This is a genomic window from Pseudomonas phenolilytica, assembly GCF_021432765.1.
GTDB lineage: Bacteria > Pseudomonadota > Gammaproteobacteria > Pseudomonadales > Pseudomonadaceae > Stutzerimonas > Stutzerimonas phenolilytica.
Map to the genome: position 1 here is coordinate 739810 of NZ_CP058908.1, position 225862 is coordinate 965671.

Here is a 225862-nt window from a genome sequence, read left to right on the forward strand (position 1 = left end):
GACGGTCGATCTTGTTCACCACGACGATCGGACGCAGGCCGGCCTTGAACGCCTTCTGGGTCACGAAGCGGGTCTGCGGCATCGGGCCGTCCTGGGCGTCGACCACCAGCAGCACGGAGTCGACCATGCTCATCACGCGCTCGACTTCACCGCCGAAGTCGGCGTGGCCGGGGGTGTCGACGATGTTGATGTTGTAGCCGTTCCACTTCAGCGCGGTGTTCTTGGCCAGGATGGTGATGCCGCGTTCCTTTTCCTGGTCGTTGGAGTCCATCACGCGCTCGTTTTCGGCTTCCTTGCGGTCCAGGGTGCCGGACAGGCGCAGCAGCTTGTCGACGAGGGTGGTTTTGCCGTGGTCGACGTGGGCGATGATGGCGATGTTGCGAAGATTCTCGATCACTGATTCGTTTCTCTGTAGAGAGCTTCGAGCTGAGGCTGGAAGCTTGAAGTAGTCCGGACGAAGGCTGTCTGTCCGAGGTTGTAACGGCACTGCATTGCGATCAGTGCAGGTCGGGGGGGCGGTGGCGGATGCTGCCGCCCAGCAACCCCGGCTGCTTCACCGAAGGGTCAGGCCGGACGATAGACGCGCACATTCACATGCCCCTCGCTCAGCAGATGGTGAGCATGCAGGCGGCTCATGACACCTTTGTCGCAATACAGCAGGTACTGGCGGTTTTCATCCAGTTCCTTGAAACGATTGTTCAGCGCGTAGAACGGCAGCGTCTGTACTTCGATGCCCGTCAGTTCGAGCGGTTCGTCCTCGGCGGCATCCGGGTGACGAATGTCGAGGATGACCTGCCCGGCCATCGCCTCGTGGACCTCCTCGACCTTGATGTCCTCGCCCAGCTCGTCGATCACCCGGTCGATCGGCACCTGGCGCGCGCTGGCCAGGGCGCGCTCGAGGATGGCCATGTCGAACTGCTTCTCTTCATGCTCGACGCGGTAGCGCTTGGCCTTGGTGGTCGGGTTCTTGGAGATCACGCCGCAGTACTCGGGCATGTTCTTGGCGAACTCGGCGGTGCCGATCTCGAAAGCGGTGTCGATGATGTCCTGCTTGTGGCTGGCGACCAGCGGACGCAGCACCAGCATGTCGGTCGCCGAGTCGATCACCGAGAGGTTTGGCAGGGTCTGGCTGGACACTTGGGAGATCGCCTCGCCGGTAACCAGCGCGTCGATGTGCAGACGCTCGGCGATCTGCGTGGCGGCGCGCAGCATCATGCGCTTCAACACCACGCCCATCTGGCTGTTGTCGACCTTCTCGAGAATCTCGCCGACCACTTCCTCGAACGGCACGCTGATGAACAGCACCCGGTGCGAGCTGCCGTATTTCTTCCACAGATAGTGGGCGACTTCCATCACGCCCAGCTCGTGGGCGCGGCCGCCGAGGTTGAAGAAGCAGAAATGCGTCATCAGCCCGCGGCGCATCATCTGGTAGGCGGCGACTGTGGAGTCGAAACCGCCGGACATCAGCACCAGGGTCTGCTCCAGCGCGCCCAGCGGATAGCCGCCGATGCCGTCATGCTGCTCGTGCACGACGAACAGGCGCTGATCGCGGATTTCCATGCGCACTTCGATTTCCGGCGCTTTCAGCGAGATGCCGGCTGCGCCGCACTGCTGGCGCAGCTGGCTGCCGACATGGCGCTCGACATCCATGGAGCTGAACGGGTGCTTGCCGGCGCGCTTGCAGCGCACGGCGAAGATCTTGCCCGGCAGGCGCTCGGCGTAATGTGCCTTGCATTTGGCGACGATGTCGTCGAGATCGCCCAGCGGATACTCGTGCACTTCCAGGCAATGGGCGATGCCCGGCGTGCAGCGCAGGCGCTCGATCATCTCGCGCAGCAGCTTCGGCTCGGTCAGCGCGGTTTCCACCTCGATGTTGTCCCACACCCCCTCGACCCGCAGCTCCGGGTCGAGCTCGCGCAGCACGGTGCGGATGTTCTTCGCCAACTGGCGAATGAAGCCCTTGCGCACCGGCGGGCTCTTGATGGTGATTTCGGGGAAAACCTTGACGATCAGCTTCATGAGGAAACAGCGCGTGCGCCGACATGGCGGAAAAAGAGGGGCGCGGAGTATAGCGGAAACTGTTCAACATTTAGTCGGTTTTCTGCGCGACGCGTTATTGCACCAAAATAGTGCAATGCCTATTGTGCGCGCACCATCCAGGCGCGCCCGCCGGGAGGATTGCCTGCAATCTCCGAAGCCAAACTGCGTCGCCGCGCCATTTGGCGGCTGCAGGTCCATTTCGGAGCACTGGCATGCAATTTGCTCACTTGTGAGGCAGGTCGCCTTGGCGGAACATCGCCGCCGGCTCCGCCCTCGATTCGGAAGCGAACAGGCCGCTTCCACCATTTGGAGAACACCATGTCGAAGTCGCTTCAACTGATCAAAGATTACGATGTGAAGTGGATTGATCTGCGCTTCACCGACCCGAAGGGTCGCCAGCATCACATCACCATGCCGGCTCGCGACGCCGATGACGACTTCTTCGAAGTCGGCAAGATGTTCGACGGCTCCTCCATCGACGGCTGGAAGGGCATCGAGGCCTCCGACATGATCCTGCTGCCGGACGACGGCAGCGCCGTGCTGGACCCGTTCACCGAAGAGCCGACCCTGATCCTGGTTTGCGACGTGATCGAGCCGTCCACCATGCAGGGCTACGAGCGCGATCCGCGCGCCATCGCCCGCCGCGCCGAGGAATACCTGAAGTCGACCGGTATCGGCGACACCGTGTTCGTCGGCCCGGAGCCGGAGTTCTTCATCTTCGACGCGGTGAAGTTCAAGTCCGACATGTCCGGCTCGATGTTCAAGATCTTCTGCGAGCAGGCGTCCTGGAACAGCGACACCGACATGAACGGCGGCCAGGGCAACAACGGCCACCGCATCAGCGTCAAGGGCGGCTACCTGCCGACTCCGCCGAGCGATCCGGATCACGAGATCCGTACCGCCATGTGCAACGCCCTGGAAGAAATGGGCCAGGTCGTCGAAGTGCACCACCACGAAGTGGCCGCCGGGCAGAACGAGATCGGCGTGAAGTTCAACACGCTGGTGGCCAAGGCCGATGAAGTGCAGACCCTCAAGTACGTCGTGCACAACGTCGCCGAAGCCTATGGCAAGACCGCTACCTTCATGCCGAAGCCGCTGTACGGCGACAACGGTTCGGGCATGCACGTGCACATGTCGATCGCCAAAGACGGCAAGAACACCTTCGCTGGCGAAGGCTATGCCGGCCTGTCCGATACCGCCCTGTACTTCATCGGCGGCATCATCAAGCACGGCAAGGCGCTGAACGCCCTGACCAACCCGTCGACCAACTCCTACAAGCGTCTGGTCCCGGGCTTCGAGGCGCCGGTCATGCTGGCCTACTCGGCACGCAACCGCTCCGCGTCGATCCGCATCCCGTACGTGGCCAGCGCCCGCGGCCGCCGCATTGAGGCACGCTTCCCGGATCCGGCTGCCAACCCGTACCTGGCCTTCGCCGCGCTGCTGATGGCCGGCCTGGACGGTATCCAGAACAAGGTTCACCCAGGCGATGCCGCGGACAAGAACCTGTACGACCTGCCGCCGGAAGAGTCCAAGCTGATCCCGCAGGTATGCGGCAGCCTGAAGGAGGCACTGGAGGCGCTGGAAGCCGACCACGACTTCCTGCTCAAGGGCGGCGTGTTCACCAAGGACTTCCTCGATGCCTTCATCGAGCTGAAGGCCGCCGAGGAGATCAAGGTGCGCACCTTCGTGCATCCGCTGGAATACGACCTGTACTACAGCGTCTAAGCAGCACCGCCTGTACGCAGAGGCCGCCTTCGGGCGGCCTCTGTCGTTTGCGCCGCCGTCACCGCGCGCAGCTTGTGCCGGCTCGCAAATCCGCATGCCCGGGCTTGCCTGGCGTCGCCCGCGGTGCAAGGCTCTCGCTGTCCTTCACGCGGAGCTTCCCATGCGCCACGCACTGTTCGGCCTGCTGCTGATCCTCAGCGCCCCGGCGATCGCCGAGATCTATACCTACACCGACGCCCAGGGCAACACCGTCTACACCAACCAGCCACCGGAAGGCGTTGCTGCCGAGCGCGTCGAGCTGCCGCCGCCCAACACCGTCGACATCCAGACCCCCTCCGCACCGGCGTCCCTGCCGGCGGACGCAGAAGCCGGACAACCGTACCGCTCGCTCGCGCTCAGCGGCATTCCGGACGAAGCCGCGCTGCGCGCCAACAATGGCACGTTCGTGGTGAGTGCCGAGCTGGACCCGCCGCTACGACGCGGCCATCAGCTGCGCTTCGTCCTCGACGGCATTCCCCAGGCCGCCGCCAGCCAGGCCACCTCGCTGCAACTGAACAACGTCGAGCGCGGCGAACACCGTCTGCAGGTCGAGGTGCTCAGCAATGGCCGAGTGATCCAGCGCAGCGAGCCGGCGGTATTCACGGTGCAACGCGTGCATACCTCCAGCCCCGCCCTGCGCCACCGGGCGGCGCCATGATCCGCAGCGGCCGCTGGCTGACCGCACTGCTGCTGGCGCTGGCGGCACCGGCGAACGCGGGGATCTACAGCTACATCGACGCGGACGGTAACCGGGTGTTCACCGACCGCCCGGCCGGTCAGGCCGCCGAGCAGATCGAACTCAAGCCCACCAACGACATGCCGGCCCTGCCGCCCGTCGCGCCCGCGGCGCCAGTGCCGGCCGCAACGGCGGCGATCCGCTACCAGTTGCAGATTGTCAGTCCAGCCGAGGACGAGACCATCCGCAGCAACGCCGGCGACCTGCAGGTCAGCGCCAGCGGCAACCCGGCGCCGCAGGCCGGACACGGCTACCAGCTGCTGCTCGACGGCGAGGCGCTCAGCGCCGCCGGCCCCGAGACCCACTTCGAGCTGCACAACGTCGACCGCGGCACCCATCGGCTGCAGCTGCGCGTAATCGACGCCGAAGGCCGCGAGCTGGCGCGCAGCCCGGCGCGCACCTTTCACCTGATTCGCACCTCGCTGGCCCAGCGGCGCATGGTCAATCCGTGCCGCAAGAACGACTACGGCGTACGCCCCGAATGCCCGCTCAAGGACAAGCCGGCGGAAAAACGCGACATCCCCTTCATTCCTTTCCTATGATCATCATGTGCACCTTTTTGGTGCACATGAGTGGCGAATAATTTCACCGCTCACCCTTTTGGTTCACGCAGGCCGGGCGCCAGATGCCGCCAGCACGCCGATACGCGCCGTTTTGGCGCGTCTGGTTTGCTTCTTGCATTTACCGGCCTACCCAAAGGATGCAGACCCGCCATGTTGACCGAAGCCCTGCAACGCCTGCTGATCGAGAACCTGACCACTGCGACACTGCTGCTCGATGCGCGGTTGCGCCTGGAGTACATGAATCCGGCGGCAGAGATGCTGCTCGCCGTCAGCGGCCAGCGCAGCCACGGCCAATTCATCAGCGAGCTGTTCACCGAGTCGCCCGAAGCGCTGTCTGCCTTGCGCCAGGCGGTAGCCGAGGCACACCCGTTCACCAAGCGCGAGGCCACGCTAACCTCCGCCACCGGTCAGACGCTGACCGTCGACTACGCGGTGACGCCGATTCTCGGCAGCGGCGAAACCATGCTGCTGCTCGAAGTGCTGCCGCGTGACCGGCTGCTGCGCATCACCAAGGAGGAGGCGCAGCTGTCCAAGCAGGAAACCACGCGGATGCTGGTACGCGGCCTGGCCCACGAGATCAAGAATCCGCTGGGCGGCATCCGCGGCGCCGCGCAACTGCTGGCCCGCGAACTGCCGGACGAACACCTGCAGGATTACACCGAGGTGATCATCGAGGAGGCCGACCGCCTGCGTAACCTGGTCGACCGCATGCTCGGCTCGAACCGCCTGCCGCGGCTGGAGATGACCAACATCCATGAGGTGCTGGAACACGTCGCCAGCCTGATCGAGGCCGAATGTCAGGGCAGCCTGGTGCTGGTTCGCGACTACGACCCGAGCATCCCCGAGATCCTCATGGATCGCGAGCAGATGATCCAGGCCGTGCTCAACATCATGCGCAATGCCATGCAGGCGCTGGCCGGACAGACCGAACTGGGGCTGGGCCGCCTGACCCTGCGCAGCCGCACGGTGCGCCAGTTCACCATCGGCCACATCCGCCACCGGCTGGTGGCGCGCATCGAGATCATCGACAACGGCCCCGGCATCCCGGCCGAACTGCAGAACACCCTGTTCTACCCGATGGTCAGCGGCCGCCCGGACGGCACCGGGCTGGGCCTGGCAATCACCCAGAACATCATCAGTCAGCACCAGGGCCTGATCGAGTGCGAAAGCCATCCCGGGCATACCGCCTTCTCGATCTTCCTGCCGCTCGAACAAGGAGCCCCCTGCCCATGAACCGAAGCGAAACCGTCTGGATCGTCGATGACGACCGCTCCATCCGCTGGGTCCTGGAGAAAGCGCTGCAGCAGGAAGGCATCGCCACGCAGAGCTTCGAAACCGCCGACAGCGTGCTCGGCCGCCTGACGCAGCAGCAGCCGGACGTGATCATCTCCGACATCCGCATGCCCGGCACCAGCGGCCTCGATCTGCTGGCGCAGATCCGCGAGCGGCACCCGCGTTTGCCGGTGATCATCATGACCGCGCACTCGGACCTCGACAGCGCCGTGGCCTCCTATCAGGGCGGCGCGTTCGAGTACCTGCCCAAGCCGTTCGACGTCGACGATGCGGTCTCGCTGGTCAAGCGCGCCAACCAGCATGCCCAGGAGCAACAGGGCCTGCAGGCGCCGGCCAGCCAGGCCCACACGCCGGAGATCATCGGCGAAGCGCCGGCGATGCAGGAGGTGTTCCGCGCCATCGGCCGCCTCTCGCACTCCAACATCACCGTGCTGATCAACGGCGAGTCCGGCACCGGCAAGGAGCTGGTCGCCCATGCCTTGCACCGTCACAGTCCGCGTGCGGCCTCGCCGTTCATCGCCCTGAACATGGCGGCAATCCCCAAGGACCTGATGGAATCCGAGCTGTTCGGCCATGAGAAGGGTGCGTTCACCGGCGCGGCGAACCAGCGCCGCGGGCGCTTCGAGCAGGCCGACGGCGGCACGCTGTTCCTCGACGAGATCGGCGACATGCCCGCCGACACCCAGACGCGTCTGCTGCGCGTGCTCGCCGACGGCGAGTTCTACCGCGTCGGCGGGCACACGCCGGTGCGCGTGGACGTGCGCATCATCGCCGCCACCCACCAAGACCTCGAGGCGCTGGTGCAGGCCGGCAAGTTCCGCGAAGACCTGTTCCATCGCCTCAACGTGATCCGCATCCACATTCCACGGCTGGCCGATCGCCGCGAGGACATCCCTGCGCTGGCGCAGCATTTTCTCGCCGCCGCCGCCGAGGAACTGGCCGTCGAGACCAAGCTGCTCAAGAGCGAAACGGCGGCCTTCCTGCAGCAGCTGCCGTGGCCGGGCAACGTGCGCCAGCTGGAGAACACCTGTCGCTGGATCACCGTGATGGCGTCCGGGCGCGAGGTGCACATCAGCGACCTGCCGCCGGAGCTGCTCAGCCTGCCGGCCGATGCCCAACCGACGCACAACTGGGAACAGGCGCTGCGCAGCTGGGCCGACCAGGCGCTGACGCTCGGCCAGTCGAACCTGCTGGAAACCACCGTGCCGGCGTTCGAGCGGATCATGATCGAGACCGCGCTCAAGCACACCGCCGGTCGCCGCCGCGACGCCGCGCTGCTGCTGGGCTGGGGACGCAACACCCTGACCCGCAAGATCAAGGAGCTGGGCATGGGTGATGGCCGGGATGAAGAGGAGGAATAATCTGGCAGCGTCGTGCGTGGATGTCGCTTTTTACATCCAGCGCGACGCCGCGCGGCGGCTCAACCGCGGGATCGATGCGAAGACGTAATTCGAGACAGCCTCATGGAAGATCGTCCGCCGGCGCCAGCCGCAGCTCCAGCACCCAGTCAGCCTCCTCTTGCCGCTCGCTCGGCTGCACCCGCAGCGGCCTGAGCGCGACCAGATTCAGCAGCAGGTCCTGCCCGATGGCCTGGATGCGCCAGCGCACGCGCTGCCCGTCCACTTGCAACTGCCCGTCACGCTCTCCGCCCCGCGCCTGCAAGAGCAGCGCATAGGCGCCGTCGACCGTTTGTGCGCGGTACTGCGTCGGCGCACTGAAGCGCAGCAGCAGCCTTTCACCGATGCTCTCGACGGCGAGCAGCCGCGCCGGCTCGGGCGTCGTCAGCCGGCCGATCATCATCCCCACCAGCAGGCCGATCAGCACCAGCGAGGCGAAAAAGCGACGCCGCAGGCGCGGCCGCGGGTCCGGCGCAGTAGAATCGCCGCCGTCGTCCAATCGGGTGCTGCGCATGTTTCACGTGATCCTTTTCCAGCCGGAGATTCCACCGAACACCGGCAACATTATCAGGCTCTGCGCCAATGCCGGGTGCAGCCTGCACCTGATCGAGCCGCTGGGCTATGAACTGGACGACAAGCGCTTGCGCCGCGCCGGCCTGGATTACCACGAATACGCGCCGCTGCGCCGGCATGCCAGCCTCGACGCCTGCCTCGCCGAGCTGGGCATTGCGCCGCCCGGGCAGTCCGGCGCTGACGACGCCCCACGCCTGTTTGCCTTCACCACCAAGGGTTCGCAGCCGTTCCATCAGGTCGCATACCGCCGTGGCGACGCCTTCCTCTTCGGCCCCGAGAGCCGTGGCCTGCCGGACGCGGTACGCGACGCCTTCCCCGCCGAACGCCGCCTGCGCCTGCCGATGCGCCCGGACAGCCGCAGCCTGAATCTGTCCAACACCGTCGCCATCGCCGTCTACGAGGCCTGGCGCCAGCTCGGTTTCACCCTGGACTGAGGCGAGCGCTGCGCTAACCGATGGTCGAGCGGCGTTGAAAAGCCTGCGGCGGTGCCCCATATCACCCTGCATTCGGGCATTCATCGCCCCGCAGCGTGGAGATTTCCCTTGACCACCATCGTTTCAGTGCGCCGCAACGGCAAAGTCGTCATGGGCGGCGACGGCCAGGTTTCCCTCGGCAATACCGTCATGAAGGGCAACGCCAAGAAGGTCCGCCGCCTCTATCACGGTCAGGTGCTGGCCGGTTTCGCCGGCGCCACTGCTGACGCCTTCACCCTCTTCGAGCGCTTCGAGGGTCAGCTGGAGAAACACCAGGGCCATCTGGTGCGCGCCGCCGTCGAGCTGGCCAAAGACTGGCGCACCGACCGTTCGCTGAGCCGCCTGGAAGCCATGCTCGCGGTGGCCAACAAGGACGCCTCGCTGATCATCACCGGCAACGGCGACGTGGTCGAACCCGAGCTCGGGCTGATCGCCATGGGGTCCGGGGGCGGCTTCGCCCAGGCCGCCGCCATGGCCCTGCTGCAGAAGGCCGGCGACGACATGAGCGCCCGCGAAATCGCCGAGACCGCGCTGAACATCGCCGGCAGCATCTGCGTGTTCACCAACCAGAATCTGACCATCGAAGAGCTGGACTCGGCCATCTGAGCCGTGCCGCTGGAGTAATCGCATGTCCATGACGCCCCGCGAGATCGTCCACGAACTCAACCGCCACATCATCGGCCAGGACGACGCCAAGCGCGCCGTGGCCATCGCCCTGCGCAACCGCTGGCGGCGCATGCAGCTGCCGGCCGAGCTGCGCCAGGAAGTCACGCCGAAAAACATCCTGATGATCGGCCCGACCGGCGTCGGCAAGACCGAGATCGCCCGCCGCCTGGCCAAGCTGGCCAACGCGCCATTCCTGAAGGTGGAAGCGACCAAGTTCACCGAGGTCGGCTATGTCGGCCGCGACGTCGACTCGATCATCCGCGACCTGGCCGACGCCGCGCTGAAGATGCTGCGCGAGCAGGAGGTGCACAAGATGCGCCACCGCGCCGAGGACGCCGCCGAAGAGCGCATCCTCGACGCCCTGCTGCCGCCGGCACGTCCGGTGGGCTTCTCCGAGGAGCCGGTGCAGTCGGCCGATTCCAACACCCGCCAGCTGTTCCGCAAGCGCCTGCGCGAAGGCCAGCTGGACGACAAGGAAATCGACATCGAGGTCGCCGAAAACCCGGCGGGCGTGGAAATCATGGCGCCGCCCGGCATGGAAGAGATGACCAGCCAGCTGCAGAACCTCTTCGCCAACATGGGCAAGGGCAAAAAGAAGAGCCGCAAGCTGAAGATCAAGGAAGCGTTCAAGCTGATCCGCGACGAAGAAGCCGCGCGCCTGGTCAACGAAGAAGACCTCAAGGCACGCGCCCTGGAAGCGGTGGAACAGAACGGCATCGTCTTCATCGACGAGATCGACAAGGTCGCCAAGCGCGGCAATACCGGCGGCGCCGATGTCTCCCGCGAGGGCGTACAGCGCGACCTGCTGCCGCTGATCGAAGGCAGCACGGTCAACACCAAGCTCGGCATGGTCAAGACCGACCACATCCTGTTCATCGCCTCCGGCGCGTTCCACCTGTCCAAGCCCAGCGACCTGGTGCCCGAACTGCAGGGCCGCCTGCCGATCCGCGTCGAGCTCAAGGCGCTGTCGCCGGAAGACTTCGAGCGCATCCTCACCGAGCCGCACGCCTCGCTCACCGAGCAGTATCGCGAGCTGCTGAAGACCGAGGGCCTGCACGTGGAATTTCTCGACGACGGCATCAAGCGCATCGCCGAGATTGCCTGGCAGGTCAACGAGAAGACCGAGAACATCGGCGCGCGCCGGCTGCACACGCTGCTCGAACGCCTACTGGAGGAAGTCTCCTTCAGCGCAGGCGACCTGGCGGCCAAGCAGGACGGCGAGGCGATCCGCATCGATGCCGCCTACGTCAACCAGCACCTCGGCGAACTGGCGCAGGACGAAGATCTGTCGCGCTACATCCTTTAACTGCAGCCACGAGCCGCCCCGCGACGAGCCGCAGACAGGTACTGCCTTGGCTGGTCGCTCGCGGCTTGTCGCTTGGAGCTGACCCATGCGTATCCCCACCGCCATCAAGCTGCACAAGGCCTCGAAGACGCTCGAACTGGAGTACGGCGCCGACGAGCGCTACGTGTTGAGCGCGGAATTCCTGCGCGTGCATTCGCCTTCTGCCGAGGTGCAGGGCCATGGTAATCCGGTGCTGCAGACCGGCAAGCTCAATGTCGGTCTGGACAAGCTGGAACCGGCCGGCCAGTACGCACTGAAGCTGACCTTCAGCGACGGCCACGACAGCGGGCTGTTCACCTGGGATTACCTGGAGCGCTTGGCGCTCGACCAACAAGCGCTGTGGAACGACTACCTGCAGGCGCTGGAGAAGGCCGGCAAGTCGCGCGACCCAAACGAATCGGTGGTCAAGCTGATGCTGTAACAGCCGCTGCGACTGCCCGCCGGATCAGCTGCCAAGCGGGTGGTGAATTGAGTTCGCGAACCCGCGGCGGACGCGGCGGACGCGGCGTGGAGGGTGGCAAGCCGCATCCTTCTAGGCCCGGATGTTTCGCCGACTCACGCCAGCGCCTTGTCCAGCGCCCGCTCGATCTGGCCCTGGATGCTCGCCCCCATCGCCGACAGCAGCAGGCCCAGGTTGAGCTGCACCTTCACCCGGTCCTCGCCGACCTCGATCTGCCCATCGGCGCCACTGCGCCGCACTGCCAGCACGTCGCCCTGCCAGCGATAGCTGACGCCGTACTCGCTGGCCAGCCGACTGGCCAGCTGCTCGGCCTTTGCGCGAGCGGCTTCGCGACCGAGACTGTGGGAACGCTCGACGATGATTCGGGACATGCCGACTCCTGACTGCAGGCCGATGAAGGGCCGGCACTATACAGCAGCCAATGCACCGACGGACGGCAGCACCCGCACCGGACCCGACCGTAATCAAGTTTTCCTGCATTAGCGCGTCGGCGCGGCTTCGCACGTGAAGCGAGGTGCGGTCTTTTGGGTTTAGAATGCGCGGCACATTCTTCCGGTGACAGTGACATGACCGATCCACGCAAAGCGCATGACGCGGAACCGACCACCCATTTCGGCTACAAGAGCGTGCCAGAAAGCCAGAAGGCACAGAAGGTGGCCGAGGTGTTCCATTCCGTAGCCGCCAAGTACGACCTGATGAACGACCTCATGTCCGGTGGTATTCACCGGCTGTGGAAGCGCTTCACCATCGAGCTGTCCGGCGCCCGCCCGGGCAATCGTATCCTCGATATCGCCGGCGGCACCGGTGATCTGACCCGCCAGTTCTCGCGCATCGTCGGCCCCACCGGGGAAGTGGTACTGGCCGACATCAACGCCTCGATGCTCAAGGTCGGCCGCGACAAGCTGCTGGACAAGGGCGTGGCCGGCAACGTCAAGTTCGTTCAGGCCGACGCCGAGAAGCTGCCCTTCCCGGACAACCACTTCGATGTGGTCACCATCGCCTTCGGCCTGCGCAACGTCACCCACAAGGAAGACGCCATCGCCTCCATGCTGCGCGTGCTCAAGCCGGGTGGCCGCCTGCTGGTGCTGGAATTCTCCAAGCCGACCAACCAGCTGTTCTCCAAGGCTTACGACGCCTATTCGTTCAGCCTGCTGCCGATGATGGGCAAGCTGATCACCAATGACGCCGAGAGCTATCGCTACCTCGCCGAGTCGATCCGCATGCACCCCGATCAGGAAACCCTCAAGGGCATGATGCAGACCGCCGGTTTCGAGCGCGTGACCTACCACAACATGACCGGCGGTATCGTCGCGCTGCACCGGGGCATCAAGCCCTGATGCTGCGCACAGCCCTGCTGGCCAGCGCCGAGCGCGGCCTCAACGGCATCCTGCGCCTGGACCCGGCCGCACTGCCGCGGCTGGCCCGGCTTAGTGGCCGCATCATCGAGATCGAGTGCACGGCGCCGAACTGGCGTCTGTTCGTCCTTGCCGATGAAGAGGGCCTGCGCCTCGCCTCGAGCTGGGCCAGCGATGCCGATTGCCGCCTGCGCGCCCCGGCGAGCAGCCTGCTCCGGCTCGCCGTCAGTCGCAACAAGACCGCCGTGCTGCACGGTCCGGATGTCGAGATCGACGGCGACAGCGGCGTGCTGATGAATCTCGCCGAGGTGCTGCAGGACCTCGAGCTGGATTGGGAATACGAACTCTCGCGCTGGCTCGGCCCGGTCGCCAGCCAAGTGCTCGGCTCCAGCGTGCGCGCGCCGTTGCGCTGGGCGCGCGACAGCGCCGACTCGCTGCGCCTAGACCTGGCCGATTACCTCAGCGAGGAAAGTCGCACACTGGTCGGCCAGGCCGAAGCCGAAGCGCGCTTCGCCGAGCTGGACGCACTGAAACTGACCCTCGACCGACTCGAGGCACGCGTCGAACGCCTCGCTCTCCACCTGAAACCAGATCAAGCCGAATGAAGCTGTTCGCTGCCACCGCCCGCCTGTTCCGCATCCTGCTGGTGGTGATCCGTTACCGCCTGGATGACATTCTGCTCGACCTGCCGATGCCCTGGTGGCTGCGTACCACCAGCTACCTGCTGCCCTGGCGCTGGGTTCCGCGCCGCCAGAGCACGCTTTCGCGCGGCGCGCGCCTGCGCCTGGCGCTGGAAGGGCTGGGACCGATCTTCATCAAGTTCGGCCAGCTGCTGTCCACCCGTCGCGACCTGCTGCCGGCCGATATCGCCGACGAGCTGGCCATGCTGCAGGACCGCGTGCCGCCGTTCGATTCCGCACATGCCATCGAGCTGATCGAGCAGCAGCTCGGCGCGCCGGTCGGCGAGCTGTTCGCCCGCTTCGACAGCACTCCGCTGGCCTCCGCCTCGGTGGCCCAAGTGCATGCCGCGCGGCTGCACAGTGGCGAGGAAGTCATCGTCAAGGTGGTGCGCCCAAACCTGCGTCCGGTGATCGGCCAGGACCTGGCCTGGCTGTTCCTGCTGGCCAAGACCGCCGAGCGCGCCTCGATCGACGCCCGCCGGCTGCATCTGGTGGAAGTGGTCGAGGATTACGCCAAGACCATCTACGACGAACTCGACCTGCTGCGCGAGGCGGCCAACGCCAGCCAGCTGCGGCGCAATTTCGAGGGCTCGCCACTGCTCTACGTGCCGCAGGTGCATTGGGATTATTGCCGCTCGCAAGTGCTGGTGATGGAGCGCATCTACGGCGTGCCGGTCACCGACATGGCGGCGCTCGCGCGGCAGAACACCGACATGCGCCAGCTCGCCGAGCGCGGCGTGGAAATCTTCTTCACCCAGGTGTTCCGCGATAGTTTCTTCCACGCCGACATGCATCCCGGCAACATATTCGTCAGTACCCATCAGCCGTGGAGCCCGCAGTACATCGCGGTGGACTTCGGCATCGTCGGCAGCCTGACGCCCGAGGATCAGGACTACCTGGCGCGCAACCTGATGGCCTTCTTCAAGCGCGATTACCGCAAGGTGGCGCAGCTGCACATCGACTCGGGCTGGGTACCGGCGGAAACCAAGGTCAACGAATTCGAGGCTGCGATCCGCACGGTGTGCGAGCCGATCTTCGAGAAGCCGCTCAAGGACATCTCCTTCGGTCAGCTGCTGGTGCGCCTGTTCCAGGTTGCCCGGCGCTTTAACATGGAAGTACAGCCGCAGCTGGTGCTGCTGCAGAAAACCCTGCTGAACATCGAGGGGCTGGGCCGCGAGCTGTATCCGCAGCTCGACCTCTGGACCACCGGCCAGCCCTATCTGGAACGCTGGATGCGCGAGCGCATGAGCCCGCGCCAGCTGCTGAAGAACGTGCATGCGCAGATCGAGCAGGTTCCGCACCTGGCACACATGACGCGCGAGCTGCTCGAACGCATGGCCCATCCACACGCCGACAATCCGCCGCCGCCCTGGCGCGAGCGCAACCGCGGCTGGCCGCTGCGGCTGATCGGTGCGCTGCTGCTGGGTAGTGGCGCCACGCTCGCCGCCGGCGCCGAGCACCTCGTCGGGCTGCAAACCTGGCCGGCCTGGGTGATGCTGGTGGCCGGCACGTACATCGTCGTGCGCCGATAGCCAGGCTCGATAGGGGCTGGCACACTTGGCGCACTCAGCGGAGGTATCGATGAACTGGCTGGACGAGATCAACTGGAATAGCGACGGGCTGGTCCCGGCGATCGCCCAGGACCACAAGACCGGCCGCGTGCTGATGATGGCCTGGATGAACCGCGAGGCGCTGACGCTGACCGCCCGCGAGCAGCGCGCGATCTACTGGTCACGCTCGCGCGGCAAGCTATGGCGCAAGGGCGAGGAGTCCGGCCATGTGCAGAAGCTGCATGAGCTGCGCCTGGACTGCGATGCCGATGTGATCATCCTGCTGGTCGAGCAGATCGGTGGCATCGCCTGCCATACCGGCCGCGAGAGCTGCTTCTACCGGGTGTTCGAGAACGACGCCTGGAAGGTCGTCGAGCCGGTCCTGAAAGACCCGCACGCCATCTATGCGGAGCACAAGCATGAGTGACACCCTCACCCGTCTGGCCGAAGTGCTGGAAGCGCGCAAAGACGCCGCACCGGACAGCTCCTACGTGGCCAGCCTGTATCACAAGGGGCTGAACAAGATTCTCGAAAAGGTCGGCGAGGAATCGGTGGAAACCATCCTCGCCGCCAAGGACGCCGCCAGCAGCGGCGACTGCAGCGACCTCATCTACGAAACCGCCGACCTGTGGTTCCACAGCCTGGTCATGCTCGCCGCGCTCGGCCAGCATCCCCAGGCAGTGCTGGACGAGCTGGACCGGCGCTTCGGCCTCTCCGGACACGCGGAAAAAGCCGCGCGTCCACAAACCTGATCCACTCCGGAGTATCACATCATGGGTCTTGGCGGCATTAGCATCTGGCAACTCCTGATCATCCTGCTCATCGTCATCATGCTGTTCGGCACCAAGCGCCTCAAAGGCTTGGGTTCCGACCTCGGCGATGCGATCAAGGGCTTCCGCAAATCGATGGGCACCGACGACGACAAGCCAGGCGTCGAGGAAAAGCCCGGGCAGACCATCGATGCCCAGGCGCGCAAGGTCGAAGAACCTACCCGCAAAGACTAGTTGCCCGCGAACCGGCAGCCTGAGCTTCGCTCGGGCAGTCGGCGCGCACCTCCCCTGTTGATGAGCACGTCCTGATGTTCGATATCGGTTTTACCGAACTGCTTCTGGTCGGTCTGGTGGCCCTGGTGGTGCTGGGACCGGAGCGCCTTCCCGGAGCCGTTCGCACCGCCGGCCTGTGGGTCGGCCGCCTGAAACGCAGCTTCAACAACATCAAGGCCGAGGTCGAGCGCGAAATTGGCGCCGACGAGATTCGTCGCCAACTGCACAACGAACGCATCCTCGACCTCGAACGCGAGATGAAGCAGAGCATCATGCCGCCGGCTTCGACCACTAGCAGCCCCGCAGCATCCACACCGGCGACCACTCCCGCAGCCGTCAGCGCCGACAGCGCGCCCGCCACCGCGCCGGCGCCCGAGCCCGCCAAACCCGCCGAGCCGGCGCCCGATTCCCGTCCTGACAGATCGCCAGAGCCATGAGCAAGCCTTCCCTCGACGATCAGGAAATGCCGCTGATCGCCCACCTGACCGAACTGCGCAAGCGCCTGCTGCACTGCGTCATTGCGATACTGGTGCTGTTCGCCGGCCTGTTCTATTTCTCCCAGCAGATCTATTCGCTGGTCGCCGCACCGCTGCGCGCCTACCTACCCGAAGGCGCGACGATGATCGCCACCGGGGTCGCCTCGCCGTTCCTGACGCCGTTCAAGCTGACGCTGATGGTTGCGCTGTTCCTCTCGATGCCGATCATCCTGCACCAGATCTGGGGCTTCATCGCGCCTGGCCTGTACAAGCACGAGAAGCGCATCGCCGTGCCGCTGCTGATCTCCAGCATCCTGCTGTTCTACGCTGGCATGGCCTTCGCCTACTTCGTGGTGTTTCCGATCATGTTCGGTTTCTTCGCCAGCGTGACGCCCGAAGGCGTGGCGATGATGACCGACATCGGCCAGTACCTGGACTTCGTGCTCACGCTGTTCTTCGCCTTCGGCGTGGCGTTCGAGATTCCGGTGGCGACCTTCCTACTGATCTGGGTTGGCATTGTCGATGTCGCCACCCTGCGCAAGAGCCGTCCCTACGTGATCGTCGGCTGCTTCGTCGTCGGCATGGTGCTGACCCCGCCGGACGTGTTCTCGCAGACCCTGCTGGCGGTGCCGATGTGGCTGCTGTTCGAGGCCGGCGTGCTCTGCGGCAGCATGGTCAAGAAGCGTGAGCAGGAAGAGGCCGAGCTGGCAGACGAGCAACAATCGGACGCCGGCAGCCAGCCGCCCGCCCCGCGCCCGTGAACCTGCTGCTGCTCGAGCCGGCTGATTTCGTCGCCGAGCGCCGCGTATTGCTGCGCGACCGGCGGCTGACCCACCTGCAGGACGTGCACCGCGCCGAGCCCGGCGCGACGCTGCGGGTCGGCCTGCTGGGCGGTGCGATGGGACAAGGCCGGCTGCTGCGCCTGACGACCGCCGAGGCCGAACTCGAAGTCGAGTTCGACCAGCCGCCGCCCGCGAAGCTGCCACTCACCCTGCTGCTCGCACTGCCCCGACCGAAGATGCTCAAGCGCGTGCTGCAGACCGTGGCCAGCATGGGCGTGCCGCGGCTGGTGCTGCTCAACAGCTACCGGGTGGAGAAGAGCTTCTGGCAGACCCCCTTTCTCGAACCGGCGGCGATCCGCGAGCAGCTGATTCTCGGCCTGGAACAGGCGCGCGACACCGTGCTGCCGGAAGTCATCATCGAGAAACGCTTCAAGCCCTTCGTCGAGGACCGCCTGCCGCAGCTGGCTGCCGGCACCCGCGGGCTGGTCGGTCATCCCGGCGATTATCCGGCCTGCCCGCGCGCCGTCGAGGGACCGGTGACGCTCGCCATCGGGCCGGAGGGCGGCTGGATCCCCTACGAGGTGGACAAGCTCGCCGAAGCCGGCCTGCAGCCGGTGCAGTTGGGCGAGCGCATCCTGCGGGTGGAGACCGCGGTCAGCGCGCTGCTGGCCCGCCTGTTCTGAGCCCACGCTGGCGGCGCCGCCAGCGCACGGCGCACATTCTCCGATGAGCGTGACGCACCCACCCGGTGCCGGGTGGTCAGACGCTACAGGCTGTTTATGACGCCCCTCCCAAGCGGTTGATTTCCAGGCCCGCCAGGGCTCGACCGCATTCAGCTGCGCCAGCCGTTGCGGCGGCGCGTCCCACGATCACTGCACGAGAGCGGCCTTTTTCATGCGACCACTGACCATCGATATGCACCGTCTGGAATTCGCGCTGGATGGGCGCGACACCGCCGAGTACTACCTCGACCTGGAGAGTGGCGAGATTCGCGCAATTTTCCCTGGCGATCCGGCACCTGGCGTCATGGATAAATACGACATTCAGCAGGATCGCTACCTGCACATCGCGCCGCTGGAACTGGCGCAGGCCATCGCCATGCGCGAGGCCTTCCTGTTCACCCAGCACGACCCTATCGCGCACGCGGTGCTGAGCAATGCACTGAAGGGGCGCAAGCCGCTGCGCACCTTCGACTTCAAGCTCGAGGACTTTCCCGCGGTGCGCGAGGCGTGGTTGCGCTACCAGACGGTCCAGTTGCGCGAATATGCGGTCAGCTGGCTACGCGACAACGACCTGGAACCGGCGCGCTCCTGAACCCTCAGCTCTCCAGCAGAAAGGTTACCGGACCGTCGTTCTGCAGATGCACCTGCATCTCGGCACCGAAGCGCCCGCAGGCGACCTGTGGGTGCTGCCGACGGGCCTGCGCCAGCAGGTAATCATAGAGCGCCTCCCCCTGTGACGGCGGCGCCGCACTGGAGAAGCTGGGACGCAGGCCGCTGCGGGTATCGGCGGCGAGCGTGAACTGCGACACCAGCAGCAGACCGCCGCCGACGTCCTGCAGCGAGCGGTTCATGCGCCCTTCGGCATCGGCGAAAACGCGGTAGTTGAGCAGCTTGTGCAGGAGCTTGTCGGCGCGCGCCTGATCGTCCTCGCGCTCCACGCCGATCAGCACCAGCAGCCCCTGATCGATCGCGCCGACCACCTCACCCGCCACCTCGACCCGTGCGTGCCGTACACGCTGCAGCAGTGCCTTCATCAGGCGTCATCCGCCGGCGGTACGTTGGTCAGGCGCTGCGCAATGTCAGCAGCGGCGCGCACCAGCGCATCGGTGATGCCGCTCTCGGCAGCCGAATGGCCGGCGTCGCGGATGATCTGCAGCTCGCTCTCCGGCCACGCCTGGTGCAGTGCCCAGGCGTTGTCCAGCGGGCAGATGGCATCGTAGCGGCCATGCACGATGATGCCAGGCAGATGCGCCATCCGCGGCATGTCGCGCAGTAGCTGGTTCGGTTCGAGAAAGGCTTGATTGATGAAGTAGTGGCATTCGATGCGCGCCATCGACAGCGCGCGATGGGGATCACCGAAACGTTCCACCACCTGCGGATTGGGCCGCAGCGTGGCGGTGCGGCCTTCCCAGCACGACCAGGCCTTGGCCGCGTGCATCTGTGCGATCTGGTCGGTGCCGGTCAGACGTTGGTAGAACGCCTGCATCAGATCGCCGCGCTCTTCCGGCGGGATCGGTGCGACGAAGTCTTCCCAGTAATCGGGGAACAATCGGCTCGCACCTTCCTGATAGAACCAACTCAGGTCGTGCGGCCGACAGAGGAAGATGCCGCGCAGGATAAGCGCATGCACATGCGCGGGGTGCGCCTGGGCGTAGGCCAGCGACAGCGTCGAGCCCCAGGAGCCGCCGAACAGCACCCACTTGTCGATGCCGAGAAACTCGCGAATGCGCTGCATGTCGGCGATCAGGTGGGCGGTGGTGTTGTTCTCCAGGCTGGCGTGCGGTGTGGAGCGCCCGCAGCCGCGCTGATCGAAGGTGATGATGCGATAGACCGTGGGGTCGAAGAAGCGCCGGCTCAGCGCATCGCAGCCGCCGCCGGGGCCACCGTGCACGAACAGTACCGGCAGGCCATCCGGAGTACCGCTCTCGTCGACGTAGAGCACATGCGGTTCCTCCACCGCCAGCTCGTGTCGCGCATAGGGTTTGATCTCCGGATACAAGGTTTGCATGGCACACTCCCGATCTGCGTGGCCGGCGGTCGGCCCCTGGATATGTCCGGCATCATAGCGAGGATCACGCGCACGGGCATGCCGCTGCGTAAATTGACCCGCCTCGCCTCATGACGCTCGCAGGCGGGGCGCGTGAGGCGCGCTACTGCTGTTCGCCGCGCCAGATCAGCGATTCGGTGACGTAACCGCGGGCCTGCGCCTCCTGCAGCAGGCGGTCGCGTACCTGCGCGGAAACCTGTGGCGTACGCGCCATCAGCCAGAGGTATTCGCGATCGGGGCTGCCCACCAGCACGCTCTGGTAGTCGTCGTCGAGGAACAGGATCCAGTAGTGGCCGCGCGTCAGCTGCGGAAACAGGCGACTGAACCAGTTATCGAAGCGCACCCAAAGGCGATCGGTGCGCCCTGGCTCCTGTGCCACCGCCTGCCCGACCGCTTGCTGCCAGTCACCGTCGACGGTGCGGCAGCGGTTGATGACCGCGACGCTGGCGTCGTCCTGCAAACGGTAATTCGCCTCGGATTCCACGCAGTTGCGCTGAAAGAACATCGGCAGCCGCGCCAGCTCGTACCAGGTGCCCTGGTAGCGCTCGAGATCGACCTGGCCGGCAGTCGCCGGAGGCGCCTCGCCACTCGTCGCGCCGGCACAGCCCAGCAACAGTGCGCACGACAGCGCCGCCAGCATGCGCATGACCATCATTTGAGCCCCTTGCCGGAAAACATCATCACCTTGTCACCGGCGAACTGGATGCTGATGAAGCGATTCTTGTCGCCCCAAGTGCAACTGGACATGCCCAGCGCGCCGGCGCACTCCTCGGGCTTGCCGAGCAGCTGTTCGACCTCGACGCGCGGCATGCCGGGCTTGAGCTGGGCGAAATTGTCCTGGGTGATCTTGCTGCAGGCGCCAAGCAGCAAGGCGATGGCAATCAGGGCGGAAAAGCGCAGCGGCATGAGCAAACTCCTTGTCAGGTACGGAAAGACTAGCGCCTGGCCGGCAGCCGTGCCGGCCAGAGGCCGAACGGTGCGATCACTTAGAAGCTAGAAGCGCGATCCCGGTTCGGCGAGGAATGCGCGCTCGGCTTCGCTCGACTCGCGCCCGAGCATTGCATTGCGATGGGGAAAGCGGCCGAAGCGGGCGATCACAGCACGGTGGCGCCGGGCGTAATCGAGAAAGTCGTCGAACAGCGGCTGTTCATCCGCCGCGGCAATCTCGCACAGTTGCTCGAACTGCGCGACGGCCAGCTCCTGCTGCGCCAGGTCCTCGGCATGTTCCAGCACCAGGTAGATGAAAACCCGCTGGATTGGCGCCAGCAGCACATCGCCACCGTGCGCCAGCCCCTGGCGTACCAGTTGCTGCGCCCGCACATCGCCAGCGAAGGCCTGCGACGTACCGCGATGAATCATCCGGGGCAGCTGATCGAGCAGCAGGATAAGCGCCAGCCAGCCCTCGGGGCTGGCCGTCCAGGCATCGAGTTCGCCACGCAGCGCCTGCTCGCACAGCGGGCCGAAGCGCTCGCGCGCCTGGGCGTCCTGCGCACTCCGGTAGCCGAACCAGAGCGCATGCTTTTCGCCCGAGATCTCGCGCGCCGTGGTGCCCTGACCGAACCACCAGTCCAGCAGTTGCCGCCAGGGCACGGGCATCACATCAGGCCTGGTGATAGCCGGTGACGCGCTCGACTTCTTCCTTCGAGCCGAGGAACACCGGCACGCGCTGGTGCAGCGAGGTGGGCTCGATGTCGAGGATGCGTCGGGTGCCATCGGTGGCGGCGCCACCGGCCTGCTCGATGATGAACGACATCGGATTGGCTTCGTACATCAGCCGCAGCTTGCCGGGCTTCTCCGGCTCGCGGGCGTCCCACGGATACATGAACAGGCCGCCGCGGGTGAGGATACGGTGCACGTCGGCCACCATCGAGGCGATCCAGCGCATGTTGTAGTTCTTGCCCAGCGGCCCCTCCTTGCCGGCCAGCAGTTCTTCAACGTAGCGCTTGACCGGCGCCTGCCAATGGCGCTGGTTGGACATGTTGATGGCGAATTCGGCAGTGCTCTGCGGCACGCGGAGGTGTTCGTGGGTCAGCACGAAGCTGCCCAGCTCGCGGTCGAGGGTGAAGCCCATGACGCCGTGACCGAGCGTCAGCACGAGCATGGTCTGCGGGCCGTAGATCGCGTAACCCGCGGCCACCTGGCGGGTGCCCGGCTGGAGAAAGGCTTCCTCGCCGAGCGAGTCGTTCTGGCTGAAGCAGTCACCGGGGCAGCGCAGCACGGAGAAAATGGTGCCGACCGAGACGTTGACGTCGATGTTGCTGGAGCCGTCCAGCGGATCGAACAGCAGCAGGTAGGCGCCTTTGGGGTAGCGACCGGGAATCTGGTACGGCTTGTCCATTTCCTCGGACGCCATGCCGGCCAGGGTGCCGCCCCACTCGTTGGCTTCCAGCAGGATCTCGTTGGACAGCACGTCGAGCTTCTTCTGCACCTCGCCCTGCACGTTCTCGGTTTCCATGCTGCCGAGCACGCCGCCCAGCGCGCCCTTGGACACCTGATGGCTGATGGCCTTGCACGCGCGCGCCACCACCTCGACAAGGAAGCGCAGATCCGCGGGAGTGTTGTTGCTGCGGGTCTGCTCGATCAGGTAGCGACTCAGGGTTACGCGTGACATGGAAAAGGCTCCAGAGAGGGGAGAAAACCCGCGCAGTTTAGCAGGCCGGCAAAAAACTAACTCCCCTCAGACCGACACCGCCGCAGTGGAGTTCAGCGCAGCGGCATTGGCCGCCGCGCTGCACTCCGGCGCCGCGCTACATCACCTTCCAGATCTCGCTGGCGTATTCGCGAATGGTGCGGTCCGAAGAGAACCAGCCGGTGCGTGCGGTGTTGAGCACCGCCGAACGCCACCACTGCTCCGGATCGCGCCAGCGCGCCTCGACCTCCAGCTGCGCCTGCCAGTAGGCCTCGAAGTCGGCGCAGACGTGGTAGGTGTCGTGCCAGTAGAGCCCGTCGATCAGGCCCACGTAGCGCCCCGGATCGTCGGCCGAGAAGGCGCCGTCGCGAATCGCCGAAAGCACCTCGCTGAGGCGCCGCGAGCCGATGATGGTGGCCTCGGCGTTGAATTCGCCGGCACGCTTGCGCGCTTCGACCTGCTGCGCCGTGAGGCCAAAGATGAACATGTGCTCGCGACCGATCTGCTCGCTCATCTCGACGTTGGCGCCGTCCAGCGTGCCGATGGTCAGCGCGCCGTTGAGGGCGAACTTCATGTTGCTGGTGCCCGACGCCTCCAGTCCGGCGGTGGAAATCTGCTCGGAGAGGTCGGCCGCCGGGATGATGTCCTCGGCCAGGCTGACGTTGTAGTTGGGCAGGAACACCACCTTGAGCAGGCCGCGCACGGTGGGGTCGTCGTTGATGGTGCGGGCGATGTCGTTGGTCAGTTTGATGATCAGCTTGGCCTGGTGATAGCTGGCGGCCGCCTTGCCGGCGAAGATCTTCACCCGAGGCACCCAGTCGCCGCCCGGATCGGCGCTGATCGCGTGGTACAGCGCCACGGTGTGCAGCAGGTTGAGCAGCTGACGCTTGTACTCGTGGATGCGCTTGACGTGCACATCGAACAGCGCCGCCGGATCGACGCTCACGCCCAGCCGCTCCTGGATCAACGCCGCCAGATGACGCTTGTTGGCCATGCGCTGCTCGGCGAACTGCAGGCGGAAGGCGGCCTGCTCGGCGAACGGCTCCAGATCGCGCAGGCGATGCTGCGGATCGTCCAGCAGCGCTTCGCCGAGGCTGCTCACCAGCAGCCCGGTGAGGTGCGGGTTGGCCTGGTACAGCCAGCGGCGGAAGGTGATTCCGTTGGTTTTATTGTTGATCCGCTCGGGATACAGCGCATGCAGGTCGGTGAACACCGTCTTGCGCATCAGCCCAGTGTGCAGCGCCGACACGCCGTTAACACTGGACGAGCCGAGAAACGCCAGGTTGCCCATGCGCACGCGGCGTCCGTGGTCCTCCTCGATCAGCGACACCGAGCGCAGCAGCTCGGCATCCTGCACGCCGCGCTGGCGCAGGCTGTCGAGGTGATGGGCGTTGATCAGGTAGATGATCTGCATGTGCCGCGGCAGCAGCCGCTCCATCAGCCCAACCGGCCAGGTTTCCAGCGCTTCGGGCAGCAGCGTGTGGTTGGTGTAGTTCAGCGTCGCGGTGGTCAGCTTCCAGGCGTGCGGCCATTGCAGGCCGTGCACGTCCACCAGGAGGCGCATCAGCTCGGCCACGGCGATCGCCGGGTGGGTGTCGTTGAGCTGGATCGCCGCGTAGTCCGGCAGGTTGTCCAGCGTGCCGCGCTGGTCGAGGTGGCGGCGCAGCAGGTCCTGCAGCGAGGCGGCAACGAAGAAGTACTCCTGGCGCAGGCGCAGTTCCTGGCCAGCCTCGGTGCTGTCGGCCGGGTAGAGCACCCGCGAGATGCTCTGCGCCTTGGCCTCCTCGGCCACCGCGCCGATGTGGTCGCCGGCGTTGAAGCGCTCCAGGTGGAAATCCGCCTCAGCCCGCGCGCGCCATAGGCGCAGGGTATTCACGCTGGCGCCGCGCCAGCCGACGATCGGCGTGTCGTAGGCGATCGCCCGCACACCCTCGGCCCAGTGCCAGAAGTGGCGGGACTCGCCGCCGCCCTCGCCCGGTATCGCCGTGACATGGCCGCCGAAGCCGATCAGGTAGCTGACTTCCGGCCGCTCGAACTCCCAGGGATTGCCGAAGTCGAGCCAGGTCTCGGTCTGCTCGTGCTGCCAGCCGTCAACGATGGCCTGACGGAACAGCCCGTGGTCGTAACGGATGCCGTAGCCATGCGCCGCCACCTGCAGCGTCGCCATGCTTTCCATGAAGCACGCCGCCAGCCGGCCGAGGCCGCCGTTGCCCAGCGCCGCATCGGGCTCGAGCAGGCGGATGCGCTCGATGTCGACGTCCAGCTCGGCCAGCGCCTCGCGCGCCACCTCAAACAGGCCGAGGTTGCTCAGGCTGTCGACCAGCAGACGGCCGATGAGAAATTCCAGCGAGAGGTAGTACACCCGCTTGCAACCGCCCTGGTAGGTCTGCCGGGTGCATTCCATCCAGTGGTCGATGATGTGGTCGCGTGCGGCAAGCGCCACCGCCTCGAACCAGTCGTAGTCGGATGCGCTTTCGGAGTCCTTGCCGACCGAATAGGTCAGCTTGCGCAAGACCTTCTCGCGGAACGCGCTGACTTCGTCGGAAGGGGAAACGCCGGATTCCTGCGTCATGGATAGTCCTCGCGGCTGGAAAACATACAAGAGGGACTCGTGGCGGGGCGGCCGGTTCACCTCATCGGGCAGTCCAGACAGGTTTGCAGGTTTCCTTTACATCTGCGCGACCGCCCGTCCGGCGTACGCCGCTGGCAATTGCCGCGCAGCCCGTTATGATCGCGCACCTTTTTTCATCGAAACGCGCGCCGTGAAACACTCGCTGATCGCCTCATCCGACCCGGAACGCCTGGAAACCTGGGCCCGCTACAGCAACGGGCTGTGCCGCGACTGCCACGCGACCTGCTGCACCCTGCCGGTGGAGGTGCGCATCGACGACCTGATCCGTCTGGGGCTGGTCGACGAGTTCGAGCGCGACGAACCGGCCAAGCAGGTCGCCCGGCGCCTGAGCCGCGAAGGGGTGGTCGAGCACTTCAACCACAAGCGCGAGATTTTCACCCTGACCCGCCTAGCCAACGGCGACTGCCTCTACCTCGACCGCCAGACGCGCCTGTGCACGGTCTACGCCAAGCGCCCAGACACCTGCCGCAACCACCCGCACGTCGGCCCGCGTCCGGGCTACTGCGCCTACCAGCGCAAGAGCGAGCGCCGCACCAGCCGCTGAAACCTGCGCCGCAGCGCCGGTTCACCGCCGGCGCAGGCAACCGGACGGCGCACTGCCGGCCGAGGTGAAGCATGACCAGGCTGGCAAAATCGTGACTCAACAGTCATGCTTGGCGTCTTTCCTGTCTCCGCCACGTTTTAGGAATCTCCCCGGCATGAGCCGCGATAGCCGCTACCTGGAAGCCATCCTCCATCACGACATTCCGCTGACGCGCTCGCTGGGCCTGCGCGTCGCGCAGTGGGAAAACCACGAACTGCGCCTGAACGTGCCGTTGCAGCCGAACATCAACCACAAGAGCAGCATGTTCGGCGGCAGTCTGTACTGCGCCGCGGTGTTGGCTGGCTGGGGCTGGCTGCATCTGCGTCTGCGCGAAGCCGGCATCGAGGATGGCCACATCGTCATCCATGAAGGCCAGATCGAATACCCGCTGCCAGTGGTCGATGATGCAATCGCCATCTGCTCCGCGCCGACGCCGGAAGCCTGGGAGCGCTTCGAAGCGATCTACCGCCGCCGCGGCCGCTCGCGTCTGGAACTGCACAGCCGCATCCTCGCCGCCGACGGCCGCGACGCGGTGCGTTTCACCGGGCAGTTCGTGCTGCACAAATAGCCCCGCCCGGGGCCTCGTGATCATCCCGCCTCTAGCGCAGCGCCGGCCTCACGGTTGCTGCGCGATGTCCAGCAGTTCGTCGCGCCAGTCGGCGCCGGCCGGCAGTGCCAGGAACGACGGATTCAGATAGCCCTCGCGCGCCTCGTAGGTCAGCGGCGCGCCGGCGACATCCAGCACTTCGCCGCCCGCCCCTTCGAGCACGCCCTGCGCGGCCGCGGTATCCCACTGCGAGGTCGGCGCCAGGCGCGGATAGCAGTCGGCGGAGCCCTCAGCGAGCAGGCAGAACTTCAGCGAGCTGCCGACGTTCGCCAGCTCGAGCTCGCCGAATCGCTGGCGCAGGCGTTCGAGCAACTGTTCCTGGGCCGGACTGCTGTGCCGCCGGCTGGCCACCACGGTGAAAGCGCCGACCGGCTGCCGGCGTGTGCGCAGCGGGCGGAGCGTGCCGTCCACCTCGCCACACCAGGCGCCCAGCGCGGCGCCACCGTAATAACAGCGCCCATTGGCGGGAATGCCCACTACGCCGAAGCACACCCGGCCGCGCTCGATCAGCGCCACGTTGACGGTGAACTCCTCGCTGCCGGCGATGAATTCCTTGGTGCCGTCCAGCGGATCGACCAGCCACCAGCGCGTCCAGCCGGCACGCTCGGCCAGCGGTAGCGCGCAGTCTTCTTCGGACAGTACCGGAATGCCGGGGTCCAGCGCCGTCAGGCCGTCGAACAGCAGCCGATGCGCGGCCATGTCCGCCGCTGTCACCGGCGATTCGTCGGCCTTGGTCTGCACTGCCAGTTCGCGGCGCCAGTACGGCAGGGTCGCCGCACCGGCCGCGCGCACCAGATCGATCACCGCCGGCAGGTAGCGATGAATCATTGGCCGAACTCCCCACGCTGGGTCAGCAGATCGCGCGCCAGGTACAGCGCGGCCAGCGCGCGGCCCTCGCTGAACTGCGGATGCTGGATCAGGCTCGACAGTTCGTTCAGCGAATACTGCTCGACGCGCATCGGCTCCGGCTCATCGCCCGGGAGGCGTTCGGGATAGAGGTCGCGCGCCAGCACCACCTGGATCTTCTGGCTCATGTAACCCGGCGACAGCGACAGCTCGGTCAGCAGTTCCAGGCGTCGCGCGCCGAAACCGGCTTCTTCCTTCAACTCGCGGTTGGCGGCCTCGAGCACATCCTCGCCGGGTTCGATCAGGCCCTTGGGCAGCGACAGCTCGTAGCTGTCGGTACCGCCGCAGTATTCCTCGATCAGCAGCACATTGTGCGCATCGGCCAGCGCCACGATCATCACCGCGCCGTAGCCGGTCCCCTTGCCGACCAGGCGCTCGTAGGTGCGCTCGACACCATTGGAGAAGCGCAGCTGCAGCTCCTCGACGCGGAACAGGCGGCTGCTCGCAACGATCTCACGGGCAAGCACGGTGGGTTTCTGGCGCATGGGACACTCCTGCAAACGCGAGCAGCTATGATAACCCGGCTTCTGGCGGCAGCCGTGAACGCTTTGCTGCACGCCACCGTCTCAACCCTATCCGACCATCAAGAGCCCGCCATGATCACCGCCCCGCCCTGGTCTACCATCGATACCGTCCTGCTCGACATGGACGGCACGCTGCTGGACCTGCATTTCGATAATCACTTCTGGCTCGAATTCCTGCCGCAGCGCTACGCCGAGCGCCACGGCATCAGCCGCACGATGGCCGAAATGGAGTTGACGCCGCTGTTCAACGAACACCAGGGCAAGCTGACCTGGTACTGCCTGGACTTCTGGACCCGCGAGCTCGACCTGCCGATCCGCGAGATGAAGCGCGAAATCGCCCATCTGATCGCCCTGCGCCCGGCCGCCGACCAGTTTCTCGCCGCACTGCGCGATGCCGGCAAACGCGTGGTCCTGATCACCAATGCCCATCGCGATTCGCTGTCGCTGAAGCTTGAGCGCGTCGAACTGGCACCCTGGTTCGACCGTCTGATCAGTTCGCACGATTATGGCTTCCCCAAGGAAGACCCGCAGTTCTGGCACGCCCTGCGCCAGGATCTGGAGCTGGCACCGGAGCGCGCGCTGTTCATTGACGACAGCCTGCCGATCCTGCGCAGCGCCCGCGCATTCGGCATTGCCCATCTGCTGGCCGTGCGCGAACCGGACAGCCGGCGCGGCCACAAGGACACCGAGGAGTTCGCCGCGGTCGAAAGCTATCCGGAGCTGATCCGCAGCTTGCAGGGGCGCGCTGCCTGACAAAGCGCGCTTTTCTACCGCGAGTAACCCCGTAGAATCGTCGCGCTGCGAGCGCCACGACCATGACGCGCCTCGCAGCGCCCTCTGCGCGTTGGCCGGCCCGCGCACAGGCTCATCTTCCGGCCACACAGCCGACCACGGTGCAAGGAATGGAACAGGTTATGCCGACAGCTGAGCGCTGGCCGCACAGCAGCAGCGAAATGGGCGAACGGATTCGCCGATACGACTGGCAGGTCACCCCGCTGGGTCCGCCCGCGGACTGGCCGGCGGCCCTGCGCCTGCTGGTCGATACGATCCTCGATGCCCCCGGGCCCATGTGCATCCTCTGGGGCGAGGACAACATCCAACTCTACAACGACGCCCACGCGCGGCTGATCGGCCGACGCCATCCGGCCGAGCTGGGCAGCCCGGCCTGCGGCACCTGGGGCGCCACTTGGGAACTGCTCGAACCCGCCTGCGACGGCGCGCGGCGGGGCGAGGCGCGCCTGCTGCACAACCGCCACATGCTGATCGAGCGCCACGACGAAGCGGAAGATGCCTGGTTCGACATGGCGCTGAGCCCGATCCGCGACAGCCGGGGCGCGATCGCCGGCCTGCTGCTGTGCCTCAACGAAACCAGCGAGCGCATGCGCAGCGATGCCCGCCTGTCGCAGACGGCGCTGCGCTACAAGCTCAGCGCCGAGGCCTACCGCCTCAGCGAACAACGCCTGCAGTTGGCGCTGGAAGCCAGCGACCTGATCGGCATCTGGGACTGGGACGTGCAGGGCGGAGCGACCTGCGAGCAGGTCGAGCTGCTCTGCCATGTGCCGGAGCAGGACTATACGACGCCCCAGCAGAGCCTCTCGGTCCAGCCGTTTGTCGAACACATCCACCCCGACGACCGCGCCCGCGTGCTCGCAGCGATGCAGCAATGCGTCGCCGGCAACGGCACCTTCGCCGAGCGTTACCGGCTGCACACTGACGATGAACAGCCGCGCTGGGCCTACGCGCGCGGGCGCTGCCACTATGGTGAAGACGGTCGCGTGCTGCGCTTTCCCGGCGCGGTGATGGACATCAGCCGTCAGCACGCCAGCGAACTGGCCCTGCGCCAGAGCGAGGCGGAGATCAAGATGATCACCGACGCACTGCCGCTGCTGATCGGCTACATCGACGATCAGGAACGTTTCCGCTTCAACAACCGCTACTACGAGGATTGGTTCGGCTATCCGCCGGAATGGCTGCGCGGCAAGACCGTGCGCGAGATCCTCGGCGAGGCCGGTTATCAGCTGCGGCGCGCCAACATCCGCGCCGCGCTGAACGGCGAAACGGTGACCTTCGAGGCCCACAGCCCGCACCGCGACGGCGGGCAGCGGCGCTCGCTGGTGCACTACCTGCCGCGCGTCGACGTCCACGGCAAGGTGATCGGCTTCTTCGTCATGGCACTGGACGTCACCGAGCGCTGGCGCGCCGAACAGGCCCTGCGCGAACTCAACGAGACGCTGGAAAGCCGCATTCAGGAGCGTACCCAGGCGCTGGCCGAGGTTTACGAACGCCTGCTCAAGGAAATGGCCAGCCGCGAACAGGCTCAGGACGCCCTACGCCAGGCGCAGAAGATGGAGGCCGTCGGCCAGCTCACCGGCGGCATCGCGCACGATTTCAACAATATGCTCACCGGCATCATCGGCGGGCTGGACCTGATCCAGCGCTACATTCAGTCCGGCCGCCACGGCGAAACCCAGCGTTTCATCGACGCCGCGGTTACCTCCGCCAATCGCGCCGCGGCACTCACCCATCGGCTGCTGGCCTTCGCGCGCCGTCAACCGCTGAACCTCAAGCGAGTCGAACTCAACGCGCTGATCGACTCGATGCACGACCTGCTGATCCGCACGCTCGGCAGTCATATCCAGATTGAAATGCAGCTGCAGGCCGATCTGTGGCCGGCCTACAGCGACGACAACCAGCTGGAAAGCGCGCTGCTCAACCTGGTGATCAACGCCCGCGACGCCATGCCCGACGGCGGCACGCTGCGCATCGGCACCGCCAACGTGATGCTCGAGCGCGCCCGCCAGGTCGGCGACCTGGCGCCCGGCGCCTACGTCACCCTGACAGTCGCCGACAGCGGCTGCGGCATGACACCCAAGGTCCTGGCCAGCGCCTTCGAGCCGTTCTTCACCACCAAACCCATCGGCCAGGGCACCGGCCTTGGGCTGTCGATGATCTACGGCTTCGCCCGGCAAGCGGGCGGGCATCTGCAGATCACCAGCGAGCCGGACGCCGGCACCGAAGTGTGCCTGTACCTGCCGACCCACGCCGAGGCGGTGCCCTGCGCCCCGGCTCCAAGCGCCGCTGCCGCGGTGCTGCGTGCGCAGCAGGGCGAATGCGTGCTGGTGGTCGAAGACGACCCGGCAGTACGCCTGCTGGTGCTCGATGTGCTGGATATGCTCGGTTATCAGGCCCTGGAAGCGGCCGAAGGCACCGCGGCGGTGGCAATCCTGGAATCGGAGCAGCGCATCGATCTACTGGTCACCGACGTCGGCCTGCCGGGCATGAACGGCCGGCAGCTGGCCGATATCGCCCGCCAGCAGCGCCCGCAGCTGCCGGTGCTGTTCATGACCGGTTATGCCGAGCGCGCTGCCAGCAGCGGGTTCCTCGACAGCGGCATGGACATGATCAGCAAGCCCTTCACCATCGACCAGTTGGTGCAACAGATCAGCGCCATCCTGGCCGAGACCGATCGCCAGCCGGACCGCGCGGAGCCCCTTCACAACCAGTCCTAGACCGCTTCGCTTGTTTGAAGTTCCTTTTGCAAAACAAATACTTGCGGAGTTTGCGCAAGCTCACACCTTTCATCGGAGGGCGCTTGCGCCGCTGCGGTTCGGCGGGTAAGGATCGCGGCGCCATCCACTCTGAGGTTGCGTCAATGAAGTATTCCTCGATTCTGCTGTTGTCCGCGAGCCTGCTCAGCAGTGCCGCATTTGCCGGAAGCAATACCGAAGCGGCCGTTGGCGGCGCGCTGGGCGGCGCGCTGGGCTCGGTGGTCGGTGAACATCTGGGCGGCTCCACCGGCGCCGCCATCGGAGCCGGTGTCGGCGGCGCGGCAGGCGGTGCAGTCGGCGCGGACCGGCGCAACCGTACCGAAGCGGCCATCGGCGGCGGCCTGGGCGCGGCCGGCGGCAACGTCATCGGCCAGCGAGTCGGCGGCAGCACCGGCGGCCTGATCGGTGCGGCGGTCGGTGGTGGTGCCGGCGGCGCGCTGGGCAACGCCTACGGCGATGACGACCGCGATTACCGTGATCGTGACCGGCGCTATTACCGCGACGGACATCGTCACCCTGGCAAGGGCCACTACAAGAAAAAGTGGCATAAGCACCATCACTAAGCACTGTCAGCGGGCAGCCACGCGGGCATGACCAAGAGGCCGGGCGGATCATCGATCCCCCGGCCTCTTCGTCGTTCAGGCCAGCGCTTCGAGCGCGCGGCGCAGACTATCCGGGATCGACGTCGGCCGGTTGTCGGCGCGACGCACGAAGACGTGGACGAAACGCCCGGCAGCGCAGGCTTCGTCTTCGCCACGGCGAAACACCGCCAGCTCGTACTGCACCGATGAACTACCCAGGCGGGCAACGCGCAGGCCGACTTCGAGGGCATCCGGGAAGGCGATGGAGGCGAAGTAGTCGCACGAGGAGCTGACCACGAAGCCGACAACCTCGCCGTCGTGGATATCCAGCCCGCCGTGGTGGATCAGGTAGGCATTCACTGCCGTATCGAAAAAGCTGTAGTAGGTCACGTTGTTGACATGGCCGTAGAGGTCGTTGTCGTGCCAGCGCGTGCTGATGGCATGGAAATGCCGGTAGTCGTCGCGCAGATGCCGGGCTTGCTCGGACATGCAGAGGCTCCTCAGTAGGCGGCACGGTAGATGGTTAGGGCGTCGGCCTCAGTGACCTCGCGCGGATTGTTCACCAGCAGGCGCTGCTGCAGCATCGCCTCCTTGGCCAGCTGCGGCAGCAACTCTTCCGGCACGCCGGCGTCGCGCAGGCGGGTCGGCAACCCCATGCGGGCACTCATCTGCTCGAACTCCTCGATCAGCTGCTCGGCGTAGGTGGACGGATCATCTGTGCGCAGCCGATCGCCCAACACGATGGGCGCCAGCTCACCGTAGTGCGTGGCCGCCGCGCTGACGTTGAAGCGCAGCACCTGCGGCAACACCAGGGCGTTGGACAGCCCATGGGGAATGTGGAAATTGCCTCCCAGCGGATAGGCCAGCGCGTGCACGGCGGCGACCGGCGCGTTGGCGAACGCCTGGCCGGCCAGGCAGGCGCCCAGCAGCATGGCCTGGCGTGCCTCGCGGTTGCTGCCGTTGTGCACCGCCTCGTCCAGATTGGCCGCCAAGAGGCGCAGCGCCTCGCGGGCCAGCAGGTCGGACATGGGATTCTTCTTCAGCGCGCTGGTGTAGGCCTCGATGGCATGCACCATGGCGTCGATGCCGGTGGCCGCGGTCACCGCCGGCGGCAGGCCGAGGGTGAGATCGGCGTCGAGCAGCGCCAGGTCCGGCAGCAGCAGGGGCGAAACCACGCCCATCTTGGTCGTCTCACCGGTGGTGATGATGGCGATCTGCGTGACTTCCGAGCCGGTGCCGGCGGTGGTCGGCACCTGGATCAGCGGCAGACGCTGGCCCTTGGCGTTGCCCACGCCATAGATGTCCTGCAGCGATTGCGCGCAATCAGGATGGGCCAACAGCGCGACCAGCTTGGCTACGTCCATGGAGCTGCCGCCGCCGAAGCCGATGATCAGATCCGCCCGGGACGCCCTGGCCTGCGCCACCGCCGCCAGGACGATGTGCTCGGGCGGGTCGGCAACGACCTGATCGTAAACCGCGACCTGCAGCCCTTCCGTCTCGAAGCCCGGCAGGACTTCGTCGAGCAGGCCGAAACGGGTGATGCCCGGGTCGGTCACCACCAGCACCGAGCGCGCCGCACGCTCCTTGCAGAGGCTGGCCAGCCGGCGCGACGAGCCGGGCTCGCAGATCAATTGAGCGGTTGTGGCAAAGCTGAACGGATGCATCGGTGCCTCCTGTGATCGATTAGCTCAAAACGCGAAGTCGCTTTCCGGCAGCGCCATCAAACAATCCGCGCCACCCTGAATGGCTTCCCGATGCGCACTCGCCCGCGGTAGCACACGGCGCAGATAGAAATCCGCACTGGCCAGCTTGGCCTGATAGAAAGCCTCCTCGCCGGCGCCCTGCTCCAGCGCATCCTGTGCACGCGCCGCGGCCTGCAGCCAGAGGCCGGCCAACAGGACATAGGCCGAGTACTGCAGGAAATCCACCGACACCGCGCCGATCTCCTGGGGATCGCGACCGGTGGCGGCGATGATCTCGGCGCTCAGCTCGCGCCACTCGCCAATCCGCGCCTGCACCTTGCTCGCCATCTCATGCAGCGCTGGTCGGTCGATCTGTCGGTCGCAAATCTCGCTGAATTCGGCCTGCAATGCGGACAGTTCCGCGCCGCCGTCACCGAGCAGCTTGCGACGGATGTAATCGAGCGCCTGAATGCCGTTGGTGCCCTCGTAGAGTTGGGTGATGCGGCTGTCGCGCATCAGCTGTTCCATGCCCCATTCGCGGATATAGCCGTGACCGCCGTAGACCTGCACGCCGAGGCTCGCCACCTCCTGACCCATGTCGGTGAAGAACGCCTTGACGATGGGGATCAGCAGCGCCGCGCGCTTGCCCGCCGCCTTGCGATAGCTCGGCTCGGGATGGCCGTGCTCGAGGTCCAGCTGCCGGGCGCAGTAGGCCGCCAGCATGCGGCTGCCTTCGACCAGCGTCTTTTGCGTCAGCAGCATGCGGCGCACGTCGGGGTGCACGATGATCGGGTCGGCTGGCTTGTCCGGATGCTGCGCGCCTGCCAACCCACGAGACTGCAAGCGCTCACGGGCATAGGCCAGCGAACCCTGATAAGCCTGTTCGGCAATGCCAAGCCCCTGCAAGCCGACCTGGAAGCGCGCGTCGTTCATCATGGTGAACATGCACGCCAGGCCCTGATTGGGCTCGCCGACGATCCAGCCGGTGGCGCCGTCGAAGTTCATCACGCAGGTCGCCGCGCCCTTGATGCCCATCTTGTGTTCGATGGCACCGCAGCTCAGCGCGTTGCGCGCGCCCGGCGTGCCGTCGGTATTGGCGATGAACTTGGGCACCAGCAGCAGGCTGATGCCTTTCACCCCGGCCGGCGCATCCGGCAGCCGTGCCAGCACCAGATGCACGATGTTCTCGCTCATGTCGTGCTCGCCGCCGGAGATGAAGATCTTGCTGCCGCTGACCTTGTAGCTGCCGTCCGCCTGCGGCTCGGCGCGGGTGCGCAGCAGGGCGAGATCGGTGCCGGCCTGCGGCTCGGTCAGGCACATGGTGCCGCTCCAGCGGCCGCTGACCAGCTTCTCCAGATAGGCATTCTTCAACGCGTCGCTGCCGTGCTTGTACAGCGCCAGCACCGCGCCCTCGGTCAGCCCCGAATAGATGCGGAACGACAGCGACGCTGCCATCAGCATCTCGTGAAAGTTGCACGCCACCAGCTGCGGGAAGCCCTGGCCGCCGTATTCGCTCGGCCCGGTCATGCTCGCCCAGCCGTTGTCGACGTACTGCTGGTAGGCCTCGACGAAGCCCTGCGGCGTGCGGACTTCGCCGTTTTCCAGGGTCACCCCTTCCTCGTCGCTGTTGCGATTGAGCGGGGCGATCTCGCCGCCGGTGTAGCGCGCCGCCTCTTCCAAAACGCCGTCGATCAGCTCGCGGTCCAGGCCGTTGCCGAGCAATTCGCAATGACTGGTGGCGTCGAACAGCTCGTGCAGCACGAAGCGCATGTCACGCAGCGGTGCCTTGTATTCCATGCTCAAGCCTCCTTCTGGTAGTCGGCGAAGCGCCCACCGAGTGTGGCCAGGCTGTCGATCAGCTCGGCCGGCTGCCAGTGCTCGCCGTGGCGCTCGGCCAATGCGTTGAGGCGCTCACGAATGGCCGGCAGACCCTGACGGTCGGCCCAGGTCATCGGCCCGCCGACTTCGGCCGGGAAGCCGTAACCGTAGAGGTAGACGGTGTCGATATCGGCGCTGGACTCGGCCATGCCTTCCTCGAGAATCTTGGCGCCCTCATTGACCAGCGCCAGCAGGCAGCGCTCGAGAATCTCCTCCGGGCCGATCTCGCGGCGCTCATAGCCGAGGCGCTCGGACTCGCGCTGCACCAGGGCGTCCACTTCCGGATCGTGCTCGGCCTGGCGGCTGCCTTCGGCGTAGCGGTAGTAGCCCATGCGCGACTTCTGGCCGAAGCGGCCCAGTTCGCAGAGACGGTTATCCACCTGCACCTCGGGCTCGTCCTGGCCCTTGCCGGCCAGCTCGCGGGCGCGCCATTCAAGGTCGATACCCACCACGTCATACATGCGGAACGGGCCCATGGCGAAGCCGAAGCCCTGCAGCGCGGCGTCCACCTGATGGGGGTAGGCACCTTCGAGCAGCATCATCCGCGCCTCGCGCACGTAGGTGGCGAGCATGCGGTTGCCGATGAAGCCCGGGCAGTTGCCGGCTACCACGCTGACCTTGCCCATGCGCTTGCCAAGTTCCTTGGCAGCCTCCAGCACGGCCTGGCTGGTTTGGGCACCGCGAACGATTTCCAGCAGCTTCATGATGTGCGCCGGGCTGAAGAAGTGCAGGCCCACGACCTGCTCCGGGCGCTTGGTGACCGCGGCGATGGCATCGATATCCAGCGCCGAGGTGTTGCTGGCGAGGATGCCGGTCGGCTTCACGATGCCGTCCAGCTCGCGGAAGATCTTCTGCTTGAGTTCGAGGTTCTCGTAGACCGCCTCGATCACCAGGTCCACGTCGGCCAGCGCCGGGTAATCCGCGGCCTTGCTGATGCGGGCCCGGCGCGCCGCCGCTTCGGCCTCGTCGATCCGCCCCTGACGCACGTTGTGTGCGTAGGTGTCGGCCACCACGCCCAGCGCCTGCTCGAGCATCTCGGGATTGTTGTCCAGCCACAGCACCTGCACGCCGGCGTTGGCCAGGCTCATGACGATACCGCGGCCCATGGTGCCCGCGCCGATCACGGCGGCGGTCTGGATATCGAAGCGGGGTTGGCTCATGTGAACGGTCCTCGTCGCAGGCTGGAAAAAGGTGGAGACCAACCATAGACGAAGACGCTACTATTTTTGAAATTTAGTCTTGTGATGTTTCGGATTCACCGAATGAATATCAACAGTTTCGATCTCAACCTGCTTCGCGTGCTCGACGCCCTGCTGCGTGAGCGCAATGTTTCGCGTGCCGCGCAACGGCTTTCGCTCAGCCAGCCGGCGGTCAGCAACGCGCTCAATCGTCTGCGCGAATTGCTCGACGACCCGCTGCTCGTACGTGTCGCCCGCACCATGCAGCCCACGCCGCGCGCCCTGAGCCTGGAAGCGCCGATTCGCGAGGCGTTGCAGCAGATCGAGCACACCCTCAACGCCGGCGACTTCTTCGACCCGGCGACCAGCCGCCAGCGCTTCGCCATTGCCGTCACCGACTACGTCGAGCTGATCTGCATGCCAGCGCTGATGGCGCAGTTGGCCAAAGTGGCACCCGGGATTCAGCTGGCGATCGAGCATCTGACGCCGACCTTGCCGACCGAAGCGCTGGAACACGGCGAGCTGGATCTGGCGCTGGGCCGCTTTCTCGAAGTGCCGACGCGTTTTCAGCGTCGTCGCTGGACCAGCGAGACGTTGCAGGTCGTGCTGCGCCGGGATCATCCGCTGGTGGGCGAGCGACTGGATCTGGACCGCTTCCTGCGCCTGCGCCATCTTTGGGTACATGGTGGGCAGACCCGCGGCATGGTCGATCAGTGGCTGGAAGAACAGGGTCTACAGCGCGAGGTGGTCTACACGACGCCGAACTACCTGCAAGCGGCGCATATCGTCGCCAGCAGCGACCTCGCGGCCGTGCTGCCGACCCAGCTCGCGCAGCATTTCGCCAAGCTGCTGCCGCTGCAGCTGTTCGACCTGCCGTTCGATCTCGGCCCCTTCCAGCTGGATATCGTCAGCGTCGCCCAGCGCGAAAAGGATGCGGCCTTGCAATGGCTGATCGAACAGATGATGGCGGTCGCGCGACACTGAGCGTCGCGGTTTACGGTGCTCCAGACAGCAGAAAGCCCGCCGAAGCGGGCTTTCTCTGACCATTTCATTCCTTGAGCTGCCGTCCTGGCGTGGCCGATCTTCCATGATCCCGAGCGCGTCCTGCGCTTCGGAGACGGGCATAGATTAAGCCGCTGACCGGGGCGGACAAAGCAGCCATCGGCGCGACGGCGTGTAAGCCTTTTGCCATAGCGGCTCGAATACCCCGTCGGCCTTCGTCGAGTATCAGCGGCGGTGAGGAAGATCGCGGCGACAGTAGCGGCGTGACTATACGCGTCACCGACAGATATAGAGGAGCGCCAGGCCGCCGAAGACGACACCAGACCATCGGTTCCGTATCGCGGGCTCTCCTCGTGAAGTCAGGACCGGCCTCGGTGGCCGGACATTCTCCTTCCGCCCCGTCGCGTGGCGGCCGACTATGCTCAGGGTTCGGCAAAACATGCACGCGGAGGAACGCCAGCCATGCTCGATGTGCAGCTGTACCGCTACAACCCGGAATGCGACGAGGTGCCCTACATGCAGGCACTGCAGATACCGGACGAGCTACGCCAGCGCATGGTGCTGGATGTCCTGGAATATCTGCGCGAGCAGGACCCGTCGCTGGCGTACCGCCGTTCCTGCCGCGAAGGCGTGTGCGGCTCGGATGGCATGAACATCGGCGGCAAGAACCGCCTGGCCTGCATCACTCCGGTCCCCGAGGCGCTGGACGGCGCCGGTCGCCTGGTGATCCGGCCCTTGCCCGGCATGCCGGTGATCCGCGACCTAGTGGTCGATCAGAGCCAGTTCTTCCGGCAATACGAGCGCATTCGTCCGTGGCTGATCAACGACCAGCCGGCACCGAGCATCGAGCGTCTGCAATCGCCGCAGGAGCGCGCGCGGCTCGACGGCCTGTACGAGTGCATCCTCTGCGGCTGCTGCTCGTCGCAATGCCCGTCGTGGTGGTGGAACCCGGAAAAGTACATCGGCCCGGCCGGTCTGCTGCAGGCCTGGCGTTTCATCGTCGACAGCCGCGACACCGCTGCCGCCGAGCGCCTGGCGGACCTGGACGATCCGTTCAGCGTGTTCCGCTGCCGCAGCATCGGCAACTGCAGCTGGGTTTGTCCGAAGGGACTCAACCCGATGGGCGCGATCGGCCATATCCGTCGCGAGCTGCTGGCGCGGGGCACCTGACCGAGCGGTCGAAACCAGTAGTGGCACTTTGCCTTAGCGATGTTTAATCTCTGCCACCGCCGCGGCCCCGCCGCTTCCGAGCTCAGCCGCCAGCCGTCATGGACCGCCACCGCCCCTCCGCCACTTCTGAAGCCTCGCCGCCGCCACGCCGGTCACGTGCGAACGCGCTGGTTTCGCTGGGCTATGTCCTCGGCCTGCTGCTGGTCTTCGCCCTCAGCCTCTATCTGCTGCCGGCACACACCGGGGTCGGCAAGCTCCTGTGGGGCAACTGAACCGCGCGAAGCCCGACCGGCGGTAGCTACTTTGGTAGCAGCCCCATAGTTGCATAGCCGCCCGCCTCGCATGCTCGTAACGTCGCCTTGAAAGCAGTGCATCCGTCCTGCAGCCCTCACGAGCGAAGCCGTCATGCTGTCAATTCTTCGATCCCGCTCCGGTGCCCGTCAGGGCGATGGTGTCACCAGCCTGCTCGGCAGCGCCGCGCAGTTGCCCGAACAACTGGCAGCGCTGCGTCTGGAGCCGACCTACATTGCCGGCTTCGTCTCACCGCATGTCGATCTCGATGCGGTCGCGCGCCTGATCCGCCAGCGCTTCCCGCAGGCGGTCATCAGCCTGTGCACCACCGCCGGCGAGCTGTCGAGCCAGAATACCCAGCTGTACTGCAGCACCGGCGCGCACTGGGATCGCGTGGCGCTGCAGCTGTTCGACGCGAGCGTGATCGCCGCCGCCGAGATCGTCCACGTACCGCTGGAATGCGAGGACATCCGCGGCCAGGGCACGCGCCTGAGCATGGCGCAACGCATCGCCCGGCTGACCGAGTCGCTGCGGCGGCTGCAGGTGAAGATGCCGATCGACTATCGCGACACCCTGGCGAACATCGTCTTCGACGGCCTCTCGGCGTCCGAATCGTTCTTCATGGAAGCACTCTACGAATCCGGCCGTTTCCCTTGCCTGTTCGTCGGCGGTTCGGCCGGCGGCAAGCTCGACTTCAAGGCCACCCAGCTGCATGACGGCACGCGCGCCTACCAGAACCATGCGCAGATCGTCTTCCTCAAATGCGCCCGCGACGTGCGCTTCGGCGTGTTCAAGAGCCAGAACTTCGAGCCGACCGCGCTCAGCCTCAGCGTCCTCAGCGCATCGCTGGAGGATCGCTACATCAGCCAGGTCGTTGACGCGCGCGGCAACATCCGATCGATGGTCGCCGCACTCTGCGAGGCGCTGCACTGTGCGCCGAGCGATCTGGAGGCGCGGCTGGCGGATTACTCCTTCGCCATCCGCGTGGGCGAGGAGGTGTTCGTGCGCTCGATCGCGCGGATCGATTTCGCCAACGAGCGCGTGCACCTGTTCTGCGACGTCGCCCCCGGCGAGGAACTGGTGATGGTCAAGCGCACACCACTGGTCGAAGCCACCCGCCGCGACTTTCAGCGCTTCATGCGCGACAAGCCCGGCCGACCGCTGGTCGGCATTCTCAACGACTGCATCCTGCGCCGGTTGAACAATGCCCAGGCGCTCGACGGCATGCACGCGGTCTTCGGCGACACGCCGGTGCTCGGCTACTCGACCTTCGGCGAGATCCTCGGGCTGAACCTGAACCAGACGCTGACGGCGGTATTCTTCTTCCGCACCAGCGATCAGGCGGCGTTTCGCGACGAGTACACCGACAACTTCATCGCCTACCACGGCGAGTTCAAGGCGTTCTTCCTGCGCCGGCAGATCAAGAAACTCACCGGCCTGAGCCAAGTGGTGGTCAAGCAGATCGACCAGTTCAAGCGCCAGGACTACCACAGCAGCCTCGACATCAACGGCCTCGACGAGCACATCCGCCCGGTATTCCGCGGCCTCGCCGATCTCGGCGCGGTGCTGCTCGATGCCGACCGCCAGCGCCAGCACATGGCCGACCAGTTGAGCCAATGCGCGACCGACCTGCACGGCTCGATGGACGAATTGGCGCTGACCATCGACCAGCAGGCGCAGGTGATCGACCAGGCCGGCACGTCGGTCAGTCAGATGGTCGACCAGGCCGATGCGGTGGTCGGCAGCGCACGCGCCCTCGCGCAGTCGAGCCAGCGCATCCAGTCGGTGGTGCAGACCATCCAGCAGATCGCCGGACAGACCAACCTGCTGGCGCTGAACGCGGCGATCGAAGCCGCGCGCGCCGGCGAGATGGGCCGCGGCTTTGCCGTGGTCGCCGACGAGGTGCGCAAGCTGGCCGAGATCACCCGCCGGAACGCCGAGGAGATCGGCACCGACATCGACCGCCTGGCCGATGCGATACGTGCGGTGGCACAGCACATCGAGAGCCAGTCGGCGGACGTCGGCTCGCTGACCGATGTACTCCAGGCGCTGCAGAGCACCAGCGAGGCGACCGCCGGCACGTCGCGGCGGACCAAGGGCGTCGCCGACCATCTGCTCGGCCTGACCACCCACTGAGCTTCCCTTCTGCAACGAAAAAGGGCGTGCCAAGGCACGCCCTTTTTTACTTTCCGGCCGCTCAGAAGCGGTCGCGCACCACCAGCTCGTCGAACGGCAACTTGCCAACACGTGGCTTGGGTTCGACCGTACGCTTGCCCACCGCGACCATCAGGCCGATCACATGGTTGGGCGGCAGGTTGATCAACCGCGCCACGGCATCGAAATCGAAGCCGTCCATCGGGCAGGAATCCAGTCCCTTGCCACGCGCCGCCAGCATCAGGGTCTGCGCCAGCAGGCCGCAACTGCGCATGGTTTCGTCGCGCTGCACCTGCGGCTTGCCGCGGTAATAGTTGTCGATGGCCCCCGCCATATAGTCCTGCACTTGCTCCGGCGCACCCTCCCAGACCCGGCGCACATCCGCTTCCCAGCGGTCGAGCTTGGCGCAGACCACCACCAGCATCGAGGCATCGGTCATCTGCGCCTGGTTCCAGCCCACTTGGCGGATCTGCGCGCGCAGCGCCGGATCGCTGACTTCGACCAGTCGCACGTGCTGCAGGTTGAACGCCGAGGGCGCGTGCAGCGCCAGGCGCAGCAGCTCGTCTTTCTCCTCGCGGCTGAGCTGGAAGTCAGAATCGTAGGCTTTGATCGCACGGCGGCTCTGGATGGCTTCTTCGATGGTCATGGGCCTCTCCCAAGTCAAGAATGGCCGCCATGCTAGCGGCGCAGAATGATCGAAACCACCGGTACTTTCCGATCAAACCGATCGAGCAGCACGATACTTTGCGCGGCGAACGCCCACGAAAAAGCCGCCCGCAGGCGGCTTTTGTTGAACGGCGGATCGCAGCTTAGAGTTGCGGGCCGGCGTTCTTGATGGCGTCGGAGACGTCGAACTTCTTGAAGTTCTCGACGAACTTGCCGGCCAGCTCCTTGGCCGCCAGATCGTAGGCGCTCGGGTCGGCCCAGGTGTTGCGCGGGTTGAGCAGCTGAGTTTCGACGCCCGCGACGGCCTTCGGCACGTCCAGGTTGATGATCGGCAGGTGCTCGGTTTCGGCACCGACCAGCGCGCCGCTCTGGATCGCCGCGATCACCGCACGGGTGGTCGGGATGTTGAAGCGCTTGCCGACGCCGTAGCCACCACCGGTCCAGCCGGTGTTGACCAGGTAGACCTTGGAGCCGAACGCGTTGATGCGCTTGATCAGCAGCTCAGCGTATTCGCCGGCCGGACGCGGGAAGAACGGCGCGCCGAAGCAGGTGGAGAAGGTCGACTTGATGCCGCTGCCCGAACCCATTTCGGTGGAGCCGACCAGCGCGGTGTAGCCGGACAGGAAGTGGTAGGCCGCCTGCTCGTTGTTGAGGATCGACACGGGTGGCAGCACGCCGGTCAGGTCGCAGGTCAGGAAGATCACCGCGTTCGGCTCGCCACCGAGGTTCTTCTCGGAACGCTTCTCGACGTGCTCCAGCGGGTAGGCGGCGCGGCTGTTCTGGGTCAGGCTGGCATCGGCGTAGTCGGGCAGGCGGGTCTGCTCGCTGAGCACGACGTTTTCCAGCACCGCGCCGAACTTGATGGCCTTCCAGATCACCGGCTCGTTCTTCTCGGACAGGTCGATGCACTTGGCGTAGCAACCGCCCTCGATGTTGAACACGCGGCCCACGCCCCAGCCGTGCTCGTCGTCGCCGATCAGGTAGCGGCTCTCGTCGGCCGACAGGGTGGTCTTGCCGGTGCCGGACAGACCGAAGAACAGGGTGGTGTCGCCGTCTTCGCCGATGTTGGCGGCGCAGTGCATCGGCAGCACGTCGACGTCCGGCAGCAGGTAATTCTGCACGGAGAACATGGCTTTCTTCATTTCACCGGCGTACTGCATGCCGGCGATCAGCACCTTCTTCTCGGCGAAGTTGATGATCACGCAGCCATCGGAATGGGTACCGTCGCGCTCCGGCTCGCACTGGAAGAACGGTGCGTTGAGAATGCGCCACTCGCTCTTGCCAGCCGGGTTGAAAGCGCTCGGTTCGATGAACAGGCAACGGCCGAACAGGTTGTGCCAGGCGGTTTCGGTGCTCATCTTCACCGGCAGGTAGTGCTCGGGATCGGCACCGACATGCACGTGGGAAACGAAGCTGTCACGCTCGCCGAGGTAGGCTTCGACGCGGTTCCACAGCGCCTCGAACTTGCCGGCCGGGAACGGGCGGTTGATCGGCCCCCAGGCGATGTGGTGCTGGGTGCTCGGCTCTTCGACGATGAAGCGGTCAGCCGGAGAACGACCTGTGCGGTGCCCGGTTTTAACCACCAGAGAGCCATTGGCAGCCAGCTCACCCTCACCGCGCTTAACGGCTTCTTCAATCAATTGCGCGATGCTGATGTCGGTGTACACGGCGTTGGTCGCTTGCGTCATGAGTGTCCCCGTCGGCCCTGGGCCGATTCCTCCATGCTGTTGTAGTGCACCAAACGGTGAACTACATCGAAAAAAGTGCGCGCGATTATGCCAGAAAACACGGCGCGCTGGGTATGAGCCCGTGATGGCCAAAAGGTTCACTGTGGCATCGCGCCATCAGTGACGGGTATCCGAGGCCGGCTGGGTGCCACCACCGGCGAACAGCTGGCCGATGTCGGCGGCATCGAAGACGTACCGTTCGTTGCAGAACTGGCAATCCACGGTGATGGTGCCGCCCTGCTCCTGCAGCAGCTGTTCGGAATCGTGCTGGCCCAGGCTGACCAGCGCATTGGCCGAGCGCTCGCGCGAGCAACTGCAGCAGAAGCGGATCGGCTGCGCCTCGAACAGCCGCAGCGGTTCCTCGTGGTAGAGCCGATGCAGCACCGTCTCGGTATCCAGCCCCAGCAGTTCCTCGGCGCTGAGCGTATCGGCCAGGGTGCGCAGGTGCTGCCAGCTGGCTTCGCGCTCTTCCGGATCGTGAATGCGGTCGGCGGGCAACTGCTGCAGCAGCAGGCCGCAAGCGCGGCGGCTGTCGGCGGCGAGCCAGAAACGGGTCGGCAGTTGCTCGGAGGCGGCGAAGTATTCCGACAGGCACGCGGCCAGGTCGACGCCTTCCAAGCCGACGATGCCCTGGTAGCGCTGGCCCTTGGCCGGATCGACGGTGATCGCCAACATGCCTTCGGGCATCAGCTCGCGCAGGGTTGCGTCCGGCGCGATCTGCTCGGCATGGTAACGGGCGATACCGCGCACCTCGCGGTCGCTGGAGCATTCGACCATCAGCAGCGGCACCGGCCCTTCGGAGCGCGCCTGCAGCGACAGCAGGCCGTCGAACTTCAGCGTGCCGACCAGCAGCGCCGCGGCAGCCAGCAGCTCGCCGAGCAGCTGGGCGACCGGCTCAGGGTAGGCGTGCTTAGCCAGCACGTGCTGGTAGCTTTCGGCGAGCGTGGCGGTTTCGCCGCGCACGTCGTTGTCGTCGAAGAGAAAGCGTTGGGTCTGGTCGGACATGCCGGATGCTCGCAAGGTGGCCGCGGAAAAAGTCGTGCATTTTACACGAAGCCCCGGCACCCCGAGGCACCCGCCGTCGATTCGGTGGACCGGTCGTGGAGTCGGCCGTTCCCTGCCGCTCAGCCCTTGAATGCGCGCAGTAGCTCGATCTGCCGACGCTGCTTCTTGCTCGGTCGGCCGTCGGTCTGCACGCCGAGCGCGCCGGCCTTGCGCTGCGCCGCTGCTTCTTCGCGGCGCGCCAGGCTGTCGGCGGTTTCCTCGTAGAGCAGCTGGGCCTGCGGCGCGCCCCGGCGCACCGCCGACAGCTCGCGGATAATCACCGTGCGCTCGTCGAAACCGATGCGGATCACCAGCTCGTCGCCGACCCGCGGTTCCTTGCTCGGCTTGCAGCGCTCGCCGCGACAGTGCACCTTGCCGCCCTCGATGGCTTCCTTGGCCAGCGCGCGGGTCTTGAAGAAGCGCGCGGCCCACAGCCACTTGTCCAGGCGCACCTTGTCGTCGTCTTTTTCGCTCATGTTCAACCTGCGTTTCGCCTTGTGGTCTCAGCCGTGTGCAGTTGTCATGCACGACGACTAGAATGCCCGCAAATCTCACGGATGCCACGCTTGAACTGTCTCGATCCCCACACGCTGATCGGCCTGCGCGAATGGGTCGCCCTGCCCGACCTGGGCGTGGTCGGCCTGCGCGCGAAGATCGATACCGGCGCCAGCACCTCGGCGCTGCACGCCACCGAGATCAGCGAATTCGAGCGCGACGGCAGGCCTTGGGTGCGTTTCACCGCGCATCTGGGCACGCTGGTACAGCGGCGCCATCGCTGCGAGGCGCCGCTGGTGGCGCACAAGACGATCAAGAGCTCCAACGGTCAGGTGCAGACACGCTACGTGGTGCGCACCCTGCTGGCGCTCGGCGACCATGTCTGGCCGGTCGAATTCACCCTGACCTGCCGCAAGACCATGCGCTACCGCCTGCTGCTCGGCTCCAAGGCGCTGGTCGACGGGCAATGGCTGATCGACCCGTCGCGCTCCTATATCCAGGACAAACCCCAGGTTCTCACTTCCCCCGGTGCCCAATGAAAATCGCCGTGCTGTCGCGCAATCCGCGCCTGTATTCCACCCACCGCCTGGTCGAAGCCGGCCAGCAGCGTGGCCATGAGGTGGTGGTGATCGACACCCTGCGCGCCTACATGAACATCGCCAGCCACAAGCCGCAGATTCATTACCGTGGCAAGCCGCTGGAGGGTTTCGACGCGGTGATCCCGCGCATCGGCGCCTCGGTGACCTTCTACGGCTGCGCGGTGCTGCGCCAGTTCGAGATGCAGGGCGTGTTTCCGCTCAACGAATCGGTGGCCATCGCCCGCTCGCGCGACAAGCTGCGCGCGCTGCAGCTGCTGTCGCGGCGCGGCGTCGGCCTGCCGGTGACCGGCTTCGCCCACTCGCCCGACGACATCCCCGACCTGATCCAGATGGTCAACGGCGCGCCGCTGGTGATCAAAGTGCTCGAGGGCACCCAGGGCATCGGCGTGGTGCTGTGCGAGACCGAGAAGGCCGCCGAATCGGTGATCGAGGCGTTCATGGGCCTCAAGCAGGACATCATGGTGCAGGAGTACATCAAGGAGGCCGGCGGCGCGGACATCCGCTGCTTCGTCGTCGGCGACAAGGTGATCGCCTCGATGAAGCGCCAGGCCAAGCCCGGCGAATTCCGCTCCAACCTGCATCGTGGCGGCACCGCCAGTCTGATCAAGATCACCCCGGAAGAACGCATGACCGCGATCCGCGCCGCCAAGGTGATGGGCCTGAACGTGGCCGGCGTCGACATCCTGCGCTCTAATCACGGCCCGCTGGTGATGGAGGTCAACTCCTCGCCGGGCCTGGCCGGCATCGAGGAAACCACCGGCAAGGACGTCGCCGGGCTGATCATCGAATACCTGGAGAAGAACGGCGGACCGCACCTGACGCGCACCAAGGGCAAGGGCTGAACGCCGCGCGCCGACCGCAGCGCCGCGTTCGCGTCAGGCCCTTATCGCATCCCTCGGCAGCAGCAGCCCCAGCGGCAGACTGACCCGCGCCTCCAGGCCGCCCCCCTCGCGGTTGCGCAGCTCGACGATGCCGCCGTGCTGGTTGGCGATGCGCTTGACGATCGCCAGCCCCAGGCCGGAGCCCTTGCCACCGCGCGCGCGGTCGCCGCGGATGAATGGGTTGAAGATGCCTTCCAGCTCGCTGGGCGCGATGCCCGGGCCGCGGTCGAGCACACTGAGCACCACGTATGGCGCATTGCTGTCACCGGTTACCGAGGCGGCGACCTCCACGCCTTCGCCGCCGTAGCGCCGGGCATTCTCGATCAGGTTGACCAGCAGGCGCTTGATCGACACGCGGCGCAGCGCCAGCTCCGGCATCGGCTCGACGCACAGGCGCACCGACTCCTCATGCTGGTTGTATGGTGCCACCACCTCGCGAATCAGCTCGCCCAGGTCGAGTTTCTCCACCGGCTCGTCGCTGCCGTCACGGACGAAGGCGAGGAACTGGTCGAGAATCGCGTCCATGTCCTCGACGTCGCGGATCATGTCCTCGGTCAGCTCGTCGTCGCCAGCCATCAGCTCCAGCGACAGGCGCAGGCGCGTCAGCGGCGTTCGCAGGTCATGCGACACCCCGGCGAGCATCAGCTCGCGCTCGCGCCCGGCCTGCTCGACGTCCTCGGCCATCTGGTTGAACGCGCGATACACCTCGGTCATCTCGCTCGGCGTATCGCCGATCGGCAGGCGCACGCTGCGACCCTTGCCGATCTGCCGCGCGGCGTAGACCAGCCGCTTGAGCGGCAGATTGAGCTGGTTGACGAAGATCCACGCCGCCGCCGTCGACAGCAAACCGATGCCGAGGAACCAGCCGAGCACGCTCCAGATGCGCTGGCCGCGTAGCGGATAGGCATACAGCGGCACCCGCACCCAGTCCGCGCCGAGCTCCGGCGCGCGCACCCAGATCGCGGTGGACGGCTGGATACGCACCCGTACCTCGGTCTCGGCGCCCAGCTCGGCGCGCATCTGCCGCTGGAAGATGTCGGTGTAGGGCCAGTGGTATTCGCCGCGCGGTACCTGCAGCTCCGGCACCGTCTGCAGACCGGCGGCGCGACCGATGCGTGCGCGGTCGGCAGCGTCCGCCGCCCAGTAGGCTCGCAGCGTCAGCGCCGCGCCGTGGCTGTACTGGCGGTCCACCAGCACGTCCTCGTTGGCCATCAGGTAGAACAGCGTCAGCACCTTGGAGAACAGCACCACCACCAGCACCATCCACAGGGTGCGGGCGAAGAAGCTTTGCGGGAACCACAGCGGCGCTTTCACCCGCGACGAGCCTCGCGCCGCGCGCTGCCAGTGGACGCGCAGGCCGCCCGCGTCACCTGCCGCCTGCCGCCTGCGTGAAGCGCGAATGTCACTTGTTGCCGTCCGGCACGAACACGTAGCCCACGCCCCACACGGTCTGGATGTAGCGCGGCTTGGACGGATCGGGTTCGATCAGCCGGCGCAGGCGCGAGATCTGCACGTCAATGGATCGCTCCAGCGCGTCCCACTCGCGACCACGGGCGAGGTTCATCAGCTTGTCGCGTGTCAGCGGCTCGCGGGCGTGCTGCACCAGCGCCTTGAGCACGGCGAACTCGCCGGTGGTGAGCATGTGCACCTGATCGCCGCGCGTCAGCTCGCGGGTCGCCAGCGACAGCTGGTAATCGCCGAAGGTGACGATCTCCTCCTCGCTGCCCGGCGCGCCCGGCACCTGCGGCGTCTGCCGGCGCAGCACGGCGCGGATGCGCGCCAGCAGCTCGCGCGGATTGAACGGCTTGGCCAGGTAATCGTCGGCGCCCTGCTCCAGACCCTGGATGCGGCTGGCCTCGTCGCCCTTGGCGGTGAGCATGATGATCGGAATCTGGTTGTTGCTCTCGCGCAGGCGCTGGCAGGCCGACAGACCATCCTCGCCGGGCATCATCAGATCGAGCACCACCAGCTGGAACAGCTCGCGGCTGAGCAGGCGGTCCATCTGCTCGGTGTTCTCCACGGTCCGCACGCGGTAGCCCTGCTCGTCGAGAAAGCGCTCGAGCAGGCGTCGCAGACGGGCGTCATCATCGACGATGAGGATCTTTTCACCTTCGTTGGCGGACGCAGTGCTGCTCATGGGAACTCCCGGATTTATCGACGGCGCATTATGCGCCTGCGGATGAAGAGGCATTCGTCAGCCATTGTTAGCAGATTTTGCGGGCGAAGCGGTCGTCGGCGCGCGGTGCTTTTTCATCCGCAGCGCCGCAGCAAGCCGGCCGCTGCCTTTATACTCCCGCGCTTTCGCGCAGGCCCGGCCTGCATGGTTCGACTGACCCAGGTAGCTTCATGGACAGCATTAACTCCCGTATCGCCAACGAGCTGGGCGTGCGCCCGCAACAAGTAGCCGCCGCCGTCGCGCTGCTCGACGAGGGCTCCACCGTGCCCTTCATCGCCCGTTACCGCAAGGAAGTCACCGGCAGCCTCGACGATACCCAGCTGCGCAATCTGGAGGAGCGCCTGCGCTACCTGCGCGAGCTGGACGAGCGTCGCGTCTCGATCCTCGCCAGCATCGAGGAACAGGGCAAGCTGACTCCCGAGCTCAAGCGCGAGATCGACCTCGCCGACACCAAGACCCGCCTCGAAGACCTCTACCTGCCCTACAAGCAGAAACGCCGCACCAAGGGCCAGATCGCCCTGGAAGCCGGTCTCGGCGAACTGGCCGATGCGCTGTTCGGCAACCCGGACCTTACGCCAGAGCAAGAAGCCGAGCGCTTCGTCGACGCCGAGAAGGGCTTTGCCGATGTGAAAGCCGTGCTCGAAGGCGCCAAGTACATCCTCATGGAGCGCTTCGCCGAAGATGCCGACCTGCTGGCCAAGCTGCGCGAGTTCCTCAAGCACAACGCCACCCTCAGCGCCCGCGTGGTGCCGGGCAAGGAAAGCGAAGGCGCCAAGTTCAGCGACTATTTCGAACACGACGAGGTGCTGAAGAACACCCCGTCGCACCGCGCGCTGGCGATCTTCCGCGGCCGCAACGAAGGCATCCTCAGCGTCAGCCTCAAGGTCGGTGACGAAACGCCCGGCAGCATGCACCCGGGCGAAGGCATGATCGGCGAGCGCTTCGGCATCGCCAACCGCGGTCGCGCCGCCGACAAGTGGTTGGGCGAAGTGGTGCGCTGGACCTGGAAGGTCAAGCTCTACACCCATCTGGAAACCGATCTGCTCGGTGAGCTGCGCGACAAGGCCGAGGACGAGGCGATCTCGGTGTTCGCCCGCAACCTGCACGACCTGCTGCTCGCCGCCCCGGCCGGCCCGCGCGCGACGCTGGCGCTCGACCCGGGCCTGCGCACCGGCTGCAAGGTCGCGGTGGTCGACGCCACCGGCAAGCTGCTGGAAACCGCCACCGTCTACCCGCACGCACCGCGCAACGACTGGGACGGCACCCTGGCGATCCTCGCCAAGCTGTGCGCCAAGCACGCGGTCGACCTGATCGCCATCGGCAATGGCACCGCCAGCCGCGAGTCGGACAAGCTGGCCGGCGAGCTGATCAAGAAAGTACCCGGTCTCAAGCTCACCAAGATCATGGTCAGCGAAGCCGGCGCCTCGGTGTATTCGGCCTCGGAACTGGCGGCCCGGGAATTCCCCGATCTGGACGTGTCCCTGCGCGGTGCCGTGTCCATCGCCCGCCGCCTGCAGGATCCGCTGGCCGAGCTGGTGAAGATCGACCCGAAATCCATCGGCGTCGGCCAGTACCAGCACGACGTGTCCCAGCTCAAGCTGGCGCGCTCGCTGGATGCGGTGGTGGAGGATTGCGTGAACGCCGTCGGCGTCGACGTGAATACCGCTTCCGCCGCCCTGCTGGCGCGCATCTCCGGGCTCAACGGCACCCTGGCGCAGAACATCGTCGCCTACCGCGATGCCAACGGTGCGTTCAAGTCGCGCAGCGAGCTGAAGAAGGTGCCGCGCCTGGGCGACAAGACCTTCGAGCAGGCCGCCGGCTTCCTGCGCGTGATGAACGGTGACAACCCGCTGGACGCCTCCGCGGTGCACCCGGAAACCTACCCGCTGGTCAAGCGCATCGCCGCCGACACCGGCCGCGACATCCGCTCACTGATCGGCGATTCGGCGTTCCTCAAGCGCCTGGACCCGGCGAAGTTCACCGACGAAACCTTCGGCCTGCCGACCGTCACCGACATCCTCAGCGAACTGGACAAGCCGGGCCGCGACCCGCGCCCGGAGTTCAAGACCGCCGAGTTCCAGGACGGCGTCGAGACGCTGGCCGATCTCAAGCCCGGCATGGTGCTGGAGGGCGTAGTGACCAACGTGACCAACTTCGGCGCCTTCGTCGACATCGGCGTGCATCAGGACGGCCTGGTGCACGTGTCGGCGCTCTCCGAGAAGTTCGTCAAGGACCCGTATGAGGTGGTCAAGGCCGGTGACATCGTCAAGGTCAAGGTCATGGAAGTGGACATCCCGCGCCAGCGCGTCGGCCTGTCCATGCGCATGAGCGATACCCCAGGCGAGAAGACCGACGGCCCGCGCGGCGGCAGCAAGCCACGCGGCAACGCCCCGCGCAGCGAACGCCACGCACGGGAAGACAAGCCCGCGCCGGCCAACGCGGCGATGGCCGCGCTGTTCGCCAACGCCAAGCAGCTGAGGAAATAAGCATGAGCATGCAAGTCGAGGCGGTGGGCAACTCCAGCGCCTTCGGCCGTCTGCTCGGCCTGGAAATCCACCAGGTCGGTAATGGCGAGGCCGTGCTCGGCCTGACCATGCACGACGGTCTGCGCAACCTGCACGGCAAGCTGCACGGCGGCGCGCTGTTCTCGCTGATCGACACCGCCATGGGCCAGGCCAGCCACAGCCTCGGCGACGGCTCGCCGAACAGCGTGACGCTGGAATGCAAGGTCAACTACATCCGCCCGGTCACCGACGGCGAGCTACGCTGCCGGGCGTGGGTGGTGCATGGCGGCCGGCGCACCCAGGTGCTCGAAGCCGAGGTCCACCAGGGCGACAAGCTGATCGCCAAGGCGCAGGCCACCTTCGCCTGCCTGTAACGCCGCGCCCATCGTGTCCGCACGCAAACGCCGCTCTTGTGCAGCGGCGTTTGCGTCCCCATATTGGGCCGACTGTCGCGTGAAGGAATCCACAAGTTGAGCGATCTTCTCTCTCATCGTCTGGCACTGCTGGCCGAGCAAACCAACCTGCCGCTGCTCAGCCAATGCCTGCACGGGATCGAGCGCGAATGCCTGCGCGTCGATGCGAACGGCCAGCTGGCCCACACCGCGCATCCGCGTGCCCTTGGCTCGGCGCTGACGCACCCGCAGATCACCACCGACTATTCCGAGGCGCTGCTGGAATTCATCACCGGCACCGACCAGGACCCGCGCAATACGCTGGCCGAGCTGGAGACCATCCACCGGTTCACCTATGCCAAGCTCGACGGCGAGTTCCTCTGGAGCCCGTCGATGCCCTGTCCGCTGCCGGACGAGGCGGACATTCCCATCGCCGAATACGGCAGCTCCAACGTCGGCCGGCTCAAGCACGTCTACCGCCAGGGCCTGGCGCTGCGCTACGGCAAGACCATGCAGTGCATCGCCGGCATTCACTACAACTTCTCGCTGCCCGAGCAACTGTGGGCGGTGCTGCAGGCCGACGACGGTGATCAGCGCAGCGCGCAGGATTATCGCTCCAGCCGCTACATCAGCCTGATCCGCAACTTCCGTCGCTACAGCTGGCTGCTGATGTACCTGTTCGGCGCCTCGCCGGCGCTGGATGTCGGCTTCCTGCGCGGCCGCGCGCATCAGCTCGAACAGCTCGATGAGCACACGCTCTACCTGCCCTGGGCGACCAGCCTGCGCATGAGCGACCTGGGCTACCAGAACAACGCCCAGGCCGGCCTGACGCCCTGCTACGACGACCTGCCAAGCTATACCGAAAGCCTCTATCACGCGGTCTCCACGCCATATGCACCCTACGTGGCGCTGGGCACCAAGGACGCCGCCGGCAACTGGCAGCAGCTCAACACCAACGTGCTGCAGATCGAAAACGAGTACTACTCCAATATCCGCCCCAAGCGCGTCACTGCGGTCGGCGAGCGGCCGTTGCAGGCGCTGCGGGCGCGCGGCATCCAGTACATCGAAGTGCGCTGCCTGGACATCAATCCGTTCCTGCCGCTGGGTATCGACCTCGGCGAGGCACGCTTCCTCGATGCCTTCCTGCTGTTCTGCGCGCTGGATGACAGCCCCTGTCTGGCCGAAGGCGAATGCGGCACCGCCACCGACAACTTCCTCAAGGTGGTCAAGGAGGGCCGGCGCCCCGGCCTGGAACTGCGCCGCCGCGGCGAGAACCTGCCCCTCACCGTCTGGGCCGGCGAGCTGCTCGACGGCATTGGCCGTGTCGCCGCCCTGCTCGACCGCAGCCACGGCGACGCGCGGCATGCCGAGGCGCTCGCCGAACAGCGGGCCAAGGTCGCCGACAGCCGCCTGACCCCGTCGGCACGGGTGCTCGACGAGCTGCGCCGCAGCGGCGAGAGCTTCAGCCGGTTCGCCATGCGCCAGACGCTCCTCCATGCCGGGCATTTCCGCGCAGAGCCACTGCCCGCCGAGGTGATGGCCGGTTTCGAAACTGCGGCGCGGCAATCGCTGGAACAGCAGACCGCGATGGAAGCGGCCGATCGCCTGGATTTCGACAGTTTCGTCGCCGATTACCAGCGCAGCCTCGACGCCTGAGCATTGTCTGCGGCGGGCGCGCTGCCCGCCGCCAGCGCCTCAGAGCGCCTTTTCGAAGATCTTCGAGTTGCGCTGGAAGTTGTACAGCGAGGCGCGCGCCGCCGGCAGGTGCTCGACGCCGATCGGCTCGAAGCCACGCTCGCGGAACCAGTGCGCGGTGCGCGTGGTGAGCACGATGAGCTTCTTCAGTCCGAGCTTGCGCGCACGCTCCTCGATGCGTTCGAGCAGTTCGTCGCCGCGCCCGCCGTGGCGGTATTCCGGGTTGACCGCCAGACAGGCCAGCTCGCCGGCGTCCGAATCGGCGATCGGATAGAGCGCCGCGCACGCGATGATCAGCCCGTCGCGCTCGACGATGCTGAACTGCTCGACCTCGCGCTCCAGCACCTCGCGCGAGCGGCGCACGAGGATGCCCTGTTCCTCCAGCGGGGTGATCAGGTCAATCAGCCCACCGACGTCCTCGATGGTCGCCTCGCGCAGCTGCTCGAACTGCTCCTGAGTGACCAGGGTGCCGGCACCGTCGCGGGTGAACAGCTCGTTGAGCAGCGCGCCGTCGTCGGCGTAGCTGACCACGTGGCTGCGCCGCACACCGCCGCGGCAGGCCTGCGCGGCGGCGTCGAGCAGCTCGGCCTGGTACTGGCTGCCGAGGCGTTCGACGTAGGCCGGAATCTGCTGCGGGCGCAGCTCGCGCACCAGCCTGCCGCTCTCGTCGAGCAACCCGGTCTCGGCACCGTAGAGCACCAGCTTGTCAGCCTGCAGGTCGATGGCGGCGCGGGTGGCGACGTCCTCGCAGGCCAGGTTGAAGATCTCCCCGGTCGGCGAGTAGCCCAGCGGCGACAGCAGCACGATGGTGCGCTCGTCGAGCAGGCGGCCGATGCCCTTGCGGTCGATGCGCCGCACCTCACCGGTGTGGTGCAGGTCGACACCGTCAAGCACGCCAATCGGTCGCGCGGTGACAAAATTGCCGCTGGCCACGCGCAGCCGCGCGCCCTGCATCGGCGAGGCGGCCATGTCCATCGACAGCCGCGCTTCCAGCGCGATGCGCATCTGTCCGACCGCATCGATCACGCATTCCAGCGTCGCCGCATCGGTGATGCGCAGGTCGCGGTGATAGCGCGGCTCGATGCCGCGCGCCGCCAGTCGCGCCTCGATCTGCGGCCGCGAGCCGAACGCCAGCACCAGGCGCACGCCAAGGCTGTGCAGCAGCACCAGGTCGTGGACGATGTTGGCGAAGTTGGCATGCTCCAGGCCGTCGCCCGGCAGCATGACGACGAAGGTGCGGTCGCGGTGCGAATTGATGTAGGGCGAGGAGTCGCGAAGCCAGGTGACGTAGTCGTGCATGGATGAACCCGTGGGATTGACGAAGAGGCGCGGCGTCAGGCCCGCGCCGGTTGCAGACAGTAGTGGGCGATCATCCGCCGCAGCAGCTGCACGGTCGGCTCGATACGCGCCAGCTCAAGATACTCGTCCGGCTGATGCGCGCAGGCGATGTCGCCTGGCCCGAGGATCAGCGTCTGGCAGCCGAGCTGCTGAAGATAAGGCGCTTCGGTGGCGAACGCCACCGCGTGGGCGGCGTGACCGGTGAGGCGTTCGGCAAGCTGTACCAGCTCGCTGTCGGCGGCCTGCTCGAAGGCCGGCACGCTGGGGAAGATCGGCGCCAGCTCGATGCTCACCCGATGCTGCTCGGCCAGCGGCTGCAGGCGCTGGCGGATCGCCGTGCGCAACTTTGCCGGGTCCATGCCCGGCAGCGGACGCAGGTCAAATTCCAGCGCGCACTGGCCGCAAATGCGGTTGGGATTGTCGCCGCCGTGGATACAGCCGAGATTGAGCGTCGGCCCGGGCACGTCGAACAGCGGATTGTTGAACTCGGCCTGCCACTCGCGGCGCAGCGCCAGCAGCTCGCCCATCGCCGCGTGCATGGCCTCCAGCGCGCTGTGGCCGTAGGCCGGATTGGACGAATGGCCGCTCTGCCCGAGGATGTCCAGGCGCTCCATCATGATGCCCTTGTGCAGCCGCACCGGGCGCAGGCCGGTGGGCTCGCCGATCAGCGCAGCCCGCCCGAGCGGCTGGCCGGCCGCCGCCAGCGCGCGGGCGCCGGACATCGAGCTTTCCTCGTCGCAAGTGGCGAGAATCAGCAGGGGCTGGCGGAACGGTTGTTCGAGCAGCGTACGCACCGCCTCGATTACCAGTGCGAAGAAGCCCTTCATGTCGCAGCTGCCCAGCCCGTACCAGCGGTCGTCGGCCTCGCGCAGGCGCAGCGGGTCGGACGTCCACAGCCCGGCATCGTAGGGCACGGTATCGCTGTGTCCGGCCAGCACCAGGCCGCCCGGGCCGGAGCCGTAGACGGCCAGCAGGTTGAACTTGCCGGGGGCAATTTCGGGGGTCTCGCAGGCGAAGCCCAGCTCACCGAGCCAGCCGGCCAGCAGCTCGATCACGGCGCGGTTGCTCTGGTCCCAGCCGGGCTGAGTGCAGCTCACCGACGGCGCGGCGATCAGCGCGGCGAACTGCTCCTTGAGAGAGGGGATGGGCACGGACGGCTCCTCGGCATGGCGGACGACGCGTGCAGTGAAGCATGAAACCCGTCGCGATGCCGAAATCGCGCCGCCCAGCGACCAGCGGGCGGCGCCGCAATCAGCCGAACAGGCCCTGCAGGATGCTGAAGAACACGATCGACAGCAGTGCACCGGCCGGCAGCGTGACGATCCAGGAAACGAAGATCTTGCCGATCACGCCCAGATTCAGCGCGCCGATGCCGCGCGCGATGCCGATGCCGAGCACCGCGCCGACCAGCGTATGGGTGGTGGATACCGGCAGGCCGATGGCCGAAGCGCCGACCACGGTGGACGCTGTCGCCAGCTCGGCGGCAAAACCGCGGCTAGGCGTCAGCTCGGTGATTTCCTTGCCGACGGTGGCGATCACCTTGTAGCCGTAGGTGGCCAGACCGATAACGATCCCCAGCGCGCCGAGCAGCAGCACCCAGCCCGGCACGGCGGACTTGGCGGCGATGTCGCTGGCACCGCCGGACTCGATCACGCCGACGATGGCCGCCAGCGGACCGACTGCGTTGGCCACGTCGTTGGCGCCGTGGGCGAAGGCCATCGAGCAGGCGGTGAACACCATCAGTACGGCGAACACCTTCTCCACGCTGGCGAAGTGGAAGGTGCGATCCGCTTCCGCGTCGACCTTGATGCGCGACAGCAGCGCGATGCCGGCGAACATCACCAGCAGTCCGATGGCCACCGCCAGCAGCAGGCCCTGCGCGCCGGAGAGGTGCAGCCCGACATGCTTGAGGCCCTTGGTCACGGTCATCAGCGCGACCATGAAGCCGGTGGCGAACATGTACAGCGGTACATAGCGCTTGGCGTTACGGAACGGTTCGTCGGTATCCATGATCAGCCGCTGCACGCTCATGAACAGGCCGAAGGCCACCAGCCCGGAAAGGAACGGGGTGATCACCCAGCTGGCGACGATCGGGCCGATCGCGCCCCACTGCACGGCATCCATCGAGATGCCGACGGCGGCGAAACCGATCACCGCGCCGACGATCGAGTGCGTGGTCGATACCGGCCAGCCGCGCGAGGTCGCGATCAGCAGCCAGGTGCCGGCGGCCAGCAGCGCCGACATCATGCCCAGCACCATCAGGTCCGGCGTGATGATCTCCGCATCGACGATGCCGTTCTTGATCGTCTCGGTCACTTCGCCACCGGCCAGGTAGGCGCCGCAGAATTCGAAGATCATGGCGATGAAGATCGCCTGGCGGATGGTCAGTGCCTTGGAGCCGACCGAGGTGCCCATCGCATTGGCCACGTCATTGGCGCCCACGCCCCAGGCCATGAAAAAACCGAACATGCAGGCGAGCACGAGGAGTACGAAACCGTATTCCGAGAGAAGAGACATAAGGATTACCTGTTGAAGCCAGAAAGGATGCTGGCGCTCAGCGCGCCAGCAATTGTTCCAGTCGGTTGCCGACACGTTCGGCACGGTCGGCGATGTCGCCGACCCATTCGATGATCTTGTAGAGGAAGATCACATCCACGGGCGGAAGGTCCTTTTCCAGCTGATACAGGGCGCGCCGCACGGCAACCTGCATGCGGTCGGTGTCGCGCTCGATGTCTTCGAGCTCCTCGACCATTTTTTCCACGAGTACGGCTTCGCGGCCGCTGAAGCCGGTTTCCAGCAGGGCGTCGAGTTCCTTGAGCGCTTTGAGCGCCTGGGTGCTGGCGTCAACGCAACGCTGCACATAAGCCAGCATCTGCGGCTGCAGCTGCGCGGGAATGTTCATGCAGCGGCCGAGCATCAGGCCGGCGATGTCCTTGGCCCGGTTGGCAATCTTGTCCTGCACGCTCAACAGATCGAGTAGGTCCGAGCGCGGTACCGGCAGGAACAGGCTCTTGGGCAGGTGCTGGCGGACGCTCTTCTTCAGTTTGTCGGCCTCATTCTCCAGCTGAACCATTTCCTGCTGGATCTGTTCGACGCGTTCCCAGTCCTGCGCCATCACCGCCTGGAAGAACGGCACCAGGTTCGCCGCGCATTCGTGGGATTTGGCCATGTGCTGCTGCATCGGGCCGATGGGCGAACGGCCGAAGAGACTGACAAACGGATTGATTGGCATAGACAGCGCCTTTCGGTAAGGAAGCCGCAATTATAAAACTAATGTGACCGCCTGGCGGAAAAACCTTGGCCGAGCCGGGTGCCGGGCGTCGGTTACATATCCAAAAGGCCATGATGTGAACCTTCTGGCATAATCCCGCGCCTCCAAAGACCCCCCGCGGACACTTTCATGTTCGATCTCTTCAGCGGACTCGACTTCTGGGTCGCAGCCAGCCTCGTCCTCGCCCTGCTCTTCGTCCTCAGTTTCGAGTTCATCAACGGCTTCCACGACACCGCCAACGCGGTGGCGACGGTGATCTATACCAATGCGATGCCGCCGCATCTGGCAGTGGTCTTCTCCGGCATCTTCAACTTTCTCGGCGTCCTGCTCGGCGGCGTCGGGGTCGCCTACGCCATCGTCCACCTGCTGCCGGTGGAACTGCTGATCAATGTCGACACAGGGCGCGGCCTGGTGATGGTGTTCGCCCTGCTCACCGCGGCCATCGCCTGGAACCTCGGCACCTGGTACTTCGGCATCCCGGCCTCCAGCTCGCACACATTGATCGGCTCGATCCTCGGCGTCGGGCTGGCCAATGCCATGCTCACCGATATCTCGGTGGCCGACGGGGTCAACTGGAAGAAGGCCATCGATATCGGCCTGTCGCTGATCTTCTCGCCGCTGGCGGGTTTCCTGATCGGCGCGCTGCTGCTGTGGCTGCTGCGCAAGCGCTTCCCGGTCAACAAGATGCACGACACCCCGCACATCCGCTCGCAGCACAAGGGCAAGAAGCACCCGCCGTTCTGGAACCGCCTGGTGCTGATCGTCTCGGCCATGGCCATGAGCTTCGTGCATGGTTCCAACGACGGCCAGAAAGGCATCGGCCTGATCATGCTGGTGCTGATCGGCATCGTCCCGGCCAAGTTCGTGCTCGACCAGACCAGCACCGGCTACGAGATCGAACGGACCCGTCACGCCGCCGTCCACCTGCAGCAGTTCTATGCGCGCAACCACGACGCGCTGCAGGACTACCTGGCGCTCGGCAAGAACGGCCAGACCGAGCTGCCCCGCCACTTCCGTTGCGACCCGCAGCTCACCGAGCCAACCATCGATGCACTGCTGGGCAGCCTGGACGGAATCACGAACTACCGCGACATGCCGGCCGAACGCCGCATCGAGGTGCGCCGCTACCTGCTCTGCCTGGACGACACGGCGAAGAAGGTCGGCAAGCTGAAGGGCATCCCGAAGCGCGAGCAGGCCGACCTCGACAAGCTGCGCAAGGACCTCACCGCCACCACCGAATACGCGCCGTTCGGCGTGATCCTCGCCGTCGCCCTGGCGCTCGGCCTCGGCACCATGGTCGGCTGGCGGCGCGTGGTGCGCACCGTCGGCGAGAAGATCGGCAAGCAGGGCATGACCTACGCCCAGGGCATGTGCGCGCAGGTCACCGCGGTGTTCGCCATCGGCATGGCCAACCTCTACAGCCTGCCGGTTTCCACCACGCACATCCTCTCCTCCGGCGTCGCCGGTACCATGGTCGCCAACAACAGCGGGCTGCAGATCAACACCATCCGCACGATCCTGATGGCCTGGGTACTGACATTGCCGGCCACCATCGCGCTTTCCGCCGGCCTGTTCTGGCTGGGGACCAAGCTGTTCGTCTGACCCGGCCGCCCGTGCGTGCTACAAAGAGGGGACTTCGGTCCCCTCTGCCATTGGCAGCGGCACCCGAATCCACCCTATTGCGAGTCGAAGATGGCCAAGGAAACCGAAATCAAGCTGCGCGCCAGCCGTGAAACGCTGCTGGCCCTGCGCGAGCACCCGCTGCTGAAGAAGCGCAACAAGAGCGGCTGGGCGAGCCACGAGCTGCTCAACCAGTACTACGACAGCGCCGACCGCGCCCTCGCGCGCGCCCGGGTCGCCCTGCGCCTGCGCCGCGACGGCGAGCAGGTCATCCAGACGCTCAAGAGCCGCGGCCAGAGCGTTGCCGGGCTGTCCGAGCGTAACGAGTGGGATTGGCACCTGGACAAGGCCAAGCTGGACCTGAAGAAGCTCACCGACGACTGCTGGCCGGCCGAACTGGCCGAGCTGGACAAGAAGACCCTCAAGCCCATCTTCAGCACCGACTTCGTCCGCGAGAAGGCCGAGATCGCCTGGGGCCGCGGCAAGGCCAAGGTGGTCATCGAGGCCGCGCTCGACCTCGGCCAGGTCAAGGCCGGCAAGCGCGCCGAGGAAATCTGCGAGCTGGAGCTGGAACTGCGCCAGGGCGAGCCCGAAGCGCTGCTGGAGCTGGCCATCGAACTGGCCGCCGACCTGCCGCTGATGCCCTGCGACATCAGCAAGGCCGAGCGCGGCTACCGTCTCTACGATGCCGAAGGCTATGGCCTCAATCTGCCGGCACCGGTGCTGGACGCCAGCATGCCGCTGGACGACGCGGTGCCCGCGCTCGGCTGGCAGCTGCTCGGCAACAGCCAGCGGCTGGCCGAGCAATACCGCTTCAATGGTCACTGGAAGCTGCTGAACGACTGGCTGGCGCAACTGATCGAGCTGCGCGCGCTGCTCGGCAGCCTCGGCCAGGCCGCGCCGCGCGCCAGCAGCCGCGAGCTGCGCGAGCTGCTCGATGCCTTGATCGGCGACTGGCGCCCGCGCCTGGAAGCCGGCCAGGATGACGAGGCGATCCGCCAGGCCGCACCGGCAGAATTCGCCGCCGAACTCGGCCGCACTCGCTGGGGCCTGTTCTCGCTGAAGGCCTCGCAATGGCTGCTGCAGCGCGGCTGGACCGTCGGCCGCAATGCACGGGGCGATCGCCAAGGCGCTGCCGAGCTGGGCAAGTGGCTGATGCACCTGCTCGCCGAGGAAGCCAAGGCGCTGCAATTGCCGCGCTACCAGCGCCAGCCCGAAGACCTGGTCGAGCAGAGCCCGCGCATGGAGCGCCTGCTGGTCTGGCTGCACCTGGCCCGCGGCGTGCTGCTGGAACTGCCGGAAACCGATCGTCTGTATGGCGAACTGGCCAAGCTCCATGAGCTGGCACGCCAGCCGCTGACCGATGAGGCCCGCCAGCTGCGTGCCGAGCAGGCGCATATTGTGTGGACGCTCAAGGCCTGGAAACTGCTCGAGAAGTAAGCTGCGCAGCGCGGGTCGGGCCGGCGCCAACGGCGCCACCGACCCTGCGCCGCCGAAGCGGAGTCGGCCCACGGCCCGCCGCTGCCTTTGCCCAGGAGTCGCTTTTCATGTCCGCCTTCGCCCCGTCCCTCGCCGACCGACCGCTCGACCTCAACGACCTGCTGCGCGAGCTGGTCGCCCAGGGTCGCGTCGACCAGGAAAGCGCCGAGCAGTGCCTGGCGGTACGCCGCAGCGCGGTGAACAACCAGCAGCATCCGCTGGAATTTCTCGCCGCGCAGCATCTCGACGACCGCCAGCGCGCCGGCAAGAAGCTCGACCTGGAAACCCTCACCGCCTGGCTGGCGGAGCTGGCCGGCCAGGCTTACCTGCGCATCGACCCGCTGAAGATCGACGTCGCCGCCGTCACCCCGCTGATGTCCTACGCCTTCGCTCAGCGCCACAAGATTCTCGCCGTGGCGGTAGACGGTCATAGCGTGACCATCGCCAGCGCCCAGCCCTTCGTCAAAGGCTGGGAAGCCAACCTCACGCACGTGCTCAAGCGCCCGATCACGCGCGTGGTGGCCAACCCGGCAGACATCCAGCGCTTCACCGTGGAGTTCTACCGCCTGGCCAAGTCGGTCAGCGGCGCCACCGCCACGGACCAGAAGATCAGCGGCGTCGGCAACTTCGAGCAGCTGCTCAACCTCGGCGCCAGCGACCAGGAACCGGACGCCAACGACTCGCACATCGTCAACATCGTCGACTGGCTGTTCCAGTACGCTTTCCAGCAACGCGCCAGCGACATTCACATCGAACCGCGGCGCGAGCAGGGCACCGTGCGCTTTCGCATCGACGGCGTGCTGCACAACGTCTACCAGTTCCCGCCACAGGTGACGATGGCAGTGGTCAGCCGCCTGAAGACGCTCGGGCGGATGAACGTCGCCGAGAAGCGCAAGCCGCAGGATGGCCGGGTCAAGACCAAGACCCCGGATGGCGGTGAGGTGGAGCTGCGCCTGTCGACGCTGCCGACCGCCTTCGGCGAGAAGATGGTGATGCGCATCTTCGACCCCGAGGTGCTGCTCAAGGGCTTCGACCAGCTGGGCTTTTCCGCCGACGACCTGCGCCGCTGGCAAAGCATGACCTGCCAGCCCAACGGCATCATTCTGGTCACCGGGCCGACCGGCTCGGGCAAGACCACCACGCTCTACACCACGCTCAAGCAGTTGGCGACGCCCGAGGTGAACGTCTGCACCATCGAGGACCCGATCGAGATGATCGAGGGCGCCTTCAACCAGATGCAGGTGCAGCACAACATCGACCTGACCTTCGCCAGCGGCGTGCGTGCGCTGATGCGCCAGGACCCGGACATCATCATGGTCGGCGAGATCCGCGACCTGGAAACCGCCGAGATGGCCATCCAGGCCGCGCTCACCGGGCACCTGGTGCTCTCCACGCTGCACACCAACGACGCGCCCAGCGCCATCAGCCGCCTGCTCGAACTCGGCGTGCCGCACTATCTGCTCAAGGCCACCGTGCTCGGCGTGATGGCCCAGCGTCTGGTGCGCACGCTCTGCCCGCACTGCAGGACGCCGGTGCAGCTGGACGCCGACGACTGGGCCGCGCTGACCAAACCGTGGAACGCGCCGCTGCCCACCCATGCGCAGCAGGCAGTGGGCTGCCTGGAATGCCGCGACACCGGTTACCGTGGGCGCGCCGGCGTCTACGAAATCATGCTGCTCAACGATGCGATCAAGCCGCTGATCACCGCCGACACCGACCTCGTCGCCCTGCGCCGCCAGGCCTTCAAGGACGGCATGCGCAGTCTGCGCCTGTCCGGCGCACAGAAAGTCGCCGCCGGCCTCACCACCCTCGAGGAAGTGCTGCGGGTGACACCGCAGAGCGAGCAGCGCTGAGGCCCGCTCGGCAAGGCCGGAACGCCGCCGGCCGGGCGAGCTGCTACCCTGATCCGCCCGACCGCGAGGAGCACTGCAATGCGCATCGGCCTGATCGCCGACACCCACGGCCTGCTCCGCCCCGAAGCGCTGGCGGCATTGCAGGGTTGCGCGCAGATCATCCACGCCGGTGATATCGGCAAACCGGAGGTGCTCGACGGGCTGCGCGCGATTGCGCCGCTGGCGGCGATTCGCGGCAACGTCGACCACGGCGACTGGGCGCTGGCCCTGCCGGAACGACTGGACTTGCGCATCGCCGGGCTCGCCCTCCACGTGCTGCACGACCTCAAGCAGCTGGATCGCGACCCCGTCGCCGCCGGTATCGATGTGGTGATCGCCGGCCACTCGCACCAGCCGAAGGTCGAGCGGCGCGACGGCGTGCTCTACGTCAACCCGGGCAGCGCCGGGCCGAGACGCTTCAGCCTGCCGATCAGCCTCGCCGTGCTGGAGCTGGACGGCGGCCAAGCGCAGGTCGAGCTCATCAGCCTCAGCTGACGCCCATGTAGCGACCGGCGCGGTGGTTGATCGCCAGCACCAGATTCAGCGCCACCGCGCCCAGCACCGACAGCAGCACCCGCTCCGGCGCGACGACGAACACCGCCGCCAGCACGATCAGCGCATCGATGACCATCTGCACCTTGCCGGCGCGCAGGCCGAAGCGTTCCTGCAGGAACAGCGCAAGGATATTCACCCCGCCCAGGCTGGCGCGATGACGGAACAAGATGAGCAGGCCGACACCCATCGCGAAGCCGCCGAACACCGCGGCGTAGACCAGATTCAGCTCGGCGAAGCGCACCCACTGCGGGGTCAGCTCGGCGAACAGCGACACCAGCGCCACCGCACAGACCGTGCGCAGGGTGAATTTCCAGCCCATGCGCCAGATTGCCAGGGCGTAGAACGGCAGGTTGAGCAAAAAGAACGCCGGGCCGAACGACCAGTCGGCCAGGTATTTGAGCAGGAAGGCCAGCCCTACCGTGCCGCCGGTGAGCAGCCCGGCGTGGGCGTAGAAGGCGATGCCGAGGGCGACCAGCGCCGTGCCGGTGAGCAGCGCCAGGGCATCTTCCCAGAGCGGGTGGCGAACGAAGATCGCCGATACGCGCCCGGCTGGCGGTACGTCGGATTCGCGGGTCTGCATCGGATGGTCTCGCAATGATGGCTGCGCAAGGATAGAAGCTGGGCCGGCCGAGGACCTTGGCGCCGATCAAGCGAGCCCGAAAGTCAGCGCCGCGCCCAGGTCTCGAAGCGGTAGGCCGGCGCCTCGCCTTCGGCCGGATGGGCCTGGCTGTCGACGCATTGCCATTGGTTCTCGTCGAATGCCGGGAAGAAGGCATCGCCCTCCGGCTGCGCATCGATGCGGGTGAGGTAGAGCCGCTGCGCCCGGCCCAGCGCCTGCGCGTAGAGCTGCGCGCCGCCGATCAGCATCAGTTCGTCGGCGCCCTGCTCGCGCGCCCACTGCTCGGCACGCACCAGCGCGGCCTCGAGTTCGGTGAAAGTCTCCGCGCCATCGAGCTGCAGATCCGTCTGGCGGCTGACCACCAGATTGAGCCGTCCCGGCAGCGGCCGACCGAGCGAATCCCAGGTCTTGCGGCCCATGATGATCGGCTTGCCGAGGGTCATGGCCTTGAAATGCTTGAGATCGGCGGGCAGGTGCCAGGGCATGCGGTTGTCGAGACCGATCACGCGGTTGTGCGCGAATGCGGCGATCATGGCGAGGGGCAGGCGGGTCTGATTCATGGCGGCGAGCATAGCAGAGCGCCCCGGCGCGCTGCAGCGCCAACCGTTTGTCGGTTTCATGGTGCTGCAACAGGCGCGACCGCGAAGCGTCAAGCTACGGTCATTCGCGTCGCGCAGCCTGGGGTTTCCCATCCCGAGGAGATGCCACCCATGGCACGCACCATTGTTTCCCTTCGCCCCTGGCTGGCCGCCTGCGGCCTGCTGCTGCCGCTCGCCGGCGTCGCCGCGCCGGACGACCGTCAGGCACAACACCATGCCGAACGCGCCGAACCGGCACCGCTGGTGATCGCCCACCGCGGTGCCAGCGGCTATGTGCCCGAACACACCCTGGCCGCCTATGCGCTGGCGGTGCTGCAAGGCGCCGACTACATCGAGCCGGACCTGGTGATGACCCTCGACGGCCAGCTGGTCGCCCGCCACGACAACGAGCTGGGCCTGACCACCGATGTTTCCCAGCGCCCCGAGTTCGCCACGCGTAAGCGCACCCAGCAGGTCGATGGCGTGGCGCTCACCGGCTGGTTCAGCGAGGACTTCACTCTCGCCGAACTCAAGACCCTGCGCGCCATCGAGCGCATACCAGAGATCCGTCCGGGCAACGCCCGCCTCGACGGCGGCCTGGAGATTCCGACGCTGCAAGAGATCATCGATCTGGTGAAGACGCTGCAACTCAGCCAGGGGCGGCGCATCGGCCTGTACCCGGAAACCAAGCATCCGACCCACTTCCGGCAGCTCGGCCTGGCGATGGAGAAGCCGCTGGTACGTATTCTCGCGCGCAACGGCTACGTCGGCCGGCAGGCGCCGGTGTACATCCAGTCGTTCGAGGTGGACAACCTCAAGACGCTGAGCGGCCTCACCCGCCTGCGCCTGGTGCAGCTGTTCGGCTCCGGTCAGCCCTTCGACCAGCAGGTGCGCGGCAGCCAGCTGACCTACGCGCAGATGGCCACGCCGGCGGGCCTCAAGGCCATTGCCCGCTACGCCAGCGGCGTCGGCCCGGAGAAGGGCTACATCATCCCGCGCGACGCCGGCGGCAACCTCGGTGCGCCGACCCGCTTCGTCGCCGACGCCCACGCCGCTGGCCTCAAGGTGCACCCGTACACCTTCCGCGCCGAGAACGCCTTCCTGCCGACCAGCCTGCGCAGCAGCGACCAACCCCAGGCCCGCGGCGACGTCGAGGCGGAGATCCGCGCCTTCCTCGACGCCGGTATCGACGGGCTGTTCATCGACCAGCCGGACGTGGCCGTGCGTCTGCGTCAGACCCGCTAAGCGTTACGGGCGGCCACGCGGCCGCCCTTAACCGATCCGACCGCGCGTCGCTTTTCTCGCCCTCGGCGAATCTGCGCAGCTACCTGTAACGCCGTGCCGACGCGGGCCAGGCGAAAGCCCCGGCCTTCATCCGAATCTTCCAACAGAAAAGTTGTATACAACCACTGGCGTAACTCGCATCCAATTGTCTACAGTGGCCGACACAATAAAAACGAACGGGAGAAGCTACCCATGACTGTGTCCGCCCCCGAAAGACGGCCCGAGGACGAAAATCTCGGTGTCGGCGCCAACCTGGCCTACGGCCTGCAACACGTACTCACCATGTACGGCGGTATCGTCGCCGTGCCGCTGATCGTCGGCCAGGCCGCCGGCCTGTCGCCCGCCGACATCGGCCTGCTGATCGCCGCCTCGCTGTTCGCCGGCGGGCTGGCGACCCTGCTGCAGACGCTCGGTTTGCCGTTCTTCGGTTGCCAGTTGCCGCTGGTACAGGGCGTGTCCTTCGCTGGCGTGGCGACCATGATCGCCATCATCGGCAGCGACGGCGCCGGCGGCCTGCCGGTGGTGTTCGGCGCGGTGATCGCCGCCTCGCTGATCGGCCTGTTCATCACACCGGTGTTCTCGCGCATCACCAAGTTCTTTCCACCGCTGGTCACCGGCATCGTCATCACCACCATCGGTCTGACGCTGATGCCGGTGGCCGCGCGCTGGGCGATGGGCGGCAACAGCCAGGCGCCGGATTTCGGCAGCGTGGCCAACATCTGCCTGGCGGCCTTCACCCTGTTCACCGTGCTGGCACTGAGCAAGGTCGGCAATGCGAGCATCTCGCGCCTGTCGATCCTGCTGGCGATGGTCATCGGCACCGTGGTGGCGGTGTTCTTCGGCATGGCCGACTTCTCCCAGGTACTCGACGGTCCGCTGATGGCGCTGCCTTCGCCGCTGCATTTCGGTGCGCCAGAGTTCCAGCTGGCGGCGATCCTGTCGATGCTGATCGTGATCATCGTCACCCTGGTCGAAACCTCGGCGGACATCCTCGCCGTCGGCGAGATCATCGACACCAAGGTCGACTCCCGCCGCCTGGGCGACGGTCTGCGCGCCGACATGATTTCCAGCTCGCTGGCGCCGCTGTTCGGCTCCTTCACCCAGAGCGCCTTCGCGCAGAACGTCGGGCTGGTCGCGGTGACCGGCGTGAAGAGCCGCTACGTGGTCGCCACCGCCGGCCTGATCCTGGTCACCCTCGGCCTGCTGCCGGTGATGGGCCGGCTGATCGCCGCGGTACCCACCGCCGTGCTCGGTGGCGCCGGCGTGGTGCTGTTCGGCACCGTCGCGGCCAGCGGCATCCGCACCCTGGCGCAGGTCGACTATCGCAACAACATGAACCTGATCATCGTCGCCACCTCGATCGGCTTCGGCATGATTCCGATCGCCGCGCCGAGCTTCTACCACCACTTCCCGGCCTGGTTCGAGACCATCTTCCACTCCGGCATCAGCTCGGCGGCGATCATGGCGATCATCCTCAACCTGGCCTTCAACCATCTCAAGGCCGGCAACTCCGACCAGCAGTCGGTGTTCGTCGCCGGCAGCGAGCGCAGCCTGCGCTACCGCGACATCGCCGCGCTGCATGAGGGCGACTACTTCCGCAACGGCAAGCTGTACGACATCGATGGCAACGAGGTGGCGCTGGTCGACGCCCATCACCAGCCCGAACCGCCCGCGCCGCCGCGGATGCACGCCGCCAGCTCCGGCAGCAGCTGAGCACAGTGGCCGGGCGGCGCCGTGCACGGCCCGCCCGGCTGCGGTTATGCTCTGCGCTCATCCCCGGCCGCGGAGCCCCCGGTGAGCGATCCCCGCATTCCCCTCCCCTCGCTGTCCCGTGTCGATCGCCTCTGGCTCACCGAAGCCGTGCGCCTGCGCGAGGAACACGCCGGCCCGCTGGACGACGAGGAAGCCAACCGCCAGGCCCGCGCCGGCGGCGGCGACCTGTCCACCCTCATCGAACGCCGCGCGCTGTGGCTGGCGCGCCGCGACGGCCTGCTCGAAGCGCTGCGCCACTGGCGCCAGGGCGCGCGGCTCGGCGCCATCGCCCTCGCCGTGCTGGCGATTTTCACCGGCGCCGGTCTGGCCTTCGCCGCGCTGGGTGACGGCCAGCGCCCGGTCAACGTGTTCTGGGCGCTCGGCAGCCTGCTCGGGCTCAACCTGCTGACCCTGCTCGGCTGGCTACTCGGCCTGGCGCTGGCCGGTGACAGCGGCGGTGCGCTCGGCCGGCTATGGCTCTGGCTCAGCGAGAAGTTCGCCCGCGATGCGCGCGCCGCGCAGCTGGCGCCGGCGCTGCCGGTGCTGCTGCAGCGCCAGCGCCTCGGCCGCTGGCTGCTCGGCCTCGGCGTGCATGGCCTGTGGCTGCTGGCGATGACTTGCGCGCTACTCATGCTGCTCGCCCTGCTGGCGACCCGCCGCTACGGCTTCGTCTGGGAAACCACCATCCTCGGCGAGAGCGCCTTCGTCGGTCTGACCCAGGCGCTCGGCGCACTGCCCGCGCTGCTCGGCTTCGGCGTGCCGGATGGCGAGCAGATCCGCGCCAGCGGCACGCTCGCCGGCGATCTGGAAAGTGCGCGGCGGCAATGGGCCGGCTGGCTGGTCGGCGTGGTGCTGGTCTACGGCCTGCTGCCGCGCCTGCTGCTCGCTGCGTTGTGTCTGTGGCGCTGGCGCCGCGGCCGGGCCGCGCTGGCGATCGATCTCGAACAGCCGAGCTACCGCCTGCTGCGCGAACGTCTGCAGCCGCCCAGCGAACGCCTCGGCATCCGCGATGCCGCGCCGGCACAGCTGCACGCGCCGAGCGCCGGCGCGCAGCTCGAGGCCGGCGCCGGCGCCGTGCTGGTGGCCATCGAGCTGGACGGCAGCCGGCCGTGGCCGCCGCCGCTGCCCAAGGGCGTGGCCGATGCCGGCGTGCTCGACGATCGCGAAGGCCGCCGACGCCTGCTCGATCAGCTCACGCGCTTTCCGCCGGCGCGTCTGGCGATCGCCTGCGATCCGCGCCGGTCGCCGGATCGCGGCACCCTGGCGCTGCTCGGCGAGCTGTCGCGCTGCGCCGCCGCCACGCGCGTCTGGCTGCTGCAGGCGCCGGCCGGCGAGGCGCTGGACAGCGCGCGGCTGGACGCCTGGCATCAGGCGCTGGATGCGCTGGGCCTGGCACATTCGAGCGCTGCGCCGCTGAACTGGCTGGAGAACGGACATGACTGATGCGCTGAAGCTCGCCGTGGTCGGTCACACCAACGTCGGCAAGACCTCGCTGCTGCGTACGCTGACTCGCGACCGCGGTTTCGGCGAGGTGTCGCACCGCCCCAGCACCACCCGTCACGTCGAGGGCGCGCGGCTGTCGGTGGATGGCCAGGCGCTGCTCGAACTCTACGACACCCCCGGCCTGGAGGACGCCATCGCCCTGCTCGACTTCCTCGAGCGGCTGGAGCGCCCCGGTGAGCGCCTCGATGGCCCGGCGCGCACGGCGCGTTTTCTCGACGGCGCCGAGGCGCGCCAGCGTTTCGAGCAGGAAGCCAAGGTGCTGCGCCAGCTGCTGGCCAGCGACGCCGGGCTGTACGTGATCGACGCGCGCGAGCCGGTGCTGGCCAAGTACAAGGACGAGCTGGCGGTACTGGCCGGTTGCGGCAAGCCGCTGCTGCCGGTGCTCAATTTCGTCGCCCAGCCAGGACATCGCGAGGAGGAGTGGCGCCAGGCGCTGGCGCGGCTCGGCCTGCACGCGCTGGTGCGCTTCGACAGCGTGGCGCCGCCGGTGGACGGCGAGCGCCGCCTGTACGAAAGCCTGGCGCTGCTGCTGGAGCAGGCGCGGCCGCGGCTGCAGCGGCTGATCGAGGAGCACGAAGCGCAGGCCGCCGCACGCCGGGCCAGCGGCGAGCGGCTGATCGCCGAGCTGCTGGTGGATGTCGCCGCCTGCCGACGCAGCGTGGCGGCGCAGCCGGAACTGGAGCGCGGCGCCATCCGCGACCTGCACGATGCGGTGCGAGGCCGCGAACAACGTTGCGTCGAAGCACTGCTGCGCCTGTACGCCTTCGGCAAAGACGACGCGGCCGCCGGCGAACTGCCGCTGCTCGACGGCCGCTGGGGCGACGATCTGTTCAACCCCGAGACACTCAAACAGCTCGGCGTGAAGATCGGCGGCGGTATGGCGGCCGGTGCGGCGGCCGGGGCCGGGGTCGACCTGATGGTCGGCGGCATCACCCTCGGCGCCGCGGCGCTGCTCGGCGCGCTGGCCGGCGGCGGCGCGCAGACCGCACGGCACTATGGCAACCGCCTGCTGGGCAAGCTCAAGGGCCAGCGCGAACTGAGCGTCGACGATGCAGTGCTGCGTCTCCTCGCGCTGCGCCAGCGCCAGCTGCTCGCCGCCCTCGCCGCGCGCGGCCACGCCGCGCTGGACGCGATCCGTCTGAGCGGCCCGCAGGATCACGGCTGGCGCGAAGGCCGCCTGCCCGAGGCGCTGCAACGCTGCCGCGCGCACCCCGAGTGGTCGTCGCTCAACCCCGGCGCGCGTCTGCAGGATGCCGAGCGCCAGGCGACGCTGGACACGCTGCAAGCCGAGCTACGACACAGCTGAGACAGGCAGGCTGTTGGTCTGCGCATAAGCCTCTGGTGGGCTGAAGCCCACCCGAGTGGTGCGCAGACAGACGTTTAAGCCCACCCTACGAGCGGCGGCTCAACGCTCCTTGGTGCCTTCCACTTCCTCGGCCATGCGTGCCAGGCCAAGGTGCCGCACGTCCGTGCCGCGCACCAGGTAGATCACCAGTTCGGCGATGTTGCGTGCATGGTCGCCGATGCGTTCCAGCGAGCGCAGCGCCCAGATCACGCTGAGCACGCGGGAGATCGAGCGCGGGTCTTCCATCATGTAGGTGACCAGCTCGCGCAGCGCGGTCTTGTACTCGCGGTCGACAGTCTTGTCGTACTGCGCCACCGACAGCGCCAGGTCGGCGTCGAAGCGGGCGAAGGCGTCGAGCGCTTCCTGCACCATCTTGCGCACCTGGTCGCCGATGTGGCGCACCTCGACGTAGCCCTTGGGCGACTCGCCTTCCTCGCACAACTGGATGGCGCGGCGGGCGATCTTGGTCGCCTCGTCGCCGATGCGCTCGAGGTCGATCACCGACTTGGAGATGCTGATGATCAGGCGCAGGTCGGAGGCCGCCGGCTGGCGGCGGGCGAGGATGCGCACGCACTCCTCGTCGATGTTGCGCTCCATCTGGTTGATCTGGTCGTCGACCTCGCGCACTTGCTGGGCCAGGCCCGAATCGGCCTCGATCAGCGCGGTGACCGCGTCGTTGACCTGCTTCTCCACCAGGCCGCCCATCGCCAGCAAGTGGCTGCGCACTTCCTCCAGCTCGGCGTTGAACTGCTGGGAGATGTGTTGGGTGTGGTTGTCTTTGCTGATCATTGTTCTCGCTCCGAGGAGACTGCCGCTAGGCGGCTCTGGTGCGCAGCGCACCTGGAAATAGTCGAGTCGACATTGAGGCCCTTGGGAAATCTTCGCTGGCGCGGAGGGCGTGCGCCGACAGTACATCTAGTACGGCAAGCGCGCCCGACAAAGCCAGGGGAGATTTCCCCATGGCCTCAACCGTAGCGGCCGGTGATGTAGTCTTCGGTCTGCTTCTTCGCCGGGTTGGTGAACAGCGTATCGGTGTCGCCGTACTCGATCAGCTTGCCCATGTACATGAATGCCGTGTAGTCGGAGACGCGCGCGGCCTGCTGCATGTTGTGGGTAACGATGACGATGGTGTACTTGGACTTCAGCTCGTAGATCAGTTCCTCGACCTTCAGCGAAGAGATCGGGTCGAGCGCCGAACTCGGTTCGTCGAGCAGCAGCACTTCCGGCTGCACGGCGATGGTACGGGCGATCACCAGACGCTGCTGCTGACCACCGGACAGGCCGAGCGCCGACTCGTGCAGGCGATCCTTGACCTCGTCCCACAGCGCCGCGCCCTTGAGCGCCCACTCGACGGTCTCGTCGAGCACGCGCTTCTGCTTGATACCCTGGATGCGCAGGCCGTAGACCACGTTCTCGTAGATGCTCTTGGGGAACGGGTTGGGCTTCTGGAACACCATGCCGACGCGGCGACGCAGGTCGGCGACATCCTCGCCCTTGCGGTAGATGTTGTGGCCGTCGAGGTTGATCGCGCCTTCGATGCGGCAGCCGTCGACCAGATCGTTCATCCGGTTGAAGCAGCGCAGCAGCGTGGACTTGCCGCAACCGGACGGGCCGATGAAGGCCGTCACGCGCTGACGCGGGATGTTCATGCTGACGTTGAACAGCGCCTGCTTCTGCCCGTAGAACAGGCTCAGGTCGGGCACCTCGATAGCCACCGGCTCGGTGGCCAGGTCCAGCACGCGCTTGTCGCGGCCGAGCGAAGAAATATCGATGGAATGGGTGTTGCTTTGCATGTGCTCACTCCGTTCGCAGCTGCAAGCTGCAAGCTACCGCTGCACGCTTCGGCCGCGGCCCCGTTCCTCCGGAGGCTGGCCTGAAGCGTGCCGCTTCAATTAATGGTCGAGCGCCTTGTACTTCTCGCGCAGATGGTTGCGGATGACGACCGCACTGAAGTTCAGCACCGCGATGACCAGCACCAGCAGGAACGCGGTGGCGTAGACCAGCGGCCGCGCGGCCTCGACGTTGGGGCTCTGGAAACCGACGTCGTAGATGTGGAAGCCCAGGTGCATGATCTTCTGATCCAGGTGCAGATAGGGGTAGTTACCGTTGAGCGGCAGGTTCGGCGCCAGCTTGACCACGCCGACCAGCATCAGCGGCGCCACTTCACCGGCGGCCCGCGCCACGGCGAGGATCAGGCCGGTCATCATCGCCGGGCTGGCCATCGGCAGCACCACGCGCCACAGCGTCTCGGACTTGGTCGCGCCGAGGGCCAGCGAGCCTTCGCGGATCATCCGCGGGATGCGCGCCAGGCCTTCCTCGGTGGCGACGATCACCACCGGCAGGGTGAGGATCGCCAGGGTCAGCGAGGCCCACATCAGCCCCGGCGTGCCGAACACCGGTGCCGGTGCGGCTTCGGGGTAGAAGATGCGGTCCAGCGAGCCGCCCAGCACGTAGACGAAGAAGCCCAAGCCGAACACGCCGTAGACGATCGACGGTACGCCGGCCAGGTTGTTCACCGCGATGCGGATGATGCGGGTCAGCACGCCCTGCTTGGCGTATTCGCGCAGGTAGACGGCCGCGATCACGCCGAACGGGGTGACGATCACCGCCATGATCAGGGTCATCAGCACGGTACCGAAGATCGCCGGGAAGATGCCGCCTTCGGTGTTCGCCTCGCGCGGCTCGTCGCTGACGAACTCCCACAGCTTGGCCGCATAGAAGCCCAGCTTGTCGGTGGTGGACATGGCGTTCGGCCAGTAGGCGCGCACCACCTTGCCCATGCTGATCTGCTGCTCGCGGCCGTCGACGGTGCGCACGGTGATGCTGTCGCGGTTGAACTGCTGCTGCAGCGCGATCAGCTCCTGCTCCAGCACGCGGTACTCGGCGTCCCATTCGGCGCGCTCGGCGTCCAGCTCGGCCTGTGCCGCGGCATCCAGACGACCGTCCAGCTCCAGCTTGCGGGTCTTCAGGCGCAGGCGCTCGAGGCCGTGGTTGATCCGGCCGATCTCGACCTTCTCCACCTGACTGATCTGCCCGTGCAACTGCTCGACCCGTTCGAGGCGGCGCTGCAGCTCGGCCCAGGCGGCGTCGCCCTCGGCCACCAGCTGCCCGGCCTCCTTGACGTTGAGCAGCTCGCCGTAGAAGTTGCCCCACTCGCGGCGCTCCAGCACCACCATGTGGTGCGGCGTGCGCGGGTTGCTTAGCCATTCGCCGACCACCCAGGAGAAATCCGCACCGTAGACTTCACGGTTGCCGACCTTGAGCAGTTCGCGGGTCATGAACTCGCCACCCTCGACATTGACCGGCAGGCCGCTGGCCGCCAGCCGCGCGCGCGGCACTTCCTCGGCTTGCACCACCTCGCCGGCCAGCACGCGCGGTGCCTCGCCGGGAACCTGGTAGTCGGCGACCATCACGTCGGCCGGCCAGAAATGCGCCAGGCCGCGCACGCCAATCACGGCCAGCAGGCCCAGGGTCATGATCACCGCGATGGCCACCGCACCGGCGTTCATCCAGATCCACGGAGTGCCACTCTTGACCCAGGTGTTCAACGAATCCTTTTTCACGGATCGATACCTTTTCGAAAATCTCGGCGCAGCCGCCCGCGGGCGGCGCGTGCATTACAGGCTGGCGTACTTGCCGCGCAGGCGCTGACGGATCAGCTCGGCCAGGGTGTTCATCACGAAGGTGAACATCAGCAGCACCAGCGCGGCGAGGAACAGCACGCGGTAGTGGGTGCCACCGACCTCGGATTCGGGCATTTCCACCGCGACGTTGGCCGCCAGGGTGCGCATACCCTCGAAGATGTTGGCTTCCATGATCGGCGTGTTGCCGGTGGCCATCAGCACGATCATGGTTTCGCCCACGGCGCGGCCCATGCCGATCATCAGCGCCGAGAAGATGCCCGGGCTGGCGGTCAGCAGCACGACGCGGGTCAGCGTCTGCCAGGGCGTGGCGCCGAGCGCCAGCGAACCCAGGGTCAGGCTCTTCGGCACGCTGAACACCGCGTCCTCGGCGATCGAATAGATCGTCGGGATCACCGCGAAACCCATCGCCAGGCCGACCACCAGGGCGTTGCGCTGGTCGAACGGAATGCCGAGGTCATTGGACAGCCACAGGCGCATGTCGCCGCCGAACAGCCAGTTTTCCAGATGCCCGCTGATCGCCAGCGAGCCGACACCCACCAGCAGCACCACCGGAATCAGCAGCAGCGCTTCCCAGCCTTCCGGCACGCCCAGGCGCACGCGCTCGGGCAGGCGGCTCCAGCTCCAGGCAGCGAACAGGATGCCCAGCGGCATCAGCAGTAGCAGGCTGAAGATGCCCGGCAGGTGGTTCTCCAGGAACGGCGCGAGGAACAGGCCGGCGAAGAAACCGAGGATCACCGTCGGCAGCGCCTCCATCAGCTCGATCACCGGCTTGACCTTGCGGCGCAGCGCCGGGGCCATGAAGTAGGCGGTGTAGAACGCCGCGCAGATCGCCAGCGGCGCCGCCAGCAGCATCGCGTAGAAGGCCGCCTTGAGCGTGCCGAAGGCCAGCGGCGCGAGACTCAGCTTGGGCTCGAAATCGGTGTTGGCGGAGGTGGACTGCCAGACGTAGTCGGGCTTCGCGTAGCTTTCATACCAGACCTTGCCCCACAGCGAACTCCAGGAAATCTCCGGATGCGGGTTGTCGACCACGAAGCGCTGCAGGCCCTGCGGCGACTCCACCAGCAGGCGCGTGGCGCGCGGCGACAGCGCGGCCAGCGCGGCGCCGTCGGCCACCTGCTCCTTGAGCAGCGTGCGGTGCGCGGTGCTGTGGAAGATGCCCAGCGTGCCGGCGCGGTCGAGCGCGAGAAAGCCCTTGCGGCGCTCTTCCGGGAGGATCTGGCTGACCGGGCTGTCGGCCAGCGTGAAGTTGCGCACGTTGCGCAGCTCAGCCGAGCCGTCGGCGCCGCGCACCATGAACCACTGGCCGATGCCGCCTTTCGAGTCGCCGATCATCAGCGAGATACCGCCGAGCAGCGGGCTGACGGCGGTGATCTCGGCACCGTCGGCAACCAGCTTGTAGCGGCCGTTGAGCTGCTTGCGGCGCAGGTCGAAGACGTCGGCGCTGGCCTTGCCGCTGACCGCGTACAGCCACATGTGGCGCGGATCGATCTGCAGCGCGCGGATCGGCTCGGCGAGCTGCGGCAGGTCCAGGCGCTGCTGTTCCAGGGTGACCTCGCCGGTCAGCAGATTCTCGCTGCTGGCGATGCGCTGGGCATGCAGCGCGGTGCCGGTGGCACCGGCGACCAGCAGGGTCTTGCCGTTGAGGCTGACGGCCGCCTGCTCGATCGCGCGTCCCTCGGCGTCGAGCTGCAGCGGCTGCTCGCCGAATGGATAGACGATTCGCGGCGTGATGGTCTTTTGGTTGTTCGGGTAGGTGATCTGGTACTCGTGCTCGATGACCAGCGCCTGACCGTTGCTCAGGCCGAGCACCAGGCGGCGGGTGCCGGGGGTGTCCTGACCGACCGAGACGATGCGGCTGTCAGCCGGCAGCGCCAGCGCGATGTTCGCGAGCGGCGCGCCGTCGGCCAGCGCGAAGAAACGCACCTGGCCCTCGGCGTTCAGGCGCATCGCCACCTGGTTCTGCTCTTCGATCGCCAGCAGCAGTGCCTGGCTGTCCTCGGCCAGCCAGGCCGGGCGCTGGACTTCCCGTGCTTCGAGTTCGGCGCCCTGGAACATGGGCAGCACGACCTGCCCCAGGTAGAAGAAGATCAGGGTGATCGCGCCCAGCACCGCCAGGCCACCGATGGTGACGTACCAGCGCGCCAGGTGATCTTTCAGCGCGCGAATGCGGCGTTTACGCTGCAGGGCCGGCGTATTGAAATCCAGCCGTTGCACATCGGAGTTCGCGGTCATGGGCTCTATGTCGTTCATGCCAAGGTTCCTGGGCCGGGCGGCCCCGTCAGGGCGACTAATCTAATCAAGCCGTGTGACAGAAAAATTACAACCGGGTGACACGACGAAACCCGCCAGCGCGAAGTGCGTGGCGGGCATCGTGACGCAGGACCGGCGGGGTGGCCGCCGATCCTCCGTGCGGGTCGTTAGAGACCCAGGTCTTGCATGGTCTTGTCGACCACTTTCTTCGGCAGCGGGATGTAGCCGTCCTTGACCACGACCTCCTGGCCCTGCTTGGACAGCACCAGCTTGATGAACTCGGCATCGATCGGGCTCAGCGGCTTGTTCGGCGCCTTGTTCACGTAGACGTAGAAGAAGCGCGCCAGCGGGAACTTGCCGGCCAGGGCGTTTTCTTCGTTGGCCTCGAAGGCTTCGCCACCCTTGGACAGCGGCACGGCGCGCACGCTGGAGGTCTTGTAGCCGATGCCCGAGTAACCAATGGCGTTCAGGGTGCTGGAGATCGACTGCACCACCGAGGCCGAGCCCGGCTGCTCGTTGACGTTGGATTTGAAGTCGCCCTTACACAGCGCTTCTTCCTTGAAGTAGCCGTAGGTGCCGGATACCGAATTGCGTCCGAACAGCTGGATCGGCTTGGCCGCCCATTCGCCGGTCAGGCCCAGGTCACCCCAGGTCTTGATGTCCTGAGCGCCACCGCACAGGCGGGTGCTGGAGAAGATCGCGTCGACCTGTTCCATGTCCAGGCTCTTGATTGGGTTGTCCTTGTGCACGAACACGGCCAGGGCATCGATCGCGACCGGCACGGCGGTCGGCTTGTAGCCGTACTTCTGCTCGAAGGCCTGGATCTCGTTGTCCTTCATCGGGCGACTCATCGGCCCCATGTTGGCGGTGCCTTCGGTCAGCGCGGGCGGCGCGGTGGAGGAACCGGCGGCCTGGATCTGGATGTTGACGTTCGGGTAGCTGCGCTTGAATTCTTCGGCCCACAGGGTCATCAGGTTGGCCAGAGAATCGGAGCCGACGCTGGAAAGGTTGCCGGAAACACCGGAAGTCTTCTCGTAGCTCGGCAGAGCCGGATCGACTGCCGCAACCGCGCTCGCGGCACCCACACCAGCGGCCACGAAGGTCAGCGCCGCCATCAAACGATTCAGTTTCATACCTTGCTCCTAGCAGAGGTGTGTTCGAGTGTGTTGGAACGGGGGCCAGTATCTGCAGGCCGTATGAACACTCTATGAAGCGAGTGTGACAATCTTGTTACCGTCGGCAATCTTGACCGGGGGCGGTCGCTGCACCGTCTGAGTGCCGTTATACTGCGCGCTTCCCGCCCTAGCGCGGGGTTTTCGCGCCAGAACAACAATCGCGCCGCGAGTCCGACCGATGAAAGAATACGAACAGGAAGATCCGATTCCCCAGGGCGACCTGGCCCTGCAGCTGACCGCCCTGCCGCGCGAAACCAACGGCTTCGGCGATATCTATGGTGGCTGGCTGGTCTCGCAGATGGATCTGGCCGGCACCGCGATGGCCAGCCGCGTGGCCGGCGGGCGAGTGGCGACGGTGTCCATCGACCGCATGGCCTTCATGGTGCCGGTGGCGGTTGGCGCGCAGCTGTCCTTCTACACCCAGACGCTGGAAGTCGGGCGCAGCTCGATCCGCATGCTGGTGGAAGTCTGGAGCGACGATCCGCAGTCCAGCGAATGGCGCAAGGTCACCGAGGCGGTGTTCGTCTTCGTCGCCATCGACGACAGCGGCCGCACGCGCCCGGTAACGCCGCGGCGCTGAGCGCCGCTCAACCAGCGGCCGACAACTCGTCCGGCCCGGCGAAGCGGTTCTTGCCCGCCTGCTTGGCGCGGTAGAGTGCCGCGTCCGCCGCCGAATACAGCTGCCCGGCGTTCTGCCCGGGCTGCAGCGTCGCGATACCGATACTCACCCCGACCCGCCCCTGCGCCGATGCCGGGTGCGCGATGGCCTGTCGGCGCAGCGCGGCCAGCACCTGACTGGCGATCTGCTGCGCGGCATCCTCGGTGCAGTCGTAGAGCAGCAGGGCGAATTCCTCGCCACCGACGCGCGCCGCCTGGTCCAGCGGGCGTCGCGCGAAGCTGGCGAGCAGCCGGGCGAATTCACCGATCAGTGCATCGCCGGCAGGATGACCGAGGCGATCGTTGTAGGCCTTGAAATCATCCAGGTCGAGCAGCAACAGGCTCACCGGCACATCGTCGCGCCGCGCCTGCGCCAATCGCTGCCGCAACGCCTCGTCATGGCTGCGCCGGTTGGGCAGCTCGCTCAGCGCATCGTGCGCGGCGACCCAGCCCAGCAGCTTGCGCATCAGGAACTGCTGACGCTGCGAGTATTCGTGCACGTAACGGCTGATCGCACCGATCACCAGCAGCAGCAGGTAGTAGCTGACGGCAATCCAGTGCTCGGGCAGGCGATCCGAAGGCAGGATCTGGCTGGCCATGAACACGTCGATCGCCACGATCGACAGCGCGCAGAGCAGCGAATGCCAGAACGTCATGCCGAGGAAGAAGAACGAACTGATGATCAGCAGGCCGGCGCCATAGCGAAACGCATAGGGCTGCGCCGCCAGTTCGTACTGGATGTCGATGATCGCGGCGACCACGCCGATCAGCACCAGCAGCATCGGGAACAACTGGTTGGCGCGCGCCTGGTAGGTCTTGCTGAAAAAGCTCAGCAGCAGCACCAGCACCCCCGGCGACAGCTCCACCAGGCGCAGCACCGTGAGCCGGCTCAACCACTGCGGATCGTCATGCGGAAACAGCACACGTTCGGCATACAGGTAGCCGCCGACGGCGATGATTAGCAGCAGCGCGGCGACGCGCTGCGCGCCGCGCGCCTGGCGATCGAGGAAGCGGCGGAACTCGGCTTCCAGCTCGGGCTTGAACAACAGCAGGCGAAAGCCCCGCAGCAACTGCCGCCCGTAGGGGGTGTCGCTGAATTCGGCCGCCGATGAATGCTCGGTGATGCGCATGAAACAAGCCTGCTGTGGTGGCGCAGAATGATATCACTACGCCATTACTGGGACGCAAACAACCGCCCTCCGACGAGTCTGACTGACGAACGGAGCCGGTTCCAGCGCGGCAGGACGGCTTGCGGCACGCGGCAAGAGCCGCCAAGATCGGCCTTCCTATCGCCCGAACGCACCCCGTGACCGCTCTTCTGCTCGCCCTCTGGCCCCTGTTTGCCCTGATCGTCGCCGGATATGTCCTGCGACTGCGCGGCTTCCCCGACGACGCCTTCTGGCCGGGCGCCGAGCGGTTGAACTACTTCGTCCTGTTTCCGGCGTTATTGTTCAACAGCCTGGCGACCGCGCCACTGGACAACCCGGCCTTGCCGCGTCTGGGCGCAGCGGTGCTGCTCGCCCTCGGGTTAGCCTGGGGCGTCCTGCTGCTCGGCCGGCGTTTGCGCGGCTGGCCGGCGGCGCGCTTCGGTGCGCTCGCGCAGGGTGCGCTGCGCTTCAACACCTATCTGGGTCTGGCGGCCGTCGGTAGCCTGTTCGGCAAGGACGGCCTGGCGCTGGCGGCGCTGATGCTGGCGCTGATGGTGCCGACGGTAAATGTCATGTCGGTCTGGGCGCTGACCGCCGAACGCGGTATCAGCGCGCGCAGCCTGCTGCTGCCGATCGCGCGCAACCCGTTGATTCTCGCCTGCCTGGCCGGTGCGCTGGTCAACCTGGCCGGTTTCGGCCTGCCCGGCGGCAGTGACCGCCTGCTCGGCCTGCTGGCCGCCGCCAGCCTGCCGCTGGGGCTGCTGTGCGTAGGCGCGGCGCTGAAGCCCAAGGAACTGGGCGGGGAAATTCCGACGCTGGGCTGGAGCAGCGCCGTGCGCCTGCTGGCGGTGCCGTTGCTGGCGTATGGCGTTGCCGCCCTGTTCGCGCTGCCGGCGATGGAAACCACCATCCTCGTACTGTTCTTCGCCCTGCCGACCGCACCGACCGCCTACGTGCTGACTCGCCAGCTCGGCGGCGACAGTCACCTGATGGCCGGCATCATCACCCTGCAGACGCTGCTCGCCGCCGCCAGCCTGCCGCTGGTGCTGACCCTGCTGGAAGGCTGATCAGCGCACCACCTGCCGGCGCAGCAGACGCAGCAGCGCCAGTGCCAGGCCGATGCCCAGCGCGCAGAGCGCCAGCAGCGGCCCGAGATAGCCGAGTGCGTCCTGCAACCAGCCGAGCAGCTGGTGCAGCCAGGCGGTACGTCGCGACGTCGCCACTGCCACATAGCCACCCTGCTCCCAGATCCGATAGGCCGCATGCAGCGGAACCAGCGCCAGCGGCAGCAGGATCAGGCACAGCCAGTAGCCGCTGCGCCGATGCGGTCCCAGCAGCCCCCACGGCAGGTAGGCGGCGCGAATCAGCCCGCCGAAACAGAAGCTGTAGTAGCCGACCATGCCGAGGAACAGCAGATTGACCACACTCGCCTGCTGCCACACGGCGAACAGCGCCAGGCCGCCCAGCCCGAGGCTGACGGCTGCCCAGAGGAGATAAAAAAGCTTTTCCATACGTCCGATTCCGCGTGCGCTGACGAACACGCATCGGAGCAGAAACCCACCCGCGATATCGGCAACCGCTTCACGAAACCGTCGAACCACTGCCGAGAAAACCGCCGCAGCACGCAAGTTGCCCGCTTTTGGCAGACGATCAGAACAGACTGAGCTGACCCTGCGCGCCGCTCGCGCCTTCCGCCGGCTTCGCCGTCGCAGGCGGGTCGGCAGCCAGCCGTTCGGCCAGCCCGGCCGCGCGTTCGGCGCGGGTATTCACGGCCTCGGTCAGCCGCGCCGGCAATGCCCAGATTTCCACCGTGCGCTTGGCGCGGGTGATGCCGGTGTAGAACAGCGCGCGGGTCAGCAACGGGCCGGGCTGTTCGGGTAGCGCCAGCAGCACGTCGCCGAACTCCGAACCCTGGCTCTTGTGCACCGTCATGACGAAGGCGCTGTCGTGGCTCGGCAGGCGCGCCGGGGCGAACGCGCGATGGCCCTCGTCACCCTCGAAGAACACCCGCCAGCCGAATTCGGTCCACAGGCACAGGCCGATGTCGCCGTTGAACAGGCCGAGCGCGTAGTCGTTCTGCCGCACCATCACCGCGCGGCCGGCATACCAGCGCTCACGCACCGGCACACCGGCACGGCGCCGCAGCCGTGCCTCCAGCGCCTCGTTGAGGCCGTTGACGCCGAAGGCGCCTTCGCGCTGCGCGGTGAGTGCGCGGAAATCGTTGAACGCCGCGAACGCCTGTGCCGGATCGCCCTGCTGCGCGGCCTGCAAGTAGGGCCGATAACTCGCCTCCAGGCGCTCGACCAGCGCCGGCGCGGCGGGAGCCGCGTTCCAGCGCAGATCGGCCCGCGCCTCGTCCAGCAACGCCAGCGTGCCGCGCGCGTCGCCGCCGTTGATCCGCCGCGCCAGCTCGCCAATACCGCTGCCACCGGCGAAGCGATGACTGTGCGTCAGCAGCACCACCGCATCGCCGAGGCGCGAGTGCGGTGTCTCGACCGCCACGGCCTGACCGGTGATGCGCTCGAGATCGGCCGCCGCCTCGGCATCGAAGCCTCGCCCTTCGCAGAGTTCGGCGAACACCGCGCCGGCTTCCACGGCGGCGAGTTGGTCCTTGTCACCGAGCAGGATCAGCCGCGCCTTGGGCGGCAGCGCGGCGACCAGCTTGGCCATCAGCGCCAGATCGACCATCGACGCCTCATCCACCACCAGCACGTCGAGCGGCAGCGGATTGGCCGCGTCGTGGCGCACCCGCGGGCTGTCGCCGCGGCTGCCGAGCAGGCGATGCAGGGTGCGCGCTTCGTCCGGCAGCGCCGCCTTGACCGCGTCACTGACCGGCAGCTCGGCCTTGGCGTGGCGGATCGCCTCGGCCATGCGTGCCGCCGCCTTGCCGGTGGGCGCCGCCAGGCCGATGGCCAGCCGCTCGCCGCCGGGCTGTTCGAGCAATGCCGCGAGCAGGCGCACCACGGTGGTGGTCTTGCCGGTGCCGGGGCCGCCGGAGATCACCGCCAACCGCCGGCGTACCGCCTGCGCCGCGGCCAGCCGTTGCCAGTCCGGGCGCTGCTGATTGAAGGCGAACAGCCGCGTCAGGCTCTCGCCGAGCTGCGCTTCATCGACCGGCGACCGATCGCCGGCACGCGCCAGCAACTGTTCGGCCAGCTGCCGCTCGTAGGCCTGGTAACGGGCGAGGTAGAGCCGCTCGCCGTCGAGGATCAGCGGCGCGTAGGCGCCGGGCGCGCCGACCAGCGACGAGGCGCGCAGGCAGGCGCGCCAGTCGGCCAGCGCCGGCAGGCGGATATCGTGCTCCGGCCACGGCCTGCGCCCGGCCAGGCGCGCCAGCGGCAGGCAGACATCGCCTTTGCCCAGCGCCTCGCAGCACAGCGCGGCGGCCAGCAGGACCGGCACCGGCGCCGTCGGCTCGAGGCGCTGCAGGCTGGCGATGAAGGCGCGTTCCAGCGCACCCAGCAGCAGTTGCGCCAGCGTCGCGGCGGTGTCGGCCATCAGTGTCCCTCCTCGAACAGCCGGTCCAGCGCATCGAGCAACGCATCGTCGGGACGGGCGAAATACACCCCGGCCGCGGGCATGCCGCGCAGGAACAGATAGAAGGCGCCGCCCAGCTGCTCGTCGCGGAAATCCGCCAGGCGCTGGCGCAGGAAACGCCGCAGCGCCACCAGGTAGATCAGGTATTGCAGGTAGTAGTGTTCGCCGGCGAGCGCCTGCAACAGCCGCTCGCCGCCGTAGTAGCTGGCGTCCGGGCCGAGCCAGTTGGACTTGTAGTCGGCGATGTACCAGCGCCCGTCATGCTCGAAGGTGAGGTCGATGAAACCCTTGAGAAAGCCGCGCAGGGTGTCGAACTCCAGCCGCGCCGCCGCCTCGCGCAGCGGCGCCGGCAGCCCGCTGGCCGGATCGGCGAGCAGCGCGCGCAGGCGCGTGACGTCGAGCTGGCGCACCGGGAAGGTGAAACCCAGCTCCGGCAGGCGACGGGCGGCGTGCAGGCCGGCCAGCGTCAAGCCGGCGCCGTCGAGATCGGTGGTCAGCACCTGTTGCAGCTGGGCGATGGCGATGTCGCGCCATTCCAGCGGCAGGCCGAAGGCCTGTAGCGCCGGCTCGACCCGCTCGGCCAGCGCGCCCCGGCCACGCGCCCAGTCTTCAAGGATCGCGTGCAAGCAGGTACCGGCACGCGCGCCACGCGGGAAGGCGAAGAAACCGCTGCCCGGCTCGGCCGCGTCCGGCATGACCAGCGCGTCGCGGTCCGGGGCCTCCATATGCAGGCCGGCGGCCAGCCCGGAAAAGCTGCCGATACGCCAGGCGCTGTGCAGGCTGCGCTCAAGGCGCGCCAGCTGTCGCGGCGCAACGGCGCGCAGGCTGTCGGCGGTGCTCGCCTCACGGGTTTCCAGCGGCAGGCAGGCGGTGCTGCCGGCGCTCGCCTGCGTCAGCCGTTCGACCTCGCCGCGCAGGCCGGCGCCGTCCAGCGCAGCCAGATGGTTACCGAGTTCGCCGAGCGCATCCGCGCCGGCCAGCTCGCGGCCGTGTAGCAGCCAGGCCAGGGCACTGCTATGCAGACCTTCATCGGGCAGCTCGCCGTCCTTCTTCGCCTTGGGCAGCGCCACCGGCCCCCAGTGCAGCCACAGCCGATCCCGCGCGCGGGTCAGCGCCACGTAGGCCAGGCGCAGCTGCTCGGCGAACGTCTCGCGGCGCGCGCGCTGCAGATTGTCCGGCAGCTCGGCGCTGCCCAGGTCCAGCAGCGGCCGGCCGTGTTCGTCGTGGCAGCGCGCGCTGTCGAGATTCTTGCCCAGCAGCTTGCCGTCCCAGAGGAACGGGCAGAACACCAGTGGGTACTCCAGGCCCTTGCTGGTGTGGATGGTGACGATCTGCACCCGTTCGGCATCGCTTTCCAGGCGCAGCAGCGCCTCGTCGCCGGCGCCTTCGCCGCCACGCTGGGCGTTGAACCACGCCAGCAGCGGTTCCAGCCCCGGCCGCAGCAGGCTCTCGGCCTGCAGCAGCTCACCCAGGTGCAGCAGGTTGGTCAGCCGGCGCTCGCCGTCGAGGCGCGCCAGCAGCCGCTCGGCCACCGCCTGCTCGTCGAGCCAGGCGCGGAACACACGCATGAAGCCCTGCTGCTGCCAGAGCTGGTGGTAGCGCTCGGCCGCCTCACGCTCGCTGTCCCATTGCTGCTGATCGTCCTGGCAGCGCGCCAGATCGACGGCGCTCCGCCCCAGCAGGCGCGTGGCCAGGGCGTGGCGCAGCAGGCCTTCGCGGCCCGGCTCGGCGTAGGCGGCCAGCACCGCGGCCAGCTCGGCGGCCTCCTCGCTGGCCCAGACGCTGTCGCGCCCGCGGCGCACGCTGGGTACGCCGCGGGCAGCCAGCTGCTCGGCGATCAGCGCGGCCTGCCGGTGGTTGGCCACCAGCACGGCGATGTCGCCGCCCTTGAGCGGGCTGAACTGGCCGTCCTGCTCGAAGCCGGCGCGGCCCTCGGCAGCGGCGGCCAGTTGCCGCGCGATGCGCCGGGCACAGTCGCGGGCGGCGAGTTCGGCCGCCTCCGCCTTGCTCAGCGCATCGTCGCCGAGCCAGACCAGCGCCAGCGGCGCGCCGGCTTCGTCTTCCTGCAGACGCAGGGTGGCGCGTGACTTGTCGGCAGCGGTGACCGGCGGATAGTCCAGCCCGTCCTCGGAGAACGGCCGCGGGCGCGCGAACAAGCGATTCAGCGCATCAATCAGTTGCGGCGTCGAACGGTGGTTCACCGGCAGGTCATAGGCCGGCCGGTCGATCTGCTGGCGGGCCTGCAAATAGGTCGCCAGATCGGCGCCGCGGAAGGCGTAGATCGCCTGCTTGGGGTCGCCGACGAAGCACAGCGAGGCGCCGCTGCCGCGCGCGTAGATGCGATCGAAGATGGCGTACTGGATCGGATCGGTGTCCTGGAATTCGTCGATCAGCGCCAGCGGATACGTGCTGCGCAGCGCCGCAGCCAGGTCCTCGCCCACCGGCCCCTGCAGCGCCTGGTCGAGACGGTTGAGCAGGTCGTCGAAGGCCAGCAGGCGCTGCGCCGCCTTGCGCTCGGGAAGCTCGCGGTTGAGCCGTGCGAGCAGCGCCACCTGCAGCGCGACCAGCCGCTGGCGGCCGGCCGGCAGCGCCTCGGCGAGGTGGTCGGCGAGTTCATCCAGCGCCTGCGCCAACGCGCAGTCGGGGGCGTCGAAGCCCTTCTTGCAGGCCTTGGCCAGCGCCCGCGCGCCGAACTTGAGCAGGCCGTCCGGGGCGTCGTAGAGCGCCGCCGGATCGGCGAACCAGGCGTCCAGTTCGCTGCGCCAGAGCGGGAATTTCAGCGCCTTGTGGGTGCTCTGGCTCAGCCCGCGATGGGCGTCGAGTTCCTCCACCCAGGCGTTGCCGTTCTGCTGCCAGAGCGTCGCGGCGCGCTGCCAGGCGGCCTCGACGGCGCGGCTGTCAGCAGGCGCCGGCGGCTCGTGCGGCTCGACCCGCAGGTACGGCTTGCCCAGGTGCGCGCGCAGGCGCTGGCGCAGCCATTGCGGGGTGATCTTCTGCTTGGCCAGCAGGCGCGCCCAGGCCGGATCGGCGGCGGCCAGCTCGCCGCGCCAGGCATCGGCCAGCAGCGCGTCGATCAGTTCGCGGTCGTCGGCAGTGAGTTCGCTGTCGAAGTCGCCGCCGGCCTCGAACGCGGCATCCTGCAGCGCACGCTGGCAGAAGCCGTGGATGGTGAACACCGCAGCCTCGTCGAAGCCGTGCACGGCGAGCAGCAGGCGCCGGCGCGAGGCGTCGTCGGGGAAGCGCGCGTGCAGGCGGTTGAGGAAGTCGTCGTCGCTCGGCGTGCCGTCATAGACCGCCAGCAGCGTGGCCAGCCGCGCGCGGATGCGCTCGCGCAACTCGGCGGTGGCGGCGGTGGTGTAGGTGACCACCAGGATCTGCCCCACCGACAGCTGGCGCTCCAGCAGCAGGCGGGCGTAGAGCGCGGTGAGCGTCCAGGTCTTGCCGGTGCCGGCGCTGGCCTCGATCAGCGAGCGGCCGTCGAAGGGCGAATCGAGCAGGTCCAGGCTCATGCGTCTTGCTCCTCGTCCGGGGCCAGGGCATCCAGCGCCGGGCCGATCAGCTGCTCGGCCAGCGCCTCGAAACGCGCGTCCAGCGGATCGCGGTCGCGGAAGGCCAGCGCGTTCCAGGGGTCTTCGCACTCGCCGGCGATGGGGCTGAACTCGGCGCCCAGCCACGCCTCACGGGCACGCTTGCGCGCCGTTTCGATGGGTTCGCTGCCGCGTGCCGGGTTGCGATAGCCGCGGGCGAAGGCGTGGCTGCTACGCGCCAGCAGCGGCAGCGGCTCGCGGATCGCGCTGCGATAGGCGGCGAGCCAGGGTTCGAGCAATGCGGCGGCGTTTGCCAGCGGCCCCAGCTGCCAGTCGCCGGCCGGCGAGAGCAGCAGGCTGCGGCGCTCGATAGCCGGCGTGGCGGCCAGGTTGAGCAGCAGGTGGCGCAGCCAGAACGGCGCCAGGTCCCATTCGCCAAGGCGGCCGAGCTTCCAGCCGAACAGCCCACTCGGCGTCACGCCGTCCAGCCAGCCGTGGATGCGCACGCCGGCGAGGGTGATGTCGATCGCCAGCGGCTCGGGTACGGCCTGCGGGCGCTGCTCGAACAACCGCGGGGCGAAGGCGCGGACCGGCCCGCGCAGCCGCCCCCACAGCGCCTGGCCGAGTTCGCCGGGCGGCAGCCAACCGGCGGCGCTGGCCAGCCGACGCTCGTCGCGGTCGCTCCAACCGTGCTCGACGGCCTGCAACGACAGCTGACGCAGGCCATTCCAGGCGGGCAGCTCCAGCTCGAACGGCTCGTCGCTGGCCAGCGCTTGCTGGGCCTCGGCCAGGCGCAGGCCGAGGCGCTGCTCGAGCAGAAAGCGCGGCGGGTGGCGAAAGCACTGCAACAGCTGCGACGGCTCGATGGTGAGCCAGGCGGCGTCCGGCTCGGCGAGCAGGCTGGCGAACGGCACCACGTCCCGTGCGGGTGCCGCCAGTGCCTGGGCGGCGCGGAACCAGGCGGCGGCAAAGCCGGCATGCGCGCCGCCGGCAAAGTTGCCCGGGGCGAAGGGCTGCAGCGGATGGGCGATGACGATCCGCGCGCTGGGCTTGCCGCCGTCGGCCAGCACCGCGGTGAGGTCGACTGCCTCCAGCACCTCGCTGAGCAGCACCGAAGGCGGCAGCTCGGCATTGTCGCGCGGGTCGCGGCCGACGTAGGACAGGTACAGCGCCTCACGTGCCGAGAGCAGGGTTTCCAGCAGCAGGTAGCGGTCGTCCAGGCGCCGTGCACGGTCACCGCGGCGCGGATGGCGGGCAATCAGGTCGAAGCCGGCCGGCGGATTGCGCCGCGGGAAGGCACCGTCGTCGAGACCGAGCAGGCAGACCAGGCGGAACGGCAGGCTGCGCATCGGCACCATGGTGCAGAAGGTCACCGCGCCGGTGAGAAAGCCCGCCGCCCCGCCTCCCTGCTGCAGCGCCGCGCTGAGCTGTTGATGTACCAGCTCCACCTCGATCGGCCGGGCCAGGTCCGCCGCCTGCGCCTGCTCGCGCAGCGCCGCGCAGGCCTGCGACAGCAGCAACAGGGTATCGCCGGCCTCGCGCTCATCGAACAGCTCGTCGAGCAGCAGCTGCAGATCGTCGGCCCATTGCGCCAGCGATCGCGGGCGGGCGAGCCGGTCGGCCAGCTCGCCGAGGCGCTCGACGAATGCCACCAGCCGCCCGAGCAGCTGGCCGCGCGCGCCTTCCAGGGCATCCAGCGGCCAGTGCTCGCCGAGCAGTGGCGCGGCGTCGCCGGCCAGTTGCGGCGGCGCGGCAAAACCCAGCAGCAGGCGATCCAGCCCCTGGCGCCAGGTGAATGCGGCCTCGTCCGGCAGGCCGAGCGCGGCGCGCTGGCCGGCATCGCGGCCCCAGCGCACGCCGGCGTCACGCAACCAGTCGCGCAGCAGCGGCAGGTCTTCGTTGTCGATACCGGCGCGGCGGGCGATGGCCGGCTGCTCCAGCCAGGCAAGGACTTCCTCGGCGGTAAAGCGGCTCTGCGCCAGCAGCAGCAACTGCAGGAACGCCTCGATCAGCGGTACCTCGGCGCGCAGGCTGCGGTCGGCCAGGCTGTAGGGAATGCGCGGCACACCCTCGCGGGCGGCGAATACCGCCTCGATGAACGGCGCGTAACGCTCGATATCCGGCGTCAGCACCACCACCTGATCGGGGCTCAGCGCCGGGTCGGCGGCAAAGCGCGCCAGCAGCTGGTCATGGAGGATTTCCACCTCGCGCAGCGGTGAATGCGCAACGTGCACTTCCAGCGAACGGTCGTCGGCGGCCAGCGCCATGCGCTCCTCCGGCCGGCGCGTGCGCAGGCGCAGGATGTCGTGCTGCAGCGCGTGCAGCAGGCTGTCGTCACGCAGGTCCGCGTCCTCGGAGTACAGGCCGAACTCCGCGCCGTCGAGGGCGAACAGCGCATCGAAGAAGTCGCGGCCCTGCTTGCCGAGGCTGGCCAGCAGCGGGTGGCCGACGTCGAGGTACCAGTCGTCCGCAGCGCTTTCGGGCCGACGCGCCAGCTCGCGGATATCGCGGATCTCGCCCCAGGCCTCGCGGCTCGGGTTGAGCGCGCAGACCACCACGTCGATGTGCCGCGCCAGGCCGTCGAGCACGCGCAGGTGATGCGGCGGCAGGCTGCTGATGCCGAACACCAGCAACCGCTCGGGCAGTCCCGCCAGCGGCTCGTCGCGGTACAGCCGCTGCAGCAGGTCGCCGAGCAGACGTGCGCGGTGCGGGTGGCCGTTCTTGGTCAGTTCGCGCCAGAGCAGCGCCTGCCAGCTTTCATCGGCGCCGAGGTCGAGGGTTTCGCCGCGTTCCCAGGCGGCCAGCCAGTCGTCGCGGTAGAGCAGGTACTGGTCGAAGGTATCGGCGATCTTCGCCGCCAGGCTCAGCCGCCGGCGCTCGTCGCCACCCTCCAGGTACTGCGCCAGGCGGGGCGCCAACTGCAGATTGGCCGGCTCGCACAGCCAGCCGTACAGCCGCCAGGTCAGCGTCGACGGGGCGAACGCCGACTGCTCCGGCAAGCTGCCGAGCACCGTGCGGCTGAGGTCCCAGACGAAGGCGGCCGGTAGCTGCAGGTCGAGCTGCATGGCAATGCCCTGCTTGCGCGCCAGCTCCAGGGTCAGCCAGCGGCCCATGCCCTGGCTCGGCACCACGATCCGCGCTGGGGCGAACGGGTCGGCCAGCGGCTGGGCGAGCAGCGTGGTGGCCAGTTCGCCGAGGGTTTCCAGATCGGGGGCGTGGTAGAGGTTGAGCATGCGCGCACCACAGCAAGGTCGAGCGGGCAAGGTTACAGGCCACCCGCGCGAGTGGCGAGCCGGCCGGGCGCCGCGGCATGGCGTCGCAAGAGGTCGGCGGCGGGGGTTTTCTACTCCTTTCGCCTGCCACTTCCTGTTCCGACGACCAATATCATTTCCGCCGACGAACCCTAGGATGGGGTGCGATGGGGCGATCGAATACCGCCCATTACCCGCCAGGAGTCACCCATGAATCGCACGCACACTCTGCTCATGCTGTCTCTCACTGCCGCCCTGGGTGTCATGCCGCTGGCGCATGCCGCCACGCCCGCTGCACCGGCGACGGCCGTCGGCTCGCTGGAGCGCGCACAGGCCAAGCAGGCCAAGGCGCTGCTCGACAACGCCGCGCTCTACCTGCAGGCCAACGGCCCGGAACAGGCGCTGGCCGCGTTCAACGACCGAGATGGCGCCTTCGCCAAGGGCCAGTACTACATCTTCGTGCTCGGCACCGACGGCACCATGCGCGCCAGCGCCGGCACCTCGGCCAGCCTGGTCGGGCTGAACGTGCGCGACCTGAAGGACGCCAGCGGCAAGCCCTTCATCAACGACATCCTCGAAGCGGCCAAGCGTGACGACAGCGGCGCGGTGGCCTACCACTGGCTGAACCCGGCCGACAACAAGGTGGAGAACAAGCTCAGCCAGTTCCGCAAGGTCGGCGAGAACATCCTCTGCGTCGGCTACTACATCCCGCGCGCGACGGCGGAACAGGCCCAGGCGCTGCTGGACAAGGCGGTGGCACGACTGCGCGAAGTCGGCGGCGAGACGGCCTATCGCCAGTTCAACGAGCGCAACGGCGAATTCTTCGTCAACGACGAGTATGTGTTCGTCATCGGCCTGGAAGACGGCAAGTACCGCGCCAGCGGCGGTTCGCCGAACCTGGTCGGCGTCGACGTGCGCGCGGTGAACGACGCCGCCGGCAAGCCGCTGTTCCGCGAGATGATCGAGCTGGCCCGCAAGGACGGCACCGGCACGGTGGAATACGTCTGGCGCAACCCGGTGACCAATGCCGTGGAGCACAAGCGCACGCTGATCCAGCGGGTCGACGACGTGCTGCTCGGCGTGGGCTACTACACCCCGCGCTGACCGCACGGCTCTGCCTATCAGCCGGGCTGGCTGATCTGCGGTCTGTCAGCCCGCCCTCCTCCAGAAAGACCACTTCCCAACAAAAAACCCCAGCCATGCTCACGCATGGCTGGGGTCAGGCGATGCCGGCAAGCGCTTCGCTCAGCGCGTCTGACGGCGGCGCTGCAGCCAGACCACCAGGCCGAACAGCAGCAAGCCCGGCAGCCACATCAGCTCCTTCGGCCAGCGCTCGGTCGGTGCGCGCACCGTGAGGATCTCCTGGTCGAATTCCAGACCCGCCTCGGCGGCCAGACTGCCGAAGGTCACGCTGTCGACCAGCACCTTGCCGTCTTCCTCGTAGGTCATCAGGCCGATCTTCTCCAGCTTCTGCGCACCGGATGCAGCGTCCGGCACCGGCAGCAGCACGGCGAACTCGCGCGCATCACCCACCGCGTCCTCGCCGCGGATGCGCAGGCGCAGCTGGCTGTCCGGCTGCACCGCGTCGAGCGCCTCGACCAGCTGAGCCGGCGGAATGTCGCGGTACGGGTCGTGCACCATGTCCATCCAGAATCCCGGGCGGAACAGGGTGAACGCCACCAGCAGCAGCAGCACGTTCTCGTACCAGCGGCTGCGCACCAGGAAGAAGCCCTGGGTACCGGCGGCGAACAGCAGCATGGCCACCGTCGCCACCATGAAGATCAGCACGCCATGCCAGAAGCTCACGTCGATCAGCAGCAGGTCGGTGTTGAAGATGAACAGGAACGGCAGCGCCGCGGTACGCAGGCTGTAGTAGAACGCCGCGATACCGGTCTTGATCGGATCGCCCTTGGACACCGCTGCGGCGGCGAACGAGGCCAGTCCCACCGGCGGGGTGACGTCGGCCATGATGCCGAAGTAGAAGACGAACAGGTGCACCGCGATCAGCGGCACGATCAGGCCGTTCTGCTGCCCCAGCGAGACGATCACCGGCGCCAGCAGGCTGGACACGACGATGTAGTTGGCGGTGGTCGGCAGGCCCATGCCGAGGATCAGGCTGAACACCGCGGTCAGCATCAGCATCAGCAGCAGGTTGCCCATCGACAGCACTTCCACCACGTCGGCCAGTACCAGCCCGACGCCGGTCTGCGACACCGCGCCGACGATGATGCCCGCCGCTGCGGTGGCGATGCCGATGCCGATCATGTTGCGCGCACCGGCGATCATGCCCTCGCGCAGGTCGATCAACCCGTCCTTCGCCGTGCCGTGGGTCGCGCCGCCGTCGCCGCGCATCCAGGAGAGCAGCGGACGCTGGGTCAGCAGGATGATCACCAGCATCACCGAACCCCAGAACGCCGAGAGGCCGGGTGACAGCCGCTCGACCATCAGGCACCAGACCAGCACCACCACCGGCAGCAGGAAGTGCAGACCGGAGAGCAGCACGGCACGGGTGTTGGGCAGTTCATCGAGGGGCTTGTCCGGGTCTTCGGCCGGCAGCGGCGGATTGCTCGCGGCAATCTTCAGCAGTGCCAGGTAGGCCAGCGCCAGCAGCACCGAGATGCCCGGCAGCGCGTAGTCGCCAAGCACCGGCTTGAGCCAGCCGAGGCCGTAGTACACCGCCAGCGACAGCCCGGACACCAGTGCCGCGCCGAAGGCGAAGCCGGTCAGGCGGCGCAGCCAGGGCTTGGGCTGGTGGTTGCCGATCGGCTGCATGCCCTGCTTGAGCGCTTCCAGATGCACGATGTAGAGCAGCGCGATGTAGGAAATGGTCGCCGGCAGGAAGGCGTGCTTGATGATCTCGACGTACGACATGCCGACGTACTCGACCATCAGGAACGCCGCGGCGCCCATCACCGGCGGCATGATCTGGCCGTTGACCGACGAGGCCACTTCCACCGCGCCGGCCTTCTCCTTGGAAAAGCCGACCTTCTTCATCATCGGAATCGTGAAGGTGCCGGTGGTCACCACGTTGGCGATCGATGAGCCGGAGATCATCCCGGTCAGCGCCGAGGACACCACCGCGGCCTTAGCCGGGCCGCCGCGCATGTGGCCGAGCAGGCTGAACGCCAGCTGGATGAAGTAATGCCCGGCGCCGGCCCGTTCGAGCAGCGCGCCGAACAGCACGAAGAGGAAGACGAAGCTGGTGGAAACGCCGACGGCGATGCCGAACACACCTTCGGTGGTGATCCACTGGTGGTTGGCCATCGCGGTGAAGCTGACCCCGCGATGCGCCAGCAGCCCCGGCATCCATGGGCCGGCCAGGCTGTAGAGGATGAACACCAGGGCGATGATCGCCAGCGGCGGGCCGAGCGCCCGGCGGGTGGCTTCCAGCAGCAGCGGAATGCCGACGCAGGCGGTGATCAGGTCCAGCGTGGTGAGGTTGCCCGGCCGCTGCGCCAGCTGCTCGTAGAAGATGAACAGGTATGCGGCGCTGGCCGCGGCCACCAGCCCGAAGGCGATGTCCAGCAGCGGTACGCGATCGCGCGGCGAGCGCTTGAACGCCGGATAGGCGAGGAAGGCCAGCAGCAGCGCGAACGCCAGGTGGATCGAGCGGGTCTCGGTGTCGTTGAGCACGCCGATGCGGAAGATGAACGGCAGCGGCGAGGCGATCCACAGCTGGAACAGCGACCAGGCCAGCGCCAGCCCGGCGATGATCTGCGCCATCGCACCTTCGGGCAGGCGCGCACCGACGTCCTGGGCGATCAACTCCTCGGTGGACAGTTGTTTGTCTTGCATGAAATGAGGCCTGTTTTTTCAGGTGACGGAAACCACGAAAACCCGTGACCGAGCGGTGCACGGGTTTTCCGACTGAGCGAGGCAGGGGCAGGCGACCGCCGGAGCGGCCGCGCGACCCTTACATCCAGCCGCGTTCCTTGTAGTAGCGCTCGGCACCTTCATGCAGCGGCGCGCTCAGGCCGACCTTGATCATCTCCTCCGGCTTGAGGTCCTTGAACGCCGGGTGCAGGCGCTGGAAGCGCTCGATGTTGTCGAACACCGACTTGACCAGCTGGTAGACCACTTCGGCATCGACCTTGGCCGTGGTCGAGAGCACGGCCTTGCCGCCGATGGACGGCGTCGGCGCATCGCTGCCCTTGTAGATCCCGCCGGGGATCTCGGCCTTGGTGTAATAGCTCTTGGCGGCCAGCAGCTTGTCGATTTCCGGGCCGGTGATCGGTACCAGCACGGCGTCGACGGTGGTGGTGGCTTCCTGGATGGCGCCGTTGGGATGGCCGACGAAGTAGGTCATCGCGTCGATGTTGTTGTCGCCCAGCGCGCTGGCCTGCTCGGCCGGCTTCAGCTCGGCCGCCAGGGCGAACACCGACTTGTCCCAGCCCTTGACCTGCATGATCTCCTCGAGGGTGTCACGCTGGCCGGAGCCCGGGTTGCCGATGTTGACGCGCTTGCCCTTGAGGTCATCCAGGCCCTTGATGTTGGCATCGCGGCGCGCCAGCACGGTGAAGACCTCGCTCTGCAGCGAGAACACGGCGCGGATGTCATCCATCTTGCCTTCCTTCTCGAAGGGCGCGACACCTTCCATCGCCTTGTACTGGTGGTCGGACTGCATGATGCCGAAGTTGAATTCGCCGGTCCGCAGGCCGTTGACGTTGGCCACGCCGCCGCCGCTGGCCGGCGCGTTGCACTTGATGTTCTCGGCGTTACGGTTGACGAAGCGGCAGATCGACTGCCCCGCCACGTAGTAGACGCCGGTCTGGCCGCCGGTGCCGATGGTGACGAATTTCTCCTGGGCCTGTGCTGTGCCACCCAGGCCGCTACCCGCCAACGCGACGGTAAAGATCCATGCCAAGGATTTGCCTTTCATGGATGAACTCCTTTTGGTTGTTTTTGATGACCCGGCAGCCCTCTTGAGCCTGCCCGGAAGCCGGGAGTCTAGCAGGACCGGTTCGACTGCGCGGCCGGTACGCCGGAACACGGGCGCGAGTCCGCCTTTCATGGACTGCGCCGCCGCGAAAGCGTTTCCGCGGCGGCATCAACAAGCCGCTAGCAGCAACGACGCAATGCTGGCACACTGCCATACAAGTGTCATGAAACTGGCATAGAGTCCGCCGCAGCCGTCACTGGCGGTCCATCACGAGATGCTGCCGATCCTCCGATCAGAGCCGCACCACCACCCGCCTCGCGAAATCGTCACTCTGTTCCCACGGAAGAGATTCGCCCACATGCGAACCAACCTGCCTGTCACCGGCCGTGAAGTCAGCGTCCGCGAAAACGCCAACATCCTCTCCACCACCAACCTCAAAGGCCAGATCACCTACGCCAACGCGGATTTCATCGAGATCTGCGGCTACAGCGAGGCCGAACTGCTCGGCCAGCCACACAACCTGATCCGCCACCCGGACATGCCGCCGGCCGCCTACGCGGACATGTGGAGCACGCTGCAGGCCGGCCGGCCATGGATGGGGCTGGTCAAGAACCGCTGCAAGAACGGCGATCACTACTGGATCGACGCCTACGCCATGCCGATCAGCCGTGACGGCAAGGTGGTCGAGTACCAGTCCGTGCGCACCAAGGCGCAGCCCGAACAGATTCGCGCCGCCGAGGCGCTTTACGCCCGCGCCGGCACGCCCGGCGGTCTGGCGCAAAGCCGTTGGCGGCCCGGCTTCCAGGCCCGCGTCGCACTGTGCGCCGGCCTCGGCAGCCTGTTCGGCGCAGGGGCGACGGCGCTGCTCGCCGGCCTGACATGGCCGCTGGCCCTGCTCGCCGGCGCTGCCGGTGGGTTCGCCGCCGCGCTGCTCAGCCTGCTGGCGCTGGCGCCCCTGCGCACGCTGCGCAGCCAGGCGCGGCGCATCGGTTACAACCCGCTGAGCCAGCTGATCTACACCGGACGCAGCGATGAACTGGGCGAGATCGCCTTCGCCCTGCGCATGCTCGAAGCCGAGGCCGGCGCCGTGGTCGGCCGTATCGCCGACTCCAGCCGGCAGATCAGCGAACATGCCCACGAACTTGCCGACGCCCTGCAGGAAAGCACCGCCAGCGCGGCCTCCCAGCAACAGCAGACCGACCTCGTGGCGACCGCCATCGACCAGATGGTCGCCAGCGTGCGCGAGGTTGCCGCGAGCACCCAGCGCACGGCGCAGGCGGCGGCACTCGCCGATGACGATGCCGCCAATGGCCGTGGCATGGTCGGCGAGACCGGCAGCAGCATTGCTCGCCTGGCCGGCGAGATTCAGCGCGCCGCCGAGGTGATCCAGCTGCTCGAAGGCCACAGTCAGGACATCAGCCGAATGCTCGAAGTGATCCGCAGCATCGCCGAGCAGACCAACCTGCTGGCGCTCAACGCTGCCATCGAGGCGGCGCGCGCCGGCGAGCAGGGACGCGGCTTCGCGGTGGTGGCCGACGAAGTGCGCGGCCTGGCCTCGCGCACCGCCGAGGCCACCGCGGAGATCCAGGGCATTATCGGTACGCTGCAGGCCGGCTCGCGCGAGGCGGTAGAGGTCATGCAGCGCAGCCGCGAGCAGGCGCAGATCAGCGTCGACCGCGCCGAGCACGCCGAACGTTCGCTGCGCGACATCAACGATCAGGTCACCGACATCAGCGGCATGAGCACGCAGATCGCCGCCGCGGTCGACCAGCAGAGCGCCGCCGCCGCGCAGATCAACCAGAGCATCGTCAGCATCCGCGCCGGCGCCGAGCGTCACGCGGTGGCCGGGCTGCAGAGCCAGCAGAGCGCCGCCGGCGTCGCCGGCCTGGTGGTCGGCATGCAGCAGCTGGCGCAGCAGTTCTGGAGCCGCCGCCGCGCTTGAAAGGCGTGTCTTGACTAGGCCGCGCCGGGGAAGCGTACCCGCACCAGCAGACCGCCGAGCCGGCCCTGATCCAGGCTGATCTCGGCGCGATGGGCACGCACGATCTCGCCGACGATGGCCAGCCCGAGGCCGGCGCCGTGCCCACCGGTATCGCGGCGGTAGAAGCGCGCAAACACCCGCTCGCGCTCGTCGGCGGGAATACCCGGGCCGTCGTCCTCCACCTCCAGCACGGCGCCGGCGAGCACCCGCAGCACCACATTGCCGCCCTCGACAGTGTGTGCCAGCGCGTTGTCCAGCAGGTTGCTCAGCAGCTCGCTGATCAGCGTCGGCTCGCCGTCGATCCATACCGGCGCCTCGGCCTCCAGCGCCAGGGCGACACCGCGCTTATGCGCCAGCGCCGCCAAGGCCAGCCCCAGCTCGCGGGCCAGTTGCGACAGGTCCAGGCGCTGCGCGCCCCCCTCGGCGATGGACTGCGCACCGCTCTCGATGCGCGCCAGCGAGAGCAGCTGGTTGGCCAGGTGGATGAGCTTGTCGGTGCTCTGCCCGGCGTCTTCCAGGGTGTTGCGCCAGACACTCGGCTGCGCCGCGCGCAGGCCCAGTTCGATGCGCGCCTTGAGCGCCGCCAGCGGCGTGCGCAGCTCGTGGGAGGCATCGGCGATGAAGCGCGCCTGGCGCTCGAACTGCCCGCGCAGGCGCTCGGTGAACTGATTGAGCGCGCCCACCAGCGGCTTCAACTCGCGTTGCACGTCGACCAGCGGCAACGGCCGCAGATCATCCGGGGCGCGCTCCTGCACCGCCTCGCTGAGCCGAGCCAGCGGGCGCAGCGCGGCGCTGACCGCCAGCCACACCAGCAACAGCGCGGCCAGCGCCAGCAAGCCCAGGCGCCACAGCGTATCGTTCAACAGGCTGCGCGCCATGCGCTCGCGGGCGCCCAGGGTCTCGGCCACGCGAATTTCGGCGATGCCGTTCAGCTCAGGCTCGCTGACCGGCTGCAGCAGGCTGACCAGGCGCACGCCCTGGCCCTGGAACTCGCCGTCATAGAAGCGCGCCAGCGCCGGGTAGTCGTCGGTGCGACGGACCTCGGCGCCCGGCGCGGGCAGCTGTTCGTAGCCACTGACCAGACGCCCTTCGGTGTCCAGCACCTGGTAATAGATACGCCCCGCGCTGTCGTAGGCGAAGGTGTCCAGCGCGATGTACGGCACGTTGGCGCGCAGCCTACCGTCGTTGGCCACCAGCCCATCGGCGATGGCCCGGGCGGAGGCCAGCAGGGTGCGGTCGTAGGCGATGTCGGCGGCGGCGCGGCCGTTCCAGTAGGCACTCCAGGCCCCGTACAGCAGCAGCGGCGTGAGCAGGATGGTCAGCCGCAGCAGCAGCCGTGCACGCAGACTGCCGGCCGTCCCGCGCTCAGCCATCGAGCGCCTCGAGCATATAGCCCAGCCCGCGGAAGGTGACGATGCGTACCGGCCGTCCTTCGAGCTTCTTGCGCAGGCGATGGATGTATATCTCGATGGCATCGGCGCTGGCGTCCTCGTCGAGGCCGAACACCTGCGCGGCCAGCTGATCCTTGCTCATCACCCGGCCGGGACGGGCGATCAGCGCCTCCAGCACCGCCTGTTCGCGGGAAGTCAGGCTCAGCGGCTCGCCGGCGAGGCTGAACCGCCGCGCATCCAGATCGTGGACCAGCACGCCGCAGCGCTGCTGGCGCTCACCGCCGCCGACGCTGCGCCGCAGCAGCGCCTTGACCCGCGCCTCCAGCTCGGACAGCTCGAAGGGCTTGGCCAGGTAGTCGTCGGCACCGAGGTTGAGGCCGTGCACGCGGTCGCTGACCTCGCCACGCGCGGTGAGCATCAGCACCGGCAGGGTCTTGCCGCGCTCGCGCAGGCGCGCCAGCACGCCGAAGCCGTCCAGTCGCGGCAGGCCGACGTCGAGGATCGCCAGCGCATAGTCCTCGCTGGCCAGCGCCAGGTCGGCGGCGATGCCGTCGGCGAGCAGGTCCACCGTCCAGCCGGCGGCGCGCAGGGCCTGCGTCACGCTCTCGGCCAGCGGCGGGTGGTCCTCGACCAGGAGAATGCGCATTGCCTGTCCCTTCGTTCTGCCAACAGAGCGCCAGTGTAGCGGCAGAAATCAGCCCACGGCGCGCTGAAAGGCTGGCGAAAGCTTGACTGCCTAGGATCGCTCGCAGGTGGCTCGATCCACCTCCGCACGGCGCATGCGTCGTGACAACAAAAACAACAACTGGAGATACCCGATGCTGACTGTCGTCAGACCCACACCTGCTCGTCTCGCCGTTGCCGTTGCCGTTGCCTCGCTGGCGCCGTTCGCCCAGGCCGCCTTCATCGAGGACAGCAGCGCGACGCTGCAAACTCACAACATCTACCTGAACCGCGATTTCCGCGAAGGCGACGGCCAGTCCAAGCGCGCGGAATGGACCCAGGGCTTCATCCTCGACATGCGCTCCGGCTTCACCGAAGGCACCGTCGGCGTCGGCCTCGACGCCATGGGCATGCTCGGCGTCAAGCTCGACTCCGGCGGCGGGCGCGCCGGCACCGATCTGCTGCCGGTGCAGGACGACGGCGGCACCCCGGACGAATTCAGCCGCCTGGGCCTGACCGCCAAGGCGAAGATCGCCGAGACCGAACTGCGCTACGGCTCGCACATCCCGGAGCTGCCGATGGTCAAGGCCAGCGACAGCCGCACCCTGCCGCAGGTCTTCGAGGGCGCCACCGTCACCTCCACCGATATCGACGGCCTGACCCTCACCGGCGGCCGCCTGGACAAGGTCATCGACCGCGCCTCGACCAACTCCCAGGACCTGCAGCTGAACAACAAGAACAGCCGCTTCGCCAGCGCCGCCGAGGCCGACCACCTGACCTACGCCGGCGCCGAGTACGCCTTCAACCAGAACCTCACCGGGCGCTACTACTACGGCGAGCTGGATGACGTGTACCGCCAGCACTTCTTCGGCCTGCTGGCGAACAAGCCGCTGAGCGACAACTCCGCGCTGAGCGCCGACCTGCGCGTGATGCTCAGTGACGACACCGGCGCGGCGAATGCCGGCAAGATCGATAACCAGGCCTGGAACGGCATGCTCGGCTACAGCCTGGGCGGCCACAAGCTCAGCCTCGGCTACCAGCAGATGCGCGGCGACACCGGCTATGCCTACATCGATGGCGGCGACCCCTTCCTGGTCAACTTCGTGCAGATTAACGACTTCGCCAACGCCGACGAGCGCTCCTGGCAGGCCCGTTACGACTACAACTTCGCAGCCCTGGGCATCCCCGGGCTGACCTTCCTGACCCGCTACATCTCCGGCGACAACGCCGAATACTCCGGCGGCAGCAACGGCAGCGAGTGGGAGCGCGACTTCGAATTCAAGTACGTGGTGCAGAGCGGCCCGCTGAAGAACGTCGCGCTGCGCTGGCGCAACGCGATGTTCCGCTCCGATTTCGCCCGCGACGCCGACGAAAACCGCCTGATCGTCAGCTACAGCCTGCCGATCTGGTAAACAGAACAAGAAGAGGATCTTTCGATGAAAACCCGACTCAGCCGTTTCGCCCTGCTGTCGTCCTGCCTGCTGCTGTCGAGCCAGCTGCTGGCCGAACCCAAACGCCCCGAGTGCATCGCCCCGGCCAAGCCCGGCGGCGGGTTCGACCTGACCTGCAAGCTGGCCCAGAGCGGCCTGAAGGACGCCGGCCTGCTCGAGGCGCCGATGCGCGTCACCTACATGCCCGGCGGCGTCGGCGCGGTGGCCTACAACGCCGTGGTCGCCCAGCGTGCGGCGGAAGCCGGCACCATCACCGCCTTCTCCAGCGGCTCGCTGCTCAACCTCGCCCAGGGCAAGTTCGGCCGCTACGACGAGAACGCCGTGCGCTGGCTGGCGGCGGTCGGCACCGACTACGGCGCCATCTCGGTGCGCGCCGATGCGCCGTACCAGAACCTCGACGAGCTGATCGCCGCGGTGAAGAAGGACCCGGGCAGCGTGGTGTTCGGCGCCGGCGCCACCATCGGCGGGCAGGACTGGATGCAGACCGCGCTGATCGCCCGCGCTGCCGGGGTCGATCCGAAGAAGCTGCGCTACGTCGCCTTCGAGGGCGGCGGCGAGACGCTGACCGCCATGCTCGGCGGCCATGTGCAGGTGACTTCCAGCGGCCTGGGCGAAGTCACCCCGCAGCTCGACGCCGGCAAGATCCGCATCCTCGCCGTGCTCGCCGACGAGCGCCTGCCGGGCAAGCTGGCCGACATCCCCACCGCCAAGGAGCAGGGCTACGACATCAGCTGGCCGGTGATCCGCGGCTTCTACATGGGCCCGGAAGTCTCCGACGAGGACTTCAACTGGTGGAAGACCCGGTTCGACAGCCTGCTGGCCGACGAGGACTTCGCCAGGTTGCGCGAGCAGCGTGACCTGTTCCCGTTGTCGATGACCGGCGATGAGCTCAAGGCCTTCGTCGACAAGCAGGTGCAGGACTACAAGGCCTTGGCCGGCGAGTTCGGTCTGCTCAAGTAACGCGAACCGGCCCGCACCCGCGGGTCGCACGGCGGGCCCGGCAGCTGCCGGGTCGCCGACTCTCTGAGGTATCCCGTCATGTACGTACGTGTCTTCGCCGCGCTGTGGCTGCTCGCCTGCGCCGGCCTCGCCCTGCTCGCCTGGGGCTTCGAGGCGCCCTTCGCCTACGACCCGGTCGGCCCGCGCGCCTACCCGCTGCTGCTGCTGTTGCTGATGGGCTGCGGCGCTCTATGGCTGCTGCTCAAGCCGCACGGCGAGCCGACGCCGGCATTCGACCCTCCGGGCGCCGTGCGCGCGGTGCTCTGCGTGCTGGCGCTGCTGGCCTACGCGCTGCTGTTCGAAACCCTGGGTTTCGTCATCAGCACCGCGCTGACCGGTTTCGCCCTCGGCCTGCTGTTCAACGGTCGTCTGTGGTCCAGCCTGATCAGCGGCGCGCTGCTCGGCGTGCTGCTCTACGGGCTGTTCGATTACCTGCTGGACGTGCCGCTGCCGCTCGGCCTGCTGCGGTTGCTGGAGAGCTGATATGGAAACTTTGAATTTCTTGCTGCAGGGCTTCGATGTCGCCACCCGGCCGACCAACCTGCTGGTGGCGCTGTTCGGCGCCTTCGTCGGCACCGTGGTCGGCCTGCTGCCGGGCCTCGGCCCGATCAACGGCGTGGCGCTGCTGCTGCCGCTGGCGTTCGCCCTCGGCCTGCCGCCGGAGACCGCGCTGATCCTGCTCGCCGCGGTGTACCTGGGCTGCGAATACGGCGGCCGCATCTCGGCGATCCTGCTCAACGTGCCGGGCGACGCCGCGGCGGTGATGACCACCCTCGACGGCTATCCACTGGCGCGCCAGGGCAAGGCCGGCATCGCCTTGTCGCTGTCGGCGGTGAGCTCGTTCGTCGGCAGCTTCATCGCCACCTGCGGTGTGGTGCTGTTCGCTCCGCTGCTGGCGAAATGGGCGGTGGCGTTCGGCCCGGCGGAATATTTCGTGCTGATGATTTTCGCCATCGCCTGCCTGGGCGGCATGGTCGGCGACAAGCCGGTGAAGACGCTGATGGCCGCGCTGATGGGCCTGGCGCTGGCCACGGTGGGCGTCGATTCGACCACCGGTGTCTACCGTTTCACCTTCGACAGCGTGAGCTTGTCCGACGGCATCCAGTTCGTCATCGTGGTGATCGGTTTCTTCAGCGTCAGCGAGATCCTGCTGATGCTGGAGAAGACCCACAGCGGGCAGCAGGCGGTGAAGGCCAGCGGGCGGCTGCTGTTCAACTTCAAGGAGTTCTGCCTGACCTTCTGGACCATGCTGCGCAGCGCCGTGGCCGGCTTCGTCATCGGCACGCTGCCGGGCGCCGGGGCGACCATCGCCAGCGCCATGACCTACATGAGCGAGAAGCGCATGGCCGGTGCCAAGGGTCGTTTCGGCGACGGCGACCTGCGCGGCCTGGCCGCCCCGGAATCGGCCAACAACGCCTCGGCCTGCGGCTCGCTGATCCCCATGCTGACCCTCGGCGTGCCGGGTTCGGGCACCACGGCGGTGATGATCGGCGCGCTGACGCTGTACAACATCACGCCCGGCCCGCTGCTGTTCGAGCAGCAGCCGGACGTGGTCTGGGGCCTGATCGCCTCGCTGTTCATCGGCAACGTGATCCTGCTGGTGATGAACATCCCGCTGGTCGGACTGTTCTCACGCATGCTCGCCGTGCCGAACTGGGTGCTGGTGCCGGCGATCACCGTGATCAGCATGGTCGGCGTGTATTCGGTACACAGCACCACCTTCGACCTGGTGCTGATGGTCGGCCTCGGCGTGTTCGGTTACCTGCTGCGCAAGCTGGACTTCCCGCTGTCGGCGCTGATCCTCGGCTTCGTGCTCGGCGAGATGATGGAAGACAACCTGCGCCGTGCGCTGTCGATCTCCAACGGCGAGCTGGGCATCCTCTGGGGCAGCCCGATCACCCTGGCGTTGTGGGCGCTGACCGTGGCGATGCTCGGCATGCCGGCGCTGCGCTGGTACCTCAAGCGCCGTCGCGGCAATGTGGTCGAGGCGCAGGCCTGACATGCGCCAGCGGCTGCCGGCCTGGTGGGCGACGCCGCTGATCGGTGCCGTCGGCGGCTGGCTGGCGAGCCTGGCCGGCTGGCCGCTGCCGTGGATGGTCGGCTCGCTGCTGGCAGTGATCGCGGTGCGCTGCAGCGGCTGGCTGGTGGCAGAGATGCCGCGCGGGCGTCAGGCCGGGCAATGGATCGTCGCCAGCGCCATCGGCCTGCACTTCACCGGCGAGGTGCTGGGCGAGGTGCTGGCGCACTTCGGCGCGATCCTCGCCGGCGCGCTCGGCACCCTGGCGCTGAGCCTGATCGGCATGTTCATTCTCTCGCGCGGCGGCTGCGACCGCGCCACCGCCTACTTCGCCAGCATGCCGGGCGGTGCCAGCGAGATGGTCAACCTCGCCAGCCGCCACGCCGCCAACCCCGGCCGCGTCGCCGCCGCGCACAGCCTGCGCATGCTGCTGGTGGTGCTGGTGATTCCGGCGTTCTTCACCTGGAGCCTGCCGCCGGTCCAGCCACCTGCGCCGCTGCCGGTCGACGGGTTCTGGCTGGCCGTGCTGCTGCCCGCCGGCGGTCTGCTGGCGCTGCTCTGGCGGCGGTGCGGCCAGCCCAACCCGTGGATGCTCGGCCCGCTGACCGCCTGCGCGCTGGCCAGCGCCGGATTCGACCTGCACATCGGCCTGCCGGACGGCTTGGGACAGGTCGGCCAATGGCTGATCGGCTCGTCGCTGGCCTGCCACTTCGATCGCGCGTTCTTTCGTAGCGCGCCGGCGTTTCTGCTGCGGGTGCTGCTGTTCACCCTGATGGCGATGCTGGTCGCCGCGGCGCTGGCCGCCGGGTTGGGCTGGCTGACGGCGCTGGACGAAACCTCGCTGACGCTGGGGATGATGCCCGGCGGCATCACCGAGCTGTGCCTGACCGCCGAGGCGCTGCAGCTGTCGGTGGCGCTGGTCACCGCGGTGCAGGTGCTGAGGTTGTTTCTGGTGATGTTTCTTGCCGAGCCGTTGTTTCGGCTCTGGCAACGCGCCACGCTTTAGCCCGCCGCCTGGCGGGCTCTTTTTTTGCGCCAAGCGCAGTCATCGCGGTTTGCCACGCCATGCGGGCTCAGCCGAAGAACCAGTAGCACACCCCGATCGCCGCGATCACCCCTGCCAGGTCCGCCAGCAGCGCACAACCCACCGCATGCCGCGCGCGCTGGATGCCGACGGCGCCGAAGTACACCGCCAGCACATAGAAGGTCGTCTCGGTGCTGCCCTGCACCGTCGCCGCGACCAGCGCCGGGAAGCTGTCGACGCCGTGGTTCTGCATGGTTTCGATCAGCATGGCGCGCGCCGCCGAACCGGAGAACGGCTTGACCAGCGCGGTCGGCAGCGCATCGACGAAACGGGTGTCCCAGCCCAGCGTCTCGACCAGCCAGCGGATGCCGTCCAGGCCGAAATCCAGCGCGCCGGACGCGCGCAGCGCACCGACCGCCACCAGCATGGCGACCAGGTATGGCAGCAGGCTCTTCGCCACATCGAAGCCTTCCTTGGCGCCTTCGACGAAGCTCTCGTAGACCGGCACCTTGCGCAGCGCACCGACCACCACGAAGACCACGATCAGGCCGAACAGCGTGAGGTTGCCCAGCAGCGAGGACAGCGACGCCAGCGCGGTCGCCGACAGGCTCGCCAGCAGCGCCATGAACGCGCCGAGCAGCAGCGCACCGGGAATCAGATAGGCCAGCACCACCGGGTCCCACAGGCGCAGACGCTGCATCAGTGCCACCGACAGCAGCCCGACCAGAGTCGAGGCGCTGGTGGCGAGCAGGATCGGCAGGAACACCAGGGTCGGGTCCTCGGCGCCCTGTTGCACGCGGTACATGAAGATCGACACTGGCAACAGCGTCAGCGACGAGGCGTTGAGCACCAGAAAGAGGATCTGCGCGTTGCTCGCCGTGGTGCTCGACGGGTTGAGTTCCTGCAGCGAGCGCATTGCCTTGAGGCCGATGGGCGTGGCGGCATTGTCCAGCCCCAGGCCGTTGGCGGCGAAGTTGAGGGTGATCAGCCCCAGCGCCGGATGCCCGGCCGGCACATCGGGCATCAGTCGGCGAAACAGCGGGCCGAGCAGCCGCGCCAGCAATTCCACCAGTCCGGCCTGCTCGGCGATGCGCAGAAAGCCCAGCCACAGCGTCAGCGTGCCGAACAGCAGGATCATCACCTCGACGGCCAGCCTGGCCATCGCGAACAGGCTTTCCACCAGCGCGGCGAACACCGCCGGATCGCCGCCAAGCAGCCAGCGCGCCAGCGCGGCGACGGCGGCAACCAGGAAAAAGCCCAGCCAGAGGCCATTGAGCATGTGTATCCCCCTCTTTCGACAGGCAGCGATGATAGCCGCGTCGTGCCGGGAGGATAGAGAGACAGCGAGGGAAAAAACGCGAAGACGAAAAAGCGACGATAGGGCCGCGCGCCGGAGCGATGACCATGCTCCGGCGCGCAGCACCAGCCGAACCCGGACCGATTCCGGAGGTACTCCCTGTACCCCTGAGTCACGCCGCCAAGCAGAGCAACCCGTCCCCCTGGTTCACCCCTTGTCGGGGCTGCTTCCCTCGGCGCCGACCGTTGCGTCGGCGCCGCTGTTGAGGCGCGCTACGCGCGCCTCGAAAGAACGCTGGCATCCCGTGCCGTTCCCGCTCCTCGGTGTGGAGCCGCCCGCTACGGGCGGCTTCATCCCGTCAGACGCGCGGACCGCGTCCTCGTCCGAAGATCAGCGATGCCACGAACAGCACCAGGAAAACCACGAACAGGATCTTGGCGATACCTGTAGCGGTGCCCGCAATGCCACCGAAGCCCAGTACCGCGGCGATGATGGCGATGATCAGGAAAGTGATAGCCCAACTCAGCATGGTGCGACTCCTCTCGGTTCAGGATCGGTTCTCGACGGACCGGCCACGGCACGATCGACTTCGAGTATTTCTACGCATCCTTGCCGGTTCGCCTGCAAACTCCCTGCTTCAGAAGACCCAGCGCTGTTCCGAGCGCGCCTGGTGCAAATCGAGTGATTGCGGTGCCCGGCCGGTCAGCGTGATCTCATTAGGTTGAGCGTCATACAGCTGGATTCGTTCCGCCGCGTCCGGCTGCTGCTGGCTGAGCGGTTCGTCCATCGGCTGTTTGGCTCCCATGATCAAGGTCACCACTGCAGCGCCAAGCAATCCTTTGCTGGCCAGGGACAAGCGGGCTTCGCGGTTCATCCTCAACTCCTTCTAAGCATGTCGTAGGCGATTTGCCCTAGACATTGCAGCCCGCGTGCCAGCCTTTCAGTAAAAAATAAACCTTTGAATTCAATAGGTTATAAACGCTTAACAAGCGTCTCGCCCTTGATTTTGCACGAGCCGCCTCGCCGGCCCGTGCGTTTTGCATGATCGACTCCGCTCAGGAACGCATCGCCTTCAACTGGCGCATGCGCGCGTGGCAGGCACGCAGCTTCGGCAGCTCCACCGCCAGCAGCGCCCGTACGTCTGGCTGCGCATCCGGCAGCGCATCCTCGAAGGCGCGCAGGATGCGCTCCTCGGTCTGCAGCAGCTGCTCGACATAGGCGCCATCGGCATTGCCCAGGTGCGCGCGGGCATCGGTGTACAGCTCGTTCAGGCGCCCGGCGAGCGTGCCGCCCTGCGCCGGCTGCTCGTGGCTGGCCGCCACCTTGACCGCCAGCGCCTGGATCACCTGGGTCTTGGCCTGCGCCATGTCGCGGAACAGATGCTGCAACTCGACATCCTTTACTTCGTCGATCGCATGCTGGTAGAAACGCTGCCCGTCGCGGGTTATCTCGATCAGTTCGTTGAGTTGCTGCGTCGCTGGATTCATGGCGGATTGCTCCTGTGACCGGCGCCGGGCGCCCGTAATAAAGATGGTCGGCCGCAGGCCACGTACCGGCGCTGCCGCACCGCCTGCGTCCTCTAAATCAGAGGCTGGTGTCGGCCGCCCGTTCCGCGCCAACGCGGTTGCCGGAACGACGACGGCGCACCGTGCAACTTGCAAGACTTTTCATAGACTAAAGAACTCGCCTTCGGCACCGCACGGGCGCGTCCCGCCAGTGCCGCTTGCCGCATCAATATCGCGACCCGGAAGGAGCATTCATGGAGCAAACGACGGACACGGGTGGGCGAATCCTGCTGGTGGATGACGAAGCAGCGATTTTGCGGACCTTCCGCTACTGCCTGGAGGATCGCGGTTATACCGTGATGACCGCCGCCAGCGCCGCGCAGGCGGAGGCGATCCTGCAACGCCAGGTGTTCGACCTGTGCTTCCTCGACCTGCGCCTGGGCGAGGACAACGGCCTCGACGTGCTGCAGCAGATGCGCACGCTGGCGCCGTGGATGCGCGTGGTGATCGTCACCGCGCATTCGGCCGTGGACACCGCGGTCGACGCGATGCAGGCCGGCGCCGCCGACTATCTGCTCAAGCCCTGCAGCCCCGAGCAGCTGCGACTGTCGGCGGCCAAGCAGCTGGAAGTCCGGCAGATGGCCGCGCGCCTGGAAGCGCTGGAAGGCGAGATGCAGAAGCGCAGCGATGCGCTCGGCTCGCATAGCCCGGCGATGATGGCGGTGCTGGAGACGGCGCGGCAGGTCGCCGACACCGACGCCAACATCCTCATCCTCGGCGAATCCGGCACTGGCAAGGGCGAGCTGGCACGTGCCATCCACACCTGGAGCCGGCGTGCGAAGAAGGCTTTCGTCACCATCAACTGCCCGTCGCTGTCGGCCGAGCTGATGGAAAGCGAGCTGTTCGGCCACAATCGCGGCGCCTTCACCGGCGCCACCGAGAGCACGCTCGGGCGGGTCAACCAGGCCGACGGCGGCACGCTGTTTCTCGACGAGATCGGCGATTTCCCGCTGGCCCTGCAGCCCAAGCTGCTGCGCTTCATCCAGGACAAGGAGTACGAGCGCGTCGGCGACCCGGTGACCCGTCGTGCCGACGTGCGCATCCTCGCGGCGACCAACCTCAACCTCGAGGAGATGGTGCGCGAAGGCAAGTTCCGTGAGGACCTGCTCTACCGCCTCAACGTCATCACGCTCAACCTGCCACCCATGCGCGAGCGACCGGAAGACGTGCTGGCGCTGGCCGAGCGCTTCCTCGCCTCGTTCGTCAAGAGCTACGGGCGCCCGGCTCGCGGCTTCAGCGACGCCGCACTCGCCGCGCTCAAGGCCTACCGCTGGCCGGGCAACGTGCGCGAGCTGCGCAACGTGATCGAGCGCGCCAGCATCATCTGCCCGCAGGCGATGATCGAAGTCAGCCACCTCGGCCTCGGCGAACAGGCCACCGGCAACACACCGCGCATCGGCGAACCGCTGAGCCTGGAAGCACTGGAGAAGGCGCACATCGCCGGCGTGCTGAGCACCAGCGACACCCTCGAGCAGGCCGCGCGGATCCTCGGCATCGACGCCTCGACGCTCTACCGTAAGCGCAAGCAGTACGGTCTATGAAGCTGCAGATGAAGCTGAGAACCCGGCTGTTCCTCGGTTTCTCGGCGCTGATGACGGTAGCGCTGCTCGGCCTGCTGCTGGCGCTGGTCAGCGTCATGCAGATGGCCAAGAGCCAGGAGCACCTGATCCGCGACAACTTCGGCATCATCGAGATCAACCAACAGCTGCGCCAGGCGCTCGGCAACCACCTGATCATCCTGCTGCGCGACCACCGCGATCACGAATCGCTGGGCGCGGCGCGGGCGGCTTTCCAGTCGTCGCTGGAGCGTGGCATGCAGAGCGCGCGCAACGACGAGGACCGTCAGGCCTTCCAGAGCATCGCCAGCGCCTACGCGAGCTTTCTGCTGGTGCTGGATGCGCCGCGCAGCCAGGGCTGGACGCTGCTGGAGGAAAACGAGCTGAGCCAGGCCTTCAATCAGGTCCGCACCCTGATGGTGGACATGCAGCAGAGCGCCTACGCGACGATCCGCGACACCGAGGTGCGCAGCCGCGAACGCGCCATGCTGCTGGCCGGCCTGCTCGGCCTGACCGGTATCGCCGTGCTGCTGATCGGTTTCATCACCGCGCACAGCTTCGCCCGGCGCCTCGGCGCGCCGATCGAGCAGCTGTCGGCGGCCGCCGACCAGATCGGGCGCGGCGACTTCGGCATCGAACTGCCGACCTCGCCCATCGCCGAGCTGTCGTCGTTGAGCCGGCGCTTCGGCCTGATGGCGCAGGCGTTGTTCCAGTTCAAGCAGACCAACGTGCAGGCGCTGATGAACGGCCAGCAGCGCCTGCAGGCGCTGCTCGACAGCATCGACGACGGTCTGCTGATCATCGACCGCCACGGCTGCCTGGAGCATGCCAACCCGGTCGCCCAGCGCCAGCTGGCCTGGGAAGGCGAACACCTGGGTCGCAGCCTGGGCGAGGCGCTCGGCTACCCGGAACTGGACGAGGCCGCGCGCCTGGTGCTCAGCGACAAGCCGCTCGCCGGGCCGCCGCAGGATCTGGTGATCGAGGCCGATGGCGAACGCCGGCTGCTGGCCTGGCGCATGAGCCCGGTCAACCACCACGATGGCAGCATCAGCGGCGCGGTGATGGTGCTGCACGACGTCACCGACCAGCGCACCTTCGAGCGCGTGCGCAACGAATTCGTGCTGCGCGCCTCCCACGAGCTGCGCACGCCGGTAACCGGCATGCAGATGGCCTTCAGCCTGCTGCGCGAACGTCTGCACTACCCGCCCAACAGTCGTGAATCCGACCTGCTGAGCACCGTGCACGAGGAAATGCAGCGACTGGTGCGGCTGATCAACGACCTGCTGAATTTCTCGCGCTACCAGAGCGGCCAGCAGAAACTGGAGCTGCAGTCGTGCGACGTTCCGCAGCTGCTCGAAGACGCGCGCCAGCGCTTCGTGGTCGCCGCCGCCGAGCACCACGTCGAGCTGAAGCTGGAGCTGCAGCAGCCGCTGCCCAGCCTGCTGCTCGATCGCCAGCAGATCGAGCGGCTGCTCGACAACCTGCTGAGCAACGCCCTGCGCCATACGCCGGAGGGCGGCGAGGTGCGCCTGCTGGCGCGCCATCACGGCGAGCGAATGATCATCAGCGTGGAAGACAACGGCGAGGGCATTCCCTACAGCCAGCAGGCGCGGATCTTCGAGCCGTTCGTGCAGATCGGCCGGCGCCGCGGCGGTGCCGGGCTCGGCCTGGCGCTGTGCAAGGAAATCGCCCAGCTGCATGGCGGGCGCATCGGTGTGCACTCGCGCATCGGCCACGGCACGATCTTCTACATCGCCCTGCCGATCTGACGGTCGGCCTCAGCGCGTGCCGTTGAGCACCTGCAGCAGCGCGGCGGTTTCGGCGTCCGGCTCGCCGTCGTAGCGCGCCGGACGGTACTTCATCTGGAAAGCCGCGAGCACGTTGCGCGTCTCCTCATCCAGTTCACCGTGGCGCGGCACATGGTAGCCCTGCAGCTGCAGCGCCAGCTGGAACCAGGCGATATCCGGCGGTGCCGCGGCAAACGCCGCACGCTGCGCGGCCACCGCCGCGGCATCCGGCCAGGGCACCAGGCCGGCATCGGCCAGACGCTTCCAGGGGAACAGCGGGCCAGGATCGACCTTGCGCTGCGGGGCGATGTCGCTATGGCCGACGATGGCGCCGGGCTTGAGCCCGTGGCGCTGCATGATGTCCTTGAGCAACAGCACCAGCGCGTCGATCTGTTCCTCCGTGTACGGATACCAGAGACGCCGGCCGTCTTCGCCCTCGACGTAGCCGCGATTGACCAGCTCGATGCCGATGGAGCTGGAGTTCAGCCAGGTGCGCCCGTTCCACTCGCTCTGCCCGGCATGCCAGGCCCGGCGGTCCTCATCGACCAGGCGATAGATGGTCGCCGGCGCGGCGCCGATCAGGTAGTGGCTGCTCACCTCGCCCTCGGTCAGCAGCGCCAGCGAATGCTCCAGACCGCTGGAGGTGTAGTGCAGTACGATGACCTGCACCCGGCTGTCCTGGCCGACGGCGCGGTGGCGGTCGTCGATCTGCGGCCCACTGGCGCAACCGGCCAGCAGCAGGAAGAGCGCGGCAAGGCTGATGATTCTCATGGGGGACCTCGGGTCGACGGCTGGGTGATCCGCGGCGGCGCGCGAGGGCGCGATTATACGCAGCGGCCGCGGCCGCTCACAGACCGCCCGGTCAGCCACGCTCGACGCGGTTGCGCCCGGCGTCCTTCGCGCGGTAGAGCGCCAGGTCGGCGCGCTCGAAGACCTGCTCGGGCGTGTCGCCAACCGCGAACGCGCTCATGCCCGCCGAGACGGTGATCTGTACCCGCTCGCCCTTGAAATGGAACGGACAGACGTCGATGCCGCTACGCAGCGCTTCGAGCACCTGCAGTCCGGCCTCGGGTGCGGTGGACGGCAGGAGCAGCACGAACTCTTCACCGCCGAAACGAGCGATGAAGTCGGTGGCGCGCAGGCGCTTGCGCAATTCCCCGCCGATGATCTTCAGCACCCGATCACCGGCCAGATGGCCATAGCTGTCGTTGATCCGCTTGAAGTGGTCAACGTCCACCACGGCAAGCAGCAGTTCACCGCCATAGCGCTCCCAGCGCGCCGCTTCCAGCGCCAGCCGTTCGTTCCAGGCCGTGCGATTGGGCAGGCCGGTGAGGCCGTCGAGCAGGGCCTTCTGCCGCTGCTCCTCGAGATGGCCACGCAGGCCCTGCGCTGCCTGCTCCAAGCTGCCGACACGACCGACCAGCTCCTGCAGGCGCGCGCCCAGCGCCTGCTCGTGCTGGCTGCGCTGTTGCTGATATTCGCCGACGGTATGCAGCAGGCCATCCAGCCGCGCCTCGACCACGCGCTTGAGGCTGGCCAGATCGGTGGCCTCGCGCATGCTGTTCTGCAGCACGTCGACCTGTTCGCGCAACTCGTGGTCCAGCGCCTCGGCAGTACGGCGCGCCTCGGTATGGCCGTCATGCGCGGCGCTGAGGTTCTGCTGCATCGTCGCCAGCCGCTCGTTGAGCGTCTTCAGGTAACTTTCAAACTCGCGCTGGTCCTGATCGCTGGCCGCCAGCAACAGGCTCGCCAGATCGTCCAGCACCGGAACCAGCTCGTACCAGTTCAGACCGTGACGGATGCGCTCATGCAATGCCTCGGCCCGCACCTGTTGCGCTTCGCCCAGGCGCAGGCTGCCGACCAGCCCGCGCAGTGCCGCCTCGATACGCTCGGCCACTAGGCTGTACGGTGGCTCCGGCGAATCGGCCAAGGCAGCAGGTTCGGGATCGCCGGCCGGGCAATCGGCGGGCGGAAAGCCGTTGTCCAGCCCGCATGCCGGAAGCGGTGAGGGCTGATCCTCCTGCGCCTGATCCGCCTGCGGCAGCACCTCGGCAGCGACTGGCGGCGCGGACATAGGCGTGCCGTCTTCGGCGTCCAGCGCCACGCTCTCGCGGCCGGCGAACAGGCGTCGCAGAAAACCACCGCCGGGATTGTCGGCGGCAAGCGGCGCGCCGAAGGCCTGGCGCTGCAGCTCGCCCAGTTCGCCCAGCAGCGCCGGCAGTTCGCGGGCGCGGCCGATGCGCTGTTCGAGCTTGCGGGCGAAGCGCTTCAGCCGCCGGCGCACGTCCGCCGGTGGCGACATCGCCAGCAGCGGATTCACCAGTCCGTGCAGCGCCTCGATCAGACGCCGGGTGCGCTCCTGGCGCTGGCGATCCGAATCCAGCACGGCCTTCTCCAGGCGCGGCACCAGCGTGCTGAGGCCGTCGTCCAGATCGCCGTCGCGCAACACCTCGCGCATCTGCCGCAGGCAGTTTTCCACCGCCGGATCGGCGCCTTCGACCGCCATGCTGCTGCGTACCAGGCTGCGCCGCAGCAGATCGACGCGTTGCTCCCAGCGCTGCTCGATCTGCTCCTGCTGTTCGAGCAGGCGCAGGTATTTTTCCTTCCAGCGTTCGGTCTCGACACTCACGACGACGGCTCCAGCGTGGCCGGCAGCGCATTGCCGTTGAGCGCCTCGGGCAGACGGATTTCCATCGCCACCGGCAGGTGATCGGAAATCGGCAACGGCAGCACCTCGACACGCTCGAGGGCCAGGCTCGGGCTGAGCAGAATGTGGTCCAGACAGCGCTGCGGCCGCCAGCTGGGAAAGGTCGCCTCGACCTGCGGCGCGAGCAGGCCGAGATCGCGCAGCGGGGAATTTTCCAGCAGATCGTTGGCATGGGTGTTCATGTCACCCATCAGTACCTGATGCCGATACCCGCCGATCAGCTCGCGGATGTAGGCCAGCTGGCGCACCCGCGTGCGCCCGCCGAGCGCCAGATGCATCATCACCACCACCAGCGCGTCCTCGCCCTCGCCGAAACGCAGCAGGATCGCACCACGGCCGGACGGGCCGGGCAGCGGATGGTCCTCCAGCTGCTGCGGGGCAAGACGGCTGAGCACGCCGTTGCTGTGCTGAGCGAAGCGCCCGAGATTGCGGTTGAGCTGCTGATACCAGTAGGGAAAGGCGCCGAGCTGCGCCAGGTGCTCGACCTGATTGATGTAGCCGGAGCGCAGGCTGCCACCGTCGACCTCCTGCAGCGCAACCAGATCGTAGCGGCCGATCAGCTCGCCGATGCGCTGCAGGTTCAGCGCCCGCCCCGGATGCGGCAGCAGATGCTGCCAGCTGCGGGTCAGGTAGTGGTGGTAACGCTCGGTGCGGATTCCGACCTGGATATTGAAGCTCAGCAGGCGCAGGCGCCCATCCAGCGGCAGGCCGCTCTGCGGCGCACAGTGCGCGTTCGCCTGCGGCTGCCCTGCAGCGGCCGGACGCGACGGATACCAGCGCCGCAGCATCGTCGGTTACCGCGCGGCGCGTTCTTTTTCGATGAGGAAATCAGCCACATCCAGCGCGCCCTGCGGTCCACCAGCCGAGCCGAGATCGAAACGGTACTTGCCGTTGACGATCAGCACCGGCACGCCACTGATCTGATAGGCCATGCCCAGCTTCTTGGCCTGTTCCACGCGGCTCTTCACACCGAAGGAGTTGTACGCCTTGAGAAAGGCGTTCTTGTCGACCCCCTGGCCGGCGAGAAACTCGGCCATCTCCTCTGGCGTCGCGAGCTTCTTGCGCTCCTGGTGATAGGCGGCGAACACCGCGTCATGCACCTGCTTTTCCACACCCATCGATTCGAGCGCAAGGAACAGTTGTCCATGGGTGTTCCAGATGCCACCGAACATGGCGGGGATGCGCCGGAAAGCGACGTCGGCGGGAAGCTTCTCGACCCACGGGTTGATCACCGGCTCGAACTGGTAGCAGTGCGGGCAGCCATACCAGAACAGCTCGACCACCTCGATCTTGCCCGGCTCGGCGACCGGCACCGGGCTGCTCAGCACCTCGTACTCCTTGCCCGCCTGGTAGTCGGCGGCCACGGCAGGCAGGCCGAACAGGCTGGCGGCAGCAAGGACGGCGGAAATGACGAGTTTGCGCATGGAGGACTCCTGTGAACGTCTGGCAAGGCATGACAGGCTGCCGCAAAACGACAGGTCTCACCAGCGTTTTGCGCCTTCACCTGCAGCAGTGAATGGCTATTCTAGCGGCGCCGTAACGAAAAAAAGGCGACCGACCTTGCGGCCGGGCGCCTTTTCAGCAGATCACCTATCAGCAGGCGATCAGTGCAGGCCCTGGATGTAGCTCGACAGCGCCTGAATGTCCTTGTTGCTCAGCTTGGCCGCGATCCCACGCATGATCATGGTGTCGCCGTCGTTGGTGCGGTTGCCTTCGCGGAAGTCGGTCAGCTGCTTGGCGGTATACGCGGCATGCTGGCCACCCAGCTGCGGGAAGCCGGCCAGGTCGTTACCCACACCGTTCGGGGCGTGGCAGCCGGTGCACGCCGGCATGCCCATGTCCAGCTTGCCGCCGCGGAACAGTTTCTCACCCTGCGCTACCAGCGCCGGATCGGCCATGCCGACAGTCGGCTTCTGGCTGGAGAAGTAGGCGGCGATGTCGGCCAGATCCTGATCGCTCAGCGGATCGAGCATGCCGGTCATTTCCAGTACCTTGCGGCCAACGCCCTCAGCCGCACCCGGAGTGCTGCCAGCCTTGATGTCCTGCATCTGCTTGAGCAGATAGCGCTCACCTTGGCCGGCGAGTTTCGGGAAGTTCGGGGCCGGGCTGTTGCCGTCCACTCCGTGGCAGGCGCCACAAACGGCAGCTTTGCTCTGACCCGCTTTGGCGTCTCCAGCCGCGTGGGCCATACCGGTGATGCCAAGGGTCAACAGCAGACTCACGAGTACTTTGTTCATCAGCTCATCCAACTACGGCTAGGGGTTATAAGGAAATCGATCGGTCGGGTCGCTCGCGTTCGTGGATTACGGCGACGCTCGTTATGCATGGCGCACCAGTTCCCGGGCGGGATAAGACCAAAGCGCACATAAAATCTGCGGCATTATATACTCCCGTTCCTGAAACGGAAACGAACCATTGCCGCACCCCCCGCGCACGCACCGGACCGCCCATGCTCCCCAAAAACCCGATTCTCGGCCTCTGCCAGCAAGCCACTTTCATGATCAGCGCCGCCAAGGTCGATCAGTGCCCGGCCGACGAGGGGCTGGAAGTCGCCTTCGCCGGTCGCTCGAACGCCGGCAAGTCCAGCGCGTTGAACACCCTGACCCATGCCAATCTGGCGCGCACCTCGAAGACGCCGGGGCGCACGCAGCTGCTCAACTTCTTCCGCCTCGACGACGAACGCCGCCTGGTCGACTTGCCCGGCTACGGTTATGCCAAGGTGCCGATTCCGCTCAAGCAGCACTGGCAACGCCATCTGGAAGCTTACCTGGGCAGCCGCGAGAGTCTGGCCGGGGTATTCCTGATGATGGATATCCGCCATCCGCTGACCGAGTTCGACCGCATGATGCTGGACTGGTCGAGCGCCAGTCAGATGCCGCTGCACATTCTGCTGACCAAATCCGACAAGCTCGCGTTCGGCGCCGCCAAGACCGCTCTGTTGACGATCCAGCGCGACGTGCGCAAGCAGTGGGGCGACGCGGTGAGCGTGCAGCTATTCTCGGCGCCCAAGCGGCAGGGCGTGGAACAGGCGCAGCAGGTGCTGGCCGACTGGCTGGGGCTGCTCGAGGATCAGCCCAAAGCCTGAAACCGCTGCCGGCCGCACGCGAAAAAACAAAGCCCCGACAATTCGGGGCTTGTGCGACCGACGAAGCGGCTCAGGCGTCGCAGGACGCCTGATAAGCCGCCGCGTCGAGCAGCTTGTCCAGTTCCGCCTTGTCGCTGGGCCGCAGACGGAAGAACCAGCTGCCGTACGGGTCGCTGTTGACCTGCTCGGGCGAATCGGCCAGCGCCTCGTTGATCGCGATCACCTCACCGGAAACCGGCGCATAGATGTCCGACGCGGCCTTCACCGACTCCACCACGCCGGCTTCCTGGCCCGCCGCAAGCTGGCCGCCGACTTCCGGCAGCTCGACGTAGACCACATCGCCCAACGCCTGCTGGGCATGATCGGAGATACCGACGGTGACGCTGCCATCCGCTTCGAGGCGGGCCCATTCATGGCTGGCGGCGTAACGCAGGTCGCTTGGGATTTCGCTCATTCGTATTGTCCTCGAGGCTGTCCAGTGCAGACACGCTAAGCCATCGCGCGAAGCGGTCGCCAGAATTTACACCAGTACCTTGCCGTTGCGCACGAAGGTCGGCTGCACGACGCGCACCGGATACCATTTGCCACGGATTTCCACTTCCGCACGCTCTCCGGTGGCCGCGGGAACGCGCGCAAGCGCGATCGACTTGCCAAGCGTAGGCGAAAAACTGCCGCTGGTGATCTCGCCGTCGCCCACCCCTGTCACCCGCACGACCTGATGAGCGCGCAGCACACCACGCTCCTCCATGACCAGGCCGACCAGGCGCGGCAGGTCATCGCTCGACTTCTGCCGCTCGAGCGCAGCGCGCCCGACGAAATCACGCGCCGCCGGCTCCCAGGCGATGGTCCAGCCGAGGTTCGACGACAGCGGCGAAACCTCCTCGCTCATGTCCTGACCGTACAGATTCAGGCCCGCTTCCAGGCGCAGGGTATCCCGCGCGCCCAGGCCGATCGGCGGGATGCCGGCGCCGACCAGCTCGGTGAAGAAACCGGTGATCTGCTCGGCCGGCAGGATAATCTCCAGACCGTCCTCGCCGGTGTAGCCGGTGCGAGCGATGAACCAATCGCCATGGGCCAGGCCGTGAAATGGCTTGAGTTCCTGAATCAGCGCGGCGCGCGGCTGGTCGACCAGCTCGGCGGTACGCGCGCGCGCGTGCGGCCCCTGGATCGCCAGCATCGCCAGCTCGGCACGCTCGCGAATTTCCACCTGGAATCCATCGGCTTGCGTCCGCAGCCAGGCCAGGTCCTTGTCGTGGGTGCTGGCATTGACCACCAGACGGTAACCCCAGTCCGTGAGGTAGACGATCAGGTCGTCGACCACACCGCCTCGCTCGTTGAGCATGGTGCTGTACAGCGCGCGGCCGACGTGCCGCAGGCGCGCCACGTCGTTGGCCAACAGTCGCTGCAGATAGGGCATGGCTTGCGGTCCGGCGACATCGATGACGGTCATGTGCGAGACATCGAACACTCCGCACTCACGCCGCACCTGCTGATGTTCCTCGACCTGTGAGCCGTAATGCAGCGGCATGTCCCAGCCGCCGAAATCGACCATCTTGGCCCCGAGCGCAAGGTGCTGATCGTAGAGGGGAGTACGCTGACCCATAGGTTTCTCCTTCCGGGCAGGTCGCCGAAACGGCCTTGTAAAGCCTGACTGAGCCGGTTGCACAGCGAGCTGCCGGCGTTCGAATGGCGCGCATTGTAGCCCCAAGGTTGTGACAGGTCACGGCAGCCCGACGCCGTGCCGGGCGCACGCGCGAACACCCCGCAGGACGGCATTCTAGCCCCTGGCCGAGCGACGGATCAGCAGGATCACCGGCAGCAGGCCAACCAGCACCAGCGTCAGCGCCGGCAGCGCAGCGCGCGCCCACTCGCCCTCGCTGGTCATCTCGAAGATGCGCACTGCCAGGGTGTCCCAGCCGAACGGACGCATCAGCAGCGTTGCCGGCATTTCCTTGAGCACATCGACGAACACCAGCAGTGCGGCACTCAGCGTGCCGGGCAGCAGCAGTGGCAAATAGACTCGCAGGAACAACGCCGGGCCACCTACGCCAAGGCTGCGCGATGCCTGCGGCAGCGACGGACGAATGCGCGCCAGGCTGCTCTCCAGCGGACCGAAGGCCACCGCCATGAAGCGCACCAGATAGGCCAGCAGCAACGCACCGAGGCTGCCCAGCAGCACTGGCTTGCCCGCGCCTCCCAGCCAATCGGACAGCGGAATCACCAGATGCCGATCCAGATAGCTGAACGCCAGCATGATCGCCACCGCCAGTACCGAGCCCGGCAGCGCATAACCCAGGTTGGCCAACCCGACGGCCGTGCGAATCGCGCGTACCGGCGCTTGGCGACGGGCGAACGCCAGCAGCAGCGCGGTGCTGACGGTAATCAGCGCGGCCAGGCCGCCGAGGTAAAGAGTGTGCAGGATCAGCCCGGTGTAACGCTCGTCGAGATCGAAGCGACCGCGCTGCCAGAACCACGCCAACAACTGCAGCACCGGGACCACGAACGCGCAAAGGAACACCAGCCCGCACCAGGCGCTGGCGGCGAGGGCCTTGAAACCGCGCAGCGGATACAGCGCCACCGTGCTGGCGCGCTCGCTCGCCGGACGCGCAGCACCGCGTGCGCGGCGTTCGCCATAAAGCACCAGCATCACCGCCAGCAGCAGCAGGCTGGCCAGCTGGGTGGCGCTGGTCAGGCTGAAGAAGCCGTACCAGGTCTTGTAGATCGCCGTGGTGAAGGTATCGAAGTTGAACACCGAGACCGCACCGAAATCGGCCAACGTCTCCATAACCGCCAGCGCCAGCCCGGCCCCGATCGCCGGCCGCGCCATCGGCAACGCCACGGTCCAGAAGGCCCGCCAGGGCGACTGACCGAGCACGCGCGCCGCCTCCATCAGGCCGCGTCCCTGGGCGAGAAACGCTGAGCGCGCCAGCAAGTACACATAGGGATAGAACACCAGCACCAGCACCACGATTACTCCGCCGGTGGAACGCACCCGCGGAAACCGAATGCCGCTGCCGAACCACTCGCGCGCCAGCGTCTGCACCGGTCCGGCGAAGTCGAGCAGGCCGATGAAGACGAACGCCAGCACGTAGGCAGGAATCGCGAAGGGCAGCATCAGCGCCCAGTCCAGCCAGCGCCGCCCGGGGAATTCGCAGAGCGAAGTCAACCAGGCCAGGCTGACGCCCAGCACCGTCACACCGGCGCCGACGCCGAGCAGCAGCGTCAGTGTATTGCCCAGCAGCCGCGGCATCTGGGTATCCCACAGATGCGACCAGATCTCCCGGTCGATGTCATGCCAGCTGAACAGCAGAACGCTCAGCGGCAGCAGCACCAGCGCCGCGACGACGAAGGTGATCGGATACCAGCGGTGCTCGACGGAGTGGGACACGCAAGCCTCGGATGCGGAAAAGACAACGCCCCGGATCAACCGGGGCGTCGAGTATAACCGTAGCGGCGAGGCGGACGGCGCGCGCGGCCTGATCTCAGCCGCGCACCGCCGGCGCCGTGCCGCGCGGCAGCATTACCGCCAGCCGGCGCGGTCCATCAGCTTGATCGCCTCGGCCTGACGCTTGCCGGCCACTTCGACCGGAATGGTGTCGGCCTTGAACTCGCCCCAGGCGGCGACCTCGGCCGATGGCTTCACCTGCGGGTTGGCCGGGTATTCCATGTTGATGTCGGCGAAAATGCTCTGCGCTTCGGCGCCGGTCATCCACTCCACCAGCTTGCGCGCCGCGTCCGGGTTCGGCGCGTGCTTGGTCAGGCCGATGCCGGAGAGGTTCACGTGCACGCCGCGATCCTGCTGGTTCGGCCAGAACAGCTTGGCCTTGAGCGCCGGGTTCTCCTGGTGCAGGCGGCCGTAGTAGTACGTGTTGACGATGCCGACATCGCACTGGCCGGCGTCGATGGCCTGGATCAGCGCGGTGTCGTCGGCGAAGACGTCGGTCGCCAGGTTGTCGACCCAGCCCTTGATGATCTGCTCGGTCTTCTCGGCGCCATGCGTCTCGATCAGCGTGGCGGTCAGCGACTGGTTGTAGACCTTCTTGCTGGTGCGCAGGCACAGACGGCCGTCCCACTTGTCGTCAGCCAGGGCTTCGTAGGTGGTCAGCTCGCCGTCCTTGACCCGCTCTGGCGAGTAGACGATGGTGCGCGCGCGCAGTGACAGGCCGGTCCAGGCATCGTTGGACGAGCGGTACTGCGACGGAATGTTCTGCTTGACCACGGCGGAATTCAGCGGCTGCAGCAGGCCCATTTCCTCGGCCTGCCAGAGGTTGCCACCATCGACGGTGAGCAGCAGGTCCGCCGGCGTGTTCTCGCCTTCGGCCTTGATCCGAGCCATCAGCGGCGCTTCCTTGTCGGTGATGAACTTCACCGCGACGCCACTCTGCTTGGTATAGGCGTCGAACACGGGCTTGATCAGCTCGTCGATGCGCGACGAGTAGACCACCACTTCATCGGCAGCCTGGACAGCGCTCGACAGCGCAGTGAGTGCCAGCGCGGCGAGTAAACCTTTGCTTACCTGCATGAATCAGCCTCTTGATTGGTCCGGGTAGAGGCCGAATAGTAGTGACTCCCATTTAGTTTCTCAATGCGACAATGCGCGCAGGTAATTTTTCGTTACCCCTTGTGCGCTCAGCGGCGTGCCAGCTGCGGAAGATCGCCACTCAGGCCCAGTGCCTGACGCACGAACAGCGCCTTGACCTCCGGCAGTGCCTCGGCGCTCTTCAGCCCGGCATTGCGCAGCCAGCGCAGCGGCAGCTGATCAGCCTGGAACAGGCGCTCGAATCCCTCCATCGCCGCCATCATCGCCAGGTTGTGCGGCATGCGCCGCCGCTCGAAACGGCTGAGCACGCGCAGGTCGGCTGGTCGCTCGCCGCGCGCCAGCGCCGCCTGCAGCACCTCGGCCAGCACGGCGGCATCCAGCAGACCGAGGTTCACACCTTGGCCGGCCAGCGGATGGATGGTGTGCGCGGCATCGCCGATCAGCGCCAGCCCGGCGCGTACGTATCGCTTGGCATGCCGCTGACGCAGCGGAATGCACAGCCGCGGGTCGACTTCCAGCACCTTGCCCAGACGCCGTTCGAAAGCTCGCCCCAGTGCCGCACGGAAAGTCACGTCATCGAGCGCCATCAGGCGCCTGGCCTCATCCTCGGTGGCCGACCAGACGATCGAGCACCAGTGCTCGTCGCCGTCCCGTTGCAACGGCAGAAACGCCAGCGGCCCGTTGTCGGTGAAGCGCTGCCAGGCGGTACGCCGATGGGCCTCGGCGCAGCGCACGCTGGTGACGATGGCATGGTGAAAATAGTCCCACTCGCGCGTCTCGCATCCGGCCAAACGGCGCACCGCCGAGTTCGCACCGTCGGCAGCGACCACCAGCGGCGCGCGCAGCTGCCGGCCATCGCTGAAGGTGAGCTGCCAGCCGTCCTCCACCTCGCGCAGCTGCTCCAGTCGCGCGTCGGCGATCAGCTCGGCCGTGCCGCGTGCCTGCAGCGCTTCGAGCAGGGCATCCTGCACCACGCGGTTCTCGACAATATGGCCGAGCACCTCGGCGTGCACCGTCGCCGCGCTGAAATGAATCTGCCCGGTGCCCGAGCCATCCCACACGCGCATGTCGCCATAGGGACTGGCGCGCCGTGCGGCAATGCCGGACCAGGCGCCGACGCGTTCGAGGATGCGCTGACTGGCGGCGGAAAGCGCACTGACCCGCGGCTCGAATGCGCCCTGCGCATCGAACGGCGCCAGCGTCAGCGGGCCGGCATCGGCAATCGCGACCTTCGGTCCGCTGCCTTGCAGCGCCAGGGCCAGCGTGCTGCCGACCATTCCCGCGCCGACGATGATCAGATCCGCTTGCATCGCTACTCTCCCGGGCTGCCGCGGCTGCGGCGTGAATCTAGGTGAAATGACAGGACTGCCGCGTGCGGCCTAGCCAGCGCGCGTGCCCAGCCCCATCGCCTGACGGGCGAACCAGTGCTTGGCTGGGGGCAGTAGGTCGAGCCCGAGCAGGCCGAGACCACGCCCGGTGGACATCAGCGCAGCCGAGTCACCGAACAGCCGGGTGACCTGATCGGAGAAACCGACGGTCAGCAGCTGGTCGCGCTGCTGGCGCTCGGCATAGCCGCGCAGCACGGCGAGATCACCGAGCCCGGCCGGGCTGGCGAGCAGCGCGGCGCTCAGCGCATCCACATCGCGCAGTGACAGGTTGTAGCCCTGACCGGCAATCGGGTGCAGGCTGTGCGCGGCGTTGCCCAGCACGACCAGCCCGGCGCGCACCTGCTCCTCGGCCTCGACCAGCGCCAGCGGATACAGATGCCGCGTACCGACCTGGCGGAACGCGCCGAGGCGATAGCCGAACGCCTGCTGCAGCTCGGCGAGGAACTGCACGTCGGGCAGCGCCGCCAACCGCGCCGCCTCTGCCGGCGGACGCGTCCAGACCAGCGCACAGCGGTTGTCGCGCACCGGCAGCAGTGCCATCGGGCCGTCCGCGGTGAAACGCTCGAAGGCCAGCCCGTCATGCGCGCGCGCCGGACTGACATTGGCGATCAGCGCGCTCTGCCCGTAGGAACGACGCTCGACATGAATGCCCAGCTGCTCGCGCAGACCGGAGCGGCCTCCGTCGGCCAGCACCGCCAGCGCGCAATCCAGCTCTCGACCGTCGGCCAGCGTCAGGCGATAGCCGCCCTCGGCCGGCTGCAGCTTCTGCACTTCGGCCGGGCAATCGCGCACCACTACCCGCTCGTCCAGTGCGTGCCACAGGCAATGGCCGATCCAGGCGTTCTCGACCACATAGCCCAGCGCCTCCACGCCCTCGTCGACGGCATCCAGTCGCGCGGCAGCGAAGCGCCCGCGCTCGGACACGTGGATACGACGAATCGCCTCGGCACGCTCGGCGATCCGTGACCACACGCCAAGCCGCTGGTAGATCAGCCGAGTGCCCCAGGACAGCGCCGTGGAACGCGCGTCATAGCTCGGCTGGTACTCGTGCCCCGGCTGAAAGGGCTCGATCAGGTGAATCCGCCAGCCCCGCTCGCACGCACCATCCTGCAATGCCAGCGCCAGGCTGGCGCCGACCAGGCCGCCGCCGATGATCGCCAGGGTCTGCATGTCAGGCGACCTGCTCGCGCGCGGCGGCCATCAGCGCCTCGATCTCGGCGACGCTCTTCGGCACGCCGGTGGTGAGAATCTCGCAGCCGGTCTGGGTGACCACCACGTCATCCTCGATGCGTACGCCGATGCCGCGCCACTTTTTGGCCACGTTCTGGTTGTCGGCGGCAATGTAAATACCCGGCTCCACGGTCATCGCCATGCCCGGTTCGAGCACGCGCCACTCGCCGCCGATCTTGTAGTCGCCGACGTCGTGCACATCCATGCCCAGCCAGTGGCCGGCGCGATGCATATAGAAGGGTTTGTAGGCCTCGCTGGCGATCAGTTTGTCGACCTCGCCCTGCAACAGGCCCAGCTCCACCAGCCCGGCGGTGATCACTCGCACCGTGGCTTCATGCGCCTCGTTCCAGTGCCTGCCGGGCGCGATGTGCTTGAACGCCTCTTCGTTGGCCTTGAGCACCAGCTCGTAGATGGCCTTCTGCTCGGCCGAGAACTTGCCACTGACCGGGAAGGTGCGGGTGATGTCGCTGGCGTAGCAATCGATCTCGCAGCCGGCATCGATCAGCACCAGATCGCCGTCCTTGAGTGGTGCGTCGTTCTCCCGGTAGTGCAGGATGCAGGCGTTTTTGCCGGCGGCAACGATGCTGCCGTAGGCCGGCATCTTCGCCCCGCCCTTGCGGAACTCGTAGTCCAGCTCGGCTTCCAGGTGGTATTCGCACAACCCGGCGCGGCTGGCCTGCATCGCACGGATGTGCGCACGCGCGGAAATCTCCGCGGCGTGCCTCATCACCTTCACTTCGTTGCTCGACTTGTACAGGCGCATGTCGTGCAGCAGGTGATCGAGCGCGACGAACTCGCTCGGCGGCTGCGCGCCTTGGCGGGCCTTGGCGCGGATGGTCTTGATCCACTCCATGAGCCGGTGGTCGAAGGCCTCGTTGGTGCCGATGGCGTAGTAGACGCGCTCGCGCCCTTCGATCAGGCCAGGGAGGATGTCGTCGATATCGCCGATGGGGAAAGCGTCGTCGGCGCCGTAGGTCTTGATGGCGCCGTCCTGACCTGCGCGCAGGCCGTCCCACAGCTCACGCTCGGGATCGCGCTCGCGGCAGAACAACACGTATTCACCGTGCTCGCGCCCCGGTATCAGGGCAATCACCGCCTCCGGCTCGGGGAAGCCGGAGAGGTACTGAAAATCACTGTCCTGGCGGTAGACATGCTCGACATCGCGGTTGCGGATATACATCGGCGCGGCGGGCAGGATGGCGATGCTGTTGGGTTCCATCTGCGCCATCAGCGCGGTGCGCCGACGGGCGAATTCCGACTTCGGGATGCGGGTCATGGGGCGGGAGACTTCTCAGTGCAGGGACGGCTTGGCCGCCGGCTCGAGCGGCTTGGCGCATTCGGTGAACAGCAATACAGGCGCGACGCGCAGGTACTCCATGACCTCCATGTAGTCGCTCTCGCCTTCTTCGGACTCTTCCAGGGCATCCTGGATCTGCGCGATGGCGGACAGATCCTGCAGCACTTCCATCGCTTCGGCGCTCAAGGCGCGATCGCCGGCGATCAGCCCGAAGCCGGCGAGAAAGCCCTGGCACCACTGCCCCAGAGCGATTGCACGCTCGGTCAGCGGTGCGTCGTCATTGGGCAGCAGCAGCACTACGGCGATGTCCTCGCCGGCCAGCTCGCCCTTGACCATCTCCTGCAGGCCGATCAGCGCCTGCCGCACATTGCCTTCGGGCATCTCGCCAAGCAGGTCGGCGGCATCAGCCAGCCAAGGCTCGACCAAAAAGTCGGCGCCGGCGCAACTGCGCCCCAGTAGCAGGCCGTGCAGTTCGGCGGGGGAAACAGCTTGGGCGCTGCCCGCCAGCAAGGTGGCGAAGGCGGCGTAGGGGGAATTCTGAATCGACATGGGCGGCTAGGCGCACGGGGGCGCAATGACTAGAATGAAGGCCTCGTATCCTAGCACCGGCGGCCGAGACAAGACCATCGGCGCCCGCAGGAACCAGCCCCGCGCGCCATAGGAAGCCCATGGAAGACGCCGATCTGCGATTGCTGACCGCCAAGCTGGAACAATTGCTCCAGCGCATCGAGCAACTCAAGGCACAGAACCACCTGCTGCTGGCCAACGAGCGGGCCTGGCGCGAAGAGCGCGCTCATCTGATCGAAAAGAACGAATTGGCCCGGCTGAAGGTCGAATCGATGATTTCGCGCCTGAAAGCCCTGGAGCAGGACTCATGACCCAGCCGAACACCACCACCGTGCACATCATGGACAAGGAATATTGCATTGCCTGTCCGGCCGAAGAACGCAGCAATCTGGAAAACGCCGCGCGCTACCTGGATCGCAAGATGCGCGAGATTCGCAGCAGCGGCAAAGTCATCGGCGCCGACCGCGTGGCGGTGATGGCCGCACTGAACATCACCCACGAACTGTTGCACCGCAATGATCGCCTGGACGCCGAGGCCAGCAGTGCGCGCGAGCATGTGCGCATGCTGCTGGAACGCGTGGACAGCGCCCTGGCCACCGACCCGAATCCCGGCAGCTGATGAACGGTCGGCAGATTGAGGTATAATCCGCGCCACTCCCTGGCATGTTTGCCAGTCGGCGATGACCCTCTCCCGATAAGCAATACCACGGAGGCTACAAGTGGGACCGGTGTGCATGTCCGCCTGACGGAAAGCCTAAAGGTTCTCTGTAGTCGCCACCTTGAACTCTCGGGTTCAAGGGCCTACGCCGACAGCGGCATGCTGGGGAGCCATTCTTCATGATCGCAGCGGAAGGTCTCACGCGTCCCGCGCTGCGCCGCAAACTGCGCGAAGCGCGTCGGGCACTTTCACCTGCCGAGCAACGCCTCGCCGCCCGCCGCCTCTATCGCCAACTGGCCCAGCACCCGCTGTTTCGCCGGGCGCGACATATTGCGCTGTATCTGCCCAACGATGGCGAGATCGACCCGCGACCGCTGCTGCGCGAAGCCCAGCGTCGCGGCAAGGCGACCTACCTACCGGTACTCAACCCCTGGCCGCGGACGCGCATGGTGTTTCAGCAGGTGAGCGCCGGTGAACAACTCAAGCCGAACCGTTTCGGCATCGCCGAACCACGACACTGCGCCAAACGACAGCGCGCCGCGTGGACGCTCGATCTGTTGCTGATGCCGCTGGTGGGGTTCGACGAGGGCGGTGGGCGCCTGGGAATGGGCGGCGGATTCTACGACCGCAGCCTGGCATATCGCGTCAGGCGCAAAAAAAGTCACAAACCGACTCTATTGGGCCTTGCGCATGAGTGTCAGAAGGTGGATCGGTTGCCGCTGGCCAGCTGGGATGTACCGCTACAGGCTACGGTGACGGACCGGCGCTGGTATGTGCGATGAGGCTTCCTGCGCCGCATCCATGCGGCGCACTCTTCAGCGACTCTGCTGCTGGACGACAGGCGCGACGCTGGCGTCGCTCTGACGCTCCCAGAGGCTCTGCGTGTAACCCGTGGTGACCACGCCGAGTCCGAAGATAAGTACCAATACCCAAAGAATGTCTGGCTTGCGCTTCATCTGATCGCCTCCCCCTGCCAGGCGAATCTGCCGTCGAGTTGACGTGCTTTATCGTTCTAAAGCCCGATACGCCACTCAACAGCCGCGGCATTTTCCGTTAAGCATCGACCGGGCGCAAACCTGCGTTGCCACCGACCGTCGGGGAAATTTGCCATCATGGCCTTATCGAACCGCCGAAGGGAGAGCAAACTCCATGCCGTATTGGTTAATGAAGTCCGAGCCGGATGAATTTTCCATCCTTGATCTTGAGAAACAGCACCAGGCGCGCTGGGATGGCGTGCGCAATTACCAAGCGCGCAATTACCTGCGCACGATGGCCGAAGGCGACCTGTTTTTCTTTTACCACTCCAGCTGCGCGGTGCCGGCGATCGCCGGCACCGGCCGCATTGCCCGTCCGGCGTATGCCGATCCGACGGCCTTGCAGCCCGACAGCCCTTATTTCGACGCCAAGGCCAGCGCGGAGAAGAATGCCTGGAGCGCGGTCGACGTCGTCTTCGTCGAGCGTTTCACCACCCCGATCACACTGACCCGACTCAAGGCCGAGGCCGCGCTTGCGCAACTGCCATTGGTACAAAAGGGCAGCCGACTTTCGGTCATGCCGGTCAGCCCTGCCGAATGGGCCGCCGTACTCGCACTGCGTTGAGCAAGCGGCTCACTGGATGATCAGGTTGTTGAACAGCAGGTCCTCCACCAGTGGCTGCCCTTCCTCCTGCGTGAGAATCTCGCGCACCTGCTTCAACGCTTCTTGGCGCAGTTTCTCCTTGGCCTCGACGCTGCCGAGGCTCTCATCGGTCTGCTGCGAGAAGAGCATGACCAGCTGATTGCGGATCAGCGGCTCATGATGCTTGACCTTGTTCTCGGCCTCTTTGCTGGCAATACGCAGCGCGACGTCAGCCTTGTAGTACTTGAGCCGCTCGCCGGAGCCGTAGTTGCCAACCATCGCCGGCACCAGCGCGTAATAGAGCGTTTGCGGACCTGCCTCTTCCGCTGCGGGGGAATTGGCCAGGACCGGCGCGGCCAACGTCAGGGCGATGCAAAGAAACAGAATGCGCTTCACGGTACTGCTCCGCTGGAATCGGCCGCCAGCATAACCAGAGCGCGGCCTCGACCCAAGCCCCCGCTTATACGCCGGCATTACAGGGGGCGATGCTCGTTGTACACCAGTACCGGCCTTCTAGACTGCATGGCGCGGTAACCGCGACTACGCGGCGCTGCGCGCGCCAACCGATCATCACGAAGGAAATCCGATGAAAGCTGTCCTGTGCAAAAGCTTCGGCCCGGCCGAGAACCTGGTCGTCGAGGAAGTCGCCAGCCCGACGCCTAAACCCAACGAGATCCTCCTCGACGTCCACGCCGCCAGCGTCAACTTCCCCGACACCCTGATCATCGAAGGCAAGTACCAGTTCAAGCCGCCGCTGCCGTTTTCACCCGGCGGCGAGGCGGCCGGCGTGGTCGCCGCGATTGGCGACAAGGTCAGCCATCTACGGGTCGGTGACCGGGTCATGGGACTGACCGGCTGGGGCAGCTTCGCCGAGCAGGTGGCCGTACCGGCGTACAACGTGCTGCCGATTCCGGCGCAGATGGACTTCGCCACCGCGGCCGCCTTCGGCATGACCTACGGCACCTCGATGCATGCGCTCAAGCAGCGTGGCAACCTGCAACCGGGCGAAACCCTGCTGGTACTCGGTGCGGCCGGCGGTGTCGGCCTGGCGGCGGTAGAGATCGGTAAGGCGATGGGAGCCCGGGTGATTGCCGCCGCTTCCAGTGCCGAGAAACTGGACGTGGCGAAGCAGGCCGGCGCCGACGAACTGATCAACTACAGTGCCGAGAGCCTGCGCGACCGGCTCAAGGAGCTGACTGGCGGGCAGGGCGTAGACGTGATCTACGATCCGGTCGGCGGCAAGCTGTTCGAGGAGGCGTTTCGCAGCATTGCCTGGAACGGCCGCATGCTGGTGGTGGGGTTCGCCGCTGGAGGCGATATCCCGGCGCTGCCGGCCAACCTGCCGCTGCTCAAGGGTGCGGCTCTGGTCGGTGTGTTCTGGGGGGCGTTCGCCCAGCGCCAACCGCAGGACAATGCCGCCAATTTCCAGCAACTGTTTGCCTGGCATGCCGAGGGCCGACTGCGGCCGTTGATCTCACAACGCTTCGCCCTGGAGCAAACTGCCGAGGCAATCGCCATGCTCGGGCAGCGCAAAGCGGTGGGCAAGCTGGTGGTGCAAGTGCGCTGAGGGCCGGCGGCGGTCGAGGGTGGCTGGCCTGTTGGCGAGCCACACCCCCACGCGGCAACGGATCAGTGCTGGGGCTGTCCGGCCTCTTGTTGCATGCGCGCCATTTCCTGGGCATAGAGCGCATCGAAGTTCACCGGCGCCAGCATCAACGCCGGGAACGAGCCGCGAGTCACCAGGCTGTCCAGGGTTTCGCGGGCGTAGGGGAACAGGATGTTCGGGCAGAAGGCGCCGAGCGTGTGGCTCATGGACGCGGCGTCCAGGCCCTTGATCAGGAAGATGCCGGCCTGCTGCACTTCGGCGATGAAGGCGACTTCTTCGCCGGTCTTGACGGTGACCGAGAGCGTCAGCACCACTTCATGGAAATCGCCTTCCAACGCCTTCTGCCGGGTGTTCAGGTCCAGCGAGACGCTGGGATTCCACTCCTGGCGGAAGATTTCCGGGCTCTTCGGCGCCTCGAACGAGAGGTCGCGAACATAGATGCGCTGCAGGGAGAATTGCGGCCCCTGCTCGTTCTGCGCCGCAGCGCCGTTGTTTGCTTGTTCGGTCATATCTGAGCCTTCTGTTGTGCGTTTCGTATTAGAGGTGCCGGACGGCGGTCACGCCTGCAGCAACGGATCGAGCCGGCCGGCGCGCTCCAGCGCAACGAGGTCGTCACAGCCACCGATGTGCCGCTCGCCGATCCAGATCTGCGGTACCGAGGTACGCCCGGCCTTGCTGGCCATCTCGGCGCGCAGCGTCGGGTTGCCGTCGACGGGAATTTCTTCGTAGGCCACGTTCTTGCTGTCCAGCAACGCCTTGGCGCGCAGGCAGTAGGGGCACCAGGCAGTGGTATAGATGACGACGTTGGGCATGTTCACTTGACCACGGGCAGGTTGTCGCCGCGCCAGCTGGAAATCCCTCCTGACAGCTTGACGGCCGTGAAGCCCGCCTTCTGTAGCTCGCGGCAGGCCGTTCCGGCGTGCTGGCCCATAGCATCGACCACGATGAGCGTCTTGGCCTTGTGCTTTTCCAGCTCGCTGGTGCGGCTGACCAGCTTGTCGTGGGGAACGTTCAATGCATCGACGATGTGGCCGGTGTCGAACTCCTTCTTCGGCCGCACGTCCAACACCACGCCTTCGCCACTGTTGACCAACGCGGTCAGCTCGCGGGTACTCAGGCTCTTGCCACCCTTGCGGGCCTCGGTAATAGCCAGCAGGACCAGCAGCGCCACGAAGATCGTGACGAGTACATAGTGGTTAGAGGCAAATTCAATCAGGTTAGCGAGCATCAACAGGTACCCAGGCGATAAAATGCGGGCCAGTATACACAGGCCCCCAGCCCGGCTGAACCCTGCCCAATCGTGACCTCGGCCCGGCCAGCCAGTAGACTGGCGGCCTTTTTTACCCTGCCCTTCGCAAGGAGCCCGAACGCATGTCCGTCGTGCCTACCGCCGTGCCCAAACCCCTGGTTCTGATCATTCTCGACGGCTTCGGACACAGCGACAGTCCCGAGTTCAACGCCATTCATGCAGCCCACACCCCGGTCTACGATCACCTGCGTGCCACCCAGCCGCACGGTCTGATCTCCGGCAGCGGCATGGACGTGGGCCTGCCGGACGGGCAGATGGGCAATTCCGAGGTCGGCCACATGAACCTCGGTGCCGGTCGCGTGGTGTATCAGGACTTCACCCGGGTCACCAAGGCGATCCGCGACGGCGAGTTTTTCGCCAATCCGGCCATCTGCGGTGCGGTCGACAAGGCCGTCGGTGCCGGCAAGGCGGTGCATATCCTCGGCCTGCTTTCCGACGGTGGCGTGCACAGCCACCAGGATCATCTGGTCGCGATGGCCGAACTGGCGGCCCGGCGCGGCGCCGAGAAGATCTACCTGCACGCCTTCCTCGACGGACGCGACACGCCGCCGAAAAGCGCCCAGAGCTCCATCGAACTGCTCGATGCAACCTTCGCCCGCCTCGGCAAGGGCCGCATCGCCAGCCTGGTCGGGCGCTATTTCGCGATGGATCGTGACAATCGCTGGGACCGCGTCGAGCAGGCCTATCGGTTGATCGTCGACGGCACGGCGGAATACCGCGCCACCACTGCCATGGACGGCTTGAACGCCGCCTACGCGCGCGGCGAAAGCGACGAGTTCGTCAAGGCCACCGCCATCGGCGAATCGGTACGCGTGGAGGATGGCGATGCCGTGGTATTCATGAACTTCCGCGCCGACCGCGCGCGCGAGCTGACCCGCACCTTCGTCGAGCCTGATTTCAAGGAGTTCCAGCGCGCCCGCGTGCCGCAGCTGGCCGGTTTCGTCATGCTGACCCAGTACGCCGCGAGCATTCCGGCGCCGGCTGCCTTCGCTCCGGAAGCGTTGACCAACGTGCTCGGCGAGTACCTGGCCAAGAACGGCAAGACCCAGCTGCGCATCGCCGAGACCGAGAAGTACGCGCACGTGACCTTCTTCTTCTCCGGCGGTCGCGAGGAGCCGTTCGCGGGCGAGGAACGCATCCTGATCCCGTCGCCACAGGTCGCCACCTATGACCTGCAACCGCAGATGAGCGCTCCGGAGGTTACCGACCGCATCGTCGACGCCATCGAGAACCAGCGTTACGACGTCATCATCGTCAACTACGCCAACGGCGACATGGTCGGTCATACCGGCGTGTTCGAGGCCGCAGTCAAGGCAGTCGAATGTCTCGACCATTGCGTCGGGCGCATCGTCGCAGCGCTGGACAAGGTCGGCGGCGAAGCGCTGCTGACCGCCGACCACGGCAACGTCGAGCAGATGGAAGACGTCATGACCGGCCAGGCGCACACCGCGCATACCTGTGAGCCGGTACCGTTCATCTATATCGGCAAGCGCAACGTTCGCATTCGCGAAGGCGGAGTGCTGGCGGATGTCGCGCCGACCATGCTGACCCTGCTGGGAATGCCGGTGCCGGCGGAGATGACCGGACGCTCAATCGTCGAGCTGAACGGCTGAAGGCGGTCAGCGGTGCGCGCACGGCCCGCTCGCCGCTCTGCTCGTTCACCTTTGCCTGCGGTTGCAGCTTGCAGCTTGCAACCGCTTTTTTCGGCATACTACGCCGGTCATAACGCTCGGTTGACGCGCTCCCATGCCTCGCTCCCTTCTCGTTCTCGCTCTCCTCTGCCTGCTCGGCACGGCTAACGCCGACGAACGCGCCGCCGCGCGCCAGCAGATCGAAGCCGCGCGCCAGGACATCGCCGAACTGCAGAAGCTGCTCAAGCAGATCGAGCAGGAAAAATCCGGCGTGCAGAAGCAGCTCAAGACGACCGAGAGCGAGATGGGCGAGCTGGAAAAGCAGGTCGATACCCTGCAGCAGGAAATCGACCGCAGCGAGGCGGAGCTGGACCGGCTCAACGAAGAGAAAACCACGCTCGAAGGCGCGCGCCTCGAGCAGCAGCGCCTGATCGGCACCCAGGCCCGCGCCGCCTACCAGAACGGTCGTCAGGAATATCTCAAACTGCTGCTGAACCAGCAGAACCCGGAAAAATTCAGCCGCACCCTCACCTATTACGACTACCTGAACAAGGCCCGTTTCGAGCAGGTGGCGAACTTCAACGAGACGCTGCGCCAGCTGGCCAATGTCGAAGCCGGTATCGAGGAGCAGCGCTCCAAGCTGGCGCAACAGCAGGACGGCCTGCGCGAACGGCGCGACCAACTGGCCGAAGTGCGCAAGGAGCGCCAGCAGGCGCTCGCCAAACTCAGCAGCGATTTTTCCACCCGCGAACAGAAGTTGCAGGCCCGCCGACAGGAACAGGCGCAGCTGGAACGCGTGCTCAAGACCATCGAGGAAACCCTGGCACGGCAGGCGCGCGAGGCCGAGCAGGCCCGCCAGCGTGCGCTGCTTGCCGAACGCGAGCGCCAGCAGCAACAGCGCCAGGCCGGGGCGAAGGTTACGCCCGGCCCGCTGGTTTCCAGCAGCGGTGCCAGCTTCGGCGGCCCGTTCGCGCAGGCCAAGGGCAAGCTGCCGTGGCCGGTCGACGGCCGCTTGGTCGCCCGTTACGGCACTCCACGCGGCGGCGACGCTCGAACCAAGTGGGACGGTGTGCTGATCGGCGCCGCCGTCGGCAGCCAGGTGCGCGCCGTGCATGGCGGTCGCGTGGTCTTTGCCGACTGGCTGCGCGGCGCCGGCCTGCTGGTGATTCTCGACCACGGCAACGGCTACCTGACGCTGTACGGACATAACCAGAGCCTGCTCAAGGACGCTGGTGATATCGTCAAGGCCGGCGAGCCGATCGCCACCGTGGGAACCAGCGGCGGCCAGGAAGCGGCCGCGCTGTATTTCGCCATCCGCCAGCAAGGCCGCCCCAGCGACCCCGCTCAATGGTGCCGCGCGCAAGGTTAGCGCCGCCCTCACAATTGGAGTTCGACATGCTGCACCTGCGCCGTTTCGCCCAACCCTCCACGCTCGCTCTGGCCGTAGTGCTGGGGCTGCACGGCAGCGCCTGGGCGCAGCAGCCGGCGGCTGAGCCAGCTGCTCCGGTGGCGCTGGAGGCGTCGAAGAACAAGGCGCCGCTGCCACTGGAAGAGCTGCGCACCTTCGCCGAGGTGCTCGACCGCATCAAGGCCGCCTATGTCGAACCGGTCGACGACAAGACGCTGCTGGAGAACGCCATCAAGGGCATGCTCAGCAACCTCGATCCGCATTCGGCCTATCTCGAGCCCGAGGCCTTCGCCGAGCTGCAGGAAAGCACCAGCGGCGAGTTCGGTGGGCTGGGCATCGAGGTGGGCCAGGAGGATGGCCTGATCAAGGTGGTCTCGCCGATCGACGATACCCCGGCCTCGCGCGCCGGCATCGAGGCCGGCGACCTGATCGTCAAGATCGATGGCAAGCCGACCAAGGGCCTGTCGATGATGGACGCCGTCGCGCAGATGCGCGGCAAGCCCGGCAGCAGCATCACCCTGACCCTGGTGCGCGAAGCCGGGCGGCCGTTCGACGTCAAGCTGACACGCGCGGTGATCAAGGTACAGAGCGTCAAGAGCCAGCTGCTCGAACCCGGCTACGGCTACCTGCGCATCACCCAGTTCCAGATCAACACCGGCGAGGAAGTCGGCAAGGCGCTGGCGCGCCTGAAGAAGGCCAACGACGGTAAGAAGCTCAGCGGTCTGGTGCTCGACCTGCGCAACAACCCCGGCGGGGTGCTGCAGGCGGCGGTCGAGGTGTCCGACCACTTCCTCACCAAGGGCCTGATCGTCTACACCAAGGGCCGCATCGCCAATTCCGAACTGCGCTTCAATGCCGATCCGGCCGATGCCAGCGAGCATGTGCCGCTGGTGGTGCTGATCAATGGCGGCAGCGCCTCGGCCTCGGAGATCGTCGCCGGCGCGCTGCAGGATCACAAGCGCGGCGTGGTGATGGGCACCGACAGCTTCGGCAAGGGCTCGGTGCAGACCGTGCTGCCGCTGAACAACGACCGCGCCCTGAAGCTGACCACCGCGCTGTACTTTACCCCCAACGGCCGTTCGATCCAGGCCCAGGGCATCGTGCCGGACATCGAGGTCGCGCGTGCCAAGCTGACCCGCGAGCAGGCCGGCGACAATCTGCGCGAGGCGGATCTGGCCGGCCACCTGGGTAACGGCAACGGCGGCCCGGATCGTCCGAGCAGCACGCAGGTGGTCAGCGATTCGCCACGCCCGCAGGACGATGATTATCAGCTGGGCCAGGCGCTCAACCTGCTCAAGGGGCTGAACCTCACCCGCGGTCAATGACCGGCGCCTGCCGTCGCACCGCACTGCGCCTGGGCCTGCTGCTCGGCCTGCTGAGCAGCGCGGCGCTGGCCGGCGGCCTAGCAGGCGCCACGCCCGCAACAGCCGCCAGGCCGGCGCGGCTGAGCCTGATCATCGACGATCTCGGCCAGCATCCCGCGCGCGATCGCCGCGTTCTGGCGCTGCCGGGGCCGGTGGCGCTGGCGATCCTGCCGGATACCCGTCACGCCACCAGCCTCGCCGAACAGGCCCACCGCGCCGGCAAGACCGTGCTGCTGCACTTGCCGATGGCGCCCGCCAACGGTCGCTTCGCCTGGCAGCCAAACCTGCCGCACGCCGAGCTCCAGCGCCGACTGCAGGCGGCGCTGCTGGCGGTGCCATACGCCAGCGGCGTGAACAATCACATGGGCAGCGTCATGACCACGCAGCCGCAGGCGATGACCGAGCTGATGCGCGAACTGCAGCGGCGCCATCTGTTCTTTCTCGACAGCCGCACCAGCCCACGCACCGTCGCCGCCGCCAGCGCCCAGCGCGAGCAGCTGGCAAGCCTGTCGCGCGACGTCTTCCTCGATGACGATGCCAGCCCGCAGGCGGTTGCCGAACGCTTCCAGACGGCAATCGCACTGGCGCGCCGGCAGGGTTCGGTGGTGCTCATCGGTCATCCCTACGACAGCACGCTGGCGCTGCTGGAACGCGAGCTACCCCGCCTGGCGGAGCTCGGGATCGAGTGGGTCGATATCGGCCAGATGATCGCCATCCGCGGCAACCGGGCGATGGCGGCCCACGGTACAGGTGGGATTTATCGTTGAGGCCTGCGCAAAAGCAGCGAAGTCGACGTGCTGCCAGCCGAGCCTGCGTATAACCTAGGCCAGCATCCGGTCGGAGCGACCGGAGCACGACTCTGCCGCAGGGAAACGCATGGATATTCAATGGTGGTACTGGATCGTCGCGGGCGCCGTGCTGATTCTCATGGAATTGGTGGTGCCCTCGTTCTTCATTCTCTGGTTCGGCGTCGGCGCGCTGCTAGTCGCGCTGGCGATGTGGCTGCTGCCCGATCTTTCGCTGACCGCGCAGATCGCGCTGTGGAGCGGCGCGTCACTGGTGATGGTTGCGCTCTGGTTCAAGCTGTTCGCCGGCGCCCGGCTGAAGACGCAGTCCGGCACCGCGCAGGGCGAGGTCATCGGTGAGGTAGGTCTGCTGGTCAGCGCAGTCGCCCCCTTCCAGCATGGCAAGGTGCGCTTCCAGAAGCCGATCCTCGGCAGCGAGCAGTGGAACTGCATGGCCGATGAAGCGATTCCCGCCGGCGAGCGGGTGCGCATCGTCGCCTTCGACGGCAACAGTGTGAAAGTCGCCCGGGCCTGACGCGGCTCGCGGTGCAAGCGGAACAACTCACTCAACAAGGAAGCTGTTTATGACACCCGGTCTGATCATTGCGATCGTCGTTGTGGTACTCGTCCTCACCACCATCGCCAAAGGCGTACGCCTGGTTCCGCAGGGCGACGAATGGATCGTCGAGCGCCTGGGCCGTTATCAGCGCACGCTGATCCCCGGCCTCAACATCCTCATCCCGTACATGGACAACGTCGCCTACAAGCTGGTGACCAAGGACCAGATTCTCGACATCGAGCAGCAGGAGGTGATCACCAAGGACAACGCGGTGATCCTTACCAATGCGCTGTGCTTCGTGAAGGTCACCGATCCGGTTAAGGCGGTCTACGGCGTCACCGATTACAAGTCGGCGATCTCCAACCTGACCAAGACCACCCTGCGCCAGATCATCGGCGAGATGGAGCTGGACGAGGCGCTGTCCTCGCGCGACATCATCAAGGCCAAGCTGCGCGACAGCATGGCCGAGCAGGCTGGCGACTGGGGGCTGACGGTCAAGGGCATCGAGATTCAGGACATCTCGCCGTCCGAATCCATGCAGCGGGCGATGGAGATGCAGGCGGCTGCCGAGCGCGAGCGCAAGGCCACCGTCACCCGCGCCGAAGGTGCCAAACAGGCGGCGATCCTCGAGGCCGAAGCCCGCCTGGAGTCGGCCAAGCGCGACGCCTCGGCGCAGGTGGAACTGGCTACCGCCTCGGCCACGGCGATCCGGCTGGTTGCCGAAACCATCGGCAGCGATAGCGGACCGATGATGTATCTGCTCGGCGAGAAGTACATCGCCTCGCTGGAGAGTCTTGCCGGCAGCGGCAACGCCAAAATGGTGGTGCTGCCGGCCGACCTGCAGGCGACGCTGGGCGGGCTGCTCGGCAAGGCCAAGCTGTAACACCGGGGCGCCTTTGCTATTGCAGGTAACGCGCGTTGATCGCCTCGACCACGCCCTCGGCGCGCATCTGATCCAGAGCCTGCTGCAGTTGCTGCACGATCTGCTCGTCGGTCTGCTTGTTCAGCGCCAGATAAAGCTCGGCGCTTTCGAAGCGCAGCACGCGCTTGAGCCCGGTGACGCCGTCCTGCCGCGCCAGGAAGCGTCCGGCCGGATCGCCGGTGGCCCAGAGATCGATCTTGCCGTCCATCAGCTTGCGGACGTTTTCCTGGTCGCGTAGCGCCAGCTCCGGCTGCAGCCCCTGCGCTTGCAGATGCTCGCCGATCGCATCGCCTTTGTAGGCGCCCACACGGTACTGACGGACCTGTTCCAGACTGGTCACACTGATCGGGCTGTCGCCCCGTGCCAGCAGCACCCAATCGTCCGGACCGATCGGGCCGACCCACTTGAACAGCGCCTCGCGCTCGGGCAAGCGCGCGGTGACGAATACCCCATAGTTGGCCTGCTCCAGCGCCATGCCGTAGATCCGTTCCCAAGGGAAACGCAGCGTCAGCGTGTACTCGATGCCGGCACGCTTGAACATTTCGCGCACGATGTCGGCGGCGATGCCGGTGATGTGCTCGTCACGGGCGAAGTTCTTGCCGTCGTCCGCCATGTTGTAGGGCGGGAAGTTTTCCGTCAGCAGGTCGATCTTCGCCGGCGTCTGGGCATGGGCTTGCACGGCGCCGAACAGCAGCGCCGCGGCCGCGAGGGAAATGACAGCTCTGAACATGCGTGAATCCTCTTTTTTTGTGCTTATCCGCATTACCGCGGACGTGTCCATGCATCGAGAGCGAGGCCTTTCGCTCGGTAGCACGCCGCGATCAGCGCATCACGATGCCGCGGGCGGCCAGGTAGGCCTTGGCTTCCGGGATGGTGTATTCGCCGAAGTGGAAGATGCTCGCGGCCAGCACCGCATCGGCCTTGCCCTCGAGGATGCCATCGGCCAGGTGCTGCAGGTTGCCGACGCCACCGGAGGCGATCACCGGGATGCACAGCGCTTCGCTGATGGCGCGGGTGACGCCCAGGTCGTAGCCGCTCTTCACACCGTCCTGGTCCATGCTGGTCAGCAGGATTTCGCCAGCGCCGAGGGCTTCCATCTTCTTCGCCCAGGCCACTGCATCCAGGCCGGTGGGCTTACGCCCGCCATGGGTGAAGATTTCCCAGCGGCCCGGCTCGCCTGGCGCGGAGACCTTCTTGGCGTCGATAGCGACCACGATGCACTGCGAGCCGAAACGGTCCGCGGCCTCGCCGACGAAATCCGGGTTGAACACCGCGGCGGTGTTGATCGAGACCTTGTCGGCGCCGGCATTGAGCAGGTTGCGGATGTCCTGCACGCTGCGCACGCCGCCGCCCACGGTCAGCGGGATGAATACCTGGCTGGCCATGCGCTCGACGGTGTGCAGCGTGGTGTCGCGGTTGTCGACGCTGGCGGTGATGTCGAGGAAGGTGATCTCATCGGCGCCCTGCTCGTCGTAGCGGCGGGCGATCTCCACCGGGTCGCCGGCGTCACGGATGTTCTCGAACTGGACGCCCTTGACCACGCGGCCGTTGTCCACGTCGAGGCAGGGAATGATGCGTTTGGCCAGGGCCATGGCTTTCTCCGAAAGCGGCTTCTTCAAGCCGCAGGCTTCAAGCTGCAGGTAGCGTGTAGGGTGGATCGCGCTTCACCGATCCACCGCAGTTCAGCAAATCACTCGTCCTTGTACTTCAGGTCGCAGAGCGCCTGCGCCTCGGCGACGTCGAGCGTGCCTTCGTAGATCGCCCGGCCAGTGATGGCACCGATGATGCCCGGGGTGTTGGTGTCGAGCAGCTTCTGGATGTCGCCGATGTTGTGGATGCCGCCGGAAGCGATTACCGGGATGCGGCTGGCATTGGCCAGCGCCACGGTCGCCTCGACGTTGCAGCCCTGCATCATGCCGTCCTTGGCGATGTCGGTGTAGACGATCGCCGAGACGCCATCGGCCTCGAAGCGGCGGGCCAGATCGACGGCCTGCACGCTGGAGACTTCGGCCCAGCCATCGGTGGCGACGAAGCCGTCCTTCGCATCGAGGCCGACGATGACCTTGCCCGGGAAGGCGCGGCAGGCCTCGGTGACGAACTCCGGCTCTTTGACCGCCTTGGTGCCGATGATTACGTAGCTGACGCCGGCGCGCACGTAGTGCTCGATGGTTTCCAGGGTACGAATGCCGCCGCCGATCTGGATCGGCAGGTCCGGGTAACGCCTGGCGATGGCGGTGACCACCTCGCCGTTGACCGGCTGGCCTTCGAAGGCGCCGTTGAGGTCGACCAGGTGCAGGCGACGGCAGCCGGCCTCGACCCACCTGGCGGCCATGGCCACCGGGTCATCGGAGAACACCGTGGCGTCGTCCATCAGGCCCTGGCGCAGACGTACGCAGGCGCCGTCCTTGAGATCGATAGCGGGGATAATCAGCATGGCTTGAACCTGTTCAAATCAAGTGTCGGTTAAGGGTCAGCTCTTCTCGAGCGCCCACAAGTCGCTTTCGATGCTCTCGAACCGTTCCTTCAGGTGGCTCTGCACGTCGAAGATCGCCTTGTTGTAATACAGCGGCGCGATTTCCCGGGCGAACAGATCGAGCACTTCCTGCGCCTCGAACGAGCCCAGCTCGAGTTCGAACCGCTCTTGCAGAAAGCGCTTGATGACCTGTTGCGCCGCCTGCTCCTGAGCGGCATCCAGCGTCAGGACCGGCGGCCTGCCCTTGGCCCGGCTCATTACCAGCGGCCATCCCAGGCGGCGAAGTTCTGCAGCAGCTGCAGGCCGTGGGTGTGGCTCTTCTCCGGGTGGAACTGCACGGCGAAGCGCGGGCCATCGGCCAGCGCGGCGGCGAAGTCCTTGCCGTAATGGCCGCGACCGACCACCTGGCGCGGATTGCCGGCCTCGATGTAATAGCTGTGCACGAAGTAGAAGCGGGCGTTGTCCGGGATGTTGTGCCAGAGCGGATGGTCGACCACCTGCCTGACCTCGTTCCAACCCATGTGCGGCACCTTCAGGTGCTCGCCGTCCTCGTGCAGGTCCTTGCCGAAGAAGCGCACCTGACCGGGGAACAGACCGATGCAATCGACGCCGTCGTTCTCCTCGCTGCGCTCCATCAGCGCCTGCATGCCGACGCAGATGCCGAGGAACGGACGGTCCTGGCTGACTTCGCGGACCAGTTCGTCGAAGCCCAGACGGCGAATCTCGGCCATGCAGTCACGAATCGCGCCGACGCCGGGAAACACCACGCGGTCGGCTTCACGGATGACCTGCGCATCGCTGGTGATCAGCACGCGGCCAGCGCCGACGTGCTCCAGCGCCTTGGCCACCGAGTGCAGGTTGCCCATGCCGTAGTCGATGACGGCGACGGTCTGCATTACAGGCACCCTTTGGTGGACGGCATCTGCCCGGCCATGCGCGGATCGAGCTCGATGGCCATGCGCAGCGCGCGGCCGAAGGCCTTGAACACGGTTTCGATCTGGTGGTGGGTGTTGGTGCCGCGCAGGTTGTCGATGTGCAGGGTCACCAGCGCGTGATTGACGAAGCCCTGGAAGAATTCCTGGAACAGGTCGACGTCGAACTTGCCGACCACCGCGCGGGTGTAGGGCACGTTCATGGTCAGACCGGGACGCCCGGAGAAGTCGATCACCACGCGCGACAGCGCCTCGTCCAGCGGCACGTAGGAATGCCCGTAGCGGGTCATGCCTTTCTTGTCGCCGATGGCCTTGGCGAAAGCTTGGCCGAGGGTGATGCCGACGTCCTCCACGGTATGGTGGTCGTCGATGTGCAGGTCGCCGTTGCACTCGATATCCAGGTCGATCAGCCCGTGACGGGCGATCTGGTCGAGCATGTGCTCGAGGAAGGGCACGCCGATGGCGAAGCGCGCCTTGCCGGTGCCATCCAGATTGATGGTGACCTTGACCTGGGTTTCCAGGGTGTTGCGCTCTACGCAAGCCGTACGTTCGGACATCCAACAGCTCCGCTGATCGTGGGGCGAAAAGGGCTGCATTATAGGCCCAAATGTCGCAGCGGGGATATGCCAGCGCCCGCGCGCCGTGCGGCCCGCTGCCTTCGGCGGTATGCTTGGCGTCACTCCGCCAGCAGTCGTCAGGTCAACATGCCCGTCTACGTCGAAACCGTTACCCAACCCAGCCCGCAGGATCGCAGCGACCTGGCGAAGATCTATGCCGACGCCCCGGCCTGGCTGCTCACCCCCCATGCCAGTGCCGAAGCGCTGATCGAGTCGGCGCTGGCCGACGGCAGCCTGATCGCCGGGCGCTTCAACGATCGCCTGCTCGGCGCCGCCGTGCTGCAGCGTGGAGACAGCGTCTGGCGCCTGTCGCACCTGTGCGTGCGCAAGCTCACCCGCCAGCGCGGCGTCGGCCGCCGGCTGCTGGAAGAAGCCCAGCGCCTGGCAGCGCAAGCCGGCAAGCCGCTGCGCCTGGCGGCGCCCGCCGGCCACCTGGAGGCCAGCGCACTGGCGGCGCGTCTGCACCTGCCGCTGGACCCGCTCTGACCGGACGCGGAACCCGCTCCCGGTCAGCCACTCCAAAGCCGACCGTGCGCCGAACGTGGCGCTGGCACAGGGCTATACTTCGCCTCTTTTCAGAACGCTCTAATACAAGGATTGGTCCATGAAATCGCTCGGCAAAATCCTGGGTCTGGTCATTCTCGGGCTGTTGCTGATCGTCGTGGCGGCAGGGTTCGCCCTGACCCACCTATTCGATCCCAACGACTACAAGGACGAAATCCGCCAGCTGGCGCGCGACAAGGCTGGTCTGGAACTCACCATCAACGGCGACATCGGCTGGAGCCTGTTCCCCTGGCTCGGCCTGGAGTTGCACGAGACCACGTTGGCGAGCACACAGACGCCCGACCAGCCGCTTGCCGACCTGCGCATGCTCGGCCTCTCGGTGCGCGTACTGCCGCTGCTGCAGCGCGAAGTGCAGATGAGCGACATCACCGTCAACGGCCTCAACCTGACCCTCAGTCGCGACCAGCAGGGCCGCGGCAACTGGGAAGGCATCGGCCAGCCGCCAGCACAGCCCGCCACCCCCCAGCCGGCACCGGCCGTCGCGACGCCGGCCGAGCCAGCCGAGCCCGCTGCGGGCAAAAGCGGCAAACCGCTCAAGCTGGACATCGACAGCCTCACCGTCAGCGACGCCCGGGTCACCTATCAGGATGCCCGCAGCGGCCAGCAGTACAGCGCCGAAAGCATCGAACTGAGTACCGGCGCGATCCGCGAAGGCAGTGCCATCCCGCTCAAGCTCAATGCCTTCTTCGGCAGCAACAAGCCGGTGATGCGCGCCCGTACCGAACTGCAGGGCGCGCTGCGCTTCGACAACCAGCTCAAGCGTTACCAGCTCGAAGACTTGCGCCTGAGCGGCGAGGCCTCGGGTGAGCCGCTGCAGGGCAAGACCCTGAACTTCAGCGCCCAGGGTCAGCTGCTGGTCGACCGCGCCGCGCAGGTCGCCGAATGGAACGGCCTCAAGTTCACCGCCAACGAGCTGCGCGGACTTGGCGAACTGAAGGTGCGCGACCTGGACGGCCAGCCCAAGCTCGGCGGCGCGCTGACGGTGGCGCAATTCAACCTGCGCCAGTTCCTCGAAGGCATCGGCCAGCCGCTGCCGGTCACGGCCGATAGCGGCGCACTGAGCAAGATCGAGCTAATGAGCCGCCTGACCGGCAGCCAGAACAGCCTGATCCTCGAAGAGGCCACCCTGAAGCTGGACGACAGTACTTTCACCGGCGCCCTCGGCCTCAGCGACTTCGCGCGTCAGGCCCTGCGTGTGGAACTCAAGGGCGATCGCCTCGACCTCGACCGCTACCTGCCGCCGGTCGCCAAGGAAACCGCACAGGACACCGCGCGCCAGGGCGAAGTGAAGGCCAGCGAGGCCGCGGCGCTTGGCAACGGCACCACGCCGCTGCCAGACAAACCGACCCAGCACGCCTGGAGCAGTGAAAAGCTGCTGCCGATCGAGCGCCTGCGCAGCCTGGACGGCAACCTCGATCTCAGCGTCGGCAGCCTTACCCTGCGCAAGCTGCCGCTGGAGAACTTCGTGCTCAAGGCGCGCGGCAAGGGCGGCCTGCTCGACTTGCAGACGCTGCGCGGCAATCTCTTTGGCGGCCGGGTGGAAAGCGCGGCGAGCCTCGATGTTCGCCCGGCGCTTGCGCAACTGAGTATGCAAATGCAGCTCAGCAGCGTACCGGTCGAACGCCTGCTGGAAAGCCAGGGCGAGAAAGTCACGCTCAAGGGCCAGCTCAACCTCGACAGCGACCTGCGCACGCAGGGCAACAGCCAGAAGGACTGGATCGACAACCTCAACGGCAAGGCCGGCTTCCTCGTCGACAACGGCGTGCTGGTCGATGCCAACCTCGAGCAGCAGCTGTGCCGCGCCATCGCCACCCTCAACCGCAAGCCGTTGACCAGCGAGCCACGCAGCAAGGACACACCGTTCCGCGAGCTGCGCGGCAACCTGAGCGTACGCGACGGCGTCGCCAGCAACCCCGACCTCAAGGCCAGCATTCCCGGCCTGACGGTCAACGGCAACGGCGATGTCGACCTGCGCGTGCTGGGCATGGACTACCGCGTCGGCATCCTCGTCGAGGGCGACAAGGGCGCCATGCCGGACCCCGCCTGCCAGGTTAACGAGCGCTACGTAGGCATCGAGTGGCCGCTGCGTTGCCGCGGCCCGCTGGAGCTGGGCGCCAAGGCCTGCCGCTTCGACAAGGACGCATTGGGCAAGGTCGCCGGAAAGCTGGCCGGCGAGAAGCTCAACGAGAAGATCGAGGAGAAGCTCGGCGACAAGGTCAGCCCGGAACTCAAGGACGCGCTCAAGGGCCTGTTCAAACGATGAGTCCCGAGCAGTTCGGCGCGGCGGTCCTCGACTGGTTCGACCGCCACGGCCGCAAGGATCTGCCCTGGCAGCAGGGCATCACGCCGTACCGGGTGTGGGTGTCGGAGATCATGCTGCAGCAGACCCAGGTCAGTACCGTGCTCGGCTACTTCGACCGTTTCATGGAAGCGCTGCCCACTGTCGAAGCGCTGGCCGCCGCCGGCGAGGACGAAGTGCTGCACCTGTGGACCGGCCTCGGCTACTACAGCCGCGCACGCAATCTGCACAAGACCGCCAAGCGCGTCGTGGCCGAACATGGCGGCGTATTTCCGGCCGATGTCGACCAGCTCGCCGAGCTCCCCGGCATCGGCCGTTCCACCGCCGGAGCCATCGCCAGCATCAGCATGGGCCTGCGCGCGCCGATTCTCGACGGTAACGTCAAGCGCGTGTTGGCGCGCTATGTCGCGCAGGATGGGTATCCCGGCGAGCCGAAGGTTGCGCGTCAACTGTGGGAAGTCGCCGAGCGCTTCACCCCACAGCAACGGGTCAACCACTACACCCAGGCGATGATGGACCTCGGTGCCACGCTGTGCACCCGCAGCAAGCCGAGCTGCCTGCTCTGTCCGCTGAAGGACGGCTGTCGTGCCCACCTGCTCGGACGTGAAACCGCGTTCCCGGTGCCCAAACCGCGCAAGGCGCTGCCGCAGAAGCGCACCCTGATGCCACTGTTGGCCAGCCGCGAGGGTGCCATCCTGCTCTACCGGCGTCCGCCCAGCGGACTCTGGGGCGGCCTCTGGAGCCTGCCGGAGCTGGACGGTCTGGCCGCCCTCGACACGCTGGCCGAACGCCACGCTCTGCAGCTCGGCGAGCGTCGCGAGCTGCCCGGGCTGACGCACACGTTCAGCCACTTCCAGCTCGCCATCGAACCCTGGCTGATCGAGGTCAAGTCCGCCGCCGGCGCCGTGGCCGAGGCCGACTGGCTCTGGTATAACCTCGCCACCCCGCCACGCGTCGGCCTTGCCGCGCCGGTGAAGAAACTGCTCAAGCGCGCCAGCGCCGAATTGAACGCAGGAGAAATGCCATGACCCGCACCGTGATGTGCCGCAAGTACCAGCAAGAACTCCCCGGCCTCGAGCGCCCGCCGTATCCGGGCGCCAAGGGCGAAGAGATCTATAACAACATCTCCCGCAAAGCCTGGGACGACTGGCAGAAACACCAGACCATGCTGATCAACGAGCGCCGGCTGAACATGATGAACGCCGAAGACCGCAAGTTCCTCCAGGGCGAGATGGACAAGTTCTTCTCCGGTGAGGATTACGCCAAGGCCGAAGGCTACGTGCCCCCGAGCGAATAACCGGCGAAACCGCCAATCAATGCATCGCGACGCTAAGCGCCCGTCCAGGTTAATTTTTTTCCTGGGCGCGCTTGACAGGCAAAAGCCAAATCCGTCTAATAGCGCCCCGTTGCCCAGGTAGCTCAGTCGGTAGAGCAGGGGATTGAAAATCCCCGTGTCGGCGGTTCGATTCCGTCCCTGGGCACCACCTTTCGTTTTCAGGTGGTGTCAGCATCATCCGAAAGCCCACAAGAAGCCCGCCCCGTGCGGGTTTTTTGTTGTCTGCGATTTACCCTTCCCTCCGTCGATTCGCCGCCCCTCGCAGTAGCGGCCCAGCCGCGGCGCTTGCTGTAGATCGACAATACGAAATGTAAACACATGTTAATGACATTGATTTGCATTTGATTTAAATTCCCGCCCCGATCTCGCCCACAACACCAACATCGGGAGCGTCCCCTTCGTGTACCGCCAATCCTGTCTGTGCCTGTCCATCTCGCTCGCGAGCCTGTCGTTCTGCTCGTTGCCAGCGGTTGCCGAAGAGGCAACCGAGCTCGAAGCCGTCACCATCAGCGCGACGCGGGCGCGCAGCGAAGCCGGCAAGACGCCGCAGAAGATCACCGTGATCAGCCGTGAGCAGATCGAGCAGCAGCTGGCGATCACCTCCGACCACGGCGCCGTGCTGAGCAATCTGATTCCCTCCTACTCACCCAGCCGGCAGAAGATGAGCAGCGCCGGCGAAACCTTCCGCGGCCGCTCGGCGCTGATCCTCATCGACGGCGTACCGCAGTCCACACCGCTGCGCGACAGCCAGCGCGACGGCTATGTCATCGATCTGTCGATGGTCGAACGCATCGAGGTGATTCACGGCGCCAGTGCCGAGCACGGCCTCGGCGCCACCGGCGGGATCATCAACTACGTCACCCGCCGACCGGCCAGCGGCACGCTGCGCCAGCACGCGGGCATCAGTTTTACCGCACCCACCGATTATCAGTCCGAGGGTCTGGGGCACAAACTCGACTACCGCGTGGAGGGCACGCAGGGCAATTTCGACTACCTGGCCTCCGCCAGCTGGCAGAGCCAGGGCATGTTCTACGACGCCAACGGCGACCTGATCGGCGTCGACGACACCCAGGGCGACGTGATGGATTCAACCAGCCATGACCTGCTGCTCAAACTCGGCTACTGGCTGGATGACAATCAGAACATCGGTCTGATGGTGAACCGCTACGAGGTCGAGGGCGAACACGAGTACGTCAACGTTCCGGGCAATGCCAACGCCGGCATTCCAGCCACCTCGCGCAAGGGCGACCCGCTGGGCAAGGCGCCGCAGAACGAGGTGCTGGCGACCAGTCTGTCCTACAAGCACGCCGACCTCTACGGCAACGAACTGGGCCTGCAGCTGTACTCGCAGCGCTTTCGCGGTCGTTTCGGCGGTGGTTACAACGGCACCTTCCAGGACACCAGCATCGCTCCGGCCGGCACGCTGTTCGACCAGTCGCAAAACGAGTCGGACAAGTACGGTGGCAAGCTGACCCTGAGCCGCGACGGCCTGCTGGACAATCACCTCAAGCTCACCGGCGGCCTCGACGTGCTACAGGACACCACCAGCCAGCAGCTGATCCTCACCGATCGCGAGTGGGTGCCGGAGACCGTGTTCCGCAACTACGCACCCTTCCTGCAGGCGGAAATTCGCCTCCTGGAACAACTGACCTTGTTCACCGGCGTGCGCCATGAGTTCGCCGAACTCGAGGTCGACAGCTTCCGCACCATCGCCTCAACCAACCCGGCGCTGGGCGGTGTGGATGTCGAAGGTGGCCAGCCGAACTTCGAGGAAACGCTCTACAACGCCGGCCTGGTCTGGCAGATGAACGACTGGGCGCAGCTGTTCGGCAACTATTCCGAGGGCTTCGGCATGCCGGATGTCGGCCGTGTGCTGCGTGGCATCGGCACGCCGGGCACGCGCGTGGACAATTTCCTCGACCTGCAGCCGATCGTCACCGAGAACCGCGAGATCGGCCTGCGCCTGAAGCATGGCCCGTTCGATGCCGAAATCAGCTACTACGAATCGGATGCCGACCTCGGCTCGCGCCTGGACAGCGTCGGCGGCGTCTACCAGATTCGCCGCGAGCGCACCGAGATCGACGGCATCGAGTTCACCGGCGGCTGGCAGATCAACGACGCGCACCGCATGACCCTCACTTACGCGCAGGTCAACGGCCAGTCCGATACCGATGGCGACGGCGATGTCGATACCGATCTGGATGGCGCCAACATCTCGCCGGATCGCTACGGCCTCGGCTGGCAGGCCAACTGGAACAATCGGCTGCACAGCCTGCTGCAGGCCAACCACTACGCCAGCCGCGACTTCGACCAGGCCGGGCTGAATTTCGACGGCTATACGCTGGTGGATGCGTCCGTCGGCTATCGTCTGCCGGTCGGCGAGGTCAGCCTCGGTATCGAGAACCTGCTCGATCGCGACTACCTGACTTACTACTCGCAAGCGGCCAACACAGGCTCGGACGTGACCCGTAACGGCCGGGTGTTCAACGGACGCGGGCGCACGCTCACGCTCGGCTATCAGGTCAGCTTCTGATTGCGCGGGGCTCCTCGATGAACACCACCCGCCAGGCCGGGACGGGCGGCCATCCGCGCGCTCGCCTGCTGCTGCGCCTGTGCGCGGCGCTCGGCGGTGGCTATCTATGCACCGTTGCGCTAGCCGCCGCTGCCGCACTGCTCGCCACGTTGCTCGGCATGCCGCGCAGCGAGGCGGTGTACCTGGGCAGCCTGCTCGCCCTGCCGCTGTACCTGGCGCTGTTGCTGTGGAGCTTCTGCGAGCCACGGCTGTGGCGCCTGTATGCGCTGCTGCTGGGCGGCACCGGCGGCGGTCTGCTGCTGCAGGCGCTGCTGAACGCCGCGCCTGCGGGTGGTCGCTGAGATGGAAGCGGGCGGCGGCGTGCGTCGCTCCATGACCTGGCTGCACAGCTGGGCCGGCGTGCTGCTCGGCGGCGTGCTGCTGGTGATTTTCTGGACCGGCTCGCTGTCGCTGTTCGACCGCGAAATCGACCGCTGGATGCAGCCGGCGACCCGCCTGCCCGCGCCACCGGTGGCGCTGTCACTGGATCGTCTGCTGCACGGCGAGGCCGAATCGTTGATCGCGACAGCACCGGCATGGACACTCAGCCTGCCGACGGCGCGCACGCCGACGCTGCAGCTGGACTACCAGGACCCCGTGCAGGGGCCGGTACGTCGGCATATCGATCCGCGCACCGGCGCACTGCTGCCCGACGAGGGCAGCTGGGCCGGTACGCGCTTCCTCTTCCCGTTCCACTTCAGCCTGCATCTGCGCTGGCGCGACCTCGGCTACTGGCTGGTGGGCGCGGCGGGCATGGGCATGCTGATGCTGCTGGTCTCCGGTGTGGTGGCGCATCGCAAGCTGATCGCCGAATTCTTCACCTTCCGGCCGCGCAAGCGGCTGCAGCGCAGCCTGCTCGATCTGCACAACCTCACCGGCGTGCTGGTGCTGCCATTCCACTTCCTCATCAGCCTGTCCGGGCTGGCGATCTTCTGTCTGGTCTACTTTCCCGGCGTCGCGCAGAGCCTCTATCCCGAGGATCGCACGCAGCTGCAGGCCGAGGCGCTCGGTAGCTACGCCCGCCCGGCCAGCGGCGTGGCGACACCGCTGGGCTCGCTGGACGCCATGCTGCGCCAGGCCGCGCGGCGCTGGGAGCAGGACGGCCAGCCAGGCACGGCCTACCAGCTACGCGTCTGGCATCCGGGCGACCGCGCCGCGTACGTCGAAATCCGCCGCTCGTTTGCCCGCGAGGTGAGCATGAACGTCGATCGGCTGGTCTTCGACGGCGTCACCGGCGCACTGCTGCAGCAGCACCGCACGCCGCCGGTAGTAGGCGTGCAGCGCTTTCTCACCGGCCTGCATTTCGTCCAGTTCGAGCACTGGACGCTGCGCTGGCTGTACTTCGCCGGTGGCCTCGGCGGCTGCCTGCTGATCGGCAGCGGCCTGCTGTTCTGGACCGGTGCCCGACGCGCCCGCCACGCGCGCCAGGGACGCCGCGGCGCGCGGCTGGTCGAGGCGCTCACGGTCGCCGCCTGCGTCGGGCTGGTGATTGCGACGCTGGCCTTCTTCGTCGCCAATCGCCTGCTGCCGGTGGATATCGTCGCGCCGCCACGCCGCGCAACGCTGGAAGTTCAGGCGTTCTTCGGCGCCTGGCTGCTAGCCCTGGCGCATGCCGCGTGGCGACCGGCGCAGGCCTGGCGCGAGCAGCTGCAGCTGGCCGCGGGCCTGGCGCTGCTGGCGGTGCTGCTGAACGGGCTGACCACCGGTGACCACCTGCTGCGCAGCCTGAGCACCGGCCCGGCGGCGGTCGCCGGCATGGACCTGATGTTGCTGGCGCTGGCGGGACTCTGTCTGCTCGGCGCACGGCGCCTGCAACGGTCCGCGCAGCCCATAACCAGGGAGCGAGCGATTGGCTGATCTCTGGCCGGCGCTGCTGGCGTTCCTGTTCGCCTACCTGGCTTTCGCCCGGCTGGCGCTGGCGCAGCCGGTACACCGGCAGGCGGTCGCCCCCGGCGCCTCACCTGCGCGCTACACGCGGGCGACTAGCGCTACGTTGCTGGGCAGCAGTCTGGTGCTGCTGCTGGTGACCGAAGGCGGCGGTTTCGGCACCCTGCTCTGGCTGCTGCTGCTGAGCGCGGCGGCGTTCTGCGTGGCCCAGACGCTGAGCTGGAGGCCACATTGGCTGCGCTGGCTGCTGCGAACAGGCACCGAGCATGCCGACGCCAACGAACTGCGCTAGGCTGCTGCAACGAGCCGGGCAGAATGCCTTTACCGCCTCGTTGCCCCCCCGGCACCCGCAGTCCGTTGTGCAAGCAGGAGCGCACCTTGTCGTCATCCCCCACGAAATCGCTGTGCGCGCTGGCGCTGATCGTGCTGACGAATCCGGCCGGCGCCTGGGAATTCGTCACCGAGGACTTTCCGCCGTTCACCTACCCTGCCGCAACCGTCGGGCAGCGCGCGGCCTCGGCCGATACTGGCGGCGTGGCGGCGGCCGGTCCGTTCGTCGACATCGTCCAGGCCGTCTGCGCGCGGCTGCACCGCGATTGCCCGATCAGCGTATACCCGTGGCGCCGCGCGCTGGCGCTGGCCGAAGAGGGCAAGGTGGACGGCATCTTCACGGTGATCCACTCGCCGCGCCGCGAGCACGCCTTCCATATCACGCGCATGCTCACCACCTCGCGCTACAGCGTGTACGCCCCCCGCTCCAGCACGTTCGTCTACCACCAGCCGCAGGACATGGCCGGCAAGACCATCGGCGTCTATGGCCCCTCAGGTACCTCGTTCGCCCTGCGCGAGCGCCTGCAACAAGTGCCCGGCGTCTCGATCCGACTGGTCGCGGACAACCGCCGCCTGTTGCGCATGCTCGAAGCCGGACGTTTCGGCAGTCAGGGGCTGGCGGTGCTCAATCAGGACGTGGCCTGGCATCTGATCGAAACCGAACGGCTCGATCAGCTGCGCGAGGTCGGCGAGCTGCAACCGGTGTCCTACGGCATCGGCCTGTCCCGCCAACGGGTCAGCACGGCGCAGTTCGAAGCCTTCGAGGCGCAGCTCGAGGCGCTTATCGCCGACGGCACGGTGCCGGCGATCCTGCGACGCTACCAGCTCGAAGCGGCGTTCTGAAGCGACCCACGGCAATGCCACAGCACGGTGATGCAGGCAAATGGACACTTTTACGCCCGCATAGCCGGCCAGTTGGCCATTCTTCGCGCTTGGCGCATGCCCCGGTGCGTGCTAGGTTTGCGCCTCGCCAGGAGGGCGAGCAGCCGGCCGGAGCGCAATCATCCCGAATACCCCCGACCTGGCGGTCTCCGCCAGCCCGCAAGAGGTTCCCGCATGGCTGAGGCCATCCCCGCACTGGAAATCCGCAACCTGCACAAGCGCTACGGCGATCTGGAAGTGCTCAAAGGCATCTCGCTGACCGCTCATGATGGCGACGTGATTTCCATCCTCGGCTCTTCTGGCTCCGGCAAGTCGACCTTCCTGCGCTGCATCAACCTGCTGGAAAACCCCCACGAGGGCGAGATTCTGGTCGCCGGCGAGCAGCTCAAGCTCAAGCGCGACAAGCACGGCGATCTGGTCGCCGCCGATGGCAAGCAGCTCAACCGCATCCGCAGCGAGCTGGGCTTCGTGTTCCAGAACTTCAACCTCTGGCCGCACATGACCATCCTCGACAACATCATCGAGGCGCCGCGCCGGGTGCTCGGCCAAAGCAAGGCCGAAGCCATCGAGGTGGCCGAGGCGCTGCTGGCCAAGGTCGGTATCGCCGACAAGCGCCACGTTTATCCCAACCAGCTCTCCGGCGGCCAGCAGCAGCGCGCGGCCATCGCCCGCACCCTGGCGATGCAGCCTAAGGTGATCCTGTTCGACGAGCCCACCTCCGCACTCGACCCGGAAATGGTCCAAGAAGTGCTTAGCGTTATCCGCTCGCTCGCCGAAGAAGGGCGCACCATGCTGCTCGTCACCCATGAGATGAATTTCGCCAAGCAGGTCTCCAGCGAAGTGGTTTTCCTCCACCAGGGCCTGGTCGAGGAACAGGGCACGCCCGAGCAGGTATTTGACAATCCGCAATCGACGCGCTGTAAACAATTCATGTCCAGCCATCGCTAAGGGAGCAACACCGCATGAAAAGCTATAAGAAGATCCTGCTGACCGCCGCTGCCTCGCTGATCATCGGCACCCAGGCATTCGCCGCGGAGAAACTGCGCATCGGCACCGAAGGCGCCTACCCGCCCTTCAACCTGATCGACGCCAGCGGCCAGGCGGTGGGCTTCGACCTGGACATCGCCCATGCGCTGTGCGCCAAGATGAAGGTCGAGTGCGAAGTGGTCACCTCCGACTGGGACGGCATCATTCCCGCGCTGAACGCCGGCAAGTTCGACTTCCTCGCCGCTTCCATGTCGGTCACCGAGGAACGCAAGCAGGCCGTGGACTTCACCGACCACTACTACACCAACAAGCTGCAGTTCGTGGCGCCCAAGTCGGTGGACTTCAAGACCGACAAGGACTACCTCGACGGCAAGGTCATCGGTGCCCAGCGCGCCACCATCGCCGGCACCTGGCTGGAAGACAACATGGATGGCGTGGTCGAGATCAAGCTCTACGACACCCAGGAAAACGCCTACCTCGACCTTGCCTCGGGTCGCGTCGACGGCATCCTCGCCGACACCTTCGTGCAGTGGGAATGGCTCAAGAGCGATGCCGGCAAGGACTTCGAATTCAAGGGCGAGCCGGTCTTCGACGACGACAAGATCGCCATCGCTGTGCGCAAGGACAACGATGCGTTGCGCGAGCGGCTGAACAAGGCGCTGGCCGAGATCATCGCCGACGGCACCTACAAGCAGATCAACGACAAGTACTTCCCGTTCAGCATTTACTGATCCAACCGAACCGAAGCCCGGACGTCATACGCATGACGGACCGGGCTTCGGTGTTTGAGCCCATATGATTCCTGACCTTCACGGATTCGGCCCGGCCCTCGTCGCCGGTACCTGGATGACCATTCAACTGGCCCTCGCCTCCCTGGCGCTGGGGCTGGTGCTCGGCCTGCTCGGCGCCCTCGCCAAGACTTCGCCCTACAGCGCGCTGCGCTGGCTCGGCGGCACCTATTCGACCATCGTGCGTGGCGTTCCCGAGCTGCTCTGGGTGCTGCTGATCTACTTCGGCACCATCAACCTGATTCGCTGGATCGGCCAGCTGTTCGGCGTCGAGAACCTCGCGCTCAGCCCGTTCGCCGCCGGCACCATCGCCCTTGGCCTGTGTTTCGGCGCCTACGCCACGGAAGTCTTCCGCGGCGCGCTGCTGGCCATTCCCAAGGGCCATCGCGAGGCCGGACTGGCGCTGGGCCTGGACAAGCGGCGCATCTTCCTGCGCCTGATCCTGCCGCAGATGTGGCGCCTGGCCCTGCCGGGGCTGGGCAACCTGTTCATGATCCTGATGAAGGACACCGCGCTGGTCTCGGTGATCGGCCTGGAGGAAATCATGCGCCGCTCGCAGATCGCCGTGACCGCCAGCAAGGAGCCGTTCACCTTCTTCCTCGTCGCCGCCTTCATCTACCTGTGCCTGACCATCGTCGCGATGATCGGCATGCATTTTCTGGAAAAACGCGCTGGCCGCGGCTTCGTCAGGAGCGCCGCATGAGCTGGGAAGTCTTCATCAAATGGCTGCCGAGCTTCGCGGACGCGGCCTGGCTGACGCTGCAGCTGGTCGGTGTGTCGGTCATCGCCGGGCTGATCCTCGCCCTGCCGCTGGGCATCGCCCGCTCGTCGCGCCACCTGGCGGTGCGTGCGCTGCCCTATGGCTACATCTTCTTCTTCCGCGGCACGCCGCTGCTGGTGCAGCTGTTTCTGGTCTACTACGGCGCGGCGCAGTTCGACGTGGTGCGCCAGAGTGCGCTCTGGCCCTATCTGCGCGATCCGTACTGGTGCGCGATCATCACCATGACGCTGCATACCGCCGCCTACATCGCCGAGATCATCCGCGGCGCGATCCAGAACGTGCCGCCGGGCGAGGTCGAGGCGGCGCGGGCGCTGGGCATGTCGCGCACTCAGGCGCTGTGGCACATCATCCTGCCACGCGCCACGCGCATCGGCCTGCCGGCCTACAGCAACGAAGTGATCCTGATGCTCAAGGCCAGCGCGCTGGCCAGCACCATCACCCTGCTCGAGCTGACCGGCATGGCGCGCAAGATCGCCGCGCGCACCTACCTGCACGAGGAGATGTTCCTCACCGCGGGTCTGATCTATCTGCTGATCGCCTTCGTGCTGATGCAGGGCTTCAAACTGCTGGAGCGCTGGCTGCGCGTCGACGCCTGCCAAGGCCGCTGAGTCTGCCGGGCGGCGCCGCGGCTCAGTCGTCGCTGACGCGTTCCAGCGCCGCCAGCCGTTGCAGCAGGAAACGCCGCTCCGGCTCCAGCCGCACGCTCTGCAGCGCCATGCGATAGGCCTGCCGGGCTTCGGCGTGACGCCCGAGGCGACACAGCAGATCGGCGCGTGCGGCAGGCAGCAAGTGGTAGTCGGGCAATGCGCCGCGCGCGTGCAGCTCATCGAGCAGCGCCAACCCAGCCCCCGGTCCGCGATGCATGGCCAGCGCCACGGCACGGTTCAGTTCGATCACCGGTGACGGGCTGAGCTGCAGCAAGAGGTCATACAGCCGGACGATCTGCGCCCAGTCGGTTTGCGCCGCGCTCGGCGCCTCGGCATGCACCGCCGCGATCGCCGCCTGCAGCCCGTAGCAGCCCGGGCGCCGCGAGGCCAGTGCGCGCTGCACCAGCTGCACGCCTTCGGCGATCTGCACGGCATCCCAAAGGCGGCGATCCTGCTCGTCGAGCCGTACCAGCTCACCCGTCGCATCGGTGCGCGCAGCCCGCCGCGCATCGTGCAACAGCATCAGCGCCAGCAGGCCGCACACTTCCGCTTCCGGCAGCAGCTCGACCAGCAGCCGGCCGAGACGAATCGCCTCGCGGCACAGGTCCGCGCGCGTCAGCTGCGCTCCGGCGGACGCCGCATAGCCCTCGTTGAACACCAGGTAAAGCACCTGCAGCACGCTGTCGAGACGCTCGGCCAGGGCTGAGCGCTCCGGTACCTGATAGGCAATCTGTGCATCGCGGATCTTCGCCTTGGCGCGCACGATACGCTGGGCGATGGTCGCCGGCGGCACCAGAAAGGCGCGGGCGATCTCCTCGGTGCCGAGGTCGCATACCGTGCGCAGGGTCAGCGCGACGCGCGCATCGGCGGGGAGCGCCGGATGGCAGCAGGTGAAGATCAGTCGCAGGCGGTCGTCCTGCAGCGCATCGGGATCGTCCACCTCGGCGCTCTCCTCCAGCTGTACGGCGAGCAATCGCAACGCCTGATCGTCACGGGAGCGGCGGCGCAGCGCGTCGATGGCCTTGAAGCGTCCGGCGGAAACCAGCCAGGCGCGCGGGTTGGCCGGCACGCCGTCGCGCGGCCACTGCTGTACCGCCGCCGCGAATGCCTCGTGCAGAGCCTCCTCGGCGCGGTCGAAATCGCCCAGCAGGCGAATCAGCGTCGCCAGCACCCGCCGCGACTCGGCGCGATAGAGCGCTTCGACCGCCTCCGGCGCGCCCTCAGCGTCACGCATGCTTAGCGCTGCGGCAGCTGGCGCAGCGGGCGTACCTCGACGCAGCCGAGGCTTGCCGGCGGAATCTGCGCGGCGATGGCCTCGGCTTCGCGCTGATCGGCCGCCTCGATCAGATAGAAGCCGGCCAGTTGCTCGCGCGTCTCGGCAAACGGGCCATCGACCACCGTAGTCACACCGTCGCGCACGCGCACTGTGCGGGCGGTGCGGACCGACTGCAGCGGCTCGCCGGCCAGCATGTGGCCGCTGGCGCGCAGAGTTTCACCGCAGGCGATGCAGCGCGCCACCAGCGCCTGCCATTGCTCATCGCTCAGTTCGTCGACCCGCTGTTCGTCGTAATAGATCAGGCACAGGTATTTCATCGTCGCTCTCCGGCTGTCGCCACCGCAGCAAAGCTAGCAGGCAACGGTCGGCGTGACGCCGCAGAGCGACGAACACCGTGCGCGGCTCAGCCACCCGGCTGTTCTGCGGACATGCAGACCTGGCCGGTCTGCATGTCGAAGGGCATCGAGAAATGCTCGTGGATCACTTTCCAGTCACCGTCACGGCGTGCCCAGACGCGGCTGCCACGCATCCACGCGCTCTGCATCTGGCCCTCGGCGTTCGGGCCGCCGCAATGGTTGAGCATGCGGCTGTAAGCCAGCTCGCCACCGACCTCCACATGCAGCTCATGGGTTTCGAAGAAACCCTCGCCCTGGCAGAACTCGAAGCAGCGCTGCCAGTGCGCGCGGTAGTCGGCCACGCCCTTGAATTGCAGCGGCCCGACGGCATCGAAGGCCACCAGATCGTCGGCGTACTGGGCAAGGATGCGGTCCAGATCCTTGGCGGCAATGGCGCGCTCGAACTCTTGGTGAAGCTGGCGGATGCGCGCGGCGTCCTGGTGCTGTTGCTCGTTCATGCTGATCTCCTGGCGTCTGGTTGAACGGGTGTTCATCACCTGGTCGTTCGGCGCGCTCAGCAATCGACAGGCCGGCCGATTTTTTTTGCAGTTCCAGGAATCCGCGCGCGGGACGCTCGCCCAGTATTTCCACGAGTGGTCTCAGGTAAAACACGGTTGCGAATTGTTATCATTAGAATATGATAGTGGCTCACAGATGGCACAGACTCCCACCTAACCGTCGCGCCGTCACCGCCCTTCGCAATCCAACGCCCGCTCAGGTCTGCCATGCCCACTGTTCGCTTGCCGCGTAAAACCGCACTGCTACCCGTTTGCCTGTTAGCCAGCTTCGCCAGTTCGCCGCTGATGGCCCAGCAACGCACCGAAGTCCAGGCGCAGGGCGGTACCGGCGAGCCGCTTGAACTGCAATCCGTCGAGATCACGGCCAGTGCCGATGCCTCGGCCGAAGGCCTGACCCAGCCCTACGCCGGCGACCAGGTGGCGCGCGGCGGCCGTGTCGGCATCCTCGGCAACCGCGACTTCATGGAAACGCCGTTCACCTCGACGTCCTACACCTCGCAGCTGATCCAGGACCAGCAGGCGCGCAGCGTTTCCGACGTGCTGCAGAACGACCCGTCGGTGCGCGTCGCCCGCGGCTTCGGCAACTTCCAGGAACTGTACGTCGTGCGCGGCTTCCCGCTGTTCTCCGACGACATTTCCTACAACGGCCTCTACGGCCTGCTGCCGCGCCAGTACGTGGCCGCCGAGTTCATCGAGCGCGTGGAAGTGTTCCGCGGCGCCAACACCTTCCTCAACGGCGCGGCACCCGGCGGCAGCGGCATCGGCGGGGCGATCAACATCCTGCCCAAGCGCGCGCCCAACGAGCCGCTGACCCGCCTGACCCTCGGGGCCGAGAGCGGTGGCCAGGCGATGACCCATGCCGACGTCGCCCGTCGCTTCGGCGAAGGCGACCGCTTCGGCGTGCGCCTGAATGCCGCCAAGCGCGCCGGCGAGACGACCGTCGAGGACGAGGAACGCACCCTCGACATGTTCGCCCTCGGCCTGGACTACCAGGGCGACAACTTCCGTCTGTCGGGCGACGTCGGTCACCAGTACCACTTCATCGACCAGCCGCGCCCGAGTGTCACCCCCAACGGCGGCATCCCCAGCGCACCGGATGCCGAAGACAACTTCGCCCAGCCCTGGACCTACTCGAAGGAGAAGCAGACCTTCGGCACCTTGCGCGCCGAATACGACTTCTCCGACGCCGTGACCGGCTGGCTCGCCGCCGGTGTGCGCGAGGGCGAGGAGAAGAACCGCCTGGCCAGCATCAAGGCGGGCCGTTCCGGCGCCGGCACCTTCTACCGCTTCGACAACGTGCGCGAGGAAGACGTCTTCACCAGCGAAGCCGGCCTGCGCGCCCGTGGCAACACCGGTGCGGTCTCCCACGAGTGGGTGATGTCCGCGGCGATGTTCGATCTGCAAGCACGCAACGCCTACGGCATGTCGGGCAACCTTGCCGCCGATATCCATGACCCGTTCGACGCGGCGATGCCAGGCACCACCTGGACCGGCGGCCAGATGTCCGATCCTGGCGTCACCGAACGCACCCACACCCAGAGCCTGGCGCTGGCCGACACCCTGGGCTTCCTCGACGACCGCCTGCTGCTCACCCTCGGCGCCCGCCGCCAGGGCATCGAGGCCAAGAGCTACGACTACAACAGCGGCGACCGGCTGTCCTCCTACAACCGCTACAAGACCAGCCCGGTGGCCGGCGTGGTCTACCAGCTCACCGACGAACTGTCGGTTTACGCCAACTACATCGAGGGGCTGGTCAAGGGCGACATCGCTCCGGCGAGCAGCGGTGGCGTAGCCATCGTCAATGCCGGCGAGGCGCTGGAGCCCTATGTCTCCGAACAGACCGAGGTCGGCATCAAGTACGACGGCGGCAACCTCGGTGGCAGCCTGGCGCTGTTCACCACCGACCGGCCGTTCAGCACCGTGGAAAACGGTGTATTCACCGACGGCGGCGAACAGCGCAACCGCGGCATCGAGCTGTCGGTGTTCGGCGAGCCGGCCTACGGCGTGCGCCTGCTCGGTGGCCTCACCCTGCTCGATGCCGAGCTGACCAGCACACAGGACGGCCTCAACGAGGGCAACCGTGCGATCGGCGTGCCGCGCACCCAGGCCAACATCGGCGGTGAATGGGACGTGCCCGGCACCAATGGCCTGACCCTGACCAGCCGCGTGGTCTACACCAGCAGCCAGTACGCCGACGCAGCCAACGACCTGGAGGCGCCGTCCTGGACCCGCCTGGACCTTGGCGCACGCTACCGCATGGTCATCGACGAGCGTGACGTGACCCTGCGCGCCCGCCTGGACAACGTCACAGGCCGCGACTACTGGGCCTCGGTGGGCGGCTACCCGAACGCCAACTACCTCGTCCTCGGCGCCCCGCGCACGTTGTCGCTCAGCGCCACGGTCGATTTCTGATGCAGGCACGCACCCTGCGGGGCTGGGGCTGGGTCCACAAGTGGTCCAGCCTCGTCTGCACGCTGTTCATCCTGCTGCTGTGCCTGACCGGTCTGCCGCTGATCTTCTCCCACGAGATCGATCATCTGACCGGCGCCGAGATCGAGGCGCCGCCGATGCCGACGGGCACGCCGCACATCACGCTCGACCGGGTCGCCGCCGAAGCGGTCGGGGCCTATCCGGGCCTGGTGCCGCTGTACTTCTTCGCCGAGGAGGACCTGCCCGATCTCTGGTACGTCAAGCTCGATACCCGGGTCGACACCGACGAGAGCGACGCGCTGCTGATCCTTGCCGATGCGCGCACCGGTGCCGTGGTCGACGTGCCGGCGTTCGACGAGGGCTTCATGAGCGTGATGTACCGCCTGCATGTCGACCTCTACGCCGGCCTGCCGGGCAAGCTGTTCCTCGGCTTCATGGGGCTCCTGCTGGTGGTCGCCATCGTCTCCGGCGTGGTGCTCTACGCGCCGTTCATGCGCAAGTTGCGCTTCGCCGAGGTGCGTCGCGAGCGCGCGCCGCGTACGCGCTGGCTGGACCTGCACAACCTGCTCGGCATCGTCACCCTGGTCTGGGCGCTGGCCGTGGGCTTCACCGGGGTGATCAACACCTGGGCGGACCTGATCTTCAAGGGCTGGCAGGCCGAGCAGGTCGCCGCGTTGCAGGCCGGCGACACGCGGGTACTGCTGAGCGCCGATGCCAGTGATGCACCCGCTGCGGATGGCTCGCTGCAGACCGCGGTGGATCGCGTGCTGGCCGCCGCGCCGGGCATGGCGATCTCGATGATCGCCTACCCCGGCACGCTGCGCGCCACCCCGGAGCATGTCGCGGTGATCCTGCGCGGCGACACGCCGCTGACCTCGCGCCTGACTCAGGCGCTGCTGGTCGATCCGGTCAATGGCGAGGTGCTGGAAGCCGGCGCGCGGCCCTGGTACGTCACCGCGCTGCAGCTGTCCGAACCGCTGCACTTCGGCGACTACGGCGGCCTGCCACTGAAGGTGCTGTGGGCGCTGCTCGACGTCCTCACCGTCGTGGTGCTCGGCAGCGGCCTGTACCTGTGGCTCAAGCGCGGCGCGACGGAGGGGCGGACATGATGCGCATCTGGCTGTGGCCGCTGGTGCTCGGCCTGCTCTCGCTGCTCGGCCTGCTCGCCGGGCTGGTTTCCGATGGCATCGGCGACTGGCTGAGCTGGGCCACGCTGAGCCTGCCGGTGGCCATCGGCGCCAAGGCGCTGGCCGGCGGCCGGCAGACGCGGCGTGCCGGCTGAGGCTCCGGTAGGGGCGAACCCACGTCGCGGCATTGAGGGCAATGTCGCCATTTCCCCCCGCCAGCCGCGCCAACGGTACGCCGCGCGGGCGGTGCTGCGCCGGCCGAGCTGCTAGGATGCAGACTGTCGCGATCAACGCGACGCACGCGCAGGCTGGATGGACAGGCCCTTCATGCACCCGACCTCATCGCCTCCCGGCACGCTGCAGCTGCAATCCGCGGCCCGGCCCGCGCACCTGCGCATCGCCGGCGACTGGACGCTGGCGCACTACAACGCGCTGCGCGACGCCGTCGTGCGTATGCGCCCGCAGCTCGATGAGCACAGTACGGTCGAGCTGGACGCGCTGGGCGCGCTGGATACCGCCGGCGCCGGCCTGCTGGTCGAGCTGCTCGGCCCGCAGCGCATCGCCGCCGTGGCGCAATGGGCGCCGCAGCTGCCGGCCGAACGCCTGGCGCTCCTGCATACCGTGGCCGCGGCGCTGGATCGCCCGGCCACTCCGCAGCCGGATCAGGGTTACGAGTTCGGTGATCTGCTGGCGCATATCGGCCGGACCATGCAGGGCATCTGGGGCCAGCAGCGCGAGCTGCTCGGCTTCATCGGCCTGACCCTGCAGACGCTGCTGAGCGTGCTGGTGCGCCCGCAACGCTGGCGCCCGACCCCGCTGGTGGCGCACATCGAACAGACCGGGCTGGACGCCATCCCCATCGTCGCCTTGCTGACGTTTCTGGTCGGCGCCGTGGTGGCGTTCCTCGGCGCCACGGTACTGGCCGACTTCGGCGCCAGCATCTACACCGTCACCCTGGTTGGCTTCGCCTTCCTGCGCGAGTTCGGCGTGCTGCTGGCGGCGATCCTGCTCGCCGGGCGCAGCGCCAGCGCCTTCGCCGCGCAGATCGGCTCGATGAAGGCCAACGAGGAGATCGACGCGATCCGCGCACTGGGCCTCAGCCCGGTGGAGCTGCTGGTGTTGCCGCGGGTGCTGGCGATGCTGATCACCCTGCCGATCCTGACGTTCATCGGCATGCTCAGCGGCATCCTCGGCGGTGCGGTGGTCTGCGTCCTGGCGCTGGATATCTCGCCGACGCTGTTCATCACCATCCTGCAGCGCGACATCGACCTCAGCCATTTCCTCGTCGGCATCGGCAAGGCGCCGGTGTTCGCCTTCGTCATCGCCGTGATCGGTTGTCTGGAAGGCTTCAAGGTCAGCGGCAGCGCGCAGTCGGTGGGCGAACACACCACCTCCAGCGTGGTGCAGTCGATCTTCATGGTGATCCTGATCGACGCCATCGCCGCGCTGTTCTTCATGGAGATGGGCTGGTGAACGGCGAAGCGCTGATCCAGGTGCGCGGGCTGGTGAACCGCTTCGGCCGCCAGACCGTGCACGAAGATCTCGACCTGGACATCCGTCGCGGCGAAATCCTCGGCGTGGTCGGCGGCTCGGGCACCGGCAAGTCGGTGCTGCTGCGCAGCATCGTCGGTCTGCGCCGGCCCAATGCCGGCAGCGTGCAGGTGTTCGGCGAGAACCTGCTGCAGCTGCCGCCCGAGCGGCGCTCGCAGGTGGAGCGACGCTTCGGCGTGCTGTTCCAGCGCGGGGCGCTGTTCACCTCACTGAACCTGCAGGAAAACGTCGCGCTACCGCTGATCGAACATGCCGGCCTGGCCCGCGCCGACGCCGAGCATCTGGCGCGGCTCAAGCTGGCGCTGGCCGGTTTGCCGGCCGATGCCGCCTGCAAGTACCCCGACGAGCTGTCCGGCGGCATGGTCAAACGTGCGGCGCTGGCCCGCGCGCTGGCGCTGGACCCGGAAGTGCTGTTTCTCGACGAGCCCACCGCCGGCCTCGACCCGATCGGCGCCGCGGCGTTCGACCAGCTGATCCTGACCCTGCGCGACGCGCTGGGCCTGAGCGTGTTCCTGGTCACCCACGACCTCGACACGCTGTACACCATCTGCGACCGCGTCGCGGTGCTGGCGCGCAAGCGCGTGCTGGTGGCCGACCGCCTGGAAGCGGTGCAGGACACCGACGACGCCTGGATTCGCGATTATTTTCACGGCCCGCGTGGCCGGGCGGCGCAGCAGGCCGCTCTCGTGCAGGAGAACTCCTGATGGAAACCCGCGCCCATCACGTGCTGATCGGCCTGTTTACCGTGCTTGCGGTCGGCGGCGCCCTGTTCTTCGCCCTCTGGCTGAGCAAGGCCAGCATCGACCGTGAGTACCAGTATTACGAGATCAGCTTCAACCGCGCGGTCAGCGGGCTGTCCACCGGCAGCTCGGTGGAGTACAGCGGCATCAAGGTCGGCGACGTCGAGCGGCTGTGGCTGGAGCCGGACGACCCGCGCAAGGTGCGCGCGCGCATCCGCGTCTACGCCGGCACGCCGATCAAGCAGGACACCCGCGCCCGCCTGGCGCTGGCCAACATCACCGGCAGCATGGTCATTCAGCTGCACAGCGGCACGCCCGACAGTCCGCCGCTGCTGGGCAAGCGCGGCGAGCCGCCGCTGATCATCGCCGATCCCTCGCCGCTCTCCGCGCTGCTGGAGAACGGCGAAGACCTGTTGAGCAACATCAACAACCTGTTGCGCAGCGCCAACCTGATGCTCTCCGAAGAGAACGCCGGGCGCATCGGCCAGACCCTGGCCAATCTCGAACAGGCCACCAGCGTGCTGGCCGAACAGCGCGGCGACCTCAGCCAGGCGCTCACCCAGCTCGCCGAGCTGGGCCGGCAGACCAACACCGCGCTGGAGGAAATCACCCGCCTGACACGCAACGCCAACGGCCTGCTCGACGACGAAGGCCGCCAGCTGCTGGCCAGCGCCGGTCAGTCGATGGCCGCGCTGGAGCGCAGCACCTCGCGGTTGGACGCCCTGCTGGAGGACAACCAGGGCGCGCTGAACAGCGGCGTGAAGGGGCTGGGCGACATCGGCCCGGCGCTCAACGAGCTGCGCGGCACCCTCGGCGCGCTGCGCCGGGTCACCCAGCGGCTGGAAGACGACCCCAGCGGCTTTCTGCTCGGCCGCGAGAAGATCGAGGAATTCGCCCCATGATCCGCACAGCGCTGCACCGCTTCGCCCTGCCCGCTCTACTGACGCTGCTGTCCGCCTGCTCGGTGCTGCCGCAGGCCGAGCCGGTGCGGGTCTTCCTGCTGCCCGGCGCACCCGTCACGCCGAGCGCCACGCCGTCGACCCAGGGTGACCTGGCGCTGCGCGTGCACACCCCGCAGGCCAGCCGCATGCTCGCCAGCCCGCGCATCGCCGTGGTGCCGCAGGGGCATCAGCTCAGCGCCTATCAGGGTGCGCGCTGGGCCGATCCGGCGCCGCAGCTGCTGCGCGACCGGCTGATCGAAGCCTTGCGCGCCAGCGGCCGGCTGGCTTCGGTGAGCAGCGACGACAGCAACCTGCAGGCCGACCTCGAGCTGATCGGCGATCTGCGCGCGTTCCAGAGCGTCTATCAGGATGGCACGCCGCAGGTGCTGATCCGCCTCGACGCCACACTGGTGGACAGCGCCAGCCGCCGCGGCCTCGCCAGCCGGCGCTTCGAGATTCGCCAACCCAGCGCCAGCGCGCAGCTGGACAGCGTGGTCGAGGCCTTCGGTCAGGCCAGCGACGAGCTGAGCCGCCAGCTGCTCGCCTGGGTACTGGCGCAGCAGCCTCGCGACCGCTGAGCCGCCGGCGGCGCCTGGACGGCGCTTCCTTGATCTGGATGAACTTCCTGTAACCCGTCCTCGCCTAGCATGGGGACGGTCGTAAACGCGCAAGGACCCCGCATGAAACCCTCAGTCAAGAAAACCCTCACCCGTTCCGTGCTGGTCCTGGCGGCGCTCGCGGCGGTCGGCCTGATCGTCTGGTCGGAGCTGCGCCCCAACGGCCTGGGCGAAGGCTTCGCCAGCGGCAACGGGCGCATCGAGGCCACCGAGATCGACGTGGCGACCAAGCTGGGCGGGCGCATCCGCGAGATCGCCGTCGACGAGGGCGATTTCGTCCAGCCTGGCCAGGTGCTCGCGCGCATGGACACCGAGGTGCTCGACGCCCAGCTCAACCAGGCCCGCGCGCAGGTACGCCAGGCCGAAAACGCCATCCTCACCGCGCAGGCGCAGGTCGCCATGCGCGAGAGCGAGAAGGCCACCGCCGAGGCCGTGGTGCACCAGCGCCAGGCCGAGCTGACTGCCGCACAGAAGCGCCACAAGCGCACCGAAACCCTGGTGGCACGCAACGCCATGGCGCGCCAGCAGCTGGACGACGACCTCGCCGCTAAGCAGAGCGCACAGGCCGCGCTGGCTGCCTCGCGCGCCCAGGTGCTCTCGGCCGAGGCCGGCATCGCGGCCGCGCGCTCGCAGGTGATCGAGGCGCAATCGGCGCTGGAAGCCGCCCAGGCCAGCGTCACGCGCCTGCAGGCGGACATCGCCGACAGCGAGCTGAAGACCGACCGCGTCGCCCGCGTGCAGTACCGCGTGGCGCAGCCGGGCGAGGTGCTGGCCGCCGGCGGCAAGCTGCTCAACCTGGTCGACCTGGCCGACGTCTACATGACCTTCTTCCTGCCCGAGCGTCAGGCCGGCCGCGTCGCGCTGGGCAGCGAAGTGCACATCGTGATCGATGCGGCGCCGCAGTACGTGATTCCGGCCAGGGTCAGCTATGTCGCCAGCGTCGCGCAGTTCACCCCCAAGACCGTGGAAACCGAGAGCGAGCGCGAGAAGCTGATGTTCCGCGTCAAGGCGCGCATCGACCCCGCGCTGCTGAGAAAGCACATGGAACAGGTCAAGACCGGCCTGCCCGGCATGGCCTACCTCAAGCTCGATGACGCCGCCGAGTGGCCGGCACACCTGCAGGTCAACGTCACGCCATGAGCGAGCCGCTCGCGCCGGTGGCGCAGATCGCGGGCGTCACCCTGCAGTATGGCCAGACCCGCGCGCTGGACGATCTCGCCGTCGAGCTGCCGGCGCGCCGCATGGTCGGCCTGATCGGCCCGGACGGCGTCGGCAAGTCCAGCCTGCTGGCGCTGATCGCCGGCGCCCGACGCATCCAGCAGGGCAGCGTGCGCGTACTCGACGGCGACATGGGCGACGCCGGCCATCGCCGCGCCGTGTGCCCGCGCATCGCCTACATGCCGCAGGGCCTGGGCAAGAACCTTTATCCGACGCTCACCGTCGCCGAGAACCTGGAATTCTTCGGCCGGCTGTTCGGCCAGGACGCCGCCGAGCGGCGCTGGCGCATCGCTGAGCTGACCCGCAGCACCGGCCTCGCGCCGTTCCTCGAGCGCCCGGCGGGCAAACTCTCCGGCGGCATGAAGCAGAAGCTCGGGCTGTGTTGCGCGCTGATCCATGACCCGGACCTGCTGATCCTCGACGAGCCGACCACCGGCGTCGATCCGCTGTCGCGCGCGCAGTTCTGGGAGCTGATCGCGCGCATCCGCGCCGAGCGCCCGCAGATGAGCGTGCTGGTGGCCACCGCCTACATGGACGAAGCGCAGCGTTTCGATCATCTGGTGGCGATGGATGCCGGGCGCATCCTCGCCACCGGCTCGCCGGCCGAACTGCTGGCGCGCACCGCCAGCGACAGCCTCGAAGAGGCGTTCATCGGCCTGCTGCCCGAAGACAAGCGCCGCCGCCACCGCACGCTGGAAATCCCGCCGCGCGAGGCCAGCGACAGCATCGCCATCGAGGCGCACGACCTGACCATGCGCTTCGGCGACTTCGTCGCGGTGGACCGCGTCAACCTGCGCATCGAGCGCGGCGAGATCTTCGGCTTCCTCGGCTCCAACGGCTGCGGCAAGACCACCACGATGAAGATGCTCACCGGCCTGCTGCCGGCCAGCGAGGGCCGCGCGCTGCTGTTCGGCAAGCCGGTGGACCCGCACGACCTGCAGACGCGCCAGCGCGTCGGCTACATGTCGCAGGCCTTCTCGCTGTACAGCGAACTCACCGTACGGCAGAACCTCGATCTGCACGCGCGGCTGTTCCACATTCCCGCCGAACGCCGCGAGGCGCGCATCCGCGAGATGCTCGAGCGCTTCGAGCTGACCGCCGAGGCCGACAGCCTGCCCACCGCGCTGCCGCTGGGTGTGCGCCAGCGCCTGTCGCTGGCGGTGGCGGTGATCCACGCGCCGGAAATGCTGATCCTCGACGAGCCGACCTCGGGCGTCGACCCGGTGGCGCGCGACGGCTTCTGGGAGCTGCTGGTGCAGCTGTCGCGCGAGGACGGCGTGACCATCTTCATCTCCACCCACTTCATGAACGAGGCGTTGCGCTGCGACCGCATCTCGCTGATGCATGCCGGCCGCGTGCTCGACAGCGACACGCCGCAGGGGCTGATGGCCAAGCGCGGCCTGGCAACGCTGGAAGAAACCTTCATCGCCTACCTCGAAGATGCGGTCGCCGAAGGCGCGGCCGCTGCCCCGGCGAGCGCGCTGCCGCCGCGCGTCGCGCCGCCGGCCAGCACTGGCACCGGCGCCGCGCAGAACCGCTTCAGCCTGCGCCGGCTGCTCAGCTACAGCCGCCGCGAGGCGATGGAGCTGCGCCGCGACCCGATCCGCGCCACGCTGGCGATGCTCGGCACGGTGATCCTGATGTTCATCATGGGTTACGGCGTCAGCTTCGACGTGGAGAACCTGACCTACGCCGTGCTCGATCGCGACCAGACCACCACCAGCCAGGGCTATCTGCTGAACATCGCCGGCTCCCGCTACTTCATCGAGAAGGCGCCGCTGGCCAGCTACGACGAACTGGACCGGCGCCTGCGCAGTGGCGACATCAGCCTGGCGATCGAGATTCCGCCGAACTTCGGCCGCGACCTCAAGCGCGGGGCGGTGCCGCAGGTGGCGTTCTGGATCGACGGTGCCATGCCGATGCGCGCCGACACCATCAAGGGCTACGCGCAGGGCATCCACCTCACCTACCTGCAGCAACTGGCGCGCGAGGCCGGCGTCGAGGCGCAGCTGTCGCCGGCCGACGTGGCCATCCGCTACCGCTACAACCCGGACGTGCAGAGCCTGCCGGCGATGGTGCCGGCGATGATCCCGCTGCTGCTGATGATGATTCCGGCGATGCTCACGGCGCTCGGCGTGGTGCGCGAGAAGGAGCTGGGCTCGATCACCAACTTCTACGTCACGCCGACCACCCGCCTGGAGTTCCTGCTCGGCAAGCAGCTGCCGTACATCGCCTTGGGCATGTTCAACTTCGCCACCCTGGCGCTCTTGGCGGTGTTCGTCTTCGGCATTCCGATCAAGGGCAGCATCCTCACCCTGTGCCTCGGCGCGCTGCTCTATGTAACCTGCGCCACGGGCCTCGGCCTGCTGATGTCGTCGATCCTGAACAGCCAGATCGCGGCGATCTTCGGCACCACCATCGTCACGCTGCTGCCGGCGATTCAGTTCTCCGGGCTGATCCACCCGGTCTCGGCGATGGAAGGCGTCGGCGCCTTCGTCGGCAAGCTGTATCCCACCAGCCACTTCCTGATCATCAGCCGCGGGGTGTTCTCCAAGGCGCTCGGGCTGGTCGAGCTGTACCCGTATTTCATCCCCATGCTGCTGGCCATTCCGCTGCTGACGCTGCTCAGCGTCGCCGGTCTGCGCAAGCAGGAGAAATGACATGGGCCACACCGCACGCAAGCTCAGCAACATCCTCCAGCTCGGCCTCAAGGAGCTGCGCAGCCTCTACCGCGACCCGGCGATGCTGGTGCTGATCATCTATTCGTTCACCGTGGCCATCTACGAAGGCGCCACCGCGGTGCCGGAAGCGCCGCACCGGGCGAGCATCGCGGTGGTCGACGAGGACCGCTCGCAGGCCTCCCTGCGCATCATCAACGCCTTCCAGCTGCCCTATTTCATCGCGCCCAAGGCGATCGATCTGGCGCAGATGGACAGCGGCATGGACGCCGGCCTCTACACTTTCACCCTGAACATTCCACCGGGCTTCCAGGAAGACCTGCTCGCCGGGCGCCAGCCGAGCATCCAGCTCAACGTCGATGCCACCCAGGTCAGCCAGGCGTTCACCGGTGCCGGACACATTCAGCAGATCATCGCCAGCGAGACCGGCGAGTTCGTCAGGCGCTACCGCGGCGGCGAAGCGCTGCCGGTCGAGGCGGTGGTGCGCACCGCGTTCAACCCCAACCTCAGCCGCGCCTGGTTCGGCGCGGTGAACGAAGTGATCAACCAGATCACCATGCTGGCGATCATCCTCACCGGCGCCGCGCTGATCCGCGAGCGCGAGCACGGCACCATCGAGCACCTGCTGGTGATGCCGGTGACGCCGTTCGAGATCATGGTCGGCAAGGTCTGGGCGATGGGGCTGGTGGTGCTGGCGGCGTCGGCGTTCGCCCTGCGCTTCGTCGTCGAGGGCTGGCTGGACATCCCGATCCAGGGCTCGCTGCTGCTGTTCGCCGGTGGCGCCGCGCTGCACCTGTTCGCCGCCACTTCGATGGGCATCTTCTTCGGCACGGTGGCGCGCTCGATGCCGCAGCTGGGGCTGCTGGTGATCCTCACGCTGATTCCGCTGCAGATCCTCTCCGGCGGGGTGACCCCGCGCGAGAGCATGCCCGAGCTGGTGCAGCAGGTGATGCTGTTCGCCCCGACCACGCACTTCGTCGAGCTGGCCCAGGCCATCCTGTTCCGCAGCGCCGGCGCCGCGGTGGTCTGGCCACAGCTGCTGGCCCTGGCGGCGATCGGCGCGGTGTTCTTCGTCGGTGCGCTGTCGCGGCTGCGCAAGTCGCTGCGCTAGCGCCGTTCGTCCTGATCCAGACAGGCGATTGCCGGGCATCAGGGCTCACACAAGGCTGGCCCGCGGATCGCCTCGGACAACGCGCGGGGCCTGGCTGGAGGTCCGCTCGCAGCACCTGCAACCCGCCGCCGGACTAGCATCCGGCCAGCACCCTATACTCCTCACCGTAACCAAACGGTCATGGCCGGCGCCGGGCGCCCCCGGGAATTTTTGCATCGCTGCCCGGTCTATCCAGCCGACACACGCTCAGAGCCTGACGCTCCAGAGCACGCCAAGGAAGCCCGATCACTATGCGCATTCTCGTAACTGGCGGGGCCGGATTCATCGGCTCGGCACTGATTCGCCACCTCATCCACGATACCGAGCACAGCGTGCTCAACCTGGACAAACTGACCTACGCCGGCAATCTCGAGTCGCTGGCCGCCGTGGAAGACCATCCGCGCTATCAGTTCCTCCAGGCCGACATCGCCGATCGTGAGCGGGTCAGCGAGGCGCTGCTGGACTTCCAGCCGGACGCCATCATGCACCTGGCCGCCGAATCGCACGTCGACCGTTCCATCGACGGCCCGGCCGAATTCATCCAGACCAACATCGTCGGCACCTATCAGCTGCTGGAAGCCGCCCGCGCCTACTGGCAGAGCCTGCCGGCCGAACGCCGCGAGGCCTTCCGCTTCCACCACATCTCCACCGACGAGGTGTACGGCGACCTGCACGGCACCGACGACCTGTTCACCGAGACCACACCCTACGCACCCAGCTCGCCCTACTCGGCGAGCAAGGCCGCGTCCGATCACCTGGTTCGCGCCTGGCAGCGCACCTACGGCCTGCCGGTGCTGGTGACCAACTGCTCGAACAACTACGGGCCGTTCCACTTCCCCGAGAAGCTGATCCCGCTGGTGATCCTCAACGCGCTGGACGGCAAGCCGCTGCCGGTCTACGGCGACGGCGCGCAGGTTCGCGACTGGCTGTTCGTCGAGGACCACGCCCGCGCGCTGCTGACGGTGGTGAGCAAGGGCAAGGTCGGCGAGACCTACAACATCGGTGGCCACAACGAGCAGAAGAACATCGACGTGGTGCGCAGCATCTGTGCGCTGCTCGAAGAGCTGGCGCCGCACAAGCCGGCCGGCGTGGCGCGCTTCGAGGACCTGATCACCTTCGTCAAGGATCGCCCGGGTCATGACCTGCGCTACGCCATCGACGCCAGCAAGATCGAGCGCGAGCTCGGCTGGGTGCCGCAGGAAACCTTCCAGAGCGGCCTGCGCAAGACCGTGCAGTGGTACCTGAACAACCTCGAATGGTGCCGTCGCGTCCAGGACGGCAGCTATCAACGCGAGCGCCTTGGCGCGCTGGAGAACATCGCATGAAGGGAATCATCCTCGCCGGCGGGTCCGGCACGCGCTTGCACCCCATCACCCTCGGCGTGTCCAAACAGCTGTTGCCGATCTACGACAAGCCGATGATCTACTACCCGCTGTCGGTGCTGATGCTCGCCGGCATCCGCGACGTGCTGATCATCTCCACCCCGCACGACCTGCCGCAGTACCAGAATCTGCTCGGTGACGGCAGCCAGTTCGGCATCCGCCTGCAGTATGCCGAGCAGCCTTCGCCGGACGGTCTGGCCCAGGCGTTCCTGATCGGCGAAGAGTTCATCGGCAGCGACCCGGTGTGCCTGATCCTCGGCGACAACATCTTCCACGGCCAGCACTTCACCGAGAAGCTGCAACGCGCCGCGCGCCAGGAAAAGGGCGCCACGGTGTTCGGCTACTGGGTCAAGGACCCGGAGCGCTTCGGCGTGATCGACTTCGACGAGAACGGCAAGGCGCTGTCCATCGAGGAGAAGCCGAAGAAGCCCAAGTCCAGCTACGCGGTGACCGGCCTGTACTTCTACGACAACGACGTGATCGAGATCGCCAAGTCGATCAAGCCCTCGCCGCGCGGCGAGCTGGAGATCACCGACGTCAACATGGCCTACCTCAAGCGCGGCGACCTCAACGTCGAACGCTTCGGTCGCGGCTTCGCCTGGCTCGACACCGGCACCCATGACAGCCTGCTGGAAGCCTCGCAGTACGTGCAGACCATCGAGCACCGTCAGGGTCTGAAGGTCGCCTGCCTGGAAGAAATCGCCTACCAGCACAAGTGGATCGACCGCGAGCAGCTGCTGCGCCGCGCCGATGCGCTGGGCAAGACCGGCTACGGCCAGTACCTGTTCAAGCTGGCGGGTGAAGACGCATGAAGATCATCGAAACCAGCATTCCCGACGTACTGATCATCGAGCCGAAGGTCTTCGGCGACGAACGCGGTTTCTTCTACGAGAGCTTCAACGCGGCCGCCTTCGAGGCGGCCACGGGGCTCAAGCGTCAGTTCGTCCAGGACAACCACTCCAAGTCCCAGCGCGGCGTGCTGCGCGGCCTGCATTACCAGATCCAGCAGCCGCAGGGGAAACTGGTGCGGGTAGTGGCCGGCGAGGTGTTCGATGTAGCCGTCGACCTGCGCCGGAGTTCGCCGAGCTTCGGTCGCTGGACCGGCGTGCTGCTGAATGCCGAAAACAAACGCCAGCTGTGGATTCCCGAGGGTTTCGCGCATGGTTTCGTGGTGCTCAGCGAGACCGCCGAATTCCTCTACAAGACCACCGACTACTACGCGCCGGAGCATGAGCGCAGCCTGTTGTGGAACGACCCGGAGCTGGGCATCGACTGGCCGCTCGACACCCCACCGCAGCTGTCCGCCAAGGATCAGGCCGGCAAGCTGCTGCGCGATGCGGAGCTGTTTGCATGAAGATCCTGATCACCGGCAGCCGCGGCCAGCTCACCCGTGAACTGCAGCTGGAACTGGCCGGCGACGGCAAGGTGCTCGCCCTCGGGCACAACGTCCTCGACCTGGCCGATCCCGCGCAGATTCGCGAACAGGTGCGCCTGCTGCGCCCCGACCTGATCATCAACGCCGCCGCCTACACCGCGGTCGATCCGGCCGAACGCGAGCGCGAACAGGCGTTCGCGGTAAACGCGCGCGGCCCTGGCGTACTCGCCGAGGAGGCGGCACGGCTCGGCGTACCGCTGGTCCACTACTCCACCGATTACGTCTTCGACGGGCGCAAAGCCGGCGCCTACATCGAGCAGGACCCGCCACGCCCGCTGGGCGTATACGGTGCCAGCAAGCTGGCCGGCGAACAGGCGATCCAGGCGGTGGCCGGCGAGCAGCTGATCCTGCGCACCAGCTGGGTCTATTCCCTGCACGGCAAGAACTTTCTGCTGACCATGCAGCGCCTGCTGCAGGAGCGCGACGAGCTCTCGGTGGTCGCCGATGAGATCGGCGCCCCGACCTGGGCGCGCAGCATCGCCCGCACCACCGGGGCGATGATCCGGCGCTGGCGCGACGGCCAGCGCCCGCTCGAAGGCCTCTATCACCTGAGCGCCGAGGGCGAGACGTCCTGGTACGGCTTCGCCTGCAGCATCGCCGAGCATCTGCAGAACCAGGGCACGCTGCGCGCGCGGATCGAGCCGATCCGCTCCTGCGACTACCCCACCGCCGCCGAGCGCCCGCTCAATTCACGGCTCGACTGTTCGCGCCTGCAGCAGGACTGGGACCTGCAGCTGCCGGACTGGGAAAGCGCCCTGCACGAATGCCTGAACGCCCCCTGCGCGATCCAGCTGGCGCGCCACGCCGCACTGCAGCAAAGCCTCTGACCGCCCCGCCCACGGACCGGGCAACCGCGCGGCGCTGAATCTCGCACTACCGAACGTGCATAATGCGCCGGACTCACAGGCGCACCCATGACCGCATCCGCACTCACTCACCGCCCCCGCTGGCGCAACCTCGCGCTGCTCGCCGTACTGCTGGCGCCGCTGCTGTGGCCGCTGCAGCAACTGGCCGACCGCTACTACCGCAGCGAACTGACCGAACAGAATCGCCAGACCCTCGACCTCTACGTCGCCAACCTGCTCGGCACGCTCAACCGCTACGAGGTGCTGCCGCGCATCCTCGGCGAGCTGCCGGAGCTGCGCTCGGCGCTGCACAATGCCGAGGTGCCGCAGGTCCGTGATCGCGCCAACCGCCTGCTGCGACAGCTGCAGCAGCGCACCGGGGCCGACGTGATCTACCTGATGGATACCTCGGGCACCACGCTGGCGACCTCCAACTGGGACGCCGAGGACAGCTTCATCGGGCGTAACTTCGCCTTCCGCCCGTACTTCCGTCAGGCGATGGAAGGCCGCCTGGGGCGCTTCTTCGGCCTCGGCAACACCTCCGGCAAGCGCGGTTACTACTTCGGCTCGGCGGTGCGAGATGGCGACCGGATTCTCGGCGTGCTGGTGGTCAAGGTCGATCTGGACCACACCGAAACGCTGTGGGGCAACACCCCGGAGCAGCTGATGGTGACCGACGCCTTCGGCGTGGTGATCCTCACCTCGCGTGCGGACTGGCGTTTTCGCGCCAGCCGCGCGCTGAGCGCCGAGGAGCGCGAGCAGATCGCCTTCGACCAGCCCTACACCACTCTCGAGCCGCGCGACCTGACGCTGAACATCGACGCCTGGCTGATCCAGAGCCGCGAACTGAAAGAGACCGGCTGGAGCGTGCGCATCCTCGCGCCGATCGCGCTGGTCGAGCGGCCGGTACGCACCGTGGTCGCCATCGGCGGCGCCACCCTGCTGGCGCTGCTGCTGTTGCTCGGCCTGCTGATGCAACGCCGGCGGCACTTTCTCGACCGCCTGGCGCTCGACGTGCAGGCCCGCCGCGAACTGGAGCAGCGTGTGCAGGAACGCACCCGCGACCTCGAGGCGCTGAACAGCCGCCTGAAGGTCGAGGTGCTCGAACGCGAACAGGCCCAGCAGGAGCTGGTGCGCGCCCAGGACGAGCTGCTGCAGGCCGGCAAGCTGTCGGCGCTGGGCACCATGAGCGCCAGCATCAGCCACGAGCTGAACCAGCCGCTGGCGGCGATCCGCAGCTACGCCGACAACGCCGGCGTGCTGCTTGACCAGCAGCGCAACGCCGAGGCACGCGACAACCTCAGGCTGATCAGCGAACTGACCGCGCGCATGGCCTCGATCATCGCGCACCTGCGCGCCTTCGCCCGCCGCGACCAACACGCGCCCGAGCGCGTCGCCCTGCAGCCGGCGCTGGACGATGCGCTGGCGCTGCTGGCCAAGCGCCGCCAGGCGATGGGCGTCGAGCTGGTGCGCGATCTGCCGGAAGCCACGTTGTGGGTACAGGCCGGCGAGACGCGCTTGCGGCAGATCCTCGCCAACCTGCTGGCCAACGCCCTCGACGCCCTCGCCGAGCGCCCGCCGGTCAGGCGCATCTGGCTGCGCGCCGAACAGCAGGGCAACGGCGTACTGCTGACCCTGCGCGACAACGGCCCGGGATTTTCCGCCGAGGCGCTGCGCCGCGCACGCGAACCCTTCTTCACCACCAAGACCAGCGCCCAGGGCCTCGGCCTCGGCCTGGCGATCTGCGATACGCTGGTGCGCGCGCTGGGCGGCGAACTGAGCCTCGCCAACCACCCCGACGGCGGCGCCCAGCTGGGCCTGTTCCTGCGCAGCGCCGAACCCGGCGCCGCCTTCCCGACCGAGGATCATCTGCAATGAGCGACAACCTGATCAGCGCCGACGCCCAGGTGCTGCTGATCGACGACGACCCGCACCTGCGCAAGGCGCTGAGCCAGACCCTGGACCTGGCCGGCCTGCGGGTGGTCAGCCTGGGCGATGCGCGCGAGGTGGGCGCACGGCTGCCGGCCGACTGGCCGGGCGTGGTGGTCAGCGACATCCGCATGCCCGGCATCGACGGCCTGGAGCTGTTGCAGCAGCTGCGCGGGCGCGACGCCGAACTGCCCGTCATCCTCATCACCGGCCACGGCGACATCCAGCTGGCCGTGCAGGCGATGCGCGCCGGCGCCTACGATTTCCTCGAAAAACCCTTCCCCAGCGAAGCACTGCTCGACAGCGTGCGGCGTGCCCTGGCGCTGCGCCAGCTGGTGCTGGACAACCGCAGCCTGCGCCTGGCGCTGGCCGATCGTCAGCAGCTGACCGCGCGCCTGCTCGGCCATTCGCCGGCGATGCTGCGCCTGCGCGAGCAGATCGGCGCGCTGGCCGGCACCCAGGCCGACGTGCTGATCCTCGGCGAAACCGGCGCCGGCAAGGAGGTGGTCGCGCGCGCGCTGCACGACCTGTCCAGCCGACGCAACGGCCCGTTCGTGGCGATCAACGCCGGTGCGCTGGCCGAGTCGGTGGTCGAGAGCGAGCTGTTCGGCCACGAGCCGGGCGCCTTCACCGGCGCGCAGAAACGACGCATCGGCAAGTTCGAGTTCGCCAACGGCGGCACGCTGTTCCTCGACGAGATCGAGAGCATGAGCCTGGACGTGCAGGTCAAGCTGCTGCGCCTGCTGCAGGAGCGCGTGGTCGAGCGCCTCGGCGGCAACCAGTCGATCGCGCTGGACATCCGCGTCATCGCCGCGACCAAGGAAGACCTGCGCGTGGCCGCCGATCAGGGACGCTTTCGCGCCGACCTCTATTACCGCCTGAACGTCGCGCCGCTGCGCATTCCGCCGCTGCGCGAACGCAACGAGGACATCCTCCTGCTGTTCCAGCATTTCGCCGAAACCGCCGCCCAGCGCCACGGCCTGCCGATACGCGATCTGCAGCCGGAGCAGCGCGCCCTGCTGTTGCGCCACGACTGGCCCGGCAACGTGCGCGAGCTGCAGAACACTGCCGAGCGTTTCGCCCTCGGCCTTGGTCTGGGCCTGGAGCAGGCAGCCGCCGGCGCGTCGATGCCGGGCGGCGGCACGCTGGGCGAGCAGGTCGACGCCTTCGAGCGCGCGCTGATCGCCGCCGAACTGGCGCGCCCACACAGTTCGCTGCGCAGCGCCGCCGAGGCGCTCGGCCTGCCGCGCAAAACCCTGCACGACAAACTGCGCAAACACGGCCTGAGCTTCACCGAGACTGGCGGAAGTTCGCCCGACGACGGGGAATAATTGGCGGTTTTCCGCCATTGAACCCTGGCACGCCTCGCCTGCGACGAAATGCCTCGAATCCTTTCCCCGGCGCCGCCAGGCGCGCCGGGCGCAACCCGCAAAGCTGCGACCCAGACGGCTTTCCTGGCATCTGCCCATTCAAAGCGTCATGCGCAGCTGGTACAACCTTTGCCCACGCAAGGATGCAACCGCCGGCTGGCACAGGCATTGCTAACTTACTGAAACCTTGCGGGACATGTCGCTCGACGGCAGGAGGCATCGCCAAATGCTGCCTAGACTCATCGCAGGTTACTGCCGAATCGTCGCGCGGCGATTCTTCACAACAAGAGGGAAACACCAATGTTCAAACTGACTGCCAAGGCGCTGGCTTGCGCCCTGTCGCTGAGCATCGCCGGTCTGGCCCATGCGGCCGACCCGATCACCATCAAGTTCTCCCACGTGGTCGCCGAGAATACGCCGAAAGGCCAGGGCGCCCTGCTGTTCAAGAAGCTGGTGGAAGAGCGCCTGCCGGGCAAGGTCGAGGTTCAGGTCTATCCGAACTCCTCGCTGTTCGGTGACGGCAAGGAAATGGAAGCCCTGCTGCTGGGTGACGTGCAGCTGATCGCGCCGTCGCTGGCCAAGTTCGAACACTACTCCAAGGGCGTCCAGGTCTTCGACCTGCCGTTCCTGTTCGATGACATCGCCGCGGTTGACCGCTTCCAGAAGGGCGAGGCCGGCCAGAAGCTGCTGCGCTCGATGGAAGACAAGAACATCACCGGTCTGGGCTACTGGCACAACGGCATGAAGCAGCTGTCGGCCAACAAGAAGCTGATCGAGCCGAAGGACGCCCGTGGTCTGAAGTTCCGCGTACAGGCTTCCGCCGTACTGGACGAGCAGTTCAAGGCCGTGCGCGCCAACCCGCGCAAGATGAGCTTCGCCGAGGTCTACCAAGGTCTGCAGACTGGCGTGGTGAACGGTGCCGAGAACCCGTACTCGAACATCTACTCGCAGAAGATGCACGAAGTGCAGAAGTACATCACTGAGTCCAACCACGGTCTGCTGGACTACATGGTGATCACCAACACCAAGTTCTGGAACGGTCTGCCGGCTGACATCCGCGGTGAACTGGAAAGCATCCTGGCCGAGGTCACCGTCGAGGTGAACAAGCAGGCCGATGCGCTGAACCAGGGCGACAAGCAGCGCATCCTCGATGCGGGTACCACCGAGATCATCACCCTCACCCCGGAGCAGCGCAACAAATGGCGTGAAGCCATGAAGCCGGTCTGGAAGAAGTTCGAGGGCGAGATCGGTGCCGACCTGATCAAGGCCGCCGAAGCCGCCAACCAGGCGCAATAAGCCGTACCAGGGGCGGGCTACCCGTCCGCCCCTGCTGTAATTCCAGAAAACCGACAGCCCAGTGAAAAAACACAGCAGCTAGCGAAGACGACGCCCACACCAAGGGCAGGACGGCAGAGGCCCAGGCGATCCCGGCCACACCGCTTCTCTGGCGAGAACAAGAGTTTTCATTGTGCTGTTTCTCCAGCCGCCCCGGCTGGTTCATGGCGCACGTTCCGTGTTCGCCCACCGTAAACTTGCAGTCCATCGGGAGATGTCATCCATGAACGCCCTGCGGCGCGTCTGGGACCACTTCGAGGAGAGCTTCATCGCTTTCCTGCTGGCGGCCATGACACTGGTGACGTTCGTCTACGTCATCCTCAACAACCTCTACACGCTGTTCTACGATCTGGGCGACCGGTTCGAGGGCAGTGCCGATTTCTGGTTTGCCATCGGCGACTACATCATCGGCCTGGCACAGGCCATGACCTGGAGTACCGCGCTGACCAAGGCGCTGTTCGCCTGGCTGATCTTCTTCGGTCTGGCCTATGGCGTGCGCACCGCCGGCCATATCGGCGTCGATGCACTGGTCAAGCTGGCGCCCAAGCACGTCCAGCGCTACATCGGCATCATCGCCTGCCTGGTCTGCCTGGGTTACACCGGGCTGCTGAGCGTCGCCAGCTTCGAGTGGATCCACACCCTGTTCAACGCCAACATCGGCGCCGAGGACCTGGGCCACGTCGGCGTCAAGCAGTGGCACATCGGCCTGATCGTGCCGTTCGGCTTCGCGCTGATGTTCATCCGTTTCGCCGAGATTTTCGTGCGCATCCTGCGTAATCAGCAGACCGGTCTCGGGCTTGCCGACGAAGCCGCCGATGCGGTCAAGCTGACCGAGCACGAGGAGCAAAAGTAAATGACCATCCTGTTCCTGTTCGTCCTGCTCTTCCTGCTGATGTTCCTCGGCGTGCCGATCGCCGTGTCGCTGGGCCTGGCCGGCTCGCTGACCATCATGATCTTCAGCGAAGACTCGGTGCGCTCGCTGGCGATCAAGCTGTTCGAGACCTCCGAGCACTACACCCTGCTGGCGATCCCGTTCTTCCTGCTGGCCGGTGCCTTCATGACCACCGGTGGCGTGGCGCGGCGCCTGATCGACTTCGCCAATGCCTGTGTCGGCCATATCCGTGGCGGCCTGGCCATCGGCGCGGTGCTGGCGTGCATGCTGTTCGCCGCGCTGTCCGGCTCCTCGCCGGCCACCGTTGCCGCGGTCGGCTCCATCGCCATCGCCGGCATGGTGCGCTCTGGCTACCCGCAGGCCTTCGGCGCGGGCATCGTCTGTAACGCCGGTACGCTGGGCATCCTCATCCCGCCGTCGGTGGTGATGGTGGTCTATGCCGCCGCGACCGAAACCTCGGTCGGCAAGCTGTTCATGGCCGGAGTGGTGCCGGGCCTGCTGCTGGGCGGCGTGCTGATGGTGGCGATCTACATCATCGCGGTGAAGAAGAACCTGCCGGCATTGCCGCGCGCGACCTTCCGCGAGTGGCTGTCGGCTGCACGCAAGGCGGTCTGGGGCCTGCTGCTGATGGTGATCATCCTCGGCGGCATCTACTCGGGCATGTTCACCCCGACCGAAGCAGCCGCCGTGGCTGCGGTCTACTCGGCCTTCGTCGCGCTGTTCGTCTATAAGGACATGACCATCCGCGAGTGCCCGAAGGTGATCCTGGAGTCGGCCAAGCTGAGCATCATGCTGATGTTCATCATCGCCAACGCCATGCTGTTCGCCCACGTGCTGACCACCGAGCAGATCCCGCAGACCATCACCGCCTGGGTAATGGACGCCGGCCTGCAGCCGTGGATGTTCCTGCTGGTGGTGAACATCGTGCTGCTGGTGGCCGGTGCCTTCATGGAGCCGTCGGCGATCATCCTGATCCTCGCGCCGATCCTCTTCCCGATCGCTGTGCAACTGGGCATCGACCCGATCCACCTGGGCATCATCATGGTGGTGAACATGGAGATCGGCCTGATCACGCCGCCGGTGGGCCTGAACCTGTTCGTCACCTCGGCGGTAACCGGCATGAGCGTCACCCAGGTGATTCGCGCCGCGATGCCGTGGCTGATGCTGCTGCTGAGCTTCCTGGTGATCATCACCTACGTGCCGTGGATTTCCCTGGCGCTGCCCGAAGCCCTGGGCATGTAGCGCTCGACCTCTCTGCTTTCCTTTTGCCCGGCCTTAGTGCCGGGCTTTTTTTTCCTGCCGTTCAGGCCGACAGCGGCAACGCGGCGCGGCGACGGAACCAGCCGGTGACCGACAGGCGGTCGACCTGCGTCGGCAGCACTTCATGCGGGAACTCCCCGGCCATGAACACCACCAGGGTGCCCGCCTCGGGAGCGACATCGAGGCTCTCACCGTCGGCCAGATACAGGCGCAGGGCGCCGCCGTGATCGGGCTGCCAGTTCGGATTGAGGTAGAGCACGGCGGTCACGCTACGGCTGTCATCGTCGCGAAAACGGTCGAGATGAGTCTTGTAGAACGCGCCCGGCGGATAGAAAGCGAAGTGACACTCGAACTCCTCCAGGCCGAGGTACAGCTCGCGGTTGAGCTGCTCGCGCAGCGCATCCATCAGCTGCAGGTAGAGATCGCTGGCGGCCGACTGGCCGGGTTCCAGCCAGAGAATGCGGTCGCTGCGTATGCCTTCATGCACCGCCTGGCTTCCGCCGCGTCCGATCGCGGCCGGCACCATGACACCCTCCGCCTCGCGGCGGCGACATTCTTCGGCGAGGCGGAGGGAGTCATGGCCTGGGATGAACGCACGCTGTACCGACCAGCCACGCACGGCCAGGTCATCGATGAGAGTCGAAAACTGCAAGATCAGGGCTCCGAGAGATCAGGATCATCAAACCGCCACGGCGGGCCACGCAGCGCAACGGGGAACGATGCGCGCAGATGACATTCAAGATGATCTGGGGAAGAGGCGCACGATCATGCGCCCAGTGGCGTATTCTGCGCCCGCCGGGTGTCATCGGGAAATGCCCGCATGGCGGCCGGACTGTGGCAATTCGTCCAGCCTCCAGGGTGCGCCAGCCCCGCTCGACAGTCGGCCAGGCGGCGTCGACAATGCCTGACCCCGTACAGGAGATCCCATGCGCGCCTTTCTTGCCCTTGCCCTATTGGTCATCAGCTTCGCCAGCCAGGCGGATGTCTACGAAGAACTCTACGAAACCGCCGGCTGGACCGAGCAGCGCGCCAATTTCAGCGACGCGCTGACCGCCGCCCAGCAGCGCTACAAGGACAGCCTGCCGCCGGCGGTATTCCAGGCGCTGGTCGACAACAGCAACCGCCGTTTTGCCAGCGACGCCGTGGATCGGCGCGCCCTGCAGGCGCTACGCGAGCACCTGGCCGAGCCGCAGCCGGCGCTGCAGTTCTTCCAGACCCCGCTGGGGCGCAAGGTCGTCGCTGCCGAGGTACTGGCGGCGCGCCGCGAACAACTCGCGCAGCATGTCGATGGCCTGCCGCGCATGGACGCCGGCAGCAATCGCCAGTTGTTGATTCGCCATCTCGCGCAGGCCATTCCAGCCAGCGCCGCCGGTGCCGAAGTCAGCCTGGCGCTGGCCGGTGTCGCCGCCGACAGCCTCAGCCAGATGCTGCCGGGCATTCTCGGCGGCGGTCAGGCGCAGGGGCTGCTGAACAGCCAGCGCGAACGGCTGGTGCAGCAGATCGAGGGCGATCTGGACAACACCCTGCTGTATGTCTACCGCTCGCTGTCCGATGCCGAACTGGAAGAGTACCTGCAGTTCGCCCAGTCCGCCGAGGGCAAGGCGTACTACGCGGCGGCGCTGCAGGCGCTGCGCGCGGGACTGGCGGTAGGCCCGGATTCGGCGGCGATTCAGGCACAGCAGCGCTGAACGCCGCCCGCGCTCATTTCAGGCGCTCGCGCAGGAAGGCGAAATAACGCTGGCGCAGCGCCTCGCTCTCGTTGACCAGATGATGACGCGCCGCCGGCAGGCGCAGGATTTCCGGCGCGGCGAACTTGCGCTGCAGCACCGGCAGGTTGTACTGCCAGTCCACCGTCATGTCCGCCTCGCCCTGGATGATCAGCGGTGACTCGCCGCTGCCCGTCGCCTTCTCGATGCGTGGAATCCAGCGCGACAACGCACCGACCCAGGCCGTCGGCAGGATGCTCGCCTGCAGCGGATCCTCGGTCTGCACGAACTGCAGGAAGCGCGCGTCGCTGGAGTTGTCGCTGAAGGCGCGCGGAATCTGCTGGACGAAGCGGCGCATCAGCTCGTAGCTCAGGCGCGAACGCAGCCAGGCGCGCGGACGAATCAGCGGCGCCAGGAGGATGGTGCGGCCACGCTCGGCACTCTGCGGCTGATGCAGCAGGTGATCGAGCAGGATCGCGCCGCCGGTACTCTGTCCGAGCAAGTGCCACGGCCGAGGCAGATCGAGCTGGCGCGCCTGCTCGAAGAGGCCGTTGAGCACCGCCTGGTATTCCTCGAACTCGTTGATGCTGGCCGGCGGGCCGCTGGACAGACCGTGTCCCGGCAGGTCGCAGGCGAGCACGGCGAAGCCCATGTCCAGGCCCCATTCGACGACATGACGGTACAGCCCCATGTGATCGTAGTAGCCATGCATCACCAGCAGGCTGGCGTGCGGCTGCGGTGGCCACCAGGCCTGGGCCACCACGTCGTAGTCGCCGACGCGAAAACGCCCGAGGCGGCTGTGGATGTCACGTCGCTGTGGCAGGTCGAGGCCGTAATAGGCCTGGTAGTGTCGCGCCTCGGGGCTCAGCTCGGTGGCGGCGTGCAGCTCGCCAAGCTGCGCGCGTAGCAGGTCGGGTTGGATTCGCTGGGGCATGGCCGTTCAGTTCGTCGAAACAGCGGACGTCATAAGGTCCTGTGCGCAAAACCGCCGCAGCGGCGGCGCATGGCGGCATATTCCGCTCTGTGACGGGGCATGGCAAGCTGACGCCCCCGCTGCCGAGACCCGCCATGCACCCGCGCCGCACGCTCCTCATTGCCTCCCTGCTTACCCTGCTCGTGGCTGGCGGCCTGCTGGCCGCGTTCAAGTGGTTCGAGGGGCGCTACCTGCGCACCTTCGAGGGCGAGCGCGCCGAACTGTTTTCCGGCGACGACCTCAGGCTGCCCGCCGAACTGCAGGGCCCGGGGCCGGTGCGCTTCGTGCATTTCTGGGATCCGGGCTGCCCGTGCAACGTCGGCAACCAGCAGCATCTGGAAGAGCTGCTCAAGCGCTTCGCCGGACAGCCGGTGGAGTTCTACGAGGTGCGCAAGCCCGGCAGCAAGGGCCGGCTGCCGCCGTCGCTGGCTGCGCTGAAGCCGCTGAACGCGTTCGAAGGCACCGCCGAGCTGCCCGCCAGCCCGGCCGTGGGCATCTGGGATCGCAACGGCGAGCTGGTCTATATCGGCCCCTACAGCGAGGGCGCGGTGTGCAGTTCGGACAACAGCTTCGTCGAGCCGATCGTCGAGGCCGTACTCGCCGGCCGCACGGTGCGCGCCACCCATTCGCTGGCGGTGGCGTGCTTCTGCGACTGGCAGCGCTGAGGCCGGAAACGAACAAGGGCGCCGCTGCGCGCCCTTGTTCGCAACTCAGCTGTGGGCCGAGGGCGGCACCGGCACCTGACTGTTGACCGCCCGTGGCTGCCAGCCTTGCGCCGCAACACTCTCGTCCATCGCCTGCTGCATGGCGCGCACCCGACGCTTCTCGGCGCGACGGCTCAGGTACCAGGCGAAGAACGTCGCCAGCGACACGCTGAGCAGAATCAGGCTGGCCACAGCGTTGATTTCCGGCTTCACGCCCAGGCGCACGGCGGAGAAGATCTCCATCGGCAGGGTGGTCGAGCCGGGACCGGAGACGAAGCTGGCCAGTACCAGATCATCCAGCGACAAGGCGAACGACAGCATGCCACCCGCGGCCAGCGAGGGCGCGATCATCGGCATGGTGATCAGGAAGAACACCTTCCACGGCCGCGCGCCGAGGTCCATCGCCGCCTCCTCGATGGACAGGTCCAGCTCGCGCAGGCGCGCCATCACCACCACCGCCACGTAGGACGAACAGAAGGTGGTGTGGGCGATCCAGATCGTCACCAGACCCCGCTGCGCCGGCCAGCCGATCAGCTGCGCCATGGCCACGAACAGCAGCAGCAGCGACAGGCCGGTAATCACCTCGGGCATCACCAGGGGCGCGGTGACCAGCCCGCCGAACAGCGTGCGTCCGCGGAACACCGGGATGCGTGTGAGCACGAAGGCCGCCATCGTACCCAGCGCCACCGCAGCAATGGCGGTGTAAAAGGCGACCTCCAGCGAGCGCATCACCGAGCCCATCAGCTGGCTGTTGTCCAGCAGACCGACATACCACTTCACCGACCAGCCACCCCAGACGGTCACCAGCCGCGAGTCGTTGAACGAGTAGATGACCAGGATGACCATCGGCAGGTAGATGAACAGCAGGCCAAGGACCAGGATCAGGTTGGAGAAGCTCCAGCGTTTCATAGCTTGCCCTCCAGCTCTTTCGCCTGGTTTCTGTTGAACAGAATGATCGGCACCAAGAGGATCGCCAGCATCACCACCGCCAGCGCCGAGGCCACCGGCCAGTCGCGGTTGTTGAAGAATTCCTGCCAGAGCACCTTGCCGATCATCAGCGTCTCCGGGCCGCCGAGCAGCTCGGGGATGACGAATTCGCCGACCACCGGGATGAACACCAGCATGCAGCCGGCGATGATGCCGTTCTTCGACAGCGGCACAGTGATCTTCCAGAAGCTGGTGAGGTTGCGCGCGCCGAGGTCGGATGCCGCCTCCAGCAGGCTGGGATCGTGCTTCACCAGGTTGGCGTAGAGCGGCAGGATCATGAACGGCAGATACGAATAGACCACGCCGATGTACACCGCGATGTCGGTGTTGAGGATCTGCAGCGGCGTGTCGATCAGCCCGAGGTCGAGCAGCAGCCCGTTGAGCAGGCCGTTGCTGCTGAGGATGCCCATCCAGGCGTAGACGCGGATCAGGATCGCGGTCCAGGTCGGCATCATGATCAGCAGCAGCAGTACCGTCTGCAGGTCCTTGCGCGCCCGCGCGATGGCATAGGCCATCGGGTAGCCGATCAGCAGGCACAGCAGCGTGCTGAAGAAGGCGATGCGCAGCGAGCCGAGGTAGGCGGCCAGGTACAGCTCGTCCTCGCTGAGGAAGATGTAGTTGCCCAGGTTGATCAGCACCTGCAGCTGCTGCTCGGCGTAGCGGAAGATTTCCGTGTACGGCGGAATCGCCACGTCGGCCTCGGCGAAGCTGATCTTCAGCACGATGGCGAACGGCAGCAGGAAGAACAGCATCAACCAGAGGAACGGAACGCCGATGACCAGCCGGCGGCCGTTGTTCAGCGCGGGCCGGCGGCTCATGCCTGTAGCACCACGCCGCTGTCACTGAGCCAGTGCAGGTAGACCCGCTCCTCCCAGGTCGGCCATTTGACGTGGCGCTCGGCATTGGCGACGAAGGCCTGCAGCAGCATCCCCGACTCCAGCTTGATGTAGTACACCGAATGGCCGCCGAGGTAGGCGATGTCGTGCACCACGCCCTCGACCCAGTTGTAGTCCGCCATCTCCAGCACCGGCTTCTCCAGGCTCATCATCAGCTTCTCCGGGCGCAGGGCGTAGGTCACACGCTTGTCCTGGGCACGGGTACTGATGCCGTGGCCGACGTAGATGGGGCGTTCGAGCTGCGGGCAGGCAATCACCGCATGGTCTTCGAGGTCCTCCACCAGCTCGCCGTCGAACAGGTTGACGTTGCCGATGAATTCGCAGACCAGCCGGCTGGCCGGGGTTTCGTAGATGTCCATCGGGCTGCCGACCTGGGCGATCCAGCCCTGGCTCATGATGGCGATGCGCTCGGCCATGGTCATGGCCTCTTCCTGGTCATGGGTGACCATCACGCAAGTCACGCCGACGCGCTCGATGATCTGCACCAGTTCCAGCTGCATCTGCGAGCGCAGCTTCTTGTCCAGCGCGCCCATCGGCTCGTCGAGCAGCAACAGCTTGGGCCGTTTCGCCAGCGAACGCGCCAAGGCCACGCGCTGGCGCTGGCCGCCGGAGAGCTGGTGCGGCTTGCGCTTGGCGTACTGGGTCATCTGCACCAGGCCGAGCATCTCGCTGACGCGCCCGGCGATCTCGTCCTTGGCCAGGCCATCCTGCTTGAGGCCGAAAGCGATGTTCTGCTCGACCGTCATGTGCGGGAACAGCGCATAGGACTGGAACATCATGTTGATCGGCCGCTCGTAGGGCGGCAGATCGGTGATGTCCTGACCGTCGAGGAAGATACGCCCCTCGCTCGGCCGCTCGAAGCCGGCGAGCATGCGCAGCAGGGTCGACTTGCCCGATCCGGAACCGCCCAGCAGGGCGAATATCTCGCCCTGATGGATGTTCAGCGAGACGTCATCGACCGCCACCGTTTCATCGAACTTCTTGGTGACGCGGTCGATCTTCAGCAGCACCTGCTTGTTCTTGCTCTCGCCGGTGAGGGCTTTCTTGTAGGCGCTGGAGGCAACGGCCATGCGCGAACTCCCGAAAATGTAAGGTTGGCCGGCCAGCGCCGGATATCGATGGTCGTTGCAGCGGGCGGGAATCGCCCGGGTATCTATTTGCCGGATTTCACCTTGGTCCAGCTGCGATTCATCAGCCGCTGGATCTTCGCCGGCAGCTCGGCCGAGACGTACAGGCGATCCAGCACGTCCTGCGGCGGATAGATCGAAGGATCGTTGCGTACCTCTTGATCCATCAGTTCGCCCGCCTTGAGGTTGGGGTTGGCATAGCCGACGTAGTCGCTCACCGAGGCGATCACCTCGGGGCGCAACAGGTAGTCGATGAATGCATGGGCCTGTTCGACGTTGCCGGCATCGGCGGGGATGGCGAGCATGTCGAACCAGAGGTTGCCGCCTTCCTTGGGAATGGCGTAGGCGATCTCGATGCCCTTGCCAGCTTCCTCGGCACGGGCGGCGGCCTGGAACACATCGCCGGAGAACCCGGCGGCGACGCAGATATTGCCATTGGCGAGATCGGAAATGTACTTGGAGGAGTGGAAATAGCGCACGTGCGGACGCACTGCCAGCAGCTTCTCCTCGGCCTTGCGGTAGTCGGCGGGATTCTCGCTGTTGGGATCTAGGCCCAGATAGTTGAGCATGGCCGGAATCATCTCGTCGGCCGAGTCGAGCATGGCGATGCCGCAGCTGGCGAGCTTCTCCGCATTCTGCGGCTCGAACAGCACCGCCCAGGAGTCGATGGTGTCGACGCCGAGCGCTGCCTTGACCTTCTCCACGTTGTAGCCGATGCCGTTGGTGCCCCACAGGTAGGGCGCGGCGTGGGCGTTACCCGGATCGTTCTTCTGCAGTTGCTTGAGCAGCGCGGGGTCGAGGTTCTCCCAGTTCGGCAGCTTGGACTTGTCGAGCTTCTGGAAGGCGCCGGCGCGGATCTGCTTGCCGAGGAAGTGGTTGGACGGCACCACCACGTCATAGCCGGTGCGACCGGCCAGCAGCTTGCCCTCGAGGGTTTCGTTGGAGTCGAAGACGTCGTAGACAGGCTTGATGCCGGTCTCCTTCTCGAACTCTTCCAGCGTCGTTTCGCCGATGTAATCCGACCAGTTGTAGATGTGCACCGTGGCAGCCTGGGCCGTGGCGGCGCCAGCGAACGCGGCGGCGATGATCAGCGACGTGAGGGTCGAGCGCATGGGATGAGTCCTCTGGTTTCAGGCCGTGCGTTGCCCCGAGGGGAAAGCCGGGCTGTTTATTGGAAAAACCTCTGAAAATCAACAGGTGACGCAACAAAAACCGAGTGTTGCGCGAGGAAATGCTGCGCCAGCGGACTACAGACTGGCGCAACTCCCGTCGGCTCGGCACTCCCTCGCCTTATAGCGACCGGGCAGCACGACGGCTGCCGGGCCGGCACGTCAGGCTTCAGCGACCCGACTTGATCTTGGTCCAGCTGCGGGTCATGGCGCGCTGAGTCTTCGGATCGAGGTCGGGGAAGGTGTAGAGCTTCTGTAGCACCTCCTGGCTCGGGTAGATGCCCGGGTCGGTACGAATGGCCTCGGCCACCAGCGGGGTCGACGCGGAGTTGGCGTTGGGGAACTGCACGTAGTCGGTGATCGACGCCATGACTTCCGGCTTCATCAGGTAGTTGATGAAGACATGGGCGTTCTCGACGTTCTTCGCATCGGCGGGAATGGCGACCATGTCGAAGAAGCTGCCGGCGCCTTCCTTGGGAATCTTGTAGCCGACGTTGACGCCGTTCTTGGCTTCCTCGGCGCGCGCCTTGGCCTGATAGATGTCGCCGGAGTAGCCGATGGCGACGCAGGTTTCGCCGTTGGCGAGGTCGGAAATGTACTTGGACGAGTGGAAGTAGGCGACGTGCGGGCGAATCTGCATGAACAGCGCTTCGGCCTTCTTCAGTTCATCGGCCTTGCCGCTGTCCGGCGCGTAGCCCAGATAATGCAGGGCAGCCGGCAGGATCTCGGTCGGCGAGTCGAGGAAGGAGACGCCGCAGGCCTTCAGCTTCTCGATGTTTTCCGGCTTGAACACCAGGTCCCAGGAGTCGACCGGCGCGTTGTCGCCGAGCACTGCCTTGACCTTGTCGACGTTGTAACCGATGCCGATGGTGCCCCACATGTAGGGAATCGCGTACTGGTTGCCCGGATCGCTCGGATCCAGCGCCTTGAGCAGACTCTTGTCGAGGTTTTCCCAGTTCGACAGCTTGGATTTGTCCAGTTTCTGGAACACCCCGGCCTTGATCTGCTTGGCGAGGAACGGGTTGGACGGCACCACCACGTCGTAGCCGGAGCTACCGGCCAGCAGCTTGGCTTCCAGCACTTCGTTGCTGTCGAAGACGTCGTAGACGACCTTGATGCCGGTTTCCTTGGTGAAGTTCTCCAGGGTGTCTTCGGCGATGTAGTCGGACCAGTTGTAGACGTGCAGTACCTTTTCCTGGGCCTGCGCAGCCCCGGCGACAGCGCCGGCCAGCGTCATGGCAAGTAGGGTCTTGGCGAAGGGATTCATCCGTGCAGCTCCTGTTGTCGTCATTTATGTCGGGGCAGTGGAACAGACCATGAACAGCGCGGCGGTCTGGCGGTGCACCGTATCGGCGCATCTTCGGTTGGCTCCGGCCACGCGCAGCGCGCAGTCTGGCAAGGTCGGGGACGCTTTTTCAACAGACCGTACGCTGCCCGGTGAACCTTAGCCCAGCACGTCACGGGCGGTGGCATCCAGACACAGCCGGACCTTGCCGATCAGCTCGTCGATTTCCCCCTCGGCGATCACCAGCGGCGGCGACACGATCATGGTGTCGCCGACCGCGCGCATCACCAGGCCGTTGCGGAAGCAGTGCTCGCGACAGCGCATGCCGACCCCCGCCTCGGCGAAGCGCTCGCGGGTTTTCTTGTTCTTCACCAGTTCCAGCGCGCCGAGCATGCCGACGCCGCGCGCCTCGCCCACCAGCGGGTGCTCGGCAAGTTCCTGCCAGCGAGATTGCAAATAAGGTGCCGTCTTCGTCTTGACCCGCTCGACGATCTTCTCCTCGCGCAGGATGCGGATGTTCTCCAACGCCACCGCAGCGGCCACCGGATGCCCCGAATAGGTGAAGCCATGGTAGAACTCGCCGCCCTCGTTGAGCGTGCGCACCACTTCATCGCGCACCACCACGCCGCCCATCGGGATGTACCCCGAGGTCAGGCCCTTGGCGATGGGCATCAGATCCGGCTCGAAGCCGTAGTAGTCGCTGCCGAACCACTCACCGGTACGGCCGAAGCCGCAGATGACCTCGTCGGCGATGAAGAGGATGTCGTAGCGCGCGAGAATTTCCTTGACCCGCGGCCAGTAGCTCTCGGGGGGGATGATCACGCCGCCGGCGCCTTGGATCGGTTCGGCGATGAAGGCGGCGACCTTGTCCTCGCCGACCTCGAGAATCTTCTGTTCCAGCTGGTCAGCGATGCGTACGCCGAACTCTTCCGGGCTCATGTCGCCGCCCTCGCCGAACCAGTAGGGCTGGTCGATATGCTCGATGCCCGGGATCGGCCCGTCGCCCTGCTCGTGCATGGCCTTCATGCCGCCAAGGCTGGCGCCGGCGATGGTCGAGCCGTGATAGCCGTTCCAGCGGCCGATGATCACCTTCTTCGCCGGCTGGCCCTTGATCGCCCAGTAATGGCGCACCATGCGCAGCACGGTGTCGTTGGCTTCCGAGCCCGAGCCGGTGAAGAACACATGGTTCATTCCGGCCGGCGCGATGTCGGCGATCGCCTTGGCCAGGGCCACCGCCGGCGGGTGAGCGGTCTGGAAGAACAGGTTGTAGTAGGGCAGTTCGCGCATCTGCTTCGCCGCGGCCTCGACCAGCTCCTCGCGACCGTAGCCGACGTTGACGCACCACAGACCGGCCATGGCATCGAGAATCTTGTGGCCCTCGCTGTCCCACAGGTAGACGCCGGAAGCCTTGGTGATGATGCGCGTGCCCTTGGCGTTCAGCGCCTTGTAGTCGGTGAACGGCGGCAAGTGGTGGTCGCGGCTCAGGGCTTGCCAATGCAGGGTTTGCGAATCGCTCATCGAGTCACCTCTTTTTGCCTATGTGAGTGGTCGGTGGATGAGCACCGCGTCATCCACCCCTACGGCTGTTCGTTACACCGAAAGCATCAGGAACTCGCGCTCCCAGGAGCTGATGACCCGGTGATAGTTCTCCTGCTCGGTGCGCTTGACCGCGACGTAGCCGGTGATGAACTTCGGGCTCAGGTACTTGCGCAGCTCGCGGCAGTTCTCCATGCGTTCCAGCGCCGCTTCCAGGGTCAGCGGCAGACGCAGGTTGCGGCGCTCGTAGCCGCGCCCCTTGACCGGCGGGCTCGGGTTGATGCCCTCGACCATACCGATGTAGCCGCACAGCAGGCTGGCAGCGATGGCCAGGTAGGGATTGGCGTCGGCGCCCGGCAGGCGGTTTTCCAGACGACGGTTCTGCGGGTCGGAATCCGGCACGCGCAGGCCGACGGTACGGTTCTCCTCGCCCCACTCGACGTTCACCGGCGCCGAGGTATCGGGCAGGAAGCGGCGGAACGAGTTGACGTTGGGTGCGAATAGCGGCAGCAGCTCGGGGATGTACTTCTGCAGGCCGCCGACGTGGTGCAGGAACAGCTGGCTCATCGAGCCGTCGGGATTGGAGAACACGTTGCGCCCGCTCTCCAGGTCCACCACGCTCTGGTGCAGATGCATGGCGCTGCCCGGCTCGCCGGTCATCGGCTTGGCCATGAAGGTGGCCGCCACGTTGTGCTTGAGCGCGGCCTCGCGCATGGTGCGCTTGAACACCAAAATCTGGTCGGCCAGATGCAGCGCCTCGCCATGACGGAAGTTGATCTCCATCTGCGCGGTGCCTTCCTCGTGGATCAGCGTGTCCAGGTCCAGGCCCTGCGCTTCGCACCAGTCGTACATGTCCTCGAACAGCGGGTCGAATTCGTTGGCCGCATCGATGGAGAACGACTGGCGGCCAGTCTCCTGGCGCCCGGAACGGCCGATCGGCGGCTGGAACGGCAGGTCAGGGTCCTCGCAGCGACTGGTCAGGTAGAACTCCATTTCCGGCGCGACGATGGGCTGCCAGCCGCGATCGGCGTATAGCTTCAATACGCGCTTGAGGATGTTGCGCGGCGACAGCTCGATGGGGTTGCCCATCTTGTCGTAGGTGTCGTGGATCACCTGGGCAGTGGGTTCGATGGCCCAGGGCACGAGAAACACCGCATTGGGATCGGGCCGGCAGAACATGTCGATGTCCGCCGGATCGAGCAGTTCGTAATAGATGTCATCCTCGACGTAGTCGCCGGTGACGGTCTGCAGCAGCACGCTTTCGGGCAGGCGCATGCCCTTCTCGCCGAGGAACTTGCTGGTCGGGGAGATCTTGCCGCGGGCGATGCCGGTCAGGTCGCTGATCAGGCATTCCACTTCAGTGATCTTGCGTTCTTTGAGCCAGCTGGTGAGCTGGTCGAGCTGGGTAGTCATGATGACCTCGGGTTGAGTGTTGGCGCCGCGTCCGATCAGCGCTGTCTCGCGCGTTCCCGACAGGCTTCGGCGAAGCCCTGGAACAACGCCAGGTAATGCGGGTGCTCGTGCACCTTCCATTCCGGATGCCACTGTACGCCGAGGGCGAAACTGCGGGCATCCTCCACCGAGAACGCCTCGATCAGACCGTCCGGCGCCAGCGCCTCGATGCGCAGGCCCTCGCCCAGACGTTCGACGCCCTGGCCATGCACCGAATTGACGCGCACCAGCGCCGGCAAGCCGAGACGCTCGAGCAGGCCGCCAGGTTGTACGTGCAGGTCGTGACTGAGGCCGTACTGGTCGTCGAGCGGCGCCTCGGGGTTCTCGCGGTGGTCCTGGTAGGGCTCCACCTCGTGCACTTTTTGCAACAGGCTGCCACCGAAGGCCACATTCATTTCCTGGAAGCCGCGACAGATGCCGAACACCGGAATACCCGCATGCACGGCCGCGCGGATCAGCGGCAGGGTCAGGCGGTCGCGCGGCGGATCGTGCGGGGTGCCCGGCGCGCTCTGCGGCCCGGCGTAATGCTGCGGCTCGACGTTCGACGGCGAGCCGGTGAACAGCAGGCCATCAAGGCTTTCCAACAGCGTGGCCTGATCGATCAGTTCATCCAGGGCGGGGATGATCAGCGGCACACCGGCGACCGCGGCGGCACGCAAGTACTTGTCGCCGGCAATATGAAAACCGTGCTGGCCGATCATGCGGGTGCAGGCGGAAACGCCGATCAGGGGCTTGCGCGACATGGGATGCTCGTCTTCCGGTTGATGGCTTACCGGAGAGTAGTCTTGTTCATTTTTATAGACAATAGCCGAACGGAGCGGCGATCTCGTGGTTTTTTCCACATCGCACGCTGGAGACGAAAATGCCCCGCAAGTGCCCACTCTGGGCCATCATGGGGCGTCCCGGAGGGCTATTGACAGGCTTCAGGCTTTCGGATTGACTCCTAACCGAGCAGTCTGATGATTGAAATTTTTAACAATTAAGGTGCTTCATCATGCTTCCCCCGCCGCGTGCCGTTCAGCTCAACGAAGCGAACGCGTTTCTCAAGGAACACCCGGAGGTGCTCTACATCGACCTCCTCATTGCAGACATGAATGGCGTCGTGCGTGGCAAGCGCATCGAACGCGCCAGCCTGCACAAGGTGTACGAGAAAGGCATCAACCTGCCCGCCTCGCTGTTTGCCCTGGATATCAACGGCATTACCGTGGAAAGCTCCGGTCTGGGCATGGACATCGGCGACTCGGACCGCACCTGTTTCCCCATTCCCAACACACTCAGTCGCGAACCCTGGCAGCGCCGCCCCACCGCACAGCTGCTGATGACCATGCACGAGCGTGATGGCGAGCCGTTCTTCGCCGACCCGCGTGAGGTACTGCGCCAGGTGGTGAGCCGCTTCGACGAACTGGGCCTGACCATCTGCGCCGCCTTCGAGCTGGAGTTCTACCTGATCGACCAGGAGAACGTGAACGGCCGTCCACAACCGCCGCGCTCGCCGATCTCCGGCAAACGCCCGCAGTCGACCCAGGTCTACCTGATCGACGACCTCGACGAGTACGTCGACTGCCTGCAGGACATTCTCGAAGGCGCCAAGGAGCAGGGCATTCCGGCCGACGCCATCGTCAAGGAGAGCGCCCCGGCGCAGTTCGAGGTCAACCTCCATCATGTCGCCGATCCGATCAAGGCGTGCGACTACGCGGTGCTGCTCAAGCGGCTGATCAAGAACATCGCCTACGACCACGAGATGGACACCACCTTCATGGCCAAGCCCTATCCGGGCCAGGCCGGCAACGGGCTGCACGTGCACATCTCGCTGCTGGACAAGGACGGTAACAATATCTTCGCTACCGACAACCCGCTGGAGAGCCAGGCCCTGCGCCACGCCATCGGCGGTGTGCAGGAGACGATGGCCGCATCGATGGCCTTCCTCTGCCCCAACGTCAACTCCTACCGCCGCTTCGGCGCACAGTTCTACGTGCCCAATGCACCCTGCTGGGGCCTGGACAACCGCACCGTGGCGCTGCGCGTGCCGACCGACAGCCCGGACGCCGTGCGTATCGAACACCGCGTCGCCGGCGCCGATGCCAACCCCTACCTGCTGCTGGCGGCGGTGCTGGCCGGCATCCACCACGGGCTGACCAACCGCATCGAGCCGAATGCGCCGATCGAGGGCAACTCCTACGAACAGGTGGAACCGAGCCTGCCGTCCAACTTGCGCGACGCGCTGCGCCAGCTCGACGACAGCGAGATCATGGCGCGCTACATCAGCCCCGATTACATCGACATCTTCGTCGCCTGCAAGGAAAGCGAACTGGCCGAGTTCGAGCATTCGATCTCCGACCTCGAATACAACTGGTACCTGCATACCGTCTGACCCACCGGCCCCGCTGCCGCGCGCCCGAGCGGGCGTGCAGCGCGGCGCCGCGAGCGGCCGCCCCCTGCCCGGCGCCGAACAATCTCGCCTAGAATCACTCCATTCCTGACCGAACCATTATTTTTCCGCGAGGCCAGCCCATGTCCCGTACCGTCACTGTCGCCGCCACCCAGATGGCTTGCTCCTGGGATCGCCAGGCGAACATCGCCAACGCCGAGAAGCTGGTGCGCGAAGCCGCCGCCAAGGGCGCGCAGATCATCCTGATTCAGGAACTGTTCGAGACCCCCTACTTCTGCCAGAAGCCCAACCCCGAGTATCTGCAGCTGGCCACCTCGGTCGAGGACAACCCGGCGATCCGGCATTTCCAGAAGGTCGCCGCCGAGCTCAAGGTGGTGCTGCCGATCAGCTTCTTCGAACTGGCCGGGCGCGCGCGCTTCAACTCCATCGCCATCATCGACGCCGACGGCACGCTGCTCGGCGTCTACCGCAAGAGCCACATCCCGGACGGCCCCGGTTACCACGAGAAGTACTACTTCAACCCCGGCGACAGCGGCTTCAAGGTCTGGCAGACCCGCTATGCGCGCATCGGCGTGGCCATCTGCTGGGACCAGTGGTTCCCCGAGACCGCCCGCAGCATGGCGCTGATGGGTGCCGAGCTGCTGTTCTACCCCACCGCCATCGGCAGCGAACCGCACGACCCGAACATCACCTCGCGCGACCACTGGCAGCGCGTGCAGCAGGGCCATGCCGGAGCCAACCTGATGCCGCTGATCGCCAGCAACCGCGTCGGTAAAGAGGAGCAGGACGGCTACGACATCACCTTCTACGGCTCGTCGTTCATCGCCGACCAGTTCGGCGCCAAGGTCGAGGAAATGGACGAGACCAGCGAGGGCGTGCTGGTGCACTCGTTCGATCTCGATCAGCTGGAGCATATCCGCAGCGCCTGGGGCGTGTTCCGCGACCGCCGGCCGAACCTCTACGGCCCGATCCGCACCCTCGACGGCCAGACGCCGTCGGAATGAACGCAGGGTGGAAAACGGCCAACGGCCTTTTCCACCGGTTGTACCCTCGGTGGAAAACGCTGCGCGATTTTCCACCCTACGAGAGAGATCGCGATGACCATCCTCAGCTCGACGCCGCGCCAAGACGGCTTCCACATGCCCGCCGAATGGGCGCCGCACAGCCAGACCTGGATGGTCTGGCCGGAACGCCCGGACAACTGGCGGGACAACGCGTCACCGGCTCAAGCAGCCTTCACCGCTGTCGCCAAGGCCATCGCCCGCTTCGAGCCGGTGACGGTGTGCGCCTCGGCCGCGCAATACGTAACCGCCCGCGAGCAGCTCGACGATCCGCGCATCCGCGTGGTGGAAATCAGCAGCGACGACGCCTGGGTGCGTGACACCGGGCCGACCTTCGTCATCGATGGCAAGGGCGGCCTGCGCGGCGTCGACTGGAGCTTCAACGCCTGGGGTGGCGAGGATGGCGGGCTGTATGCCGACTGGCAGCGCGATGACGAGGTGGCGCAGAAGATCCTCGAGCTCGAACGCTGCCAGCGCTACCGCACCGCAGGCTTCGTGCTCGAGGGCGGCTCGATCCACGTCGACGGCGAGGGCACGCTGATCACCACCGAGGAATGCCTGCTCAACCGCAACCGCAACCCGCAGCTGTCACGCGAGGAAATCGAGGCGGTGCTCGCCGAGCACCTGGCCATCGACAAGGTGATCTGGCTGCCGTGGGGCCTGTACAACGACGAAACCGACGGCCACGTCGACAACTTCTGCTGCTTCGTGCGGCCCGGCGAGGTATTGCTGGCCTGGACCGACGATGTCAACGACCCCAACTTCGAGCGCTGCCAGCAGGCGCTGCGCTGCCTCGACCAGGCCCGCGACGCCCGCGGTCGCGCGCTCAAGGTGCACAAGATGCCGATTCCCGGCCCGCTGTATGCGACTGAGGAAGAATGCGCCGGCGTGCAGCCGGCGGAAGGCAGCCAGACGCGTGCAGCAACGATCCGTCTGGCCGGCAGCTACGTGAACTTCCTCATCGTCAACGGCGGCATCGTCGCGCCGAGCTTCGACGACCCGCACGACAGCGAGGCCGAGGCCATTCTGCGCAGGCTGTTTCCCGAGCGTGAGGTGGTGATGGTGCCGGGGCGGGAAATTCTGCTGGGCGGCGGCAACATCCACTGCATTACCCAGCAGCAGCCGCAACCGTAGGTCGCGGCAAGGTTCGCGCCGGCTAGGCGACGATGACCTGGTTCTTGCCCAGCCGCTTGGCCTTGTACATCGCGGCGTCGGCGCGGGCGAAAACCGACGCCAGTTCGGCGTCGTCGGCCCGCAGGTAGGTCAGACCAAAGCTCGCGGTGACGCTGAAGCGCGTCCCGTTCGGCAGGCTGAACGACAGGCGCTGGATCTCGCGCTGCAGGCGCTGGGCGATCTGTTCGGCCAGGTCCGGCTGGCAGCCGGGCAGCACCGCGGCAAATTCCTCACCGCCGATGCGACCGAACACGTCACCGCGGCGCAGCACCGAGGCGCCGCACTGTGCCACGCGCTGCAACACCTGGTCGCCGATCGGATGGCCGTGAGTGTCATTGATGCGCTTGAAGTCATCGATATCCAGCAGCAGAAACGCCAGTGGCGAAGCGAACTGCTGGGCATGCTCGAATTCGCGCTGGGCGCAGTCGAAGAAGTGCCGGCGATTGCTGCTCTGGGTCAGCACGTCGGTGGTCGCCAGGCGCTGCAGTTCGCCTTCGAGCTGTTTCTTCTCGGTGATGTCCTCGGCGATGCCGACGATGATCGGTCCCTGGCCATTCTCGGCACGCCGACCGAGGAAACACTTGTCGCTCAACCAGCGCAGCTGGCCGTCGCCGCGGATGATGCGGTACTCGCGGGTTTCCACGGCACCCTCGTCGAGCACCTCGAGCAGGCTCTTCTGCGCATAGTCCAGGTCGTCCGGGTAGATGCTGTTGCGCCACTCGCCGTAGTCGGCCAGCAGCAGCGCCGCCGAGCGGCCGAAGATCTGCTCGTAGGCCGGGCTGACGTAGACCATCCGCTGCGCCTGCCAGTCAAAGGCCCAGAGCACGGCGTTGACGCCGCCGAGCAGGGTGCTGAACAGCTGATCGCGCGCACTCAGGCGCGCCACCTCGCCGCGCGCATGCATCAGCGCCATCAGCGTCTGTGCATCTACGCCCGGCAGCATCCCTATCCCCTTTTCGCTTCGCTTGCTCGCCAACTGCATGTGCTCGCCCCAACCCGCCGCAACCGTCTGCCGCAGCAGCTTCAATGATTCAAGAAGCTGTTCAGAGAGTCGGCAACCGACAAAGTTCCGGGGCGGCACCCAACGGTCGCTTGTGCCGTCCGAAAGGTCGTGAGCGGGCTGTTCGGGTGGCGTATCTCGCACATGCCGCAGACAAGACCGACCGTCGCCTGACAGCTGATTTTCCGTCGCCCTTCGGTTGTGATGAACGACATGTTGGCGCCGGCCCCTGCAAACCGCCGCACGAGTTGGTCTACAATTCGCGCCCTCATGATGTCAGTACGCCATCACCCGTTGTTTCTGGAATCTGCCGGCGATGCAGCATCGATCTGACGTTTCTCCTCCCGTGTACCGTGTGGCCGCACACCGCTGCTGCCGGAGCGCGCCATGCGCATGACCTTTCTGCGTCTGCCCAAGCCCCGGCGGTTGTTCGGCCTCGGCAGTCTGCTGCTGGCGCTGCTGTTCGGCGCACTGGCACTCAACGACCATTTCGGCCGCGCGGCACTCTGGAAACTGGAAGTCAGCAACCACGGCAACCTGCAGAGCCTCGCCCTGCAGAGCGCTCAGCGCGGCCAGGAACGCCAGGCGCAGACCCTCGCCGCCACGCTGGCGGATGACCCACGGGTGCTCGCGGCGATGCGCCAGCTCGACCCGCTGCTGCGCGCCGGCACGCCCTGGAGCGACTCGCGGGTACGCCTGCTGCGGCTGCAGCTGAGCGAGTACCTGCTGCCGGCGTGGCAGGCCATGCAGACTCAGCAGGGCTTGCAATTGCAGCTGTTCTGGGGCGCCGAGGGCTACAACGTGCTGCGCATGCAGCGCCCCGATGCCTATGGCGATCCGCAGGCCGCGCAGCGCCCGCTGCTCGCCGCGGCGCTGCGTGAAGGGCGCAGCCAGGTCGGCCTCGACATCGGCCGCCACGGCGCCAGCAACCGCAGCATCGTGCCGCTGCGCGGCGAGGGTGACGCCGCCGGCGAGGTCATCGGCGCACTGGAGGTCGGCTTCGACGCCCTGCCCCGGCTGGACGAGCTGGGCGAGCAGCTGCGCGCCGGGCTGGCGCTGATCGTCGACCGCAAGGCGTTGCTCGCCGCACAGGTGCCGCCGCCGGTCGGCGCCCAGCTGGGCCGCGACAGCGACTGGCTGCTCGTCGGCCACTCGGCCACGCAGGTCCTGCACTGGGCGCAGCGGGAGCTGCTGCCGGCACCGGCGAGCGGCATGGCGCAACGCGTGCTGCAGGCGGACGGGCGCAGCTTTCTGGTCAACCAGATTCCGCTGCACGATACCCGGCAGCAGCAGGCGGCGCGCGCGCCCGTGGCCGCCGCGCTGGTCTGGCGCGATATCAGCGCACTGGTCGCCGAGCGCGCGCGGGCCGAGGAGCTGGTACTGCTGAAATGGGGCATGGCCTGGCTGATCGCCGAGCTGCTGCTGTGGCTGCTGGTCTTCCTGCTGCAGCGGCGCCTGATCGTCCAGGAACAGCACCGCCTCAGCCAGCAGCAGCAGGCGCGCAACCACCAGCGCATGCTCGAACGCGCGCAGAAGATCGCCAGCCTGCTGCCGGGCATGGTTTTCCAGCTCAAGCGCTACGCCGACGGCCGCTACGCATTCCTCTATATCAGCGAAGGCGCCAGCGCGCTGTATGGCCGGAACGCCACCGAGCTGACCGGCGATCCACGCCTGGCGATGCGCAGCGTGCACCCCGACGACCTGCCGCGCCTGCGCCACACGCTGACCCGCGCGATCCGCGAAGGCAGCGCAGCCACCGAATTTCGCCTCGACAACCCGCAGCGCGGCACCCTCTGGCTGGAGGGTCGCGCCAGCGCCGAGAATCTCGCCGACGGCTCGGTGCTCTGGCACGGCGTCGTCACCGAGATCACCGAGCTGATGCAGGCCACCCGCGCGCTACAGCAAAGCGAGAGTCGCTATCGCGGCATGGTCAGCAACCTGCCTGGCGCGGTCTATCGTTGCAGCGACGATGCCGAACGCCGCATGCACTACCTGAGCGAGGGCATCGAACGCCTGACCGGCTACCGGGCGGACGACCTGATCGGCGAGCGCGCGCGCAGCTATTTGAGCCTAGTCCATCCCGACGATCTGCCACAGGCGCGGCGCCCGGCGGGGCAGGACGTCTACGAACTCACCTACCGCATCCGCGACGCCAGTGGCCGCGGGCTCTGGCTGCGCGAACGCGGCCGGCTGCTGCACGACGCCGACAGCGGCGAGGCATGGTGCGAAGGTTTCATCTGGGACATCACCGCGCACCGCCGCGCCCAGCAGGACATGCAGGAGCGCGAGCGCTACCTGAGCATGCTGATCGCCAACGTCATCGACGCGATCATCATCATCGACCAGCGCGGCATCATCGAAACCTTCAACCACGCCGCCGAGACCGTCTTCGGCTACAGCGCCGTGCAGGTACTCGGGCGCAACCTGTCGATGCTGATGCCCGAGCCCGATCGCTCGGCGCATGACGGCTACCTCGACACCTACGCCCGGCGCGGCATCCCCCGCGCGCTGGAGCAGAACCGCGAGCTGACCGCGCTGCGCAGCAATGGCGAAACCTTCACCATCGAACTGCGCGTGTCGCAGATAACCCATCACGGCGAATGCAAGTTCATCGGCCTGGTGCGCGACATCACCGAGCGCAAGCGCATCGAACGACTGAAGAGCGAGCTGGTCTCCATCGTTAGCCACGAACTGCGCACGCCGCTGACCTCCATCGCCGGCGCACTCGGGCTGATCACCGGCGGCGCGCTCGGCGAGACGCCGACGCCAATGCGCGACATGCTCGCCATCGCCCAGCAAAACAGCCTGCGCCTGGGTCGGCTGATCGACGACCTGCTGGACATGGACAAGCTGGTCGCCGGCAAGATGACCTTCGCCCTGCGCGTACAGCCGCTGCGCCCGCTGCTGGAGCAGGCGCTGGCCAGCAACCGCGGCTATGCCGGGCAGCAGCGCGTGCGGCTGGTCCTGCGCGGCGAGGCGGACCCGCTGGTCAACGTCGACGACGATCGCCTGCAGCAGGTGCTGGCCAACCTGCTGACCAACGCCATCAAGTTCTCGCCGGTCGAAGGTGTGGTCGAACTGAGCAGCGAACAGCGCGGCGGGCACGTCTGGGTCGGCGTGCGCGACCAGGGCCCCGGCGTGCCGGAGGCGTTTCGCGCGCGGATCTTCGAGAAGTTTTCCCAGGCCGATTCGTCCGACACCCGGCAGAAGGGTGGCACCGGCTTGGGCCTGGCGATCAGCAAGGAGCTGATCGAGCACATGGGCGGACGCATCGGTTTCGACTCCGTGGCCGGCCAGGGTGCCTGCTTCTGGTTCGAACTGCCCGTCGCCACGCCTGCACCGTTCGAGCGCCGCAATGAACCCGATTGGCAACCACCGGAGAACATCGCATGAGTGAGCTACGACGCATCCTCCACGTCGAGGACGATCCGTCCATCCAGGCCGTGGCACGCCTGGCGCTCGAAGTGGTTGGCGGCTTTCAGGTGCTCTCCTGCGCCTCGGGCACGCAGGCCCTGGACGAAGTCGAGACCTTCGCCCCCGACTTCATCCTGCTGGACGTTATGATGCCGGGCATGGACGGTCCGCAGACACTGCGGTGCCTGAGCGAACGCATCGATCTGACGCAGGTGCCGGTGGCCTTCATGACCGCCAAGGTGCAGCCGCGCGAGATCGAACACCTGCGCAGCCTCGGCGCCCGCGACGTGATCATCAAACCGTTCGATCCGATGCGCCTGGCCGATCAGATTCGCAGCATCTGGGCGGCTGGCCGATACTAGAGCGCTAGTCACCCCGATTCATGACCCGTGCAGGCTTCCATGCAGTCAACGCCACCGAGCCCAGCGTCACTCCCGGCGCCCTCCGCGCCCCGCGAGCTGTCGCGGCTGGCGGCGCTGCTGCGCTACGAAATCCTCGATACGCCCGAGGAAGACCAGTTCGATGACTTCACCGTGCTCGCCGCGCGCCTGTGCGGTACGCCGATCGCGCTGATCTCGCTGGTCGACGAGCACCGCCAGTGGTTCAAGAGCCGCGTGGGTCTGGGGGTCAGCGAAACCCCGCGGGAAATCTCCTTCTGCACCCACACCATCGCCGGCAGCGGCATCTTCGAAGTCGCCGATGCGCAGCAGGACCCACGCTTTGCCGACAACCCGCTGGTCACCGGCGACCCGCACATCCGCTTCTACGCCGGCGCGCCGCTGAGCACCCCGGATGGCTACCAGCTCGGCACGCTCTGCGTCATCGACCGCCAGCCGCGCCAGCTCGACGCCGAGCAGCGCGACACCCTGGCGCGTCTGAGCCGCCAGGTCATGCGCCTGTTCGAGACGCGCCTGCTGGCACACCGCCACGCCGAACAGGCCGCGCTGCAGCAGGCAATGCTCGACAGCGCCACCTCGGCGGTGCTGGTCACCGACATCGACGGCCATATCGCCAGCCTCACCCCCACCGCCGAGCGGCTGCTCGGCTTCAGCCAGCAGGAGCTGCTCGGCCAGCCGCTGGTCGGGCTGTTCGACCCGCGCGCGCTGCAGCGGCACGCCGCGGTGCTGAGCGCCGAATTGGGCCGCTCGCTGGACAGCGACTTCGCCGCGCTCACCACGCCGCTGCCCAACTGCCGGCGGGAAATGTCGCGCTGGCAGCTGCGCCATCGCAACGGCGCCGAAGTGCCGGTGCTGCTCAGCGTCGCACCGATCCGCGACGAACAGGGCGCGCCGCGCGGCTACCTGATCAGCGCCTACGACCTGGCCTACCAGGAGCAGCTGCGCCTGCGCCTGCAGCAGATCGCCGCGCAGGTGCCGGGCATGCTCTTCCAGTTCCAGTGGCGGCCGAACGCACCGGGACGCTTCCTCTACGTCAGCGAAGGTGTCGAGGCGATCTACGCGCTGACGCCCGCCGAGCTGAGCACCAGCATCGCGCCGATCTTCGCGCGGGTGCCGCTCGCAGACCGTCCGGCACTGCTGCGCAGCATTCGCCAGGCCACCTCCAGCCTGAGCAGCTGGCATGCCGAACACCGCATCGATCACCCGCGCAAGGGCCTGATCTGGATCGAAGCGCGCGCCACGCCGCTGCCGCAGGCCGACGGCTCGGTGCTCTGGCACGGCCTGGTCACCGACATCACCGCGCGCAAGGCCGAGCAGCTCGAGCTGGACAAGCAGCAGGAAATGAACCGCCGCCTGCTCGAGGCGCTGTCCGAAGCCGTCATCGCCTGCGACGCGGCCGGCAACCTGACGCTGTTCAACGAAAAGGCCAAGCAGTGGCACCGCGCCGATGTGCTGCCGATCCGCGTGGAGGAGTGGAGCGCGCAGTACCGGCTGTGCCTGCCCGACGGCGTGACGCCGATGCCGGCCGAGCGGATTCCGCTGTGGCGCGCGCTGCACGGCGAGCGCATCAGCAACGAGGAAATGACCCTGATCGCCGGCGACGCGCCGCGCCACGTGCTGGTCAACGCCGATCCGCTGTACACCTCCGCCGGCGAGCCGATGGGCGCGGTGGCGGTGCTGCACGACATCACCGAACGCAAGCGCATCGAACGGCTGCAGCGCGAGTTCATCTCCACCGTCAGCCACGAGCTGCGCACGCCGCTGACCTCGATCACCGGCGCGCTGGCGCTGCTCGGCTCCGATGTCATGGGCGTGGTGCCGGGCGAAATGCGCGAGCTGCTGGACATCGCCTACCAGAACAGCCAGCGGCTCGGCGCGCTGATCGACGACCTGCTCGACATGGACAAGCTGGCCGCCGGCAAGATGCGCTTCGTCCCGCGCCTGCAGCCCCTGCAACCGCTGCTGCAGCAGGCGCTGAGCGGCAATCGCGGCTACGCCGAACGCCACGGCGTGCATTTGCAACTGCAGCCCGGCGAGGCCCTGCGGGTGCGCGTCGACGACCGGCGCCTGCACCAGGTGCTGAGCAACCTGCTGGCCAACGCGGCGAAATTCTCCCCGCCCGGCGAAACCGTCGAGTTGCGTGCCGAACGACGTGACGGCCGGGTACGCGTCAGCGTCCGAGACCGGGGGCCGGGAATCCCCGCGGGCTTTCGCGAGCGGGTGTTCCAGAAGTTCGCTCAGGCCGACTCCTCCGACAGTCGCCAGCAGGGCGGCACCGGCCTGGGCCTGGCGATCAGCAAGGAGCTGATCGAGCACATGGGCGGACGCATCGGCTTCGATTCGGTCGAAGGCGAAGGCGCCTGTTTCTGGTTCGAACTGCCCTGCGAGCCACCCGCGACGGCCGAGGAAGGCGCCCGATGAGAGAGCTCAAACGCATTCTGCATGTCGAGGACGTGCCGTCGATCCAGGTGATCACCCGCATCGCGCTGGAGAAGCTCGGCGGTTTCGAGGTGCTCAGCTGCCCGTCCGGTCAGGCCGCGCTGGAGCAGGTCGAGGCCTTCGCGCCGCAGCTGATCCTGCTCGACGTGATGCTGCCGCAGATGGACGGCGTCGAGTTGCTGCGCCAGCTCGCCGAACGCATCGACCTGAGCGACGTGCCCGTGGTGTTCCTGACCGGCAATCTGCAGTTCGAGGAGCACGACGAGCTATCCCGGCTGGGCATGCACGCCGTGCTGCACAAGCCGTTCGACCCGCTGCAGCTGGCCGCCCGACTGCGCACCATCTGGGAGGAGCGTCACCATGCTGTCTGAGGGCGCACTCGCCGAACTGCAGCGCCAGCTGCAACTGCAGAACGAGCAGTTCGCCGAGCGCCTGCGCCACGAGCTGCCGGCACTCGGCGAGCTGGCCGGCGAACTGCAGCACAGCGGCAGGCCGGCGCAACGCCGCGAGCAGGTCCGGCGGATCCGCGAGCAACTGCACAAGCTGGCCGGCGCGGCAGGCAGCTTCGGCTTCGGTCCGCTCGGCGAGCGCGCCCGCGTGCTCGAACAACGCGCAAACCGCTGGCTCGACAGCAGCAAGCCGAGCGCGCAGGCGCTCGGCGCGTTCGCCCGCGCCGTGCGCCAGTTCGCCGAGTTCGCCTGGCACGACGGCCATGCGGTACCCGACCTGGGTCCCGGCGATCTGCACGACGAGCCGCTGCCGGGCTGCCGCATCTATCTGCTGGAAAGCGATGCCGTCGCCGGCGCCGGCATGGCGCAGACGCTGGACAACTTCGGCTACGAAACGCTGCTGTGCCGCGATTTCCCCACGCTGCAGCAGGCCGTCGAGCAGCAGCTACCGGATGCGCTGATCGTCAGTGTCAGGCGCGACGACGAGCTCCTGCCGATCGCCGCGCTGCAGCAGCGCCTGGGCACCCCGCTGCCGCTGCTGGCGATCCATGCGGACGCCGGCTTCGCCAGCCAGCTGGCCGCCGTGCGTGCCGGCGCCCAGGGCTTCTTCTCCCGTCCGCTGGACCTCGCCCAGCTGGAGAACAGCCTGGAGCGCTGCCTGAACCGCCAGCAGGGCGAACCCTATCGGGTGCTGATCGTCGACGACGACCACGCCCTGGCCGAGCGCTACGGCCTGGTGCTGCGCAACTCGCAGATGCAGGTGCAGACGCTCAGCGAGCCGCAACGCGTGCTGGAGCTGATGCACACCTTCAATCCCGAGGTGCTGGTGCTGGATGTCGACATGCCCGGCTGCAGCGGTCCGGAGCTGGCGCAGATGATTCGCCTGCACGACGAATGGCTGCGGGTGACGATCATCTACCTGTCCGCCGAGACCGACATCAACCGGCAGATGGCCGCGCTGCTCAAGGCCGGCGACGACTTCCTCAGCAAGCCGCTGGGCGACAGCGAACTGATCGCCGCGGTGTACTCCCACGCCCAGCGCGCCCGCTCGCTGAGCACCGCGCTGTCGCGCGACAGCCTGACCGGCCTGCTCAAGCACGCCGACATCAAGGACCAGCTGGCCATCGAAGTGCAGCGCGCCAGCCGGGCCAGCAAGCCGACCAGCGTGGTGATGCTCGACCTCGACCACTTCAAGCAGGTCAACGACCGCTACGGCCACGCCGCCGGTGACAGCGTCATCCGCGCGCTGGCCAATCTGCTGCGGCAGCGCCTGCGGCGGATCGACAGCCTCGGCCGCTACGGCGGCGAGGAATTCGTCGCGGTGCTGCCCGAATGCACCGCCGAGGAGGCGCGGCGCATCTTCGACGAGATCCGCGAGCGCTTTGCCACGCTGACCTTCAACGCCAGCGACGCGCGCAGCTTCACCGTCTCGCTCAGCGCCGGCATCAGCGCCACCGACGGCGAGACCCCGCCGGCGGTGCTGCTCGAACAGGCCGATCAGGCGCTGTACATCGCCAAGCGCGACGGCCGCAACCAGGTCCGCATCGCCAGCGCCGGCTGACCACCGAACTACCGCAGCCGCAGCGAGTCCAACGTCATAGCCCGAATCCGGACGGCCATGCCATGCGCGCTCGTCCAGCGGCACAAGGAGTCCAGTTTGCATACCCGGCCCGCCATACGCTGGCATCCGTTCGCCTTTGTCGTTGCGTTCATGCTACTGGTCGCCCTCGGCTGGCAAGGCAAGCGCACCCAGGAAGCGGTGCTGCAGACCAACCAGGCCGTCAGCCAGAGCCTCGAAACCATCACGGCGATCCAGGCGATTCGCTCCGCGCTGCAGGACATCGAAACCGGCACGCGCGGCTTCGTCATCACCGCCGACGAGGCCTATCTCGACGCCTATGCCAGCGGCCTGATCGAACTGGAAGCCCACCGCCGCCAGCTGCAGGAGTTTGCCGACGCGCGCGGCTACCCGCAGCAGCGCTGGTTCGAGCAGTTCGACAGCACCGCCGCCGAGCGCCTGACCATCGCGGCCAGCAATATCCGCGTGCGCCGCGAGAGCGGCCTGGCCGTCGCCGCCACGCACCTGCACCAGGCCGGCGGCAAACAGCTCATGGACCGCCTGCGCGAACTGCTCGACGATGTCGAAAACCGCGAGCGGCAACAGCTCTTCGATGCCAACCGGGCGGTGCGCGAGACCATCGCCCACAGCCGCCGCGTGGCGCTGATCGGCAGCCTGCTGGTGGCCGCGCTGTTTTTCGCCGCGCTGTGGGCGGTGCGCCGCAACCTGGCCACGCGCCAGGCGCTGGCCCGACAGGCACAGGCCGGCGAGGCGCGGCTGGATGCGCTGCTGCAGACCATTCCCGATCAGCTGTATGCGATCGACGCCCAGCGGCAGGTGTCCAGCCTGTCGCAGCCACGCAGCATCCGCGGCCCGGCGCCGCAGGCCATCGAACCGCTGCTGCTCGACCTGCTGGCGCAGCCGGATGCCGACTACCCGCGGCAGAACATCTGGTGCGAGGTGGCCAGCCGGCGCATGTTCGAGGTCCGCCTACTGCCCACCGGGCTCGGCGATCACCTGGCCATCGCCCGCGACATCACCGAGCTGCAGCGCAACCGTGACAGCCTGCAGCAGCAGCAGGCGTTCCTGCGCAAGGTGGTCGACACCGACGAAAACCTGATCTTCGTGCGCGACGCTCACGGCCGTTTCCTGCTCTGCAACACCGCCTTCGCCGCGCTGCTCGACTGCCAGCCACAGCATATCGAGCAGCGCCGCCTCGACGAGCTGCCGGGCGCGCAGCGGCTGCTGCCGTTGTTGCAGGGCGAAAGCGAACTGCTTGCCGGCGGCGAACTGCGCAGCAGCGACGTCAGTCTCATCGACGCCTTCGGCCAGGAACGCTGGCTGCAACTGGTCAAGCGGCCGCTGCGGCTGTCGCCGAGCATCTGCCACGTGGTCACCGTGGCGGTGGACATCTCCCTGCGCCGGCGCATGGAACAGATGAAGACCGAGTTCATTTCCACCGTGAGCCATGAGCTGCGCACCCCGCTGACCGCGATCCGCGGCGCGCTGGGCATGCTCGCCAGTGGTTTCGTCGCACCCGGCACGGCCGAGGCGCAGCCGCTGCTGGAAATCGCGCACAAGAACAGCGAGCGCCTGGTGCGCCTGATCAACGACATCCTCGACATCGAAAAGCTCGAGGCCGGCCGCCTGACCTTCGACCTGCAGCTGTGCGATGTGCGCGCGCTGGTCGCGCAGGCGCTGCACGACATCGAACCCTATGCGCGCAGCTTCGACGTGCAGCTGCAGCAGGTGCCGCCGGACGCCGCCGCACGCGTCGAGGCCAACCTCGATCCGGACCGCTTCGCCCAAATCATGGCCAACCTGCTGTCCAACGCGATCAAGCACTCGCCCGCCGGCGGCCGCGTCAGCGTCGACCTGCGCAGCGGCGCGGACGGCCTCGAACTCGGCGTGCAGGATCAGGGGCCAGGCATCCCGGAAAGTTTTCGCGGGCGCATCTTCGAGCGCTTCGCCCAGGCCGACGCCTCCGACGCCCGCCGCCGCGGCGGCACCGGCCTCGGCCTGGCGATCACTCGCTCGCTGGTCGAGCAGATGCACGGCAGCATCGGTTTCGACAGCCAGGAAGGCCGTGGCACGCGCTTCTGGCTGCGCCTGCCGCTGGCGACTGCGTCGGCCCCTGCGCTCGCGCCGCCAGCCGCGGCCGGGCAGAGCCACATTCTCATCGTCGAACCGGATTGCGCCGCGGCCGCGCGACTGGCCGAGACGCTGCACGAGCAGGGCTACGCCACGCTGCTGGCCGCCACGGCGCTGGACGCCCGCGACCTGCTGGCCGAATACCGCGTGCAGGCGCTGACGCTCAGCCCGGCGCTCGCCGACGAGGACGTCGGCGCCTTTCTCCAGGGCCTGCGCAGCCAGCCGGCCTACCGCCATCTGCCGGTGCTGATCGTCGGTCTGCAGCCGCAGCGCCGCGACGAAGACGACGGCCAGCTGCGCGGCGGCGCGGTGCGCGTGATCGACTGGCTGCCCAAGCCGGTCGACCCGGCGCGCCTGCTGGATGTGGTCAACGCCTGCCTGACCGAGCACCCGGCACGGCCACGCATCCTCCATGTCGAGGATGACCAGGACCTGCGCCTGCTGCTGGCGCGGCAGATCGAGCCGCTGGACATCGAACTGCAGGGCGCCGCCAGCCTGGCCGAGGCGCGCCGCCTGCTCGGCGCGCAGAGCTACCAGCTGGCGATCGTCGACCTGATGCTGCCCGACGGCGACGGCAGCGAGCTGTTCGACCAGCTGGCGCAGGCCGTACCGCCGCCGCCGGTGATCATCTTTTCCGCGCTGGATGCGCCCGTGCACGACAGCCGGCTGGTCCTGCGCCAGCTGGTCAAATCCCGCCACGATGGCCGTGAGCTGGGGGCGCTGATCCAGCACCTGTTGCACCACCGTACCCCCGCAACCGAGGCAGACGAGGACGATGCATGAGTGAATCCAGCGGCCAACGCATCCTGATGGTGGAAGACGAAGAAGACATTTCCTTCCTGGTGCGCTTCATGCTGGAGCGCCACGGCTTCAGCGTCGATCACGCGGCCAACGGGCGAGAGGCACTGGAGCTGATCGCCGGTTCGCCGCCGCCCGACCTCACCCTGATGGACATCATGCTGCCGTACCACGACGGTCTCGAACTGATCGAGCGCCTGCGCGCGCAACCTGGCTGGGAGCGGGTGCCGGTGCTGATGCTGACCGCCAAGGCCCGCGAGGTAGACATCGTCCGCGCGCTGGAGCTGGGCGCCGACGACTATGTGACCAAGCCGTTCCAGCCGGAGGAATTGCTGGCGCGCATCCGCCGTCTGCTGCGGAGACCGCGATGAAGCGGCGGATCTGGCTGGCGCTGGCGCTCTGCGCGCCGCTGGCGCAGGCGGATGTCGCCACAGCGCGGCGCCAGGTCGAGGCCCAGCAGCTCGACGCCGCGCAGGCGACGCTCGAAGCGCATCTGGCGCGCCAGCCGGAGGACGCCGAGGCGCAGTTCCTGCTGGCGCGCGTGCTGGCCTGGCAGGGCCGCACGCAAGCGGCACTGGCGCGCTATCGACAGCTGCTGCAACGCGAGCCGGACAACGCCGACTACCTGCTCGGCCAGGGCCAGGCGCTGCTCTGGGCCGGCCGGCCGCGCGCCGCCCTGGACGTGCTGGAACGCGCCGCGCGCCGCGCACCGGACTATGCCGAGGTGCAGCAGCTCATGCAGCAGGCCCGTGCCGCACTGACCTCGCCGGCCACCGCTACCGCGCCGGCGCTCGCCGAGCCGCCGCGGCGACGCCACGAGCTGGAACTGTCGACCCGCCGCGACTGGCTCGACAGCGGCTACGACGACTGGCGCAGCCAGCGCCTGGACTACGCCTCGACCCAGCCCGAAGGGCTCGGCTGGTACGCCGCGCTGCTGCGCGAACAGCGCTTCGGCGAGTGGGATCGCGGCGCCGAACTCGGCGGCGTGCTGCCGCTGGACGCCAACTGGACCGTCCAGTCGGAAGTCGGCTACCAGCCTTCGCCGCATTTCCTGCCGCAGTGGCATGCCGACCTGCGTCTACAGCGGCGCCTGCCGGCGGGCTTTCTCGGCGCGGCGAGCATCCGTCGTACCGAGTACGAAACCACCCGCGTCGATCGTCTGGCGCTCAGCGGCGAGCGCTACTGGAATGCCTGGCGCGCCAGCTACACGCTCAACCTGACCGACGTGCAGAACGCCGGCACACCGGTCGGCCACGACCTGGCGCTGGACTACTACTACGACAACCTCAGCTACGCCGGTCTGCGCCTGACCGTCGGCGAGGAAGAGGCCGTCGAGGAGCAGCGACTGATCACCAGCGATGTGCGCGCCATCGGCGTGCAGGGGCGCCACTGGCTCAACAGTGGCTGGGCGCTGACCTGGGAATTCGGCCAGCATCGCCAGGGCGACTACTACCAGCGCCGCTGGTTGCAGCTGGGGCTGCGCCATGCGTTCTGAGTGGCTCGCCGGCTGCCCGAGCTGGCTGTGCGCCCCGCTGCTCGACCTCTGGCCGCAGGACCGCATGCTGCAGCTGGCCCTGCAGGCGGCGCTGGCCTTGAGCGCGCTGACCCTGCTGGTGATGCTGCAGGTCCTGCTGCTCGGCGAACTGGCGCGCCGTCGCGCCGCACGCCGCCAGCAGTTCAACGAACGATGGCGCCCGCTGTTCGCCCTCTGCAGCCTCGGCGAGGAGCTGCCCGACCCGTTGCCGGCGCTGCCGCGTCGGCAACGCCTGTGGTTCCTGCTGCAATGGAACCGCACCCAGCTGCAGCTGCGCGGCAGCGCCCGCGAGCGGATGAACCGCGCACTGCTGGCGCTGGGCATGGATCGGCACGCGCTGGAGCTGCTGCGCGGGCGGGTGCGCAGCAAGCTGATCGGCCTCACCTGTCTGCGCCACCTCGCCGACCCGGCGCACTGGGACGCGGTGCAGCCGCTGCTGTTCAGCCGCAATGCCAGCGTCTCGCTGGCCAGCGCCTACACGCTGATCGCCATGCAGCCGGCGCGCGCCATGCAACTGATCCTGCCGGCCGCGGCGGCGCGTACCGACTGGGCCCTGCCGCGCCTGGCGGGCCTCTGTCAGCAGGCCGGCGAAGAGGCGGTGACCGAACCGCTGCTGGCGGCCCTGGCCGATCCAATGATTGCCGGCCGCGAACGGCTGATCGCGCTGTTGCCGCATGGCGCGCCACGCCAGGTCGCGCCCTGGGCACGGGCGCAGCTGGACGAAGGTGCCGCGGCCGAGCACCAGCAGGTCGCGCTGCGCTGCCTGGCCGAGCTGGGCGATCCGCGCGACCGCCCGCGCCTGTTGCCGGCCCTCGCCCATAGCGACCCGGATGTGCGCCTGCACGCGCTGCAGGCGCTGGGCCGGCAGGCGCGCGGCGATGATGCGGAACTCTTCCTGCCGCTGCTCGCCGACCGCAACTGGGGCGTTCGACAGGCGGCGGCCGATGGCCTGGCCCGGTTGCCCGGCGCCAGTCCCGAGGGCCTGCAGGCACTGCTCGCCAGCGTGCCGGACCGCTACGGCCAGGACGCCCTGCGCCGCGCCATCGCCGAGGTACACCGATGAGCATCGACTGGCTGTGGTGGCTGCAGCTGGGCTTCATCCTCTACTTTCTGCTACTCAACGGCATGTACCTGCTGCTCAACGTGCTGTCGATGGCGAGCCTCACCGGCTACATGCGCCAGCGCGCCGAAGTGGGCGAGATCACGCCTTATCTCGGCGTAGAGCCGCCGGTTTCCGTGCTGATGCCGGCCTTCAACGAAGCGGCGACGATCCGCACCTCGGTGCGCTCGATGCTGCAGCTGCAGTACCCGGAGTTCGAAGTGCTGGTGATCAACGACGGCTCGAAGGACGCCACGCTGGCGTTGCTGATCGAGGAGTTCGATCTGGTGGCACATCCCGCCCCGCTGCGCCAGAGCGTGCCCCACCAGCCAATCGAGGCGGTCTACCGCTCGCGCCGTTACGCCAACCTGCGGGTCATCGACAAGCTCAACGGCGGCAAGGCCGATGCGCTGAACGCCGGCATCAATGCCGCGCGCCACGGCCTGTTCTGCGGCGTCGATGCCGACTCCATCCTGCAGCGCGACAGCCTGCTGCGCGTGGTACAGCCGTTTCTGGAGGACGAACGCACCGTCGCCGCCGGCGGTACGGTGCGCATCGCCAACGGCTCGCAGGTACGCGGCGGCTTCCTGATCCAGGCCGGCCTGCCGCGCAACTGGCTGGCGCGTCTGCAGATCGTCGAGTATCTGCGCGCCTTCCTCTTCGGCCGCCTCGGCTGGTCGCCGCTCAATGCGGTGCTGATCATTTCCGGCGCCTTCGGCCTGTTCGACCGCGAGCGGGTGATGGCCGTCGGCGGCTATCGCACCGACACCGTCGGCGAGGACATGGAGCTGGTGGTCCGCCTGCACCGCTACCATCGCGAACGGCGCCTGCCCTATCGCATCCGCTACCTGCCCGATCCGATCTGCTGGACCGAATGCCCCGAGGACCCCGGCACCCTCGGCCGCCAGCGCAGCCGCTGGCAACGCGGACTGGCCGAAAGCCTGAGCCGGCACGCACGGCTGGCCTTCAGCCTGCGCGGCGGCGCGGCCGGCTGGCTGGCCTGGCCGTTCATGGCGCTGTTCGAGTGGCTGGGGCCGCTGATCGAGCTGGCCGGTTACGCGTTCATGCTCGGTGGCTTCGCCGTCGGCGCGGTGTCCTATGCGGCGCTGGCGGCGTTCCTGCTGGTGGCCATCGGCATGGGCATTCTGCTGTCGGTCAACGGGCTTCTGCTGGAAACCCTGTCGTTTCGCGTCTACGAACGGCGCCGCGACATGCTGCGGCTGTTCCTGATGGCGGTGCTGGAGAATTTCGGCTATCGCCAGCTCAACACGCTCTGGCGCTGCCGCGGGCTCTGGCAGTGGTTCTCGCGACGCAAGCACCAGTGGGGCGTCATGCGCCGCAGCGGAAGTTGGGGGCAATAAACTGGCCGCCGCGTAGGGTGGGCTTCCGCCCACCCTACGGCGCTTTCGGCGCTGCGTTCGACGACGCCAGGCCCGGGGTTACAGTTTGATCCAGGTGGCCTTCAGCTCGGTGTACTTGTCGAAGGCATGCAGCGACTTGTCGCGGCCATTGCCGGACTGCTTGAAGCCGCCGAACGGCGCGGTCATGTCGCCGCCATCATACTGGTTGACCCACACGCTGCCGGCGCGCAGCGCCCGTGCGGTGCGGTGCGCCTTGGACAGGTCGGCGGTCCACACCGCGGCAGCGAGGCCGTAGGGCGTGTCGTTGGCGATCGCCACCGCTTCCTCAGCGGTGTCGAAGCTGATCACCGAGAGCACCGGGCCGAAGATTTCCTCCTGGGCGATCTTCATCGCATTGTCGACGCCATCGAAGATGGTCGGCTCGACGTACAGCCCGCCGGTTTCCTCCAGGGTGCGCTGGCCGCCGAGCAGCACCTGTGCACCCGCCGCGCGTCCGGCCTCGATGTAGCCGAGCACGGTATTGAGCTGCTGGATATCCACCAGGGCGCCGACGTTGGTTGCCGGGTCCAGCGGGTTGCCCGGCTTCCAGCCCTTGAGCGCCTCCACCACCATAGGCAGGAAGCGCGCCTTGATCGAACGCTCCACCAGCAGTCGCGAACCGGCGGTGCAGACCTCGCCCTGGTTGAAGGCGATGGCGCCGGCCGCGGCCTGGGCAGCGGCCTGCAGGTCGGGCGCGTCGGCGAAGACGATGTTCGGGCTCTTGCCGCCCGCCTCCAGCCAGACGCGCTTCATGTTCGACTCGCCGGCGTAGATCATCAGCTGCTTGGCCACCCGCGTGGAGCCGGTAAAGACCAGGGTATCGACGTCCATGTGCAGCGCCAGCGCCTTGCCGACGGTGTGGCCGTAGCCCGGCAGCACGTTGAGCACGCCGGCCGGAATGCCGGCGTCGATCGCCAGCTGGGCGATGCGGATGGCTGTCAACGGCGACTTCTCCGACGGCTTGAGCACCACCGAGTTGCCGGTGGCCAGCGCCGGGCCGAGCTTCCAGCAGGCCATCATCAGCGGGAAATTCCACGGCACGATGGCCGCCACCACGCCGACCGGCTCGCGGGTGACCAGTCCGAGCTGGTCGTGGGGCGTGGCCGCTACCTCGTCGTAGATCTTGTCGATCGCCTCGCCGCTCCAGCGCAGCGCCCGCGCCGCGCCGGGAATGTCCACTGTCAGCGAATCGCCGATCGGCTTGCCCATGTCGAGGGTTTCCAGCAGCGCCAGCTCCTCGGCGTGCGCCTCCAGCAGCTCGGCGAAGCGGATCATGATTGCCTTGCGTTTGGCCGGTGCCAGCTGCGCCCAACTGCCTGCGTCGAACGCGGCCCGCGCGCTGGCTACGGCGCGCTCGGCATCGGCCTGGTCGCAGCTAGCCACCTGCGCCAGCAGCCGACCGTCGATCGGGCTGATGCAGTCGAATTGGGCGCCGTCCGCGGCCGCGGTGTATTCGCCCTGGATGAAGGCACGGCCTTCGATGCGCAGGTCACGGGCACGCTGTTGCCAGTCGGCGAGGGTCAGGGTGGTCATGAGGCATCCTCTTGCGGTTATTCGGCTGCGGGAAAAGGCACCCTAAACCAGCGGCGCGGGGGCTATCAATATTTTTTACGGGCACCGCCGTTTGTGCCTTGTTTTGTTCGTTTTATTAAACATAGACTCGAACGACCTTCGCCGTGCACACGGCCTCTCGCCGGTGCACGCCCATCGCCGCACTGTCGCCTCTGCCGGAGCCCGTCATGGCCAACGATCTTCATCCGACCGCATCGCCCGAGCACTTCTGGATGCCCTTCACCGCCAATCGCCAGTTCAAGGCGGGCCCGCGACTGCTGGAGAGCGCCGAGGGGCTGTATTACACCGCCAGCGACGGCCGCCAGATCCTCGACGGCACCGCCGGGCTGTGGTGCTGCAACGCCGGTCACGGCCGGCGCGAGATCAGCGAAGCGGTGAGCCGGCAGATCGCCAAGATGGACTTCGCACCGACCTTCCAGATGGGGCATCCGCTGCCATTCGAGCTGGCCGAGCAACTCAGCCGCATCACCCCACCGGGGCTGAACCGGGTGTTCTTCACCAACTCCGGCTCTGAATCGGTGGATACCGCGCTGAAGGTCGCCCTGGCCTACCAGCGCGCCATCGGCCAGGGCACCCGCACCCGCCTGATCGGCCGTGAGCTGGCCTATCACGGCGTCGGTTTCGGTGGCATTTCGGTCGGCGGCATGCCGAACAATCGCCGCGCCTTCGGTGCCCTGCTACCGGGCGTCGATCACCTGCCGCATACCCTCGATCTGCAGCGCAACGCCTTCAGTCGCGGCCTGCCGCAGTATGGCGTCGAGCGCGCCGACGAACTGGAGCGGCTGGTGACGCTGCATGGCGCGGAAAACATCGCCGCGGTGATCGTCGAACCGATGTCCGGCTCGGCCGGGGTGATCCTGCCGCCGCTGGGTTACCTGCAGCGTCTGCGCGAGATCACCGCCAAACACGGCATCCTGCTGATCTTCGACGAGGTGATCACCGGCTTCGGTCGCGTCGGCAAGGCCTTCGCCGCCGAACGCTGGGGCGTCACGCCGGACATCCTCACCTGCGCCAAGGGCCTGACCAACGGCGCGGTGCCGATGGGCGCGGTGTGCGTCGCCGATCACCTGTTCGAGGCCTTCATGAGCGGCCCGGAAAGCGCCATCGAGTTCTTCCACGGCTACACCTACTCCGGCCACCCGGTGGCCTGCGCCGCAGCGCTGGCGACCCTGGAGATCTACCGCAACGAGCAGCTGTTCGAGAAGGCCATCGCGCTGGAAGACTACTGGCAGGACGCGCTGTTCAGCCTGCGCAGCCTGCCCAACGTGATCGACATCCGCACCGTCGGGCTGGTTGGCGGCCTGCAGTTCGCCCCCCATGCCGACGGCGTCGGCAAGCGTGCCTACGAGGTGTTCCGCCAGAGCTTCGAGAACGGTCTGCTGGTGCGCGCCAGCGGCGACACCATCGCGCTGTCGCCGGCGCTGATCGTCGACAAGCCGCAGATCGACGCGATGATCGCGCGCTTCGCCGATGCCATCCGTACGGCCGGATAAACCCCGGCCCGGAAATGAAAAAACCCGCCGAAAGGCGGGTTTTTCTTCAAGGGCCGATCAATTACTTGATCTTGGCTTCCTTGTAGATCACGTGCTTACGCACGACCGGATCGTACTTCTTGATCTCGATCTTGTCGGGGGTGGTGCGCTTGTTCTTGTCGGTGGTGTAGAAGTGGCCGGTACCGGCGCTGGACACCAAACGGATCAGGTCACGCATGATTTTCTCCTTAAACCTTTTCGCCGCGGGCGCGCAGCTCGGCCAGAACGGCGTCGATGCCACGCTTATCGATGACGCGCATGCCCTTGGCGGAAACGCGCAGACGCACGAAGCGCTTCTCGGACTCGACCCAGAAGCGGTGATGCTGCAGGTTCGGCAGGAAACGACGACGGGTTTTGTTGTTCGCGTGGGAAATGTTGTTCCCGGTTACCGGACCCTTACCGGTAACTTGACAGACTCTCGACATGCCTCAGCCCTCTAAACCACATGCCCAACCCGGCATGGGTTGGCCGCTTGAATTCACTTGTCAGTTCGGCGCTCAGCGCCACGTTTCATGGGGGTCTTACCGGTCACGTTGCGCACAAAGATACCGGGCCCCTAGAAAAGAGCGCTGCTTTATATCAGAAAGCCCCCCGAGCAACAAGCGCGGGATGGTTTTTCCGGCCTGGCTGCGATGGACGGAACGGGCTGCAACGGAAGCGCCATTCCATGCCCTGCCTGCCTCTATATGCAGGCCGAGGACAGGGTGCGGCGCCCGGACGATCTGCTATCGTTCGCCACCCACTGTTCAGCCGCCGCACGAGCCCACCATGATCGACGCCGCCGACGATTCCAGCCAGCCCAAGGACCGCAAGTTCGTCGAGGCCCTCTCGCGTGGGCTGGAGGTGTTGCGCGCATTCACCCACGGCTCGGTGGTGCTGGGCAACCAGGACATCGCGCGCATTACCGGGCTGCCCAAGCCCACGGTCTCCCGCCTGACCTACACGCTGACCCGGCTCGGCTACCTCAGCTACTCGCAGCAGCTGGAGAAGTATCAGCTGGACTCCGGCGTGCTGGCGCTCGGCTACGCCTACGTCTCCAACCTGCGCGTGCGCCAGCTGGCCAAGCCGTACATGGACGAGTTCGCCCGGCGCACCAACACCACGGTCGGCCTGACCTGCCGCGACCGGCTGTCGATGATCTATGTCGAGAACTGCCGCCCGGCCGACGTCACCACCCTGCGCATGGATGCCGGCGTGCGCCTGCCGCTGGCGACCACCGCCGCCGGCCGCGCCTTTCTCGCCGCCACGCCGGAACAGGAGCGCGAACACCTGTTCGCCGCGCTGGCCGCCAAGTACGGCGACGGCTGGCCCGCCATGCACGCCTCGCTGCTGAGCTCCTTCGCGGAGTTCGAGCAGCACGGCTTCTGCCTCTCGCTCGGCGACTGGGACCGCAATGTCATGGCTGCCGGCGTGCCGCTGCGCCTGGCCGACGGCAGCATCATGGCGCTGACCTGCGGAGCGCCGTCCTTCCAACTGACCGAAGACACCCTGCGCACCTCGCTGGCCCGCCAGCTGGAGATGCTCGCGCGGGATATCGAGAGTCTGGGCGCCTGACCCCGCTCGACCGGCCCACCAGCCGGCGCTAGGCGCGCACGCTGTCCCAGGCGATCTGCGCCAGCAGGTCGCGATGATCGGCCAGCGGGCGTTTGCTGCGCCCGGCCAGCCAGTTGCGCGCCATGTCCTGCGCCGGGCCGATCACCACCGAGACGAAGCACTCGCCGGGAATCGCCTTGAACGCGCCGGCCTCGCGATGCCTGCGCAGCACCGCGCCGATCCGCTCGCCATGGCTGCGGTTGACCTCGCGCAGCTGGTCGCCCAGCTCGCCGGCCTCCACCCGTCCGCGGTTGTGCAGGACAAAGCGCGCCCAGTCCGGGTTGGCCACCACCCAGTCGATATAGCTGGTGACGAACAGCTTCACGCAGGCCTCGGCGTCCAGCGTGTCGATCAGTCCCGCTTCCAGCAGCGCGGCGTACTCGCCGATGCCCTCCAGATAGAGCGCGGCGATGATCCGCTCGCGGTTGCCGAAGTGGTGATAGAGGCTGCCGATGCTGGCGCCGGAGCGATCGCGGATCATCTCGATGGTGGTGCCGTCGACCCCGGATTCGGTGAAACAGGCCAGGGCGGCCTGGAGGATCTCCTGCTTGCGACTGCTGCGGGCCATGCGCGCTCCGATACTAGAATAATTTTCTAGAACAATTTTCCGAACGCCCTATACTGCCACGCACCCGTCGCCTCGGAGAACAACAATGACCGCACCCGAATTCCAGCCACGCACCCTGGAAAACCGCAAGGGTCGCCCGCTGGCCAGCCGCTGGTACGCGCCGCGCGGCGAGCCGCTGGGTGCCGTGCTGATCGCGCCGGCCATCGGCGTGCCGCAGCGCTTCTACCGTGACTTCGCCAGCTGGCTGGCCGAGCGCGGCTATCTGACCGTCACCTTCGACTACCTGGGCATCGGTGAATCGCTGCCCGGCTCGCTACGCGAGCTGGAGGTGAACGTGAGTGATTGGGGCCGCGATGATGGCAGCGCGGTGCTCGATGCGGTCGCGGCGGCCGCCGGCGATCTGCCGCTGTTCTGGCTGGGCCATAGCCTGGGCGCGCAGATCCTGCCACTGGTGGAAGGACACCAGCGCATCGCGCGGATCATCACCGTCGCTGCCGGTAGCGGTTACTGGCGCGACAACAGCCCGCAGATCCGCCGGCAGGCCTGGCTGCTGTGGCACGGCCTGGCGCCGGTGCTGACGTCACTGTTCGGCTACTTCCCGGGCAAGCGCATCGGCGCAGTCGGCGACCTGCCGGCCGGGGTGATCCGCCAGTGGCGACGCTGGTGCCTGCATCCGGAGTACCTGGTGGGCGCCGAGGGCGAGCCGATGCAGCGCGCCTTCAACGCCGTGACGACGCCGCTGGTGTCGCTCTCGTTCAGCGACGACGAGATGATGTCGGCGCAGAACACTGCCTCACTGCACGGCTTCTACCGCTCGGCGCCGAAGACCATGCACCGCATCGCGCCGCGCGATGTCGGCGTGGAGCGCATCGGCCACTTCGGTTTTTTCCGTCCGGCGCTACGCGAAGCGCTGTGGGAGCCGCACCTGCTGCCGGCGCTGACGCGGGCCTGATTCGCCGGGCGTAGGGTGGAAAACTCGCACCGCGATTTTCCACCGGCTCGGTGTAGATCGGTGGAAAAGCCTTCGGCGTTTTCCACCCTACGGCCGGCCGCCGCCTTCAGGCCACCTGCAGCAACTTCGCATAGGCCTTCAGGTGATGATCGTCGTCACCGAACTGGTGGGCGATCATCACCAGGCGCTTGGCGTGATGGGCGAGGTTGTATTCCCAGGTCATGCCGATGCCACCGTGCAGCTGGATGGCCTCCTCGGCGATCTTGCGCGCCGCGCGGGTGCAGATGTACTTGGCCGCGGCAAGCACGCGACGGCGCTCATCGGTGTCTTCGCCATCGGCAAAGGTCGCGGCGAGAATCGCCATGCTGGTGGCCTGTTCCAGCTCGGTCTGCATGTCCACCATGCGGTGCTGCAGAACCTGGAACTTGCCGATCGGCACGCCGAACTGCTTGCGCGTCTTCAGGTAGTCGAGGGTCAGCTTGCAGGCTTCCTGCATGCTGCCCAGCGCATCGGCGCACTGCGCGGCGATGGCGCGGCCCTGCTGGTAGCGCATCGCGGACAAGACATTACCCAGCTCGCCAAGCAGCGCCTCGGCACCCACCTGCACGTTGTCGAGGAACAAGTCGCAGCCCTTACGCCCGTCGATGGTCGGGTAGACCCGACGACTGACGCCCTGGGCGCTCGGATCGATAAGGAACAGGCTGATGCCGGCTTCGTCGCGGCTGTCACCGGAAGTGCGCGCGGAGACGATGATCTGCCCGGCGCTGTGACCGCCGATGACCACGGCCTTGCGTCCGGAGAGCCGATAGCCGCCATCGACCGCCTCCGCTTTGGTCTGTACGTCGTGGAGGTTGTAGTGGCTCTGCGGTTCGTCGAAGGCGACCGCCAGTTGCAGCGAACCGGCGGCGACCTGCGGCAGCAGGTCCTGCTTCTGCGCGCCGGAACCGAGCTGGTTGATCAGGCCACCGGCGAGGATCACCGATTGCAGATACGGCTCCAGCGTCAGGCCGCGACCCAGCTCGGTCATCACCAGCATGGTTTCCACGCCGCTACCACCAAAGCCGCCGATGTCCTCGGAGAACGGCACCGCGGTCAGGCCCAGCTCACCCAGCTGCGACCAGAATTCGGCGGAAAAGCCCAGCTCGGACTCGCTGAACTTCTCGCGCTGTTCGAACGGGTAGGCGTCACGCACCAGACGCGCCGCGGTGTCTTGCAGCATCTGCTGCTCTTCGGTCAGTTTGAAGTCCATGGCGTTGCCCCCTTACAGCTCGAGAATCATCTTCGAGACGATGTTCTTCTGGATTTCGTTGGAGCCGCCGAAGATCGACAGCTTGCGCATGTTGAAGTAGTCGCCGGCCAGCGACGCGCTGTAGTCGGCGTGCAAGAGCTCACCGTCGTAGTCCAGCTGCAGCTCCTCTTCGAGGAACGGCAACGCGTAGGGGCCGATGACCTTGCGCAAGAGGTGAGTGATCGCCTGACGGATCTCGGTGCCCTTGATCTTGAGGATCGACGACTCGGCGCCGGGTACGCCACCCTCCTTCGCCGCCGCGAGAATGCGCAGGGTGCTCATCTCGATGGCCATCAGCTGCATCTCGACCTCGGCGACCTGAGCGCGGAACAGCGGGTCTTCGAGCATCGGCCTGCCGTCGCAGACTTCCTTCATGGCGATGCGCTTGAGGTGCGCCAGCACCGCCTTGGACGAGCCGATGCCGGCCAGGCCCGTGCGCTCATGGGTCAGCAGGTACTTGGCGCAGGTCCAACCCTGGTTTTCCTCACCGACAAGGTTTTCCACCGGCACGCGGACATTGTCGAAGAAGACCTCGTTGACCTCGTGGTCGCCGTCCAGGGTGATGATCGGCCGCACACTGATGCCCGGGCTCTTCATATCGATCAGCAGGAAGCTGATGCCGCGCTGCTGCTGGGCCTCGGGGTCGGTGCGCACCAGGCAGAAGATCATGTTGGCGTGCTGACCGAGGGTGGTCCAGGTCTTCTGGCCGTTGACCACGTAGTGGTCGCCATCACGCACGGCGCGGGTCTTGAGGCTGGCCAGGTCGGAACCGGCACCGGGCTCGGAATAGCCCTGGCACCACCAGTCCTCGCCGGAGAGGATGCGCGGCAGGTAGTGGTCGATCTGCTGCTGGGTGCCGAACTTGATGATCACCGGGGCGACCATGTTGACGCCGAAGGGCACGGTACGCGGCGCCCCGAAGGCGGCGCACTCCTCGTCGAAGATGTGCTTTTCCACCGGGCCCCAGCTGGTGCCGCCCAGCTCCACCGGCCAGCCCGGCGCATACCAGCCGCGCTTGACCAGGATCTGCTGCCAGCGCTGGTGATCTTCCTTGGACATGTGCTTGCCGAGCTTGACCTTGGCGGCGATATCCGCCGGCAGCTCGCTTTTCAGGAAGGCGCGCACTTCGTCGCGGAAGGCGAGCTCTTCGGCCGTGTAGTTGACGTTCATGCCTGTTCTCCTGAGTGATGCGCGGGCTGCCAGCCCGAAAAGGTCCGCCCCTCGGCGGCCAGCTTTTCCAGCAGCGGTGCCGGTTTCCACCAGTCGCCGCAACGTGCGTGCAGTTCCTTCACCGTGGCCAGCACCTTGTCCAGGCCGACGCTGTCGGCATAGAACATCGGCCCGCCGCGCCAGGCCGGGAAGCCATAGCCGTTGAGGTAGATGAGATCGATGTCGCTGGAGCGCTGGGCGATGCCTTCCTCGAGAATCTTGGCGCCCTCGTTGACCAGCGCGAAGATGCAGCGCTCGACGATGTACTGCTCATCCAGCGCCTTTCGCTCGATGCCTTTTTCCCGCGACGCGGCTTCCAGCATCGGCGCGAGTTCGGGATTCTCCAGCGGCGTGCGGTTGCCGGGCTCGTAGCGGTAGTAGCCGACGCCGGTCTTCTGCCCGAGCATGCCGGCGGCACAGAGGCGGTCGGCCACCGTCGGGAACGTCAGGTGCGCCGGCAGGATCGCGCGCTGGCGCTTGCGGATCGCCTGGCCGATGTCCAGGCCCGACAGGTCGCGCACGGCGAACGGCCCCATGGCCATGCCGAACGTGCGTAGCGCGCCGTCGACCTGCTGCGGCGTGGCACCTTCCTCCAGCAGGAATTCCGCCTCGCGGCCGTACTGGAACAGCATGCGGTTGCCGACGAAGCCGTCGCAGACGCCGACCACCACCGCGACCTTCTTCAGGCGCTTGCCGATGGCCATCGCGGTGGCCAGCACCGCGTGGCTGGTCCGCGCGCCGCGCACCACTTCCAGCAGGCGCATGACGTTGGCCGGGCTGAAGAAGTGCAGGCCGACCACGTCCTCGGGGCGCCGGGTGAAGGCGGCGATCTGGTTGAGGTCCAGCGACGAGGTATTCGAGGCGAGGATCGCGCCGGGCTTGCATACCGCATCGAGCCGCTCGAAGACCTGCTGCTTGACGGCCATGTCCTCGAACACCGCCTCGACCACCAGATCGACCTCGGCCAGCGCGGCGTAATCGGTGACGCCCGCGATCAGCGCCAGACGCCGCTCCATCTCCGACTCGCTCAGGCTGCCGCGCCGGACACTTACGGCACAGGTGTCGCGGGCGCGTTGCAGCGCACGCTGCAACGCTTCCTCGCCGACCTCCAGCAGCTTCACCGGCACGCCGGCGTTGGCGAAGCACAGGGCGATGCCGACGCCCATGGTGCCGCCGCCGATCACCGCCGCCGTGGCGATCTCCCGCGGGCGGGTCGCGGCCGGCAGATCGGCAATCTTGCTAGCCTGGCGTTCGGCGAAGAAGGCATGCACCAGTGCCGCGCGCTGCGGCGAATGCAGGCATTCGAGGAACAGCTGACGCTCGCGCTCGAGCCCTTCGGCGAGCGGCAAACGGGTCGCGGCATCCACCGCGGCGATGCAGCGCAGCGGTGCGAACAGGCCGGGCGTGCGCTTGGCCACCTCGGCGTGCCGGGCGGCGATCAGCTCGGCGCTGTCGGTGCCGGGAACGCTCAGCTCACCGGTGCGGCGCGGGCCGCGGCCCTCGTCGAGCAGCCGCTGCGCGTAGGCCAGCGCGGCCGCGCGCGGGTCACCGTCGAACAGTTCATCGACGATGCGATGCTCCTGCGCCTCGGCCGCGCCGATCGGCTGGCCACCGACGATCATCTCCAGCGCCTTGGCCACGCCGGCCAGCCGCGGCAACCGCTGGGTACCGCCGGCGCCGGGCAGCAGGCCGAGCTTCACTTCCGGCAGGCCGACCCTGGCATCCGCGCGGGCGATGCGGTAATGGCAGCCCAGCGCCACTTCGAGCCCGCCGCCCAACGCCGTGCCGTGGATCGCCGCAACCCAGGGCTTGGCGCAGGCCTCGATGGCCGCGATGACCTCCGGTAGCCCCGGTGCCTGCGGCGGCTGGCCGAACTCCTTGATATCGGCGCCGGCGAAGAAGGTGTCGCCGGCGCAGACCAGCGCCACCGCGCGCACCTCGGCGTCCGCCTCGGCCGCGCGCAGGGCGTGCAGCAGCCCCTGACGGACCGCCACGCCGAGCGCATTGACCGGTGGGTTGTTGACCGTGACGAGCGCGATGGCGCCCAGTCGTTCGAGCCGTACGACGTCCGTCATGCTGGCCTCCGCTGTGCTGATTGGATTTGTTATTTCACGGAATCATGTTTCGCACTGCAGAATATGCGAGTCATTTACTCGTGTCGATAGCACGCGCAACCGAGAGAAAATAGCCGTCTGGCCGCGCGCCGTGGCGGCTCGACGACGGCAAGACGAGCGTTATTGACCCACTGAATAAGGCATCACAGCAGCGCCGCGTACTCAGCCCTGAATGGCGTGGCGGGGCGCGCGGGCCAGCAGCGCGGGGTCGAGGCGCAGCAGGCGAACGCTGCGTTCGTCCGCCAGACGGCTCGCATCGGCCTCGGCCGGCAGTTCGAGCAGCAGGCGTGCGAGATTGAGGACCAGCGCCTCGCGGCGCAGCACGCCGGCGCCCAGTGCATAGTAGGCGCTGATCACCTGGCGCAGCTCCAGCGGCAGGCGCCAGTGCGCGCGCAACGCCGAACCGAAGCCCGCGGCACGTTCGCGCAGGCTGCGTTGCACGGCCGTCTCGTCCAGCTCGCCACCGCTGTCGAGCCACTCCTGCAGGCTGCGCAGCAGCGTCAGTTCGCCGAGGTTCTGCAGCAGGCCGGCGGTGTAGCACAGCGCCTCGTCGAGCCCGAGCTGGTGCGCCAGCCAGCTGGCCAGGCGCGCGGTGCGCAGCGCCTGGGCACCGAGTTGCGCGGTCAGCTCGGCCAGCCGCGGCTCGGCCAGCCAGGCGTTGTGCTGCAGCGCCAGCTCGGTCACCAGTTGCTGACTGCGCAGGGCGCCCAGTCGCTGCTGCGCCTGCGCCAGACTCAGGCAGGGCGCCGTCTGCTGCGTGTCGCTGGCGTTGGCGAGGCTGATCAGCCGCGCGGTGGCTTGCGGATCGCGCGCCAGCAGCTCGGCCAGCTCGCCGGGGTCCTGATCGCCACCCTGCAGACGCTGCAGGGCCTGCAGCAGCGGCTGCTGCAGCGGTGCGCCGCGGTTGTGCTGGCGCATGCGTTCGAGGAAGTTTTCCAGGCTGTCCGGCGCGGCCACGGCCGCCACGCCGCCACCGGCCGAGCGCGGCAGCAGCCGGTCCAGGCGCAGGCGCAAGTCGTCGAGGTCGTAGGGCTTGCCGAGATAGGCCGCCGGCGCCAGCGGCAGCACGGTGCGCACGCTGGCGGTATCGGTGCGCGCGCTGATCAGCACGCACGGCAGCCGCTGGGTCGGCCCGTGCCGGCGCAGCTCGCGCAGCAGCTGGCGGCCGTCGAGGCCATCGAGTTCGCCATCGATGATCAGCAGACTCGGCACCTGGCGCTTGCAGGTCGCCAGCGCCGCATGACCATCACCCACCGGCACCACGCGCGTGCCCGGACGCAACGCACGCACCAGCTGGCACAGCTGATCCGCCCGCCAGGGCTCGTTGTAGGCGACGAGGACAAAGGAAACTTGGGCCGAGATGCTCACTGCGCTGCTCGCTGGAAGACACTGCCAGCCTAGCAAGCGGACGGACAGCCGCAGCGCGACGCCGATGACAGGCAACGACAGGCTGCGGGCGGCGATTCTGACCCGACGGATAGCAAAGTGCCAGCCCCGTGACCGGGACCGGCTGTCGCAGGCCTCAGAGCGCCATGCAGAGGTACTTGATCTCCAGGTAGTCCTCGATGCCGTACTTGGAGCCTTCGCGGCCGAGGCCGGACGACTTCACCCCGCCGAACGGCGCCACTTCGGTGGAGATCAGTCCGGTGTTGATGCCGACCATGCCGTACTCCAGCGCCTCGGCGACGCGGAACACCCGGCCCAGATCGCGGGCGTAGAAGTAGGAAGCCAGGCCGAACTCGGTGTCGTTCGCCTTGGCGATCACCTCGGCCTCGTCCTTGAAGCGGAACAGCGGCGCCAGCGGGCCGAAGGTCTCTTCCTTGGCCACCTTGGCGCTGTCCGGCACATCGACCAGCACGCTCGGCTCGAAATAGCTGCCGCCCAGCGAATGCGCCTGCCCACCGGCTACCAGCCGCGCGCCCTGGGCGACGGCATCCTCGATGTGCTCGCGCACCTTGGCGGCGGCGCGGTCGTCGATCAGCGGGCCGACGTCGGTGCCCTCCTCCAGGCCGTTGCCGACCCGCAGCTTGGCCACCGCCGCCTGGAATTTCTCGGCGAAGGCGTCATACACGCCGTCCTGCACGTAGATGCGGTTGACGCACACACAGGTCTGCCCGGCGTTGCGGTACTTGGACTGCATGGCGCCCTTCACCGCCTCGTCGAGGTCGGCATCGTCGAAGACGATGAACGGCGCATTGCCGCCCAGCTCCAGGGAGACCTTCTTGATCCCCGGCGCGCACTGCTCCATCAGCTTGGCGCCGACTTCGGTGGAGCCGGTGAAGGAAATCTTGCGCACCTTGGGGTTGGCGGTCAGCTCGTTGCCGATGTCACTGGCCGAGCCGGTCACCACGCTGAGCACGCCCTTGGGAATGCCCGCACGCTCGGCCAGCGCGACCAGCGCCAGCGCCGAGAACGGCGTCTGCGAAGCCGGCTTGATCACCATGGTGCAGCCAGCGGCCAGCGCCGGGCCGGCCTTGCGGGTGATCATCGCCGAGGGGAAATTCCACGGGGTGATCGCCGCGGTCACGCCGATCGGCTGCTTGATGACGATGATGCGCTTGTCCTTCTGATGGCCGGGAATGGTGTCGCCGTAGATGCGCTTGGCTTCCTCGGCGAACCACTCGATGAAGGAGGCGGCGTAGGCGATCTCGCCCTTGGCCTCGGCCAGCGGCTTGCCCTGCTCCAGCGTCATCAGACGACCGAGATCGTCCTGGTTCTCCATCAGCAGCTCGAACCAGCGGCGCAGCTTCTGCGCGCGTTCCTTGGCGGTCAGCTCGCGCCAGGCCGGCAGCGCGCGCTCGGCGGCGTCGATGGCGCGGCGGGTCTCGGCGGCGCCCATCTTCGGCACCGTGCCGAGCGTCTCGCCGGTGGCCGGGTTGTTCACGCTGATGGTCTGGCCGCTGTCGGCATCCAGCCAGGCGCCATCGATATAGGC

Annotated in this window: 209 protein-coding genes, 1 tRNA gene and 1 other RNA gene (2 of these 211 running past the window's edge); 117 read left to right on the forward strand and 94 right to left on the reverse strand. The window is 67.0% G+C overall.

Features of this window, described 5'->3' with window-relative positions; genetic code table 11:
- Positions 1-397 carry the start of a translational GTPase TypA gene (typA, locus tag HU825_RS03515; protein WP_043295407.1) on the reverse strand. Its footprint begins 1424 nt before the window's first position, so 397 of the gene's 1821 nt are visible here — the first part of the coding sequence; its start codon is at positions 395-397; the stop codon falls past the left edge of the window.
- Positions 398-564: 167 nt separating this feature from the next.
- Positions 565-2019 (reverse strand): tRNA uracil 4-sulfurtransferase ThiI, encoded by a 1455-nt coding sequence (gene thiI, locus HU825_RS03520; protein WP_043295406.1) that lies wholly within the window; start codon positions 2017-2019, stop codon positions 565-567.
- Positions 2020-2358: 339 nt separating this feature from the next.
- Between thiI and glnA the strand changes: the two genes are divergently transcribed.
- The 5 genes from glnA (at position 2359) to ntrC (ending at position 7757) form a co-directional block, all read left to right on the forward strand.
- Complete coding sequence (glnA, locus tag HU825_RS03525) at positions 2359-3765, forward strand: type I glutamate--ammonia ligase (RefSeq protein ID WP_043295404.1); 1407 nt, start codon at positions 2359-2361, stop codon at positions 3763-3765.
- Between the two features lie 160 nt (positions 3766-3925).
- Complete coding sequence (locus tag HU825_RS03530) at positions 3926-4462, forward strand: DUF4124 domain-containing protein (protein ID WP_077682227.1); 537 nt, start codon at positions 3926-3928, stop codon at positions 4460-4462.
- A complete protein-coding gene (locus tag HU825_RS03535) occupies positions 4459-5082 on the forward strand; it encodes a DUF4124 domain-containing protein (protein ID WP_234302920.1) in 624 nt (207 codons plus the stop codon). Before HU825_RS03530 ends, HU825_RS03535 begins: the two co-directional genes overlap by 4 nt.
- A gap of 171 nt (positions 5083-5253) precedes the next feature.
- Complete coding sequence (gene glnL, locus HU825_RS03540; protein WP_043295399.1) at positions 5254-6336, forward strand: nitrogen regulation protein NR(II); 1083 nt, start codon at positions 5254-5256, stop codon at positions 6334-6336.
- Positions 6333-7757, forward strand: a complete 1425-nt coding sequence (gene ntrC, locus HU825_RS03545) for a nitrogen regulation protein NR(I) (protein WP_234302921.1) — start codon at positions 6333-6335, stop codon at positions 7755-7757. The genes glnL and ntrC overlap by 4 nt, the downstream gene beginning before the upstream one ends.
- Positions 7758-7857: 100 nt before the next feature.
- On the opposite strand, the gene HU825_RS03550 is transcribed toward ntrC, so the two are convergent.
- Positions 7858-8307, reverse strand: a complete 450-nt coding sequence (locus HU825_RS03550; RefSeq protein ID WP_234302922.1) for a hypothetical protein — start codon at positions 8305-8307, stop codon at positions 7858-7860.
- Between HU825_RS03550 and HU825_RS03555 the strand changes: the two genes are divergently transcribed.
- The 4 genes from HU825_RS03555 (at position 8306) to HU825_RS03570 (ending at position 11271) form a co-directional block, all read left to right on the forward strand.
- A complete protein-coding gene (locus HU825_RS03555; protein ID WP_043295392.1) occupies positions 8306-8800 on the forward strand; it encodes a tRNA (cytidine(34)-2'-O)-methyltransferase in 495 nt (164 codons plus the stop codon). The two genes, HU825_RS03550 and HU825_RS03555, sit on opposite strands and share 2 nt — an antisense overlap.
- A 108-nt stretch (positions 8801-8908) precedes the next feature.
- Positions 8909-9445: an ATP-dependent protease subunit HslV gene (gene hslV / locus HU825_RS03560; protein WP_043295390.1), complete on the forward strand. Its 537-nt coding sequence runs from the start codon at positions 8909-8911 to the stop codon at positions 9443-9445.
- 22 nt (positions 9446-9467) lie between these two features.
- A complete protein-coding gene (hslU, locus tag HU825_RS03565) occupies positions 9468-10811 on the forward strand; it encodes an ATP-dependent protease ATPase subunit HslU (protein ID WP_077682229.1) in 1344 nt (447 codons plus the stop codon).
- 85 nt (positions 10812-10896) lie between these two features.
- Positions 10897-11271, forward strand: a complete 375-nt coding sequence (locus tag HU825_RS03570; protein WP_234302923.1) for a gamma-butyrobetaine hydroxylase family protein — start codon at positions 10897-10899, stop codon at positions 11269-11271.
- 134 nt (positions 11272-11405) lie between these two features.
- On the opposite strand, the gene HU825_RS03575 is transcribed toward HU825_RS03570, so the two are convergent.
- Complete coding sequence (locus tag HU825_RS03575; RefSeq protein WP_043295385.1) at positions 11406-11681, reverse strand: polyhydroxyalkanoic acid system family protein; 276 nt, start codon at positions 11679-11681, stop codon at positions 11406-11408.
- Positions 11682-11876: 195 nt separating this feature from the next.
- Here HU825_RS03575 and ubiE point away from each other — a divergent pair, with 195 nt between their 5' ends.
- The 10 genes from ubiE to HU825_RS03625 all read left to right on the forward strand — a co-directional run bounded on the left by ubiE (position 11877) and on the right by HU825_RS03625 (position 18510).
- On the forward strand, positions 11877-12647 hold the full coding sequence (gene ubiE, locus HU825_RS03580; RefSeq protein WP_043295383.1) for a bifunctional demethylmenaquinone methyltransferase/2-methoxy-6-polyprenyl-1,4-benzoquinol methylase UbiE: 771 nt from the start codon (positions 11877-11879) through the stop codon (positions 12645-12647).
- On the forward strand, positions 12647-13270 hold the full coding sequence (locus tag HU825_RS03585) for a ubiquinone biosynthesis accessory factor UbiJ (protein ID WP_043295382.1): 624 nt from the start codon (positions 12647-12649) through the stop codon (positions 13268-13270). The genes ubiE and HU825_RS03585 overlap by 1 nt, the downstream gene beginning before the upstream one ends.
- Positions 13267-14877, forward strand: coding sequence for a ubiquinone biosynthesis regulatory protein kinase UbiB (gene ubiB / locus HU825_RS03590; RefSeq protein WP_234302924.1), 1611 nt, complete (start codon positions 13267-13269; stop codon positions 14875-14877). Before HU825_RS03585 ends, ubiB begins: the two co-directional genes overlap by 4 nt.
- 49 nt (positions 14878-14926) lie before the next feature.
- A complete protein-coding gene (gene hisI, locus HU825_RS03595; RefSeq protein ID WP_008569471.1) occupies positions 14927-15322 on the forward strand; it encodes a phosphoribosyl-AMP cyclohydrolase in 396 nt (131 codons plus the stop codon).
- A complete protein-coding gene (locus HU825_RS03600; RefSeq protein ID WP_043295376.1) occupies positions 15315-15647 on the forward strand; it encodes a phosphoribosyl-ATP diphosphatase in 333 nt (110 codons plus the stop codon). The genes hisI and HU825_RS03600 overlap by 8 nt, the downstream gene beginning before the upstream one ends.
- 21 nt (positions 15648-15668) lie before the next feature.
- Positions 15669-15899 carry a twin-arginine translocase TatA/TatE family subunit gene (tatA, locus tag HU825_RS03605; protein ID WP_003286709.1) on the forward strand — a complete coding sequence of 77 codons (231 nt, stop codon included), beginning with the start codon at positions 15669-15671 and terminating at the stop codon, positions 15897-15899.
- Positions 15900-15973: 74 nt separating this feature from the next.
- The gene (gene tatB / locus HU825_RS03610) at positions 15974-16375 is read left to right on the forward strand and encodes a Sec-independent protein translocase protein TatB (RefSeq protein ID WP_138300582.1); all 402 of its coding nucleotides are present in this window, start codon (positions 15974-15976) and stop codon (positions 16373-16375) included.
- A complete protein-coding gene (gene tatC / locus HU825_RS03615) occupies positions 16372-17175 on the forward strand; it encodes a twin-arginine translocase subunit TatC (protein ID WP_234302925.1) in 804 nt (267 codons plus the stop codon). Before tatB ends, tatC begins: the two co-directional genes overlap by 4 nt.
- Positions 17172-17879, forward strand: a complete 708-nt coding sequence (locus tag HU825_RS03620; protein ID WP_234302926.1) for a 16S rRNA (uracil(1498)-N(3))-methyltransferase — start codon at positions 17172-17174, stop codon at positions 17877-17879. Before tatC ends, HU825_RS03620 begins: the two co-directional genes overlap by 4 nt.
- A gap of 211 nt (positions 17880-18090) precedes the next feature.
- The gene (locus HU825_RS03625) at positions 18091-18510 is read left to right on the forward strand and encodes a UPF0158 family protein (RefSeq protein WP_156715631.1); all 420 of its coding nucleotides are present in this window, start codon (positions 18091-18093) and stop codon (positions 18508-18510) included.
- 4 nt (positions 18511-18514) lie between these two features.
- Here the strand turns inward: HU825_RS03625 and dtd are convergent, their stop codons facing one another.
- The 7 genes from dtd to HU825_RS03660 form a co-directional block, all read right to left on the reverse strand.
- Positions 18515-18952, reverse strand: a complete 438-nt coding sequence (dtd, locus tag HU825_RS03630) for a D-aminoacyl-tRNA deacylase (RefSeq protein WP_138300585.1) — start codon at positions 18950-18952, stop codon at positions 18515-18517.
- Entirely contained in the window at positions 18952-19926 is a 975-nt protein-coding gene (gene pip, locus HU825_RS03635; protein WP_077682235.1) for a prolyl aminopeptidase, read from the reverse strand. Before pip ends, dtd begins: the two co-directional genes overlap by 1 nt.
- Before the next feature lie 142 nt (positions 19927-20068).
- Positions 20069-20611 (reverse strand): lipocalin family protein, encoded by a 543-nt coding sequence (locus HU825_RS03640; RefSeq protein WP_431978460.1) that lies wholly within the window; start codon positions 20609-20611, stop codon positions 20069-20071.
- 5 nt (positions 20612-20616) lie between these two features.
- The gene (locus HU825_RS03645) at positions 20617-20871 is read right to left on the reverse strand and encodes a lipoprotein (protein WP_043295364.1); all 255 of its coding nucleotides are present in this window, start codon (positions 20869-20871) and stop codon (positions 20617-20619) included.
- A gap of 87 nt (positions 20872-20958) precedes the next feature.
- The gene (locus tag HU825_RS03650; RefSeq protein ID WP_077682418.1) at positions 20959-21561 is read right to left on the reverse strand and encodes a DUF924 family protein; all 603 of its coding nucleotides are present in this window, start codon (positions 21559-21561) and stop codon (positions 20959-20961) included.
- 4 nt (positions 21562-21565) lie between these two features.
- Positions 21566-22576, reverse strand: coding sequence for a class 1 fructose-bisphosphatase (locus HU825_RS03655; RefSeq protein WP_043295362.1), 1011 nt, complete (start codon positions 22574-22576; stop codon positions 21566-21568).
- Positions 22577-22712: 136 nt separating this feature from the next.
- Positions 22713-25166, reverse strand: a complete 2454-nt coding sequence (locus HU825_RS03660) for a glycogen/starch/alpha-glucan phosphorylase (protein ID WP_234302927.1) — start codon at positions 25164-25166, stop codon at positions 22713-22715.
- Between the two features lie 190 nt (positions 25167-25356).
- On the opposite strand from HU825_RS03660, the gene HU825_RS03665 reads away from it, so the two are divergent.
- Together HU825_RS03665 and HU825_RS03670 are read left to right on the forward strand one after the other, a co-directional pair.
- On the forward strand, positions 25357-25770 hold the full coding sequence (locus tag HU825_RS03665) for a YkgJ family cysteine cluster protein (RefSeq protein ID WP_008569458.1): 414 nt from the start codon (positions 25357-25359) through the stop codon (positions 25768-25770).
- Positions 25771-25924: 154 nt separating this feature from the next.
- Positions 25925-26377 carry a thioesterase domain-containing protein gene (locus tag HU825_RS03670; protein WP_008569457.1) on the forward strand — a complete coding sequence of 151 codons (453 nt, stop codon included), beginning with the start codon at positions 25925-25927 and terminating at the stop codon, positions 26375-26377.
- Positions 26378-26425: 48 nt separating this feature from the next.
- Here the strand turns inward: HU825_RS03670 and cysQ are convergent, their stop codons facing one another.
- Together cysQ and nudE are read right to left on the reverse strand one after the other, a co-directional pair.
- Positions 26426-27244, reverse strand: a complete 819-nt coding sequence (gene cysQ / locus HU825_RS03675) for a 3'(2'),5'-bisphosphate nucleotidase CysQ (protein ID WP_234302928.1) — start codon at positions 27242-27244, stop codon at positions 26426-26428.
- Positions 27241-27807, reverse strand: a complete 567-nt coding sequence (gene nudE / locus HU825_RS03680; protein ID WP_043295356.1) for an ADP compounds hydrolase NudE — start codon at positions 27805-27807, stop codon at positions 27241-27243. The genes cysQ and nudE overlap by 4 nt, the downstream gene beginning before the upstream one ends.
- A gap of 111 nt (positions 27808-27918) precedes the next feature.
- Here nudE and yrfG point away from each other — a divergent pair, with 111 nt between their 5' ends.
- The 3 genes from yrfG (at position 27919) to HU825_RS03695 (ending at position 31957) form a co-directional block, all read left to right on the forward strand.
- A complete protein-coding gene (yrfG, locus tag HU825_RS03685; protein WP_431978443.1) occupies positions 27919-28599 on the forward strand; it encodes a GMP/IMP nucleotidase in 681 nt (226 codons plus the stop codon).
- A gap of 161 nt (positions 28600-28760) precedes the next feature.
- Entirely contained in the window at positions 28761-31355 is a 2595-nt protein-coding gene (locus HU825_RS03690; RefSeq protein WP_234302929.1) for a PAS domain-containing protein, read from the forward strand.
- A 143-nt stretch (positions 31356-31498) separates the two neighbouring features.
- On the forward strand, positions 31499-31957 hold the full coding sequence (locus HU825_RS03695; protein WP_043295351.1) for a YMGG-like glycine zipper-containing protein: 459 nt from the start codon (positions 31499-31501) through the stop codon (positions 31955-31957).
- 75 nt (positions 31958-32032) lie between these two features.
- Here HU825_RS03695 and HU825_RS03700 read toward each other — a convergent pair whose 3' ends face one another.
- From HU825_RS03700 to HU825_RS03715, 4 genes are read right to left on the reverse strand one after another with little or no spacing between them, the layout of a single operon-like run.
- Complete coding sequence (locus HU825_RS03700; RefSeq protein ID WP_043295349.1) at positions 32033-32464, reverse strand: acyl-CoA thioesterase; 432 nt, start codon at positions 32462-32464, stop codon at positions 32033-32035.
- An 11-nt stretch (positions 32465-32475) separates the two neighbouring features.
- The gene (locus HU825_RS03705; protein WP_043295347.1) at positions 32476-33639 is read right to left on the reverse strand and encodes an iron-containing alcohol dehydrogenase; all 1164 of its coding nucleotides are present in this window, start codon (positions 33637-33639) and stop codon (positions 32476-32478) included.
- 24 nt (positions 33640-33663) lie between these two features.
- Positions 33664-35454: an acyl-CoA dehydrogenase C-terminal domain-containing protein gene (locus HU825_RS03710; RefSeq protein WP_234302930.1), complete on the reverse strand. Its 1791-nt coding sequence runs from the start codon at positions 35452-35454 to the stop codon at positions 33664-33666.
- 2 nt (positions 35455-35456) lie between these two features.
- Positions 35457-36695 (reverse strand): 3-hydroxyacyl-CoA dehydrogenase, encoded by a 1239-nt coding sequence (locus HU825_RS03715; protein ID WP_234302931.1) that lies wholly within the window; start codon positions 36693-36695, stop codon positions 35457-35459.
- Between the two features lie 102 nt (positions 36696-36797).
- On the opposite strand from HU825_RS03715, the gene HU825_RS03720 reads away from it, so the two are divergent.
- The 4 genes from HU825_RS03720 (at position 36798) to HU825_RS03735 (ending at position 41312) form a co-directional block, all read left to right on the forward strand.
- Positions 36798-37697 carry a LysR family transcriptional regulator gene (locus HU825_RS03720; protein ID WP_234302932.1) on the forward strand — a complete coding sequence of 300 codons (900 nt, stop codon included), beginning with the start codon at positions 36798-36800 and terminating at the stop codon, positions 37695-37697.
- A 480-nt stretch (positions 37698-38177) separates the two neighbouring features.
- The gene (locus HU825_RS03725; protein ID WP_234302933.1) at positions 38178-38885 is read left to right on the forward strand and encodes a succinate dehydrogenase iron-sulfur subunit; all 708 of its coding nucleotides are present in this window, start codon (positions 38178-38180) and stop codon (positions 38883-38885) included.
- A gap of 98 nt (positions 38886-38983) precedes the next feature.
- Positions 38984-39157 (forward strand): hypothetical protein, encoded by a 174-nt coding sequence (locus tag HU825_RS03730; RefSeq protein ID WP_234302934.1) that lies wholly within the window; start codon positions 38984-38986, stop codon positions 39155-39157.
- 133 nt (positions 39158-39290) lie between these two features.
- Positions 39291-41312 carry a methyl-accepting chemotaxis protein gene (locus HU825_RS03735; protein WP_138300592.1) on the forward strand — a complete coding sequence of 674 codons (2022 nt, stop codon included), beginning with the start codon at positions 39291-39293 and terminating at the stop codon, positions 41310-41312.
- A 61-nt stretch (positions 41313-41373) separates the two neighbouring features.
- Here the strand turns inward: HU825_RS03735 and HU825_RS03740 are convergent, their stop codons facing one another.
- The 4 genes from HU825_RS03740 to HU825_RS03755 form a co-directional block, all read right to left on the reverse strand.
- A complete protein-coding gene (locus HU825_RS03740; RefSeq protein ID WP_234302935.1) occupies positions 41374-41976 on the reverse strand; it encodes a nitroreductase family protein in 603 nt (200 codons plus the stop codon).
- A 163-nt stretch (positions 41977-42139) separates the two neighbouring features.
- Entirely contained in the window at positions 42140-43684 is a 1545-nt protein-coding gene (locus HU825_RS03745; protein WP_043295337.1) for a phosphoenolpyruvate carboxykinase, read from the reverse strand.
- A 156-nt stretch (positions 43685-43840) separates the two neighbouring features.
- On the reverse strand, positions 43841-44728 hold the full coding sequence (hslO, locus tag HU825_RS03750) for an Hsp33 family molecular chaperone HslO (protein ID WP_234302936.1): 888 nt from the start codon (positions 44726-44728) through the stop codon (positions 43841-43843).
- Positions 44729-44847: 119 nt separating this feature from the next.
- A complete protein-coding gene (locus HU825_RS03755) occupies positions 44848-45243 on the reverse strand; it encodes an RNA-binding S4 domain-containing protein (RefSeq protein WP_234302937.1) in 396 nt (131 codons plus the stop codon).
- Positions 45244-45399: 156 nt separating this feature from the next.
- Between HU825_RS03755 and HU825_RS03760 the strand changes: the two genes are divergently transcribed.
- Positions 45400-45801: a retropepsin-like aspartic endopeptidase RimB gene (locus HU825_RS03760; RefSeq protein WP_431978461.1), complete on the forward strand. Its 402-nt coding sequence runs from the start codon at positions 45400-45402 to the stop codon at positions 45799-45801.
- Entirely contained in the window at positions 45798-46703 is a 906-nt protein-coding gene (rimK, locus tag HU825_RS03765) for a 30S ribosomal protein S6--L-glutamate ligase (protein WP_008569430.1), read from the forward strand. The genes HU825_RS03760 and rimK overlap by 4 nt, the downstream gene beginning before the upstream one ends.
- A gap of 33 nt (positions 46704-46736) precedes the next feature.
- Here rimK and HU825_RS03770 read toward each other — a convergent pair whose 3' ends face one another.
- Positions 46737-48056, reverse strand: a complete 1320-nt coding sequence (locus tag HU825_RS03770; protein WP_043295332.1) for an ATP-binding protein — start codon at positions 48054-48056, stop codon at positions 46737-46739.
- Positions 48057-48144: 88 nt separating this feature from the next.
- Positions 48145-48879 carry an osmolarity response regulator transcription factor OmpR gene (gene ompR / locus HU825_RS03775; protein ID WP_043295331.1) on the reverse strand — a complete coding sequence of 245 codons (735 nt, stop codon included), beginning with the start codon at positions 48877-48879 and terminating at the stop codon, positions 48145-48147.
- A gap of 209 nt (positions 48880-49088) precedes the next feature.
- Here ompR and HU825_RS03780 point away from each other — a divergent pair, with 209 nt between their 5' ends.
- From HU825_RS03780 to gshA, 3 genes are all read left to right on the forward strand, one after another.
- The gene (locus HU825_RS03780) at positions 49089-51404 is read left to right on the forward strand and encodes a Tex family protein (protein WP_043295329.1); all 2316 of its coding nucleotides are present in this window, start codon (positions 49089-49091) and stop codon (positions 51402-51404) included.
- 2 nt (positions 51405-51406) lie between these two features.
- On the forward strand, positions 51407-51796 hold the full coding sequence (locus HU825_RS03785) for a PaaI family thioesterase (protein ID WP_008569412.1): 390 nt from the start codon (positions 51407-51409) through the stop codon (positions 51794-51796).
- Positions 51797-51892: 96 nt separating this feature from the next.
- The gene (gene gshA, locus HU825_RS03790; RefSeq protein WP_043295327.1) at positions 51893-53470 is read left to right on the forward strand and encodes a glutamate--cysteine ligase; all 1578 of its coding nucleotides are present in this window, start codon (positions 51893-51895) and stop codon (positions 53468-53470) included.
- A 39-nt stretch (positions 53471-53509) separates the two neighbouring features.
- Here the strand turns inward: gshA and argA are convergent, their stop codons facing one another.
- The 4 genes from argA to HU825_RS03810 form a co-directional block, all read right to left on the reverse strand.
- Positions 53510-54808 carry an amino-acid N-acetyltransferase gene (gene argA, locus HU825_RS03795; protein WP_008569410.1) on the reverse strand — a complete coding sequence of 433 codons (1299 nt, stop codon included), beginning with the start codon at positions 54806-54808 and terminating at the stop codon, positions 53510-53512.
- A gap of 35 nt (positions 54809-54843) precedes the next feature.
- The gene (gene argE, locus HU825_RS03800; protein ID WP_234302939.1) at positions 54844-55998 is read right to left on the reverse strand and encodes an acetylornithine deacetylase; all 1155 of its coding nucleotides are present in this window, start codon (positions 55996-55998) and stop codon (positions 54844-54846) included.
- A gap of 100 nt (positions 55999-56098) precedes the next feature.
- Positions 56099-57364: an inorganic phosphate transporter gene (locus tag HU825_RS03805; RefSeq protein ID WP_234302940.1), complete on the reverse strand. Its 1266-nt coding sequence runs from the start codon at positions 57362-57364 to the stop codon at positions 56099-56101.
- 37 nt (positions 57365-57401) lie between these two features.
- On the reverse strand, positions 57402-58079 hold the full coding sequence (locus HU825_RS03810; protein WP_043295322.1) for a TIGR00153 family protein: 678 nt from the start codon (positions 58077-58079) through the stop codon (positions 57402-57404).
- A gap of 168 nt (positions 58080-58247) precedes the next feature.
- Here HU825_RS03810 and HU825_RS03815 point away from each other — a divergent pair, with 168 nt between their 5' ends.
- From HU825_RS03815 to HU825_RS03830, 4 genes are all read left to right on the forward strand, one after another.
- Positions 58248-59720, forward strand: a complete 1473-nt coding sequence (locus tag HU825_RS03815) for an inorganic phosphate transporter (protein ID WP_043295320.1) — start codon at positions 58248-58250, stop codon at positions 59718-59720.
- Positions 59721-59810: 90 nt separating this feature from the next.
- Positions 59811-61178 carry a CYTH domain-containing protein gene (locus HU825_RS03820; protein WP_234302941.1) on the forward strand — a complete coding sequence of 456 codons (1368 nt, stop codon included), beginning with the start codon at positions 59811-59813 and terminating at the stop codon, positions 61176-61178.
- Between the two features lie 107 nt (positions 61179-61285).
- The gene (locus HU825_RS03825) at positions 61286-63070 is read left to right on the forward strand and encodes a type IV pilus assembly ATPase TfpB (protein WP_234302942.1); all 1785 of its coding nucleotides are present in this window, start codon (positions 61286-61288) and stop codon (positions 63068-63070) included.
- Positions 63071-63148: 78 nt separating this feature from the next.
- Positions 63149-63604 (forward strand): metallophosphoesterase family protein, encoded by a 456-nt coding sequence (locus tag HU825_RS03830; RefSeq protein ID WP_234302943.1) that lies wholly within the window; start codon positions 63149-63151, stop codon positions 63602-63604.
- On the opposite strand, the gene HU825_RS03835 is transcribed toward HU825_RS03830, so the two are convergent.
- Positions 63597-64244, reverse strand: coding sequence for a YitT family protein (locus tag HU825_RS03835; protein WP_234302944.1), 648 nt, complete (start codon positions 64242-64244; stop codon positions 63597-63599). The genes HU825_RS03830 and HU825_RS03835 overlap by 8 nt on opposite strands.
- Before the next feature lie 83 nt (positions 64245-64327).
- Positions 64328-64843 (reverse strand): dihydrofolate reductase, encoded by a 516-nt coding sequence (locus HU825_RS03840; protein WP_234302945.1) that lies wholly within the window; start codon positions 64841-64843, stop codon positions 64328-64330.
- 150 nt (positions 64844-64993) lie between these two features.
- Here HU825_RS03840 and HU825_RS03845 point away from each other — a divergent pair, with 150 nt between their 5' ends.
- From HU825_RS03845 to HU825_RS03860, 4 genes are all read left to right on the forward strand, one after another.
- Complete coding sequence (locus HU825_RS03845) at positions 64994-66106, forward strand: glycerophosphodiester phosphodiesterase (protein ID WP_234302946.1); 1113 nt, start codon at positions 64994-64996, stop codon at positions 66104-66106.
- Positions 66107-66337: 231 nt separating this feature from the next.
- Positions 66338-67858 carry a nucleobase:cation symporter-2 family protein gene (locus HU825_RS03850; RefSeq protein WP_234302947.1) on the forward strand — a complete coding sequence of 507 codons (1521 nt, stop codon included), beginning with the start codon at positions 66338-66340 and terminating at the stop codon, positions 67856-67858.
- A gap of 81 nt (positions 67859-67939) precedes the next feature.
- A complete protein-coding gene (locus HU825_RS03855; protein WP_234302948.1) occupies positions 67940-69340 on the forward strand; it encodes a DUF2868 domain-containing protein in 1401 nt (466 codons plus the stop codon).
- Positions 69333-70706 (forward strand): DUF3482 domain-containing protein, encoded by a 1374-nt coding sequence (locus HU825_RS03860; RefSeq protein ID WP_234302949.1) that lies wholly within the window; start codon positions 69333-69335, stop codon positions 70704-70706. Before HU825_RS03855 ends, HU825_RS03860 begins: the two co-directional genes overlap by 8 nt.
- Before the next feature lie 99 nt (positions 70707-70805).
- On the opposite strand, the gene phoU is transcribed toward HU825_RS03860, so the two are convergent.
- The 5 genes from phoU to HU825_RS03885 form a co-directional block, all read right to left on the reverse strand.
- Positions 70806-71534, reverse strand: coding sequence for a phosphate signaling complex protein PhoU (phoU, locus tag HU825_RS03865; RefSeq protein ID WP_043295305.1), 729 nt, complete (start codon positions 71532-71534; stop codon positions 70806-70808).
- Positions 71535-71710: 176 nt separating this feature from the next.
- Complete coding sequence (pstB, locus tag HU825_RS03870) at positions 71711-72538, reverse strand: phosphate ABC transporter ATP-binding protein PstB (RefSeq protein WP_003286776.1); 828 nt, start codon at positions 72536-72538, stop codon at positions 71711-71713.
- A 99-nt stretch (positions 72539-72637) separates the two neighbouring features.
- The gene (gene pstA, locus HU825_RS03875; protein WP_234303368.1) at positions 72638-74254 is read right to left on the reverse strand and encodes a phosphate ABC transporter permease PstA; all 1617 of its coding nucleotides are present in this window, start codon (positions 74252-74254) and stop codon (positions 72638-72640) included.
- Between the two features lie 108 nt (positions 74255-74362).
- Positions 74363-76639, reverse strand: a complete 2277-nt coding sequence (locus HU825_RS03880; RefSeq protein WP_234302950.1) for an ABC transporter permease subunit — start codon at positions 76637-76639, stop codon at positions 74363-74365.
- 167 nt (positions 76640-76806) lie between these two features.
- Positions 76807-77772, reverse strand: coding sequence for a PstS family phosphate ABC transporter substrate-binding protein (locus HU825_RS03885; protein ID WP_008569376.1), 966 nt, complete (start codon positions 77770-77772; stop codon positions 76807-76809).
- Positions 77773-77992: 220 nt separating this feature from the next.
- Here HU825_RS03885 and HU825_RS03890 point away from each other — a divergent pair, with 220 nt between their 5' ends.
- Positions 77993-78394 (forward strand): acyl-CoA thioesterase, encoded by a 402-nt coding sequence (locus HU825_RS03890; protein ID WP_043295300.1) that lies wholly within the window; start codon positions 77993-77995, stop codon positions 78392-78394.
- A 7-nt stretch (positions 78395-78401) separates the two neighbouring features.
- Here HU825_RS03890 and HU825_RS03895 read toward each other — a convergent pair whose 3' ends face one another.
- On the reverse strand, positions 78402-79601 hold the full coding sequence (locus HU825_RS03895; protein ID WP_077682262.1) for a GGDEF domain-containing protein: 1200 nt from the start codon (positions 79599-79601) through the stop codon (positions 78402-78404).
- A gap of 146 nt (positions 79602-79747) precedes the next feature.
- On the opposite strand from HU825_RS03895, the gene HU825_RS03900 reads away from it, so the two are divergent.
- Complete coding sequence (locus tag HU825_RS03900) at positions 79748-80686, forward strand: AEC family transporter (RefSeq protein ID WP_193749388.1); 939 nt, start codon at positions 79748-79750, stop codon at positions 80684-80686.
- Here the strand turns inward: HU825_RS03900 and HU825_RS03905 are convergent, their stop codons facing one another.
- The 4 genes from HU825_RS03905 to recC form a co-directional block, all read right to left on the reverse strand.
- Positions 80687-81130, reverse strand: coding sequence for a hypothetical protein (locus tag HU825_RS03905; RefSeq protein WP_077682263.1), 444 nt, complete (start codon positions 81128-81130; stop codon positions 80687-80689).
- Positions 81131-81269: 139 nt separating this feature from the next.
- Complete coding sequence (gene recD, locus HU825_RS03910) at positions 81270-83117, reverse strand: exodeoxyribonuclease V subunit alpha (RefSeq protein WP_234302951.1); 1848 nt, start codon at positions 83115-83117, stop codon at positions 81270-81272.
- Positions 83117-86665, reverse strand: coding sequence for an exodeoxyribonuclease V subunit beta (gene recB, locus HU825_RS03915; RefSeq protein ID WP_234302952.1), 3549 nt, complete (start codon positions 86663-86665; stop codon positions 83117-83119). Before recB ends, recD begins: the two co-directional genes overlap by 1 nt.
- Complete coding sequence (gene recC / locus HU825_RS03920; RefSeq protein ID WP_234302953.1) at positions 86662-89916, reverse strand: exodeoxyribonuclease V subunit gamma; 3255 nt, start codon at positions 89914-89916, stop codon at positions 86662-86664. The genes recB and recC overlap by 4 nt, the downstream gene beginning before the upstream one ends.
- A gap of 228 nt (positions 89917-90144) precedes the next feature.
- Here recC and HU825_RS03925 point away from each other — a divergent pair, with 228 nt between their 5' ends.
- Positions 90145-91038 (forward strand): cache domain-containing protein, encoded by an 894-nt coding sequence (locus tag HU825_RS03925; protein WP_054093950.1) that lies wholly within the window; start codon positions 90145-90147, stop codon positions 91036-91038.
- A gap of 141 nt (positions 91039-91179) precedes the next feature.
- Here the strand turns inward: HU825_RS03925 and HU825_RS03930 are convergent, their stop codons facing one another.
- Together HU825_RS03930 and HU825_RS03935 are read right to left on the reverse strand one after the other, a co-directional pair.
- Complete coding sequence (locus HU825_RS03930; protein WP_234302954.1) at positions 91180-93729, reverse strand: TRAP transporter permease; 2550 nt, start codon at positions 93727-93729, stop codon at positions 91180-91182.
- 118 nt (positions 93730-93847) lie between these two features.
- Positions 93848-94813, reverse strand: a complete 966-nt coding sequence (locus tag HU825_RS03935; RefSeq protein WP_054093948.1) for a TAXI family TRAP transporter solute-binding subunit — start codon at positions 94811-94813, stop codon at positions 93848-93850.
- Positions 94814-95171: 358 nt separating this feature from the next.
- Between HU825_RS03935 and HU825_RS03940 the strand changes: the two genes are divergently transcribed.
- Positions 95172-96755 carry a methyl-accepting chemotaxis protein gene (locus HU825_RS03940; protein WP_234302955.1) on the forward strand — a complete coding sequence of 528 codons (1584 nt, stop codon included), beginning with the start codon at positions 95172-95174 and terminating at the stop codon, positions 96753-96755.
- A gap of 14 nt (positions 96756-96769) precedes the next feature.
- Here the strand turns inward: HU825_RS03940 and HU825_RS03945 are convergent, their stop codons facing one another.
- Together HU825_RS03945 and HU825_RS03950 are read right to left on the reverse strand one after the other, a co-directional pair.
- Entirely contained in the window at positions 96770-98167 is a 1398-nt protein-coding gene (locus HU825_RS03945) for a sensor histidine kinase (protein WP_234302956.1), read from the reverse strand.
- Positions 98160-98831, reverse strand: a complete 672-nt coding sequence (locus tag HU825_RS03950; RefSeq protein WP_043295279.1) for a response regulator — start codon at positions 98829-98831, stop codon at positions 98160-98162. The genes HU825_RS03945 and HU825_RS03950 overlap by 8 nt, the downstream gene beginning before the upstream one ends.
- A 172-nt stretch (positions 98832-99003) precedes the next feature.
- Here HU825_RS03950 and HU825_RS03955 point away from each other — a divergent pair, with 172 nt between their 5' ends.
- The 5 genes from HU825_RS03955 to HU825_RS03975 all read left to right on the forward strand — a co-directional run bounded on the left by HU825_RS03955 (position 99004) and on the right by HU825_RS03975 (position 104321).
- Positions 99004-100260: an OprD family porin gene (locus HU825_RS03955; RefSeq protein ID WP_234302957.1), complete on the forward strand. Its 1257-nt coding sequence runs from the start codon at positions 99004-99006 to the stop codon at positions 100258-100260.
- A 24-nt stretch (positions 100261-100284) separates the two neighbouring features.
- Positions 100285-101259, forward strand: a complete 975-nt coding sequence (locus HU825_RS03960; protein WP_234302958.1) for a Bug family tripartite tricarboxylate transporter substrate binding protein — start codon at positions 100285-100287, stop codon at positions 101257-101259.
- 78 nt (positions 101260-101337) lie between these two features.
- Positions 101338-101781, forward strand: a complete 444-nt coding sequence (locus tag HU825_RS03965) for a tripartite tricarboxylate transporter TctB family protein (protein ID WP_054093942.1) — start codon at positions 101338-101340, stop codon at positions 101779-101781.
- Between the two features lies 1 nt (position 101782).
- Positions 101783-103297 (forward strand): tripartite tricarboxylate transporter permease, encoded by a 1515-nt coding sequence (locus tag HU825_RS03970; protein ID WP_043295271.1) that lies wholly within the window; start codon positions 101783-101785, stop codon positions 103295-103297.
- A 1-nt stretch (position 103298) separates the two neighbouring features.
- Positions 103299-104321: an AbrB family transcriptional regulator gene (locus HU825_RS03975; protein WP_234302959.1), complete on the forward strand. Its 1023-nt coding sequence runs from the start codon at positions 103299-103301 to the stop codon at positions 104319-104321.
- Between the two features lie 67 nt (positions 104322-104388).
- Here HU825_RS03975 and HU825_RS03980 read toward each other — a convergent pair whose 3' ends face one another.
- The 4 genes from HU825_RS03980 to HU825_RS03995 form a co-directional block, all read right to left on the reverse strand.
- Positions 104389-105618 carry a nucleoside recognition domain-containing protein gene (locus HU825_RS03980; protein ID WP_234302960.1) on the reverse strand — a complete coding sequence of 410 codons (1230 nt, stop codon included), beginning with the start codon at positions 105616-105618 and terminating at the stop codon, positions 104389-104391.
- A gap of 376 nt (positions 105619-105994) precedes the next feature.
- A complete protein-coding gene (locus tag HU825_RS03985) occupies positions 105995-106165 on the reverse strand; it encodes a DUF1328 domain-containing protein (protein WP_003282841.1) in 171 nt (56 codons plus the stop codon).
- 108 nt (positions 106166-106273) lie between these two features.
- Positions 106274-106510: a hypothetical protein gene (locus HU825_RS03990; protein WP_043295265.1), complete on the reverse strand. Its 237-nt coding sequence runs from the start codon at positions 106508-106510 to the stop codon at positions 106274-106276.
- Positions 106511-106691: 181 nt separating this feature from the next.
- On the reverse strand, positions 106692-107123 hold the full coding sequence (locus HU825_RS03995; RefSeq protein ID WP_234302961.1) for a ferritin-like domain-containing protein: 432 nt from the start codon (positions 107121-107123) through the stop codon (positions 106692-106694).
- Between the two features lie 272 nt (positions 107124-107395).
- Between HU825_RS03995 and algB the strand changes: the two genes are divergently transcribed.
- Together algB and HU825_RS04005 are read left to right on the forward strand one after the other, a co-directional pair.
- On the forward strand, positions 107396-108742 hold the full coding sequence (algB, locus tag HU825_RS04000) for a sigma-54-dependent response regulator transcription factor AlgB (protein WP_008569346.1): 1347 nt from the start codon (positions 107396-107398) through the stop codon (positions 108740-108742).
- Positions 108739-110526 carry a KinB sensor domain-containing domain gene (locus tag HU825_RS04005; protein ID WP_054093938.1) on the forward strand — a complete coding sequence of 596 codons (1788 nt, stop codon included), beginning with the start codon at positions 108739-108741 and terminating at the stop codon, positions 110524-110526. Before algB ends, HU825_RS04005 begins: the two co-directional genes overlap by 4 nt.
- Positions 110527-110535: 9 nt before the next feature.
- On the opposite strand, the gene HU825_RS04010 is transcribed toward HU825_RS04005, so the two are convergent.
- From HU825_RS04010 to HU825_RS04030, 5 genes are all read right to left on the reverse strand, one after another.
- A complete protein-coding gene (locus HU825_RS04010; RefSeq protein WP_234302962.1) occupies positions 110536-111315 on the reverse strand; it encodes an N-acetylmuramoyl-L-alanine amidase in 780 nt (259 codons plus the stop codon).
- A gap of 91 nt (positions 111316-111406) precedes the next feature.
- Positions 111407-113173 (reverse strand): GGDEF domain-containing protein, encoded by a 1767-nt coding sequence (locus tag HU825_RS04015; RefSeq protein ID WP_234302963.1) that lies wholly within the window; start codon positions 113171-113173, stop codon positions 111407-111409.
- A complete protein-coding gene (locus tag HU825_RS04020) occupies positions 113170-114039 on the reverse strand; it encodes an endonuclease/exonuclease/phosphatase family protein (protein WP_043295256.1) in 870 nt (289 codons plus the stop codon). Before HU825_RS04020 ends, HU825_RS04015 begins: the two co-directional genes overlap by 4 nt.
- A 6-nt stretch (positions 114040-114045) precedes the next feature.
- The gene (locus tag HU825_RS04025) at positions 114046-114675 is read right to left on the reverse strand and encodes a thiol:disulfide interchange protein DsbA/DsbL (RefSeq protein WP_138300622.1); all 630 of its coding nucleotides are present in this window, start codon (positions 114673-114675) and stop codon (positions 114046-114048) included.
- Positions 114676-114855: 180 nt separating this feature from the next.
- Positions 114856-115488 (reverse strand): c-type cytochrome, encoded by a 633-nt coding sequence (locus HU825_RS04030; protein ID WP_043295252.1) that lies wholly within the window; start codon positions 115486-115488, stop codon positions 114856-114858.
- 212 nt (positions 115489-115700) lie between these two features.
- Here HU825_RS04030 and yihA point away from each other — a divergent pair, with 212 nt between their 5' ends.
- Positions 115701-116336, forward strand: a complete 636-nt coding sequence (gene yihA / locus HU825_RS04035) for a ribosome biogenesis GTP-binding protein YihA/YsxC (protein ID WP_234302964.1) — start codon at positions 115701-115703, stop codon at positions 116334-116336.
- Between the two features lie 70 nt (positions 116337-116406).
- Here the strand turns inward: yihA and gcvH are convergent, their stop codons facing one another.
- The 8 genes from gcvH to HU825_RS04075 all read right to left on the reverse strand — a co-directional run bounded on the left by gcvH (position 116407) and on the right by HU825_RS04075 (position 125340).
- Entirely contained in the window at positions 116407-116790 is a 384-nt protein-coding gene (gcvH, locus tag HU825_RS04040) for a glycine cleavage system protein GcvH (protein ID WP_008569335.1), read from the reverse strand.
- 66 nt (positions 116791-116856) lie between these two features.
- Entirely contained in the window at positions 116857-117939 is a 1083-nt protein-coding gene (gene gcvT / locus HU825_RS04045) for a glycine cleavage system aminomethyltransferase GcvT (RefSeq protein ID WP_043295249.1), read from the reverse strand.
- 174 nt (positions 117940-118113) lie between these two features.
- Positions 118114-119724, reverse strand: coding sequence for an ABC transporter permease (locus tag HU825_RS04050; protein WP_043295247.1), 1611 nt, complete (start codon positions 119722-119724; stop codon positions 118114-118116).
- A 132-nt stretch (positions 119725-119856) separates the two neighbouring features.
- On the reverse strand, positions 119857-120858 hold the full coding sequence (locus tag HU825_RS04055) for an extracellular solute-binding protein (protein ID WP_043295245.1): 1002 nt from the start codon (positions 120856-120858) through the stop codon (positions 119857-119859).
- 107 nt (positions 120859-120965) lie between these two features.
- Positions 120966-122186, reverse strand: a complete 1221-nt coding sequence (locus HU825_RS04060; RefSeq protein WP_234302965.1) for a 2-octaprenyl-3-methyl-6-methoxy-1,4-benzoquinol hydroxylase — start codon at positions 122184-122186, stop codon at positions 120966-120968.
- A gap of 69 nt (positions 122187-122255) precedes the next feature.
- Positions 122256-123434: a 2-octaprenyl-6-methoxyphenyl hydroxylase gene (gene ubiH / locus HU825_RS04065; RefSeq protein ID WP_234302966.1), complete on the reverse strand. Its 1179-nt coding sequence runs from the start codon at positions 123432-123434 to the stop codon at positions 122256-122258.
- A 1-nt stretch (position 123435) separates the two neighbouring features.
- Positions 123436-124770 (reverse strand): Xaa-Pro aminopeptidase, encoded by a 1335-nt coding sequence (gene pepP, locus HU825_RS04070; protein ID WP_043295239.1) that lies wholly within the window; start codon positions 124768-124770, stop codon positions 123436-123438.
- A gap of 15 nt (positions 124771-124785) precedes the next feature.
- Positions 124786-125340, reverse strand: a complete 555-nt coding sequence (locus tag HU825_RS04075) for a YecA/YgfB family protein (RefSeq protein ID WP_043295237.1) — start codon at positions 125338-125340, stop codon at positions 124786-124788.
- A gap of 119 nt (positions 125341-125459) precedes the next feature.
- Between HU825_RS04075 and HU825_RS04080 the strand changes: the two genes are divergently transcribed.
- The 4 genes from HU825_RS04080 to HU825_RS04095 all read left to right on the forward strand — a co-directional run bounded on the left by HU825_RS04080 (position 125460) and on the right by HU825_RS04095 (position 126798).
- Positions 125460-125669 carry a TIGR02449 family protein gene (locus HU825_RS04080; RefSeq protein ID WP_008569326.1) on the forward strand — a complete coding sequence of 70 codons (210 nt, stop codon included), beginning with the start codon at positions 125460-125462 and terminating at the stop codon, positions 125667-125669.
- Complete coding sequence (locus tag HU825_RS04085) at positions 125666-125977, forward strand: cell division protein ZapA (RefSeq protein ID WP_043295235.1); 312 nt, start codon at positions 125666-125668, stop codon at positions 125975-125977. Before HU825_RS04080 ends, HU825_RS04085 begins: the two co-directional genes overlap by 4 nt.
- 33 nt (positions 125978-126010) lie before the next feature.
- A non-coding RNA gene (gene ssrS, locus HU825_RS04090) (6S RNA) lies at positions 126011-126189 on the forward strand.
- Between the two features lie 6 nt (positions 126190-126195).
- The gene (locus HU825_RS04095) at positions 126196-126798 is read left to right on the forward strand and encodes a 5-formyltetrahydrofolate cyclo-ligase (RefSeq protein WP_043295233.1); all 603 of its coding nucleotides are present in this window, start codon (positions 126196-126198) and stop codon (positions 126796-126798) included.
- Between the two features lie 33 nt (positions 126799-126831).
- Here the strand turns inward: HU825_RS04095 and HU825_RS04100 are convergent, their stop codons facing one another.
- Entirely contained in the window at positions 126832-126972 is a 141-nt protein-coding gene (locus HU825_RS04100; protein ID WP_008569323.1) for a hypothetical protein, read from the reverse strand.
- Positions 126973-127165: 193 nt separating this feature from the next.
- On the opposite strand from HU825_RS04100, the gene HU825_RS04105 reads away from it, so the two are divergent.
- On the forward strand, positions 127166-127615 hold the full coding sequence (locus HU825_RS04105) for an EVE domain-containing protein (RefSeq protein ID WP_234303369.1): 450 nt from the start codon (positions 127166-127168) through the stop codon (positions 127613-127615).
- A gap of 9 nt (positions 127616-127624) precedes the next feature.
- Here the strand turns inward: HU825_RS04105 and HU825_RS04110 are convergent, their stop codons facing one another.
- Complete coding sequence (locus tag HU825_RS04110; RefSeq protein ID WP_043295229.1) at positions 127625-128029, reverse strand: flagellar basal body-associated protein FliL; 405 nt, start codon at positions 128027-128029, stop codon at positions 127625-127627.
- Between the two features lie 190 nt (positions 128030-128219).
- Between HU825_RS04110 and HU825_RS04115 the strand changes: the two genes are divergently transcribed.
- On the forward strand, positions 128220-129200 hold the full coding sequence (locus HU825_RS04115; RefSeq protein ID WP_054093929.1) for an NADPH:quinone oxidoreductase family protein: 981 nt from the start codon (positions 128220-128222) through the stop codon (positions 129198-129200).
- Positions 129201-129262: 62 nt separating this feature from the next.
- Here the strand turns inward: HU825_RS04115 and secB are convergent, their stop codons facing one another.
- The 3 genes from secB to HU825_RS04130 are packed head-to-tail and all read right to left on the reverse strand — an operon-like array spanning position 129263 to position 130467.
- Positions 129263-129748 carry a protein-export chaperone SecB gene (secB, locus tag HU825_RS04120; RefSeq protein WP_043295225.1) on the reverse strand — a complete coding sequence of 162 codons (486 nt, stop codon included), beginning with the start codon at positions 129746-129748 and terminating at the stop codon, positions 129263-129265.
- A 48-nt stretch (positions 129749-129796) separates the two neighbouring features.
- The gene (grxC, locus tag HU825_RS04125; protein ID WP_043295223.1) at positions 129797-130051 is read right to left on the reverse strand and encodes a glutaredoxin 3; all 255 of its coding nucleotides are present in this window, start codon (positions 130049-130051) and stop codon (positions 129797-129799) included.
- A 2-nt stretch (positions 130052-130053) separates the two neighbouring features.
- Positions 130054-130467 carry a rhodanese-like domain-containing protein gene (locus HU825_RS04130; protein WP_054093928.1) on the reverse strand — a complete coding sequence of 138 codons (414 nt, stop codon included), beginning with the start codon at positions 130465-130467 and terminating at the stop codon, positions 130054-130056.
- Positions 130468-130610: 143 nt separating this feature from the next.
- Between HU825_RS04130 and gpmI the strand changes: the two genes are divergently transcribed.
- The 6 genes from gpmI to HU825_RS04160 all read left to right on the forward strand — a co-directional run bounded on the left by gpmI (position 130611) and on the right by HU825_RS04160 (position 137178).
- Entirely contained in the window at positions 130611-132161 is a 1551-nt protein-coding gene (gpmI, locus tag HU825_RS04135; RefSeq protein WP_234302967.1) for a 2,3-bisphosphoglycerate-independent phosphoglycerate mutase, read from the forward strand.
- A gap of 133 nt (positions 132162-132294) precedes the next feature.
- Positions 132295-133548 carry a murein hydrolase activator EnvC family protein gene (locus tag HU825_RS04140; RefSeq protein WP_234302968.1) on the forward strand — a complete coding sequence of 418 codons (1254 nt, stop codon included), beginning with the start codon at positions 132295-132297 and terminating at the stop codon, positions 133546-133548.
- A gap of 26 nt (positions 133549-133574) precedes the next feature.
- Positions 133575-134912, forward strand: coding sequence for a S41 family peptidase (locus tag HU825_RS04145; protein ID WP_077682284.1), 1338 nt, complete (start codon positions 133575-133577; stop codon positions 134910-134912).
- Positions 134909-135718, forward strand: coding sequence for a divergent polysaccharide deacetylase family protein (locus HU825_RS04150; protein ID WP_234302969.1), 810 nt, complete (start codon positions 134909-134911; stop codon positions 135716-135718). Before HU825_RS04145 ends, HU825_RS04150 begins: the two co-directional genes overlap by 4 nt.
- Before the next feature lie 109 nt (positions 135719-135827).
- Positions 135828-136271, forward strand: coding sequence for an NfeD family protein (locus HU825_RS04155; RefSeq protein WP_043295210.1), 444 nt, complete (start codon positions 135828-135830; stop codon positions 136269-136271).
- Between the two features lie 49 nt (positions 136272-136320).
- Positions 136321-137178, forward strand: a complete 858-nt coding sequence (locus HU825_RS04160) for an SPFH domain-containing protein (RefSeq protein WP_043295208.1) — start codon at positions 136321-136323, stop codon at positions 137176-137178.
- Positions 137179-137194: 16 nt separating this feature from the next.
- Here the strand turns inward: HU825_RS04160 and HU825_RS04165 are convergent, their stop codons facing one another.
- From HU825_RS04165 to hisB, 6 genes are all read right to left on the reverse strand, one after another.
- Positions 137195-137947, reverse strand: coding sequence for a substrate-binding periplasmic protein (locus tag HU825_RS04165; RefSeq protein WP_077682287.1), 753 nt, complete (start codon positions 137945-137947; stop codon positions 137195-137197).
- A gap of 91 nt (positions 137948-138038) precedes the next feature.
- Positions 138039-138809: an imidazole glycerol phosphate synthase subunit HisF gene (gene hisF / locus HU825_RS04170; protein WP_054093922.1), complete on the reverse strand. Its 771-nt coding sequence runs from the start codon at positions 138807-138809 to the stop codon at positions 138039-138041.
- A 98-nt stretch (positions 138810-138907) separates the two neighbouring features.
- Positions 138908-139651 (reverse strand): 1-(5-phosphoribosyl)-5-[(5-phosphoribosylamino)methylideneamino]imidazole-4-carboxamide isomerase, encoded by a 744-nt coding sequence (gene hisA / locus HU825_RS04175; protein ID WP_138300632.1) that lies wholly within the window; start codon positions 139649-139651, stop codon positions 138908-138910.
- 36 nt (positions 139652-139687) lie between these two features.
- Positions 139688-139948 carry a DUF2164 domain-containing protein gene (locus HU825_RS04180; protein ID WP_054093920.1) on the reverse strand — a complete coding sequence of 87 codons (261 nt, stop codon included), beginning with the start codon at positions 139946-139948 and terminating at the stop codon, positions 139688-139690.
- Positions 139948-140586: an imidazole glycerol phosphate synthase subunit HisH gene (gene hisH / locus HU825_RS04185; RefSeq protein ID WP_054093919.1), complete on the reverse strand. Its 639-nt coding sequence runs from the start codon at positions 140584-140586 to the stop codon at positions 139948-139950. Before hisH ends, HU825_RS04180 begins: the two co-directional genes overlap by 1 nt.
- A complete protein-coding gene (hisB, locus tag HU825_RS04190; RefSeq protein WP_043295197.1) occupies positions 140586-141179 on the reverse strand; it encodes an imidazoleglycerol-phosphate dehydratase HisB in 594 nt (197 codons plus the stop codon). Before hisB ends, hisH begins: the two co-directional genes overlap by 1 nt.
- Positions 141180-141326: 147 nt before the next feature.
- Here hisB and HU825_RS04195 point away from each other — a divergent pair, with 147 nt between their 5' ends.
- From HU825_RS04195 to HU825_RS04260, 14 genes are all read left to right on the forward strand, one after another.
- The gene (locus tag HU825_RS04195; protein WP_234302970.1) at positions 141327-141725 is read left to right on the forward strand and encodes an acetyl-CoA sensor PanZ family protein; all 399 of its coding nucleotides are present in this window, start codon (positions 141327-141329) and stop codon (positions 141723-141725) included.
- A 118-nt stretch (positions 141726-141843) separates the two neighbouring features.
- Positions 141844-144066, forward strand: a complete 2223-nt coding sequence (locus HU825_RS04200) for an AsmA family protein (RefSeq protein ID WP_234302971.1) — start codon at positions 141844-141846, stop codon at positions 144064-144066.
- Positions 144063-145130 carry an A/G-specific adenine glycosylase gene (gene mutY / locus HU825_RS04205; RefSeq protein ID WP_043295192.1) on the forward strand — a complete coding sequence of 356 codons (1068 nt, stop codon included), beginning with the start codon at positions 144063-144065 and terminating at the stop codon, positions 145128-145130. The genes HU825_RS04200 and mutY overlap by 4 nt, the downstream gene beginning before the upstream one ends.
- Positions 145127-145399, forward strand: coding sequence for an oxidative damage protection protein (locus tag HU825_RS04210; protein WP_043295191.1), 273 nt, complete (start codon positions 145127-145129; stop codon positions 145397-145399). Before mutY ends, HU825_RS04210 begins: the two co-directional genes overlap by 4 nt.
- Positions 145400-145510: 111 nt before the next feature.
- Positions 145511-145586, forward strand: a tRNA-Phe gene (locus HU825_RS04215).
- 252 nt (positions 145587-145838) lie between these two features.
- Positions 145839-147971 carry a TonB-dependent receptor gene (locus HU825_RS04220; protein WP_043295189.1) on the forward strand — a complete coding sequence of 711 codons (2133 nt, stop codon included), beginning with the start codon at positions 145839-145841 and terminating at the stop codon, positions 147969-147971.
- A gap of 17 nt (positions 147972-147988) precedes the next feature.
- Positions 147989-148312 (forward strand): hypothetical protein, encoded by a 324-nt coding sequence (locus HU825_RS04225; protein ID WP_043295187.1) that lies wholly within the window; start codon positions 147989-147991, stop codon positions 148310-148312.
- Positions 148313-148343: 31 nt separating this feature from the next.
- A complete protein-coding gene (locus tag HU825_RS04230; protein WP_234302972.1) occupies positions 148344-149867 on the forward strand; it encodes a PepSY-associated TM helix domain-containing protein in 1524 nt (507 codons plus the stop codon).
- Complete coding sequence (locus tag HU825_RS04235; RefSeq protein WP_234302973.1) at positions 149860-150189, forward strand: DUF3325 family protein; 330 nt, start codon at positions 149860-149862, stop codon at positions 150187-150189. Before HU825_RS04230 ends, HU825_RS04235 begins: the two co-directional genes overlap by 8 nt.
- Before the next feature lie 86 nt (positions 150190-150275).
- Entirely contained in the window at positions 150276-151070 is a 795-nt protein-coding gene (locus HU825_RS04240; RefSeq protein ID WP_043295495.1) for a substrate-binding periplasmic protein, read from the forward strand.
- A 213-nt stretch (positions 151071-151283) separates the two neighbouring features.
- Complete coding sequence (locus HU825_RS04245) at positions 151284-152057, forward strand: ABC transporter ATP-binding protein (RefSeq protein ID WP_054093914.1); 774 nt, start codon at positions 151284-151286, stop codon at positions 152055-152057.
- 14 nt (positions 152058-152071) lie between these two features.
- The gene (locus HU825_RS04250) at positions 152072-152827 is read left to right on the forward strand and encodes an ABC transporter substrate-binding protein (protein WP_043295181.1); all 756 of its coding nucleotides are present in this window, start codon (positions 152072-152074) and stop codon (positions 152825-152827) included.
- A gap of 64 nt (positions 152828-152891) precedes the next feature.
- The gene (locus tag HU825_RS04255; RefSeq protein ID WP_043295179.1) at positions 152892-153587 is read left to right on the forward strand and encodes an ABC transporter permease; all 696 of its coding nucleotides are present in this window, start codon (positions 152892-152894) and stop codon (positions 153585-153587) included.
- Entirely contained in the window at positions 153584-154273 is a 690-nt protein-coding gene (locus HU825_RS04260) for an ABC transporter permease (protein ID WP_043295177.1), read from the forward strand. The genes HU825_RS04255 and HU825_RS04260 overlap by 4 nt, the downstream gene beginning before the upstream one ends.
- Positions 154274-154295: 22 nt before the next feature.
- Here the strand turns inward: HU825_RS04260 and HU825_RS04265 are convergent, their stop codons facing one another.
- The 3 genes from HU825_RS04265 to HU825_RS04275 form a co-directional block, all read right to left on the reverse strand.
- Entirely contained in the window at positions 154296-155546 is a 1251-nt protein-coding gene (locus HU825_RS04265) for an RNA polymerase sigma factor (RefSeq protein WP_234302974.1), read from the reverse strand.
- A 2-nt stretch (positions 155547-155548) separates the two neighbouring features.
- The gene (locus HU825_RS04270) at positions 155549-155905 is read right to left on the reverse strand and encodes a YciI family protein (protein ID WP_077682293.1); all 357 of its coding nucleotides are present in this window, start codon (positions 155903-155905) and stop codon (positions 155549-155551) included.
- Between the two features lie 86 nt (positions 155906-155991).
- The gene (locus HU825_RS04275; RefSeq protein ID WP_043295494.1) at positions 155992-156441 is read right to left on the reverse strand and encodes a YybH family protein; all 450 of its coding nucleotides are present in this window, start codon (positions 156439-156441) and stop codon (positions 155992-155994) included.
- Between HU825_RS04275 and HU825_RS04280 the strand changes: the two genes are divergently transcribed.
- The 20 genes from HU825_RS04280 (at position 156440) to dctM (ending at position 179383) form a co-directional block, all read left to right on the forward strand.
- Positions 156440-156658, forward strand: a complete 219-nt coding sequence (locus HU825_RS04280) for a hypothetical protein (RefSeq protein ID WP_234302975.1) — start codon at positions 156440-156442, stop codon at positions 156656-156658. The genes HU825_RS04275 and HU825_RS04280 overlap by 2 nt on opposite strands.
- A 50-nt stretch (positions 156659-156708) precedes the next feature.
- A complete protein-coding gene (locus tag HU825_RS04285) occupies positions 156709-158913 on the forward strand; it encodes a TonB-dependent receptor (RefSeq protein ID WP_234302976.1) in 2205 nt (734 codons plus the stop codon).
- The gene (locus HU825_RS04290) at positions 158913-160040 is read left to right on the forward strand and encodes a PepSY-associated TM helix domain-containing protein (RefSeq protein WP_234302977.1); all 1128 of its coding nucleotides are present in this window, start codon (positions 158913-158915) and stop codon (positions 160038-160040) included. Before HU825_RS04285 ends, HU825_RS04290 begins: the two co-directional genes overlap by 1 nt.
- Entirely contained in the window at positions 160037-160213 is a 177-nt protein-coding gene (locus HU825_RS04295; protein ID WP_193749386.1) for a hypothetical protein, read from the forward strand. The genes HU825_RS04290 and HU825_RS04295 overlap by 4 nt, the downstream gene beginning before the upstream one ends.
- A gap of 172 nt (positions 160214-160385) precedes the next feature.
- On the forward strand, positions 160386-161531 hold the full coding sequence (locus HU825_RS04300; protein WP_234302978.1) for an MlaE family ABC transporter permease: 1146 nt from the start codon (positions 160386-160388) through the stop codon (positions 161529-161531).
- Positions 161528-162313 (forward strand): ABC transporter ATP-binding protein, encoded by a 786-nt coding sequence (locus HU825_RS04305; RefSeq protein ID WP_008569280.1) that lies wholly within the window; start codon positions 161528-161530, stop codon positions 162311-162313. Before HU825_RS04300 ends, HU825_RS04305 begins: the two co-directional genes overlap by 4 nt.
- Positions 162313-163251, forward strand: coding sequence for an MlaD family protein (locus tag HU825_RS04310; RefSeq protein ID WP_234302979.1), 939 nt, complete (start codon positions 162313-162315; stop codon positions 163249-163251). The genes HU825_RS04305 and HU825_RS04310 overlap by 1 nt, the downstream gene beginning before the upstream one ends.
- The gene (locus tag HU825_RS04315; RefSeq protein ID WP_234302980.1) at positions 163248-163868 is read left to right on the forward strand and encodes an ABC-type transport auxiliary lipoprotein family protein; all 621 of its coding nucleotides are present in this window, start codon (positions 163248-163250) and stop codon (positions 163866-163868) included. Before HU825_RS04310 ends, HU825_RS04315 begins: the two co-directional genes overlap by 4 nt.
- Positions 163869-163970: 102 nt before the next feature.
- The gene (locus HU825_RS04320; RefSeq protein ID WP_043295163.1) at positions 163971-165047 is read left to right on the forward strand and encodes an HlyD family secretion protein; all 1077 of its coding nucleotides are present in this window, start codon (positions 163971-163973) and stop codon (positions 165045-165047) included.
- Positions 165044-167785 carry a ribosome-associated ATPase/putative transporter RbbA gene (gene rbbA, locus HU825_RS04325; protein WP_234302981.1) on the forward strand — a complete coding sequence of 914 codons (2742 nt, stop codon included), beginning with the start codon at positions 165044-165046 and terminating at the stop codon, positions 167783-167785. Before HU825_RS04320 ends, rbbA begins: the two co-directional genes overlap by 4 nt.
- Position 167786: 1 nt before the next feature.
- Complete coding sequence (locus HU825_RS04330) at positions 167787-168914, forward strand: ABC transporter permease (RefSeq protein WP_234302982.1); 1128 nt, start codon at positions 167787-167789, stop codon at positions 168912-168914.
- Between the two features lie 290 nt (positions 168915-169204).
- A complete protein-coding gene (gene rfbB / locus HU825_RS04335; protein WP_054093902.1) occupies positions 169205-170278 on the forward strand; it encodes a dTDP-glucose 4,6-dehydratase in 1074 nt (357 codons plus the stop codon).
- Positions 170275-171147, forward strand: a complete 873-nt coding sequence (gene rfbA / locus HU825_RS04340) for a glucose-1-phosphate thymidylyltransferase RfbA (protein ID WP_008569273.1) — start codon at positions 170275-170277, stop codon at positions 171145-171147. The genes rfbB and rfbA overlap by 4 nt, the downstream gene beginning before the upstream one ends.
- Positions 171144-171689, forward strand: a complete 546-nt coding sequence (gene rfbC, locus HU825_RS04345) for a dTDP-4-dehydrorhamnose 3,5-epimerase (RefSeq protein ID WP_054093901.1) — start codon at positions 171144-171146, stop codon at positions 171687-171689. Before rfbA ends, rfbC begins: the two co-directional genes overlap by 4 nt.
- Positions 171686-172597: a dTDP-4-dehydrorhamnose reductase gene (gene rfbD, locus HU825_RS04350; RefSeq protein WP_234302983.1), complete on the forward strand. Its 912-nt coding sequence runs from the start codon at positions 171686-171688 to the stop codon at positions 172595-172597. The genes rfbC and rfbD overlap by 4 nt, the downstream gene beginning before the upstream one ends.
- Before the next feature lie 87 nt (positions 172598-172684).
- Positions 172685-174493: a sensor histidine kinase gene (locus HU825_RS04355; RefSeq protein WP_077682300.1), complete on the forward strand. Its 1809-nt coding sequence runs from the start codon at positions 172685-172687 to the stop codon at positions 174491-174493.
- Positions 174490-175875 carry a sigma-54-dependent transcriptional regulator gene (locus tag HU825_RS04360; RefSeq protein WP_138300659.1) on the forward strand — a complete coding sequence of 462 codons (1386 nt, stop codon included), beginning with the start codon at positions 174490-174492 and terminating at the stop codon, positions 175873-175875. Before HU825_RS04355 ends, HU825_RS04360 begins: the two co-directional genes overlap by 4 nt.
- 339 nt (positions 175876-176214) lie before the next feature.
- On the forward strand, positions 176215-177210 hold the full coding sequence (dctP, locus tag HU825_RS04365) for a C4-dicarboxylate TRAP substrate-binding protein DctP (protein ID WP_043295150.1): 996 nt from the start codon (positions 176215-176217) through the stop codon (positions 177208-177210).
- 262 nt (positions 177211-177472) lie between these two features.
- Positions 177473-178102: a TRAP transporter small permease gene (locus HU825_RS04370; RefSeq protein WP_043295148.1), complete on the forward strand. Its 630-nt coding sequence runs from the start codon at positions 177473-177475 to the stop codon at positions 178100-178102.
- Entirely contained in the window at positions 178103-179383 is a 1281-nt protein-coding gene (dctM, locus tag HU825_RS04375; RefSeq protein ID WP_077682302.1) for a C4-dicarboxylate TRAP transporter large permease protein DctM, read from the forward strand.
- 61 nt (positions 179384-179444) lie between these two features.
- Here the strand turns inward: dctM and HU825_RS04380 are convergent, their stop codons facing one another.
- The gene (locus tag HU825_RS04380; RefSeq protein WP_234302984.1) at positions 179445-180053 is read right to left on the reverse strand and encodes a 2OG-Fe(II) oxygenase; all 609 of its coding nucleotides are present in this window, start codon (positions 180051-180053) and stop codon (positions 179445-179447) included.
- A 274-nt stretch (positions 180054-180327) separates the two neighbouring features.
- Here HU825_RS04380 and HU825_RS04385 point away from each other — a divergent pair, with 274 nt between their 5' ends.
- Positions 180328-181089, forward strand: a complete 762-nt coding sequence (locus tag HU825_RS04385) for a DUF2059 domain-containing protein (protein WP_043295143.1) — start codon at positions 180328-180330, stop codon at positions 181087-181089.
- A gap of 13 nt (positions 181090-181102) precedes the next feature.
- Here HU825_RS04385 and HU825_RS04390 read toward each other — a convergent pair whose 3' ends face one another.
- Positions 181103-182041: a phospholipase BipL gene (locus HU825_RS04390; protein ID WP_156715736.1), complete on the reverse strand. Its 939-nt coding sequence runs from the start codon at positions 182039-182041 to the stop codon at positions 181103-181105.
- A gap of 134 nt (positions 182042-182175) precedes the next feature.
- Here HU825_RS04390 and HU825_RS04395 point away from each other — a divergent pair, with 134 nt between their 5' ends.
- Positions 182176-182745 (forward strand): DUF6436 domain-containing protein, encoded by a 570-nt coding sequence (locus HU825_RS04395; protein ID WP_043295140.1) that lies wholly within the window; start codon positions 182176-182178, stop codon positions 182743-182745.
- A gap of 45 nt (positions 182746-182790) precedes the next feature.
- Here HU825_RS04395 and HU825_RS04400 read toward each other — a convergent pair whose 3' ends face one another.
- The 8 genes from HU825_RS04400 to HU825_RS04435 form a co-directional block, all read right to left on the reverse strand.
- Complete coding sequence (locus HU825_RS04400; RefSeq protein ID WP_043295139.1) at positions 182791-183693, reverse strand: ABC transporter permease subunit; 903 nt, start codon at positions 183691-183693, stop codon at positions 182791-182793.
- The gene (locus tag HU825_RS04405; RefSeq protein WP_008569254.1) at positions 183690-184589 is read right to left on the reverse strand and encodes an ABC transporter permease subunit; all 900 of its coding nucleotides are present in this window, start codon (positions 184587-184589) and stop codon (positions 183690-183692) included. The genes HU825_RS04400 and HU825_RS04405 overlap by 4 nt, the downstream gene beginning before the upstream one ends.
- Entirely contained in the window at positions 184586-185737 is a 1152-nt protein-coding gene (gene potA / locus HU825_RS04410) for a polyamine ABC transporter ATP-binding protein (RefSeq protein WP_054093890.1), read from the reverse strand. The genes HU825_RS04405 and potA overlap by 4 nt, the downstream gene beginning before the upstream one ends.
- An 83-nt stretch (positions 185738-185820) precedes the next feature.
- A complete protein-coding gene (locus tag HU825_RS04415) occupies positions 185821-186906 on the reverse strand; it encodes a polyamine ABC transporter substrate-binding protein (protein ID WP_008569252.1) in 1086 nt (361 codons plus the stop codon).
- A gap of 226 nt (positions 186907-187132) precedes the next feature.
- Positions 187133-188230 (reverse strand): polyamine ABC transporter substrate-binding protein, encoded by a 1098-nt coding sequence (locus HU825_RS04420; protein ID WP_054093888.1) that lies wholly within the window; start codon positions 188228-188230, stop codon positions 187133-187135.
- A 177-nt stretch (positions 188231-188407) separates the two neighbouring features.
- Positions 188408-189766: an aspartate aminotransferase family protein gene (locus tag HU825_RS04425; RefSeq protein ID WP_234302985.1), complete on the reverse strand. Its 1359-nt coding sequence runs from the start codon at positions 189764-189766 to the stop codon at positions 188408-188410.
- Between the two features lie 72 nt (positions 189767-189838).
- Positions 189839-191197: a glutamine synthetase family protein gene (locus HU825_RS04430; RefSeq protein WP_043295134.1), complete on the reverse strand. Its 1359-nt coding sequence runs from the start codon at positions 191195-191197 to the stop codon at positions 189839-189841.
- A gap of 35 nt (positions 191198-191232) precedes the next feature.
- Positions 191233-191979: a gamma-glutamyl-gamma-aminobutyrate hydrolase family protein gene (locus HU825_RS04435; RefSeq protein ID WP_043295132.1), complete on the reverse strand. Its 747-nt coding sequence runs from the start codon at positions 191977-191979 to the stop codon at positions 191233-191235.
- 251 nt (positions 191980-192230) lie between these two features.
- Between HU825_RS04435 and HU825_RS04440 the strand changes: the two genes are divergently transcribed.
- The 3 genes from HU825_RS04440 (at position 192231) to aguA (ending at position 195820) form a co-directional block, all read left to right on the forward strand.
- Positions 192231-193607 carry a glutamine synthetase family protein gene (locus HU825_RS04440; protein ID WP_043295130.1) on the forward strand — a complete coding sequence of 459 codons (1377 nt, stop codon included), beginning with the start codon at positions 192231-192233 and terminating at the stop codon, positions 193605-193607.
- A gap of 140 nt (positions 193608-193747) precedes the next feature.
- On the forward strand, positions 193748-194629 hold the full coding sequence (gene aguB / locus HU825_RS04445; RefSeq protein ID WP_043295128.1) for an N-carbamoylputrescine amidase: 882 nt from the start codon (positions 193748-193750) through the stop codon (positions 194627-194629).
- 93 nt (positions 194630-194722) lie between these two features.
- Positions 194723-195820 (forward strand): agmatine deiminase, encoded by a 1098-nt coding sequence (gene aguA / locus HU825_RS04450; RefSeq protein WP_077682307.1) that lies wholly within the window; start codon positions 194723-194725, stop codon positions 195818-195820.
- 22 nt (positions 195821-195842) lie between these two features.
- Here the strand turns inward: aguA and HU825_RS04455 are convergent, their stop codons facing one another.
- Positions 195843-196841, reverse strand: a complete 999-nt coding sequence (locus HU825_RS04455; RefSeq protein WP_043295125.1) for a GGDEF domain-containing protein — start codon at positions 196839-196841, stop codon at positions 195843-195845.
- A gap of 411 nt (positions 196842-197252) precedes the next feature.
- Between HU825_RS04455 and HU825_RS04460 the strand changes: the two genes are divergently transcribed.
- Genes HU825_RS04460 through HU825_RS04505 form a run of 10 tightly spaced genes read left to right on the forward strand, consistent with a single transcriptional unit; the run spans position 197253 to position 212060 of the window.
- Complete coding sequence (locus tag HU825_RS04460; RefSeq protein WP_431978462.1) at positions 197253-200252, forward strand: PAS domain S-box protein; 3000 nt, start codon at positions 197253-197255, stop codon at positions 200250-200252.
- Complete coding sequence (locus tag HU825_RS04465; protein ID WP_003290789.1) at positions 200249-200635, forward strand: response regulator; 387 nt, start codon at positions 200249-200251, stop codon at positions 200633-200635. Before HU825_RS04460 ends, HU825_RS04465 begins: the two co-directional genes overlap by 4 nt.
- Positions 200636-200674: 39 nt before the next feature.
- Positions 200675-203092 (forward strand): ATP-binding protein, encoded by a 2418-nt coding sequence (locus HU825_RS04470; protein WP_234302987.1) that lies wholly within the window; start codon positions 200675-200677, stop codon positions 203090-203092.
- Positions 203089-203481 (forward strand): response regulator, encoded by a 393-nt coding sequence (locus tag HU825_RS04475; protein ID WP_043295096.1) that lies wholly within the window; start codon positions 203089-203091, stop codon positions 203479-203481. Before HU825_RS04470 ends, HU825_RS04475 begins: the two co-directional genes overlap by 4 nt.
- Complete coding sequence (locus HU825_RS04480; RefSeq protein ID WP_043295094.1) at positions 203471-205120, forward strand: diguanylate cyclase; 1650 nt, start codon at positions 203471-203473, stop codon at positions 205118-205120. The genes HU825_RS04475 and HU825_RS04480 overlap by 11 nt, the downstream gene beginning before the upstream one ends.
- A gap of 57 nt (positions 205121-205177) precedes the next feature.
- Entirely contained in the window at positions 205178-208051 is a 2874-nt protein-coding gene (locus HU825_RS04485) for an ATP-binding protein (RefSeq protein ID WP_431978445.1), read from the forward strand.
- The gene (locus HU825_RS04490) at positions 208048-208437 is read left to right on the forward strand and encodes a response regulator transcription factor (protein ID WP_043295092.1); all 390 of its coding nucleotides are present in this window, start codon (positions 208048-208050) and stop codon (positions 208435-208437) included. Before HU825_RS04485 ends, HU825_RS04490 begins: the two co-directional genes overlap by 4 nt.
- Positions 208434-209561, forward strand: coding sequence for a YaiO family outer membrane beta-barrel protein (locus HU825_RS04495; protein ID WP_234302989.1), 1128 nt, complete (start codon positions 208434-208436; stop codon positions 209559-209561). The genes HU825_RS04490 and HU825_RS04495 overlap by 4 nt, the downstream gene beginning before the upstream one ends.
- Positions 209551-210663, forward strand: a complete 1113-nt coding sequence (locus tag HU825_RS04500; protein WP_234302990.1) for a HEAT repeat domain-containing protein — start codon at positions 209551-209553, stop codon at positions 210661-210663. Before HU825_RS04495 ends, HU825_RS04500 begins: the two co-directional genes overlap by 11 nt.
- Positions 210660-212060, forward strand: coding sequence for a glycosyltransferase family 2 protein (locus tag HU825_RS04505; protein ID WP_234302991.1), 1401 nt, complete (start codon positions 210660-210662; stop codon positions 212058-212060). The genes HU825_RS04500 and HU825_RS04505 overlap by 4 nt, the downstream gene beginning before the upstream one ends.
- A 78-nt stretch (positions 212061-212138) precedes the next feature.
- On the opposite strand, the gene HU825_RS04510 is transcribed toward HU825_RS04505, so the two are convergent.
- Positions 212139-213632 carry an aldehyde dehydrogenase gene (locus tag HU825_RS04510; RefSeq protein WP_234302992.1) on the reverse strand — a complete coding sequence of 498 codons (1494 nt, stop codon included), beginning with the start codon at positions 213630-213632 and terminating at the stop codon, positions 212139-212141.
- A gap of 206 nt (positions 213633-213838) precedes the next feature.
- Here HU825_RS04510 and HU825_RS04515 point away from each other — a divergent pair, with 206 nt between their 5' ends.
- Positions 213839-215164 (forward strand): omega-aminotransferase AptA, encoded by a 1326-nt coding sequence (locus HU825_RS04515; protein WP_054093876.1) that lies wholly within the window; start codon positions 213839-213841, stop codon positions 215162-215164.
- A 61-nt stretch (positions 215165-215225) separates the two neighbouring features.
- Here the strand turns inward: HU825_RS04515 and rpmG are convergent, their stop codons facing one another.
- Together rpmG and rpmB are read right to left on the reverse strand one after the other, a co-directional pair.
- The gene (rpmG, locus tag HU825_RS04520; RefSeq protein WP_014854577.1) at positions 215226-215381 is read right to left on the reverse strand and encodes a 50S ribosomal protein L33; all 156 of its coding nucleotides are present in this window, start codon (positions 215379-215381) and stop codon (positions 215226-215228) included.
- A gap of 10 nt (positions 215382-215391) precedes the next feature.
- Positions 215392-215628, reverse strand: a complete 237-nt coding sequence (gene rpmB / locus HU825_RS04525; RefSeq protein WP_003290799.1) for a 50S ribosomal protein L28 — start codon at positions 215626-215628, stop codon at positions 215392-215394.
- A gap of 343 nt (positions 215629-215971) precedes the next feature.
- Between rpmB and HU825_RS04530 the strand changes: the two genes are divergently transcribed.
- Positions 215972-216757, forward strand: a complete 786-nt coding sequence (locus tag HU825_RS04530) for an IclR family transcriptional regulator (protein WP_156715751.1) — start codon at positions 215972-215974, stop codon at positions 216755-216757.
- A gap of 28 nt (positions 216758-216785) precedes the next feature.
- On the opposite strand, the gene HU825_RS04535 is transcribed toward HU825_RS04530, so the two are convergent.
- Positions 216786-217364 carry a TetR/AcrR family transcriptional regulator gene (locus HU825_RS04535; protein ID WP_043295080.1) on the reverse strand — a complete coding sequence of 193 codons (579 nt, stop codon included), beginning with the start codon at positions 217362-217364 and terminating at the stop codon, positions 216786-216788.
- Between the two features lie 85 nt (positions 217365-217449).
- Between HU825_RS04535 and HU825_RS04540 the strand changes: the two genes are divergently transcribed.
- The gene (locus tag HU825_RS04540; RefSeq protein WP_077682315.1) at positions 217450-218316 is read left to right on the forward strand and encodes an alpha/beta hydrolase family protein; all 867 of its coding nucleotides are present in this window, start codon (positions 217450-217452) and stop codon (positions 218314-218316) included.
- 106 nt (positions 218317-218422) lie between these two features.
- Here the strand turns inward: HU825_RS04540 and HU825_RS04545 are convergent, their stop codons facing one another.
- The 5 genes from HU825_RS04545 to gabD form a co-directional block, all read right to left on the reverse strand.
- Positions 218423-219565 carry an acyl-CoA dehydrogenase family protein gene (locus HU825_RS04545; protein WP_234302993.1) on the reverse strand — a complete coding sequence of 381 codons (1143 nt, stop codon included), beginning with the start codon at positions 219563-219565 and terminating at the stop codon, positions 218423-218425.
- 12 nt (positions 219566-219577) lie between these two features.
- Positions 219578-220774 (reverse strand): acyl-CoA dehydrogenase family protein, encoded by a 1197-nt coding sequence (locus HU825_RS04550; protein WP_234302994.1) that lies wholly within the window; start codon positions 220772-220774, stop codon positions 219578-219580.
- The gene (locus tag HU825_RS04555; protein ID WP_234302995.1) at positions 220771-222888 is read right to left on the reverse strand and encodes a 3-hydroxyacyl-CoA dehydrogenase NAD-binding domain-containing protein; all 2118 of its coding nucleotides are present in this window, start codon (positions 222886-222888) and stop codon (positions 220771-220773) included. The genes HU825_RS04550 and HU825_RS04555 overlap by 4 nt, the downstream gene beginning before the upstream one ends.
- A gap of 201 nt (positions 222889-223089) precedes the next feature.
- Positions 223090-224295, reverse strand: a complete 1206-nt coding sequence (locus HU825_RS04560; protein ID WP_234302996.1) for an HDOD domain-containing protein — start codon at positions 224293-224295, stop codon at positions 223090-223092.
- Between the two features lie 154 nt (positions 224296-224449).
- Positions 224450-225862: the 3' portion of an NADP-dependent succinate-semialdehyde dehydrogenase gene (gene gabD / locus HU825_RS04565; protein WP_234302997.1), read on the reverse strand. It continues 36 nt past the right edge of the window; the window shows 1413 of its 1449 coding nt (coding positions 37-1449); its start codon lies off the right edge, out of view — the gene reads right to left on this strand; it ends in the stop codon at positions 224450-224452.

Bases quoted from the DNA above. Each gene is read 5' to 3' on its own strand.
- HU825_RS04195 (WP_234302970.1), top strand. From the start codon at position 141,327: ATGCCCGTCTACGTCGAAACCGTTACCCAACCCAGCCCGCAGGATCGC.
- pepP (WP_043295239.1), bottom strand. From the start codon at position 124,770: ATGACCCGCATCCCGAAGTCGGAATTCGCCCGTCGGCGCACCGCGCTG.
- algB (WP_008569346.1), top strand. From the start codon at position 107,396: ATGGAGCAAACGACGGACACGGGTGGGCGAATCCTGCTGGTGGATGAC.
- nudE (WP_043295356.1), bottom strand. From the start codon at position 27,807: ATGCGCCAGAAACCCACCGTGCTTGCCCGTGAGATCGTTGCGAGCAGC.
- HU825_RS04435 (WP_043295132.1), bottom strand. From the start codon at position 191,979: ATGTCGCGCAAGCCCCTGATCGGCGTTTCCGCCTGCACCCGCATGATC.
- gcvT (WP_043295249.1), bottom strand. From the start codon at position 117,939: ATGGGTCAGCGTACTCCCCTCTACGATCAGCACCTTGCGCTCGGGGCC.
- HU825_RS04080 (WP_008569326.1), top strand. From the start codon at position 125,460: ATGGAAGACGCCGATCTGCGATTGCTGACCGCCAAGCTGGAACAATTG.
- HU825_RS03885 (WP_008569376.1), bottom strand. From the start codon at position 77,772: ATGAAACTGAATCGTTTGATGGCGGCGCTGACCTTCGTGGCCGCTGGT.
- thiI (WP_043295406.1), bottom strand. From the start codon at position 2,019: ATGAAGCTGATCGTCAAGGTTTTCCCCGAAATCACCATCAAGAGCCCG.
- HU825_RS03735 (WP_138300592.1), top strand. From the start codon at position 39,291: ATGCTGTCAATTCTTCGATCCCGCTCCGGTGCCCGTCAGGGCGATGGT.
- HU825_RS04210 (WP_043295191.1), top strand. From the start codon at position 145,127: ATGACCCGCACCGTGATGTGCCGCAAGTACCAGCAAGAACTCCCCGGC.
- HU825_RS03585 (WP_043295382.1), top strand. From the start codon at position 12,647: ATGCTGCGCACAGCCCTGCTGGCCAGCGCCGAGCGCGGCCTCAACGGC.
- HU825_RS03575 (WP_043295385.1), bottom strand. From the start codon at position 11,681: ATGTCCCGAATCATCGTCGAGCGTTCCCACAGTCTCGGTCGCGAAGCC.
- secB (WP_043295225.1), bottom strand. From the start codon at position 129,748: ATGACCGAACAAGCAAACAACGGCGCTGCGGCGCAGAACGAGCAGGGG.
- HU825_RS04330 (WP_234302982.1), top strand. From the start codon at position 167,787: ATGGGCCACACCGCACGCAAGCTCAGCAACATCCTCCAGCTCGGCCTC.
- ompR (WP_043295331.1), bottom strand. From the start codon at position 48,879: ATGAGCAGCACTGCGTCCGCCAACGAAGGTGAAAAGATCCTCATCGTC.
- hisB (WP_043295197.1), bottom strand. From the start codon at position 141,179: ATGTCCGAACGTACGGCTTGCGTAGAGCGCAACACCCTGGAAACCCAG.
- HU825_RS04315 (WP_234302980.1), top strand. From the start codon at position 163,248: ATGATCCGCACAGCGCTGCACCGCTTCGCCCTGCCCGCTCTACTGACG.
- HU825_RS03670 (WP_008569457.1), top strand. From the start codon at position 25,925: ATGAGCCGCGATAGCCGCTACCTGGAAGCCATCCTCCATCACGACATT.
- HU825_RS03705 (WP_043295347.1), bottom strand. From the start codon at position 33,639: ATGCATCCGTTCAGCTTTGCCACAACCGCTCAATTGATCTGCGAGCCC.
- HU825_RS04505 (WP_234302991.1), top strand. From the start codon at position 210,660: ATGAGCATCGACTGGCTGTGGTGGCTGCAGCTGGGCTTCATCCTCTAC.
- HU825_RS03960 (WP_234302958.1), top strand. From the start codon at position 100,285: ATGAAAACCCGACTCAGCCGTTTCGCCCTGCTGTCGTCCTGCCTGCTG.
- HU825_RS03780 (WP_043295329.1), top strand. From the start codon at position 49,089: ATGGACAGCATTAACTCCCGTATCGCCAACGAGCTGGGCGTGCGCCCG.
- dctM (WP_077682302.1), top strand. From the start codon at position 178,103: ATGACCATCCTGTTCCTGTTCGTCCTGCTCTTCCTGCTGATGTTCCTC.
- HU825_RS04405 (WP_008569254.1), bottom strand. From the start codon at position 184,589: ATGAGCCGCCGGCCCGCGCTGAACAACGGCCGCCGGCTGGTCATCGGC.
- HU825_RS03830 (WP_234302943.1), top strand. From the start codon at position 63,149: ATGCGCATCGGCCTGATCGCCGACACCCACGGCCTGCTCCGCCCCGAA.
- HU825_RS03720 (WP_234302932.1), top strand. From the start codon at position 36,798: ATGAATATCAACAGTTTCGATCTCAACCTGCTTCGCGTGCTCGACGCC.
- HU825_RS04055 (WP_043295245.1), bottom strand. From the start codon at position 120,858: ATGCAGGTAAGCAAAGGTTTACTCGCCGCGCTGGCACTCACTGCGCTG.
- HU825_RS04115 (WP_054093929.1), top strand. From the start codon at position 128,220: ATGAAAGCTGTCCTGTGCAAAAGCTTCGGCCCGGCCGAGAACCTGGTC.
- HU825_RS03895 (WP_077682262.1), bottom strand. From the start codon at position 79,601: ATGCGCATCACCGAGCATTCATCGGCGGCCGAATTCAGCGACACCCCC.
- HU825_RS04420 (WP_054093888.1), bottom strand. From the start codon at position 188,230: ATGAATCCCTTCGCCAAGACCCTACTTGCCATGACGCTGGCCGGCGCT.
- HU825_RS03995 (WP_234302961.1), bottom strand. From the start codon at position 107,123: ATGAATCCAGCGACGCAGCAACTCAACGAACTGATCGAGATAACCCGC.
- HU825_RS04360 (WP_138300659.1), top strand. From the start codon at position 174,490: ATGAGCGACAACCTGATCAGCGCCGACGCCCAGGTGCTGCTGATCGAC.
- HU825_RS04470 (WP_234302987.1), top strand. From the start codon at position 200,675: ATGCAGTCAACGCCACCGAGCCCAGCGTCACTCCCGGCGCCCTCCGCG.
- HU825_RS03925 (WP_054093950.1), top strand. From the start codon at position 90,145: ATGAATCGCACGCACACTCTGCTCATGCTGTCTCTCACTGCCGCCCTG.
- HU825_RS04140 (WP_234302968.1), top strand. From the start codon at position 132,295: ATGCCTCGCTCCCTTCTCGTTCTCGCTCTCCTCTGCCTGCTCGGCACG.
- ubiE (WP_043295383.1), top strand. From the start codon at position 11,877: ATGACCGATCCACGCAAAGCGCATGACGCGGAACCGACCACCCATTTC.
- potA (WP_054093890.1), bottom strand. From the start codon at position 185,737: ATGGCCGTTGCCTCCAGCGCCTACAAGAAAGCCCTCACCGGCGAGAGC.
- HU825_RS04005 (WP_054093938.1), top strand. From the start codon at position 108,739: ATGAAGCTGCAGATGAAGCTGAGAACCCGGCTGTTCCTCGGTTTCTCG.
- HU825_RS04160 (WP_043295208.1), top strand. From the start codon at position 136,321: ATGACACCCGGTCTGATCATTGCGATCGTCGTTGTGGTACTCGTCCTC.
- rfbC (WP_054093901.1), top strand. From the start codon at position 171,144: ATGAAGATCATCGAAACCAGCATTCCCGACGTACTGATCATCGAGCCG.
- HU825_RS03550 (WP_234302922.1), bottom strand. From the start codon at position 8,307: ATGCGCAGCACCCGATTGGACGACGGCGGCGATTCTACTGCGCCGGAC.
- HU825_RS03725 (WP_234302933.1), top strand. From the start codon at position 38,178: ATGCTCGATGTGCAGCTGTACCGCTACAACCCGGAATGCGACGAGGTG.
- HU825_RS03820 (WP_234302941.1), top strand. From the start codon at position 59,811: ATGGCCAAGGAAACCGAAATCAAGCTGCGCGCCAGCCGTGAAACGCTG.
- HU825_RS04155 (WP_043295210.1), top strand. From the start codon at position 135,828: ATGGATATTCAATGGTGGTACTGGATCGTCGCGGGCGCCGTGCTGATT.
- HU825_RS03935 (WP_054093948.1), bottom strand. From the start codon at position 94,813: ATGAAAGGCAAATCCTTGGCATGGATCTTTACCGTCGCGTTGGCGGGT.
- HU825_RS04395 (WP_043295140.1), top strand. From the start codon at position 182,176: ATGCACCCGCGCCGCACGCTCCTCATTGCCTCCCTGCTTACCCTGCTC.
- HU825_RS03755 (WP_234302937.1), bottom strand. From the start codon at position 45,243: ATGAGCGAAAAAGACGACGACAAGGTGCGCCTGGACAAGTGGCTGTGG.
- HU825_RS04275 (WP_043295494.1), bottom strand. From the start codon at position 156,441: ATGAACGAGCAACAGCACCAGGACGCCGCGCGCATCCGCCAGCTTCAC.
- HU825_RS04455 (WP_043295125.1), bottom strand. From the start codon at position 196,841: ATGCAGTTGGCGAGCAAGCGAAGCGAAAAGGGGATAGGGATGCTGCCG.
- HU825_RS04265 (WP_234302974.1), bottom strand. From the start codon at position 155,546: ATGCGTGACGCTGAGGGCGCGCCGGAGGCGGTCGAAGCGCTCTATCGC.
- HU825_RS04500 (WP_234302990.1), top strand. From the start codon at position 209,551: ATGCGTTCTGAGTGGCTCGCCGGCTGCCCGAGCTGGCTGTGCGCCCCG.
- mutY (WP_043295192.1), top strand. From the start codon at position 144,063: ATGAGTCCCGAGCAGTTCGGCGCGGCGGTCCTCGACTGGTTCGACCGC.
- hisI (WP_008569471.1), top strand. From the start codon at position 14,927: ATGAACTGGCTGGACGAGATCAACTGGAATAGCGACGGGCTGGTCCCG.
- HU825_RS03845 (WP_234302946.1), top strand. From the start codon at position 64,994: ATGGCACGCACCATTGTTTCCCTTCGCCCCTGGCTGGCCGCCTGCGGC.
- HU825_RS04465 (WP_003290789.1), top strand. From the start codon at position 200,249: ATGAGTGAGCTACGACGCATCCTCCACGTCGAGGACGATCCGTCCATC.
- phoU (WP_043295305.1), bottom strand. From the start codon at position 71,534: ATGATCAGCAAAGACAACCACACCCAACACATCTCCCAGCAGTTCAAC.
- cysQ (WP_234302928.1), bottom strand. From the start codon at position 27,244: ATGATTCATCGCTACCTGCCGGCGGTGATCGATCTGGTGCGCGCGGCC.
- HU825_RS03600 (WP_043295376.1), top strand. From the start codon at position 15,315: ATGAGTGACACCCTCACCCGTCTGGCCGAAGTGCTGGAAGCGCGCAAA.
- argA (WP_008569410.1), bottom strand. From the start codon at position 54,808: ATGCACGACTACGTCACCTGGCTTCGCGACTCCTCGCCCTACATCAAT.
- HU825_RS03785 (WP_008569412.1), top strand. From the start codon at position 51,407: ATGAGCATGCAAGTCGAGGCGGTGGGCAACTCCAGCGCCTTCGGCCGT.
- HU825_RS04400 (WP_043295139.1), bottom strand. From the start codon at position 183,693: ATGAAACGCTGGAGCTTCTCCAACCTGATCCTGGTCCTTGGCCTGCTG.
- HU825_RS04270 (WP_077682293.1), bottom strand. From the start codon at position 155,905: ATGAAATACCTGTGCCTGATCTATTACGACGAACAGCGGGTCGACGAA.
- HU825_RS04355 (WP_077682300.1), top strand. From the start codon at position 172,685: ATGACCGCATCCGCACTCACTCACCGCCCCCGCTGGCGCAACCTCGCG.
- HU825_RS04255 (WP_043295179.1), top strand. From the start codon at position 152,892: ATGATTCCTGACCTTCACGGATTCGGCCCGGCCCTCGTCGCCGGTACC.
- HU825_RS04490 (WP_043295092.1), top strand. From the start codon at position 208,048: ATGAGTGAATCCAGCGGCCAACGCATCCTGATGGTGGAAGACGAAGAA.
- HU825_RS04145 (WP_077682284.1), top strand. From the start codon at position 133,575: ATGCTGCACCTGCGCCGTTTCGCCCAACCCTCCACGCTCGCTCTGGCC.
- HU825_RS03740 (WP_234302935.1), bottom strand. From the start codon at position 41,976: ATGACCATCGAAGAAGCCATCCAGAGCCGCCGTGCGATCAAAGCCTAC.
- HU825_RS04245 (WP_054093914.1), top strand. From the start codon at position 151,284: ATGGCTGAGGCCATCCCCGCACTGGAAATCCGCAACCTGCACAAGCGC.
- HU825_RS04530 (WP_156715751.1), top strand. From the start codon at position 215,972: ATGATCGACGCCGCCGACGATTCCAGCCAGCCCAAGGACCGCAAGTTC.
- HU825_RS04150 (WP_234302969.1), top strand. From the start codon at position 134,909: ATGACCGGCGCCTGCCGTCGCACCGCACTGCGCCTGGGCCTGCTGCTC.
- HU825_RS04440 (WP_043295130.1), top strand. From the start codon at position 192,231: ATGCTTCCCCCGCCGCGTGCCGTTCAGCTCAACGAAGCGAACGCGTTT.
- hisH (WP_054093919.1), bottom strand. From the start codon at position 140,586: ATGCAGACCGTCGCCGTCATCGACTACGGCATGGGCAACCTGCACTCG.
- HU825_RS03645 (WP_043295364.1), bottom strand. From the start codon at position 20,871: ATGCCGCTGCGCTTTTCCGCCCTGATTGCCATCGCCTTGCTGCTTGGC.
- yihA (WP_234302964.1), top strand. From the start codon at position 115,701: ATGCTCCCCAAAAACCCGATTCTCGGCCTCTGCCAGCAAGCCACTTTC.
- pstA (WP_234303368.1), bottom strand. From the start codon at position 74,254: ATGAACGCCGGTGCGGTGGCCATCGCGGTGATCATGACCCTGGGCCTG.
- HU825_RS03930 (WP_234302954.1), bottom strand. From the start codon at position 93,729: ATGCAAGACAAACAACTGTCCACCGAGGAGTTGATCGCCCAGGACGTC.
- HU825_RS03985 (WP_003282841.1), bottom strand. From the start codon at position 106,165: ATGCTGAGTTGGGCTATCACTTTCCTGATCATCGCCATCATCGCCGCG.
- HU825_RS03950 (WP_043295279.1), bottom strand. From the start codon at position 98,831: ATGCGCATTCTCCTGGTCGAGGACCACCCGCCGCTGGCCGAGAGCGTG.
- HU825_RS03700 (WP_043295349.1), bottom strand. From the start codon at position 32,464: ATGTCCGAGCAAGCCCGGCATCTGCGCGACGACTACCGGCATTTCCAT.
- HU825_RS03530 (WP_077682227.1), top strand. From the start codon at position 3,926: ATGCGCCACGCACTGTTCGGCCTGCTGCTGATCCTCAGCGCCCCGGCG.
- HU825_RS04510 (WP_234302992.1), bottom strand. From the start codon at position 213,632: ATGACCACCCTGACCCTCGCCGACTGGCAACAGCGTGCCCGTGACCTG.
- HU825_RS03555 (WP_043295392.1), top strand. From the start codon at position 8,306: ATGTTTCACGTGATCCTTTTCCAGCCGGAGATTCCACCGAACACCGGC.
- HU825_RS03980 (WP_234302960.1), bottom strand. From the start codon at position 105,618: ATGCTCAATGGCCTCTGGCTGGGCTTTTTCCTGGTTGCCGCCGTCGCC.
- HU825_RS03810 (WP_043295322.1), bottom strand. From the start codon at position 58,079: ATGCCAATCAATCCGTTTGTCAGTCTCTTCGGCCGTTCGCCCATCGGC.
- HU825_RS04515 (WP_054093876.1), top strand. From the start codon at position 213,839: ATGGCCAACGATCTTCATCCGACCGCATCGCCCGAGCACTTCTGGATG.
- rpmB (WP_003290799.1), bottom strand. From the start codon at position 215,628: ATGTCGAGAGTCTGTCAAGTTACCGGTAAGGGTCCGGTAACCGGGAAC.
- tatA (WP_003286709.1), top strand. From the start codon at position 15,669: ATGGGTCTTGGCGGCATTAGCATCTGGCAACTCCTGATCATCCTGCTC.
- HU825_RS04030 (WP_043295252.1), bottom strand. From the start codon at position 115,488: ATGAACAAAGTACTCGTGAGTCTGCTGTTGACCCTTGGCATCACCGGT.
- HU825_RS03970 (WP_043295271.1), top strand. From the start codon at position 101,783: ATGGAAACTTTGAATTTCTTGCTGCAGGGCTTCGATGTCGCCACCCGG.
- HU825_RS03695 (WP_043295351.1), top strand. From the start codon at position 31,499: ATGAAGTATTCCTCGATTCTGCTGTTGTCCGCGAGCCTGCTCAGCAGT.
- glnA (WP_043295404.1), top strand. From the start codon at position 2,359: ATGTCGAAGTCGCTTCAACTGATCAAAGATTACGATGTGAAGTGGATT.
- HU825_RS03890 (WP_043295300.1), top strand. From the start codon at position 77,993: ATGAAAGAATACGAACAGGAAGATCCGATTCCCCAGGGCGACCTGGCC.
- HU825_RS04260 (WP_043295177.1), top strand. From the start codon at position 153,584: ATGAGCTGGGAAGTCTTCATCAAATGGCTGCCGAGCTTCGCGGACGCG.
- HU825_RS03805 (WP_234302940.1), bottom strand. From the start codon at position 57,364: ATGTCTCTTCTCTCGGAATACGGTTTCGTACTCCTCGTGCTCGCCTGC.
- pip (WP_077682235.1), bottom strand. From the start codon at position 19,926: ATGCAAACCTTGTATCCGGAGATCAAACCCTATGCGCGACACGAGCTG.
- HU825_RS03990 (WP_043295265.1), bottom strand. From the start codon at position 106,510: ATGAACCGCGAAGCCCGCTTGTCCCTGGCCAGCAAAGGATTGCTTGGC.
- aguA (WP_077682307.1), top strand. From the start codon at position 194,723: ATGACCATCCTCAGCTCGACGCCGCGCCAAGACGGCTTCCACATGCCC.
- HU825_RS04300 (WP_234302978.1), top strand. From the start codon at position 160,386: ATGCACCCGACCTCATCGCCTCCCGGCACGCTGCAGCTGCAATCCGCG.
- HU825_RS04495 (WP_234302989.1), top strand. From the start codon at position 208,434: ATGAAGCGGCGGATCTGGCTGGCGCTGGCGCTCTGCGCGCCGCTGGCG.
- glnL (WP_043295399.1), top strand. From the start codon at position 5,254: ATGTTGACCGAAGCCCTGCAACGCCTGCTGATCGAGAACCTGACCACT.
- HU825_RS04390 (WP_156715736.1), bottom strand. From the start codon at position 182,041: ATGCCCCAGCGAATCCAACCCGACCTGCTACGCGCGCAGCTTGGCGAG.
- HU825_RS04545 (WP_234302993.1), bottom strand. From the start codon at position 219,565: ATGGACTTCAAACTGACCGAAGAGCAGCAGATGCTGCAAGACACCGCG.
- HU825_RS03860 (WP_234302949.1), top strand. From the start codon at position 69,333: ATGACTGATGCGCTGAAGCTCGCCGTGGTCGGTCACACCAACGTCGGC.
- HU825_RS03535 (WP_234302920.1), top strand. From the start codon at position 4,459: ATGATCCGCAGCGGCCGCTGGCTGACCGCACTGCTGCTGGCGCTGGCG.
- HU825_RS03710 (WP_234302930.1), bottom strand. From the start codon at position 35,454: ATGGAATACAAGGCACCGCTGCGTGACATGCGCTTCGTGCTGCACGAG.
- ubiH (WP_234302966.1), bottom strand. From the start codon at position 123,434: ATGCAGACCCTGGCGATCATCGGCGGCGGCCTGGTCGGCGCCAGCCTG.
- recC (WP_234302953.1), bottom strand. From the start codon at position 89,916: ATGCTCAACCTCTACCACGCCCCCGATCTGGAAACCCTCGGCGAACTG.
- HU825_RS04550 (WP_234302994.1), bottom strand. From the start codon at position 220,774: ATGAACGTCAACTACACGGCCGAAGAGCTCGCCTTCCGCGACGAAGTG.
- hisA (WP_138300632.1), bottom strand. From the start codon at position 139,651: ATGCTGATTATCCCCGCTATCGATCTCAAGGACGGCGCCTGCGTACGT.
- recB (WP_234302952.1), bottom strand. From the start codon at position 86,665: ATGAGCCTGGACCTGCTCGATTCGCCCTTCGACGGCCGCTCGCTGATC.
- HU825_RS04460 (WP_431978462.1), top strand. From the start codon at position 197,253: ATGACCTTTCTGCGTCTGCCCAAGCCCCGGCGGTTGTTCGGCCTCGGC.
- HU825_RS04200 (WP_234302971.1), top strand. From the start codon at position 141,844: ATGAAATCGCTCGGCAAAATCCTGGGTCTGGTCATTCTCGGGCTGTTG.
- HU825_RS04165 (WP_077682287.1), bottom strand. From the start codon at position 137,947: ATGTTCAGAGCTGTCATTTCCCTCGCGGCCGCGGCGCTGCTGTTCGGC.
- HU825_RS04290 (WP_234302977.1), top strand. From the start codon at position 158,913: ATGCAGGCACGCACCCTGCGGGGCTGGGGCTGGGTCCACAAGTGGTCC.
- HU825_RS04105 (WP_234303369.1), top strand. From the start codon at position 127,166: ATGCCGTATTGGTTAATGAAGTCCGAGCCGGATGAATTTTCCATCCTT.
- HU825_RS04535 (WP_043295080.1), bottom strand. From the start codon at position 217,364: ATGGCCCGCAGCAGTCGCAAGCAGGAGATCCTCCAGGCCGCCCTGGCC.
- HU825_RS03625 (WP_156715631.1), top strand. From the start codon at position 18,091: ATGCGACCACTGACCATCGATATGCACCGTCTGGAATTCGCGCTGGAT.
- HU825_RS04285 (WP_234302976.1), top strand. From the start codon at position 156,709: ATGCCCACTGTTCGCTTGCCGCGTAAAACCGCACTGCTACCCGTTTGC.
- HU825_RS04020 (WP_043295256.1), bottom strand. From the start codon at position 114,039: ATGCTGCGGCGCTGGTATCCGTCGCGTCCGGCCGCTGCAGGGCAGCCG.
- HU825_RS03880 (WP_234302950.1), bottom strand. From the start codon at position 76,639: ATGAACGACATAGAGCCCATGACCGCGAACTCCGATGTGCAACGGCTG.
- HU825_RS04425 (WP_234302985.1), bottom strand. From the start codon at position 189,766: ATGAGCGATTCGCAAACCCTGCATTGGCAAGCCCTGAGCCGCGACCAC.
- HU825_RS03905 (WP_077682263.1), bottom strand. From the start codon at position 81,130: ATGGAAAAGCTTTTTTATCTCCTCTGGGCAGCCGTCAGCCTCGGGCTG.
- HU825_RS04280 (WP_234302975.1), top strand. From the start codon at position 156,440: ATGCTGATCTCCTGGCGTCTGGTTGAACGGGTGTTCATCACCTGGTCG.
- rbbA (WP_234302981.1), top strand. From the start codon at position 165,044: ATGAGCGAGCCGCTCGCGCCGGTGGCGCAGATCGCGGGCGTCACCCTG.
- HU825_RS03660 (WP_234302927.1), bottom strand. From the start codon at position 25,166: ATGACGCAGGAATCCGGCGTTTCCCCTTCCGACGAAGTCAGCGCGTTC.
- rpmG (WP_014854577.1), bottom strand. From the start codon at position 215,381: ATGCGTGACCTGATCCGTTTGGTGTCCAGCGCCGGTACCGGCCACTTC.
- HU825_RS03745 (WP_043295337.1), bottom strand. From the start codon at position 43,684: ATGACGCAAGCGACCAACGCCGTGTACACCGACATCAGCATCGCGCAA.
- hslU (WP_077682229.1), top strand. From the start codon at position 9,468: ATGTCCATGACGCCCCGCGAGATCGTCCACGAACTCAACCGCCACATC.
- HU825_RS03715 (WP_234302931.1), bottom strand. From the start codon at position 36,695: ATGAGCCAACCCCGCTTCGATATCCAGACCGCCGCCGTGATCGGCGCG.
- rfbB (WP_054093902.1), top strand. From the start codon at position 169,205: ATGCGCATTCTCGTAACTGGCGGGGCCGGATTCATCGGCTCGGCACTG.
- HU825_RS03945 (WP_234302956.1), bottom strand. From the start codon at position 98,167: ATGGCTGAGCGCGGGACGGCCGGCAGTCTGCGTGCACGGCTGCTGCTG.
- gpmI (WP_234302967.1), top strand. From the start codon at position 130,611: ATGTCCGTCGTGCCTACCGCCGTGCCCAAACCCCTGGTTCTGATCATT.
- HU825_RS04555 (WP_234302995.1), bottom strand. From the start codon at position 222,888: ATGACGGACGTCGTACGGCTCGAACGACTGGGCGCCATCGCGCTCGTC.
- recD (WP_234302951.1), bottom strand. From the start codon at position 83,117: ATGGCCGACACCGCCGCGACGCTGGCGCAACTGCTGCTGGGTGCGCTG.
- dtd (WP_138300585.1), bottom strand. From the start codon at position 18,952: ATGAAGGCACTGCTGCAGCGTGTACGGCACGCACGGGTCGAGGTGGCG.
- HU825_RS04085 (WP_043295235.1), top strand. From the start codon at position 125,666: ATGACCCAGCCGAACACCACCACCGTGCACATCATGGACAAGGAATAT.
- rfbA (WP_008569273.1), top strand. From the start codon at position 170,275: ATGAAGGGAATCATCCTCGCCGGCGGGTCCGGCACGCGCTTGCACCCC.
- HU825_RS04060 (WP_234302965.1), bottom strand. From the start codon at position 122,186: ATGCAAGCGGATCTGATCATCGTCGGCGCGGGAATGGTCGGCAGCACG.
- HU825_RS04480 (WP_043295094.1), top strand. From the start codon at position 203,471: ATGCTGTCTGAGGGCGCACTCGCCGAACTGCAGCGCCAGCTGCAACTG.
- HU825_RS04225 (WP_043295187.1), top strand. From the start codon at position 147,989: ATGAACACCACCCGCCAGGCCGGGACGGGCGGCCATCCGCGCGCTCGC.
- HU825_RS04130 (WP_054093928.1), bottom strand. From the start codon at position 130,467: ATGCTCGCTAACCTGATTGAATTTGCCTCTAACCACTATGTACTCGTC.
- HU825_RS03815 (WP_043295320.1), top strand. From the start codon at position 58,248: ATGTTCGATCTCTTCAGCGGACTCGACTTCTGGGTCGCAGCCAGCCTC.
- HU825_RS04540 (WP_077682315.1), top strand. From the start codon at position 217,450: ATGACCGCACCCGAATTCCAGCCACGCACCCTGGAAAACCGCAAGGGT.
- grxC (WP_043295223.1), bottom strand. From the start codon at position 130,051: ATGCCCAACGTCGTCATCTATACCACTGCCTGGTGCCCCTACTGCCTG.
- HU825_RS04250 (WP_043295181.1), top strand. From the start codon at position 152,072: ATGAAAAGCTATAAGAAGATCCTGCTGACCGCCGCTGCCTCGCTGATC.
- HU825_RS03690 (WP_234302929.1), top strand. From the start codon at position 28,761: ATGCCGACAGCTGAGCGCTGGCCGCACAGCAGCAGCGAAATGGGCGAA.
- HU825_RS04430 (WP_043295134.1), bottom strand. From the start codon at position 191,197: ATGACTACCCAGCTCGACCAGCTCACCAGCTGGCTCAAAGAACGCAAG.
- tatB (WP_138300582.1), top strand. From the start codon at position 15,974: ATGTTCGATATCGGTTTTACCGAACTGCTTCTGGTCGGTCTGGTGGCC.
- HU825_RS04475 (WP_043295096.1), top strand. From the start codon at position 203,089: ATGAGAGAGCTCAAACGCATTCTGCATGTCGAGGACGTGCCGTCGATC.
- HU825_RS03640 (WP_431978460.1), bottom strand. From the start codon at position 20,611: ATGCGCATGCTGGCGGCGCTGTCGTGCGCACTGTTGCTGGGCTGTGCC.
- HU825_RS03850 (WP_234302947.1), top strand. From the start codon at position 66,338: ATGACTGTGTCCGCCCCCGAAAGACGGCCCGAGGACGAAAATCTCGGT.
- HU825_RS04025 (WP_138300622.1), bottom strand. From the start codon at position 114,675: ATGCGCAAACTCGTCATTTCCGCCGTCCTTGCTGCCGCCAGCCTGTTC.
- gcvH (WP_008569335.1), bottom strand. From the start codon at position 116,790: ATGAGCGAAATCCCAAGCGACCTGCGTTACGCCGCCAGCCATGAATGG.
- HU825_RS03840 (WP_234302945.1), bottom strand. From the start codon at position 64,843: ATGAATCAGACCCGCCTGCCCCTCGCCATGATCGCCGCATTCGCGCAC.
- rfbD (WP_234302983.1), top strand. From the start codon at position 171,686: ATGAAGATCCTGATCACCGGCAGCCGCGGCCAGCTCACCCGTGAACTG.
- HU825_RS04310 (WP_234302979.1), top strand. From the start codon at position 162,313: ATGGAAACCCGCGCCCATCACGTGCTGATCGGCCTGTTTACCGTGCTT.
- HU825_RS04095 (WP_043295233.1), top strand. From the start codon at position 126,196: ATGATCGCAGCGGAAGGTCTCACGCGTCCCGCGCTGCGCCGCAAACTG.
- HU825_RS04100 (WP_008569323.1), bottom strand. From the start codon at position 126,972: ATGAAGCGCAAGCCAGACATTCTTTGGGTATTGGTACTTATCTTCGGA.
- yrfG (WP_431978443.1), top strand. From the start codon at position 27,919: ATGATCACCGCCCCGCCCTGGTCTACCATCGATACCGTCCTGCTCGAC.
- HU825_RS04295 (WP_193749386.1), top strand. From the start codon at position 160,037: ATGATGCGCATCTGGCTGTGGCCGCTGGTGCTCGGCCTGCTCTCGCTG.
- HU825_RS03965 (WP_054093942.1), top strand. From the start codon at position 101,338: ATGTACGTACGTGTCTTCGCCGCGCTGTGGCTGCTCGCCTGCGCCGGC.
- HU825_RS03835 (WP_234302944.1), bottom strand. From the start codon at position 64,244: ATGCAGACCCGCGAATCCGACGTACCGCCAGCCGGGCGCGTATCGGCG.
- aguB (WP_043295128.1), top strand. From the start codon at position 193,748: ATGTCCCGTACCGTCACTGTCGCCGCCACCCAGATGGCTTGCTCCTGG.
- ubiB (WP_234302924.1), top strand. From the start codon at position 13,267: ATGAAGCTGTTCGCTGCCACCGCCCGCCTGTTCCGCATCCTGCTGGTG.
- dctP (WP_043295150.1), top strand. From the start codon at position 176,215: ATGTTCAAACTGACTGCCAAGGCGCTGGCTTGCGCCCTGTCGCTGAGC.
- HU825_RS03730 (WP_234302934.1), top strand. From the start codon at position 38,984: ATGGACCGCCACCGCCCCTCCGCCACTTCTGAAGCCTCGCCGCCGCCA.
- HU825_RS03570 (WP_234302923.1), top strand. From the start codon at position 10,897: ATGCGTATCCCCACCGCCATCAAGCTGCACAAGGCCTCGAAGACGCTC.
- HU825_RS04230 (WP_234302972.1), top strand. From the start codon at position 148,344: ATGACCTGGCTGCACAGCTGGGCCGGCGTGCTGCTCGGCGGCGTGCTG.
- HU825_RS04485 (WP_431978445.1), top strand. From the start codon at position 205,178: ATGCCATGCGCGCTCGTCCAGCGGCACAAGGAGTCCAGTTTGCATACC.
- HU825_RS04320 (WP_043295163.1), top strand. From the start codon at position 163,971: ATGAAACCCTCAGTCAAGAAAACCCTCACCCGTTCCGTGCTGGTCCTG.
- tatC (WP_234302925.1), top strand. From the start codon at position 16,372: ATGAGCAAGCCTTCCCTCGACGATCAGGAAATGCCGCTGATCGCCCAC.
- HU825_RS03655 (WP_043295362.1), bottom strand. From the start codon at position 22,576: ATGTCACGCGTAACCCTGAGTCGCTACCTGATCGAGCAGACCCGCAGC.
- HU825_RS04180 (WP_054093920.1), bottom strand. From the start codon at position 139,948: ATGAGCCGGGCCAAGGGCAGGCCGCCGGTCCTGACGCTGGATGCCGCT.
- ntrC (WP_234302921.1), top strand. From the start codon at position 6,333: ATGAACCGAAGCGAAACCGTCTGGATCGTCGATGACGACCGCTCCATC.
- HU825_RS03650 (WP_077682418.1), bottom strand. From the start codon at position 21,561: ATGCCCGTGCCCTGGCGGCAACTGCTGGACTGGTGGTTCGGTCAGGGC.
- HU825_RS03825 (WP_234302942.1), top strand. From the start codon at position 61,286: ATGTCCGCCTTCGCCCCGTCCCTCGCCGACCGACCGCTCGACCTCAAC.
- rimK (WP_008569430.1), top strand. From the start codon at position 45,798: ATGAAAATCGCCGTGCTGTCGCGCAATCCGCGCCTGTATTCCACCCAC.
- HU825_RS03975 (WP_234302959.1), top strand. From the start codon at position 103,299: ATGCGCCAGCGGCTGCCGGCCTGGTGGGCGACGCCGCTGATCGGTGCC.
- HU825_RS04370 (WP_043295148.1), top strand. From the start codon at position 177,473: ATGAACGCCCTGCGGCGCGTCTGGGACCACTTCGAGGAGAGCTTCATC.
- HU825_RS04010 (WP_234302962.1), bottom strand. From the start codon at position 111,315: ATGAGAATCATCAGCCTTGCCGCGCTCTTCCTGCTGCTGGCCGGTTGC.
- hslO (WP_234302936.1), bottom strand. From the start codon at position 44,728: ATGTCCGACCAGACCCAACGCTTTCTCTTCGACGACAACGACGTGCGC.
- hisF (WP_054093922.1), bottom strand. From the start codon at position 138,809: ATGGCCCTGGCCAAACGCATCATTCCCTGCCTCGACGTGGACAACGGC.
- HU825_RS03940 (WP_234302955.1), top strand. From the start codon at position 95,172: ATGCGAACCAACCTGCCTGTCACCGGCCGTGAAGTCAGCGTCCGCGAA.
- HU825_RS03955 (WP_234302957.1), top strand. From the start codon at position 99,004: ATGCTGACTGTCGTCAGACCCACACCTGCTCGTCTCGCCGTTGCCGTT.
- pstB (WP_003286776.1), bottom strand. From the start codon at position 72,538: ATGCAAAGCAACACCCATTCCATCGATATTTCTTCGCTCGGCCGCGAC.
- HU825_RS04075 (WP_043295237.1), bottom strand. From the start codon at position 125,340: ATGTCGATTCAGAATTCCCCCTACGCCGCCTTCGCCACCTTGCTGGCG.
- HU825_RS04385 (WP_043295143.1), top strand. From the start codon at position 180,328: ATGCGCGCCTTTCTTGCCCTTGCCCTATTGGTCATCAGCTTCGCCAGC.
- HU825_RS04415 (WP_008569252.1), bottom strand. From the start codon at position 186,906: ATGCGCTCGACCCTCACGTCGCTGATCATCGCCGCCGCGTTCGCTGGC.